We start from the raw sequence: 230,686 nt of genomic DNA on the forward strand, positions 1-230,686 counted from the left end.
CCCATCTCCCGGCAGCGACACGCCAACACCTAACGCCTACAAGCGATTTCGTGGCAGCGACACCGGCATCAACTCACTTCTTAAACACTCCCTAGCAGCGTGATGCAATAATCCTCGGCGACACCATCACCGCTCTGTTGGGGGAGCATGGGGACGAGAAGAGCTTTGCTGCAAGCGGGTTGGGTGCTGCCGCTGTCCGCGTGTGCGCCGCAGCTGTTGTGGGGCGATTCCGGGTCGATCCGGATCGGGGTGTCGTGGAGCGGGGCGGAGCTGGCTGCCTTCCGGAAGGTGTTGGAGCCGACGCCGTTCGCGCGATCGGTGGATGTGATCCCGATGGGCGACGAGGTCGGTACCGCGTTCAGCGCGGGCGGGAAGTCGGCGCCGGATATCGTGCTGCTGCCGCAGGCTGGTCAGGTTCGCGCACTCGTCGACGACGGTAAGCTTCGGCCGGTCCCCGATGCGCTGTGGACCGACGACCAAGGGGCGCGATATCCCGAGTTGTGGCGACAGCTGTTGTACCACAACGGAAAACCGTACGGAGTGCCGTTCAAGGCCGCCGACAAGTCACTGGTCTGGTACGACCGGCAGACCGTCGACAAGTACCACCTCGGCGACCCCGCCGAGTGGACGATCGCGGATTGGGTCGACCGGATCGAGGTGCTGGCGGGTACGCCGATCCGGTTGCTCGCCCTCGCCGCGGCGGACGGCTGGGTACTGACCGATGTCTTCGAGAATGTGCTGCGGGCCGAATCTCCGCGCACCTATGACGATTTGACGACCGCCACGCGGGAGCGCGTCTGGGACCGCCCTGCCGTGCACGCGACGTTCGGGAATCTCGCGCGGCTGTGGGGCCGACGGCATGCCATCGCGGGCGGCGTCGCGGTGGCGTTGACCCGTCAGTTCCCGGACGCGATTCGAGAGGTGTTCGAGCACCGCCGCGCCGCCATGGTGATCGCGCCGGATTTTGCCGAACCCGTTGTCCGGGAGTGCCTTCGAGCCTCAGGGCGACGGCCTGAGGAGGTGGTCGGTATCGCACCGTTCTCGGTCACCGGTCTCGGTGGTGAACGGCCACGGATTGTGGGCGGCGATGTCATGGTGGTGACCAGATACGCAGGCTCGCGCGCCGATGAGGTGGTGGCGGCGCTGGCCGCGCCAGAGGCGCCGCTGCCCTGGATTCAGGGCGACGGCGGCTTCATCGCCCCGAATACCCGGACCACCGTGCGCTATTCGGCATTGCTGGAACCGATCGCGCGTTCGCAGAGCCCATGGAGCGCGTTCGATCTGTCCGATCAGCTGGGAGCGGTGGGCGGCCGTAACGGGTTGTGGCGCATACTGACCGACTTTCTCGTCGCGATCGGTGACGGTGCCGCCGAGCGGCCGGATGCCGCGATCGATCGCGCGATCGCCGCACTGGACGGATTCGAGCGGAGCCGCCGATGACGGGTGTCGCCGACTTCCGTGCCAACGGATTGCGCATCGAGCTCGCGACTCGCCGGATGCGCGGCCCACTGATACCGGGCGGGCGGCCGCATCGCTGGCTCGGTTGGGCGGGTCTGCTGGCGGTCGGGTTGATTGCGGCATTGCTGGTAGCGCCCGCGGTGTGGACGGTGGCGATCGCGGTGCCCGCGCGTCCGCGAATCGTGTTCTCCTGCATGCTTGTTGCCTGTGGAGCCGTTGCTTTCACCCTGATTCGCAGGCGTGGATCGCCGAGCCGGGCACGCCAGTCGGTACTGACGGTTTGCGCCGTGCTCATCGCGTTGGGGCTTTGGTTGCTCGCCGACGCCCTGGCCGGCGACGGACGATGGGCGTACCTGCTGACCATGCTGTGGGTCGTCTTCGGTCTGGTCCTGCTGCTCGTCGCCGTCGGCATCGCCTGGCTGTCACGTGATTCGCGCAGGTTGTGGGCGCCGTTGATCGTGCCGTTCGGTATCTCGGCATTCGTCTCGGGTGTCGCCTTCCGGATAATCTTCCAACATCTCGCCGCCTGGTTCGGCATCGAAAGCGTTGGCGGGTACCGGATCTGGTTCGCGCTGATGCTGGGTTCGGCGTTTCTGTGGACCTGGCTGGGCTTCCTGACCGGTTTGTTGCGCGCCGATATCCGTGCCATCGAGGCGGATCCGGTGCGGTCGGGCTATCTGCACGGGCAGGGAAAGCGTTTCCCGCTGCTGCGTCTGCTGGAGTTGGTGCGTCCGATCCTGCTCATCCTCGGATTGGTCGTCGCGGTGGCCGGGGCCAGAGTCTTCGATGTGGTGCTGATCGGGGTACCCGGTTCGATGCAGTACCAGCTCGACAGTGCGACCGTGCAGTGGTGGCGACTGGCCACCGACGGCGATCCCGGCGCGGGTGTCGCCGCGGCGTACGCGTTGCCGTTGGCGGTGCTGGTCGGCTTCGTGGCCTGGCTGCCGCGGACCGGCATGCGCGGGCAGCGCGGCGGGCAGACCTACGCGACGGTTTCGCCGCCGGTGGATGCCAGTCGCCGCATCGGTCCGGTGCGCGCGATCGGGATCGCCGTGGTGTCGTTGTTCGCGTTGGTACCGATCCTGGTGCTGATCGCCGTTTGTCTGAACGGTCCCAAGGGATTCGGGCTTTCCGCACTCACCGGCATGTGGCGCGACGAATCCTTCCGTGCGGCATGGCAGACGACGTTGCTGGTGGCCGGGTTGGCGACGATCGTCGTGGTGGCAGCCGCACTTCCGGTGGCGCATCGACTGGCCGCGGGACGTCAGGAGGGTGTGGTCTCGCGGATCGCGGTGGCGTCCCTGGTCGTCCTGTCGGTGCTGCCCGCGCAGAGCTACCTCGGTTCCCTCGATGCGTTCATCGACACGTTCAACTTGTCCGGAACCAGGATTCCGTTGATCTTCGTGCACGCCGCCGCGGGATTGCCGATCGCGATCCTGATCCTGCGCGGTGCGATGCTGGCCCCGCCGGATACTCCGGCCGATGCGGCGCTGCACGGGCTGGCCAGTCCCGGCACCGTTACGCGGCGACTGCTGGCATCGGCGGGCCCCGCCGTGATGGCGGTCGCGGTACTGGAATTCATCCAGGTGTGGAACGACTTCTTCATCGGCCTGATGATGAACGGCGCAGGTGCCAGCCCCTGGTCACTGCTGCTGTGGGGCGAGGCACGGCAATTCAACGAGAACGCAGCGGAATTGGCGGCCGGATCGCTGCTGTCGGCCGTGCTGCCTGTGCTGATGTTGCTTGTCACGTGGCGACGCTGGCTGGTACCAGGACTGACCGGCGGAACGCTGTCGTGACGGCGCCACGCGGATACGAGGCGCCGCAGCAGAGCACGCCGCGCTCGTCGATCTGGGAGGGCGTGCTCGGCACCGCGGGGGTCGTCGCGTGGGCGCTGGTACTCGAACTCGGTCGCAATATCGTGGTCAACTCCCTCGGCGACAGCGATGTCGTCAAGGTGATCGGTGGGTTGCTGCGCGGGCTCGCCATCGTTGCCGTGCTGGGCGCCGGCGCGTATGTGGCTTACCGGCGCGTAGACCTCTTTCGCGAAAGAGTGCGCACCGAAAGGGAACTCGCCCTGATCGCCGAACTCGTCGAACCGGGCGAGCCGGTGCGCTTCGTCGACGCCAGAAGCTGTCGCGATCGGCCGCAAGAGCTTGCCGAATTCGATCACGAACCCGTCCTCGCGGCACTGCGGGACCTGCCTGTTCAGAAATTCGAGACAGCCGCTCTGCTCGCGGTGCTGTCGGCCATCCTCGAGGCGCCGACCCGGTTGCCCTCGGATTCCGCACCCGACGGGCGCACCGCGAGCCTGTTGCTGGCAGACCTGGAGATGCGGGGGATCATCGAATATCTCGGCGCCGACCGATACTGCCTGCGCAAAGCTCCGAAGCTGCCACTCGCCGCGGAGGTCGTCCGCGGACCACACTGGCAGGCGGCGTTACCCGCACTGCTGCACCATTATGCGGACCGAGCCAACCGCTGGGCGCTCGCCTTGGAAACGGTTCGTTTCGCCAAGGGGGCGCGCCGCTGGTTCGAAGCGGAAGAAGAATATCTGCGCACGCTCTTCCCGGATCCGGGGACGCGGCTTCCGACCGCGGCGGTACACGAACTCGCCAGAATCGCGGACGCCCTCGACGTCTGGTATGCCAGGCAGGGGCTGCCCGAGAACGCCTACGGCGTTGCCCAAGCGCTGTGCGATCTCACCGATTCCGGTGATTTCCCGCTGCGTGGCGAGCTGGCCGCGATTCGGGCGGGCCGCCGCCTGCGCCGACGGCCGCCGAAATATCGTCCACGCGCCCTGTCCACCAGTCTGGCCGCGCGCTGGTCGCACTACGAAGCACTGAATCGACTCGACACCGCGCCGCCGAGTCCGACCGTGCTGTCGAAGTCGGCCGAACAACTGGAAGCCGCCTGGTGGTTGCTGCCGCGTGCGGATCTGGCCGCAGTGGTCTGCGCGCTGATCAACCTGGCCGTCGTCCACTTACATCAGGGTCGGCTCGACGCCGCCCAGGACCGCCTGGAATTGGCCGAATCCTTGACCCGCGACGGCCGCGACCCCGATGGCCGTGCCCAGACGCGCGAGACACTCGGCGTCCTCTGGTGGACCCGCGGTGAACCCCGCCGGGCCCTGCGGCATTGGCAAACCGCTCTCACCGCCTACCGCGAGCTCGAAGACGATCTCGGTACCGGCCGCTGCCTGCAGCACCTCGGATCGGCGGTGGTCCTCGCCCCCGAATACGGTGGTCTGCTGCTGGGTAACGACCCTGCGCTCACCCGTGCCGAAGTTCTCCGGCAGGCCGGCGGCTGGCTGGTCGCGGCCCGCCGCCTGCACCCCGATGCCCTGCACGCCGAACACTATGCGCGCCAAGCCGGTTCGAGACTGCATACCGTGGATCGCTGGCCGCTGCCCGCCCCGGATCCGCAATAGCCGGGGGCACCGACGCAGGAACTCGGCAGCCGGTGTCGCTCCGGCAAGAGTTGCGACCGAACGATCAACCCGACATCTGGATGCCGGACTTACAGTCCGGAATATTTTTGAAAATGAGACCTCGGGAACCATCAGGCCCCCACCCCGCATACCAAGTTAGTTGAATTCTTACATTGAGCGGCTCGAAGGGCGCATTCTGATCTTATAAATCGGTGCCCGCAGTTCATGACGTACCTCGGATCGGGAAAGACGCATCATGTCCACGTCATACGGACAACAGGCACTGCGTCACGGACCCTATCCAGACGCAGGCGAGCGTGCGCGGCATCAGTCAGCCGGTGGTGGCACGCTGTCCCAGCGGATCGGCTACGGAAATTGGCGCGAGATTCCACTCGATCACGGCACGCACAGTACGACAATCGGGCGCTCGGAGGCGGCCGATATCACCGTGACCGCCGACGCGACCGTCTCGCGTCTGCACGCCATAATCAAGCGGGTGAGCGACTGCTGGGTCGTCATCGATAATGGGCTGTCGACGAATGGGACCTTCGTCAACGGCGAGCGGGTCGGCGGATATCGCAAACTCGAGTCCGGCGATACGATTCGGCTCGGGAAATCGGTATTCATCTTCACAGACGGTCACTCATCCGAGGACGAACGAACGATTGCCCAGCCCGGTCTGCCGGCGCGGACTGCGTTGACCGACGCTCAGTATCTGATTCTCGAGGCACTATGTCGCCCGTACGACGCTGAGACCGGGTTCACCTACCCCGCATCGAACTGGCAGATCGCACACGAACTCTGCCTGAGCGTCGCCACGGTGAAGACTCACATGCGGGCGCTGTTCAAAATATTCGACGTCGAATCCTTCCCACAGAACAAAAAACGCATGTTTCTGGTTGAGCGCGCACTCGACAGCGGCGTGATCGTCAATCATCACGGGCGATAGGACTTCGGCTGGAATGTGCGGTGATACAGCTAGATCGGCCGGAAACCCGCTCCGATCCCACCGCGCGCATCGACGTCGTCCATGATGGCGGCAATATTCGCGCCGAGTTGCGGTCCCAGGCATGGCACCCTCAGGTATCCGTTCACCATGCCTACGAGCGTTGTGCCGACCACGACCGGGCCGCCGGAGTCACCGGGAAGGACGCATATCTGCGTCCAGGTCCAGGTGTTGGTCTGGTACACATCTCCGTAGGCCAGTCCGCAGGTCTGGCCCGTGGTATAGCCTTCCTTGCACGCGACGTCCGGGAACTGCGCCGGACCACCCAATCCGGTAATCGTCGTGTTGCCCACACGGTTCACGGGTACGACCTTGTCCGGATCGAACACGATGACGGCGTAGTCCATATCGTTGTTCGCGTAGGCGAAGGTGCCCACGACGCCGGCGTCACGGTTGGCGTCGGCAACCACCGTGGTACCCGCATCACCGCAATGACCTGCGGTGAACCCGACCAGCCGACCCGCGCCATCGTGCCCGATCGTGGTGAGCGTGCAGACGCCCTGGTCGTCGACGATAATGCCGGAACCGCCGCCCAGTACCGACGGGTCGGCGGCATGCGCAGTGCCTACATGCACCCCGGCCGGCGCTGCGCATGCTGCGAGCACAGCCGCAGCCCTCGCGAGCTTCCTGAACATGTCCGATCCAATCGCTGAGCTGCAACTATCCGGTCATACGAGGCAGACGCCCGTACCGAAGGGGAAGATCGGCGGTACGAAGCAGACCCACCACAGGAACGGGTTCCACCACAAAATGGCAGGCTCGACCTGCGGGGGGAGTTGTTCGGAGGCAGGTGCCACTTGGACAGGCGCAGGGGGAGCGGCCGGGGCGGGAGCGGCGGTAGCAACGCCTGACCCGAGAGCAAGCATCGGCGCGAGCGCTGCCGCGGCTACGGCTGCGCGAATTTTGGTGCTGTTCATGATGGTTTCCTTCAACTGAGCTTCAGGGACGCCCTCGTCCATCGAAGGCTTCCCGCAGGTGAACACCACCAACTCTTCTCGCAGAGTGCGCGGAAGATCATCATCCCCCGGGTTGGAAACACTCACACCTCGCTGACGCGAGCCGTCGCCCCGGGCCATCGGAGCACGTCATCGTAGATAAAGAGTGTTAGGCACGCGCTGCGGATTCGGTGGCGCGATGATGTTCGGTATGGGTGAAACCACGCGGATTACCCGAGTGCCGATATGAACACCGCGGCGCCGATCGCCAGGGTCGACAGAATCATCGAGGCTGCCCATCGCGTTTACTTCGGTAACCGTGCCGCCACCGCTCGCCTCGAAGAGGGCGCGCGAAGGCTGCACGAACCGCTGCGCATCGCATTGGCCGGTGCCGTCAAAGCCGGAAAGTCGACACTGCTCAACGCACTGGTCGGCCAAGATATCGCCCCGACCGACGCCACCGAATGCACCCGCGTCGTGACCTGGTACCGGCACGGTGCCACGCCGACGGTCGTCGCCCGGCTCGCGGGCGGCCGGGCCGAGTATGTACCGATACAGCGAGTCGAGGGTGGTCTGACGTTCGACCTCGGCAAGCTGATAGCCGCGCAGGTCGAGCGAATCGACGTCGACTGGCCGGTGCCCCGCCTCGCACGCACCACGATCATCGACACCCCCGGAACCACGTCATTGTCGAGGGACGTGTCCGCGCGCACACTGCGGTTGCTGACTCCGGACACCGGCTCCGCCGGAGCCGATGCGGTGGTCTATCTGTTTCGTTCGCTCGACGATTCCGACCTCGCACTGATTCGTCAGATCGGCGAGCACGTCGGCGGCAACGCCGGTCCGCTCGGAATCGTCGGCGTCCTCTCGCGGGCCGACGAACTCGGTGCGGGCCGTCCGGACGCAATGCACTCCGCCCGCGCGGCCGCCAAAGACTTCACGCGCGAATTGGAAACGACGGGCCTGTGCCAGGCGGCCGTACCTGTTGCGGGTTTGCTCGCCTTTACCGCGAAAACTCTTCGACAGAGCGAGTTCGTGGCCCTTCGCCAGCTTGCCACGGTCGCACCGGCCGACCTGGAATTGGCCATGCTCTCGGCCGATCGATTCCAGCGAGCCGACTATCTGCCGATTGATTCCGCGGCGCGACAGCACCTCGTCAGACGTCTGGGGTTATTTGGAATCGGCATGGCACTGACTCGATTACGGTCCGGTACCAGCGATTCGGCGGCTCTGGTCGACGAATTGATCGCACGCAGCGGCATCGGCGAACTCGAGCGGGTCATCGACATTCAGTTCGGCCAGCGGGCGGACGAATTGAAGGCACATACCGCGCTGCTGATGCTGCGGCAGATATTCGCCGCCGATCCGGCCGCGCAGGCCGCACCGCTCTGCCGGGAAGTCGCGACGCTGCTCGCGAATGTGCACGGCTTCGAAGAACTCCGACTCCTGAGTCGGCTCCGCTCGACCGAGACGGTGTTGTCCGAACAAGAACTCACTGATCTGCAACGGGTGATCGGCGGTCACGGGACCGGACCGGCCGAACGCTTGGGAATCGAACCGTTCGCGGTCGGGGGCGTGGGCCAGGACGTCGCATTGGCGGAAATCAGACGATGGCGATCCCGGGCCGAACACCCGCTCGCGGATCAGTTCACCGCCAATGCCTGCATTGTGGCGGCCCGCAGCGCCGAAGGCGTGCTGAGCGAGTTGCGGCGGAACTGCTTATGAAACATGCCTGGTGGGGTAGGGGAGTTGCGTGGTTGTCGCAGCAGGTGAAGGCGTGTCGGTAACCTGCTCGGTTACCGCGGGCTGCGGCTCGGTCTTCGGTGCGCTGTGCGAAACAATTCCGACAATCGCCGCTGCAAGCGTCGCAATCGCCGCCGCTGCGAGAAGTGCTTGTTTACGACGTCGACTGCCGACCTTTTTGCCACCTCCGGTTGATTCCGGCGCCACCGGGCTCGCGGATGCGACGTCCACCGGCGGCGTGCTCACGACCGGCTCGGCGGACCGAGGCGGTTCCGGAGCTTGCGGCGGGGTACCGGGTGTCGGTGCCGGCATCGATGGCGGCACCGGCGCCGACGGGGCGGCAGTTATCGAAGAACGCGCCAGCAGAGCAGCGCCATTCGCCGATGTGAGGCCGGGATCGGGTTCCGCGATTACCGGTACGTGCAACTCCGTGGACAACACCTCGGCGACGAGCGGGGTTGCCGACGCCCCACCGGCCAGCACTACTGCTCGCACATCCCCGGCATCGATGTCGTTGGTGCGCAGGGCTTCTCGGACAAGTCCGGCGGACTCGACAACCTGCTCTCTGATCAGATCCTCGAGCTCGGAGCGGACAAGTCGCACGTCGTGACGCACAGGTCCCAGCTCGACCTCGATCACCGCGGCGGTTTCGGTGGAAAGCGTCTCCTTGGCCTGCCGGCAGCGCAGCCGCAGATCGTTCAGTGGCGCAAGCATGGCGGGCGCCGCGAGATCGATGTCTCCGAGTTCCCCAGCCAGGCCTCGGAGTACGTGCCGCAAGATGGCGTCATCGATGTGCTTGCCACCGAATTCCGCGCTCCGGACCGTTCTGCCGATCTGTTCGGTACCGCGGGCCATGGAGACGCTGAGGCCGTTGCCGCCGAGGTCGTACACGACGACGGCGCCGTCCGAAGGCAGCCCACGTGTCGACTCGACACGAGCGAGGATCGATCCGACCTCGTCCACGAGTGCCACACCGGCCATGTCCATCCGGTCGAGCGCCTCACGCAGCGCCTGCACGCCCTGTGGCTGCCAGTAGCTGGGATATGTCGCCGCGATGGTGGGAGGCCCGGTGAACGCACCGGCCGAATACCGCGTCAGGTACTGGACGGCGCTGGCGACAAGTTTCTCCGGCCGATGGGCGGAACCGTCGGCGGCGACGAGATCGATCGGGTCGCCGACGCGGTCCACGAATCCGGTGACCACCAGCCCCATGTGCGCCGGACGGGTACCGCTGCCGATCGGAGACAGCGTCGGCGCCATGCCTTGGGTCATGATCAACGTCGCATGGTGCTGGGTCGTCTGGGGACGTGGGGCGCGCCGCTCGGAGCCTCCGGACGCCGCGTCAGCTGCGGTGACGAAATCGGCCGTGCCGATCTTGATGCCAAGACTGCCGGACATGCATACCTCTCGGTTGATGGTCGCTGGGGATTTGCTCTTATAAATCTCCCGCACAGACGGATCGTCGGCCATATCCCCGAGTGGTGAACCGGACCCCGCATGGGGTGAGGTTCGTTCACCCAAGGTGGAATCGGCTACGTTCGCTGCGACTGCACGGTCCGCAGCCGGGCAGCGCCTTCGCGAACCCTGGCCAGCGCGGCCAAATTCTGCTCCACCTCGGCCGCACGCTTTTCCCGCGCGGCGCGCTCCATGCCCGCAGCGTCCTGTGCTGCCTTCATCGAACTCTGTAGTGACGCCAAGGCTTGCTCGGCAGATTCCTTGAAGTGATCGCGCAGCTCCCGCTGCATATTCCGGAGGCGGTCACGAGAGAGCTTGTGCACCTGGAAGGACACGTCATCGACGTACTTTCGGAGCGTGAGCTGCGCGATGTTGCGGCGGCGGGCCAGTCGTCCGGCGCGGTCCTGCTGGTAGGCCTTCACACCGATCACGACCCCGGCTCCGATCGTGATCGGGTTCATCATCGCCGCGCCGACCATGGTGGCGCCCATGCCGATCATCATCGCGCCGCTATAGCCACTGCGAACCGCGGTCAGGCCCCGGTCCGCCAGCGAGACCTTCATATCGCGCAGCTCATCGATCTGCAGCCGTGGGTCGATCAGGTCGCCCTCGCAGATGGCCTCGAGCACCGGAAGATCGACGCCGTCGCCGTCCACCGCGAACGATGCCGCCACCCGCTCGGCCAGTGCCTGAGCGGACTGGTAGGCCCAGACGAAATTGTCGCCGACCGCTGCGCTCACCTCTTCCTGCACCCACTCGGTCAGCACCGGCCATTTCTTGTCCGGATCGCCTTCCGCGAGCTCGGACTCGATGTGCTTGTTGATGCTGCGCAGCCGTTCCCGAAGGTCGTGGTCGATCTCGGAATTGAGATCCGCGACACCGTCGGTCAATACCTGCTGCCACGACCGCGCCGACTTCACCTGCGCATCCGACACCTCCTTGTGCGCCTTCAGCTCCTCGGCCATTCGATGCTGGAACCCTGGGTCCCGCAGCGCATTCAATTCCGCCTCGAACGGCACGGTCAGATGGTGCGCGACAGACTCGATCTCCCGCGCTATGCGGATGCGCCGCTTGGTTGCGATGTCGGCGAGACCCTCGGTGCGCAGGAACGCGAGCAGGTCGGGATAGCCGGATTCGGCATTGAGTTCCTTGTCGCGCAGGCGCACCGCGTGGCCGCGCAGCGTCGACGAAACCGGAATGATTCGGCAGCCGACTCCGGCAACGGCGAGGTGGCGCCTGTCGGCGTCCGCGATTCGGCGCCATTCGGGATATATGTCGACCTTGGTCAACGCGATGACGGCCGCGGGGCACAGGCCGATCACCTGCTGCACGAATCGAAATTCGGGTTCGGTGAACTCCTGGCTGGCGTCGGTGACGATGATGACGGCGTCCGCCAGCGCCACCTCGTTCAATACTCGCGGGACATGCCGCTGGCCGATGCCGCCGACCCCCGGGGTGTCGATGAGGGCCAGACCATTCGGCAGCGTCGCGGTATCGATGCCGACTTCCGCGCACACCACCTGGCCGCCTCGCGCGTGCGCGGACTTCGCCAGATCGGATTGCAACTCACCGAACGGCAGTGCAGCCGCGACGGGAGTTTCGGCGTGCGGCATCTCGACGACGAGCTGCGCGACCGGTTCATCCGAGTGCCGGACGACGGTGACCACCGAGGTTGCTCGACGGTCACCGACCACGCAGACCTGCTCGTTCAGCAGGGCATTGATCAGCTGGCTCTTGCCCTGCTGGCGCAATCCGACAACGGCGACCCGCATGGCAGCGTCGGCGGATCGGCGTCGCACTGATCGGAGGGTGCCGAGCAGGTCTTCCCGGTCCGCCGACTGTGCGAGTCGGATCAACCAATCGAACAGGGGCGGGACGGCAGCGGCCGATCCACCAGTCGGTAGTTGATCGGCTCGCATGCTCAGAACATGTCCATGGCGTCGGCGATGGTGTCACCGATATCGGCCAAGGGCCCCTCGGAAAACATGTCTTCGGTCCCATCGCCCATGCCGAGGCCGTTGGAACCCGTGTTGTAGACGTCATCGGTCGGCAGGCCGTCGTCCATGGACATATCGTCGATCGGTTGCTGATCCATAGGTTGCTGATCCATCGGTGCCTGCTGGTCGACGGGCTGTTGCTGGTCCATGGGCGGCTGTTGGTCAATGGGGAACTGCAGGTCGATCGGCTGTTCGTCGACGGGTGCTTGCTGGTCGACGGGCTGTTGCTGGTCCATGGGCGGCTCGTCCATGGGGAACTGCAGGTCGATCGGTTGCTGGTCGACGGGTGCTTGCTGGTCGACAGGCGCCTGCTGGTCGACAGGCGCCTGCTGGTCGACAGGCTGTTGCTGGTCCGCGGGCGGTTGCTGCTGATCCACCGGTTGCTGGTCAACCGGCAGTTCGAGGCCGGGAATTTCAATCGGCCCCTGCGGCTGTTCGAGGCCGGGAATCCCGCCCAGCTGATTCATGATGTCGTCGAATCCCTGGCTCAGCTGTGCGGTCGTATCCTGCGGATCCGTCGTGGCGCCACCGCAACCCGCGGCTCCGCCGAGCTGGTTCATGATGTCTTCGAATGGGTTTTCCTGTGACAATTTTCGCCCTCCATGGGTCTCTGTCGTCGAATTGTGGATGGGCCAATCCACGTCTGGACTTCCCGGTACCAATGGCTCGTGATCTATGGTCCGGGCATACGACGGCAGGAAATAGACACCTGAGGTGGAACAAACCAACACCCTTGGAGGCGGGCATTCGCCCCGAAGGTGAACGCCGTGGCCGCCTGCGACGTCAACCGCGTCCATTGTCGTAGAGACAGCGGGAAGACGACTCGCCTAGCGCGTAGGGGTGGTTGATTGCGTTTGGGTCGTGGAAGAAGGAGTCGCATTCGGGGTACCGCTGGCTGTGGCGGGGACACCGAGGCTGGTCTTGATATAGGGCTTCAAAAGGGTCTCCCAGGCGGCCTTCATTCGGTTGTACTCATCGGGACAGCCGACGCCGCGCTGATATGGCAAGACCCCCTTCTGGTCTGGCTGACCCGGTTTGTTCACGAGTACGCCGAGCGTGTTGGGCATGGCACCGTAGTCCCAGCACAGGAGGTTGTAGGCGCGTACCTGGCTGAGTGAGTGTTCGTCGGCGAACGAGCTCGCATCGAGACTTGCCGGATCGTCGGAAATGTCGAACCAGAAGTCGGACGCCGCGGCCACGCTAGTGGCACCGACGGATCCGGGGATGGTCAATAGGACCAAGGCGCCGAGTTGGTCCGCGGAGTCTTCCTCGCGTCCCGTCGCGGGCAGTGAGTACAGGTTGATCGCCATGTGTGCGGACTCGTGGAAGGTGATCATGCGAGTCACGCCGTCGAAGTAGATGTTGAAAATATCAGTAGTTCCCATGTAATTCGTATTCGCAGGATCCGCAGCCTGCTTCTTCGCATATCTGTTGACGACCGCGAACATCTCGTAGCAGAGGGTCAGCGACTGGTTCTTCGGATCCCAGTACGCGTTGAACTCGCCACATTCCTTGGCGATGACGGGAACGTCCTTGGGTAGCTTGTACATCGACCCGAGGGCATCGGTAAGTTCTTCGAGGACCTTGTTGTCTTGAATGGCCTGCTTGCCTTCTTTGGCAAGGTCCGAAGCCATCGCCCGCTCGTACTTGGGTACGAACTTTCCGGTGTCCGCTACCTTGCTCGTGGTTGCGGCGCTTGTCGTCGCCTGCGACGCCGGCTGGCTGTCTTTATCCGATGAACACGCCGTGGTCGCTGCGGCCAATATGGCCACCGCCCCGGCCCATCGACACCATTTGGGAATCATTGCAATACGCCTCTCCAAGTCGCAGGGCGTCGCTACATGATGATTGCTAGATGGTAGCAAGGTCGTGAGCTCGGCATGTTGGGTTTGCTTTGTATCATCGAGGCATGGCCTTGAATCGCGACCTTGACCGGGGCGACCGGCAACTCGTGGCCGTGTCCGAAAATGTGCCATCGGCTTCGAGAATTCGACTTGCGATCGCGCCTGTTCGAGGCCCCTTTTCGGCGTGGATGGTATGTCGCCTATCTGGGCTGTCGCTCACAGGTCCGGATTCTCGGTCGTGCCGACAGATGGAAACGGCATTGCTGTCGTGTAGCCGAGTGGTGAAGGCGAATGTGGTTCGACCGGTTCGCGGACGACTCACCTAGCGCGTAGGGGTGGTGGGAGAAGCGGTGGGAGAATGCGTCGCGCTCGTGCTCGTGCCCGTGCTCGCGGTCGGGGTGTTGGTGGCGGTGGCCGGAACGCCCAGGCTGATCTTGATATAGGGCTTCAGAAGGGTCTCCCACGCGGCCTTCGTTCTGTTGTATTCGTCGGGACAGCCGACGGCGCGCTGATATGGCAGACGACCCTTTTGGTCCGGCGCACCTGGTGGGAGCACCAGGACGCCGACGGCATTGGGTAGAGCGCCGTAGTCCCAGCACAGCAGGTTGTACGCGCGAACCTGGCTGAGGGAGTGTTCGTCGGCGAAGGCGCGCGCATCGAGACTTCCGGGATCGTCGGAAATGTCGAACCAGAAGTCGGCCGCCGCGGCCACGCTGGCGGCACCGAGGGGGCCGGGGGTGCTCAGCTGGAGTAGGGCGCCGAGTTGGTCTGCGGAGTCTTCCTCGCGTCCCGTTGCGGGCAGTGAGTACAGGTTGATCGCCATGTGTGCGGACTCGTGGAAGGTGATCATGCGTGTTACGCCGTCGAAGTAGAGGTTGAAGACGTCAGTGGTTCCCGCGTACTCCATTGGTTCCGCGGCCTGCAGCTTCGCATATTTCTCGGCGACCGCGAACATCTCGTAACAGAGGGTCAACGACTGGTTCTTCGAGTCCCAGAACGCGTTGAACTCGCCACATTCCTTGGCGATGACGGGAACGTCCTTGGGCAGCTTGTATATCGACCCCAAGGCGTCGGCAAGTTCTTCGACGACCTTGTTGTCTTGAGTAACCGCCTTGCCTTCTTTGGCAAGGTCCGAAGCCATCGCCCGCTCGTACTTGGGTACGAACTTTCCGGTGTCCGCTACCTTGCTCGTGGTTGCGGCGCTTGTCGTCGCCTGCGACGCCGGCTGGCTGTCTTTATCCGATGAACACGCCGTGGTCGCTGCGGCCAATATGGCCACCGCCCCGGCCCATCGACACCATTTGGGAATCATTGCAATACGCCTCTCCAAGTCGCAGGGCGCCCGCTACGCGATGATTGCTAGATGGTAGCGATGCCCCCCCGTTCGGCAGGTTGAGATTTCCTCGCATCGTTGAGGCGTCGTATCCAGCGAGGGCGTTCGTCGAGGTCATCGGTAGCCCTTCAAATCTCGACGGGTGCATTGCTGCCGCGTAACCGAATCGCGGAAGTCGATGCGCACGCCGCGCCGATGGCTCGGTGGTCAGTACAGGTATATGGCCAGCGCCGCAGCCCAGAATGCGAGCAGCCAGATGTCGGTGAAACGGCGCAGCCACCGTGGGCTGGTGCGTACTTCCATGAAGTACTGGATGACGAGTCGCCCCTTGATGACTGCCATGGTCAACACGGCGACGGTGATCGTCGTGTCGGCGGTCGGCCGGGCGGTGTGGTCGGTGTGGCCCAGCAACCATGAGAGCAGGGTGATCACGCACAGGGTCGCCCATACATAGGTGATCCGTGCGGCGGCTGTCGGATTCATCGCGTCACCTCATCACGTATACGAGGGCGAAGATGATGAGCCAGAGCAGGTCCACCATGTGCCAATAGACGGCTCCGGCCTCGACCAGCGATATCCGGCGGTGCGGGTTGCGGAGCTGGGCGTAGACGACGGCCAGGAATACGAGCCCGAGCCCGACGTGGAATACGTGGATGCCGGTCAGCATGTAGTAGTACATGAAAAAGTCGTTGTGCGGGAACGTCATTCCCCGTCCGACTTCCACGGTCCATTCGTATGCCTTGATCAGGATGAACAGCACCCCGCAGGCGCCGCCGGAGATGACCAGCTGCCGTGATCGATCGAGATCGCCGGTGCGCCCGGCGATTACGGCTCGTGCGATGAGCCAGGAGCTGGTGATCAGCACCAGCGTGTTCGCGAATCCGATGTTCAGGCTGAGGTGCTGCTGGGATTCCAGGAAGAGGTCGCGGTGCCGGTCGCGGTCGACCAGGAAGATGAGGAAATAAATCCCGAAGATGATCAGGTCGCCGAGCACGAAGATCCACATGTCGATGTCGCCGGGCAGATGTCTGCTGGGCCGTCGGTCGAGGTTGCCGACGGCGGACCCGTCGTCGGTGGTTCGGTCGGTATCCGTCATGGCGTGTGGTCCTGTTCGATATCGAGCCGGTCAGTCCTGCACCTGTTCATCGGCAGGCTGATTCTTGATCGCCCGGTAGAGCAGGGCGATCATGGATATCTCCCACCCAACGAATATCGCAGTGCCCAGCCAGAAACTGATGGCGCCGTTCCATGCCAGGGTGCCCGATCGGAAAACCCATACCGGGGCGGCGAGGATTTCGGTGACGATCATCCAAATCGATATGTAGGCAAGCCATTTGGGGAAAATGCCGTTGTGGTCGAGGAAGATCGCCAGGGCCAGCACCATGCATTGGGTGGCGAAGCAGCCCAATGAGCCGACGAACGACAGCAGGCCGAGGTCGTACAGCATGGCGACCAGCTGCGGGTCGCGGTCGGGGCGGAAGGTGGCCGCTAGGAAGGCGAATGCGGCGAATAAACACCCCGGGATCGCGCCGACGGCCAGTGCGGCGATATAGGCGTAGGCGAATACTGGGCTGACCGACATGCGCTTCATCTGGTAGGCGATCAGGCCGTTGGCCAGTCCGGTGAACCCGATGACCGCCATCAGCAGCGCGAAACCGATCCGTATGGTCAGCGAGTGGTCCTGGAAGAATTCGACGATCTGCGCGGTGGTGATATCGGGTCGCGGTGGTGGCATCACCCGGGTGAGCGCGACGAAGATCAGCCCGAATACGTTGTAGAAGATCGGTATCGACCACCAGCAGATCCACAGGTCGGCCTTGCGGTTTCGGGTACTGCTCGGGGCGATGGCGACCGGTGCCGTACCTGCGGTGGTCATCGCGCGGCTCCCTGTTCGTCGGCTTGGCGCGCGACGGCAGCGCGGACGACGAAGAACATCACGGCGAGGTAGAGGCCGAAGGCGACGATCCGCAGCCAGAACGACACCGCACCGTTCCAGGCCAGCGGGCCGCCGCGGAAGATGACCGAGCAGGCCGACGGCGTCATCGCGAGGGCGACGGCCAGGCTGAAATGTGCCACCCATCGCGGGAAGATCGGCCGAGGCTGGTGGTCGAGGTAGATGGCCAGCGCCAGACAGACGCCCTCGGCGACGAGCATGCCGACCGGTGCGGTGAATGTCAGCCAGGCCAGGTCGTTCAACAGTTGGACGAGCTGCGGGTCGCGTTCGGCGCGGAACGCCGCGACGAGCCAGAAGATATCGGCGATCGCGAATAGTGTCGCGCCGGTGACCACTGCGGCCAGGTAGCTGTAGGCGAGTACCTGGCTCGGCGTTGCCATGCGCTTCATCTGGACGACGATCACCGTGAAGAACGGGATCAGCATGATCCCGCAGAGGTTGTAGGTGATCATGCTGAACCGGATCATCGCGGTGTGCTGCCGGTAGAAATCGGCCACCTGGTCGGCGGTCAGTTCCGGTGACATGGGCGGGAAGAACCCGGGAAATGTCAGGAACGCAATCAGCAGCACGGCTCCGAAACCCGGCAGGAGCCATAGACCGATCCGCTGTGCTGTCACTGTGGTCGCGGCGGGGGCTCGTTCCGGTTCAGCGATGGTCTGCATAGCGCCCTTGATTCGAAATGTCTTGCAACCTGGTCGATCCGAGCCGGCCCGAATCTCCCGGCCGATCGTGCCTGAGGCTAGCCGATCGGATAACTTAATTCTCCAAATTCGATAATACGATTTGCGCTGCGGTGATCGGTCAGTTCGGGGTGCGCTGCGTCAACAGCATCATCAGGCCGACCTCTCTGCTCTGGGTGTCGATCATGTCGCGTGCCGCCTGTTTGACGATGCCGCTGGACAATTGGTGATCGGCCGCCTGGGCCATCTGGATGCCACCGGCATGGTGGCGCTGCATGAGTTGCAGGAACAGCGCTCCCGCGTCGGCACCGCGCGTCGCCGCCAGTGCGTCGAGTTCGGCCTGGGTCGCCATGCCAGGCATGAGGTCGCCGGTCGCGGCGGCGGTGCTTGTCGTGTGCTGGTGCTGGGTGAGGTTCGTTTGGCCGGTGTGCATCCAGGCCATGGGGTGCGGATTGATCGTGACCGCGCGCGCCAACCGCAGCCAGCCCAGCAACATTCCGATCTCGGTGCGCTGGGCGTCCGAAATCTGTTGGGCCAGTGCCCGTACCGTCGGATCGACTCCGGTGTCCAGTCGCTGCGTCATGACCAGTGCCTGGCTGTGATGCGCGACCATATCCTGTGCGAAGCCGATCTCGGTGCTGCTGAGGAGGGGCGGTGCGGGCCTGTCATCGGCTATCACCAGCGGACGGATGGCCGCGCCGACCGCCAGCAGCAGCACGGCCAGGCTGACCAGCGCGGCACCCTTGATCCAGGTCCGCCGGGTCATGAGCCCATGGTCGAATGCTGGCCGGCAGGCGGGGTGTAGACGCTCGAATCCAGTTGCAGCGCAAGGAATCCATTGTCGGCACAGGTCGTCCACAATTGGTTGCCACGCCATTCGGGCGCCGAGAAGCACCAGTCCGAGGAGAGATCGCCGAAGGCGAGCATGCCGGTGCGCGGACCGGCGGCCTCGGACATATCGAACTGGCCCTGCAATATGGTCTGGACCACCGTCGGGGATGCGAGCAGCGGTGGGCCGATGATCGAGGCGAGTGCGTGCGGGGAGTTCGTCAGCTCGGTGTTGTGTCCGGTGTGTGCGGGCGGGTTGTAGTAGGCGATCTCGCGGATGTCGAGCGGGTCGCGGACGTCGAAGACGCGGATGCCGGAGGAGGTCCAACTGCAGGCCAGTGCGGTGGGATCGGCAGGCCGATCCGCGGCGCAGTAGTGGGCGTCGTAGGCGAACAGCGAGCCGCCCGCGGCCGAAGCCATTGCGATGTCCTCGTTCTGGGGCAGATCGATCTCGAGTTTGATGGTGTTGCGCAGGCGTGGATTCGTTGCGTCGGAAACGTCGAACAGCTTCACGCCGCCGGATCCGGCCTCATCGGTGGCGAAGACATATGGTGTGCCTCGATATGTGACGGGGATGTTGTGCTGGGTGGCCCAACCGTCGGTCCAGGCGATGTTGGCCAATTGGCGCACTTGCGGATTCGGATCGCGGCGCTGGACAGCGCTGATGTCGAGGACCATGAGTCCGCCGAAGTTATTGGCGAGATACATAGTGTTGCCGTCGGGGCTGAATCCGAAGCCGTGCATGGATAATCCGGGCAGGTTCTGCCAGATGACGCGCGGATCGGCCGGATCGGTGAGATCGACCGCGCTGACCAGGCCGGGGGCGACGCCCGAGCTCCAGTAGGTGTTGCCGTCGGGGGAGAAGCCGCCCTCGTGTGCGGTGATCGGCAGTGGCATGTTCAAACTGGTCCCGGTGCCCGGGTTCAGCAGCCGGGGGTGTGCGCAATCGGAGATGTCGTAGACCGAAAGCAGGCCCGCACCGGTCAGGACCGGCGCGCCCGCGCCGACCAGTAGCTTGCGAGTCTCGTTGACCTTCAGGCTTTCCCAGGTTCCCGCCAGCATTGCCGGTTCGTTCAACGTTTCGGTCAGCACCGGTGCGGTGGGATCGGAGACGTCGAGCACCTGCACACCTTGTTCGGCCCCCAGCAGATTGCCTGGGAAGAATGTACCGACATAGACGCAGTGGTCGAAGCTGACCGAGGAGATGCCTCCGCCGCGCCCTGCGTAATTGCCGACCTGGGACATATTGCAGCGGTAGCCGAGTGCGCTGCGGCCGTTGTTCCGGTCGGCGGCGGGTACGTCGCCCTGGTGTCCGGATTCCGGGTCGGAGCCGGGGCCGCACTCGGCGCGGGCGACGGCGATGTCGGTGAGCCCGGAGATTTCTCGAACAGTGCCGGCTATATCCGACTGCGGTTGGGCGGCAAGGGTTCCGGTCGGCAGCAGTAGTGCCGTGGCCGCGACTGTCACCAGGGAACGCCGAGCCAGGGGGAGCAACGATGATGTCATGGTGGCCCTCGGGGAAGAGGGTTGCCTTTCGTGTCGGTCGTTCCGGTCGGCCGCGGGGCTGGTGGTCCGTCGATCGGCGGCTGCGGAAATCCATTCAGATGCGACTGCCATGGTGGCGGCTGTGCGATCTCACAATCCGGACTGTGCTGTCCGGTTACTACCCGGTAGTGTGCGCGAGGCACCCACCGGAGTCAAGACCGTGCTGCCCATACCCCCGGATTTCGCGACGGGTCATATGTTGTGGACGCCCAGTCCGCTGCCGGGTCGGCGAATTCGACCCGTGGCAGGCCGAAGACGCTGAGACGTTCTATGCCGATGCACTGCCTGCGTTCGAAGCGCTGGCTAGTCGGCGGTCTCACCTGCGTGGAAACGCTGCCAGACCGTATGATCCGTACGCTGGCCGCCGGGCGTATCGGCGCCGTATCGGGTGATCTCCGACGAGAGATCGAGCGGCATGGTCGGCGCAGTCATACCTCGCAACTCCTGTTCGATCGCGGCATCCGGCACCAACCAGCACACCTCGAACTCGATGCCGTCGGGGTCGGCTCCGTACAGCGACTTGGTGACCGCATGATTCGATGCTCCGGTCAGGGCGTCCGCCGCCCGCAGTGCATCCTTGACCCGCCCCAATTCGCGCAGCGTGTCCACCTCCCAGGCCAGGTGGTACAGCCCGACTCGTCCGGTGCGATGCGTAGCGGCCGGTTCGGTGGCTCGGAACAAACCCAGGTCGTGGTCGTTGGCCGAACCGGCCGCCTGCAGGAAGACCCCGCCCGGAATTGCGCCGATCTGTCGGAAGCCGAGGACGTCGCGGTAGAACGCCGCTGAGCGCTCCACATCGGAGACGAACAGGACGGCATGGTTCAGGCGCTGGACCGGCACGAAAGTTACTCCGTTTCCTCAGTGCTCGACCGATGCGAAGGCCCGCAGTTCGCGGACTACATCGGGACCGGTCGGCATGTACACGACTTCGCGGTATCCCGCCGCGTCCAGGTTCGCTACTGCCGCAGCGATTTCCGAGCGCTCGCCTACCATCGTGGCGACATCGATGTGCTCGAGCAACAGGCGATCGCGGTCGGAAAGCGGCATAGGCGACATGCCAGTCTACGACCCGGCACGGCCCGATCGCCTCGCGCACTCGTTGGCGATCGAAAGTCCGAGACGCCGGTCCGCACGCAAAGGGTGCTCCACCTCACAATGCCTCGGATTGACCTTCACATACCCGCGGCGCGCTGCTCGACGAGCAACTCGACGCCATCCGGGCGATCTGGACCGAGGACGTCGCCGAATATCACGGCCGCTTCATCGATTTCGATCCGATGTACGCTTGGCCGAAACCCGTGCAAACCCCACACCCTCCGATCTTCATCGGTGGCGCGGAAGCGGCGGCCGAACGCGCGATCCGCCACCGCGTCGGCTGGCTTCCCGCCGCGGTGGCCGATCCTGCCGCGATACCGGCCCAACTAGCCCGGCTCGACGGATACGACCTGCCTGTCACAGTCGCGTTCGCCGCGGTCGATCCAGCCCTGATCGACGGCTACGCCGCGGCCGGGGTGCAGCGCTTGGTGTTCAGCGTGCCGACCCTCCCGGAACCGGAAACGCTGCGCGCCCTCGATGAAATCACCGAAGTCGCCCACCGGTACCTCGCCTGAGGGCCTAGCTCCATCTCGACGCTCGCACCATGACAGATTGACAATGAGTGTAGCGATGTAACAAACTCTCGGGGTTTGCGGTCATCGGAAGAGAGGCTGGCCAGTGACCGATAACGCCCGTGCGGCGCTGGAGCTGGTTCGTGATTCGAGCCAGTTCAAATGGTATGTAATCCCGCTACTGCTGATCGTGCTCTACGTGTATGCCACCGAGGTGGAGCGCCGGAACTGGAATGTGCTGTTCGGTGGGCTGGCGCTGTGGGGGATGGACTGGTTCAACGAGATCTGGAATGCCGTGGTCTTCCACGTCACCGATCGTGCGCCGGTGTGGGGCGCGACGGGGCCGACCGCCTATCAGATCCTGATCGGACTCAATATCGAGATCTGCTTCATGTTCGCGATCATGGGCGTCGCGGCCGCGAAGCTGTTGCCGCCGCGCGAGATACGCGTATTCGGGCTACCCAACCGGCCGGTGCTGGTGGCGGTGAACGCGGTGCTGGCCGTTGGCGTCGAGATCGTGCTCAACAGGATCGGCGTGCTGACCTGGGACTGGTCCTGGTGGCAGGCGGGCTTCCCGCCGCTGATCTGGCTGATCGGCTACGTGCCGTTCTTCGCGGCCTGCTTCTGGGTGCACGATCTGCCCACGGTGCGCGCGAAGGCCGTAGTCGTCGGCGCGATTCTCGGAGTCGACGCGGTGGCGCTCATTGTCTTCGGCTCGCTGGGATGGTTGTGAAAACCTTCGTTCGATTCGCGCTCCCCACCGCGCTGACGCTCGTATTCACCGCGCTCACCACGTATTCCGCAACCGCCGAATACACGCCGTGCGCCTTGCTCGGCACCGTGGGAACTCCCGAGATCGGAAGCGACCAGTCCAGCGCGGGCCTGGAAGGGCTACCGCCGGCCGACATCGCACTGCCCGCGCGGGTGTATCTGCGCACCACCGCCGAATCGTTCAATCGCCGCTGGTCCTTCGCCGTCCGCGACGGACGCATGTTCGTGAAAGATGCTGCAGCACAGGGTGATTGGCGCGCCTGCTCCGACTCCCGGGCTGCATGGAGGGCCGTATCGCCGGCGTGTCGGCGGACGACGACGAGGTGCTGGCAATCGACCGCGACCGCCGATTCTTCACCATGGACCAAGCGCTGAGCGCACCGCGAGACTGGAACTGGAGCAGCCGTTACGGCGCCCCGCTGTGGACCGGCCCCGGCAACGACCTGCCCGCCGACACGCTCGCCTGGACCTGGTCGGTGCTCTCCCCGAACGAAGACCACACCTGGCGCGACACCGCGGGCAACAATCATCCGGTCGGCGGCGCGAAGGTCTCGCACGTATTCGCGCTGACCGACGGCGGCAGCCGGATCCGCTACATCGACCCGTGGCTTCCTGTCGATCACAGCTACGAGATGGCTACCCCGCACGGCGGGCGCTTCCAGGCGGTCGCGCTGTCCACCAGCGCGTCGGCAACGCTGATCGTCAACCGTTTCGGCGACCTGTACACCCGCCTGTACGACTTCGATATCTCCGGCGCGGACAAGGTGTTCTTCCGCTATTCGTACGAAGATCAAAGCATCCTGCCGGAAGCCCCCGACCTGCTCTCGGAACGGGCGAACCCGGGATACGCCGCCATCCAACTGCCCGCGCCCGACTGGTTGCGCCAGCCGAAGGTCCCCGGCGAGATCACCGACCGGGTCTCCATCCACAAGACCGGCCCCGGATCGGACGCCCGCGAACTACGCATCGAAGGCCGTGACAACGGCCGAACCGGTTACTGGACAAAACAGCTCACCTCCGAGCAGTGGTCCTTCATCCCCACCGGCGAGCCCCTTGCCGGACGGTTGCTCGAGAACACCGCCGTCGATCGCACCCTCGACACCCTGGCAGCACCGTCGCCCTTTTCCTACGCGGGGCGTTCGGACCGGGGTTGGACGGCCACGATCGATTCCTTCGATATCGCGGTGACACCCACGCCCCTGCGGCTCGATTTCGGCGGCGATGTCCAGCTCGACCTGATCCTGCACACCGTCGACGGACTACGCCAGCTGCCGCAGCAGCGTGGGATCAGCGATCAGCCGCGGCACCTCGACGGCACCGTGGAGGTGCCGTCCGAAATTATGAACAGCCTTGCGGACCAACCCGAACCGCTCACAACATTTGATCACCGAGCAGCTGGGCGGACGTCGGTTCACCGACAGTGACGTCACGGTCACCACGCAGTCGTTCACCGTCGCCGGACTCGGATCGGTGCTACCGCGCGCCCGATAACCGCATCACGGGCCCGACGTCGTCTCGGGGTCCATGGTCGCGGCGTGGAGGTTCTCGGCAGCGAAACGGGCGATCGTGCGGGCCTGGCGCGTAAGCGCTTCCGGGTGCGCAGTCCGCTGCGCCAGCGTGGCACGGATCCGATCCAATGACGCCGTGGCATCGCCGGTCGCTCGGCGGAGCACGGAGAAGCGATGGTCGAGTTCGCGGTAGGCGAGGTCGATGTCGTGGTAGCGGCGTCGCAGGTCGGCCATATGGTTGAGCAGGTCGGCCACCTCACGTGTGGTCAGGGTGAGGGTCGGGTGCTCCTCGCCGGAAAGGATCGCCTCGCCCGCGACCTCGGCGCAGCGCGCGTGCAGTACATCGAGAATGTCGGCCACACAGATCACCTCCCACACTGCGCTCGAATCCGAGAGAAAGGTTGCAGGTCAACGCATCTGACGATGGTCGGGCGCGAATCGACGCTGCCTCTCGATTGATTGCTTTGATCGATACGCGACTCGGCTACGACTCGATCACGGGTACGGTACTGGAATCCTGCCGACCGAGGAATTCCGGCACTAGTGTCATAGACATAAATGAGGAATTTCTCGCGATACGCGCGGGTAACCACCTGACGCTGTGTACTTGGGCGCAGTAGGAGTGCAAACTACGCCGGACCGGCAGTCGCAAACCGTCGCCCGACCGGGCCAGTGCTGTGGAGTGGAAGGAGTTGGCGCGTGTTCAGCCGCATCGCCATCGTGAACCGGGGAGAGGCCGCTATGCGCCTCATCCATGCCGTCCGAGATCTGGCCGCGGAGACCGGGCGACCGATCGAAACCGTCGCTTTACACACCGATGTCGACCGGAACGCGACATTCGTGCGCGAGGCCGATATCGCCTATGACCTCGGTCCGGCGTCCGCGCGCCCGTATCTGGATCTCAAGGCGCTCGAGCTCGCTCTGGTGACGACCAAGGCCGACGCCGCCTGGGTCGGTTGGGGTTTCGTCGCCGAGGATCCGGCATTCGCCGAGCTGTGCGAGGAGATCGGCGTCACCTTCATCGGCCCCAGTCCGGAGGCCATGCGCAAGCTCGGTGACAAGATCGGTGCGAAGCTGATCGCCGAGGAAGTCGGCGTGCCGGTCGCGCCGTGGAGCCGCGGTGCCGTCGAGACCGTGGACGCCGCCCTCGCGGCCGCCGCCGAGATCGGCTACCCGCTGATGCTGAAGGCGACCGCCGGTGGTGGCGGCCGGGGTATCCGGGTCATCACGAACGAGGCCGAACTCGTCGATGCCTACGAGCGCACCCGTCAGGAAGCCGCGCGTGCGTTCGGCAGCGGCGTGGTCTTCCTGGAACGGCTGGTGACCGGCGCCCGGCATGTCGAGGTCCAGGTGATCGCCGACGGCCAGGGCACCGCGTGGGCGCTCGGCGTCCGCGACTGCTCGGTGCAGCGGCGCAATCAGAAGGTCATCGAGGAGTCGGCGTCTCCGGTGCTGAGCCCTGAGCAGGCGGCCGAGCTCAAGGCGTCGGCCGAGCGGTTGGCGATCGCGGTCGAGTATCGCGGCGCCGCGACCGTCGAGTTCCTGTACCACCCGGGTGACGAGCTGTTCGCATTCCTCGAGGTCAATACCCGCCTGCAGGTCGAACACCCGATCACCGAGTACACCACCGGTTTCGACCTGGTTCGGGCCCAGCTGCTGGTGGCATCGGGCGGCAAGCTGGCAGGCGAACCTCCGGCCGAGCGCGGGCACGCGATCGAGGCCCGGCTCAACGCCGAGGATCCGGACCGCGACTTCGCGCCCGCGCCGGGCCGCATCGCCCGGCTGGATCTGCCCGCCGGGCCGGGCATTCGAGTCGACACCGGTGTCAGCGAGGGCGACACGATTCCCGCCGACTTCGACTCGATGATCGCCAAGATCATCGCCTATGGTCGGGACCGCGACGAAGCGCTGGGCCGGCTGCGCCGGGCAGTGGCGCAGACCCGGGTCGTCATCGAGGGCGGCGCGACGAACAAGAGCTTCGTGCTCGATCTGCTGAACCAACCCGAGGTGATCGACGCCAGCGCCGACACCGGCTGGATCGACCGTGTTCGCGCCGAGGGGCGCCTGGTATCGCATCGCCACTCCGCGATCGCGGTGGCCGTCGCCGCCATCGATGCCTATGAAGAGGACGAGCGGGTCGAGCGGCACCGGCTGCTGTCCACCGCGGCCGGCGGTCGTCCCCAGGTGCAGCACGAGAGCGGCCGGCCGCACGACCTCAAGTTGCGCGGTGTCGGCTACCGGGTGCGCGTGGCACGGATCGGTGCGCATCGGTTCCGGATCGGCATCGAGGCGGGCGGCGAAATGCGTGCCGCCGACGTGGATCTCGAGCGTTTCGATCGCCACACCGGGCAGATCGTCGTCAACGGCACCCGGCACCGCGTGATCACCGGCACGCACGGGACGATCCACCTGGTCGACGTCGACGGTGTGACGCATCGGATCAGCCGTGACGAGGGTGGCGTCGTCCGCTCACCCGCCCCGGCGCTGGTCGTCGCCACGCCGCTGGAGGTCGGTGCCGAGGTCGAGGCGGGCGCGCCGGTGCTGGTACTCGAGAGCATGAAGATGGAAACGGTGCTGCGCGCGCCGTTCCGGGCTCGGTTGAAGGAATGCGCTGTTACCGTCGGCACCCAGGTCGAGACCGGCGCGCCGCTGCTGCGGCTGGAGCCGCTCGTCGAGGACGACGAGGCCGCGGACGCCGAGGAGGTCGCGTCGGTCGAACTGGACCTGCCCGACGAGCCCGCAGCGGACCGGCCGCACGAGGGTATCGCCCGCAGCCTGCAGGACCTGCGTAGCTTGCTGCTCGGCTTCGACGTCGACCCGCATAACGAGCGCCGCGTGCTCGACCACTACCTTGCCGTGCGCCGGGCGGCCATCGCGGACAACCGCAGGCCCCTCGCCGACGAGATCGAACTCGTGCAGGTGTTCTCCGACCTGTCCGAACTGAGCCACAACCGGTCGTGGGACGAGGACGGCGTCCAGGGCCACGTGCACAGCGCCCGCGAGTACTTCCACACCTACCTGCAGAGTCTCGATGTCGAGCGGGCCGGGTTGCCGGAGTCGTACCAGGCCAAGCTTGCCAAGGCGCTCGGGCATTACGGCGTAACCGAACTGGATCGTTCCCCGGAGCTCGAAGCCGCCGTCTTCCGGATCTTCCTCGCCCAGCAACGCCCGTCCGACACCGTCACGGTCATCACCACCTTGCTGCGCGAGTGGCTGGGCGAGCCGGTGCCGGACCGCGCGCTGCGCGAGCCGGTCGGTCTGGCGCTGGAACGGCTGGTGGCCGCGACGCAGGTGCGCTTCCCGGTGATCTCCGACCTCACCCGCGGTCTGGTCTACTCCTGGTTCGGCCAGCCGCTGTTGCGGCGCAACCGCGCCCGCGTCTACACCAATGTTCGTAAACAGCTGAGCCACCTCGACGCGTACCCGGAAACGCCCGATCGCGCCGAGCGCATTTCCGAGATGGTACGCAGCACCGAGCCACTGGTGCGGCTGCTCGGTCAGCGGTTGGTGCGCGGCAGTGCCGACAACACCGCCATGCTCGAGGTGCTGACCCGCCGGTACTACGGCAACAAAGGTCTGGCCGGTGTGCACACCCGCGAGGCAGGCGGGTGCACCTTCGTGATCGCCGAGCGCCGGGGCCTGAGCCTGGTGTCGGCGGCGGTGAGTTTCGACGCGCTCGACACCGTGCTGCGCGGTCTCACCGAACTGGCGACCGTGGCCGCGTCCATCGAGGTCGACATCTACCTGAGCTGGGAAAAGCAGCCGGAGGACTTCGACGCGATGGCCGCAGCACTGCAGGAAGTGCTCGGTGCTCGGCCGTTGCCGAACCAGATCCACCGGATCACCGCTACCGTCGCGGGCAGCGGCGGTGCGGTGATGCACCACCACTTCACCTTCCGCCCGTCCGCGACCGGCATGGCCGAGGAGCGGTTGATCCGCGGCCTGCATCCGTACATTGCGGAGCGGATGCAGATGAAGCGGCTGCGCAAGTTCGACCTCACCCGGCTCCCGTCCTCGGACGAGGAGATCTACCTGTTCCGGTGCATCGCGAAGGACAACGCGTCCGACGAGCGTCTCGTCGCATTCGCTCAGGTGCGTGACCTGACCGCGCTGCGCGAGCACGACGGCCGGCTGCTGGCGCTGCCGACGGCCGAGAGCACCATCGCCACCTGCCTCGACTCGATCCGCCGGGCGCAGTCGCAGCGGCCGTCGGCCAAACGGTTCCACACCAACCGCATCGTGATGTACATCTGGCCACCGGTCGAGATGACCCGCGCCGAGTTGGAGACGATCATCGACCGGGTGCGGCCGACGACCGCGGGTGCCGGGCTGGAGGAGATCCTGCTCATCGCACGGCACCAGGACCGGAAGTCCGGTGAGTTGATCAAGGTCGCCGTGCGAATCTCCTTCGACGGCACCGGCGGTACCGAGGTGACCATCGGCGAGCGGTCCGACGAGGTGGTCGAGCCGATCGACGAGTACCGGCAGAAGGTGCTGCGGGCCAGCAGCCGCAACACCGTGTACCCGTACGAACTGACCGGTCTGCTCGGTGAGTTCGCCGAGTACGACCTCGACGCCGATCACACGCTCGTGCCGGTCGACCGGCCCAAGGGGCGCAACAAAGCCGCGATCGTCGCGGGTGTGGTCACCACGCCGACCGAGCAGTATCCGGACGGCATCACCAGGGTGGTGCTGCTCGGTGATCCGACGAAATCGCTCGGCGCGCTCTCGGAACCGGAGTGCCGTCGCGTGATCGCCGCGATGGACCTGGCCGAACAGATGCAGGTGCCGCTGGAGTGGTACGCGCTGTCCTCCGGCGCCCGGATCTCGATGCAGTCCGGCACCGAGAACATGGACTGGGTGGCGGCGGCGCTCAAGCGGATCGTCGAATTCACCCAGGACGGCGGCGAGATCAACATCGTGGTCTCGGGCATCAACGTCGGCGCGCAGCCGTACTGGAACGCCGAAGCCACGATGCTCATGCACACCAAGGGCATCCTGGTGATGACGCCGGACTCGGCGATGGTGCTCACCGGCAAGCAGGCGCTCGACTTCTCCGGTGGTGTGTCGGCCGAGGACAACTTCGGCATCGGCGGCTACGACCGGGTGATGGGCCCGAACGGGCAGGCGCAGTACTGGGCGCCGAACCTGCACGCAGCGCGGGATGTGCTGATGTCGCACTACGACCACACCTATGTGGCGCCCGGCGAGCAGTCGCCGCGGCGGTCGCAGACCAGCGACCCCATCGATCGCGACGTCTCCGATTTCCCGCATGTGGTGGCGGGCAGCGACTTCACCACGGTCGGCGAGATCTTCTCCGCCACCGCGAACCCGGACCGCAAGAAGCCGTTCGACATCCGGACCGTGATGCGGGCGGTGGCCGATCAGGACCACCCGGTGCTGGAACGCTGGGCCGGGATGGCCGACGCCGAGACGGCCGTGGTGCAGGATGCGCGGCTCGGCGGTATTCCGGTGTGCCTGCTCGGCATCGAGTCCAGGGGAGTGCCGCGCCGCGGCTACCCGTCCACCGACGGCCCGGACACCTACACGGCGGGCACGTTGTTCCCGCAGTCCTCGAAGAAGGCCGCGCGGGCGATCAACGGGGCCAGCGGCAATCGGCCGCTTGTGGTGCTGGCGAACCTGTCGGGCTTCGACGGCTCGCCGGAATCGATGCGGAAGTTGCAGCTCGAGTACGGTGCCGAGATCGGCCGTGCGATCGTGAACTTCCAGGGCCCCATCGTGTTCTGCGTGATCTCGCGCTATCACGGCGGCGCGTTCGTGGTGTTCTCGAAGCTGCTCAACCCGAGTATGACCGTGCTCGCGCTGGAAGGCTCGTTCGCCTCGGTGCTCGGCGGCGCTCCGGCGGCCGCGGTGGTGTTCTCCGGTGAGGTCGATGCCCGTACGGCGGCCGATCAGCGCGTGCGGGATCTCGAGGCACGTGCCGCGAACGCGCTCGGGGCCGACCGTGCGGCTCTGACGGCGGAACGCGACGAGGTCCGGTCGTCGGTTCGCACGGAGAAACTCGGCGAGGTCGCGGCGGAATTCGACCGCGTGCACAACATTCAGCGCGCCGTCGAGGTCGGTTCGGTCGACGCCATCATTCGTGCCGCCGAACTGCGCCCCCGCATCATCGAAGCCATCGAGGCGGGTCTGCCCGGCTGACCATCTGATTGCTGAAACAGTCGGCCGACTCGGGGACGATATCGCTCCCGAGTCGGCCGACTGTCGTCGGCCATGTGCCGCATAGCGGAGTACATTGAGACTTGTCTCTGACAAGTGTCACTCGACGCCTCACAATGACGTGAGGGCTGAGGAAGCACTTCTCACAACGGCGTGAGAGGTGAGGAAAATGGGCGACCGAAAGGTGGTTCTGTTCAAAAAGTGGCCGATGGCATCGGCATTCGCGGTCTTGCTGATCGCGGCGAGTGCCGTGCTCGGTCCGCATGTCGCGGCACGGTCGTGTGCCGCGGTGGATCTGGTGGTGGCCAGAGGAACCCAGGAACCGGGGTACCTCGGAACTTTCGTCGGTGACCCGCTGTACGACGCGATGCGGCGGGCAATGCCGATGAGCATCCGTGCGTATCCGGTGAACTACCCTGCGAATCCGACGGATGTAAGTGCGGGTAGCGCTGATCTGGTCGCGCACGTCGCTGCGCAAGCCGCGACCTGCCCGGACGAAGAGTTCATACTCGTCGGCTACTCGCTGGGCGCTGGCGTGGTGCACGCCGCACTCGGCACCGGTATCGCCGCCGGACTGCCAGGCGTTGTGCAGCTTCCCGGCGATCTCGTCGACCGGGTGGCCGTCGTCCTGCTCTTCGGTGACCCGCTGCGCTCGATCGGATGGAGCGTTCCCGACCAGTACTCCGACCGCACCGCCGAATTCTGCGCGGCCGGCGACCCGGTCTGTGGCGGGGGAACCGATCCGGGTGCGCACGCCCGCTACGGCGATTTCATAGGTGCCGCAGTGGGATTCAGTGCTGCGCATTTGTAGCGCGTCGATCAAGGCGCCACGGTGCAGCCGCAGCGATCGAGATCGTCGAAAGTCCGCAGGCAGCGTGGGCTTCCGGCGGTGTTGGCACCCACCCGGGCAGTCCTATACTGACCTCGACAGCCTGTTCCGTCTCGATCAGAACATGAGCCCGAGCCGATGACCGAACTCGTCTCGCGCGCGCAGGGCGTCCGGTTCGACGAGCTCGCGCTGGCGACACGCAACCACGGCATGCAACTCGAGGGCATGCGGTACGACATCACGCCCATCGGCATGCACTACCTACTGATTCATTTCGATATCCCGGAGATCGACGTATCGACGTGGCGGTTGCGGGTGACCGGGAATGTCGAGCGCGAACTAGAGCTCTCGCTCGACGACATCAAGTCGCGACCGGCGACGACATCTCCGGTCACTCTTGAATGCGCGGGTAACGGACGCACCGGGATGGACCCGCGCAATGTCAGCACACCGTGGGGCCTCGAGGCGATCGGCACGGCGGCATGGACGGGCACCGCACTGGCCGGGATTCTCGATGACTGCGGCATTCGCGACGAGGCGGTCGAGGTCGTATTCACCGGGGCCGATCGCGGATTCCAGGACAATGTGGAGCACAACTATCAACGCTCGCTGAGCATCGGCGAATGCCGCAGACCCGAGATTCTGCTCGTCTACGAAATGAACGGCGCGCCGCTCCCGCCGCAGCACGGCTTTCCATTGCGACTGCTCGTGCCTGGCTGGTACGGCATGACGAGCGTCAAATGGTTGCGGAATATCGAAGTCGTCGACCGGCCCTTCGCCGGGCACCAACAGGCGGTGACCTATCGCTACCAACGCGACGTCGACGATCCGGGGGTACCGGTGTCACGAATCAAGGTGCGTGCGTTGATGATTCCGCCTGGTCTTCCCGATTACCCGAGTCGGCGACGCACGGTCGACTCCGGTGCGGTCCTCCTCCGCGGTCGTGCGTGGTGTGGAACCTCGCCCGTGGTGCGAGTGGAAGTCGGCGTCGACGGTGTCTGGCGAGATGCCCAGTTGGATAGCAGCGTCACCGAATTCGCCTGGCGCAGTTGGAGTTACACCTGGGATGCGCGACCGGGTGAGTATCGACTGAGCTGCCGCGCCACCGACGTGGATGGAAATGTGCAACCGGCCGAGCAATTCTGGAATCGCCAGGGTTTGGGAAACAATCTGATTCAGGAGTTCCCGGTCACGGTCCGCTGATCGGTGAACCAGCGCCGAACCCGCGTGGCGGCGAATTCGGCCTTCTCGGCTGCCAATTCGGTCGAGGGTGTGACGAACGGTGCGACCGGTTTCGGCCCGGAAAGGAAGTCGGCGTCGACCTTGCCGACGAGACCGTCGCCGAATTCGATATAGCAGGAGCCCTGGCCGAGATACTTTCCGGGCGCGGGTGCGCCGCGCAGTTGCGCGGCGATATGCGCGGCGACCGTGCGGGCGGCGTTCTCTGCGAACACCCCTGCGCGCGGCACGGGCGCGTCCGCGCAGTCACCGATGGCGTAGACGCCCGGATACGGGGTGGCGAGGGTTCGCGGGTCGACGTGGATCCAACCATCGGCGCCGTCGACGGTCAGCCCGGATGCCTCGACCACGGGCGGGACGCAATGGGTCGGGATGCCGATGAACAGGTCGTAGGCGAGCTCACCGGTGTGGGTGGCCGCGATATGGTTCTCCGGGTCGAGCGCGTGGACCCGCCGCCCCGGAGAGTAGTCGATGCCACGTTGTGCGAGCGCGTCGACAAGCGCCGCGGAGGTGTCCGCGGAGACCGGGATCGGTGAGTCCATCGGGGTGAGCACGTGCATGCGGGTGCGGTCGCGGATGCCGCGACGGGTCAGCAACTCGTGCAGCAGCATCGCGCCTTCGTAGGGTGCGGGCGGGCACTTGAACGGAACGCTCAACACTGAGATGAGAACGGTGCCACCGTCGAACTGGGCCAGCCGATCGCGCAGCCGGCAAGCTCCCGGGATCGAGTAGTACTCGTGACCGTCCGCTACGAACCCCGGGGTAGCGGCCGGGTCGTAATCGGCGCCCAACGCGACAACCAGAAAGTCCGGGTCGTAGCTGGTGTGGTCGGTGACGACGCGGCGGGTCTGCGGGTCGATCGAAGTGACCTGCTCCTGTCGGAACTCGACTCCGGGAAGGACCAGGTCGCGGTAGCTGATGCGCAGGGATTCCGGGGTCCGGTCGCGGAACAGGATCTCCAGCTTGGAGAAACCGAACGTGAATCCGTCGTTGTGGTCGACGAGGATTCCCCGAACCTCGCCGGGCAGTGACTCGGACAGGCAGGCCGCCAATTCCAGTCCGCCGAATCCGGCCCCCAGAATGAGCACCGTCGGCGTTCGAACATTCGCGGGTCTGGACATAGTTGAACGCTTTCATCTTCGGAGATGATGCTGGTGTGGAATCGCGTGTTGTGGCGAGGCTCCCCGATAGTCCGTCGTTCACGAGCGTGTTGATCGTGTTTCCATTGTGCGCGCCACGGTGGCCGGATGGAACCGGCCTGATCGCCGCTTGCGCACGACCGACCGGGCGGGTAGTCCGGATACCAGGAGGTGGTCGATGTCGCCCTCCGCATCCGATCCCCTGACGCGGACACAGGAAGTCATCGTGTCGTCGGAGTCCATCCGACTGACGGGGATACTGGCCGTCCCAGAAAACTCCACCGGTCTGGTCGTCTTCGCACACGGCAGCGGTAGTGGTCGGCACAGTCCGCGCAATCGGCTGGTCGCCGATGTGCTCAATCGGGCCGGGCTCGCGACCATGCTCGTCGATCTGCTGACCGCGGCCGAGGAAGGTGACCGTGCGCGGGTCTTCGATATCGAGCTGCTCGCCGAGCGTCTCGTCGCGGTGACTCGCGGACTGCGCACGCGGGCGGTCCTGAGCGGGCTTCCGACCGGATATTTCGGGGCGAGCACCGGAGCCGGTGCCGCATTGTGGGCGGCCACCGAACCCGGCGCCGAGATCGCGGCCATCGTCTCCCGTGGCGGCCGCCCCGACCTGGCCGGTTCGCGGCTGGCACACGTCCGCGCCCCGACGCTGCTCATCGTCGGCGGCAACGACCGACAGGTGCTCGAGCTCAATCGTGAGGCCCAGCTGCGGATGCCGTGTCCGAGCGAGATCGACGTCGTGCCGGGTGCGACGCACCTGTTCGAGGAGCCCGGTGCGCTCGAGCAGGTGGCGGATCTGGCCCGCGACTGGTTCCGTCGCCACCTCAGTGTTGTGCGGTCTTGAACACCACCGGTAGGTCGTCGGGCCGCGGTGCGACCCGGGTGCCGAAGTCGCGACTGATGTGCTCGATCGTCTCGCACAGCCACCGAGATTCGGTGCGCGTGGCCGATTCCAGGCGCATGCGCCGGATCCGCAGTGGAATCATTCGCGTTTCCATCACGCCAGGATCGATGGACACCAGATATAGCAAGCGAAGCTCCGGGCGGTACGGCTCATAGCCGCTGATGCCCTCGTAGTCATCGATGACATCACCGCATCCGTACAGAATCGGTTTGCCTCGGTAGATCTCGATCGGCCGAGGATGGTGTGCGGAATGCCCGTGCACGAGGTCGATTCCGGCATCGAGCAGCCGATGCGCGAACTGCCGTTCACTCACCGGCACCCCGTAACCCCAATTGGGCCCCCAATGTACGGAGACGATCGCGATATCGTCATTGCGCTTGTGCGCCAACACTTCTGTCGCCACCTCGTCGGCGGCGCGAATATTCGGTGTTTCGCCGATCCACCACAGCCCCGGCCGATCACGGCGAGCCGCCCAATGTTGCGGAACCCCACTCGATCCCGCACCGACCGAGACGATTACCACTCGTCGCCCGTCATCGAGTTCCGATATCGCCGGGGCCCTGGCATCGTCGAGATCCGCGCCCGCCCCGGCGCGCTGGATGCCTGCGGTATCGAGTGTCGCCACCGTGTCCGCGAGCCCGCGAATACCGAAATCGAGAATGTGATTATTGGCCAGCGCGCACACGACCGGCGCGATGGCGGTCAACACCGGCACATTGTCCGGGTTCATGCGGTAGTGGATGCCTTTGAGCGGTGCGAACGCGCCGTCGGCGGTGATCGCGGTTTCCAGATTGATCAGTCGTACCTGCGGGTCGAGCTGCGCAAGAATCGCCAGGACGTCCCCCCAGGGATGGCCGAAATCCACGGGACGGGCAAATTCACCGTTCGTCTGCTCCGCCAGCTCCGCATACGTCCGCGCATCCTCGACGCACCGTTCGCGCAGCGTCGGATCACCGGGGTGCGGGAGAATCTGATCCACACCGCGGCCCACCATGACGTCGCCGCCCAGCAGCACGGTCGCCATACCCCATTGTCGATCATGATCGCGCGGGGCGTTGCGCTTATTGGTAACGTGTTCACGTGCTCATCGAGGTTGACAGACTCTAGCCGCCCTGTCGAAGGCGGCCTCACTCTGATCGCACACTCATCTCATCACTCGAGAGATCTTTCCCGTGTGACTCGGCTCTGGCTGTAGCACCGCGCCGACCTCGCCTTCGTCAGCATCCGCAAAGTACCGAAACCCCTTCGCGCCCATGGTCACAGCCTCGGCGCGATACTTCGCGGCCGCTCGCGCTCGCGAGCAGGAGGAGTCGACCGAACCATGTCCATGTCCACGCAATCGGCCATCACATTGCGGAACCTGTCGTTCGAATGGCCCGACGGAACCCTCGCGCTTTCCTGCGTCAATGGCGCGTTCACCAGCGGTCGCACCGGTTTGGTCGGCCGTAACGGCGCAGGTAAATCGACGCTGTTGCGCTTGATCGCCGGAATTCTGACACCGACGTCCGGCCGGATCGAATCCGTCGCAGAGGTGGGTTACCTGCCGCAGACGCTGACCCTCGGCCGCGACGACACCATCGCGGGCTTGCTCGGTATCGCGGACAAACTCGCGGCGCTACGCGCGATCGAGGTCGGCGACACCGGTGAACAGCACTTCGAGACCCTCGGCGACGACTGGGACCTCGAAGCCCGCGCCGATGAGGCCCTGCACGAAATCGGTTTCAGCGCGGCCGATCTCGATCGGAAGGTGGGTGAGATCTCGGGCGGTGAGGCCGTCCTCGTCGCCATCACGGGGCTGCGGATCCAGCGCACCCCGATCACCTTGCTCGACGAGCCCACGAACAACCTCGATCGCGAAACCCGCGCCAGGCTAGCCGAATTCGTGGACTCGTGGCCGGGCACCCTCGTGGTGGTGAGCCATGATCTCGAGCTGCTCGAGCATATGGATGCGACCGCGGAATTGCATGGCACCACCCTGGAGGTGTTCGGCGGTCCCTACAGCGAGTGGAAGCGATACGTCGAGCAGGAACAGGCGGCGGCCGCGCAGGCGACACGAACCGCCGAGCAGGCGTTGAAGGTCGAGAAGCGACAGCGTATCGAGGCTGAGACGAAGCTCGCCAGGCGCGAGCGCACGGGCCGAGCGACGCAACAGAACGGCGGCATTCCCCGGATTCTGGCGGGCAACCGCGCCAGTAGGGCGCAAGCCTCGGCAGGGGCAATGCGCACCGCGCTCGACGCGAAAGTCCTTGCGGCCCAGGATATTCTGTATTCTGCCGCAGCGCGCGTCCGCCGCGAGGAGCATATTCATCTCGAACTGCCCGACCCTGATGTGCCACGCAGTCGGCGCATCGCGGAACTGTGCGACGGCGATGGTAGCGTCGTCATCCAAGGTCCGGAACGGGTCGCCCTCGTCGGCCCCAACGGCGCGGGGAAGTCGACACTGCTCGAGAACCTGCTCCACAGTCGGCATCCGGAGCGCGGCAGGCTGCTCACCGACCGCGTCGGATATCTCCCGCAACGCCTGGATGATCTGGACGAGCAGACCAGCGCGCTCGAGAACGTCCACTCGGTCGCCTCGACCATCCCGCCGGCCACGATCCGCAACCAACTGGCCCGGCTACTGCTGCGCGGCAGCAGTGTCGAGCGTCCGGTGTCGACCTTGTCGGGTGGTGAGCGCTTCCGAGTCTCGTTGGCGCGCTTGCTCCTTGCCGATCCTCCGGCGCAGTTGCTGATCCTCGACGAGCCGACGAACAACCTCGACATCGGTAGCGTCGAGCAACTCGTCGAAGCATTGGCCGACTATCGCGGTGCGCTCCTGGTCGTCAGCCATGACTACCCGTTCCTGCGGCGGCTCGGCATCGACACCGTCATCGAGCTCGCGTCCGACGGCAGCATCCGAACGCGCGGCTCCCTGTAAGTGGTCCGGCGGCCTCGTCGTTCGGCGAGGCCGCCGGAGCCGTGGCAATTCAGAGGTGGTCGGCGTCGATGATCGCCTGCGCGAACGGGTGCGGGGCTTCCTGCGGGACGTTGTGTCCGATGCCATCCAGGACGCGGTGCTCGTACTTGCCGGTGAACTTGGCGCGGTACGGTTTTCCGTCCTTGGCCGCGCCGTCGAAGTCGCTGGCGATGGTGATGGCGGGGACGGTGATGGCCGGTCCGGTGGCGAGTTGCTGCTCGTAGACGTCGTATTGCGGCTCGCCCGGCGCCAGGCTCAACCGCCACCGGTAGTTGGAGATGACGATGTCGACGTGGTCGGGATTGTCGAAGGCGGTGGCGCTGCGGTCGTAGGTGGCGTCGTCGAAATTCCAGGTCGGAGAGGCACGCTTCCAGATCAGTTTGTTGAAGTCGTGCCGGTTACGGCTGTAGCCTAGGCGTCCGCGTTCGGTGGCGAAGTAGTACTGGTACCACCAGCCGAGTTCGGCTTCCGGTGACAGCGGCTGCTGCTGGGCCGCCTGCACTGTGACGATGTATCCGCTGACCGCGACGATCGCTTTGCAGCGTTGCGGCCAGAGCGCGGCGATGATGTCGACCGTCCGTGCGCCCCAGTCGAATCCGCCGAGGATGGCCTTGTCGATGTGCAGGGCGTCCATGAAGTCGACGATGTCGCGTGCGATGGCCGACTGCTGGCCGTTGCGGGCGGTCTGCGCGGAGAGGAAGGTGGTCGTGCCGTAGCCGCGCAGGAACGGGACGATCACCCGGTAGCCGGCACCGGCCAGCAGTGGCCCGACATCGGCGTAGCTGTAGGCGTCGTAGGGCCAGCCGTGCAGCAGAATGACCGGTTGGCCTGTGCTGGGCCCGAATTCGACGTAACCGACATTGAGGACACCGGCGTCGATCTGCTTGATCGGGCCCAATGCGGTATTGGCGCCCGCGCCCGCCCGCAGGCCCGGGCCGCCCGCCGTGGTGGTCACGGATGCGGTGGAGCAGGCGCTCAGCGAGGCCGCGGCCAGGCTCGCGGCGCCCGCCGCCAGCGCCCCACCGAAAAGTCGTCTGGTGATATCCATCTGCACTCCTGCGTCGCTGTCGTCCATGGCCGGTGTGGCGGCGCGGTCCGAGCCGGGATCCGCCCACTCCACTGACGCTAGCCAGCGCGCCGGTGCCGCCACGACCGTCGGATGACGTATGCGATGACGGTTACCGAGGCGTGTAGTCCTCGGTCGGCAGCAGCGCCGCGAGATCGCCGCGCGAACTGATCCCCAGCTTCGGGAAGATGCGGTGCAGATGGGTGCTGACGGTCCGATGCGACAGATACAGCCGCTGCCCGATTTCCCGATTGGTCAGCCCCTGGGCGGCGAGCTGCGCGATGCTGAGCTCATGCGGTGTGAGCTGTTCGCGGGCGTCCGGGCTGCGGTTCGGGCTGGATTCACCGGCGCTGCGCAATTCCAGGCGTGCCCGTTCACTCCAGGCGGTGAATCCGAGGGCGTCGAAAGTCTCTCTGGCTGTGCGCAAATGGGTCCGGGATTCGACGACCCGGCGCTGTCGCCGCAGCCATTCTCCGTAGGCCAGGTGCAGGCGGGCGCGTTCGGCGGGCCAGCCGATGAGGTCCGCCGCGAGCGCGGCCTCGAAGCGCTCCTCGGCCGCGTCGGCGACGAGAACGGCTCGCGCGTAACGCATTCCGATATGCAGTGCGGGCGACGGGGTGGACGCGGCCGCCGATTCCAGTCCGCGCAGCAGCTCCCGCAGGGCGTCGGTCTGTCCCGCCCGGACCGCGGCCTCGGCGTGTTCGGCGATGAAATACGCGCGCAGCGCCGGTGCATGGGACGCGTCGCGCGGATCGTGGATCCGGCTCAGGTCGTTGCAGGCGTCGTCGAACCGGCCCTCGCCGAGTGCGATGAGCCCGCGGGTGAGCTGAACGGTGGCCAATACGGGTCGCGCACCGGAGGCGAGCCCGACCCGCTCGGCCTCCGCCGTGAGTTCCACCGCCCGCGAGTAGTCCCCGTGTAGGGCGGCGATTTCCGCCTGGACGGCGGTGGCCAGCCCTTGCATGAACGGCTGGCCGGTTTCGCGGGCGAGGGCAGCGGCCTCGCCCGCGACGGGCGCGGCGGTGCCGAGGTCACCGAGCCGGGTCAGGCTCCAAGCCTGGACCGTGAGCGCGCGGGGCAGTAGCCCTAGCCGTCCGGCGGCGCGTAGGCCGGGTGCGGCGGCGGCAGAGAAATGCGCGGCCAGGTCGAAGGCACCCACCTGAAGTGCCGCGCTCCCGAGGAAGCGGTCGACCTCCGGGTCGCGCCCGGTGGTCGAGGCCAGTGCGCGGAGGTGGCCCATGACCCGGTCGCCGCGTTCGAACGGAGCCACATACGCGTTGACCGCGACCATGCGCGGATCGCCGTCGGGGATAGGGAGTGCGTCGGCGACGGCGAGCAGCGCGCGGCGGGTATCGGGGCCGGGTTCGGACCAGAAACACCGCATGGCCGCACCCCACAGGATCCGCATCGCGGCATCGGGGTACCCGTCGGCCGCTACGGACGCGGCCAGGGCAGCCAATTCGGCTATGCGCGCGGGGCTTTCGCGTACACCGTCATCGAATCCGCTGAGTAGCCAGTTCGCGGTTGCCTGCTGTCCAGGCGTCAGGGGCAGCGTGCGTGCGGTGTCCACGAGTCGTTCGGCGGTATCGCGGCGACCTGAATCGACGGCCAGTTCGGCCGCCCGCAGCAGGCGATCCGCCCGTCGGCCCGGGCTCTCGCTGAGGGCCGCGGCCCGTTCCAGCGCCACGACCGCGCCGCCGCGGTGTCGCGCCCGTTCGGCGATAGCTTCGAGTTCGGCGGCCACCTGCTCGTCGGGGCCCACGCTACCCGCCGCGCGATGCCAGACCCGGCGATCCGGTAGCTCGCCGAGGATCTCGGCGAGCGCGAGGTGGGCGCGGCGGCGTTCGTCGGCCGTCGCGGTCGCCGCTAGGGCCGACCGCATGAGCGGATGCCGGAATGACACTGTGCTGGAAGCGATATCGATCAGATTGGCCTCGATCGCGGGTGTGAGTATCTCGGGTCCCACGGTCGATTCCAGGAGAACCCCTGTGGCAGACAGTGTTTCGGCGATCGAGTCGCTGTCGTTGAGCGCGGTGACGAGCAGCGCGGATCGACTGAGTACGGGCAGTGCCGCGCCCCGCGCGGCGAAGGCGCGTTCGAGCCGTGCGGTCAACGGCAGTGTCGGGGGGAATTCCGTGAGATCCGCCGTCGCCGTCGGCAGTTCGTTCAAGGCGAGTGGGTTGCCCTGGGCCTCGGCGAGCACCCGCAGGCGGATCGGCTCGGATAGTTCCGGGGCGAGGCTGTGGAGCAGTGCCGTCGCATCGTCGTCGGATATCGGCCCGAGCGGCATGTCGGTCAATCCCGCGTCGCACAGCGGTGTCGCCATCCCGTCGCGAAGGGTAGCGATCACGGCAATGGGTTCGGTGTCGATGCGGCGGGCGAGGAAGGCGAGCACTTCCGCGCTCGCGGAATCGAGCCAGTGCACGTCCTCGGCGACGATCAGCAGCGGCCGGTCGGCAGCCTCGTCTGCCAGCAGGGTCAACGCGGCGAGGCCCACCAGGTAGGGGCTCGGCTCGGCGGTGGTGTCCGATATGCCCAAAGCCGTCGCCAGCGCGTCGAATTGGCGTGCCGGGAGGGCGTCGAATCCCCGGCGCAGCGGGTACAGCAGTCGATGCAGCCCGGCGTAGGGGAGACTCTGTTCGGCTTCGACACCGGCGGTGCGTAGCACGCGAAGTCCCGCGACGGCCGCGGCAGCGATCGCCGCCTCGACGAGCGCCGACTTCCCGATGCCGGGTTCCCCTTCGATCAGGATTCCGCTCCGGTCACCGGGACCGTCCACCAGTGCGCCCAGGTCTTTCAGCTCGGCGTCTCGTCCGAACATCGGCATCGTGCGGTACTCCTTCTCCGGGGCCCGCGTCGACTCCGGGCCCCGCCGCGACCCTACCGAAGCGGCGAATACGTCAACGGCAGCGTCATCTGACAGATTCACCACCCGGTCCCCGGCGGCGAGGGTTGTTCCATGGCTACGGTCCGCTTTCATCTCCTGTCCACCCTGTCTCCCGCCGAGGTCGTGCATGTGCTCACCGACTTCGGGTCAACCCGTCCCGAGGTCTGGCCGACCATCGACGCCGATCACTTCGTCGTCCACGATCGCGGCGACACGTGGGCCGAGGTCACCGAAGGCACCGCGGCCGCCTGGGAGCGCGCCCGCTACGAATGGGACCCCATCGGCGACACCGTCACCATCACGACGCTGGACTCCAAACTGTTCGGCGCGGGCGGCGGCTGGGTCTTCCGCGCCACGCCCGAACCGGACGGCACCCGCGTCGACGTCGAACTGACCCGGACCCCGCGCGCGCTCACGGGCAAACTCTTGGCGGCGCTGCTACCCCTGGTCGGCCCGTCCTCGCTGCGCAAGTCCTTCACCGGCCCGCTGCGGGCCGCGTGATGTCCGCCCCGCACTCGACTCCGGACACCGCACGGTTTGCCCCCGGCGTCCACACCTTCGATTCCGACGGCATCGCCCAGCGCTACCACGTGTACGGCAGCGGACCCGTCTGCCTCGCCCACCCCGGCGGGCCCGGGATCCACTGGGAGTACCTGCGCATGCCCGCGCTGGAGCAGCACCTGACCATGGTGTACGTCGAGGCGCTCGGCACCGGCGAATCCGGTCGCCTGCCAACGCATCCGCACGGCTATACCCGGGAACGCTACAGCCGCGCGCTGCAAGGGCTGATCGAGCACCTCGGCGTGCCCGAGGTGTATCTGCTGGGCCACTCACACGGGGCGTTCGTGGTCGCCTACCACGCGCTGCACCGTCCGGCGGGGGTCGCGGGCGTCATCCTGTACGAGGGCGCGCCCGTCACCGGCCCCGAGCACGGTGCCGAGGCGATGCGCCAGATCCAGGAGTTCGCCGCCGCACACGCCGACCGGCCCGAACTGGCCGATGTGCTCGCGGCATTCGCCGCGATGCAGGACATTTCCAGCGATGAACAGACCCTCGCCGTGGCACGCGGGGTGCTGCCGTCCTATATCGCCGACTACTGGGGCGACGAGCGGCGGTGGGTTCCTGTGCGGGAAGCGCTTCGGGCGACCCACATTTCGGGCCTGGACGCGGATCTGTCCCCGGACCTCGTCGACGACCGCGACGATTTGCCGAACGCGACCGTACCGGCGTTGGTCATCGTGGGCCGCCTCGATGTCATCTGCGGACCGCGCTGGGCACGGGAACTGCACGAATTGATCCCCGATTCGCGACTGCTGGTCCTGGAACACAGCGGGCATCTGGGGCATCTGGAGGAACCCGAACGCTTCGCCGCCGCGGTCCGGGAGTTCGTCACCGGGCGCGAGGGGTGATCGGCATGCTTCGCCGTCGCATGGATCGAGGGATCGAAAAATTCAGAGTTGCAACAGTTTTCACGGGGCCTGCGGCACTGTGGATATGGGCCGAGGCTGCGCTGCTGCACGGGCGGGGGCCTGACGTGTGGGATCTCGTGAGCTAGCGTTCCCTATCAACGTGCCCCACCGGTCCCAGGCGGTGGGGCACATTCGTGCCGCAACAAACGTGCCCACCGGCCAGGGAATCCGCCGCCGGTGGGCACGCCCGTGCCGCTACGACTGTGCGCGGCTCATCCGTGGATGCCGCTGGTCGCGATAGGTACCTGCGGGACGGCGACACGATCGGCGGTCCCACTGTGCCGTCCCCAGGGCGCGGTGTCGAGGTCCTGGCCGTATGCCCGGTCGGCGATGACCGCGCCCGCGATGCGCGCCTGGTATTTCCCCTGATGGGTGAGCAGCGCCCGATGGTTGACGTCGCCGACGGCGTAGAGCCAGTCACCGTCGACGGCGGTCGTGAAAGTGTCGTCCGTGGTGATCCACTCGCCCGGAGTAAGTCCAACGGTGTCGAGTCCGATGTCGTCGGTGCGGGGCGCGCGTCCGGTCGCGAACAGCAGTTCGTCGGCGACGACCCGGGATCCATCGTCGAGGGTGATGTGGACGCTGTCATCGGGCGCGCCCGCTCGTTCGGTGGCGGAAATGCCGGTGCCGAAGCGGAAGTCGACGCCCGCCGTCCGCAGCCGGTCGGCGACCGGTCCGCGGCGAAGGGTTCGATGTGGGAGAGCAGCCGCGGTACGCGAGCGATGAGAGTGACCTCGGAGCCGAGTGCCCGCCAAACCGTGGCCATCTCGACGGCAACGACCCTGGCGCCCAGAATGGCGAGCCGTCGCGGCACCTCCGGGGCGCTGGTGGCTTCGCGAACATTCGCCGCCGACCACGACGTCGTAGGTCTGAGTGTCTACCGTTGTGTTCTCCTGTGGCGGTCGGCTTTTCGGGTCAACGGGCGACCGCAGCGGCCTGTTCGACGACCTCGGTGACCACGTCGGGGTGGGAGACGGCCACGGAATGCGATGCGGCAACTTCGGTGACGTGCGCATGCGCGCGGTCGGCCATGAATCGCTGTGCTTCGACGGGGATGTTCAGGTCCTGGGTGGTGATGACATCCCAGCTGGGTTTCTCGTTCCAGGCGGCTGCTGTGGCCTTTTCTTCGAGCGCGGCCTGCGCGATGGGCCGCTGACCGGCTGCCATGAGGGCCGCGCGGTCGGCCGGGACGTCGGCGGCGAACTGGTCGCGGAACTTGTCCTGCTGGATGTACAGGTCGGTACCGGTCGTGCCGTCGAAGTTGGTGTACGGCACCGGATTCAGGGTGCCGGGCAGGGTGGAGCCGGGGTAGCGGTTGGTCAGTTCGAGTGCGGTCTCGCCTGGTGCGGGCAGGAATGCGGCCACATACACGAGTGCCTTGACCTTGTCGTTTCCGGCACCTGCCGCGCTGATGACGGATCCGCCGTAGGAATGCCCGACGAGCACGACGGGACCGTCGACACGGCCGATGAGGCTGCGCAGCGTGGTGGCATCGCCGGTGGGTCCGCGCAGTGGGTTGGCGGCGGCGACCACGGGAAAGCCGTCCTTGCGCAGTCTTTCGATCACATCGTTCCAGCTGGATCCGTCGGCGAAGGCGCCGTGTTCCAGGATGATGGTCGGTTTCGGCGCGTCCTCGGTTGGACCGGCATGGGTGGTGCTCGCGGTGCACGCGACGGCGAGACCGCCACCGGCAATACCGGCGGCAAGTGCGGTCACGGACCGGGCTACGCGCCGCCGCATACGGTCACGGCTGTTGTCGACCATGGAATTTCGTCCTCCGAGCAAGTGGATGCGAGATGTGCAACCCCACTGTCGGCCGCCGGGTACCAGCAACACATCCGTCACCTGACGCTGCTCGCGACGTAGTCCGCGACCGGACTGGTGACCTATGTGGAGATCAGCGTTGGCTGCCTCCGGCTTCTCGCCAGGTGGACCAGTTGATTGTTCGAGTCGGGTTACCGACGTCGCGGGCGATATCCGGCACTCGGCCGGACGTCCCGCCCGGAGCTGTGATCGAGGCTCATAGGCTCGAGGCCGACGAGTTCGCGGCGGCCTGAAGCAGTTCCAGCACCATCCGTGGTGCGTCGTCGTGTTCCAGTTCGGTCAGGATCTCCGAAATGGGTGGTGCGGCATCGGCAACGGTTCGCACGAGGCCTTGTTCAGCGCACAGCACCAACGCGGGTAGCGCGGCCTCCTCTGCGTTCCGGCGGCGTCCGGCGGCCCACAGGCAGGCCGCCCGCAACAGTTGCGCTTGGACGAATGCTCTCGGGCGATGCTGAGTTTCGATCTCGCGCGCCATCTGGTCGGCGCGGTCGCAGGCTTGATCAGCCAAGTGGTCGGCAAGCAGGAGCCGGATCGCGGAGTCTTGTTCCAGTTCGGCGATGCCGGCGTGAATCGTCGTGTCCTGCTTGCGGTATGGTGGCAGCCGCCGGAGTGCGTCGCGGGTCTCGGGCGGAATCGGCAGACCTAGGCGGATGCGTTCGTTGACCATGCGAGCGGCCAAGCGCGGCAGTGACTCGTTCTCCGCGATTGCCGCACCCTCGGTCAGGCGTTGTTCGGCGGCGGCCAGGTCGCCGCGTATTGCTTTGATGCGGGCGCCGGTGCCGAAGCTGGCGAGCAGGAACCAGACCGCGCCACCGTGGCGGCCGAGATCAGCGCTCGAATCGAGTAGTTGCTCGGCTTCGTCGAGGCGGTTCTGCTCGTAGCGTATGGAGCCGAGCAGGGCGCCGGACATCCGTGAACCGTAGGTTTGCGAGCGGCCGCGACGCGTGCGGGTCATGGCGGCGTCGAAATGCTCTTCGGCGGCGTCGATGTCGAGTTGTTCGAGCGCTGCGAGACCGGCGACGCACCTGCCGTACATCACCCCGAACGGACCTTTGCTGCGACGGTGATATGGGGCTGCCCATTGCTGCCAGCGGCGGGCCTCGGTGAAGTCGAAACGGTTGAGTGCATCGATGGACGCGAGATTCGCCGCGTTCGTGGCGGTGAACGGGGTGTCGGCGTCCTCGAGATGCCGGGCCAGTAGGTCTGGCAGACCATCGAATCGGTCGGTGACGAACTGTGCTGCGCCCGCGATCGTTTCCGCCTCGATCCGCAGTTTGGTCGCCTCGGTGCCGGTTGCCGCACCGGCGTGCAGTGCGGCGTCTACTTGCTCCAGCGCCAGCCGAACCTGTTCCGAGCGCTGTAGTCCGACATTGGCCCAGGCTCGGCAGATCTGCAGCCTCGGTCGCGACTCTGCCAGGCGTTGTGGCAGTTTCGTGAGCAAACCGAGGAACGTTGCCATGCGAGAGCCTTCGATGAGGTCCATGGCCCGTCGTTCGACCAGATCCGCGCCGTAGTCCGGATCGTCGGCGGCCAGTGCGTGATCGACTGCGGCGGTGACGATCTCGTGTTCATCGCACCACTCGGCCGCACGGCGGTGCAGTTGTGTCAGGCGTGCGGGATCACGTCGGACCAGTCGACGCCGCAGGTAGTCGGCGAACAGATGGTGGTATTGGAACCACTGGTCCTCTTCGTCGAGGTGGCGTAGGAACAGATTTCGGTCGGCTATCTCTTCGAGTAGTTCCTGGCTGTCGGATCGGTCCGTCAGCCGGGCCGCGAGATCGGCGCACACTCGCTCCGTGGTCGCGGTGGCCAGCAGGAATTCCAGCAGCGTCGGCTCGAGTGAGTCGAGCACGTTCTCGGCGAGGTAGTCGGCAAGTGCCCGGTGGCGGCCGGTCAGCTTGTCGATGAACGCGGCGGGATGATCGTGGCCGCGCAACGACAGCGAAGCCAATTGCAGTGCGGCAGGCCAGCCTTCGGTCGTTTCCTGCAGGCGGTTCACATCGTCGATGGACAACGACAGCCCACCGGAGTCGACCAGGAAAGCACCCGTTTCGTGAGAATCGAAACGCAGCTGCGCGACGTCGATTTCGACCAGTTCGTCGCGCACCAGCATGCGACTCAGCGGCAGACACGCCCGCGTCCGGCTGGCGATGACCAGCCGCAGGTGATGGCAACCGTGCTCGAGCAGGTAATCCAGTGCGGCACAAGTGGTTTCGCCGTGCACCCGGTGCCAGTCATCGATCACCAGCACCATCGCCTGTCCACCCGAGTGGATTTCGTCGATCAGCGCGGACAGCACGTATCTTGCAGAGTCGGAAGATCGTTCATCCAGTAGTGTGCCGAGTTCACGCGCCAGCTCCGGAGCGACGCGGCGGATTGCCTCGACCAGATGGGAGAGGAACCAGGCGATATTGTCGTCGTCAGGGTCGGCTGTCAGCCATGCCACCGGGATGTCCTCAGCTGCCAGCGCTGTGGCCCATTGCAAAGCCAGGGTGGTCTTGCCGAATCCGGCCGGTCCGTGGATGAGCGTCAGGCGCCGGTCGCCGCCGCCACGCAATAGCGCAAGCAGCCGGGTGCGCGCGATCATCGTATGGGGTGCGGCAGGCGGCCGGAATTTCATTGCCGTGCTGGGCGGCGGAGGCGGTGTCGCCACGTCCGGGGTATGCAAGGCCACGGGAACCGCGGTGGCCGAACCGGATTCGACGGCTGCTGGCGGCAACGCGAGAGCGTCCACCGCCTGGCCGGTCTCATGTTGGACCCGTCGCAGCATTTCCCCGAACTCGATCGCCGACCTCGGCCGGTCGGCCGGCTTCGCCGCCATGGCCGCCTCGATGGCCGCGCACATCGCCGTGGGGATGTGCTGATCGCGCAGTGAGGGTGCGACAGCGGTGGCGATCCGGGCAAGTTGCACTTCCAGTAGTTCACCGGTGCGGCGTGCGAATGCGGCTCGCCCGGCCAGCAGGCAGTGCAAGGTAGCGCCTAGCCCGTAGATATCCGAGATCGCGTTGGGCGTCGCGCCGCCGAGCACCTCGGGTGCGGTGAATGCGGGCGTGCCCTGAACGGTGCGCAGGGATGAGGTGGTGCCGTCGCCGAATTGTGCGATGCCGAAGTCGGCGAGCTGGGGTTCGCCGTAATCGGTGAGCAGAATATTGCCGGGCTTCACGTCGCGATGCACAATGCCGATCGCATGGGCGGCGGCCAGCGCTGCAGCCATCTTGACGCCGATCGAAAGCACTTCTGGCCAGCGCAGCGGTCCCGAATCCCGCAGCACGGTCTCCAGCGAGCCGCAGGCGTAGAACGGCATGACGATATAGGGGCGACCGGTGGCGGTGATGTCTACCTGCAACACCTGGAGGATGTCGGGGTGTCCGAACAGCCGCCCTAATGCGCGCTGTTCCCGGAGGAATTGCTCGCGCTCGTCGCCGCTGACCTCGGACCTGAGCAATTTGACCGCCACGTGGCGTTCGAGTGCGTATTCGTAGCAGCGATACACGACGCCGAAGCCGCCATGGCCGATTTCGGTCGCGTCGCCGAATCCGGCCGCCGCTAGTTCCGCCGCGATTCCGCTGGGAAGGTCTCGCTGTGTCGCGGCCTCGTCGAGCTCGTCCATCGAATATTCGCCGGCACCTCCGAGTCAGAGCATCCACCCCGACCTGTGCATCAACGATAGCGCCGTTGCGGACGGGCGGTAACCAGGCGTTCTCCAAGGTCGACATCGACGGTGTCAGTCGACAGCGCTGCGGTGAGAAGTGATGACCTGGACGATGAGATCGACTGTGTATTCGAACTCGCGTTCGCGGTCGAAGCGCGCCAGGTGGGGTGCGGCAAGGGTGACTTGTGGCAGCTCGGATGCTTCGAGCGCGTGTTCGCGTTCGGCGATTCCGTCGGCGTCGATGGTGCCGAATGTCGGTCCGGCCGAGACTTCGCGGAGCAGAGTTCCGACCAGGGTGGCCAGGACGGTGCGAAGTAGGTGGACTGCTTCTTCGGGGGTTCGCCCGGTTCGGCGGAGCACGGTGAGGACGGCTTCGATCGGGGCGAGTCCGGCGAGTGATGAGAGCTGACGCGTCAGGACCAGGGTTGCCGCTTCCGGGTGCGCGAGGGTGACGCGGCGGAATTCGTATGCCAGCGCACGCAGGTCGGCTTCGACCGAGTCCGTCGACTCGGGCATCCGGAGTTGCTCGAGGATGTATTCGGCGACGGTGTCGAGCAGGTCGTCTTTGCCGTCGACGTGGTGATAGAGGCTTTTGGCGTCCACGCCGAGCGTGCGGCTGACGGATCGCATGCTCACCGCGCCGATGCCCTCGGCATCGATCACCGCGAGCGCGGCGTCTCGTATCGCCGCGCGCGACAACTGCGCCTGCGCTTTCGGTGGCCGTCCGCGGCGAGGCGGCTGGGTCGATGCTGCGTCGGTCGTGGCCTGCATGCCCCCCACCCTTGCATATTTCCACGCCGTGGGTTTAATCTACCAATTATTCCCACGCCGTGGGATTAATGACTCGAGGTGGATATGCAACTGCCATGGCGACAAGGTGACGCGTTGGACCTGGCGAGCATCGGTTCGCGTGTCGAGTGCCTGGCCGACCTGTCGAAGATCGACGGTGGGCCGGGTGCGCGGCTGACCGCTGCGCGGAGTCAGGCCGAAGTCTTCCGTGATGAGTTCGCGAGCACTGGTGTGCCCGACAGTGTGGTGACGTGCGACCTCGTCACGCTGCCCTACCCGACGCGGTTCGGCCTGTTCCGCGCATCCCGTGCGCTGGCTCCTTTCCTCGCGATCACGAACCGGATGCTGGTGATCCGCTGGCGCGAGAGCGACGGGACGCCGCGGGTGCTGCTGTTCGAGCCGAGTGACGTCGAACTCGGCCGCTACACACCGTATTTCGACAAGCTCGCCCGCCGCACCCCGGATATCGTGGCGCGGCGGATGGTGATCGAGCACGGCACCGTCACCGACCACCTGTCGAGGCTCGGCATCGACCCGGCCGAGGTCGACTACCTGATGTTCGACCACCTGCACACCCAGGACCTGCGCCGCTGGATCGGCACGACGGCGCATCAGACCGACCTCGGGACGCAGCCGAAACCGGTGTTTCCCAACGCCAAGGTGATCGTGCAGCGGGACGAACTGGCCGCGATGGCAGACCTGCACCCGCTGCAAAAGCCCTGGTACCAGCCCGACACATACCGCCATGTTGCACCGGATGCTTTCCTGCCCATAGACGGCTCGGTGATTCTCGGCCCGGGCGTCGCGGTGGTGAAGACGCCGGGCCATGTCTTCGGTAACCAGAGCCTGGTGCTGAATACCTCGACCGGCATCTGGGTGAGCAGCGAGAACGTCATCGCCGCCGAATGCCTCACACCGGAGCACTCACGACTGCCCGGGGTGGCGCGCTGGGCGGGGGAGTGGGGGCAGGAGATCGTGCTCAATGCCAACACCATCGAAACCACGGCCGATCAATACAACTCGGTCGTGTTCGAGAAGACACTGGCCGATCGCAGCCAGCGCGACTCGCGTTTCCTCCAGTTCTTCCCATCCAGCGAATTGACCGGCGCATGGACGAACCCTGGAACAGCGCCGACATTCACCCACGGCCGCATCACACATCACTGATACCGCAGGAGTTTTCATGACCGACCGCTTTGCCGTGCCACCTGTCGAGGTGCTGCGCGCCCGCGAGAAACTCGTCCTCGATCACTTCCACGACGAGGTGCGTCAGGACTGGGACGACGTGCTGGCCACGTTCCCGCATCCGCATTACGAGATCATTCCCACGCTCACCGTCCATGACGGTGACTCCGAGGTTCGCGGCTACTACCACGACACCCGCGTCGCGTTTCCCGATCAGGACCACGAGATCATCGCGCTGCGGCACAGCGCCGACGCGGTCATTGTCGAATTCTGGCTACTCGGAACACATTTGGGGCCGCTCGGTGGCATTCCGCCCACCGGTTCCCGGCATCGCACCCGGATGACGGCGTACTTCGTATTCGACGACAACGAGAACCTGATCGTCGAGCGGATCTACTTCGACACGCTGTCCATGCTCAAACAGCTCGTCAGCGGCGTGAACCTGCGCGACCCACGCAAGTGGCCGCTGGTCTTTCGCGCACTGCGCGGATTGCTCGCCATGTCGAGCAATCCGAATCGGCTGCTCGTCGACACCGCACCAGCCGACCTCTCGGCCTGACCCCGCCGCGATGGAAGAGATGAAAGCGGCACTCGGATGAAAGTCCATCACCTCAACTGCGGCACGATGCGACCACCCGCCACGCCCGACGGATTGGTCTGCCACGTCCTGCTCGTCGAGACCGATAATGGTCTGGTCCTGATCGATTCGGGCCTGGGCCTACGCGATGCCGAAGCGCCTGGCGAGCGCTTCGGCCCCGGCCGCTTCTACGTCCGGCCCGTCTTCGATCCGAACGAAGCCGCGATCAACCAGATCCGGCAGCTCGGATATGACCCGGCCGATGTCCGGCACATCATCCTCACCCACTTCGATGCCGACCACACCGGTGGACTCGCCGACTTCCCTTGGGCTCGAGTGCATCTCACGGGTGCCGAAGCGTTCGCCGCACAGCATCCACGCACGTTGATCGAACGGGAGCGTTACCGCCCGGCGCAGCGCGCCCACCGCCCGGTGCTCGTCGAACACGAACCGGCGGCAGGCGAGGCGTGGCGCGGGTTTCCGGGAGCCGAGGAACTCACCGATATCGCGGCCGGGATCGTGCTGATCAACTTGCCCGGCCACAGCCGTGGTCATGCCGCCGTCGCAGTCGATGCCGGTGACCGGTGGATCCTGCACGTCGGGGATTCGTTCTATCACCACGGCCAGCTCGACGGCACCGGTACCGCACCCAAAGCGATCACCGCGATGGAACGCGTCATTGCCCACGATTGGAAGCTGGTCCGGGCCAATCACCAACGGCTGGCTCAGTTGTGGGCGGCGGCCGAGCAGGACGTTCTTCTCGTCAACGCACACGACCCGCATCTGCTCGACCGTGCCACCGGGCGTGCGTGACACGGCTTGCTCGGCGCTGGGTGGAGATCAACTATCGGGCTGTTCGATGAACTCCGGGTACACCGTGAAATGGCGGACCGTACCTGATATCTCGGGAAGTTCGAGAGGTGTTGTCCACGTTTGGAAGTCGTCGTAGCAGTCGCTGTAGAAGTATTGGTGGTCGGTGTAGGCGTCGAAGTAGATGCGCCAGCCGCCGTTGGGCAGTGCGATGACGCACTGTCCTTCGACGGGGGCGCCCCAACCGGCCCAATCGTCGGTCGCCACAAAGGTGTACGGGCCGAGCAGGCGGTCGGCGACGGCGAGTTCGATGTATTTGGTGGATTCGTTCTTGGTGAACGCGTAGTAGCGCCGGTCGACGCGGACCACGGTGGTGTCGATATAGCCGTAGGAGGTGTTGTCGGGCTGGGCCAGTCCGATCATCGGCCTCGGCACGCTCCATGAGCGCAGTTTCGCGTCGGCGGTGATCAGGTGCGGTGTGAACCGATAGCCGTCGGAGAGCGACACGATGACATTGATGCTTCGGTCCGTGTCGATGAACCACTCCGGCGCCCAGGTCGACGTCACGCCCGGCAGCGGCACCGTGATGTCGTAGAGATGACTCCAGTTGAGCCGGTCCGCGCTGTAGGCGAAACCGATCGTTCGCCCTTCCCAGCCGGTGGTGTAGGTGAGGTAGTAGTAGCCATCGATATTGCGAAACACGCTGGGATCGCGCAGCAGGCCCGTCGGCGGACGGTAGGCGGGCCCGCGCAGCTGCCGAAAGGTGATCGCATCGTCGGATTCGTAGACGTACAGATCGGTTTCGCTGTCATCGGTGAATGCGGTCATGGTGTACCGCGGCACCGGATGCGATTGCTGCGCGGCCGCCGCGTGCCCGGCGGCGGGCAGCGCTGCGGCCAACCCCAGCAACGATCTTCGGCTGAGCAGCATGCGCTGATTGTGCCGTGAAGTCGTCCGAATATTTGTCGACACGCCGAGTGGTGTCGGTGGGCCTAAAGGCAAGGCCCGTCCGGCCTTTCGAGATCAATCCTTGCGCATCCAGGCGAGCATGATGCGCGCCTCGCGGAGTCGCCAGCCTGCCGACGTCCGCACCGCGGTGCCGGCCAGTCGCAGGCCGCCGGTTTGGTGGGGCGGTTGGCCTTCGCGGTAATAGTACACGAGCGAGTTCGCCGAGGCCGCCGCCTGGTCGCCGTCGACCTTCACCAGCAGATCAGTGGTCGTGTGCTGAGTGAGTTCACCCTCGACCTGAGACTGCCGCATGAAGTCGGCGACCTTGTCGATGCCGCGGACTTGGATTCGCGGCGAGTGGACCTCCACATCCTCGGTGAAGACGGTGTCGACATCCTCGTACCGCACCTCGTCGAGCAGGCGTGCGAAGCGAGTGAACAGGTCGGCGATTTCGATACGGTCGGCGATCAGAGTATTCGTGGACATGACTTCCTCTTTCATTGGTAGTGCCAACATTGGCGTCGCCAACTATACAAGTTTCCATTGGTTGCGCCAACGAAATGGGGGTCGGCTCGATTGGAGTGACGCACTTCACGTCATGTCCGTGTCACGTTTCGGCGGTTTGCGGTGTCTCGAGGGCATGACTGAACACGACACACTCCACAAGGTCGTCGTCATCGGCGGCGGCTACGCCGGGACACTCGCGGCCAACCATCTGCGGATGCGCACCGATGTCGATATCACGCTGGTCAATCCACGCTCGGAGTTCGTCGACCGAGTCCGGCTGCACCAGTTCGTAGCCGGGACCGGTGAGACGACGATCGACTATGGCACGCTGCTCGGCGAGGGCATCCGGTTGGTTGTCGACAGCGCCACGCGGATCGACACCGCTGCCCGGGTGGTGCGGCTGGCGTCGGGGCGCGTGCTGGACTATGACCATGTCATCTACGCGGTCGGCAGCACTGCGGCGATACCGTCGGTGCCCGGCGCGGCCGAGTTCGCTTTCCCCATCGCTGAATTCGAGTCCGCGCAGCGGGTGCGTGCCAGGCTGGACGAATTGCCGCTCGATGCTCCGGTCACCGTGGTCGGCGGCGGACCGACCGGCATCGAGACGGCCGCCGAACTGGCCGAACAGGGACGCACGGTCACGCTGGTGTGTGGCGGAACCCTGATGCCGTCGCTGAGTGCGCCGGGTCGCCATTACGTCGCCAAGTGGCTGTCGCGGCACGGTGTCGCCGTGCTCGGGGCCGATGTGGTGACCGAGGTCGGCCCGGATGCGGTCGTCTTCGCCGACGGTGCGGTGCATCCGAGCGAACTCACCATCTGGACAACGGGTTTCGGCGTGCCGGAGTTGGCGGCCGAGAGCGGGCTGCAGACCGACGCGCTGGGCAGGCTGCTCACCGACGAGACGCTGACCAGCATCGACGACGACCGCATTGTGGCGACCGGCGACGCCGCCGCACCGTCGGGCCGGCCACTGCGGATGAGCTGCCAGGGCGCGGGGCCGCTCGGGGCGCATGCCGCCGATACCGTGCTGAGTCACATCGCGGGGACCGAACCCGCGATGCTCGACCTGGCCCTCACGGGGGCGTGCGTCAGCCTCGGCCGTCGCGTCGGCATCCGACAGCTCGCCCGCAAAGACGACATCGCGGTGAACCTATACATCGGCGGCCGCCTGGGCGCGAGAATCAAGGAGATGACCTGCAAGGTCGCGGTGTGGAAGATGCGTCGTGAGGCCCGCAAGCCGGGTTCGCTGATCTGGCCCAAGGGCGGTCCGCGTCCTGAGCAGTCGGCTCCCGCTGCGCCAATGGCTACATCCTGATGATGGCCGACGAGCATGCCGAGCGGTTCACCGTGCTGCGGCCGCTGTTGTTCACGATCGTCTACGAAATCCTCGGTTCGGCAACCGAATCCGACGACGTGCTGCAGGACAGCTATCTGCGGTGGGCCGAGGTGAACCTCGCGACGGTGCGCGATACCAAGTCGTATCTGGCACGGCTGGTGACCCGTCAGGCGCTCAACGCCGTGCGGGCCGGCGCGCGCCGCCGCGAGGACTACATCGGACCGTGGCTGCCCGAGCCGCTGCTGCTCGACGAGCACGACGCGTCGGCCGACGTGGTGCTCGCCGAGTCGGTGTCGATGGCGATGCTCGTGCTGCTCGAAACACTCACTCCGATGAGCGTGCGGTGTTCGTGTTGCGCGAGGTGTTCGGCTTCGACTACGACGACATCGCCGCAGCGGTAGGCAAATCCGTGATGACGGTGCGCCAGGTGGCGCACCGCGCCCGCTCGCACGTGCAGGCGCGTCGCAAACGCTTCGAACCCGTCGACGCGGCGCAGATCGCGCAGATCACGCAGCAGTTCATGACAGCTGCGGCCACCGGTGACACGCAGGCGCTGCTCTCGATGCTCGCACCGGACGCCACCTGGACCGCCGACAGCGGCGGCAAGGCCGTCGCGGCGCGCCGGCCGGTGGTGGGCGCGGAAAAGGTGGCCGCGCGCCTTATGGACCTGTTCCATCGGGCGAGGAAGAGGCCGAACCTGCGGATCGAGATGGTCAACTGCAACAACACGCCCGCGATGGCCGTCCACAGCGACGATCACCTGGAAGGGGTCTTCCTGATGGAGATCATCGACGGCAAGATCACCAACTTCTATGCCATCCGCAATCCGGACAAACTCGCCATGGTGGTTCCGCGTCAGATCAGCCGGTAGCCGACAACCGTTCATACCAATCCCAGGAGAAGCCACATGTCAACAACTCGAAGCAACAAAGCGACGTTCAGCCGTATTCATGACGCCGTCAACAGCGGCGATTTGGAGGTCATCGCGAAGACGATCGACGAGGTCGTCGAGCCGGAAATGCTGTTCCACGCGCCGGTGCCGATGGAAATGTCGGGGGCGCAGGCACTCGAACAGGTGTGGGCGGTGCTCCTTCGCGCGTTCCCCGACATTCATGTCGCGGTCGAGGATGTGATCGCCGAGGGTGACAAGGTCGTCTTCCGGAACACGGTTACCGGAACGCACCAGGGCGAGTACCGGGGCCTGCCGCCAACCGGTAAATCCGTGCGCTACAACGAGATCTTCATCGTCCGCTTCACCGACAGCCGAATCGCTGAGATCTGGGGAGTCGTAGACGTTTTCGCGCAGATGCAACAACTCGGCGTTATCCCGACCTAGTCTCGTGCGGTCCGGCCCTGCGCCGCATCGCGAGGACCGCGGCTCCGTGAATATTCCCGCAGTACAACCGGATTCGTTCCCACGGCCCATCGGGGTCCGCGCATCGACCAGACGAGCAGTGCGCGGGAGTCCACGGGCTGCGGCGCGGTCTGCAACACGCCGCATGTACAGCCGCTGCCACGGCCGAGTGCACCGGTACGCCCGCCGGCATCTCGCTCAGCGGTGAATGACTTTCACGAATTGCCTCCGAAACCTCAACCGTGGCCCGATGGTAGTTGGCGGAGCACGCGGATGGGATTCCCTCGCCTCGAGGGCTCGCCGAGTCGGCCATCACGACGATCGACTATGGCCGTATTCATGTGGCACCCGGGAACGTGTCGTCCAGCGAGCAATGTTTCGCGTCGAAATGCTGCTCACCGATATCACGGTCGCTTGATCGGTCCGGATGAGTGGTGAAATAGGCAGGCGAACAGCGAGCGCTGCAGAACATCGTCTGCTTGTGCGTCGACATATCGCACTGCAATGTTGGATATAGTGGCAACTACCATCAGCATGCCGAAGAAATGCTCATACATGAAGGGCTGACTCATGGCGAAGAAAGTGACCGTGACCATGGTCGACGATTTGGATGGCACGTCGAAAGCCGATGAGACCGTTGAGTTCTCCCTCGACGGAGTTACCTATCAGATCGATCTTTCGAAAAAGAATGCCGGAAAGCTCCGTGCGGTACTGGAGCCTTGGACGGGGAACGCGCGCAAGCTCGGGCGGCTGAAGTCCAGGTCCAAGACCAAAACCGGAGGCATCGGTAAGGACATTCGGTCGACGGTGGACCGGGAACAGTCGCTCGCCGTCCGAGAATGGGCCCGCAAAAATGGGCACCAGGTATCGGCGCGCGGCCGGATCTCCGCTGACATCGTCGCCGCTTACAACGCCGCCAGGAAGTAATCCGTCCGCCACGGCCGGCTATTCGCGGGAATAGGAGATTTATTCCTCGCTGAGCGCCGATTTCATCGGTTGGTGTCAGTGGTGATGTGCTCGAAAAGACCCGCCTGGATACGAGTGCGCACCCCCTTGGCCCACATGTGCGCGAGCCGAGCCCGCACAAGATCACGAACTTCGCTGTCACCGCAGGCGGCGAACCGCGCCGGTTACGACGTGGCGTTGCTCGATCCGTCGCCGGCGATGCTGGACAAGGCTGGACAACGACTCCACGGTGGAGTAGCTCAGCGAATTCGTGTGGAGCCGGGACGTGGAGCCACTGCGCTGGTATGGGGTGTGGCTGTTCGTCGACTTGCTCGAGTTCAGCGGAGCTGAGTTGGGTCCCAGCGATTCGAAGCAGGTAGCGGCCACGGCCGCAGTCGAACTCGAAGCCAGTCGGCGAGATCCATACGCCAACTCAGTCGCATCTTTCATCTCGTGGGGCGCATGGGAACGAGCTGACCGGCCAACGGCAGGCAAGTCCCGAGGCCCCGTCTGCGGGGCAATCCGTAAGGGGCACTTCGTGATTCGGGTGCACCGGCTACGCCGGAACCTACGCCTCGGGATTCCCGGCCGAGTCGATACTGTGTCGCGTTAGCCTGCGATGGTTTGTGGGGCAAGGGATTCGGGATAGATCTGCTCGACGCGGTCGCGTTTGGTGTACATGTCCCAGTAGTGCTCGGCGAGGTCGTCGGGGTCGACGACGGGGAAGGCTGCAGGCGAGTCCGAATCGGCCTCCACCGCGTCGGCCGCTTCACTGCGGGCGATCATCGCTCCGATGGAGAGGGTGCCGGCATAGATGCCGGTGTCGGCGAGCTCACCGTTGAGGGAGTACAGGTAGTTGCGGGCGGCGGACATCACCGGGCCGACACCGCTGAGGTGGGGCATCGGCTGCGCCGCCGAATAGCCGTGGGTCAGCAGGAAGGCTCCGTCGCCGCGCTCGGTCCATTCCGGCAGCACGGCGCGGACCACCTCCACCGGGGTGAGCAGCAGCAGCGGGATCAGCCCTTGCAGGGTGGTCGCGTCGAGTCGGGTGGCCGGGGTGAAGCCCTGCTCACCGCCGATCGGCCCGTATTCGATGACGTCGATCGACGCGGAAGCCTTCGCGCCCGAAGCGGTGGGCGACGGAGACGCCGAGGCCGGTACCGGCTCCGAAGATGGCAATCACTTTGGACATAGAGCTACTCCTTTGAATGGGCTAGGTGCGTGGATGGGCCAGGCGTGGGTGAGTGGTCAGGCGCTGGTCACCGTGCTCGAACTGCTCGACCGCCCGATTCAGGCGATGGTTGCCCAGACCGCGCCAGGGGCAGGTGACCTCGGCCCAGATCTCTATCCTCATGTCGCGACTCCAATTCCTACTGTTTGTGTGTAACGCCATAATGGGCCTGTATTGAAGGCTGTACAAAAGGCACATCGATGTCTGTGCCGGAGAGGAATGTGCGCCATGGAGGTCACCGCCCGATCGAGCGTTGCCGCGGGCCGCGGGCCGTGCGCCGGCATCCCCGCCGAGCAGATGGAGTTCATTCGGCAGGTACTGGACCGTGTCGGGGACAAGTGGAGCATGCTGGTGATCGCCGTCCTGGACGCCGGGCCCCGGCGCTACACCGACCTACAGCACGACGTTCCCGGCATATCCCAACGCATGCTCACCCTCACACTGCGTCAGCTGCAGCAGGACGGACTCGTGACCAGAACCGCCTATGCCGAGGTGCCGCCGCGCGTGGAATACGCCCTCACCCCACTCAGCCGCAGTCTGCTCGAGATCGTCACGTCCCTGATCACCTGGGCCTCCGAGCATCACGACGAAATCCGGGACAACCGGGCCCGCGCCACCGCAGCCGCGTCCTGACAGGCAGGGCGGACGATGCGCTGCCGTCCGCTACGACGTCACGCTCTTCACGCCCGGGGTATCAGGGGTTGCGCAGCGTTCGATCGGGGGCGGGGCTGCCGAGGTGGATGGTGGCCCAGGTGGCGAGCAGGGGCATGGCATCGGCCGAGGGGCTGGCCGGTTCTGGACTGTAGATGGTCAAGACCAGACCGGGATCGGCTGGTAGCGGCATCGTTTCGTAGACCTCGATATCGCCCACCACGGGATGGTCGAAGCGTTTGGTGCCGGTGTGGTGCAGGCACACATTGTGTTCGGCCCAGCGGAATTCTTCGCTGCGCGTGGACATTTCGCCGATCGCGATGCAGTTGGTCGGGGTACAGCGGGCTGTAGAAGGCGTAGGCCGGACATAGCACGGTTCCCAGGACGAGGACGATGCTGTAGACGCGCACCGCGCGGCGTTCGTGCGACGGCAGGCGGAGGCTGGGATCTTTTGTCGTATCGGTTCGGCGAAAGATGGTATGTCGCAGCCGGTTTCCGAGATAGCGCGCATATGCGATGCCGTCGCCGTACAGGGTCGCGGCATGCGGTGAGGTCCTGCAGCACGAAATAGATGTCTGTGCGCATGAACACCATGAACTGAAACGGCAAGGGCAGCAATGCGATCACGACGACCGCGGCGAGAATGCGGCGCGGCGTCGGGGCCTGGGCGGTCGCAGCGGCGCAGAGCACGGCGACGGCCGCGACCGAGAAGTTTGTCGACATACGAAATATGTCAGTAGGCTGCCCGAAACGGGCGGGCCGTGGGAGCCGCCGACCACCTCATCGAGTCATCTGGTGCCGTGCTCTGCGAGCCGATACCGGCACCGATCTGCGCCCGCGGTGGAACCATCCTGGTGCCCGCATCCGGCATCGTGGCCCGGCACTCGGACGATCCGGCCCTCGTGGGTTTGAAAGTCGCAAAGCGGGCCAACTCGGACATATCTGGAGCTGTTCCCCGAATACCTAGGAATCGCCATGACCGAAACACCCACCGGGTCGTATATCGAAACGTCGCCCACGGAGACACGGTCGGTTGCCGAGCTCGTCAACGATGCGACCGAGCAAATGGCCCGCCTGATCCGGGACGAGATCAAGCTCGCGGAACTCGAAGTACAGAGCAAAGGCAAACGTCTGGGGCGCGGCGCGGTTGTGACCGGTGCCGGGGCGCTCACGGCATGCTACGGCGCCGCCGCCGTCATCGCGGCGGTGATCATCGCCCTCGCGGGTCCACTGTCGGGCTGGGCCGCCGCGCTGATCGTCGGGGCGGTACTGCTCCTCGTCGGCGCCGCCTTGGCCGCCATCGGCAGGAAGGACCTGCAGAAGGCGGTGCCGCTGCTTCCGCAGGAGGCGATCACCGGAATACAGCAAGACATCCATGCGATCAAGATCGGAGGATAGTGATGAGTGACGAGAGCACCCCTTCAGTCGGATCGCCCGAGGCGGAGCTGCTGCGCGCCGATCGCGACCTGGCCAGACAAGAGCTGGGACAGACCATGGCGGAACTGACCGGCAAGCTCGATGTGAAGGGCAGAGCCGAGGCAGAACTGCATCAGACCGTGGACAACGCCCGCGCGAAAGTGCATCATGCGGCGGAAACCGTGCGGGACAAGCGTGAGAGAGCCAGCGCCGCAACGCAAGACCGCGCCGTCCAGTTCGCCGCCGTGACGCGCAGTCGCCCGGTGCCCGTCGCGGCCGCGGTCACCGCCGCGATCGCGGCCTTGGTGACCTGGCTCATCCTGCGTGACCGTCGCAACCTGGGCAAAAGAAGGCTACCGCGCCGCCGTCGTCATCGGCAGTGACCTGCGAACCCGCACCATCTGCTGACCCCTCGCGCTGCCGGAGATGTTGGGCGGCAACATGTTCGGCACCCCGACTGTCCGAGTAGCAGCCCGCAGGGGTTGCTCTCGGACGGTACTATTACCTTTCGATCACAGATGTGGTCGACTGAATCACGTGGCCCGGCACGGGCTTTCAGGCACGTGTCGGCGCGCGACAGCCGATGAAATGTGGGGAAACTATGAGCGCCACCAAGTTCGCCGCCACCGCCCTGCTCGCGATCGGTGCGACCGGCATTACCGCAGGCGCCGTGCAGGCCCAGCCGGTAGCAACCGACACCACCGTGCAGGCGACCGATCACGGCATCAACTTCATCACCGCACCGACAGCAGACCGCCGAGGAGTCAGCACCACCGTCGAGGCCGGACGGTTCACCGTGGCTGCCGATGCTCTTTCGATCACCCTCACCGACGCCGCGGGCAATGCGGTGACCTCGATCCCGCTGGGGCTGCAGACCGCCGCCGGGACCGTCGCCCTGACGCCGGAGATCGCCAACGATGGCCGAACCCTCACCCTCACAGCGCAATCCGACACCACGCGGACCGCGCAGGCAATCGATGAGGCCTCCGACACGATCGCCCGCAAGCAGTACAACGCCGGGATCGGCGCGCTCATCGGCGCCGGGATCGGCGCGGTGATCGGCTTCTTCCTCGGTGGTGTCGGTGCCCTCGTCACCATCCCGATCGGTGCGGGCATCGGCGCCCTGATCGGCTACTCCACCCCCTGATTCCGACTTCGAGTCCCTGTGTGCCGCTACCGAACAGCAGCGGCACACAGGGACTCGCGTCTGTCGGCCCACCCCCGATATTTCCCGCACGCGCCTACGGTGAATTTCACCAATACCGTGAGCCATTCGCCGCCGCGTGCCGTCCGGCACCGAGCGGCAGTTTCGTTTAGTCTTTGACAATTCGTGCGTCTGGTTACAGGTACCGATCGATCTTCGGCTGACGATGGGAATTCCGTGCATTTGTGGAGCTACATCCGAGGACGGGGCGAGGTTCTGGCGTTCCTGACGTATCAGCATGCCTCCCTGGCGTTTCAGACGGTGCTCATGGGGACTGTCGTGGCTGTCCTCATCGCGGTGGCGGTCTATCGGCTTCCGCTGTTGTCCGCGCTTTCGCTGACCTCGAGCCGGGTCGCGCTGACGATTCCTTCGCTCGCGCTGTTGGCGCTGCTGTTGGTCCCGTTCGGGCTCGGTGTGGTCCCGTCGTTCATCATGCTGGCGTTCTTCGCCGCATTGCCGGTGATCGGCAATGCGATCGTGGGCCTGCGGTCGGTGCCCGCGTCGGTCGTCGAATCCGCACGCGGGATCGGCTTTTCACGATGGCGCATTCTGCTGACCGTCGAATTGCCCATTGCCTGGCCGGTAATCCTCACCGGGATCAGGGTGTCCACGCAGATGATCGTCGGCGTTGCCGCCATCGTCGCTTATGTTCTCGGCCCCGGCCTCGGATCGCTGATCTTCAACGGCCTTTCACGGCTCGGCGGGGCGAATGCGCTCGAAATGGCGCTGACGGGAACGATTCTCATCGTCCTCATCGCGTTGGTGTTCGACGCGCTCCTCGTCCTGCTCGGACGCCTCACGATCGCAAAGGGACTGTCATGACCAGCCAACCCGCGCCGACCGCACCGGAGCGCAATGTCACCGGTGCGTCCATCGAGCTGGATTCGGTTGTCAAGCGCTACAAGGGCCAGGCGAAACCGGCGGTCGAGCGGCTCGATCTGGACATCGCTGCGGGCGATATCGTCGCGTTCGTCGGCCCGTCCGGCTGTGGCAAGACGACCACACTCAAGATGATCAACCGGCTGATCGAGCCGACCGAAGGCCGGATCTTCATCGGCGGCCGCGATGTCACCAGGGAAGATCCGGACAAGTTGCGGCAGTCGATCGGATATGTCATCCAGTCCGGCGGGCTGTTCCCGCACTGGTCGGTGGCCAAGAATGTCGGCGCCATCCCGCGGGTGCTCGGATGGGACAAGAAGCGGATCGCCGAGCGGACCGAGTATCTGCTCGATCTGGTCGGTCTCGATCCGGGCACCTTCGCCGAGCGGCTGCCCAAGGATATGTCCGGCGGACAGCAGCAGCGGGTCGGCGTCGCCCGCGCGCTCGCCGCGGACCCGCCGGTGCTGCTCATGGACGAGCCGTTCGGCGCGGTCGATCCGATTACCCGGGTTCGCCTGCAGGACAGTCTGATCGCGATCCAGCACGAACTCGGTAAGACCATCGTTATCGTCACCCATGACTTCGAGGAGGCCACCAAGCTCGGCGACAAGGTGCTCATTCTGTCCGAAGGCGGTCACGTCGAGCAGTACGCGCGCCCGGAAGAGATCCTCACCGATCCGGCCACACCGTTCGTGGAGGAATTCGTCGGATCCGGCGCGAAACTGGCCTATCTGACCGTCTCGCGGGTGCGCGATGTCGCTTACGACAAGGTGCTCACCGCTCGGGTGGGGGAGTCGGCGCAGGGGGTGATCGAACGTGCGAAGGCCGCCGGACACACCTGGATAGTCGTCGTCGACGAGGCTGGGCGGCCCCGGTCGTGGCCCTCGCTTACCGAGGTCGCGACAAAACCGGAGGTCTCCGACTTTCTCGATCGGCGGTTGCCTGTCGTCGCGCGATCCTCGACCCTCAACGACGCGCTCGACGCCATGCTCGCGACCAGCCAAGGTGCCGCGCTCGTCACCGACGGCCGCGGCGCGGTGGTCGGCTCGCTCAGCATCAACTCGGTGACGGAGGTGATTCGGGCCAAACTCGCCGAGGGGACCGTCGATGGCGAGGACCTGTCGTACGAGACGTACGTCGATGGAACCGATCCGGCGCCGACCCCGGTGGTGGCCGCCGACGACGAACCCGGATCGGCCGGGCAGTCATGAATCGGCTGCGCCGCATTCCGATCGACGTGTGGTTCGAACCGCTCGTCATCGGTGTCATCGCGGCCGGATACGTCATCTGGTATCGCTCGACGACTTTCACCGCGACGGAGCGGGCGTCCCTCGGCTGGGCCAATCTGCAGACCACGATTCTCGCCCACATCAAGCTGACCGTGGTCGCCACGGTGATCGTTGTCGTTGTCGCGATTCCAGTGGGCATCGCGCTGACCCGGCCCGCGCTGAAGCGGTTCGAGCCGATCGTCGTCAATATCGCGAATATCGGCCAGGCCGCGCCCGCGGTCGGTCTGCTCGTCCTGTTCACCTTCTGGTTGGGCACCGGATTCCGCACGGCGATAGTCGGTCTCGTCGTGTACGCGATCCTGCCCATCCTGCAGAACACCATCGTCGGGCTGCGGCAGGTGGATCAGCGCACGATCGAGGCCTCGCGGGGTATCGGCTTCTCCGGCACGCGGACACTGTTCCAGGTCGAGCTCCCGCTCGCGGTGCCGGTGATCCTCAACGGTGTCCGTACGGCGCTGGTAATCCTGGTCGGTACCGCGACATTGAGCACCTTCATCGGCGCGACCAGCCTCGGCACGCTGATCACGACCGGCGTCACCCTCTTCCTGCCCAAGCTGCTCATCTCCGGCGCGATCCTCGTCGGACTACTCGCATTGATCATCGACTGGCTCGGCAGACTCGTCGAACTGGCCGCGACTCCGCGAGGTGTGTCATGAGATCGCCACTGGTCATACTGGTTTCGGCACTCGTCGCGACAACGGCGATGCTCACCGGATGGGGTCTGGTGAGCTCGTCCGGAACATTCCACGATGCGCGGCTGCCCGGCGGCGAACGGCCGCTGGACGGTGCGAAGCTGGTCGTCACCTCGAAGAGCTTCACCGAGGGGGTATTGCTCGGCAAGATCACCGCGACCTACCTGGCCGCGGCGGGCGCTCACGTCACGGACCTGACCGGAGCGCCGGGTTCCGCATCGTCTCGACAGGCCCAGCTCAACGGCGATGCCGATGTGCTGTGGGAGTACACCGGCACCGGTTGGGTCAACTACCACAACGAGACCGAGACGATCTCGGATCCGAAGGAACTCTGGCAGCGAGTCCATGACATCGAGAAGCGCGATCACGACCTGGAGTGGTTGCCGCCGGCCAATTTCAATGACACCTACGCATTCGGCGCATCGACGCCGAATGCCGAACGCCTGCAGGTGAAGTCGCTGTCCGAGGTCGCCGCGCTCCCGGTGCCCGATCGAACCTTCTGCGTCGACGATGAATTCTTCAGCCGCTCCGACGGTTTCATTCCGATGCTGCAGAAGTACGGGATCCCCTACAACGATCCGAACGGTGTTCCTTCCGGCAATGTCACGCGCATGGACGCCGGTGTCGTCTACACGGCGACGGCCAAGGGCGCGCCGTGCAATTTCGGCATGATCTACACCACCGATGGTCGGGTCAAGAACCTGAATCTGGTCGTCCTCGACGACGACAAGAAGTTCTTCCTGCCGTATAGCGGTACCGCGGTCGTGCGTGGCGTCGTCCTCGACCGCTACCCGCAGTTGCGAACCCTGCTCGGCACGATCTCCGAACACCTCACCGACGAGCTGATGCAGGACCTCAACGGCCGCGTCGATATCGATGGCGAGGATCCCGCCGATGTCGCCTACGGCTGGCTGAAAAGCGAGAAGCTGATCGAATAGCTAATTGTCGACCGGGGGTTGCAGGCTTATGCGGTCGGCGAGGGCGTCGACGGCGTCCGCGTCGGCGTAGGCCTCGGTGGTCAGTTCGAGGAATGCGGCCCAGCGGTTTATGCGTGGTGTCCAGCGTTGGATAAAGGCGTGGGCATGGTCGAACTCACCTTGCGTGCCGCTTATTCGCGCACGAGCGGCAGCTTCGGTGGCGGACTGTACGGTGTTCTGGGCCAATGCCAATTGTTCTCGGCAGTGGTCGGCGTCCGGGACTTCCTCGCGCACGGTGTCGGCTTCGACGCGCAGGTTGAGGATGAGTCCGGCCAGTCGTGGGTCGGCGGGTCCCGACCGTGGGGCGCGGGTTCCCGCGGCGATGGCTTTATCGCGGCGTTCACGTCGTCGCCGTTCCCGTTTCTCGGCCAGCGCCACTTGCTTACGGTAGGTCTCGGTGTCCGCGACGGTGACCACGGGATAGGTCAATACTGCTGTCGCCGAAAGCATTTCGACGCCATTGCCATCGCAGACCTGGATGGTGACCTGCTCCAGCGGCCGGTCCGGATCGGATTCGTCCTCGAGGCGGGCGTCCAGGACCGCGTTTCGGTATTCGATCATGATGTCTGCGACGACCCGGTCGAACACCGCGGTACCGACCTCGATGTGGTTGGTGCAGGTGCGGCCGGTGCAGTCATCGGGAATGCCGAATTCGCCGTCACCGGAGTCGACAACGGATTTCCCGATCGGACCGCTCCCGACAACCTCCCAGGTGTAGGTGTTGGATTGCGCTACTTCGGCTCGCTCCACACAGTCCTCGGACATGGCCTGACCGTACTTCATGAAGGTGCCGCGAATCGGGTTGTTCTCCGAAGCCGTCGAGATACGCCGCTGAGCCCGGCGCGTCGGCGCGGACAGCACCCTCGATCCCATCGGCGAGATCCGTTATTTGTGCTGGTTGCCGGGTATGCGAGCGGTGGAGGTGAGAAGAAAATGATTGCTCTGTTGCTGGTCCTGCTGCTTGCGCTGATCTTGTTCGGCGTTGGGTTCGCAGTGAAGGCTTTATGGTGGGTCGCGATTGCGGTCCTGGTGATCTGGGCGCTCGGCTTTGTATTCCGGTCGGCCGATACCGCGGGGACCCGCGGTCGCTGGTACCGCTGGTGAATCAGCGCTCACCGGAGGGGACCAGTACGCGGATGGGCCTGGAAGAAATCCCACATGATCCGATTAGCGCTGAGCGATGCGGTAGCGCCGACCAGTGGTTCGGGGGCGATCGGCGGCGAGCCCGGCCAGGTGTGCCCGCCGCCCAGCAGCGCGTATAGCTCGACGGCGCCGTTTACGGGGCACGGGTAGCGGAACATGGTGACGTCGCTGGCAATCCGGCGCTCTTCCGGCTCGGGCCCGCAGCCGTTGCGGTGCGCCCACGCGGCCGCCTGCGTCGGGATGCTCGCCGGTCCCGGACCGTCGACGCCGCTCGGCATGGTGCCGCCCCGCCCGGCCGCCGAACCCGAACCATCGGCCGAGGGCAGCAACTGGGCGTTGGGACCGGGTCCGCCGGTGTAGGCGACGAACGGGTCGGCTGTCCCATGGAACGCTATGACGGGTATCGGACGTGCCGGATGGCACCAGGCGAAGTCCTGCAGTCCGGCTACCGGTGCGACGGCCGCGATCCGGTCCGCGAGCTGACATGCCAGCGACGAAGTGGTGAAGCCGCCCATCGACAGTCCGGTGACGAACACTCGCCGCAGATCGACGCACAGTGTCGATTCCACATGCGTCAGCAGTTCCGACAGATAGGCGACATCGTCGCTGTTTTCGCTGAAATCCCAGCGCGGCCAACCGGGTTCGTCGAGTTGGGGGGTGATCGTCGCGAATCCGTGCTCGATTCCGAATTGGCCGACACCGGTGGCGACGTGTTCGATCTGGGCGAGCTCGAGGTACCCGTGGATATCGAAGACCACCGGTAGCGGCGATATCCCTGCGGGAATGTCCTGTACGTAGCTACCCGATTTTCCCGCCGCCGCGAACTGCCCGGTGGACGTTCCCGGGGCGGGTGCAGGTAAGACGCATCCTGCGGAAGCCACTGGATCGTCTGCGTTCGGCTCCTCTGCTCCGGCTGTGTTGCCGCCGCACACGAGTGTCACCGCCATAACCAACGCCGTTGCGGTGCTTGTCCATATCCGGCGGTGCGCCGTTCGTGCCGCGTGGGAAGGATCGTTCTTCATCATGAGAGGTATGTTCTCATCGCCGGGCCTTCGACGGGGCGGGTGTGCCGATGGGTGGCAAGAGCGGCCGAACTTGTCGGTGGCGACCGCAATACTGTCGCGTGCCGATGAATTCGAGCCGCCGGTCCCGTCTCTACCACTGTGGCGAGATCCGATGAATCGGTAACGCGCCACACATATTCCTGTCGAGACGCCTGGAGGTACACCCGATGTCAGCCGAACTTTCCGCCCCCGCCTCGGGAGGGCGGACGCCGACCGTCATCCGGGTACTGGTACTCGCGACCTTCGTGGTGATCCTGAACGAAACCATCATGATCAACGCCATCCCGCGGCTGATGGCCGACCTCGAGGTCACCGAGCGGGCGGCGCAGTGGGTGTCCACCGCGTTCATGCTGACGATGGCGGCCGTCATCCCGACTACCGGCTGGTTCCTGCAGCGGGTGTCGACCAGACGGGCCTATGCCGTGGCGATGGGGGTCTTCCTCGCGGGGACCGCGCTGTCGGCCGTCGCGCCGTCGTTCGCGGTGCTGCTGCTCGGACGGGTCATTCAAGCCGGCGGTACCGCGGTAATGATGCCGCTGCTGATGACCACACTCATGACCGTGGTGCCCGAACAGGACCGCGGCCGGGTGATGGGCAATGTCACCCTTGCCATTTCGGTGGCGCCTGCTCTCGGCCCGGTGGTCTCCGGGATGGTGCTGCAGATCGGTTCGTGGCGTTGGCTTTTCGTACTTGTCCTGCCGATCACTGCGGTCGTCACCTGGCTGGGTCTGCGTCGACTGGAGAATGTCGGTGAACCGCAGGCCGGGGCGATCGACTCGGTCAGCGTGGTGCTCGCCGCGCTCGGATTCGGCGGGCTGGTATTCGGGCTCAGCCGGTTCGAGAGCGACAATCTCATCAACCCGGCCCTGATCGTCGCCGCGGGTTCGGCCCTCATCGCCGTATTCGTTTTCCGTCAGCTGCGCCTGCAGCGCACCGGCACGCCGCTGCTGGATCTGCGGGTCCTGCTTTCCGGCACCTATACGAAGGCGCTGGTGCTGATGTCGGTCGCGTTCATGGCGATGCTCGGCTCGATGATCCTGCTGCCGCTGTATCTGCAGAACCTGCGTGGTCTGAGCCCGCTGCAGACCGGCCTGCTGGTGATGCCGGGTGGGCTGGCGATGGGTCTGCTCGGACCGACGGTCGGCCGCCTGTTCGACCGCTTCGGTGGACGCGTACTGGTCATTCCCGGCTCGGTCGGGATCGCCGCGGCGCTGGCCGGATTCACCCAGATCTCGATGTCCATGCCGTACTGGCAGCTGCTGGCACTGCACATCCTGCTGATGGTGTCGCTGGCCTGCGCCTTCACCCCGGTCTTCACCCTCGGGCTCGGCGCGCTTCCACAGCACCTGTACTCGCACGGCAGCTCGATGCTCGGCACACTGCAGCAGGTCGCCGCGGCCTTCGGCACCGCCCTGGTGGTGACGGTGATGTCGGCCCGCAGCACGGGACTCGTCGCCGACGGCACCGACCCCGTCACGGCCCACCTCGACGGCATGCGTCTGGCCTTCCTGGTGTCCGCCGCCCTGGCACTGGTCGTGATCGCCATGGCGGCGCTGCTGCCGAGCCGGGCGGCGGCCGCCCCTGCGGAGGCAGAGGAACCCGACACCGCGATCCCCGAACTGGTCAAGAGCTGACCGGCACGGCGAAAACCCCTGACTGCATTTGCGCGCCAGGGGTTTTCGTCATTCTCGGCCCGCTGGGATTCAGCCGACGATGTCGGACCAGATCCTGCCGCACTCAGCTCGGATCTGATCGCTCGCCATGGTCGGCACCTGGCCCAGTTGCTCGCGGCGCGACTCGGTTCCTGACGGTGTGCGGGATCAGCGGATCACGAATGGATTTCCGACGGGCGCACCGGAATTGATCCAGACCGTCTTGGTTTCGAGATATTCCCGGATGGCATCTACTCCGTTTTCCCGGCCGATGCCGGAATCCTTGAATCCGCCGAACGGCGCCATGAAACTGACGGCGCGATAGGTGTTCACCCACACGGTGCCGGAGCGAATGCGTTCGGCCATGCGTAGTGCACGGCCGATATCACTGGTCCAGACGCCCGCGCCGAGGCCGAAGCGGACATCGTTGGCCAGGGCGACAGCATCGTCCTCGGCGCGAAACGGAATGACGGCGAGCACCGGTCCGAAGACTTCTTCTTGGGCGATGCGCATCCGATTGTCGACGCCGGTGAAGATGGTCGGTTCGATGAACCAGCCGCTACCGCATTCCGGGCGCGTCGCGGGCGCTCCGCCCAAAGCCAGTGTGGCGCCTTCCTTTTCGGCGATGCGCAGATAGTCCAGCACCTTCGTGTACTGCGCCGGTGTGGTGATCGGGCCGACCTGGGTGTGCTCGGACATGGGGTCGCCCATGCGGGCCGTGCGCGCGAGTTCCACTACGCGCGCGACGAATTCGTCGTGAATGCTGTCCTGGACCAGCAGTCGCGATCCGGCGATACAGGTCTGGCCGGTGGCGGCGAAAATGCCGGAAACGACTCCGTTGACGGCGGCGTCGAGATCGGCGTCGGCGAATACGATATTCGGGGATTTGCCACCCAGTTCGAGACTCACGTGCTTGAGGTCGCGGGCCGCGGCCTCGTTGATCGCGCGCCCCGTGAAATCGGATCCGGTGAAGGTGATCTTGCGGACCAGCGGATGTTCCACGAGGGCCGTGCCGACGTCGGCGCCGAAGCCGGTCACCACATTGATTACGCCCGGCGGCAATCCGGCCGCATGGAACAGCCTGACCAGCTCGATCGTCGAGGCGGAGGTGAATTCCGACGGTTTGATCACCACCGTGCAGCCTGCGGCAAGGGCCGGGGCCAGTTTCCAGGTCAGCAGCATCAGGGGTGAATTCCACGGCGTGATGATGCCGACGACACCGACGGGCTCTTGGCGCGTGTAGGCGAAGTAACCCTTCTTGTCCAGCGGCAGCACCGTCCCCTCGATCTTGTCGGCCAGTCCGCCGTAGTAGTAGAACCACTGCGGCAGATAGCTGAGCTGCCCATACATCTCGGCGAATAATTTGCCGTTGTCGCGGACCTCGAGTTCGGCCAGTCGGTGCGCATGCTCGGCGAGGGTGTCGCCGAGGCGGCGCAGTAGTGCGCCGCGAGCGCTCGCGGTGAGTTCCGGCCAGGGGCCGGAGGTCGAGGCCCGGTGGGCGGCCTGCACCGCGGCGTCGACATCCTCGGCGCTGCCCTTGGCTATGCGGGCCCATGGTTCGCCGAGATACGGGTTGTCGGTGGGGAACCACTCGCCGCCGATCGGCTGATGGTCATGCCCGTCGACGAACATCGGATACTGCTGCATGGCGAACCTCGGTATCGGAAGACTCTGCGACCGATCATGAGTGATGATGAACACAGTTGAGAAATAAAAAGAATTGATGCCCGTATTTCCGGACGGCATATGACGCTGGTGCGTCTGTTCGACCTGAACCGTTCGACGGCAATCGATCTGGTCAATCCGCCGTGGTTTCGCTGCGGTCGACGAGTCGGGCGGAGGGCCACCGCCCCTCCGCTACCGCGGTGCGCACTTGGCGGATGAGTTCGGCCGCAACGACTTCGGCGGCAGCGGCGACGCGGCCGGTGCGCGGTATGCCCAGGACGATCAGTCGCCAGACCTCCGGCTCGCATACCGGTGCGGCGCTGAGCGTTCCGCTGGCGACATCGTCGGCGATGCCGACACCGGGCAGGATCGTCCAGCCGTGCCCGCCGAGCACCAGCAGTTTCTGTAGACGCAGTGAATTGGTCTGGACGGTCACGTCGAAATTCACCTGCGTCCGCGCGGAGGCGCCGTCGATGAGGGCGCGTAGCGCATGCCCTGGCGCGGGCATCACCATCGGATGGGTCGCGACCTCGGCCAAGGTGACAGGGCGGTCGGCATGCAGGTCGGCGCTCGGGGGCGCGACCACCCAGAGCCGTTCCCGCGCAAGCGGTTCGACATTGAGCGACGGTGTGCTGGTGAGGTTGTACAGCAGGCTCAGATCGAGGTCGCCGTCGTCGAGCCAGCGCTGTAAATGTCCGGAATAGCCGGTGAGCACGCGCAATTCGATGCCGGGATGATGGTGGGCGAGCGCCGATACGAGTGGTTCGGCCAACAGGTCGGCGGCGCTCTCCAGCAGGCCGACGGTGACCACCCCGGTGACGACACCGGGCGCCGGGCGGAGTTCGGCGCGGGCGCGATCCAGTTCGTGCAGGGCCCGCCGGGCCCGCTCGACCATGACCGTCCCGGCCTCGGTCGGGCGCATGCCCTGCCGGGTGCGCTCGAACAGTGCGACACCGAGTTCCTGCTCGAGCATCCGTATCTGCCGGGTGACGGCCGGTTGGACCAGGTGCAGCAACTCCGCGGCCTTGGTGACGCTGCCGACCTCGGCGACCGTGACCATGGCCTTCAACTGCTTGAAGTCCATCCGCTCCTCCTGCGCATCGCGAACCGGCATAGTTGTATCAGAACTCGGCATTTTACCCAGGCCGGTATTAGCTCTCATGATGTTAGTGCTGGGGTGCATCGCCGAGGTCGAGAGGAAGTCGTCGTGGACGAGCTCAACGAGGAAGAAGCCGCGATCGTCGCGGTGGTGCGTGACTTCGTGGACCGGGAGGTCAAACCGGTCGCGCAGGAGCTCGACCATACGAACACCTACCCGGAGAAGCTGATCGACCAGATGAAACAGCTCGGGATCTACGGGCTGGCCATCCCGGAACCGTGGGGCGACGCCAAGGTGTCCACCCCGTGCTACGCCGCGGTCACCGAGGAGCTCTCGCGCGGCTGGATGAGCCTGGCGGGGGCGATGGGCGGTCACACGGTGGTCGCAAAACTGTTGCTGGACTACGGAACTCAGGAGCAGAAGGACAGTTACCTGCCGCGGATGGCGACCGGTGAACTGCGCGCGACCATGGCGCTGACCGAACCGGGCGGCGGATCGGATCTGCAGGCGATGCGCACGACGGCCCGCCGGGTCGGCGAGGAATACATCGTCAACGGGTCCAAGACTTGGATCAGCAATGCCCGCCGATCGGATCTGGTCGCCCTGCTGTGCAAGACCGATCCGGCCGCGGAACCCGCGCATCGGGGGATCAGCATTCTGCTGGTGGAGAAGGGGCCCGGATTCACGGTGTCGCGGGATCTGCCCAAACTCGGCTACAAGGGTGTCGAGAGCTGTGAGCTGACCTTCGACGATATGCGGGTGCCCGCATCGGCGCTGCTCGGCGGGGTCGAGGGGGCGGGCTTCGCGCAGATGATGCGTGGTCTGGAGGTCGGGCGGATCCAGGTGGCATCGCGCGCGCTCGGCGTCGGTCGGGCCGCGCTGGAGGATTCGATTCGCTACGCCCAGCAACGGGAAAGCTTCGGCAAACCCATCTGGCAGCACCAGTCCGTCGGCAACTATCTCGCCGATATGGCGACGAAACTGACCGCCGCGCGCCAGTTGGTGCAGTACGCGGCGCGCCGCTACGACTCGGGCGAGCGCGCCGATATGGAGGCCGGTATGGCGAAACTGTTCGCCTCCGAGACCGCCATGGAGATCGCGCTCAATGCCGTGCGCGTGCACGGTGGCTACGGGTATTCCACCGAATTCGATGTGGAACGCTACTTCCGCGACGCGCCGCTGATGATCGTCGGTGAGGGCACCAACGAGATTCAGCGCGGTGTGATCGCCCGCCAGCTGATCAGCCGTAATCGGATCAACTGAGTTGTCCGGCACCGACTTTTCCGGAAGGCACAGTATGCGCCGCCCTCTCGAAGACATCACCGTCGTCGCGGTCGAACAGGCCGTGGCCGCGCCGTTCGCGACCCGTCAGCTCGCCGATCTCGGTGCTCGCGTGATCAAAATCGAACGCCCTGGTGGCGGCGATTTCGCGCGACGCTACGACCAAACCGTCCACGGGGAGTCGAGCTACTTCGTGTGGCTCAATCGGGGCAAGGAGAGCGTCGAACTCGACGTCAAGGATCCAGCCGACCGACGGCTGCTCGATGCGATGATCGCCCGGGCCGATGTTTTCGTGCAGAACCTGGTCCCCGGTGCCGCCGAACGACTCGGACTCGACGCCGAAACGCTGCGCGCGGCCCGGCCCGAGCTGATCCACTGCTCGATCTCCGGCTACGGCCCCGACGGTCCGTATCGGTCGAAGAAGGCCTACGACCTGCTGCTGCAATGCGAGACCGGGCTCGTGATGTCAACGGGCACACCGGAAGTGCCCGCCAAAGCGGGCTTCTCGATCGCCGATATCGCCACCGGTATGTATGCCTACAGCGGCATCCTCACCGCGCTCTACGACCGGGCGCGCACCGGTGCCGGCGCGAGTCTGCATGTCGCGATGATCGATGCGCTCGGGGAGTGGATGAGCCAGCCAGCCTATTTCTCCCGCTACGGCGACGAACCACCGCGCCGCACCGCGGCGAAACATCCATCGATCTCTCCGTACGGTCCGTTCCGCACTGCCGACGGCACCGTATTCCTCGGTATCCAGAACGAGCGCGAGTGGACTGCGTTGTGCGACGCGGTGCTCGGACGCGCCGACCTGATCGAGGATCCGAGGTTCGCGACCAATACCGATCGGGTGGCACACGACGGCGAGTTGACCGTGCTGCTCGAGCAGGCGTTTACCGCATTCGGCACCGACGAGGTCATCGAGCTGCTGGAACAGGCCGGTATCGCGAATGCGCGGTTGCGTACACCTGCCGAGTTCACCGAGCACCCGCAGCTCGCGGCCCGCGATCGTTGGCGGCCGGTGGATACACCCGGCGGGGTTATGCAGGCCATGCTGCCGCCGGTGGTGGGGGGCTGGGAACCGGCGATGCGTGCGGTACCTCGGATGGGGGAGCACACCGCAGCCCTGCGCACGGAATTCGCACCGGCAGAACATGTTTCGAAGGAGTCACTGGCATGACCGAGGTGGTCGAACGCACCGAATTGCTGGTGCCCGGTCCAGCGGAGGCGCTCAGCGGGCTGTTCGGCGTCCCACTGCCGGATCTCGACAAGGGACTTCCGCTGCTGTGGCACTGGATCTACTTGCTCGAACGCCCCGCACAGGCGGATCTGGGACCCGATGGTCACCCGATTCGCAATACCGTTCCGGCGCCGCCGGGGCCTGGACGACGCCGGATGTGGGCCGGAGGGCAGGTGCGCACCCGCGGCGCGCTGGTGTGCGGCGAACCGGCGACGAAACGAACGACAGTGCTGTCCACACAAGATAAGCAAGGGCGCAGCGGCGCGCTGACCTTCGTCGTTGTCGGCCACCAGATACTGCAGGGCGATCGGATCGTCGTGGACGAACGGCAGGATATCGTCTACCGCGACGCCGTCGAGGCGAGCGGAGGGTCCAGCGAACCGGAACCGGGCCAGGAAGCGAAAGTCCCTCCTGCCGAAGACGAATGGGCCATCGACACCTCGCCGACCCTGCTGTTCCGGTACTCCGCGCTCACCTACAACGGCCACCGCATCCACTACGACCGCGACTACGCCCGCGATGTCGAGGGCTATCCGGGTCTGCTCGTGCACGGACCATTGCAGGCGATGGCCATGGCCGAGGCCGCCCGGACCCGCGGCTACACCGCTGACCAGGTCTTCGACTATCGGCTGCGGTCGCCGCTGTTCGACCACCAAGGGCTGGTCGTCTCGGCGACCCCGCGCGACGGTGCGATTGCGACCGTCGCGCGGGACGGTTTCGGACGGCAAACCGCTACCGGGACATTGCATCCCGCCGACTGACGACGTGGTGGTCAGCGCCAGGCTGCACAGCGATCAGGCGTTGGCCTTCTCGTACGCCTGGGCTACTTCTGCTGAAATCCGTCCGCGGGCTGACACCGCGATGCCTTTGGCGCGGGCCCAGTCGCGGATGGCGACGGTGCGGGCGCGGTCGTTGGCCGTGCGCGAGGTGTGGTTCTTGCCCCGGGCTGCGCGGCCGATTCTGCGAGCGCTCGAGGCCCAGGGCTCGAAGATGCCGCGCAGCTGGCCGGCGTTGACGGTGGATAGGTCGATCTCGTATTCGACGCCGTCGAGGGCGAAGGCCACTGTTTCCTCGGCAGCGGATTTGCCGTCGAAGTCATCGACGAGCGTCACAACGACCTTGCGTGCCATGGGCATTCCTTTTCGTGGGTGGACAGCGGGCAGAGGATCGTAAGCAGAGGATCGTGATCATAACGAGCGGCGGCACGACGATCGAAGCTGCCCCGAATCGAACCCGGACGTGTGCGGTTGCTGGGATTCATTCCCGGCGAGACGGTTTCGACCAAGCGGTCGGTTCAGTGAATTGTCAGCGATCTGGGTCCTGATTGTTGATGAGCAAGGACTCATGTGGGGTTTGTTGTTCAGTCTCGGGGATGAGCGGCTAACCTGGCGACATGTTGGCAAACTACCTGTGGCGAGTTGATCTGCCCGGCAAACGGAGTGGCTCAGGGGTACAGACGAGCCGAAGCGTTTGCGAATCGTGAGTGCGGTCAATGCATCCGAACACTCGGTGCCCCGCACTGAAGCGCAGGTCATAGCCCTGTGCAATCAGAAAGGCGGCGTCGGCAAGACCACGTCGACTATCAACCTGGGCGCTGCGCTGGCCGAATGCGGGCGACGGGTGCTACTGGTCGACCTCGATCCGCAGGGCGCGTTGTCCGCCGGGCTGGGCGCCGTGCTGAATGACCTGCCGTGCACGGTATACGACCTGCTCGGGGGATCGGGAAAGCTGATCGACGAGGTACTGATCAGCACTCACGTCGACAATGTCGATCTCCTGCCGAGCAATATCGATCTGTCTGCGGCCGAGATTCGGTTGGTCAACGAGGTCGGCCGGGAACATTCGCTGCGGCGGGTACTCGACCCGATTCGGGACCGCTACGACTACATACTCATCGACTGTCAGCCGTCCTTGAGCCTGCTCACCGTGAACGCGCTGGCCTGTGCGGACGGCGTGATCGTCCCGATGGAGTGCGAGTTCTTCTCGCTGCGCGGGGTCGCGCTGCTCACCGACACCATGGACAAGGTCCGGGACCGGCTGAACCCGGGCCTGAGCCTGTTCGGCATCGTGGTCACGATGTTCGACCAGCGCCTGCTGCATGCGCGTCAAGTACTGACCCGGGTTGCCGAGGTCTTCGGCGACCAGGTCTACGACACGGTGATCTCGCGGACGGTCCGCTTCCCCGACGCCAGCGTTGCCGGTGAACCCATCACCACCTGGGCGCCTCGATCCGCCGGCGCCGAGCAATATCGGGCCTTGGCCCGCGAGGTCATCCACCGATCCGGCCGCTGACGCCACGTCCACGACATGCACGACCACGCCGCATCGGGGTAGGGTCGCCGTGCCCTGCCCGCGATCGACCGAACTTTCGGACGTCGTCGGCGCCGTCACACCGACGAGGAGGACCCGGTGAGTCGAAGGGGTAACCGCCGCGCCGGGGAGCATGCGGTCGTACTCGGTGGCGGGATCGCGGGTCTGTTCGCGGCCCGCATTCTGGCTGACCACTATGCGGCGGTGACTGTCGTCGAACGAGATCGGTTGTCGGCCGCGGAAACCAAACGCCGCGGCACTCCGCAATCGCAACATTCCCACGGCCTGCTGATGCGCGCCGCCGATATCGCCGAGTCCCGGTTTCCCGGCCTGATCGCCGAGCTGATCACCGATGGCGCGAAGGCCGTCAGCGCATTCGACGATTTCCGCGCGATCTTTTTCGGAAACGTTCTGTATCGCGCTGAATTGGGCAGAACGTCCGTGGCCGCCAGCCGGCCATTTCTGGAATCGCATGTGCGTGCCCGGGTAGCGGCGCTGGCGAATGTGACGATATGGGACGACGCTGTCGTAGCCGAGCTGGTCGCCTCCGATACCGGCGTCGGCGGAGTGCGGGTGATGCGCCAGGAGACCGGCGGGGAACCGGAGCCTGTGCATGCCGATCTGGTGGTCGACGCGATGGGCCGGGGTTCACGAGCTGGTCCCTGGCTCGAGTCGCTGGGGTACCCGCGGCCACGCGAAGATCAGGTGCCCGTCGATATCGGTTACGCAACTTGCCATTTCCGACTGCCGCTGGACGCCGTCGGCGGCGATCGGATCGTCCTGGTGGGACCGATGCCGAGCCGACCGCGCGGGTTCGGGTTCGCGGCACAGGAGGGGGATCTGTGGGTGCTCTCGGCGTTCGGCGTCGGGAAGGAAAATCACCCACCGGCGAGTCCGGACGCATTGCTGGCTTATGCCGCCGAGTGCGCACCCGGCGATGTCGCTACCGTAATTCGCCACGCGATACCGGTCGACGACGTAGCGACCTACCGGTTCCGCACGGCGGTATGGCGCCGGTACGAACTGCTGGATCGTGTTCCGGGCGGAATACTTTCCATCGGCGATGCGGTATGCAGTTTCAATCCGATCTACGGCAGCGGAATGACTGTCGCGGCCATTGCGGCGGATCTACTCGATGAAGTACTCCAGCAGGGGACCGAGGATCTGCCACGTCGCTACTATCGCCGCGTCGGCCGCATGCTGCGCACCCCGTGGTGGCTGACAAAGGTCAGCGATATGACGATGCCGCCGGTCGAGCTCGGCTCACCAGGGGTGAAATCACTTGCGCATTCAGGCTTGAACAGGATGTTCCGGGCAGCGGCGGACGATCCGGCGACTGCGGCGAAATTCCTCGATGTGCTGAACATGACGAAATCCCCACTGCACATGTTCGATCCACGTGTGGCCGCCGCGACGATGGGATTGCATCGTCTTCGAGGACGCCGCACCACGTAGGCCAATCGTGGCAGCCCGGCATGCGATTCGCTCCGTACCGGGCTCGGTAACGCTGGTCCCTGTCTTGGGACCAGCGTTACCCGCAGCTGGCCGAAAATTTCGGATCACTCGGCCAAGGCGCGGCGCAGAACTCGCGCCAGTTCGGCGTTCTGCCGCTGTGACACCTCCGCGGACAGGATCGCCTGGGAGCCATGGAACGTGCCGGGCCACTGGTGCAACTCGACCGACACTCCGGCCGCCATGAGGCGCAATGCGTAGTCGATGTCTTCGTCGCGATTCGGGCAGAACTCCGCGGCGGCGATGTAAGCGGGCGGCAGGCCCGACAGATCGGTCGCCCGCGCCGGGGCCGCGTACGGCGTTGCGGGTGTGGAGCCCAGGTAGTGCCCCCACATTTGCGCGACCTTATCGCGAGTCACGAACGGCGTATCGGTGAAATTCCGCTGCGACCACGTCTGCTGCCGGTCGTCGAGTCCGGCCTGGTGCAGCAATTGGAAACGGATCGGCGGCCCTTGCTGGTCGCGCGCCCGCAACGCCACCGCGGCCGCGAGACCCGCGCCCGCGCTGTGGCCGCCGATCGCGATGCGCGTCGGGTCGATGCCGAGTTCGGTTGCGTGCTCGGCAGTCCAGTTCAGCACCGCGTAGATGTCATCGTGTGCGGCGGGGAACGGGTTTTCGGGGGCCAGTCGGTAGGCCACCGAGATCACGGTCGCGCCGGAGCCGTTGGCGAGCATCGTGGCCCACGGATGTTCGGTATCGAGATCACCCATGACGAATCCGCCGCCGTGCAGCCACACGATGGCTCCCTGGGACTGGTGTGGACGATAGATCCGCACCGGCACATCGGAATCGGCTGGGACCGTGCGGTTTTCGATGTCCAAGTTCGCGACATCGGTAACCGGTATCGCGGCGGCAAGCTCGGCGAGCTGTTTACGCGCGGTGGCCGGGTCGGACAGGTCGGACGGCGGGAACAGCGAGAGGAATGGTTCGAGTTCGGGATCCATGACAGTTATCCTTCCGATCGGTCGCTCGGAGTTCATCCGCCAACCGTCGGGCATTCCGGCCCCGCTCCGCGACGAGCGCCGCATATTTGTTTCAGCATCAGCCCGCCTTCGGCGCCGGCGCGTTCCCATTCCTCTGGCGTGCACATCCCGAACATGCGGGGCAGGGGGGTGGGCGGGCGGCGCGCCCGGCCGCGATGTCGGCGGTGAGGCTGGTGAGGCGGGCGGTGTCGGCGAGCATGGCGCGATGGGCCACGCGCATACAGGAACATTCCGAAACTGGTTGTGCCACAGCCGCTTGCCCCCGAACTATGGCGCGCTTGCTACCTGTTCGCTACGCTCATGGCCGTTCTGGCATGACGAAACACCCGCAGCGGTACAAAGTTTCCACGCGTTCGCCATCGATGTACGCCGGGTGGGGAGGTCCGACGCTCGCGACAGACCATGCTTCCCTCCACCCAGTGCAGCCACCGTGCAGAGTCTCAACTGGCAAAGGGAACAGGATGAACTCGACCCAACCCGCGAGCCCAGCGGCAGCACTCCTTTCACACATCCGCGCCGCTGGATTTACCTCTATCGAACACTTCATCTCAACCCTGCGCGTCGATCCCCTAGCCGACACGACCCAGCTAGCGCCACTTGCGAAGTCGTCCAGTTCCGGGATGGGGCGGCATCGGGCGTAGTGGCTACCGCGCCGCAAAAGTCTCGCCTTCCTCCGCGCGGTGCAGGACCCCGGACGAGCTGGAGATAGCAAAACCAGCCGGCCGCGAAATGGCGCTCGACCTGGACTCGCCGGACTCAGGGATATCCATTGGGCGAATCGCGGATAGCCTCCAGAGATGGATGCCTTGGTGGTCCGATTGTCGCAGTTGGATGTGGAAGCGGAAGGCGCGCTGCGTGTCGTGATGTTCTACGACACCTTGATGCGACGGCGGGTGGATCTCCCGGCGCTGGCTCGGGCCTCGGCGGTCCTGGCCGAGTGCGTGACCGGGATTCGACTGCACGGCACGGGACGAGTGATCCGATTCGCACCCGACGGGCGGGAGGTGTCGGATCCGACGCCGTCCGCGCCCACCACTGGGCCGATCATCCTCGACGAGGAGGAGATCGGGACGGTCTGGCTGGAACGTACCGACATCTCCCGCTCGCTCGACGAACTGCTGTTGGAGCGGCTCGCCATCGCCGCGGCGGCGGTCGTCGAGCGATACGGCCCGGCACGCACCACCATGGCGGATCCTGCGCTGGTCGAGCTGGTGATCAGCGCCGACAGTGATGAGGCGGCCAGGGCTCGGGCATTGCGGCTCTTGGGTTTTGCCGTCGACCAGCCGGTGCGCGTTGTGGCCGTTCGGTCTCAGCTTCCGCTCGACCGGGTCGGCGGCTTGATCTGCACAGCCCGCCCGGTAAAGGCGGCACCACTGGCGGACGTGGGCGTCATCCTGGCCACCACCGTGGATTCGGCCCGGTTTCCGGCAGGCGTACGCGCGGGCATCGGCGCCGCCGATCGCCCTGACCGGTCCTGGCGGGAAGCCCGCACCGCCCTGCGCTTCGCCACCGCGCGTAGCCCGATCGTCCGCTACGACGACCTGGGGGCGCTGGCCTTGCTCGCGCAGGTACCCCGGCAGGCTGCGCGCGATAACGCCGATGTGGCCGCGATCGCCCGAATGGCGAGCACTCCGGAGGATCTGGAGACGCTCGACGCCTACTGCGCAACCGGCTCGCTGCGCCGGGCGGCCGAACTGCTGCACCTGCACCACAGCAGCGTCGCCCGTCGCCTCGAACAGATCGAAAAGATGACGGGTATCGAACTCGCCGAGCCCACCGGACTGTTGCGGGCCAGGCTCGCGCTCACCGCGTGGCAGCTGCTCGACGAGCGAGCTTGACCAGCAGCTTTCCGGATAAGAAATCCTTCGTCCCAGACGGACCAGCGGCGGCGCAAGGGCCATAATTGGTTGGTGATGTCTTCGCCAGGATCTCCGATCGTCGATGCCGCGGGTGCGTCGCCCGGACAGTCGGGCGCGCGGTCCGCGGTCGGTAGTTTTCGCTTCTGGTTCGCCAGCCGCCGCTGGGAGTGGTCTCCGGAGGTGTACCGGATGCACGGTTACCGGCCCGGGGAGATCGAGCCGACAACCGAACTAATGCTGGCCCACAAACATCCCGACGACCGCGAACACGTCGCCGAACGCATCGCCCGTTCCGTCGACCGCGGCGAGCCGTTCTCGAGCCGCCACCGGTTCATCGACACCTCCGGTGTCGAGCACAACGTCATGGTGGTCGCCGACCGGATTCTCGACGACGACGGCCAACCGGTGGGCACGACCGGCTTCTATATCGACCTCAGTGCCACCCTCGCCGAAGCCGAACGTGAAGCGCTCGAGGTGCGTTTGCCGGAACTGATCGAGGCGCGTGCGGTGATCGAACAAGCCAAGGGTGTGCTGATGCGGCTGTACGGGATCAATGCCGAGCAGGCGTTCAAGGTGCTGATCTGGCGCTCGCAGGAAACCAATATCAAGCTGCGCGTGCTGGCCGAACAACTGATCGCCGAGCTGGCCACCGTTCCAGCGCCCGAACCCGCGACCCTCGCCACCTTCGATCACGTTCTGCTGACCCTCCACGAACGCATACCCAAGGACTGACCGCGCCGATTTCCCAGCAGCGAGAGGTTGCGCCGCCGATGCCGGGCGTCGGCGAACTACGGTGTGGCGGTGGTACTGGAACCGAATGACCGGTTTGCTGGATTCGTTGTGCAGGCTCGGCTTGGTCATGGCGGTAGCAGTGATGTGTATCTGGCCGAGGATCCGGAACGGGCGCGGCCGGTATCGCTGAAGATTCTGAATCCCGAGGACAGTCGGTCACCCGAAGCGCGTGCGCGATTCGTGCACGAGTTCGACATCCTGTCCGTGCTGCGGCACCCCAATATCGTGCGGATGTACACGCACGGTGAAACCGACGGCAGGCTGTGGTCGGCGCACGAGTACGTGGCAGGTACAACAGGGGCGATATTGGTGCCGATGCCGCACCGACAGCCGGACCTGCGGCGGGTGCTGCATGTGCTGACTCGGGTCGCGGCGGGTTTGGATTTCGTGCACGCCAACGACATCGTCCATCTCGACGTCAAACCGGCGAATCTGTTGGTGGGCACGGACGACCCTGCGACGGTGAAACTTTCGGATTTCGATCAGGCCCGATGGCTGCACCGGCCCGAACCGCCCCTGGCCACAAATGGTTTCGTCGTCGTCTCGGTGCCGTACGCCGCGCCCGAGCTGCTGCAGGCAGGCGCTGTGTGCCCGGCGACGGACCAGTACGCACTGATCTCCACGGCCATCGAACTACTCACCGGCCGCCCGCCGTTCCCCCGCGGAAACATAATGGCCACCGCGCAGGCCCACCTGCACGATCCGCCGCCCGATATCTCCGCACGCCGACACTGGATCCCACCCGAGGTCGACTCGATCGTGCACCGTTCGCTCGCAAAGGATCCGAGCGCCCGCTACACCACCTGCACCGAACCCATCGCCCTCCTCACCGAGGCTCTCTACGAGACCCGGCCGGGCAGCCCCTTCCTGAAGCGTTTGAACGCGGCGTTCACCCGATCGGCGCTACGCCGGTAGCGATATCGGCGGCAGCGAAATGCCCGACATGGCCGGGCCGAATTCGAATCGAGAAGCGGCAACGTCCGGGCGAGGACGCTTCGTCGGTGAAGTTCTGGCAGTCGGTCGGAGTGCCCGCGCCCAGCGGGGTCATCGCCAACACCGATTTTCTGCGCTGGGAGAGTTGGTTGCGGGATATCGGCGGGATGACCGGCGCCTTCGAGCCCTCGAAGTTCTTCACCAATAGGTTCGATCCGGACGCGCCGAAGTCATAGCGATCATTCGGCGGGGAAGACGAAGTCGCGGATGAGCGCCGCGAGTTCGAGGGGCCGGTCGCCCTGGACCGAGTGTCCGGCGCCGTCGACGACCGCGACCTGGGCGCCGGGACGGCGGCGGAGCAGTTCCGCGACGTCGGCGTCGTCGACAACTGGTGAGCCCGCGCCGCGTACGAGCAGGAGTGGTCCTTGTACGGCGGATACGTCGTCCCACAGCGGGCTGAAGTCGACCGACCCGTCGGCGGTGGGGCGGAGTCGGTCGTAGCGCCAGATCCAGCGGCCGTCGTCGCGTGGGCGTGCATTGTGTAGGACTCCGCGCCGCAGCGACTGGACCGAGCGGCTCGGATTGTGCGCGACGGTGCGCTCCAGGATCTCGTCGAAGGATCCGAAGTCGGTGGGGCCGTTGACGAATGCGACTATCGCCGCGGTCTTGTTCGGGTTATTGCCGGTGCCCGGGGTAACGTCGACGATGATCAGGCGGCGCACCAGGTCCGGGCGGCGCGCGGCCAGTCGCACTGCGGTCAGTCCACCGAGGGACATGCCGACTATCGCCTTCGCCTGCGGCGCCATGGTTTCGACGGCGGCGGCGACCGCGTCGGCCAGCCGGTGCGGTGTGTACAGATGGTCGGGCCACCAGTCGGAATGGCCGTGGCCGGGCAGGTCCAGCGCGACGAGTGGGCGGTTCAGCGCCAGCGCCACGGTGTCCCAGGTGTGCGCGTTCTGCGCGCCACCGTGCAGGAGCACCAACTCCGGCTCGCCGTCACCCCAGCGCAGTCCACTGATATGGCGACCGGAGCCGATGTCGATCGAGAACCGTTGCACCTGAGGCGGACCGGACCAGGGCAGCCCGGCCTCGGCCGCATTCTCGGCGAACAGTCCGAATTCGTCATAGTCCGGTGTTGTCATCTGAGCACGAAACCCTGTTTGTCGAAGATGGATTCAGCTGAAGTGGACGATCGAGAGCAGTCCGACGATCAGCGAGTACGTTGCGAACGGTAGCAGGGTGCGAGTTTGGAAGTGCCGCTCCAGGTAGCGCACGGCCAGCCAGGACGACGTCCCGGACACGATAGCGCCGACGAGTATCGGCCCGCGGATGCCGTCGGTTTCCGGTCCGAACAGTTCCGGTAATTCCACGATCCCGGCCCCCAGGATTGCCGGAGTAGCAAGCAGGAAGGCGAATTTGGCCGCGTGGGTGTGTTCGAGACCGCGCCACAATCCGCCGACCATGGTGAGGCCCGCGCGGCTGAACCCGGTCAGCAGGGCGCCGGCTTGCGCGAATCCGATGCCTACGGCGTCGCGCGTCCCGAGGGCGGCCAGCGGCCGGTCGGATTGGCGGGCCGGATGCGATGCGGCGGTGAGGGCGAAACGTCGCCCGTATTCCGCCAGCGTCGGCTCGTTGCGCCGGCGCAGCCCCTCACCGATTACCAACACGACGCCATTGAGAGTCAGGAAGATGGCCGCATCGATGGGCCCCTCGAACAGTGCGTGCAGCGGATGTACGAGCAGCGGCCCGAGGATGGCGACCGGCGCGGAGGCGATCACGATCAGCCACGCCAATCGCTGCGGAACGGTATCGAGCCGCCTGGTGCGCAGCGTCGTGACGAATCCGGTGACTATCGCACACCAGTCGCGCCAGTAATACCCGAGCAACGCCACGGCTGTCGCCACGTGTAGCGCGACCACGAACGCCAGATAGGGATTACCCGCGCCGGATTCGTTCTGGACCAACAACTTCCGCCAATCACCGCCTACCCATGCGGCTATCAGCACGGAGTGACCGAGGCTGGAGATCGGAAACAGCTCGGTGACCCCCTGCACCGCACCGATGACAGTCGCTTCGAGATAGGTGATCATCGCGGACGATTCTTGCACGTGCGCGACAGTCCTTCCGGCTGGGACCAGCACACGCCGATTTGTCCGAATACTGGTTCCCGCAGCATGTTTCGGGGGCGTACTACGATGCGACGTCGTCCTGCGGCATTCGCCCGGACTCGCGCTGTTCCTGTGTCGGTGGGCACGACTGAAGTCCGCTGTGGGGTGATGGCCGCGTCCCACTGGCGAGATCATGTACGGAAAGGTCTGTGGTGCCCAGCAATTCGTCGGCGAGTATCGAGCGAACTTCCTCCACTGGTTCGTGGAACGAGGTGCCCTCGGGCAGTGAGGGTTTCGACTCCGTGCCGCGATGCTCGCGAGGATGCGCCGGTCTCGTCCAGTGCGGTGGGTCTCTGGGAGGGAAAACAGCGGCAATTCGGCGGAGCATTTTTTGACCCGCTCGGCAACACAGTGTGTTGCCGAGCGGGTTCCTTCCCCGTTCGCTGCGCAAACGCCGCCACGTCGCACAGCGCTGCCATGTTAGCCCACGCAGCCCGTAGTTCTACGTCGCCACGCCGACGTCGGCGAGTCCGGCGTGTTCGAAGCCGAAGTGTAGATCGATGGGGCGCCGGACTGACCGAGGCGAGACCTCTGCTGCTGCAAGTGGTGCACGGCCCGTGTGCATGGTGACTACTGCGCCGCAGCAGGTTCGGTGGCCGGGGTTGGCAGTCCGGCGAGGCGGTGCGGCGCCAGTAGGGATTTCACAGTTTCGGCGGGTAACAGGCCGAGCTCGGTGGCGATTTCCTCGACGGGGCGGCCGGTGTGCAAGGCCTGCTTGGCGATTCGGGCGCTGGCGGCGTAACCGATGTGCGGGGTGAGGGCGGTGACGATGCCGATGGAGCGGCGGACACCCTGTTCCAGATGGTCGCGGTGGGGGGTGATGCCCGCGACGCATCTGGTTGCCAGGGCGTCGATGGCGGCGGTGAGGTGGGCGGTGGTGCGGAGCAGGCTGTAGGCGATGATCGGCTCGAAGGCGTTGAGCTGGAGCTGGCCCGCCTCGGCGGCCATGGTGACGGTCATATCGTTGCCGACAGCCGCGAATGCGACCTGATTGACGACCTCCGGGATGACCGGATTGACCTTGCCGGGCATGATCGATGATCCGGCTTGCACTGGGGGAAGCGAGATTTCTCCCAGACCGGTCGTCGGTCCCGAGGACATGAGCCGCAGGTCGTTGCAGATCTTGGACAGTTTGACCGCGACGCGCTTGACGATGCCGGAGATCTGCACGAAAGCGCCGCAGTCCTGAGTGGCTTCGATGAGATCGGCGGCCGAGGTCACCGGAATCCGAGTGATATCGGCGAGATGGGTGCAGGCCAGCGCCGGATAGTCCGGATGGCCGTTGATCCCGGTGCCGATCGCGGTACCGCCGAGATTGCATTCGCGCAACAGTGCGGTGCCCTCGTCGAGGCGGGCGCAGTCCTCGCGCACCATGATCGCGAAGGTGCCGAACTCCTGCCCGAGCGTCATGGGTACGGCATCCTGGAGCTGGGTGCGGCCCATCTTGATGACGTCGGCGAATTCGATTGCCTTGCCTTCGAATTCGGTTGCCAGCCGACTCAGTGCGGCAACCAGATCGTGGATGTGGTGCACGATGGCGAGTTTCACGGCGGTCGGGTAGACGTCGTTGGTGGACTGGCCCAGATTCACATGGTCGAGCGGGTCCAGTTCGGTGTAGCCGCCGCGGTCGTGGCCGAGCAACTCCAGCGCCCGATTGGCGATGACCTCGTTGGCATTCATATTCGTCGAGGTACCGGCCCCGCCCTGGACCGGATCGATGGGGAACTGGTCGTGCAGTGCGCCACCGCGGATCTCGTCGCAGGCCGCATCGATAGCGTCGGCACGGCGCGTATCGAGCAGGCCGAGATCCCGGTTTGCCCGGCAGGCCGCCTGTTTGACCGCGGCGAGCGCGGTGATCAGGGCCGGGTAGTTGCCGATCCGGTCGCCCGTAATGGCGAAATTGTCCAGCGCGCGGGCAGTGTGGACGCCCCAGTAGGCCTCGCGCGGTACCGCGCGGGTGCCGAGGGAATCGCGTTCGGTACGAGTGCTTTCGGTCATCGGATTCCTGTTCAGTTGGATGTGTGCGGGAACGGCTGTGTCGCGGGGTGATTCGAGAGTTCGCCGAGCAGATTCGTCGTCATCCACCGGCGCAGCGCGCTACCGGACAGGCCGATGTCGACCAGGTAGCCGAGTTTCGCGAGTGCGGCCTCCCTGGTCATATCGCCGCCACCGATGGCACCGGCATCGCGCATGGCCCGGCCGGGTTGATAGCGGTCGAGATCGACTGTGCCGCTGTCACAGTGGGTGATGACGACTACTGGCGTTCCCCGTTCGGTCGCCGCGCGGATGGCCTCGACCGTTGCCGAACCGTGCAGTGGCAGTGTGCCTGAGCCGTAGCACTCGAGTACGAGTCCGCCCTGGTAGTGGCGCAATGCCATATCGAGCAGGTCTGGATGCATTCCGGGAAAGACGGTGAACAGGCCGACGGGTGGGCCAGCGATGCGCGGTCGCGTCTCGGGCAGTCGCGGTGGTGCGGGCGGCGGTGCGTACTCCCGGACCGTGGTGAATCCGTCGTAGTCGTCACAGGCGCGTTTACTGGCCCGCACGGCCGGATGCAGCGACTCGCCGAAAGCGATAAATGTCCCTGGGACTGTCTGGGCGGCAATGCAGTTCAGCGCAAGCGTCAGGTTGCTACGCGCATCGCTGCCCGGAAGGCCCAGCGGGATCTGCGCTCCTGTCAGCACGACGGGCACCTCGATACCGCGCAGCTCGAATGCCATCCGAGCGCCCACGTAGGCCATCGTGTCGGTGCCGTGCACAACGACGACCCCGGCCGGTCGGCGTTCCGCAATACCGGAGCGGACCCGTGCGGCGATCCGGCGGGCGGTATCGGGCCCGGCATCGGCACTATCGATGACCTGCTCGAGCTCGGAGTAGTCGAACCGAACCGCGATGCCGTTCTCGCGCTCGAATCGTGCGATGGTGTCCGCGATTTCACTGCCCAGACCTCGGCGGGGCCGCAGTCCGTCACCGTGATCGACCATCCCGAATGTGCCACCGGTGTAGAGGATGTCGACACTGATCTGCGAAAGACGTTGCGGCACCGTGGTGATCGAAGTCATGCGGGCTCCGATCCGGTTTCCGGCATCGGAGCGAGCACGTCCTGATCCAGTCGACCCCGGACCCGGAACCAACCCACCACCATCGCGACGACGACGAGCAGGAATGCCGCCAGCGTGATGCGCCCGATCTCGTCGTCGAAGAACATCAGCAGAATGACGGCGAGTAGGAAGCCGAGGGTGAGGATATTGAGCACCGGCGCGAAGGGCAGCCGGAAGGTGGGCCTGCGGTAGTGCCCCTGCTCGGCTCGGCGCACGAAGATCCAGTGGCAGATCATGATCGACGCCCAGGTGCCGACGATGCCGAGTCCGGCCAGATTCAGCACGATCTCGAAGGCCTTCTGCGGCATGACCAGATTGAGCACCACGCCCGCGATACCGACCACGCTCGTGATCAGAATGCCGCCGTACGGTGCGCCGTTGCGGTTCATGCGCTGAGCGAAACGTGGTGCCGCGCCGGCCACTGCCATCGAGCGCAGGGTGCGACCGGTCGCGTAGAGCCCGGCGTTCAGGCTCGACATCGCGGCGGTGAGCACCACCAGATTCATGACGTCGGCGGCGTGTGGGATGCCGATCGAACTCATCACCGTGACGAACGGACTTTCACTGGGGGAGTAGGCCGTCCACGGCAGTAGCAGTGTGAACAGGACGACCGAGCCCGCGTAGAACAGGATGATCCGCCACATGATGGAATTCACCGCGCGCGGCACCACCAGTCTGGGATTGTCGGCTTCGCCCGCGGCGACCCCGATCATCTCGGTGCCGCCGAAGGCGAACACCACGCCGAGCGCGATGGTGAGCATGGGTGCCAGGCCGCGGGGGAACAGTCCGCCGTGATCGGTGATCGTCGAAATGCCGGGGTCGTGCCCGCCGACCGAGGTGCCGGTGACGATGAATCCGATGGCCAGCACCATGAATACGACGATGGTCCCGACCTTGACCAGCGCGAACCAGAATTCGAGTTCGCCGAACAGTCGCACCGACATCACATTGAGCGCGACGACGACCGTCAGCGCGATGAGCGCCAGCACCCACTGCGGCACGGACACGAAGAACGACCAGAAGTGCGCGTAGAGCGCGACCGCCGTGATGTCGGCGACGAGGGTCGTCGACCAGTTCAGGAAGTACAGCCAGCCCACCGAGTACGCGCCACGCTCACCGAGGAATTCGCGAGCATAGGACACGAACGCCCCGGACGAAGGCCGGTACATGACCAGTTCGCCGAGTGCGCGCACGACCATGAACGTGAAGATTCCGCACACGATGTAGACGAGGGCGAGGGACGGTCCGGCGAGCGACATCCGGCCGCTGGCGCCGAGGAACAATCCGGTGCCGATCGATCCGCCGATCGCGATCATCTGCATGTGGCGCTTGCGTAGCCGCTTCTGATAGCCGAGGTCCCCGACATCGATCCGCGGTGCGGGCGTGGTGGCGGCGGTCGACTGTTGGTCGTGATGTTGCATCGAAAACCTTCCATGGGCCGGATCGAGCCCTGAAGAAGTAAGGCTGTCAGGCTGTAAGACAGGTTGACTGTAATGGGGGTCACAGCGGCTGTCAATGCCATACTGGGTCGCGTGACGGTCGAGGAAGGGTACGTGCAGCGCATCGGCGCCACCGAAGCGGTCTTTCGCCGACTGAAGAGCCTCATCCAGAGCGACGATTACGCGGTCGGCGATCGCCTGCCCGCGGAGCTGGCGCTGGCCAAGCAGTTCGGGGTGAGTCGGCCGGTGGTCCGCGAGGCGCTACACGCCTGCGCCATCCTCGGACTCACCGAAACCCACACCGGCCGAGGCACTTTCATCGTCTCCAAGAATGCCGATACCCAGCCGACCTTCGCGGGTGTCGGTGCCGGTGATCTGATCGAGGCGCGCAGGCTCGTCGAAATACCGGCCGCCGGATTCGCCGCCGAGCGCCGCAGGCCGGAGCAGGTGCGGCAGCTGTTCGAGATCCTGGACAAGCTCGCGGCGGCCCCGGATGCCCACGAATGGGTGCGCTACGACGGCGAATTGCACACCGCGATCGCGGCCGCGAGCGGCAATACGATGCTGACCGCCATGGTGGCCGACACTCGCCGCGCGCTGGACCTGCAATCGGAGTTCTTGAACCTGACCCAGGACCGCCGCACCGATTCCGACCGCGAGCACGAGGCCATCGTGCGGGCCATCGAGGCCGGTGCGCCGGAGGTGGCGCGTGCGGCGATGACCGATCACCTGGAGCGAGTCGCCGAAACGGTCGCCCGCATCGGCGCCTGAGCGACCTACCGTCGCGGTTCGGGGGGCTGGTGGGTGCGCTGGATCGTGAGTGATGCGGCGAGCAGGCGTGAGTTGTTCGGATCGGCGGGATCGATACCGGTGAGTTCGGCGATGCGGCGCAGTCGATAGCTGAAGGTATTGGGGTGCACATGAAGTCGTGCCGCCGCTGCTTTACGGTCGGAACCGTAGCGCAGATGTGCCTCCAACGCCTCGAGAAGATGCGGGTTGCTCAGCAGTGGGGTGATCCGTTCGGCCAGCCGGTCGCGGGCGTGGCCCGGTCGGGTGAGTTGGTATTCGAGCAGCAGATCGTCGAGTCGGTATGTCCCGGTCGGGCGGCCGAGCAGGCGTGCGAGGGTTGCGAGTTCGGCGACTTCGGCCGCGGCATCGGGCAGTTCGGTGCGTAGGACCGCCGGGCATTCGGCCAGATGTGCCGACGCGCCGAATTGTTCGGCCAGCTCGGCCGCCAGCCCGGCGTAGCGGGTCGATTCGGGTTCGTCGGAATACCTTGGGAGCAGGGCGATTCCGGTGGATCCGTCGAAGGTCACCAGGGCGGTGCCATTGCTTATCGTGTCCAGGGTGCGGTGCAGGATGCGTATCCGTCGCCGGGCCAGTAGATCGGCGACGGAGGTGGGCTGGTCGTCGGAATCGATATGGATGCCGAGCACCGTGTAGCGGTCGCTGAGCGGGGTGTCTGCGCGGGCGGCCTGTTCATCGGCGGGTTGGCCGCGCAGCAGTGCTGAACACAGTTCGCGGCGGGCTTCCCGCTCGGCGTTGTAGATGGATTGTTCGACCGCAGTGTAGGTCTCGACGACGATGATATTGATGTGCTTGAGCAGATCGAGCAGACGGGAGCCGACCTGGACCAGATCGGCCATTTCTTCGGGCGTCGCGAGTGCGGCGGCTTCGGCGAGCACCGATTGCGCCGAACCGTGGATTGCCTCGATCAGGATCGACAGCGGGAAGCGGTCTTCGGCATGCCGCTCGGCGACCGGTGCCACGAAGGCCGCGACCTCGGCTCCGGTGAATTCGCGATCTTCGCCGATGGCGTGCAGTACGGCGCGGCCACAGGCGTAGATGGCGGGCAGCACCTCCGCGGTGAAATGGCCTTCGGGCAGATCGGTCGCGGGCGGGGTCGCGCCGAGGCCCTCGGCGAGCATGCGCTCGGAGATCTGCTGCCACCGGGTCAGTAGCCGGGTCACCAATGGAGCGTCTCGGATGGCCGAGGTCGTAGCGATTGCCATGCGCCGATTGTTGCCGACGACAGTGGGCGGTTCAACGTTTCGGTTTTATCAACCAGAACTTTGTCGTCGACGACAAACGAGTGCGGAGTTATTCGTCATGGCGTGTAGTGACGTCGGTTAATGACCGTTCTAGATTTCGAATACCGCGTAATCACAATGGCGGCCATCACATTTCGTGCGATCTGTGACGTGTGGCATAGCGACCGGCGTGGGGCGGAACCGATCGGAATGGGAAGTACGAAATGTTTGCAATGAAGCAACGCGGCTGCCGCGCCTTCGCGGGTGCCGCCCTCATCGCTGGACTGTCTGTGGCGCATGGGCTCGGAATCGGTGCGGCGGGCGCGGAGCCCGCCGAATCCGATCAGCAATTCCTCGTCGAACAGATCAACGCGGGGCTGGCTCCGGCTCCGGCTCCGGACGGGCGGCAGCCACAGGCGATCGTGGATACCGGAAGTGGATCGGGCTGGGCGAAGAGCATCGCATCAAATACCGTCGGTGAAGGGCCCGAAATGACCGCGGCCCTTGCGGCTTTCGCGTACGGTCTCGCGCACCCGGATGCCGCGCCGGCGGGTGCGAACCGGTGGGACTGCAAGCCGAGTGCCGAACATCCGAACCCGGTGGTGCTGTTGCACGGCACCTGGCTCAATGCCTTCGACACGTTTGCCTATCTCTCGCCGCAGTTGGCGCGGGCGGGATTCTGCGTATTCGCATTCAATTTCGGGCGATCCGGGCTGATGGAGGGTGGCGGGATCGGTGCGATGCTGCCCGGTCGCTACGGGGTCGGGCCGATGGCCGAATCCTCGCGCCAGCTGGCTGATTTCGTGGAGCGGGTGCGCGCGGCCACGGGGGCGGAGAAGGTCGATATCGTCGGCCACTCGCAGGGTGGGACGGTGGCGAATCAGTATCTGAAATTCGACGGGGGCGCCGATAAGGTCGGCAAGCTGGTCACTTTCGGTGCCACCCACCACGGCACGTCGTTGATGGGCATCGCGTTGCTGGGGCGGGCCATCAATAACCTCGGCGTGAATATCCTCGGTTTCTACGAGCCGATCGTCGGGCTGTCGAATATCGAACAGGCGGTCGGGTCTTCGTTCTACGCGCGGCTCAACGCGAACGGCGATACCGTGCCCGGTATCGATTACACGGTCGTCGGGTCGCGGTACGACGAGGTCACCAACCCCTACAACTGGACATTCCTGCAGGCCGGGCCGGATGCCACGGTCGACGACATCACGCTGCAGGACGGCTGCGAACAGGATCTGTCCGACCACCTGACCATGATGTATTCACCGCGTTCGGCCTCGATCGCGCTCGAAGCCCTGGATCCCGCGCACCATTCGAATCTGGACTGCAGCTTCAACCCCTGGTTGATCGGAGGTGGCGGCGCCCTCTGAGTTCGACCGATGAACCCTGCCCGAACCGGCCGTGCCGGGCAAGGTGTGGACTTCCCAATCTCGGGAGGTTTGACGACCTGAGTGAAAATTGACTGTGCCACTGTCCGTACTCGGGTCCACGCGAATCGGACCGTGGTTACGGGTCAGCACACCCGGTTGCACCTGACCGCGGTAACGACACAGCAGGAGACCTCGGTGATGCAGCGGTCGCGGTTCGATCCGGGCGAACTGCGGGCGATGGTGACGAGGTTGGAACGCCTGATCGCCGAAGCCAACCGAACCGTCGTCGAGCTGAAGGCCGCGATCGAATTCGCGGAGGTGGAGTCGGTTGCGGTGTCCGAAGAGGTTCGGTCGGATGCGGCATCCATGGAAGTGCAGTTGGTCGGCGCATCCGCGGAGGTGTGGTCGGAGGGCACACCCGTGGGAGTGCAGTCGGGCGCGGCATCAGTGGAGGCACGTTCGGTCGGCGCAACCGGAGATGCGCGGTCGGACGTGGCCTTCGCGGCAGCACAGTCGAATGTCGCGTCTGCTGCGGTGCACTCGGACGTTCCGCCTATTGCGGTGCATTCGGATGTCGCATCTACGACAATGCAGCCCGAAAATGCATCAGGTCGACCTGCGACAGAGCAACCCACCGCAAGTCGACACCGCCCACTTGTCCGCGAGCCCGCACCAACTCCGTGGTCCCGTCGCAGAGTGGACACCCCGTGGTCACAACGCACGGTTCGTCCGCGCCCGGCGAGATCGAACGCACCCACCGAACCCTCCACATCCCCTGCACCGGAACCGATCCCGGTCGCAGCCCCAGCCCCACCGATAATCCAGCGAACCCTGCCCCGACAACCCACCACGGTCCACACGAGCCCCGAGCCTGCCGTATCGGCACCGACTGGTTCACTGCGCGAGACCACGAACCCGGAGGCGATTCGACCGTCGACGGATGTTCAAGCGCCGAAGGTAGTTTCGCCACCGGTGCATGTCCGGCCGCCAGATCCGCTGCTGTCGGCGAATGTTGCGGAGCCCGTCGCGGTGGCGGTGCCGGTGGATGTCGGGGCACGCCCAATTCCGTCTCTGCCAGTCGATATTCGAGAACCTGAGACGGCACGACCGCAGCCTGTGGATGTCGGCGAGCCGGACGGGACGGCGCAGATGCCGAATGCTGCCGAGCCCGCGGCCGCGGCGCTACCGGCGGTCGTTCGGGAGCCGGAGGCAGGTCCGCAGCCGACTGATGTTTCGGAACCTGAGACGGTACGCCCGCCGGTGGATGTCGCAGCGCCGGACCGGGCACCGTTGCCGGCTGATGTCGCTGAGCCACTACCGGGAGGTGATCGCGAGTTGGAGACAGTGCCGCTACCGGCCGATATTGCGGCACCTGCGGCGGAGTCACTACCGGAGGATGTTCGCCAACCCGAGGCCTTGTCGCTTCGCGTGGATGTTTCGGAACGCGAGTCGATATCCGCGCCGGTGAACGATATCGAGGCACCTGCGGCTGTGCCGTTCCTGGCGGATGCGGTGGCTGCGGCCGCGGCGTCACCGGAAGATGTTCGGGAACCAGAAGCTGTGTCGGTACCGAGTGGCCAGCTCGGCGAGATCGCGAGCCCGGAGGCGATTCGACCGTCGACGGATGTTCAAGCGCCGGAGGCAGTCTCGCCGACGACCGGTGTTCGGCCGCCGAATCCTCCGCAGTTGTCAATGGATATCGCGGAACTCGTGCCGCTCGAAGTTGGGATGCCCGAGGGCCTGCCCTTGCCTGGGAATGCTGCCGGGCCCGCAGTGGTGCCGCCACCGGCGGACGTTCGGGGGCCGGGGATTCCAGAGCTACTGGGCACCGTCGAGGAACCGCCACTGCCGGTCTGCGCTCGGGAACCAGAGTTGGGACGACCGTCGGCGGATACTGAGGCGCGCGGGGCAGTGCCGCTGTCAGCCGATGTTGCGGCGCCCGAGGCCGTGGCGCTACCGGAGGATGTCGCGGAGCCCGAGGCCGTGGCGCTGCCGGAGGATGTCGCGGCGCCCGGGGCTGACGCACTACCAGCGGATGTTCGTGAACCCGAGGCTCCGTCGTTACTGGTGGATGTCAGTGGGTCGGACGAAGTGCCGCTACCAGTTGACGTTTCGGTTTCCGAGTCGGGACGTGCGCCGGTGGAGATCGAGGCGCCCGGGGCGTTGCCAGCAGATGTTCGGGAGCCTGAGGCACTGCCGCTACCGGCTCACACGTCGGAGCTGGAGACGGCAAGCCTGCTCGTGGATTTTGGGGCGCCCGAAGTGGTGCCGTTGTCAGCGGTTGCTGCCGAACCCACAGCAGGGGCGCGACCGGCGGATGTTCGGGGGCCGGAGGCAGTGCCGGTACCGGGGGACGTTCATGAGCCCGACGCTGCATCGCTGCCGGTCTACGTGCAACAACCTGAGTCGGCACCGCTGCCGGTCTCTGTGCGAGAGTCCGAGGTGGTGTGGTCGCCCGCGGAGGACCTGGAGTCGGAGACTGTACCGCTGCCGATCCATTTTCAGGAATCCGAGACAATACGACTTCCGACCTATCCTGACATCGAGATGCCGGGCTCCCGTGCGGATTCCGTCGATTCGGCGACACCCACGACCGCTGTCGAGTTGGCGGCGCAGCATGGTCTGGACATCGTCGGCTTCGATGGGCCGAATGTCGACACCTACGTTGTCGGGGAGGTGACGGCAGCGGTGGACGACATGCTCACCCGGTATCCGATTGCCTTGCGCGGCATACGGATTACCGATCCGGACGATAGCGCGCCCCCTGTGCGTGGGCCGTCTCCACCATTGCCGCAATCAGATGCGTCAGCTATCTGGATGGTGCTCGATGGGAGTGCCTTGGCGACTTTGGTCCCGGCGGCCGGGAGTGCGCGGCCGCGCAGGTGGTTGCGTCGGCGGCGCAATGCCGATCGGCCGGTTTATGCGGCGGTTGTGCGTGAGTTCGGTTGTGCGCTCGATGTCGCGGGGGACTTTCGGGCCCGGCACGAGGCGCAACGCCGACTGATCACCGAATCACTGCGTGGCAGTGCGGATCTCACCTACAACCCGCTGGATCCGAGCCTCGCCCTGCTCGATGCGTTCACTGATTTCGCGCTGCACGGGGATCGTGCGGGGAAATTGGCGAAGGAGCTGCACGACATGCTGGTGAAGATGGCGCGAGCCGAGTCGACCGACCTGCCGGCCTGATCGGGCCAGGGCCGAGCCTCGACTTGGGCTGGTTCACAAGATGGGGGTGGTCGGCTTGTGTGTTGGCGGAGTCTTTTATCGCTGACCTGCGGTCGCTACCGGATTGTTCGTTACCGTCATCGCGTTCGATTGCCCGCCTTCGGGAGGATCAGCTGTGACGGAGATCGAAACACAACGATCCGACGAGCGGGCGGGCGGTGAATTCGGCGCGTGGCTCGCCTTCGCCGGCTGCCTCATCGCGGTCTTCATGCAGATGATCGACGTGACCATCGTCAATACCGCACTGCCGAATCTCACCGTAGACCTGCGAGCCTCGCAATCGGCGCAGGTGCTGGTTGTCTCCGGGTATTCGCTGGCCTTCGCGTGCACGCTGCTGACCGCGGCGCGCGTCGGCGCCATCGTCGGCCGCCGCACCGTATTCCTGATCTCGGTCACGGCCTTCACCGCGGCCTCGGTGTGGTGCGGAATATCTGCGAGCGCAACCGAATTGGTAATCGCCAGAATTGGGCAGGGGGTCGCGGGTGCCGGGATGGCGGCGCAGACCATTGCCATCCTCATCGCGAGCTTCCCGCCGAATCGACATCAACAGGTCTTCGCGCTCTACGGTGCGACCGCCGGACTCGCCGGAATGCTCGGGCCGATCCTCGGCGGTGCGCTGGTCACCGCCGATATCGGCGGACTCGGTTGGCATTCGATATTCCTGATGAATCTGCCCATCGGCGTGCTCGCCTTCGTTCTCGGCTTCAAATACCTGCACCTCGGCAGGCCACTGGAACGCGATCGCCTCGACCTGGGCGGCGTGGCAATGTCCACCGTGAGCCTGTTCGCCTTACTCGCCGCTCTCGCGGACATTCAGCAGAATGGTTGGCGGCCATTATCTTTCGGTGTAATCGCCGCGGCTTGCACGCTGGGTGCGGTGTTCTTCGTCTACGAGCGCAGGCTGGTCCGGCGCGGCGGCAGTCCGCTGGTTCGCCTGGATCTGTTCGCCGATCGCGGCTTCGCCATCGGTGCGGTGCTGGTGGCGAGTTTCTTCGGTCTGTTCACCGCATTCGTCTTCACCGTATCGATCACCCTGCAGGACGAATTGCATTGGTCCGCACTGCGCACCGGTGTAGCGATGACACCATTCGCACTCGGCGCGGGCACCGGCGCCCTCGCCTCGATGCTGCTGGTAAAGCGTTGGGGGGCAAGAGCACTCGCATTCGGCATCGCGATGTATGGCTGCTGCGTGGCGATCGGCGCGGCATATCTGCGGCTCACCGCGGGCGAGGTGAATCTCGCGTTGGCGCTCGGCCCGGTCTTCGTCGCCGGATTCGGGGTCGGCCTGTTCGGTGTGCAAGTACAACCGCTGATGCTGGCGGGCTTGGAGCAGCGACAAATGGCCGAGGCATCCGGGCAACTGCCCACCATCGAGCAGCTCGGCAATGCGGTCGGGCTCGCACTGCTCAGCGTCGTGTTCTTCCGCACCCACACCCTGGACGGCAGCATTGTCATGCTGGCGGCCATCGCGGTGATCGCCATCGCCATGGCGGTGCCGACGCTGGCGTTGCCCGCACCGCCTCAGGCACCCACATAAGCTCAGGCAGAGCCGGTGGTACCCAGTGGAGACGGTTCGCCGGGCTCGGATCCGATGAGCAGCCGCTTGAGAATCTTTCCGGTTTCGCCGCGGGGGAGTGCGTTGAGGAAGGTGACATCGCGCGGTACGGAGAAACGGCTGAGCCGATTGCGAATGTAGGACCGGATCATATCCGAATCCAGCCCCGCGCCTTCACGTTTCACCACGAAGGCGGCCAGACGCTGCCCGAACTCGGTATCCGGCACGCCGACCACGGCGACCTCACTGACCTGCGGCAGATGCGCGAGGGCCTCCTCGACCGGACGCGGGAACACATTCTCACCGCCCGAGATGATCATCTCGTCATCGCGTCCGGCAATGAACATTCGACCCGCGACATCGAGATAGCCGAGGTCACCGGTGTCGAGCATGCCGTCGGCCTCGGCGGGTGGCGCGGAATTGACGTAGCCGTCGAAGAGCATGTGGTTGCCGACGAAGATATGCCCGGTGACGCCGATCGGAACCGGGCGCTGATCCGGACCGAGCACCGCGACCCTGGTGCCGAGCGGCGGTCGGCCCGCGGTGGTCGGTGCGGTGCGCAGATCGTCGGGAGTCGCGATGGTGGCCCAGGACACCTCGGTGGAACCGTAGACGTTGTAGAGGATCTCGCCGTAGGTGTCCATGAATCGCAGCACGGTCGCCCCGGCCAGCGGTGCGCCGCAGCTGATCACGGTGCGCAGACTGGATGTGTCGTATCGAGCACGCACGGCGGTGGGCAGATCGAGGATGCGATTCACCATGGTCGGCACCACGATCATGCTCTCGACCTGGTGTTCGGCGACCAAGCGCAGACAGTCCTCGGCGTCGAACCGCTCCGAGACCACCACTGTTGCACGCAGCGCCGTACTGAGCTGAAGTCCGGCCAGACCCCACGTGTGGAACAGCGGCGCGGGGATGAGCATCGCGGCGTCCATTGTCAACGGAATCCGCGACAGCAGGGCTGCGATGGTGCCGAAACCCTTCGGATAGGGGCGGCGCGCGCCCTTCGGTGTGCCGCTGGTTCCCGAGGTCAGCACGATCAGCCTGCCGGGCTGTGTCGGGATGCGAAATTCGGACTGCCCGATGGCGATCAGGTCGTCGATGGTGGAACGCCCCGGTACCGGCGGGCGACCGTCGGTATTGAACCGCGGCAGATCGGTATGCAGATAGCGGACCAGCTGTTCCAGATCACCGTCGATGAACAGCGCCGAAAGCCGGTGGCGCTGCACGATTTCCTCGATGCGCCGCCCGGACAGCCCCGCATTCAACAGCGCCACGTCGACCCCGAGTTTCCCGGCGGCGACCATGGTTTCGACCATGCCCGCATGATTGCGCGACAGCAACCCCACCGCGTCACCGGACGCGAGCCCCAGGGTGGCCATGGCCCCGGCCAGCGCATTCGTGCGTTCATGCATCTGAGCGAAGGTGCGGGTACCGGAGTCGTCGACGACAGCGATCCGATCCGGCGAATGCGCGGCCCCCGCGGCATACCCGCCCGCCAGATTGAAACCCCATTTCGCCAGGGAGCGAACCTGTTTGATGCTGGTCGCGGGGTGGGTGGGCCGCGCGACACCGGTACTCATGATCTGCTTGGCCACACCCACCTGCCGCCGCAGCGGTGAATTCTCGGCATTGACCGCGACCGAGGTGTGCGCGCCGCGAATGACGTCTACCGCGTGCCGCAATCCGCTGTCGACCCACGCCACCACTGCGGCATTGGATTGCTCCGGCAGCAGCGGATGCATCCGGCCCGGTGCGAACAGGGTGATGACGATCTTGGTGCACTCCTCGTCGCCGCGCAGACGGACCGAGGCGAGACTGCCGGTGCCCAGGCACTCCAATTCGAAGCTCTCGTACCAGCGACACACCCGGAACCGCACCTGATGAGTGCGTATTCCGGATTCCGGGATGCCGACCCGCACCTCCAGAATGCCGTCGTCGGTACGGGATTCCACGCGTTCGCAGCCGCCGATGCCGGCGAATAACCGTGGATAGGTCTGCGGTTCGAGCAGCAGATCCCAGAGCGCTCGCCGGGCGATCGCGAATTCCGCGCCCACATCGATGATGTCGGTAACCAACTCATGCACTTCTCGTCGGCCGGTTCGAACAGCTCGGGTCGGCGGGAAACCCCTATGAACGCAAGTATGCGAGGCCCCACCCGTGTTGCCCACCATTCACTGCGAAGTTGGGTCCGCGCCCAACCGGCGACCGGGACCCATGTGAATGACCCCAATAATCGCCGGAATTCACCCCGCCGGGCCTCGCGCACCCGTCCTGGGATCGATCACAATGCACACACGGTCCAATAATGTTGTGCCCCAATAGGATTGCCCAAATGTTCAGGCAAACCTAAGCTGGGAACACATGGTGATCACCAGGCACCGTCGCCGACACCGTGTCTCGAATACTCGCAGGCGCGACACCGAGGCCGCAGTCGGTGCCGCTGGCGTAGTGGTGTTCGAGGGCAGGCCGCGCTCATCCGGTTCGGGTAAATCCGATCCCTCCCCGGATCTGCGTGGGCGCGTCCTGCCGAGGATTACGTTCCGAAAGCGAGGACCGCGCTGGCCAGGGTCAGGCAGTACCAGTAGGTATAGAGCAGGTAGGTGGTGTGGTCGGCACGGCGATCGCGCCGCCGGAATACGCGGTAGGCGATGACGAAGGACAGCAGCGCCGCGGCCACTCCGAGCAGTGCCGCGGGGACCGGTGCGTCCCGATAGACGAGGAAATACATGGCAACCGGATAGATCACGAATGCCGCCGCCAAGAACCGGCGGCAGGCCGGCTCGCCGAAAACCACTACGGCGGTGCGTCTTCCGACCGCCACATCACCGTCGATATCGCGCAGATCTTGCAGGGATACCAGCACACCCAAGGGTATGGCGATCGCCGCGATCCAGGTCCAGGCCGCCGGGGTCAGCGGAGTCACGATTTGCCAGGCGGCCGCGAGTTGGGCGATCGTGCCCGCGACCATAGCGGCATTCTTACCCCACAGTGCGCGGGCACCGCCGAAGTGATTGTGGAAGGCCCACGCCACTATCCAGAGCACCGTCCATTCCAGGACCTGCAGCACCGCACCCAGCGCGAGGAAGGCGGCAGTGACCCAGACCAGTCGCCACTTGGCGCCCTGCGGGGTGACGAGTCCGACGACGAGCGGCCGGTGCGGCTTGTTGTGACGATCCTCCTCGATCCCGGTCAGCTGGTTGGACAGGTTGAACGTGTAGATGTAAAGCCAGAAATAGACCAGACATTCGGCCAGTACCAGCGGTAGCGCAACCACACCCGCACGGGTGCTCGCCCATGCGGCGACGGCGAAGGTCGTCGCGGGTACAACGGTTGCCGTCAGGTCGCCTGCGCTGAACGACCAGCAGATGTGGAACTCACGCAGTAGGCCGCTGGTCAGCACGCCGACCCTGCGGCGCGCGGCCGCTTCGGGAGGTGCGGCCATAACTACCTACCAGGCTCCGACGCGGATGCATCGACGGCCACCGGATCTCGACGCCACACCCGCATACCGAGTTTCGTCGGTGCGGGCAGATGTGCGAGCGATACGGGCACGGGCCGAGTCGACAGTGGATCGACGCGCCAGCGTGCTGCGATCGTCGCCAATGCCAAGCTGGCCTCGACCAGTCCGAACTGGTCACCGATGCAGCGTCGCGCACCGGCGCCGAAGGAAATGAACAGCGTTCGGTCCGGCTCCGCGCCGATCCATCGATCGGGCACGAATTCGCCTGCCCGCTCATAGATTTCATCGCGCCGATGAATGACGTGCGGACTGACCGCGACGGTCGTGCCCGCCGGAAGAGGGACGCCGTCGAGGGTGGTATCGGCCGAAACCACCCTGGTGAGCAACCATCCGGCCGGATACAACCGCAGCGTTTCGGTCACCACCCGATTGACGACGGGAAGATTCGCCAGGTCCTGGTAGCGGGCGGTGCTATCGCTCAGCACGGTATCGACCTCGTGCTGAACCTGCCTTCGTAGCTCCGGATTTCGTCCGAGCAGATACAGCGCCCAGGTCAATGTGCTCGCGGTGGTTTCCGCACCCGCGAACAGAAATGTGAATACCTGGTCGATCAGTTCCTCGTCGCTCATCGCGACCTGCGCGCCGGTGGAGTCGGGATCGCGGGCACGCATGAGGGAGGACAGCAGATCACCGTGGTCGCGATTGTCGGCGCGCCGCTGGTCGATGAGTTCGGCGGCCACCGCCCGCAGCCGGTTCCGCGCCTGGTAGTAGCGCCGGTTGGCCGGTGTGGGCAGTCGATTGACGCCCGGTGGCAGCACCATCCGACGGAATATACTCCCGGCGATCGTCGTGAAATCGTCGGCGACCTGCTGAACCGAGGTCTCCGGAAACGACGATGAGAACATTGTCCGAACTGCTACTCGGACAGTGAGTTTCGACATTTCCGCGCCGAGCTGGATTTGCTGCCCGTCCTGCCAGGAACCGATCACGTGCTCGATCGAGTCGACCATGGCCTCGGAGTATCCGGGCATACGTCCCGGTTGGAAGGCGGGTTGGCTCAGGCGGCGCTGTCGCCGGTGCCTGCTGTGCGGGCAGGTTCCGATACCGTCGCCCGCGACTTCGCGGGAGCGATCGTAGAGCGGTCCGCCGCGATCGAAGGTGCGGTCGTCGAGCAGCACCACGCGGGCCAACTCGGGATCGCAGACCACCACGACCGGCAGCGGACCCAGTTGGACTCGGCTGAGGCGGCCGTGCGTGGGGAGTGAGGATAGAAATCCGATCGGGTCGGTGAGAAAACGAATGCCGTGACCGAGAATCGGGACCGTGTTCGGAGCTAGCGGGATCGACTCGATCGGGTTCTTCATGCGGACCTGCTCGTCATCATCGCGGCAAGTAGTCGAAGATCCTCGGTGGCATTGTCGGCGGATACTCTGGTGAGGCAGTCCAACGCGGCATCGAGCTCCCGCCGGGCCTCCCGTTCCGCCCACTCGCGTGCTCCGGTGAGTTCGATCAGGCAGGCGATCCGGTGCAGCGTTTCGGTATCGCGGCCGACATCTCGATACAACTCGCGCAGCGCATCCGCGGTGGGCCCGGTCGAATCCAGTGCGCGCGCGATCGGCGGGGATTTCTTGCGGTTGGCGAGGTCGGGGTACAGCGGCTTACCGGTCACGCTCGGATTGCCCCAGATGCCGAGCATGTCATCGATCAATTGGAATGCGATGCCGAGATGGTGTCCGAATTCGGCCAGCGCTCTGGCTTGTTCCTGGTCGGCGCCACCGGCGATCGCGCCCATCTCGCAGGCGCAGGACAGCAGCGCCGCGGTCTTCGACTCGATCACGGCGAGGGATTCGTCGACGGTCTCGCGGTGTTCGGACTCGATATCCGCGGATTTTTCGTTGCATAGCGCGTCGAGGGCTTTCGACAGCAGCGTGATGCCGGGGCGGCCGACCATCTCGTTGATCGCCATGGCCAGTAGCGCATCTCCGGCGAGCTGGGCGCCGCGTTCGCCATAGACCGACCAGGCCGATCGGCGCTTGCGGCGCTGCTCGTCGCCGTCGGTCAGGTCGTCGTGCAGTAACGAGAAATCGTGCACGAGCTCGACCGCGACGGCCTCGGTGACACCCTGCGGTGGCTCTGCGGCTGCGACTGCTTTGGCGGATGCGAGTACCAGCGCCGGACGGATCGATTTGCCGACCTGTTTGCTCGGCCGTCCCGTGGCGTCCAGCCAGCCGGCGTGATAGCCGACGATCATTCTGATCGGTGGGGCAATGCGGTCCAGGGAGGAGCGGTATGCGGGCTCGACCAGACGCTTGGCCTCGTCTAGCACCGTGGCCGCGGTTCGCGACCCGGATTCGTACCTGGTAATGCCCACTACCCGTCCTTCGATGCCCGCCTCGCTCGTACTCAGTCGCACGTAGCATTGAGATGGTATCAACATTTGGATGGTATGCGCATCTGTAAACGAACAGAACGGTTGGTGGAGAACCGATGAGTCGTCAGAGCAGAGCCGCATTGCAGCAACGCAATCGCGACCGGGTCCTAGCGGCGGCCAAGGCGGAATTCGCCGAACGCGGTTTTCGCGGCGCGACGGTGGATGACATCGCCGAGCGCGCGGAACTCACGCGCGGCGCGGTGTACTCCAACTTCGCTGGTAAGCGGGCGTTGTACCTGGCGGTGCTGGCCGCGGAGGCCGAGGGGGCGCCGGAACTGCTGGATGGTCGCCCGGCGCGGACCCCGGTGGCGGCCATCGGCCGATTCGCCCGGACCTGGGTAGACCGGCTCCCGGGTTCGGCAAACTATCCGGTGGCCGGGGTCTCGCAGCTGCACTCACCGATGCTGGCGCACGACCTCATTCCCGAACTCGTCGTCGATGAATGTCTGCGCGGCTCGTTCGTGCAGCTGATCAAACTGGACGCCATCCTCCTCGGCCTCGCGCTGGCGGGCCTGGACGGTGGTGGTGGGTCCGTACTGCCCGGCCGTTGGCTCGGCATCGCCGAATCCGTGATCACCCTGCTCTACGGTGCGACACAATTGTCTTTCGTCGCACCGGAATTCGTGGACCGGGCGAAAGTGATCGCGGCATGTGAGCAGATGGTGCACCACCGGATCGACGACACCACGCGGGCTATGGCGGACACCGTCGCGGTGACGGGCGTCGACGAACCGTGGACGCCACCACCGTGCCGCGACCTGGTCCACACGGTAGCCGCGGATCTCTCGGGCGCGAACGTTGTTGCCGTACTCGGGATGAACAAGCTCGGCGCCATCGCGGATATCCTGCGTGACCAGCCCAGCGGAGGTCGCACAACGATCGCGATGGCCACCGCCGACGGGACGGAGGTGGCACAGCTGGCTCGCCTCGCGGTCAGCGATATCAGCAGGTCGCTGCGCGCCGCATTTCCCTGCCCCGCGGTTCCCGGCATGCAGGTGGTTCTCGACGAATCCGGCAAAATCGCACGGGCGTGCGGGGTGGACGCCGTCGATGACGACACCGAGAGTGCGGTCTTCGTCGACGGCGAACGGGTGGTGGCGCGGGCGACTGGCGCGGGTGCCTGTCAGGCGCTGGCGAGAACGCTCGGCACCCTGGACGACTTACGCTCGGTCTGGAGCCGATGAACTGGCGTATTCGGTTGCGGCGGCCTTGCCTGCGCCCCGCCCCTCGGCCCGCGTCGTGATGCGGCCGTTCTCGACGAGGACCGCGAACTCGGAATTGTCGTCGACCCGGTCGAATCCGCATGCGGCCGCGAGTGTTCCGGCGTGATCGACGATCACCTGTAACCGCGGTAGCGCCGCGACCGGAAAAGCATGGCGCAATGACCGGCAGATATCCGCGATCGCCAGCCGCGCCAGCGGTGCGAGTTCCGCCGGACGATCACTCACCAGCGCCAGCGTGATATCGGTGTGCTCGGGCCAGATCGACAGCGCCGCTTCGATGGTGGCGATCCGGTGCATACCGACGACGGCGATCAGGCCGTCGCCGTCGAGCCGGGCCGAGTCCGCGCGTATGCGATCGATGCAGCTCGGCGGTTCCCAAGGCTCGTCGACCCGCGTGACGCGCGCGTCGGTCGGGGACGGCGGGCTCGGCGTCTTGACGCCGCCGAGTAGTGCGACCTGTTCGCATAGCGCGATGGCCCGTGCCGGATCGGTGAACTCGGGCGCGACGTAGGACAGCTGGGTCGTCCCGTACAGGATCGTCAGCACGGATTCGGCGCTGGCGATGAAACTTTCCAGCGGCGCGGACGTCGGCTGGCTGATGGCCCGCAGCGATACGGCGAGCAGTAGCGCGTCGAGCGCGAGCAGCTGTGCGAACGGCCGCCGGATCTGTTCGCTCATCAGGACTTCGGGTACGAAATCGACGCTGAGCGCGGGGGAGGTGAACTGCTCGTCTTCGCCGTATTCATACTGGCTCGACTGCGGCAGTTGCTCGAGCCAGGTGCTGGCGAACGCGCCGAGTGCGGCGGCCGGTGTGTCGGACTTCGCGCCGCCGGCGGGCGCGGGAGCCTGTTCGGCTTCGTGCGCGAGCACCGCGAGATATAACGCCCGCTTGCCCGGAAAATTGGAATAGACCGCTCCCCGCGTCATATCGGCGCGCTCGGCGATGCCGTCGACCGTCGCGCCGCGGAATCCGCGCTGCGCGAACTCGGACTTGGCCGCGGCCAACACCTTTCTGCGGGTGGCGTCCTGCTGCTGTGCCCTCGTCAGACGAACCATCGGTCCCTTCGCTGTTCCCTTGCTTCCTGCGGCACCGCGCAGCGTACCGGTTCGATACTCGCGCGCCGCGCTACGAATGGCCGAGATGTAGCTGGCGGCGCGGCGATCGTGCCCTGTTCGGCGTTGTCATGCACATTCGGATGCGTCTATCATCCAAATGGTAACAACATCTCGACTGCCGATGTCCTCGCGCGTCAGTTGCCGCCGTCTGACCGCGGAGGGGATGGTCAGACGGCACCGGGCACAGGGTGCCCGCCAAGTGGATTCCGGTTCGCGCCGCATTTGTGGTGGATACCAGATGGTTCGGCGGCGACTGACGAGATCACCCAAATTCTGGCCGAGCGGATCCGCGGCCACGCGATCCCGGCTTACGTTCGGGCCGAACAGCGCCGCTTGCTGATCGGAGGTGCGAGGTGTGCTGTGGCCTGCGTTCGGCCGCGCTGTGTGCGGCCGCCGTCCTAGCATGTTCGGGCGGTATATCGCTCGCGGATTCCGCATGGGACTCGGATGCGCCGATTCCGGTGCGTGCCTTGGCGGCCGCGCGGCAGGCGCCCGATGGGTCACGAATGCTCGCCGCGGCGCAGGGGCCGGGGCGAGTACTCGATCTGACCGTGTATTCCGAGGCGATGGGGCGGACCGTACCCATCGAAGTCCTTCCTGCGGTGGACAATTCGAAACCGGCGCCGGTCTTGTATCTGCTCAATGGCGTCGACGGCGGCACCGATACCGGGGTCTGGAGTGACGGCAGCAATTGGCTCACCAAGACCGATGTCGAGCGATTCTTCGCCGATAAGCAGGTCACCGTGGTGATGCTGGTCGGCGGCGGTGGCACCTTCTTCGCCGATTGGCAGGTGGACGATCCGGTGATCGGCAGACAGCGCTGGACCACGTTTCTCACCAGGGAACTGCCGTCGATCATCGACTCGGCATTTCGCGGTACCGGTGCGAATGCGATTGCGGGGCTTTCGATGGCGAGTTCGGCGGTATTCCGACTCGCCATCGTGGCACCCGGGCTCTACCGTGCCATCGGTTCCTACAGCGGTTGTGTGCGCACCAGTGACCTGCCGGGACAGGCGATGGTGAATGCCATTGTGACCGCTCGTCGCGGCAATCCGCGCAATATGTGGGGGCCGCCCACCGATCCTGCATGGGCCGCCAACGATCCCTATCTACATGCCGATCAACTGCGTGGTACGACCATCTACGTTTCCACCGGCACCGGGCAACCGGGACCGCTCGACACCCTGGACGGACCGGGTATCAACGCGAATCCGGTGAAACTCCTGGACCAACTGCTCATCGGTGGTGCGTTGGATGCCCTTACCGCGGTCTGCACCGAACAACTACGCGACCGACTCCGGGAGTTGGATATTCCGGCCACCGTGGATTTCCGGCCCACCGGTACGCATTCCTGGGGGTATTGGCAGGAGGACCTGCACAATTCGTGGCCGGTACTCAGTGCGGCGCTGAGGCAATGAATAGCGCGGCGGACGGAGTTGTGTGCGGACCACTGTCTGCGGTCAGGATATTCTGTGAATAGTCGCAGGGATATCGATTTCGCTCATCCGCAACTGCCGCAAGCGATTTGAATACCTCCATATCATCGCCGACAGGAGGACCTGTGCGCACCGCTTTCCGTGATCCCGGGATTCCCGATGGCGAGAAATCCGTGTACACCGTCGGCATCGCGGATCTGCCGCACCGAATCGAGGTGACCAGTGTGGTGGCGCACGAAGCCGACGGCTATCGCTCGACCGTCGAAATACGCCCGGATGATGGGGATCCGACAATCCGGATCGAACAGCGCTTCCGACGAGTCGACGGCTGGCTGCACGCGGAAGACTATCGCGCCGAAACGCGCTCCGGCAATACAGTGGTCTCGCGCGAGGAGGCGCATTTCGTCGACACCACGCACCTGCAATTCGGCAGCGGCATAGCGCCGTTCCCGTCGAATATCATGCCGCTCATCGGCGGTCTGACGCTGCTACGCGGGCTGGATTTCACCGAGGGCGCGGTGGAATCCCTGGATCTGTGGCTGGCATTCTCGGTGCATTGGCCGCTGGCGGCGCGGGTGGCGAAGCAGACGACCGTCGATGTGCCCGCTGGACGCCTGAGCAGCTGGCCCGTTCACCTGCGGCCCGGCTTCGCACATGTGAACAGCTTCTTGGACAAGGTGATCGGCGGTCTCGTACCGTCATCCATCGCACACTTCGACGCGGCCCCGCCGCACCGGCTGGTGCGGTTCAGCTTCCCGACCGAGGCGATGCCATCCGATCCACGCGGGCTGATGGAGTTGGTGACGTAGTACCGACGACCGACGCGAATACCGCCTGCATCGCGGACACATAGCGATCCACCGATTCGTGCGCCACCGGGGTATCGGGATAGATGACGCTCAACGACGTCCCTGTCGGCAGCCGGTTGATCCACACCAGAACCTCTTCGGACGCAGCGCGATTGGCGTACACGCCCCCGCGCACCTCGCCGAAGAATTCGTGCCCGACGAAGTCGCGCGCGTCCACATACGAGATCATCGGAGTCGACCAGCCGGGCCGTGCTTTGATATCGGTATCGGCGGGTAGTAGCTCCAGCACACGGTGAATCGACGTGGGTGCCAGCCGAATACCGTTTTCATAGGCCCGCTGCGCAATGGTTACGGTGCGGGCGAAGCTGGTGGTGCCGATCGGGAAGGCCACCGGAACGAGGGATACATACCAGCCGACCGACGCGCGTTCCGCCGGGGACGTGCGGGTGCTGATCGGTGTCATGCCGAAGTAGTAGTCGCTGTCGACGAGTTCGCGTTCGGCCAACGCCGCCGCGGCGAAGACGCCACCGACGAATTCGGCCTCGTTCGCACGGCAGATCTTTTCGAACCGCCGTGCGTCGTCCTCGTCCATCAAAGTGATACTGCGGTGAGCACTGCGGTTGTAGCCATCGGTTCGCTTACCGAGCCCCAAAGGGAAGGACGGCAATTCGCCGTCATTGCCGCGGATCAGCTCGAGCCATTTTCGAACGCCGTGCGAACCGAGGGTCATCGCGGCGGTGTACTGGCGTTCCATGACGCAGTAGTCGAGATAGCTTGCGGCCGGGGGTAAGTCCTCGACAGTCGACCAGACCTGCTTGGCGTAGAGGTGGGCCAGGTCGAAACAGGACAGGTATTGTCCGAGCCCGTCGGTGTGCAGATGGTCGACGGCCAGGTACACCGTGGTCGACTCACCGTGCTCGATGACACCGAAGGTGAAGCAATCCCATTGGAACGGACCGGGCGTCGTCTTCTGCACATGTTCGCGAATGGCTTCGGCGTCATCGAGGCGGCCGTAGTCGATCGGCACGAAGTCGACAACATCAGCGGCGAGAACGTGCCGCCGCACCGTTCCATCGGAATCGATGGCGAACCAGGTCCGAAAGGTGTCGTGGCGCAGAAGGAATGCATTGATGACGCGCGTCATCGCATCCCGGTCGAGATTACCCATCGGTATCTCGGCCGTGACCAGACACAATCCCGAGTAGCGGAAGTCGGCGGCGGCGTGGCGATCGGCCAGGCGCAGATACTGCTCCTGCTGATGCGACGGCGGCGCGGGATGGACGGGCGCCCGCGCGGCCCGCGCCAGCGATTCCGGTGCGGCAACCCAGGTGACCAGCCGACCAGCGGCCGGGTTCCATTCATCGATGAGCCCGAAATCGACCACAGCGATACCTCGATTCGTCGATAGGGGTGGTCAGTGCCGCGGTACGGCCATCGTTGCCACGGTGCTCGATCCGTTCGCGGCCGCGGTGTCGTTGGTGGCTCCATCGGTCGCCGGCAGATTCGGAATCGGTGGTGGCTGACCGGGTTCGGCGGCCAGAATCAACTCGGCCACCTTCGGACCGGCCTGTTCCAGGCTGAACGATCGACCCATCTGCAGCGACATCAGGTCGATGCCGAGGGCCTTGGTGACGCGGGCGCCCAGTTCCACCGCCATCAGCGAGTCCAGTCCGAGTTCGGGCACCGGTACCGTCATATCGATCGAATCCACCGGCACGCCCATGACCACCGCGAGTTCCTCGGCCATCTTGCGGGCAATGAACTGTCCGCGCTTGGTTTCGTCCATCTCGACGAGTTCGGACCGCAGCTGGGCCAATTCGGAGGTGTCCTTGGCGGAGGCCTTGGCCAGTTCGATGGTCCGACCGGTGCGGGTCAGCTGAGGGAAGGTACCGGTGAGCTTGACCCAGTCGGTGGGGATGATCGCCGCCCGCGTTTCGCCCAGGCGCAGTGTCTGCTCCAAATAGGCGGTGGCATCGGCCATATCGATCGGTCCGAAACCGACCAGGTCGAGGTATTTGACGGCCGTTTCGTCGGCGGCCATCCCGCCGGTCGCTCCCGAAAGGTGGCCCCAGCCGATGCACAGCGCCCGCTCGCCGGCCCTGGACCACTCTTCGGCCAGCGCCTCGACCGCCACATTGGCCGCGCAGTAGTTGTATTGGCCGTAGATCCCGTACATCGAGCCGCCGGAGGAATACAGCACGAACATATCCAGCCGGATACCCGCCTCGGTGACCGCGCGATGCAGGGCGCGCGCACCGTGCACCTTCGGCAGGTACACCTTGGCCAGTTGTTCGTGTTCCATCTGCTCGAGGCGGTTGTCGGCCACCGAGCCTGCCGCGTGGAAGATGCCGCGCAGCGGGTGCTCGACGCTATGGGCGCGGGCCACCACATCGGCGACCGCGTCGGCGTCGGTCACATCGACCAGTTCCTCGATCACCTCGATGCCGACCATGCGCCAAGCCTCGAGCTGCCGACGCGCCTCCTCGGTACTCGCACCGCCCCGGCCGAGCAGAACCAGTCGGCGCGCGCCGCGCAGTACCAGCCAGCGACCGGTCGCCATCCCGAAGCCGCCGAAGCCGCCGGTAACGAGATATGCTGCGTCGGAGTGTATCTCGACTTCGGGCAGGTACGGCCGGACGGGCGGCTCCGGCGAGTCCATGCGCAATGCGATCCGGGCCAGCCGCGTCGATCGAATGACCTCCTCGAACGCCTTGCCGACCTCCTCGGTCTCGAACATCTGGTACGGCAGCGGCCGATAGATCCCCGCGAGGACCTTCTCGTACACCCGCTGCAGCAGCTTTGCCAGCCGCTGCGGACGGACCGCGATGAGGCGGTCCAGATCCATCGAGTAGTAGGCCAGGTTCTTGTCGAAATTGGCCAGCTCCAGCAGCCCGCCGGTGTAGATATCGGCCTTGCCGACCTCGACGATGCGCCCGAATTCGGCAACGGCAGTGAAGTTCTGGCGCAGGATCTCCCCGGGCGCGCTGCTGAGCACCACCTCGGCACCCTTGCCGTCGGTCAGGGCCAGCACATCGTCGACGAAGTCGAGCGACCGCGAGTTCACCGCGTGATCGGCGCCCAGGGCGAGGATATGTGCCCGCCGCTCATCAGAACTCGCCGTACCGATGATCCGCGCACCCACCGCCTTGGCGACCTGAATGGCGGCCGTCCCGACGCCGCCGGCGGCTCCGTGGATAAGCACCGTCTCACCTGGCTCCAATCGGGCCAGATCCAGCAGTGCGTATTCGGCGGTGCCGAAGGCGATGGTGCTGGTGCAGTATCCGGGGTCGGCATCGGGCGGTAGCGGAATGGCCAACTGCCGGTCGACGATCGCGAAGCGTCGCATCATGCCCCTGGCCGCGACGGCCACCAGGTCGCCGACGGATATGCCCGCCACCTCGGCGCCGACCCGCACTACGGTACCGACGCCCTCCATACCGGGCACAGTGCCGAAATACGTTGGTGCCAGCTCTCTTTCGCCGAGCAGGCCGATGACCTTGAGTGGATCCTTGTAATTCAGCCCGATGACCTGCATGCGGACCTCGACCTGATCGGGACCCGGTTCCGGGCGCGGGCACTGCCGCCAGGCCAGGGCCGACAGCAGCCGGGTTCGGGGGAGTTCGAGCTCGAAATTGGCCTCCGACTCGGTGAGCGGCTCCGGGGCATCGAGCACCTCGAGACGCTCCGACAGCGGTTTGGTCACCACGGGCACCCAGCGTTTGCCGTCGCGCAGCAGCACCTCATCGGCGTTGTCGTGCGAAAACGCTCCGGGCACCGCCAATTCCGCGAGCAGCTCGGCGATGGTGGTATCGGGCTCGACATCGATGAGCCGCCACCGCAAGGGTGTCTGCTCGTTCAGCAGCACCCGTCGCGCCCCGGCCAGCGCGGCCTGTCGGGAATCCGGCGCGATCGTGCTGTCCGGCAATGTGAATGCGCGCTCGGTCACCAGGGTGACATGGGCCGAACCTTCGCCGAAGACCGTCTGCGGCATGCCGTCGGACGACGGTGGGTTGGCGAATTCGTGCACGGCGACCGCGACCCGCTTCAGCGTCCACAGGTCCGCGAGATCGTCCTCGACGGTACCGACGACCACACACACGTGCAGTCGCTGCACTTCCTCCGTCCGAGCGGCCAGCAGGTGCGTGACGAGTTCCGCCGCCAGCTCCGGCCCGGCCGGATCGGCCAGGTAGAGCCGCGATTCCGGGATCGCTTCCGCCAATTGCTCGGCGCGGCTGTTCTTTCCGAGCGCGACGACCACCGTGGCAACCGAACCGGTATCGCCCAGTGCGGCCGGATCGATGGGATCGCGCTGTTCCATGGTGTCGGCGTAATAGAAATCGGCCATGCGGTGCAGTGGATCGTCGCCCGGTTTCAGCGCACCGATCTGCAGTCCGGTCAACCGCAGGACCAGATTCTCCTCGCCGTCGAGCAGATCCACATCGGCGCGCAGCCGCGCCCGCGGATCGCGGCGCGCGACGACCGTGGCCTGGTCGGGAATCGGCGCCAGCAACCGGACCGCCGCGACCCCGACGGGCACCATAATGCCCTCGTTGATCCGCTCGTCGGCGAACAGCAGCGCCGCGGTCTGCATCGCGGCATCGACCACCGCTGGATGCGCGAGATGTCCGGAGTCCGCGGCAATCGTGCCGTCGACCGTAGCGACCACGGCGTCCTGGCCGACCCGCACCGAGGTCACGCGCTGGAAGGCTGGGCCGTACCGCAGGCCCGCCGCCGCCAGACCGGAGTAGAACATCTCCGGATCGATATCGATACCGACATCGATAGTGGGAACGGTCGCTTTCGTCGGCGCGTGGCTGCCGGTCAGCGTCCGGCCGAACGAGTGCACGGTCCACGCCGTCCCGGTGGCATTGCGCGATCTGATCAGGAACCGCCCGCTGGACTCTTCGATGCTCAATGCCATCAGCGGCACATCCGGTGCGCCCATGATCAGTGGCGCGACGAACCGAACCTGTTCCAGCGCAACCCGTTTGACACCCAGTCGCGTCGCCGTCGCACTGAGCGCGGCATCCAGATATGCCGCGCCAGGCATGATCCGCACCCCGTTGACAACGTGATCGGCCAGCCAGGGCAGCAATTCCGAACCTACCTGCAACAGCCAGTCCGAGCGGCCCTCCACATCCGGATCGCCGAGCATGGCGTAGCTGTCCGGAGTACCGAGCCTGGCCTGCTCGAAAAGCGGTAGCGTCGAATGCAACCGAGTCCGCTGCCACGGATAGCGGGGGAGCGGCACGTGTGCGGCGGCTGGCCGGTCGGCCGGGAACAGCACCTCCTGATTCAGCACTCCGGCCCCATAGAGACCGATCAGCGTGCGACGGATGCTCGCCGAATCCGGCTCCTTACGATCGAGCGTCGCAACTGTGGTGCCGTGTACATCCGCGTCCAGCAGCGCCTCGCGAATATTGCCCGACAGCACGGGATGCGGCCCGACCTCCAGGAATACCCGACTGCCCGCGGCGATCACCTTGGTGATGGCATCGAAGAACCGCACCGGTTGACGGACATTCGCGCACCAGTACTCGGCATCCCAGTCGGCATCGGTGACGAGGTCGCCGGTCACGGTGGAATACAGCGGTACCCGAGGCGGCCGCGGCGACAGACCCGCGAGTTCAGTACGCAGCTCATCCAGGATCGGATCCATCAATCGGCTGTGATAGGGCACCTCCACACGCAGCCGACGCGCGAAAGCCGCATCCTCGGTGAGCTTTTCGGCGATCTCGTCGAGCCGGTCGACATCGCCGGACAGGGTGAGGGAGTTCCCGCTGTTGATCGCCGCGATATCCACGCGCGGATCGTCGCCGACGAGTTCGCGGGCCCGCTCGGGCGTCAGCCCGACCGCGAGCATGCCGCCCGATCCGGCGGTGATCGCCTGCAATCGGGCTCGGTGATAGGCGACCAGGACGGCCTCCGGCAGCGTCAACATCCCGCTCACGTACGCCGCCGACACCTTGCCCACACTGTGACCGACCACGGCGGCGGGCGAAATCCCGAATTGCGCAAGCTCATCCACCAAAGCGACCTGCACGAGGAAGTTGGCCGGTTGCGCCACCTGGGTGCTGGTCACGCGCGACTCTTCCTCGGCCCGGAGCAATTCCTCGATAATCGACCAACCCGAGAGCGCGCGGAACTCCGCATCGATCCGCGCCGCAGTCTCTGCGAATATGCCACCGGCGGAAAGCGATTCGCGCGCCATACCCCACCACTGCGGGCCCATACCGGAGAATACGAATACCGGCTCGTCGTTGCGGGAGACAACGGTTCGCACCGCGTCCCGGCCCTCGCCCGCGGCGAACTGCCGCAGATCCCGGACCAGGCCTTCGGGTTCGCCGAGGAGGACGCCGGTGCGGTAGTGATGGTGGGCCGACCGCGTCCACGCGGCCTCGGCCAGGTGATCCGGATCGGCACCCGCGCTGATCAGGTCGGCGAAACGCCCGGCGAGGGCTCGGGCAGCGCCGGTGCTGCGGGCCGAAATGGGCAGGATGCCAGGATGGCGTCCCGGTTTGGGCGGCACCCGTTCCGCCCGGTACTCCTGCAGGATCGCGTGCGCGTTGGTGCTACCGTATCCGAAACCATTGACCGCGATTGTCATCGGAGCGGCATCCGGGGCCAGCGGTTCGGCGTCCACCTGCACGCGCAAGCCCAACTCGTCGAACGGAATATCCGGATTGGCCTTGTCCAGCCAGCCCTGTGGCGGAATCGTGCGATGCCGAATCGCCAACGCCGCCTTGATCACACTCGCGACTCCGGCCGCGGCCTCGGTATGACCGAGTGTCGCCTTGACCGAACCGACGCCGAGAATGCTCGAACGTCCCGCCGGAGCACCGAAGGCGCGACCCAGTGCGCGCAATTCGACCGGGTCCCCGACGAGGGTTCCGGTGCCGTGGGCCTCCACATAGGTGATGTCGTCCGGAGACAGAGCGGCGCGTGTGCGCACCGAACGTGCGAGTGCCTCTTGGGAATCGGCGTTCGGCACCGTGATTGCCGTCGTCCGCCCGTCCTGATTGGAGCCGGTGGCCTTGACCACCGCGTAGATGCGATCACCGTCGCGCACCGCATCGTCGAGTTTCTTCAGCACCACCATGCCCGCGCCCTCGCCGCGGCCGTAACCGTCGGCGGCGGCATCGAAGGATTTGCAGCGGCCGTCGGCGGCCAGGAAACTGCCCTTGCACATCAGCACGAACGTTTCCGGCTGCAGCATCACATTCACCCCGCCGGCCAACGCGACCGTGCAGTCGCCGTTGTCGAGTGCCTGGCAGGCCAGATGGAAGGCGACCAGCGACGACGAGCACGCCGTATCGACGGTGAGTGCTGGACCGGTCAGGTTGAGCGCGTAGGCGATTCGATTGGACAGCATGGTGTAGGACGCGCTGGCCGGTGTGTGCATATCGGTGTGGAACAGCGCCGGACCTACCACGCCGATCACCGACTGGTCCACCACGAACCCGCCGACGTACACGCCGACCGGTGCACCGGCGGCCCGGCCCGCCATGCCGGCGTCGTCCAGGGCTTCCCAGCTCACCTCCAGCATCAGGCGTTGCTGTGGATCCAGCACCGTCGCCTCGCGCGGCGAGATGCCGAAGAAGTCCGGGTCGAACTCCCATGGATCGATCGTCATGAAGGCGCCGTGCTTGGTGTAACTGCGGCCCGGCGTGCGCGGATCCGGATCGTAGTACCGGCGGTAATCCCACCGGTCCCGCGGAATCTCGACGACACCGTCGCGCTTATCGACCACGAATTCCCAGAATGTATCGGGCGAATCTATCCCGCCCGCGTATCGACAACCGATACCAACAATAGCGATATCCGACACGCAGTTCCTCCCGAATACGGCTACTCGTCGCCGCGCGAATAGGGCGATATGCATAACGAAGTCCACCGCAGTGGACAAACCGGGCCCGAGTCTATCGAGGTGGCGACGAGGCCCGTGACATTCTGTAGATCACGTCGAATTTACGCCCCGCGCACTGTGAAGTAGCCCAATTCGAGGGCCGAAGAACGTTGTGCTACCAGGGATTTCGGCTCAACTCACAATCACCGCACCCGGTTTCTTGTGTGCTGTCGGAATCCATGTCGATTCCTGTGTGCATGGCGGCGGAATTGTTACGATCTAGCCGGTCAGCCCGGTCGACCGATTCACGCACGCATTAGGAGGCGGCGATTGTTCGCCGATTTCACGCAGTGGGCAGATATCGTCGTTCGGCGACGATTCACGGTGATCGGCGTGATAGTGGTCGCAATGCTGGGACTGGGTGTTTATGGACTCGGACTCGGCGATGATCTGAGTTCGAGCGGATGGGACGATCCGACCTCCGAATCCGCACAGGCGGCGCGATTGCGCGACGAAGTATTCGGACGCGATCACAGCGGTGACGTCATCCTGCTGTTTCATGCGCCCGAGGGAGGGACGATCGATGATCCGGCATTCGCCGGCGTCATCGTCGACAGTCTCGATGAGCTGCCGCGGCGCTTCCCGAATGAAATCGCGAAGATCAACGGAACGTACTGGCCCACCGAAACCGGTGTGTCGGTGCCCGATCTGTTCGGCTCCGAGGACCGCAAGCACGCCTTCGCCTCCATTGCCGTCAAAGGCCATGACGAGACCGAGCTGATGCGCAACTTCCGCAAGGTTGCGGACGGTTTCGATATCCCCGGCATCGATATGGAGGTCGCCGGTGGGCAGCCGGTCGCCGGCGCACTCAACGACACCATGGTCCATGATCAGGCGCGGATGGAGGTGTTCGCCATCCCGGCTGTCGCGGTGTTGCTGTTCTTCCTCTTCGGCGGGGTTGTCGCCGCCGTCCTCCCGCTGATCGTCGGCGGGCTCACTGTGCTCGCGGCCTGGGGGATCATTCGCGCCATCACCACTGTCACCGAGGTGAACTCCTTTGTCTCTCCGGTGGTTTCGATGATCGGTCTCGGCCTGGCCATCGACTACGGGCTGTTCGTCGTGAGCCGATTCCGCGATGAACTCGCCGACGGCCAGGAGGTACCGGTGGCGGTGCGGCGGTCGGTCTCGACCGCGGGCCGCACGGTGGTGTTCTCCGCGACCGTCGTGGTCGCGGCGGCAGGCGGCATCCTGCTGTTCCCGCAGGGGTTTCTGCGGTCGTTCGCCTATGGCGCGATCGTCACTATCGCATTGGCCGCACTGACCGCCGTCACGTTGTTGCCCGCGCTGCTCGCCGTGCTCGGCCACCGCGTGGACCTCCTCGGATTCGACTGGTTCCGTAAGATCAGATCCGCCGACGAGGTGCGGGACAATTTCTGGGGCCGCATCGCCGCAGGCGTAATGAAAAGACCGCTGGCCGTGGCGATTCCGGTGTGCGCCGGGCTCTTGCTGCTCATCGCGCCGGTGCAACATCTGGCATTCGGTGGGATCACCGAGCGTTTCCTCCCGCCGGACCACCCGACTCGATCGGCGCAGCAGCACTTCGACGAACTCTTCCCGCTGCGGCGGATCGATCCGATCTACCTGGTCATGATCACCTACAACAGTCCGGATATCGAGACGGTAATGGCGCGCGCGGATCAGGCCCCCGGCCTGGCCGCACCGTTCCCCGAACCCACACAGCGCCCGGCGCAACCGTTCGTCTACACCACCGAGACGGTGCTGGCCAGTTCCGCGGACGCCGACGCGACCATCGACTACCTGCGCTCCATGGAACTGCCCAAGGGGACAACGGTGATGGTCGGCGGCGAACCGGCAGCGCAGCGCGACAGCATCGACGCGCTGCTGCACCGGCTACCGTTGATGCTCGCGCTCGTGTTCATCGCCACCTCCGCACTGCTGTTCCTGACCTTCGGCTCAATTGTGTTGCCGCTCAAAGCGGCTGTGTTGAACCTGCTCGGCCTCGGGGCCACCATCGGCGTGCTCACCTGGATCTTCGTCGAGGGTCACGGGGCCGGACTGCTGGGCTTCACGCCGCAGCCGATCATGTCGTTGGTGCTGATGCTGATCGTGTCGGTGATCTACGGCCTGTCCACCGATTACGAGGTGTTCCTGCTCGCCCGCATCGTCGAGGCGCGCAGGGCGGGCGCGTCCACGACCGAGGCGGTCCGCACCGGAGTCGCGCGGACGGGCCGGATCATCTCCGCCGCCGCGCTGATGTTGATAGTGGTGACCGGCGTCTTCGCCCTGTCCGATCTGGTGATGATGCAGTACATCGCCCTCGGCATGGTCACCGCGCTGTTCATCGATGCCACCGTGCTGCGCATGCTGCTGGTCCCCGCGACCATGAAGCTGCTCGGTGACGCGTGCTGGTGGGCTCCGGCTTGGCTGCGCCGCATCCAGGGGAAAGTCGGTGTCCGCGAACAGATTACCGACGGCGCGGACGCGATGCCGACGCCCGGTTGTCGATCGGACCCGACGTCGGTTTGACGCTGCTCAGCTCGCCAGATCGGCGAGATGGCGCTTGCGGCCGGATTCGGCGGCCCGCACCGCGGAGGCGATCGCCACCACGGGCGGTACCCAGCGAGCCTCACTCGGGGAAATGCCCCAGCAAGCCGAACCGGCCGACAGGCGGGTCGGCGGGAGCGGGATGCTCGCACCGTCGGTGTGCACGATCGCGCCGGCACCGCGCAGTGCGCCGATCGCCATGGCCGCCTTGGCCGCGCCGACGACGAGGTGGATCTCGCGGCGCTGCGGGCCTGGGATTTCGATCACCGGACCGGACAGGTTGTTGGCCCGAAGGTACCGGCGCACGGTGGCGGCCAGTGCCCCGGTGAGTTCGATGGCCGAAATCTGCTCGTCGGTGATCAGACAGACACCATTGGTCGTTTCCGCGACCGTCCAACCACGTCGGCGGCAGTCCTGCACCGTATCCGATGTGGCCTCGGTGACGGAACTCGGAAACGTCGTCGGCACTATCTTCTCCGTTCTCGGCTCAAATCTGCGACCATCAGCGTCACATCCGTACCTGGGCATCAAATCTGTTCGGGCTTAGAGTTTCCCAACAGATTTCTTACGGCCCTGATTGTGCGGCGTTCCCAGTGCCGGTGACATCACCCCGAGGTCGCGGCCGCTGTCGTCCTTTGGTCGTACCCGCATGCCGAGTCATTCGGGCAAACCGCGGAATTGCCCGTGGAGTCCGGCATGTGCGAAACAGGTTGCGGCGGAGGCTGGATCGCGCCTGGTACCTCCGGATTCTATGCGCTGGCGCATTGATTGCTGGAAAGTCGCCGCAGTGCAAGGCGGGTTTATTCGGACGAGTGGACGGGCAGGGGGCTCGTGCTTCCTCCGGACAGAAGTTCGATCAGCGATGTCACAGCCTCGGGCTCGAAGGCCGGAAGTCTTGAACGCCGGTGCGGCACCAGGAGATCGCGCGTCGTCCCAGCCGGTGCTGGTCAGTCGAGTCGGCGCGCGACCTCGCCGAGGCCGGTGGCGATGGCCTCCTGCTGTTCGGGGGTGAGCACATCGATGAGGATACGGCGCACCGTTTCCACGTGCCCGGGGGCGATGTGCTCGAGTCGGTCGCGGCCGGCCGCGGTGAGGTTGGCGATGACGCCGCGGACATCGGTGGGGCACGCTGCGCGGCGTACCAGACCGGCCTTCTCCATTTGGGTGACCTGGTAGTTCAGACCGCTTTTCGAGGTGTAGAGGGCATCGGCCAATTCGGTCATGCGCAGTTGGCCCTCGGGTGCCGCGGCGAGGCGGACCAGGACCTCGTACTGGGTGTGCGAAAGCCCCTCGTGTTTGAGGTGCTGTTCGACCTGTCGGCCGACGAGCGCCCCCGCCGCCAGAAAACCCTGCCAGGTGCGCATCTCCCGCTCGTTCAGCCATTTCGCGTCAGCCACGACTGCCATCCTACCGGTGTTGTTCAAATTTGAACAACAGGCTATAGTCGGTTCGCGTTCAAATTTGAACTAGTTGGATGGAGGCGGCGATGGCCGGACATATGCCGGTGCTCTACCTCTCACACGGCGCACCGCCGCTGGCCGATCACCCGCGGTGGCCCGGTGAGCTGGCCGCATGGTCGAGCGAATTGCCGCGCCCCACGGCGATTCTGATGATTTCCGCGCACTGGGAGGCCGCGCCGATCGCGCTCGGCGCCACCACGACAGTGCCGCTGGTCTATGACTTCGGCGGCTTTCCGGAGCGCTACTACCACGTGCAATATGGCGCACCGGGCGCGCCGGAACTGGCGGCCCAGGTGCGCAAATTGCTCGGCGGCGGTGTCGTCGATGTGCCGGATCGCGGGCTGGACCACGGGGCCTACGTGCCGCTGAAGGAGATGTATCCCGACGCCGATGTCCCGGTATTGCAGCTGTCGATGCCGACGCTGGACCCCCAGCGGCTGATGGAATTGGGCCGTCGGCTCGCGCCGCTGCGCGACGATGGCGTACTGATCGTCGGCAGCGGTTTCTTCACCCACAACCTGCGCGCCATCACCGCCGATGACGAGCACGTCTACGACTTCACCGCCGAATTCGACGACTGGGGCCGCGAAACCCTCGCCGCCCACGATCTCGACGCCCTGCTCGACTTCGAAAACAAGGCCCCCGCAGCACATCTCGCGCACCCGCGCACCGACCATTTCGCCCCGCTGTTCGTCGCTCTCGGTGCTGGTGCCGACGATTTCACCAACCAGCGCACCGTCATCGACGGCTTCTGGCTGGGCATGGCCCGGCGCTCCATCCAGCTCGGCTGATCCACCCACAACGAAAGGCATCCCATGACCGCGACGATCACCGCCCCCGCCGCGAAAATCGAAACTGCAACGCCCACACACACTTACGACCTCGGTCTACTCGTCCTGCGGCTGGCCGTCGGACTCACCATGGCCGCACACGGCGCGCAGAAACTGTTCGGCTGGTTCAACGGCGGCGGCCTCGATGGCACCGGCGCGTTCTTCACGATGAGCGGCTACCCGTCGGGCAAGGCGATGGCCGTGGTCGCCGGCCTGAGTGAAACCCTCGGCGGACTCGCCCTCGCCGTCGGCCTGCTCACCCCGCTCGCCGCCGCGGCGCTGGTCGGAACCCTGCTCAATGCGATCGCCGTCAAATGGGGCGGCGGGTTCTTCGCCCCGAAGGGCATCGAGTACGAACTGCTCCTTACCCTGGCCGCCGCATCGCTCGCCCTCACCGGCCCAGGCCGCTACGCCGTCGACCGCGTGATTCCGGCTCTGCGCAACCACCGCCTCGTCTTCGGCATTGCCGCCATCGTGCTGGCCTTGGTCGTTGCGGGCGCGGTCTTGATCGTCCGCAACTGACGGGATCAATGGGGTAGACCCACTGGCAGAGTGTCGGGCACCGGATGTCACAGTCGCGTGAATGTTCATGCGCGACTGTGACATCCAGGGGTGCATTACCCGACGCGCGCGGCCTCGCGGGCGAGGATGCGCTCGCGCTGTTCTTCGAACTTCATGACGTCGCGAGTGAGTTTCTCGAGGTACTCGCCGAGTTCTTCGCGGCTGCGTTCGCCGCGTGCGGTGAAGTCCGTGCGGTTGAAGACTTTCCAGATCCGCAGGACCGGCAATACGACCTCGTCCAAGTGCTGACGCAGGTCGTAGATCCCGTGCTTGACCATCAGCACGCCATTGCGACGCCAGTTCGGCATTCCGGTGCCGGGCATGGAAAACGTTTTCAGGATCTTGGTCACCGCCTCGATCGTCTGGTCAGGTGCGATGTCGAAGGCAGCGCCGGTGATGTTGCGATAGAACATCATGTGCAGGTTCTCGTCGGCCGCGATGCGTTGCAGCATCCGATCGGCGATCGGGTCGTCGCAGACTCGTGCGGTGGTGCGGTGGCTGATTCGGGTAGCCAACTCCTGGAAAGTCACGTATGCGACTTGATCGAGCACACCGGCGAAGTTCTCCGGCGCGTGTACGCCGCGCGTCAAATGCACCATCCGGTCGTTCTCCAGGGCGACGGGATCGACAGCGCGGGTGCATACGAGGTAGTCGCGCATGGCGATGGCGTGGCGGTTTTCCTCGGCGGTCCAGCGGCCGATCCAGGTGCCCCACGCACCGTCGTTGGTGAAGTTGTCGGAGATCACGCGGTGGTAGGACGGCAAATTGTCTTCGGTGAGCAGGTTCGTGATCATCGCGACTTTGGCGACTTCCGAGAGCCGTGACTGCGCGGGATCCCAATCCTGCCCACCCATTGCCGAGAAGTTGCGGCCCTCGTCCCAGGGCACATAATCGTGCGGATACCAGTCCTTGACTGTGGCCAGATGCCGGTCGATATTGGCACCGACAACCGGTTCCAGCTCCGTCAGCAGTTCAAGTTGCGTCAAGTCCTCTGTCATGCAGCGCCTTTCGATTCGGTGGAACCAGCCACGGAACGTACCGCTGTTAACGCATTACTGACTATGCGGACGAGCCGCCCCAACACCCTAAACGAGCACGCTCGATTCAGTGCGCACCAGACCCACTTCCCTGCACCTGGTGGTCGACCGTAACGAGATGTGCCGTCGCGCAGGAAACGGGCATTTGCCCCAAAATAGCCTCTTTGCAGATCTCGGTCAGCTCTCGCTGTACTCGGCCAGCTTCGAGTTCACGTAGTCCCACGGGAAATTGGGGCCGACATCGGTGTGCGTGCCCTGGTGCTTGCCGTCGGAGTAGCCGCAGGTGGTCACGGTGGTGAGGCTGCGGGGTCGTCTTGTCGAGGTGTCGGTAGATAGTGGGGCGGGCGACGCCGAACTCGGCGGCGACTGGTCACCGGGTGCCCCGGCTCTAAGACGGGGCGGCGACCGATCCGGCAATGTGTGTGCCGCTCGGGGGCAGATGGAACGCAGCCCTCAGCCGGCGGCGGACTTGGGGGTGCGGATTTCGACTATCGGCAGAACCAGGGCGGCAGGGGCGTCGGCTGGGACGACGGGGTTATTGGGGGCGATGGGCTGGATCTGCTGGTAGGCAACACCCTGCGCGGGACGCAGGTCCTGCTCGCCCTTGTTGGGCCAATAGGCGGCGCAGCGTTCGGCTTGGGCGGTGATGGTGAGTGAAGGGTTGACGCCGAGGTTCGCGGAGACGGCGGCGCCGTCGACGACGCTGAGGGTCGGGTAGCCGAAAACTCGGTGGTAGGCGTCGATTACGCCGGTGTCGGGGTCCGCGCCGATGGGTGCGCCGCCGAGGAAGTGGGCGGTGAGCGGGATATTGAAGACTTCGCCCCAACTGCCGCCCGCGACGCCGCCGATTTCCTCCGCTACCTTGCGGGTCACCTCGTTGCCCGCCGGAATCCAGGTCGGATTGGGTTCGCCGTGGCCCTGTTTGCTGGTGAGCTTGCGGCCGAACAGGGTGCGCTTGGTGTAGGTGGTGATCGAATTGTCGAGGTGCTGCATCACCAGCGAGATGATGGTGCGCTCACTCCAGTTCTTCACGCTCAGGAAACTGATGAGCGTGAACGGGTTTCGCACTACCAGACCGAGGAAGCGCAGCCAGCGCGGTATCCGGCCGCCGCCGTCGACCATCAGGGTCTGCAGCAGCCCCATCGCATTCGAGCCCTTGCCGTAGCGCACCGGCTCGATATGGGTGTCGTGGGTCGGGTGGATCGATGACGTGATCGCGACGCCACGGGTGAAGTCGACGTCCGGATTCACCTTGCGGGTCGCCGCGCCCACAATGGATTCGGAGTTGGTGCGTGTGAGTTGGCCGAGTCGGTCGGACAACTCGGGGAGCACGCCCCGATCCCGCATGGCGTGCAACAACTTCTGGGTGCCGAGCGTGCCTGCGGCGAGTACGACCTGGCCCGCGGTGTAGGTCTGCGGGCGCTTGCGGAACCATGCGCCGGTGCGTTCGGTGCAGATATCCCAGGTGCCGTCGGGCAGCGGACGGATCGAGGTCACCGTTGTCATCGGAATCACCTGCGCGCCAGCCTTTTCCGCGAGGTACAGGTAATTCTTCACCAGGGTGTTCTTCGCGCCGTGCCGGCAGCCGGTCATGCATTCACCGCACTCGAGGCAGCCCGTGCGGTCCGGGCCGACGCCGCCGAAGTACGGATCCGCCACGGTCTTTCCCGGCTCGCCGAAGAAGACGCCGACCGGGGTCTGCACGAAAGTCTCGCCGCAGCCCATATCGTCGGCGACCTTCTTGAACACCTCGTCCGCCGGTGTCAGATGCGGATTCTGCACCACGCCGAGCATCGTCTTCGCGCGCTCGTAGTACGGGGTGAGTTCGGCGCGCCAGTCGGTGATATCGCGCCACTGTTGATCCTGGAAGAACGGCTCCGGCGGCACATAGAGTGTATTGGCGTAGTTGAGCGAACCGCCGCCGACACCCGCACCGCCGAGGATCAACACATTGCGCAGCGGGTGGATGCGCTGGATGCCGTAGCAGCCGAGCTTGGGCGCCCACAGGAATTTGCGCAGGTCCCAGCTGGTTTCGGGCAGCTCGTCATCGGTATAGCGCCGACCGGCCTCGAGCACACCGACCCGGTAGCCCTTTTCGATCAGCCGCAGCGCCGTGACGCTGCCGCCGAATCCCGAACCGACCACGAGTACGTCGAAATCCGTTTCTCGCTGGTCCATGTGGTGCTCCTCGATCCGTGTCGCCAGTGACACCGGTAACACTACTACCGAGTAGCAAAGGCTCAGAGCTGGGTCTGCCACCAGGCGACGGTGGCCGCGATGGCTTCGTCGATCGGCGTCGGCTGTAGGCCGAGGCGCTGCTCGCTGGCGGACGAGTCCAGCACGAACGGACGCGTGACCTGGTAACTCATCTCGGCGAGCTCGCGCATCGTCTCATTGGTGAGTCCCATCATGCGCAGTAGGGCGACCGGTGCCGCGAAGACTTTGGGAGCTGCGACTCCCGCGGCGGAGGCGATTGCGTCGAAGAGTTGCTGCTGGGTGATCGGCGGTGCGGTCGGGGCGTGCAGGAAGGAATTCCAGACCGATTCGTCGGCGGCCGCCCGGATCATGGCGGCGGCGAGGTCGGGCATATAGGTGTAGGAGTGCGGCAGGTTCAGCTTGCCGAATGCCTGCACCCGCTTGCCGGTGAGGATCGGGACGAAGACCTGCTCCCCGGCCAGCGACGCCCGCACATATGGGCCAAGAAAGTCCGCGGCGGCGACGCTCACTGTCGCGGCGGCGTGTGCCTCGCGAGCGCGCACCAGCTGGGTGCGGACGCTGGGTTTACCGAAATCGGCATTGCGGGGCAGGTTTTCGGTAATCGGACCGTCGACCTTGCCGTAGGAATAGATGTTTTCTGCGAAAACCACTACCGTGCCTGCCTTTTCGGCCTCATCGAGCACGGTGCGCTCGGCCGGTGGCAGTTCCGCGCGCCAGACCTTCGCCGTGTATTCCGAACCGCCGAGACAGTGGTAGACCGCCGTCGCACCGTCGAATTCGCCCGAAAGCTGTTCGGGCAGCGTCGCATTGACCTTGCGTCGCTCGACCAGAGGATGATCGGGTCCGCTCCCGGAGCGAGTGAGCACCCGGACCTGTTTGCCTGCCGTGGCCAATTGCTCGGCGATGGTGGTTCCGGTGGGTCCAGCTCCGGTGACGATGTGCAGCTCCGACATGGTGAATCCTTGTCTACTTTGGTGAGCGGTGCTCTCTGTTGTGAACAAGCATGCAACCGGCGCGGCCCAAAAGTCAAGAGCAGCGCTCGCATTAGTTGACATTGCTCTCTGAAGCGCGCATGGTGATCGTTATGGCGACGACACCACGCGCCCGTGCCAGGGCCCAGACCATGAACGATATCGTCCGGATCGGCCGCGAACATCTGGCCACCGATGGCGCGGCCGCCCTCTCGCTGCGCGCGGTCGCCCGCGATCTCGGTGTGGTGTCGTCGGCGGTATACCGCTACGTGCGCAGCCGTGATGAGCTGCTCACCTTGCTGGTGATCGACGGTTACAACGCACTGGGCGACGCGGTCGATGCCGCGCTGGCCGACGCACCCGACGCTCCGATCGAGGGCCTGCGCATCGTCGGCCGTACCGTCCGCGGCTGGGCGCTGGCCGAACCGGCCCGCTACGGACTCTTGTTCGGCACACCGGTGCCGGGCTACGCCGCCCCTGCCGAGCAGACCACCGTCCCCGGCACGCGGGTCATCGCGACCATGCAAACCCTCTTCGCCCGCGCCTATCGCGAAGGCCTGCTCACCGCTCCGGTCAAGGAGCGCCCGGTATCCTCCGCGCTCGCAGCCAATTTCGCGGATATCAGGGCAGTATTCGACCACGATCTTCCTGACTGGCTCGTCGCACGCGGCATCACCATGTGGGCCGGTCTGTTCGGCGCCGTAACCTTCGATGTCTTCGATCAGTACGGCACCGACACTTTCACAGACCGTGCCGAACTATTCGAACTCCAACTCGACGGTCTCCTCGAACAACTCGGCTACCGCGGTTAGTGCCGCAGGCGAGGCGGGGGTGCGCCGTGCGGGAGTCGGGGGCCGACGGCGAGCAGACTGCCCGCGGTTCGGCCTTTGCCCCAGCCGATTTTCTCGCGGTAGCAGCCGATCTGGTCGTCGGCGATCGGGCTGCCGGGCGGCAGTGGGGTCGATTCGGGATCGACGTAGAGGGCGTCGGTGGGGCAGTAGGCCTCGCACATGAAGCAGGTCTGGCAGTCGGATTGCCTCGCGATGACCGGGATTCCGGATTCGGTGCGGTCGAATACGTTGGTGGGGCAGGCGTCCACGCATTTATCGCAGCCGATGCAGGCCTCGGCGAGTACGACTTCGATCATGACGCGACCTCGGCGGTCTTGGTCCACACAGCGTCGAGGCCGCCGGACAGAATGTGATGGCGCTGCGCCGGATCCTGTTCCGGGTGGTCTGCGCGCTTGCTCATACCGCGAGTCTCGGTGCGCGCCAAGGTCGATTCGTACATGAGCCGACCGACCGCGGTGATGGCAGCGGCCTGCCTGGCCCGTATGCGATCGTCACCGGTGCGGCCACCTAGCTCCTTGCCTGCGCGCTCCCAGACCGTGTCGAGTGCGTCGAGTGCGGGCCGCAGTCGCTCGCCGTGGCGCAGGTAGTTCTTCTGGAACGGAATCAGCTCGGCCTGCGCGGCCTCGACAACCTCGGCGGCATCGAGCGTCGGGGAGTCGCTGGGCCGCAAGCCGGTTCGTCCCGCGCCGCGCAGAGCGGCATCGTCGGGCCGAGCCGAGCCGAGCGCGAATCGTGCCGCACCGGCACCGGCCCAACTCCCCGACGACGTCGCCCATGCCGAATTGTGGCTGCCGCCACCGGTGAAACCACCGCAGATGCGTTCCCTGGTCGCCGCATCGCCCGCCGCGAACAGACCGGGCACTGTGGTCGCGCAGTCGTTGTCCACGATATCGATACCGCCGGTGCCGCGCACCGTGCCCTCGGCGAGCAGATCGACCTCGAAGCGATCGGTGAACGGATTGATACCGCGCCGATCGAACTGCAGAAAGAAGTTGGGCTGCCCGAGCCGCATCTGCGCCTGCACCGTTGGGTCGGCGCGGTCGAGTTGGGCGAATACCTTCTCCGACAACAGGGTTCGAGCGATCACCGATCGGCCTTTCGTGGAGCCCGCGCCCTCGAGTACCTGTCCGTCCTCGTGGAAGAACGTCGCGTAGCCGTAGTAGGCGGTCTTGGTGATGGTCGAACCCTTCGGCACGATCGCGTAGGCATTGGAGAATTCCATGCCGGAGAAACGCGCACCCACCTCGGCGGCCATCAGCGCGCCGTCACCGGTATCGACATTGGTGCCCAACGCGCGCGACAGAAACGCACACCCGCCACTGGCCAGCACCACCGCCCCCGCCGAGATGCGGTAGTCGCGGTCGAGTTGACGCTGGTATCCGGCCGCGCCGCGGACCGTGCCCGCATCGTCGACGAGCAGTTCGAGAGCCGGTGAATGGTCGAGGATCCGGACGCCGAGCCGCTTGACCCACGCGCGCATCCGGCGCATGTACTCCGGGCCCTGCACCCCGGTGCGCAGCTGCTCACCGGTCGCCGGGTCGGTCGGGAACGGGTACTTGCCTTCCACCGCAAGACGATTCATGTTGGTGTAGGTCTGATCGAGGACCCGATCCATCCAATAGTGATCGGCGAGATGGCCGCCGAGCGCCTCCCGGCTGGCCTTGGCATTCGCACGGGCGGTCGCCTCCGGGGCGACGTACCAGACGCCGGTGCCGGAAGGTGCTGTAGCGCCGCTGGTTCCGCAGTAGCCCTTGTCGACCAGGGTCACCTCGGCGCCGGCCTCCCGGGCGTGGATGGCCGCCCACGCGGCGGCCGGACCGCCGCCGATCACCAGCACATCGGTGCCGGTCTGCCAGAGTTCACTCATGCGTCTGCTCCTGATACGTCGGGATTGCGGCGAGAAAGCGGCAATCTTCGGCGGAATGCGGGGTCAGCGCGGGGAATTCGATTCTGTGTGCGTCGTCGGAATCGCAAAACCTTTCGAATCAGCGCGATTTTGACGCTGCCGACATTCTTGCGCGAGGAATCGGCGCAGCGGGCGCAGAACCATTGCCGCACCCGGATCATCCGGCGATAGTTCTGGCCACATCCCGATCGGTAGAAATATCAGGAGGAACCATGACAGCCGCCGATCAACCCCGTTCGGGTGCCCAAGCGGTCGACCGCGCGATTCACGTACTGAACTGCTTCGAGGGCGATGATCCCGAGCTGTCGGTGAGCGAATTGGCGCATCGGGCCGGACTTCCGGTCAGCACTACTTACCGGCTGGCCCAGGCATTGGTGCGGGGTCGGTTGCTGGAGCAGGATCCGGCGACCGATCGCTACCGCATCGGGCACGGGCTCGCCTCGCTGGCCCGGCCCGCGCTGTCGCGGCTGGGCATCGACGCGGCCGCGCCGCACCTGTATGCGCTTGCTGCGGGCATCAAGATCACCGTCAGCCTGAGCATCGCCGACGACCGGGACGCGGTCACGGTCTTTCAGGCGCGGCCGCCGGTGTACTTCTGCCCCAACCAGTTGCCGCAGGCCCGACAGCCGCTGCGATCCAGTGCCGTCGGCCAGGCACTGCTGGCCTTCGCGCCCGTTGTGGACGGACTCGATCGACGGCCTGCGCCGCTGACGGATCTGGATCGCGTGCGGCGCAGCGGTTTCGCAGTAGAGCTCATCGAGCGCGAGGATCCGGTCCGCTCGGTGGCGGTGCCGGTCCTCGGCCCGGATAAGCAGGTGTGGGGTGCGCTTGGCGTGCAGGCCCGTTCCGCGCGGCTGAACGAGGAGCTGGTGCGCGGCATCGTGCCTGCTATGCGGGGAATCGCGGGCCGGATCGGGCCACTGTTCCAGTCCACCGCCGCGATCACCGATGCGCCGGTGGAGTTGTACTCACGGTGATTTTCACAATGTGAAATCGGCATTGTCGTCCCTGGCGGGGGACCCCACCATGGACACAAAGCCGCGGGGTCGCCGCTTCTATCCGAATCCCATGAAGGTCGTTGACATGATCGAGTCCATTGCGCTGATCCGCCGTCGCACGGTGGATTTCATGCGCCTGCCCCATGGAGTCTGTCGCGCCTGAATCCGCGGTCGCCGAAAGTGGGCGCCGCATCGGCCGAATCAGGTAATCCTCCGCGCTTTACCTGCCGTTGTGGCGTGCCCTATTACGCTGCGGCAGTGCGCATTCCGTGAAAGAACTTCCATGACGTTGTCCCAGAAAACCAGGCCACGGTTCGTCCGTGCGGTGGCCGCCGTACTCACCATTCCCACCGCGGTCGCGGTGCTCGCCGGCTGCGGCAAATCCGAGCCGGGCACCAATGCCGACGGCAAGGCCGTACTGCGCTACCAGGGAGCGACCGGGCAGGTCTCGGCCTACGAACTGGCGGACGATCTCGGCTACTTCAGCAAGATCGCGCTGCATTGGGAGGGTGACACCACCAGCGGACCGGCGAATATCCAGGCCGCCGCGACCCGTCAGATCGAGTTCGGCAGCGCCTTCAACGGCGCGGTCGTCAAGTTGGCCGCGGGTGGCGCGCCCGTCACGTCGGTGCTCAGTTCATACGGCGCGGATGCGCAGTCGTTCACCGGTTACTTCGTTCGTGACGATTCGGGCATCAACTCGCCCCGGGATCTGATCGGCAAGAAGGTCGGCATCAATACCCTTGGCGCACATCATGAATTCATCACCCGGGAATGGCTGCACCAGCAGGGCCTGACCGACCAGGAGATCAAACAGGTCGAGTTGATCGTGGTGCCGCCTGCCAATACCGAGGACGCCCTACGCAAGGGCCAGATAGATGTCGGCGCGCTGGGCGCAGTCTTCCGGGAGAGCGCGGTCGGGCGCGGCGGTATCCACGCGCTCTACACCGATAAGGACCTGTTCGGTCAATTCGATTACGGTACTTATGTTTTCCGCAAGGACTACATCGCCCAGCACCCGGAGGCCGTCAAGGACTTCGTCCAGGGGACCGCGCGGGCGACGCGCTGGCTGCAGGTGACCCCGCGCGACGAGGTGGTCGCGCGCTTCGCCTCGATCATCAACAAGCGCGGACGCAATGAGAACACCGATCTGCTGAAATTCTGGCGGAGCCCAGGTCTGCCGGTCCCCGGTGCGGTGATCGCGGAGAAGGAATTGCAGATCTGGATCGATTGGCTGGTCCGCAACGGTGATGTGCCCGCCGGAAAGCTGACGGCGAAGGATCTGTACACCAACAAGGACAACCCGTACGCCAACGGGACCTACGGTCCGACCACCGGTCCGACCGGAGAGGTGGTCGCGGCGAAATGAGTCAGGTGAAACTCGCACTCACCGGAGTGCGCAAACAGTTCCCGGTCCGCGGGTCGAACGAGCAGTTCACCGCGATCGAGGACATCTCGCTGGAACTGCACGACGGCGAGTTCCTTGTACTCGTCGGACCGAGCGGTTCCGGAAAGTCGACGCTGCTCGATCTGCTCGGCGGGCTCAGCAAGCCGAGTGCCGGGCGAATCCTGTTGGACGGCAGGCCGATCAGCGGACCAGGTCTCGACCGCGGCATCGTCTTCCAGCAGTACGCGCTGCTGCCGTGGCGCACCGCCCGGGCAAATATCGAATTCGGTTTGGAAGCGAAGGGTGTCCGGCGTCGGGAACGCCGGAAGATCGCCGACGAATACCTGGAACTGGTGGGTCTGGCCGGATTCGGCGACCGATATCCACATGAGCTGTCCGGCGGCATGAAACAGCGAGTCGCCATCGCCCGCAGCCTCGCCTTCGATCCGGAGGTGCTGCTGATGGACGAGCCGTTCGCCGCACTCGACGCCCAGACCCGGGAGTCGTTGCAGGACGAGCTGTTACGGATCTGGCGGGCCACCGGTAAAACGATTCTGTTCATCACCCACGGCATCGATGAGGCGGTCTACCTCGGTCAGCGAGTCGCCGTGCTGACCTCACGCCCGGGGCGGGTCAAGGCGGTGATCGACATCGATATCGACCGGAACTCCGGTGCGGATGTGCGTTCCAGCGAACCCTTCCGGGAGGCACGGCACCAGATCTGGTCGCAGTTGCAGAGCGAAGTCACCCGGGCGCAGGGACTCGAACGCGAGTCGCTGTCGACCACGAGCAGCGAGAGGAAGCCGGTTCATGTCTAGCGCAGTACAAGTCGTCGAGAAGTCACGGCCGGTGGTCGTCCGTAGTCGGGCGGAGTCCGTGCCAACAGTCGACCTGTCGCGGATATTGCGGGCGGTCGCGCTGCTGGCGTGGCGCATCTTCAAGCCCACCTTCGCCATCGGTCTGCTGGTCGCGGTGTGGGAGGCGGCGCCGCGGCTCGGTTTGGTGGACGAGGTCTTCCTGCCGCCGTTTTCGACCGTCGCGCAGGCCTTCATCGATCTGGTGCAGAGCGGTGAGATGTGGGAGCACGTCTCGACCAGCCTGACCCGGTCGGCGACCGGTTTTTCGCTCGCGCTCGCGGTGGCCATTCCGGTCGGTGTCGCCATCGCCTGGTATCGACCGGTGGCGGACTTTCTGAACCCGATCCTCGAATTGTTCCGCAACACCGCGGCACTGGCGCTCTTGCCGGTGTTCATCCTGATCCTGGGCATCGGGGAGACCTCCAAGATCGCGCTCGTGGTGTACGCGAGCTTCTTCCCGATCCTGTTGAACACCATCACCGGTGTGCGCACTGTGGACCCGCTGCTGATCAAATCCGCCGTTTCGCTCGGCTTCTCGCCGATTCGACTGTTCCAGAAGGTGATCCTGCCCGCTGCGGTGCCATCGATCTTCACCGGCGTGCGAATGGCGGCGGCGTCCTCGATCCTGGTGCTCATCGCCGCCGAAATGGTAGGCGCCCGTGCCGGCCTCGGCTATCTGATCACCGCGGCCCAGCAGAACTTCCAGATCCCGAACATGTATGCGGGCATCATCGCCATCTCACTGCTCGGGCTGAGTTTCAACGCCCTACTCGTCGCCCTCGAACGCCGCCTGTCCCGGTGGCGCGCCGAGCCCTCCCACTAAGGACTCCGATGTCGTTACCCCGCAAGCAATTCCACCTCAACGCCTTCCTGATGGGCGTCGGCCATCACGAGGCGGCCTGGCGACATCCCCGGACCGAGGAGCGCCGAGTGCTGGATGTGCGGCACTTCCAGGAACTCGGCCGGATCGCCGAACGCGGCAAACTCGATTCGGTCTTCTTCGCCGACGGATTGGCCGTCGGACCTCGGATCAAGCGCAATACCCTCGCCGTATTCGAGCCGGTCACCTTGCTTGCCGCGATCGCCGCCGCGACCGAACGGGTCGGGCTCATCGCGACGGCGTCGACCACCTACAACGAACCGTTCAACCTGGCCCGCAAATTCGCCTCGCTCGATCACATCAGCAGCGGTCGGGCGGGCTGGAATATCGTCACCTCGGGCAACGAGGACGAGGCCTTCAACTTCGGCTTCGACGCCATTCCAGAACATGCCAGACGCTACGAGCGGGCACAGGAGTTCGTGGATGTCACCGTGCGGCTCTGGGACAGCTGGGAGTCCTCGGCGATCGTGCTCGATCCGGACGAGGGGATCTTCGCCGACCCGGACAAGGTGCACACCATCGACTACGCCAGCGATCGGTTCCGGGTGCGCGGCCCGCTGAATTCGCCGCGCAGCCCACAGGGGCGCCCGCTGCTGGTGCAGGCCGGATCGTCGGAGAGCGGTAAGGATTTCGCCGCGCACTACGCCGAGGCCGTGTTCACCGCGCAGCGCTCGCTCGCGGAGGGGCAGGCGTTCTATCGGGATCTGAAGGCGCGGCTGGCGAAGTACGGTCGCTCGGCCGATGAACTGAAGGTGCTGCCCGGTCTGGTGCCGTTCATCGCCGACACCCGCGAAGAAGCGCTGGCCCTCGAACAGGAGTTCACCGACCTCATCTCACCGGATTACGCCCTGCGGCAACTGTCCGCGCTGCTCGGCGTCGATCTCACCGAACACGCGCTCGACGCACCACTGCCGCCGCTGCCCGCGGAGAGCGAAATCGAGGGCGGGAAGAGCAGGTTCACGCTGGTCAAGGAACTCGCCGAGCGCGAGGACCTCACGGTGCGCCAGCTCATCGGCAAACTGGGCGGTGGGCGTGGGCACCGGACCTTCGCGGGCACACCCACCGATATCGCCGACGAACTGCAGTCCTGGTTCGAGAACGGCGCCGCCGATGGGTTCAACATCATGCCGCCGTATCTCCCGGGCGGTCTCGAGGACTTCGTGGACCGGGTGGTCCCGATCCTGCAGGAGCGCGGCCTGTTCCGCACCGACTACACCGCGACGACGCTGCGGGGGCACTACGGGCTGGCACCGGTGGAAAGCCAATTCGCCCAGGTCCGAACCGAACTCGGCGCATGATTCCCCGACTGACCAGGCGGCGCGCCGTCGACTTCATGCGAATGGGCAGCAGCGGTTGTCGCCCGAACTCCGCCGACCATCCCCAACCATTGCCGAAGAAGGTACGACCATGACCACTGTCAGCGAGCCCACCACCACCCTCCGGATCACGCCCGTCGCCGGACATATCGGCGCCGAGATCGCGGGCGTCGACCTGCGGGCCGAACTCACCGATCAGGAGGTCGCCGACATCACCGCGGCCCTCTACGAATACAAGGTGCTGTTCTTCCGCGACCAGCACATCGGTCACGCCGAACACATCGCCTTCTCCCGGCGATTCGGCGCCGTCACGCCGTCACATCCATACGACGATGACGCGCCGACCGAGTTCCCCGAAATTCTGGCCGTCGATAGCCGACTCTACGAAAAGCGTTTCGGCATCAAGAAGTTCACCTACACCAACCACTGGCACACCGATGTCTCCGCACTGATCAACCCGCCCGCCGCCTCACTGCTGCGGGCCGAGATAGCGCCGGAACGCGGTGGGGACACCAGTTGGACGAATCTCGCCGCCGCCTACGCGAACCTGCCCGAGTCGCTGCGCGAGTTCGTCGAGGGGCTGCGGGCCGTGCACCGGTTCGGCGGCAGCCGTCCGGCATGGAACGAGGAGAGCGACTACGCCAAGAAGGTCGCCGATGCCCCGCTGGTGACCGAACATCCCGTCGTGCGCGTGCACCCGGTGACCGGCGAGAAGGTGCTCTTCGTCAACCCCGGTTTCACCACCCACATCGTCGGTCTGAGCCCGGCCCAGAACGACGCCGTACTCCAGTTGCTGTTCGACGAACTGTCGAACCCGGCTTACACCGTCCGATTCCGTTGGGAAAAGGGCAGCTTGGCATTCTGGGACAACCGCGCCACCGCCCACCTGGCCCCGGGCGACCTCAACCACCTCGATGTCACCCGCGTGCTGTACCGCACCACCCTCGAGGGCGACATCCCGGTCGGCGTGGACGGCGCGCAGTCGCGCTCGATCTCGGGCGATCAGTTCACCGGATCCTGACATGGGTTGGGGTCGGCACCCCCTGGTGCCGACCCTTGATCCGGCTAGCGGGGGACGGTGACCGGGTCCGTGCAGCTTGCGGCGGCGTCGACGAAGGAGCAGGGTTTGGGGGCTCGGGTCGGGCGGTAGTCGGGGGTGACGCCGCCCTGGTGGGTGATGGCGGTGTAGGCGGGTACGGCGTCGGTGGGCTTGCGGGTGAGGGTCGGGTCGGTGCGGACGTCGACTGTATAGAGGCCGAAACGCGGTGTGTAGGAACCCCATTCGTAGTTGTCGGTGAGGCTCCAGTAGTTGTAGCCGATGAGGTTCATGCCGTCGGCCTTGGCGCGCTGCAGCCAGTAGGCGGTGTCGCGGAGGTCGTCGGCGCGGGTGTAGCCGTCGGCTCGGGGCATGCCGTTTTCGGTGGGCATGCCGTTCTCGACGATGTAGAGCGGGCGGCCCGGAAATTTTCGTGAATAGTGTTGCAGGGCATAGTAAATGCCCTCGGGCTCCAAGGGGTTGTTCCACAACTGGCTGAAGCTCAGCTCGGTAACGGTGTCGGGGGACGCGCCGTAGTAGTAGTCGATGCCGATGTAGTCGAGTTTCGCCGCGACGGCATTGATGAACGAGCCGTTGACCGCATCCTCACCGGCCGGAATGTAGGCGACGTTGCTGGTGACCATCGCTCCCGGCTGCACGGCGTGGATGTGGTCGTAGATGGCATTGTGCGCCTGTGCGATTCGGTCCTGCGCCATCGGAACGGCGGCGGGGGAGAGGCCGCCGTGCGAGGTCTCGTTCATGATGTAGGCCGCGGGTTCGTTGAAGGTGACCCACAGCGGGTCGGCCGCGGCATATCGGTCGACGACTGTGCGCGCGTTGGCGAGCCAGTCCTCGACGATATCCGGGTTCGACCAGCCGCCGCGGTCCACCTCCCAGCCCGGATACACCCAGTGATCGATGGTGAGCATCGGGCGCATCCCGACAGCCCTGATCGCGGCGATCACATTGTCGTAGAAGCGAAGTCCGGTCTCATCCCATTCGCCCGGCCGCGGCTGCACACGTGCCCACTCGACGCCGATTCGATAGACCTTGACGCCGAGTTGCGCGGCCAGATCGATATCGGACCGGTAGCGATGGTAGAAGTCGACGGAGTCCAGATAGGGGTCGTCCGTCTTGCCCGCGGCCACGTACCGGGACCAATTACTATCCGGCGCATACCCTTCGGACTGATATCCCGATGCGGCCACGCCCCAGAGAAAGTCCGAGCCGAGCGGCTGCACCTGCGCAGGTGGCGCGGGCTGTGCCATCGCGGGCATCGGACCACCGGCTATTACGGCGGTGGTGCCGACTACCAGCGTGATCAAGATATGGCGGCTACGCAGCGATCGCATCGAACTCCTGCTTCCTGGGCGGTGACGGGCGCTCGTGGGCCTCCGGCGCAGGCCGGGTCGGGCGGGACCACGCGACGAGAGTAACTGGTCGGTCGTCTTCCATCGGGGAGGATGCGGGCTATCAGTGTTGTACACCGGCCTCAACGGCGACATTTGCCCTGGTGAACTTGTCTGGGGGAGGGGGATGTCGAGGTGCACAGGGTAGGGCAGTGGGAAACGAATTGAGGCACAGGGGAATCGGTTCATGTCGGCGTCCTAGATGCAAAGACTGGGGCCCATGGTGAAGGAGTTGAGGGCGACGCAAGATCAATAATACATCTAGGTAGGTAGATATGCGCATCTAGTTATGTAATCACCCATCAAACCCAACCACAGATCACCTACTAAACGACGCTCAGCACCCAGCGAAAACAGCTAGCCAAGAGGAGAAGAACGACCGAACTATGTTGCGCTACCGGGAAGGTCCTTGACTTCGAGCGCGCTCTAAAACCTAGCGTTGGTGGCATGGCAGCAATATTGATCACCGGAGCGAACAAGGGGCTCGGCTTCGAGGCCGCCCGCCAACTCGTAGCGGCGGGTCACACCGTCTACCTCGGTAGCCGGGACGCCCAACGCGGTCGTCAGGCGGCCGAGGAGTTGGGCGCGCGGGCAGTTCAGCTCGATATCACCGATGATGGGTCCGTCGCGGCCGCGGTGCAGACCATCGCGGCCGATGGCGGTCTGGATGTCCTGGTCAACAATGCCGGTATCCAGGCAGAGATGACCGACCGGAGCGACGTCATCGGTGCCGCGGACCTCACCGCGGACGTGATGCGAAAGACCTTCGATACGAACGTCTTCGGCACGGTGCGCGTCCTGCACGCCTTCCTGCCGCTGCTGCAACGCTCGGCGGCGCCGGTCGTGGTCAATGTCAGCAGCGGTCTTGCGTCGCTGACCAGGGTCTCGACCCCGGGCACCCCGGCATACGCCTACCCGGGCGTCGCATATCCGGCGTCGAAGACGGTGGTCAACATGCTCACCGTGCAGTACGCGAAGGCCTTCCCGGATATCCGGATCAATGCGGTGGAGCCCGGTTTCACGAAGACCGATCTCAACGGGAATACCGGCACCCAGACGGTGGAGCAAGGCGCCGAGATCATCGTGCGCATGGCGCAGCTCGGCCCCGATGGGCCCACCGGAAGCTACGTCGATGCCGAAGGTGCGCTGCCCTGGTGATCGACGACGGCGGTGGCGACGATGTACCCCTTGGGGTCGCGCCACGTCTGCCCCGGATGGTGGGTGAACCAATCCTCGACGTCCTCGCGCAGATCGTTCAGAATCGCGTGCCGTCGTGGGTGGTTCGGCGTGACGCCGTAGAACGTGAACAGCGCCTCGGCGAAGCGCACCAGCGGATCCGGAGTATCGAAGACGAGCGCATTATCCGATCGCTGGATCCGCACCTCACCGAAAACCTCGGACATCAGCTCCGGCAAGGTGTCGGAGTCGACGGTCATCGCCTCGCCCACGCCGAGGCCGTAGGTCGCGGCGTGGGCGGCCACGAGTTCGGTGGTGTACGGGTAGGTTCCGGGATGATTGACGACCACGGCGACCGTCCCGCCGGGTTTGGTCGTCCGCCGGAATTCCCTGAGCGCGGCCAGCGGATTCGCGAGGTGGTACAGCATATGTCGTGCGGTGAGCGCATCGAAGCTGTTGTCGTCGAACGGGATCCGGTCGGCACTGCCGAATACGCCGCGCACCCCGGGCACGGCGTTGGCGGCGGCGACCATCGCGGGGGAGGTGTCGATACCGACCAGCGGACCCTGGTGACCGGTGTTGGCGAGGTGGGCGAGGAATCGGGCGTCGCCACAGCCGATATCGGCTAGATGTTCGGCTCCGGTGAGTGCCAGCGCGGTCAGCACATTCGCGGTGGGGTCGTCGGGCCGCTCCGAATAGCGCTCATGGGTATCGATCCGCACCTTCAACGGTGTCGGATCGGCGTATTCGGCATCGAGACGGTAGCTGCACATCGCGGTCGTCCTTCGGTCCAGTTGGCCGGTGGTTGACCAGGTCGCCGGTTCGGCGATCGGGTCCGCGGGCTTTCCGGCGGTGAGCGTACCTCCCGAGGCGGCGCGCGGCGTTCCCTTTGGTGGGGGCGACTACGAACCGTTCGACCGTCCAGCGGTGACAGTGGGGAGCCGCGGCGTGATCGGTGTGGCCTCGATCGGCTCGTGCATATCCTCGGTGCCCGGGCGTTCATCGTCCAGAATAGGTTCACCGAGCCCGATTTTCTCCTGCAGACGCTTCATCCAGGCCGGCGCCCACCAGCAGTCGTCGCCGAGCAGTTTCATGACCGCGGGTACCAGCAGCATGCGCAGCACTGTCGCATCAATGAATAGTGCGGCGATCATGCCGTAGGCGATGTACTGCATCATCACCAGATCGGAGAAGGCGAACGCACCGGTCACCACGAGCAGGATCAGTGCTGCGGCGGTAATGATGCGGCCGGTGTGCGCGGTGCCGGTGTGCACCGCGTCGCTGGTGCTCGCGCCCTTGGCTCTGGCCTCGACCATGCGGGAGAGCAGGAAGACTTCGTAATCGGTGGACAGGCCGTAGATGATCGCGATGATCAGCACCAGCACATTCGATTGGATGGGCTGGGGGGTGAAGTTCAGTAGTCCTGCGGCGTGGCCGTCGACGAAGATCCAGGTCAGGATGCCGAGGGTGGAGCCGAGGCCGAGCGCGCTCATCAGTGCGGCCTTGATCGGCAGCACCAGCGAGCCGAAGGTGAGGAACATCAGCAGCGTGGTCACGAACAGGACCAGCGCGATCATGACCGGGATGCGGTAGAGCAGTGCGTCGATACTGTCCTTCTGCATGGCCGGAATGCCGCCGACGTACATGCTGACGCCGTCGGGGAGTTCCATCTTGCGTAGGTATTCGATGGTTTCCCCGCCTTCGTTCGGGTTCACCAGTGTTGCCTTGGAGCGGTACACGTTGTCCTGGGTCAAGGATTTGGACGGCATCTCGAACTGACTGGCCAACCCGGGGGCGTGTCCGGCCGTGCGCCAGGCCTGGCCGACCGGCGTGCTGTTGTCGGCGACGAAGACGAGTTCGATGGGATCGGATCGGCGCTGTGGGAAGAAGGTGTCGATCTGTTCCTGTGCGACGCGAGTCGGGTTGTCCGGTGGCAGATATCGCTCGCTGAAGCCGCCGAAGATGAGGTTCTTGACCGGGATGATCAGCAGGAAGAGCACGATGACCAGTGGGATCGCGATGGTGAGCGGTCGCTGCATCACCCAACGTGTGGTCTTGCCCCAGAAATCGCCCTCGATTTGTTCGGCGGTTTTGGTTCTTCGGAACCGGTTGAACCCCAACATGTCCACGCGTGGACCGAGGACGGCCAGGCTGGCGGGCAGGATGGTGATGGCGGTGAATGCGGCCAGCAGGACGGTCGCGATGGCGCCGTAGGCCATGGATTTGAGGAAGCCCTGGGGGAACAGCAGCATGCTGCCGAGGCTCGCTATGATCATGGTCGCCGAGAACACGACGGTGCGTCCGGCGGTGACGACGGTGCGGCGCACCGCGGCCCGGGTGTCGTAGCCCGCGGCCAGTTCCTCGCGGAATCGGCTCACGATGAACAGGCCGTAGTCGATGGCGAGGCCGAGGCCGATCATCGAGAGGACCGAGGAGACAAAGGAATTGACCTCGGTGAAGCGGGTCAGGAACATGATGATGCCGGAGGCGCCGATCACGGTGAGTCCACCGACGAGCAGCGGCAGGGCGGCCGCGACGAGGCCGCCGAAGATGAAGAACAGCAGCACCGCGACGGCGGGGATGGCCAGGACTTCCATGCGGTGCACATCGTCGGCCATCGTGTCGTTGAGTGTGCCCGCCACCGCTTGCAGGCCACTGACCTGCACGTCGATGCCGGGTATTGCGAAGGCGTCCTTGACTTTCCGGAAGTTGCGCACGGAGTCGGTGTCGTTATCGCCCGTGATGGCGATCGCGGCTACGGCGCGCTTCTTGTCTTCGGTGGCTGCCTTCGCGCCGCTGATCTTCGCGCCGTCGACGTGCCAGTAGGAGGCGTTGACCCCGGTGATTTCGTTCGGATACTTGTGCGGCAGGCTGTTGAGATTGTCGATGATCGGTTGGCTGAATTCCGGGTCGTCGACGGTCTTTCCGTCCGGTGCGGTGTAGAGCACGACGACGTCGAAGTCGTGATTGCGTCCGAATGCGGCGTCGGCGAGGCGTGCGGCCTGTGCGGATTCGGAAGTGGGATCGTCCATACCGCCGGAGCTGAGGTGGTCCTCGAGTCCGAAGCCGTATGCACCGAGTGTAAGGAGTGCGCCCACCACGACCGCGAGTACGGCGAAGCGCAGCCGGTAGACGAGTTTCCCCCAGCGCGTGAACATCAGCGCGTTCCTTGCCGACGGGAAAATTGGTGTGCTGCTTGCTCTGCCGCGCCGATCGCCAAGGGGCTGCATCCTTTCCGGGGTGCACGCTCGATGTGCCTGTAATCAAAGGTACAGGCCGGTGTGAAGTGACAGTGTTTCAGAAATGATGCCGCCGTGCCCGCGGATGTGACGCGGATTGCATTGGCTGCCAAAGTGTTCGAATCGTGTCGACTGGCAGTCGATGCAGACTTGCGGGTTATGAAGTCCGCGGGGGCGTGATGGCGAGATCGGTCGGGCCCAGGATCTTGCCGAGAGTCGTGGCGAGCGCGTGCAATTCGTCCGGATCGAGCTTGTCGGCGAAGCATCGCTCGATGCCCGCGAGATAGCCGGGCGCGGCCGCACGCAGACGCTCCCGGCCCGCATCGGTGATGGCGACGAATGCCGATCGGCCGTCGTCGGGATTGGATTCGCGCGCGACCAGACCAGCCGCGGCCATCTCGGTGACGAGCCTGCTGACCCGAGTGCGGCTGAGCACGACGCGTTCGCCGAGATCGGTCATGCGCAGTGGTGCGACGCCGTCGAGTTCGAGCAGCACGTCGTACCACGCGAGTGGGAGTCCGAAGTCCCTGCGCAGCTCGGCATCCAAGCGCGGGACGAGGTTCGCGTGCACGCGCAGCAGTGCCGACCATGCGCTGCCTGCCGCCTCGCGATGGTTCTCCGATTGCGTCACGGACCGATTCTAACCACTTGCGTGCATCCGCACGCATATAATAGCGTGTGCACGCACATAAAAGTTGCGTATGCCATCAGGAAGGAAATCTCATGACCACAGTCATCGCTCGTGACGAACTGGCCGCCGCGATCGAGGCCGGTTCGGTGACGGTCCTGGACACCCTGGGTGCGGGCTACTACGAGAAAGCGCATCTGCCGGGCGCGCTCACCTTGGTCGAAGCTGATGTGGAATCCCGAGCTGCGCGTTTGCTTCCGGACCAGCACGCACCCATCGTGACCTACTGCTCGAACAACGCCTGCCAGAACAGCGAGGTCGTCGCGGTCAAGCTGCGCGCCCTCGGATACACGAACGTCCGTGCCTACCGCGCCGGCATCCAAGACTGGACCGAAGCAGGCCTGCCGATCGAATCCGAATCCTGAGTCCGGCCGGATCGCGGTCGGGCGTGCACCGCCCGACCGCGCATCAATCGACGAGCGATGCGCAGTCTTGTGCCTGCCCGGCGATCAGCGGATGATCGTAGACGTAACGATTTCTGGTCGGGGGCATCATCATCGTCGATCAGTCAGGAAACGTTGTAATGACCACCAGAATTGCCTCGGCGATCGCCGCGATCGCCATCACCCTATCTGTGGGCGCTCTCGCCGCCCCTGCGGCATCGGCGGAACCGGTGACACCAACGCTCGGTTCGGTCGTTTTCTGCTTCAACGTCCCGCTGGGTCCTTTCTTCAGCTTCAGCATCTGCGTCTGAGATCGGCGGGCGGGTAAAAGCCGCGGACCAGCGCGGCGTTCATAAACAAGTGAACCTTTCGGTGGACCGGGCTACCGTGGGGTGATGGCCGCGCATCTGACGCACTGGGGAGTGTTCGAAGCCGAGAGCGATGGGCAGCGGTTGACCGCAGTGCGTCCGTGGCACGGAGATCCGGAACCGACGGCATTGATCGAGAATGTGGCCTCGGCACAACATCATCCGACGCGGATCGATCAGCCATATGTCCGACGGGGGTGGTTGGAGCGCGGGCCGGGGGCGCCGGGGCGCGGCGATGAGCCGTTTGTTCCGGTGTCCTGGGAAACCGCGGTGGAGTTGGTGTCCGGTGAGTTGAATCGGGTGTACGGCGAGTACGGCGCGGAGTCGGTGTACGGCGGGTCGTACGGGTGGTCGAGTGCGGGGCGGTTTCATCACGCGCAGAGTCAGGTGCATCGGTTTCTGAACTGTCTCGGCGGTTATGTCCGAGGTGTGCACAGCTACAGTCTGGGAACCTCACAGGTGTTGTTGCCGCATGTGATCGGCTCGATGGGGCTGTTCGAGGGGCACGCGACCGCGAAGAGCGTGCTCGTCGAAAACACGGATTTGGTGGTGGCCTTCGGTGGGCTGTCGCCGAAGAACTCCGCGGTGTCGCCGGGTGGTGTGTCGCGGCACAACACCAGGACTTGGATCACGGCGGCGCGGGCGCGCGGCTGCCGATTCGTATCGATCAGCCCACTGCGCGACGACATTCCGGCGGAAGCCGCGGCCGAGTGGATCGCACTGCGGCCAGGTAGCGATGCGGCGCTGATGCTGGCGCTGGCCCAGGTGATGGATGCGGAGGGGTTGGCGGACAACGATTTTCTGGATCGGTACACGGTCGGGTACGAACGCTTCATCGGTTATGTGCGTGGCGAAACCGATGGCGTCGCCAAGGATCCCGCGTGGGCGGAAGCGATCACCGGTCTGTCGTCCGGGCGGATCCGGTCGCTGGCACGGGAGATGGCCGCCGCGCGCACGATGATCAATGTGAGCTGGTCGTTGCAGCGTGCCGAGCACGGTGTGCAACCGCTGTGGCTCGGGGTGGTGCTTGCGGCGATGCTGGGCCAGATCGGTTTGCCGGGTGGGGGATTCGGGCACAGTTACGGATCGTGCGCGCATGTCGGTGATCCGGCGCGCGGGCAGTCGGTGCCGAGGTTCCCTCAGGGCGGCAACGGTGTTTCGACGTTCATTCCGGTGGCCAGAATCGCCGATATGCTGCTGAATCCGGGGGAGTCGTTCGATTTCAACGGTATGCGGTTGGGGTATCCGGATATCAAGTTGGTGTACTGGTGCGGCGGGAACCCCTTTCACCACCACCAGGATCTGGCCCGGCTGCACACGGCGTTCACCCGGCCGCAGACGGTGGTCGTGCACGATGCGTTCTGGACCGCCACCGCGCGCCACGCCGATGTGGTCCTCCCGGCGACCATGAGCATCGAACGCGATGATTTCGGGTCCGGGCAGAACGATCGCGAGTTCTTCCCGATGAAAGCGCTCACCCGGCCGCACGGTACCTCCCGTGATGACTACGCAATCTTCGCCGAACTAGCCGAAAGTATCGGTGTCGGTAAGGAATTCACCGAGGGCCGCACCGTCGAGGAGTGGTTGAGGCACCTGTACGAGCAATGGCGCGCCGGCCTCGACGATCCGACGGTGCCGGAGTTCGACGACTTCTGGGACAGCGAGTCGTTCACGGTCGAGGTGCCCGATCCGGAGCAGGTGCTGTTCGCGGATTTCCGCGCGGATCCGGAGCGCTTCCCGCTCACCACTCCCAGCGGCAAGATCGAGATCTTTTCCGAAACGATCGACGGATTCGGATATGCCGATACCCCGGGCCACCCGGTCTGGTTGGAACCGGAGGAATGGCTGGGTGCCGCGACACGGTTCCCGCTGCAGCTCGTCGCGAATCAGCCGCGCACCAAACTGCACAGTCAGCTCGATGTCGGGGCGCACAGTCAGTCGGTGAAAATCGGTGGGCGAGAACCGGTGCGGTTACATCCCGACGATGCTGCGGCACGAGGTCTTCGAGACGGGGATATCGTGCGGATCTTCAACGATCGCGGAAGCTGCCTGGCCGGGCTGGTCGTCGACGACGCGGTCCGGCCACAGGTCGCGCAGCTGTCCACGGGCGCCTGGTACGACCCGGATCCGGTCGATCCCAGCTTTTGTCGGCACGGCAACCCGAATGTGCTCACCGCGGACCGTCCCGCATCGACGCTGAGTCAGAGCTGTGCCGGACAATTGGCGCTGGTCGAGATCGAGCGCTACGACGGTGAGCTACCGGATGTGGCCGTTGTTCGGCCACCTGCCACGGTCGAGGGTGTTTCGTGATGGCGCGGGTGAGGCTGGTCTCAACGGGCGGTCCTGGCTGTGGTCCGGTGTCGGATTTCTGTCAGGATTTCGAATTATGGTGTCGAATCCGTTGCCCGCGGTAGCTCGCCGGATCGCGCAGAAACGCTGGGTCATGCGCACAGCGCCGATAGTGATGCGGCTGGAACGGTTTGTGCGGCGGGTCAGCCGTGGTCGGCGCGGTGTGCTCGATCTGGCGGGTTTGCCGTCGATCGAGCTCACCGTCGCGGGTCGCAAAACCGGGATCCCGCGCACCACATCGCTGCTGTATGTGCCGCGCGGAGACGAGTTGCTGCTCGTGGGTTCCAACTGGGGCAGCCCTGAGCATCCGGGCTGGTCGGCAAACCTGCGGGCGGCCGACACCGCCATCGTCGGGCTGAAAGGTGAGCGGTTCGAGGTGACCGTCAGCGAGGTCACCGGGATGGACCGCAAACGGGCCTGGGATCTGGCGGTGGAGTTCTGGCCGGGCTATGAAATGGAATGCGAGCTGTCCGGCGGGCGGATCTTCCGGATTTTCGAGTTGCGCCGCAGCTGAATTCACTCCGCGGCAGGCACGATCGGTGCGCCCGGATGCGGGACCGGTGCTGGTGGGGTCAATGCGGCGGCGGGCGAACCCGGCTTGGCAGGTGGTGGCGGTAGGGCCGGTGTGAGCAGTGGCGGTGCGGCCGGTGCGGCCGGTCCGGGAACGACCACCCGAGGCTTGTCGGGTGTCGGTTCGGTGCAGTCGGGAGCATCGGATTCGGCGCAGGTGGCGGGCACGATCGGGGCCGCATGGGTGACGGTCGACACCGCGCTCGTGGCGATCGCCAGGACTCCGGCCGAGACCAGGACCGCTCGGCGGGATGCGAGGGACATGGCGATCACAACCAGATCGGATCGCCGTACACCGCGACCGAATTGTCAGCGGTGTCGGTGGAAATGGTCGCGATCACATACGAGCGCAGGCTGACCGGCCCCATACAGGCGTCGATTTTGATCTGCACCTGATCGGTGGTGATCGAACCATGAGGTCCGGCAAGGGCTTTGGTGCCGAACGGAATGGTGGTGATCGTGCCCGGTTTGAAGGTGGTAGATACGCTGGGCAGTGCCGCGGCCCCGACGCCGACGCTCAGACCGGGAGTCGGCGCGACCATCACATTGACATTCGGCCCGACCGAGGCCGCGAGCCCGAGCGAGATGCCATTGGAAACATCGATCTGGCAACCGATTTGGTAACCCAGCGTGAGCGTGCCCGAGTTGACCGATACGTTGCCCGCGCCGGTGATATCGGCGGCCGCGCGCACACTGACGAAGCCCTCTCGGGTGAAAGCGGTCTCGGCAAGATTGGGAACCCGATCGAGGTTTTCGGCGGTTTTCGTGACCGTGAGCTGCCAGCCGTCCTCGGTGGTGACCGTGCGGGACTGATCCGGCAGTGCATCCGCCGAAGCCGATTGTGCTGGAACGAAACTCAGCACCCCCGCGGCCAGTAGGCATAGCGGGACGCCGGTCGAGCTATTCATATTGTCGATCTCCTCGCTTACGTTGCCGTCGAACGATATCCGACGCCGTGCGGGACCTTCGTCGACAGGTCGCTCGTCCAAAACGGTGCGTGGTCGGTATCGCAGCGCGCAGAATCCGGATATGCGATTCCATGCCTTCAGCGACGATGTGCTTGCCGACCACGATGCGGTGACGATTGCGAAACTGGTGCGTCGAGGCGAAATCGGCGCGGCCGAGGTCGCCGAGGCAGCGCGAGCGCGGGCCGCGCAGGTCGATCCGACATTGCGCGCCCTGGTGGTCTCGGCGGAATCCGCGCTGTCGGCCGGTGATCCGGATGCGCCGCTGTTCGGTGTGCCGACGTATGTCAAGGACAACACCGATGTGCGCGGTCTGCCGACCAATCACGGCACCGCGGCGTTCGTCGGGCGGCCCGCCGCCGAAGACGGGCCGTACGCGAAACAGTTTCTGAGCACCGGGATGTCGGTGCTGGGCAAGAGTCGGCTACCGGAGTTCGGTTTGAACGCGAGCACCGAATTCGCCGCGGCCGAACCGACGCGCAATCCCTGGCATACGGACTATTCGCCGGGTGCGTCATCGGGGGGTGCGGCCGCATTGGTGGCCGCGGGTGTGGTGCCGATCGCGCACGGCAATGACGGTGGCGGGTCGATTCGCATTCCGGCCGCGTGTTGCGGTTTGGTCGGGTTGAAGCCGAGCCGAGGGCGGCATATCGATGGTCCGCAGGCGCGGTCGATGCCGATCAATCTGGTTTCCGAAGGTGTGCTCACCCGATCGGTGCGCGATACCGCGACGTATTTCGCTGCGGCCGAACGTCATTGGCGCAATCCGAAGTTGCCGCCGGTCGGTCTGGTCGAGGGGCCGGCGCGGCGGCGGCTGCGGATCGGGGTGATCGCCGATTCCATCACCGGTACCGAAACCTGCCCGCAGACCCGGGCCGTACTCGACGACACCACCGCGCTGCTGGAGAAGATGGGTCATGAGGTACTTCCGATCGCACTGCCGGTCTCGCAACGCTTCGTCGACGACTTCACCATCTACTGGGGACTTTTGGCGTTCCTGATCGAGGCGGGCGGGAAATTCGCGATCGATCCGCGGTTTCAGCCCGGCGATCTGGATGCGTTCACCCACGGACTCGGAGCGCTGTATCGCAAGTCCATGGCACGCACACCGGCCATCCTCTACCGCCTTTCACAAGTGCGTCGCGCCTACGCGGGCATGTTCCGCGACCACGAACTGATCCTCTCGCCGGTCCTGGTCCATATCACTCCGCAACTCGGCCACCTGAACCCGACCGTCCCCTTCGACGAACTGTTCGCGCGCCTGATCTCCTGGGTCGCCTTCACTCCGTTGAACAATGTCGCAGGCACACCCGCGATCTCGCTGCCCATGGGCGCCTCCACCGAAGGCCTCCCGATCGGCATGCAATTCTCCGCCGCCCACGGCGACGAACGCACGCTGCTCGAGATCGCCTTCGCCCTCGAATCCGAACGCCCGTGGCGGCGCATCCAGGACTGACCTGTGCTACCCGGGAATCGCGCGCCAATCCTCGCCGAAGGGCCCCGCACGGCGCGCGACCATATCCAAGACCTCTTCACACGCGCCCTCGATCGCGCGCTGCCATTGCTCGGGCACCAGCCCCAGCCGAATGGCGAGTGCGTATTCGTCCTCGTCCTTCCAGTGGTAGCTCAGATTCGGTTCGACTATGAGATCCAGGTGCAGATCGCTGGTGTCGACACCGTCGGCGGTCCGGGTGAACGGCAACTGGAAATTGACGTACCACCAGAGGAATTCGCCGTGCTCAGCCCACGTCGGGACAATCGCGAAATGACGATCGGCGTACATGATGGCCAGCCTCGTGGTGCGCTGCCACACCCACGTACCCATCTCCCACTCCCGGCGCGCATACGCCTCCAGCAAGCGCCCCCGCGCGCCCCGATCGTCCTCCCGCATCGACCTGATCCACAGCTGCGGCCCCGCGCCCTCCGTCCCCGGCGTCAGCAACACCCGCAACTCGTCGCCGCGATCCGCCACCACCCGCTGCGGCCACGCGGTGAATGCCCGCCCAAAGATCATGTCCCGCACCACAATCGTCCGACCCACCGCGAAAGGCGTCACCGTGCCAGCCTAGTCTGCGCGCCCCGGACGAGGTTTCGGTGGTTCAGTCCGTATCGGTAGCGGCGAGGATCGCCGAGCTGATGCGGTCGGGGGCGAGGGCCAGGAGGGCGATATCCCAGGCGACCTGTTCGAACCAGCGGGTATTGGTCTCGAAGCTGTACCATTCGCAGCAGATCGCTTGTCGCTCAACCGTGGCGGCCGATTCGAGTTCAGCGTCCGCACGATCCGCGCCATCTCCGCATCCACGCCCGCCAGCGTATGGCGTCCCCGCCGCCGCCTTCATACGCGGCGGCGTGGTGCTGTCGACTGCTTGATGCCGCGTTCGGGCGGCCAGGTAGTCGGTCCGATCGCGTTGGATTCGCTTGGCCGTCGCCGATCCGGCCCGCTCGACTGGTGACGTAGCGGTGTTGGAATCGTGCAGTATTCGGTCCTGGCTCGGTACAAGAGGGCTCGCCGGTGTCATCACCAGAGTGGCCTCTTGAACTCGAGTGCGCAGGCCTGGCGGCGGCCGGGGCACCGATGCCGACGCGATGGTCTGATTCGGTGCGCGCACTACGGTGCCTGGAAGCCGCCGATCTTCTGCTCGAGCAGTTCGGCCAGCCGCAGCGGGGTGCGGTCCTCGAACATCGGACCGATGAGCTGCACTCCCACCGGCAGGCCCTCGGGGGACCGGCCCGCGGGTATGGCGGTGGCAGGCAGGCCGGGCATGGTGGCCACACCGGCCCAGACGAGCTGGTCGAAGTACGGGTACTCGACGCCGTCGATGTCGATGTGCCGGTTCTCCAGACCTCCGTTGTGGTCGTGCGGGAAGGCGGGAGTGGGCGTGATGGGGCACACCACGGCATCGAACTCGGCGAACAGCTGCCGCCAGCCGTGGCGGTGCAGTTCGCGACGGTTGTTCGCCTCGACCCAGTCGCGGTGGCTGAGCACCATGCCGCGCAGCCGCGCCGCATCCAGACTCCGGTCGTCCGCGCTCAGGGCGGCGGCGTGGGTCCGCAGCTGTTCGTACACGTCGACGGAGAGGCTCGTGGCGGCGTTCGACAGCATCAGCAGCATGTAGAGCGTCGCCGCTTCGGTCGGATCGGGCAGCAGCCGACTGCGCCGTTCGACGCGGGCGCCCTCGTCGACGAGCGCCTCGGCAACCCGGTTCACGCCCGCCCGCACCGCCGATCCGGTCGCAATGAGCGGATGGTCCTCGATGATCAGGACACGGAAGTCCGACAGCCGCTCGTGGCGCGCGGGCGGCAGTGCGACGTCGTGGGCGACGCCGTGGGTCAGCGGGTCCGGTCCGGCCATCACGTCGAGCAGCAGCACGAGGTCGCGGGCGGTGCGCGCCATCGGGCCGACGACGGCGAGGTCGAGGTCGATCGGGAAGGCCGGCGCGGGCGGCGCGACCATGCCGCGGGTCGGCGCCAGCCCGAGTGTCGGCTTGTGCGCGTAGACACCGCAGAAATGCGCGGGGGTGCGCAGCGAACCGGCCAGGTCGGAACCGATGGACAGCGCGCCGAACCCGGACGCAAGGGCCGCCGCCGAACCGCCGGAGGATCCGCCCGCCGTGCGGCCGTGCTCCCACGGGTTGTTGGTGGTGCCGTAGATCTCGTTGAAGCTCTGGATATCTCGCAGCATCAACGGCACATTGGTCTTACCGAGCACAACGGCGCCCGCGGCCTCGAGCCGCGACACCTGTAGCGCATCCTCGGCAGGTATGTAGTTCCGGTGCATCGGCATGCCCCAGGTCGTGGGCAGCCCGGCCATGTTGTAGGACTCTTTGACCGTCACCGGTATGCCGAGCAGCGGCCGGTCCTCGCCGCGGGCGCGCGCCTGGTCGGCACGGTGTGCGGCGGCCCGCGCACGGTCGAAGGTTCGCACACAGATCGCGTTGATCGCCTTGTCGTCCCGCTCGATACGGGCGATCGCCTCGTCGGTCAGTTCCACCGAGGTTACGTCACCGGCATGCATCGCGGCCGCGAGCTCTTCGGCCGACCGAAAATTCCACTCCATGAACTCGACGGTATCGGTCTGCCGCAGCGGACATAAAATGCCGCTTCGCGCAAACGAGACAGTCGAACGGGTGACCTTCAGTGCAAATTAACGCACTCGTTCTGTCATATCCCAGGTCACGGTGTCGGCAGAGCCGACTCGATTGGCGCAGGCCATGAAATGCCGTTTAGCACAACGGGATAGATGTCACGATGGCTACCGTGTTCCCCTGTGGCCGCAGACTGTTCGACCGGCCGCTGGTCATGGCGACGTGCGGCGAGATCGGTGCCGGCCCGGAAATTCAGCAGACGTGCCCACGAGGCAGGTGGACCCCGTGCACGGCCGGAAAATGCAATTCATTCCCAAAAACGGCCGTAATCAGGGTTACCGATCGTGTTCGCGTGCTCCTTTGCGGAGTGAGCGTGAGTGAGTTCATAGAGCACGCGCCACATTCGCAAGTAGGTTCTTGAATATGGATAACGACGGACCCAGCCGGACAGCGCTCATCACCGCGTACGCCCGCGCCTATCACCAGATCGCTGACCGACCACGGATCTTCACCGACCCCCTGGCGGCACCTCTGCTCGGCGTCACCGCAGAGGAACTGGCCGAATTGGGCACGCCCACAACCAACCACCTCGGTGCCGGGGCCAGCGATCGGTCCCGCCGCCTGTTCTTCGCCGCACGCGCGCGCTTCGCCGAGGACGCCGTGGCCGCGGCCATCGCCGCTGGTGTGCGGCAGGTCGTGATCCTCGGTGCGGGCCTGGACACCTTCGCCTATCGCAATCCGCGCCCGGACGTGCGTGTCTTCGAGGTCGACCACCCCGCCACCCAAGCGTGGAAACGCGAACGCCTTACTACCGCCGGAATCGAGCGCCCTGAGACGTTGACCTTCGTGCCGGTCGATTTCGAAACCCAGACGCTGGCAGCGGGATTGGAGTCCACCGGATTCAAACGGACCGACCCGGCCGTATTCGTGTGGCTCGGCGTCGTGTTCTATCTGACTCCGAACGCCGCCCACGCCACTCTCGAATACATCGCTGGTCAGGCCCAGCCGGTCGAGGTGGTCTTCGACTACCTGCAGCCCGCGAACAGCGACGAGGACCGTGCGCACCAGCAGGAACGTGCCGATCGGCTGGCCGGCGTCGGCGAACCCGTGTTCAGCTACTTCACGCCCGACGACATCGCCGCACAGCTGCGCGCCCTCGGCTTCACCGACCTCGAAGACCACTCCGCCCCCGACCTCGTCACCGGCTACCTCGACGGATCGGCAAGATTCGAAGGCGAACCGCCCCGCGCATTGCGCGCGATCCGCATACTGCGCGCGAGCCGCTGAGGATTGCCCGCCACGTCGACTTGCACCACATCTGTCGCGACGGCCAGCATCTCCGGCACCAGCCTCTCAACTGCACAAACTCAGAGAAATCACGACACCATCGGCCAGCACCACGTGCGCCGCACCTGGCAGATCAGCCCTCTCCACGGTGTTGCAGTAAACACAACATTGTTGCGTCTCGTTCCCGGAACGCTGGAACCATCCAGGTAAGGCACGATTTTCGCGGCGACACGCTAAGTGGCAATTGCTCGCAACCTGCGTCGCAGCCTCCATCGCGGCAATGTGCAGTGTTGCATTTGATGCAATTCATCCTAGTTACTGATCTAGAGACCGAGTTTGGTGACGGCGTTGTCTTCCAATGGGTTTGCGGTGCGGATGTAGTTGTGCACGGTGCGCGGGTTGGACCAGCGGCCCTGGCGCATGATCTCGCGGTCGCTGGCACCGCCGAGGGCTGCTTGGGTGGCGAATCCGGCGCGCAGTGAATGTCCAGAGAAGAGGTCGGGGTCGAGTCCGGCGCGTGCGGCATAGCGTTTGACGAGTTCGGCGATGGCGCGGCCGGACATGGCGTCGGTGCCGATGCCGCCGTGGCGGGAAATCGTGGGAAACAGTGGGAGGGTGTCGTTTTCGGCGAGTGCGGTGCCCTGGTAGCCGTGGCAGCGGTGGATGTCCGGAGATGGGAACGTTGTCTCGGCGAGCCAGGCACGGATATCGCCATGCTCGCGATGCACCTCGAGCAACTGGATCCAATCGGCGAAGGCGCAGACCGGGCAGGTGTGCGGGCGCTGGCCGCGGGGGAGTGCGACGCGCTGCTCCGCGATGCCGGTGGGGTCGGTTTTGGTGGTCGGAAGTTGCACGAGCAGCAGCGGTTCACCGGTGCCGTGGTCGAGATGGACTCGCACATCGGCGATCCGCAATCCGGCGAGTTCGCTGCGGCGCAATGCCCCCGCGAATCCGACCAGCAATGCCAGCGCGTCGCGGCGGCGCGCGGGCTCGGTGGGCCAGCCCGGCTCCGGCAGCCCTGCGAGCAGTTGTTCGAGGGTGTGCAACAGCACGGGGCGTTTGCGTTTCGGCTGCGTGCGGCGGGTCCGGCGGATACCGCGCAACGTCAGTCGAACGACATCGGAGCGCGTGGCCGACGGTAATCCGTTGGCGGCGTGCACCGCCGCGATGGCCGCCGACTTGCGCTCGAGCGTGGCCGCACTGAATGCCCACCGCTGCGAACCATCGTCACTGTGACGCAACGCATCCGCAGCCGCTGCCAGATATACCGCGACGTCGAGCGGATCCGCCGGCAGCGCCTGCCGCCCCTCGGCCGCACACCATCCGGCCCAGCCGATCCAATCGGTTCGATACGCCCGCAACGTATTCGCCGACTGCGACGCCTCCAGATAGCGCCGCAACGCCCCGGCCTGCTCATCGTCGAACCGTTCTCGCACCAACCGCAGCGCCACGGTATCGACCAGCACACTGCGCACGCCGCGCCGGAGCTCCGTGCGCACCGACTCCGGCACCGCGACCACTGCATCGCCCACCCGCTCGCTCCCATCCACCCGTCCTACCTTCGACGACCAACACTATGCGCTCTCAGGCGATTTCCGAGCCGTCGCAACGACTCGGCGATTCCGGTGTGGTCACAACAGGGATCAGTCAGGGAGTGGCACCAGTCGCTGGGCATCGTCGAACAGATAGGACTCGGCGACCCGTGCCGCGGTGAGCGCAGCCAGAGCGGTGGCCGCGAGCAGCATGTACATGACCACGATCTGGTAGCGAATAGCGGTGAGCGGATCGACACCGGCGAGGATGAGCCCGGTCATGGCGCCGGGCAGGCTGATGAGCCCGACGACCTTCGTCGCGTCGATCGTAGGGATCATCGCGGTGCGCAATGCGGACCGCCGGTGCGGCAGGAAGGCTTCGCGCGCCGAAAGACCCAGGCACAGGCGGGCTTCGATGGCGGGACGCGCATTGCGCGCGTCCTCGTGCAATCGACGCAGTGCGATACCGGTGGCCTGCATGGCAGCCGAGACGATCATGCCGCCGACCGGGACGACCACGCGGGCCTGCGTGGAAATCACACCGAGCAGAATGAGTGCGCCGAGGGTGATGGCCGACCCGGTGCAGACCCCGATGGTCGCGGCGCGCCGCGCACGCGGCACACCCCGGCCACGTCGGCCCGCCACCTGCCCGGCGATCAGCACCATCAACACGACCCAGGCGAGCGCACCCGGTAATCCGGTGTGCCGGAACAGGATCAGCAGAATGGCGCCGACCGCGACCAACTGGGCTCCGGCGCGGGTCGCGGCGATGAGCAGCTCGCGGGTCAGATGCAATCGCTGACGATAGGCGATCGCGGCGGCCAGTGCGACGAGTACCAGCGAGGTCGCCACACCCGGCCACCCGGGTACGGAAAGCTGTTCTGTCACTGGGGTTTCCGTTCATCGCTGGGAGACAAATGTCCGTGTTGCAGTGTCCAGGTGTTGTCGGCCACATCGGTCACGAAGACGGTGTCGTGGCTGACCAGGATGACACCACCGCCGGAGGCGGTGTGCTCGCGAATGAGAGTTGCCACCGCTGCGGCGGATTCCGCGTCTAGCGCGGAGGTCGGTTCGTCGAGCAACAGCACATCGGGTTCGACGGCCAGCGCCCGCGCCAGGCACACCCGCTGCGCTTGACCGCCGGACAGTTCGAGACAGCGCCGTTCACGGAAGTCCGGTAAGCCCACCCGCGCGAGCAGCGTGTCGATGCGCTCGGATGCGAGATCGGCACGGCCGACACGGATCTCGTCGGCGACGATGTCGGTGAGCAGTGTCGGTCGCTGTGGCACCAACCCGACGCGGCGGCGCAGGTCCGGCGCGGGGAACCGGGTGATCGGCACGTCATCGAGCAGGATCGTGCCGCCACTCGGCTCGTCGAGCCGGTTGAGCAGCCGCAGCAGCGTGGTTTTGCCGGTCCCGCTCGGCCCGACCACCGCGGTGCACCGACCTCCCGGAAACCTCACGGAGATGTCGGTGAGTATCGACGTTTCGCCGTGGTTCGCACTGACCCGATCCAGACTGATGTTCGGCACCGTCCCACCATTCCCTATCTGCGCAAGTGTTTCCTGACGGGGCCGGAAAAACCGGCCGCTCACGGGGCGAGTGGACGCGGCCTGCGTACATGTCCGACGATGGGCGGATGTCGCTCGGTACGCATGAGGTCGATCTGTTCGAGAGCACCAGGGGCCGTTTGGAGGCGATCTCCTACCGGCTGCTGGGGTCGGCCGGTGATGCCGAGGACGCGGTGCAGGAGACGTTTCTGCGCTGGCAGGCCGCCGCCCGCGACTATGTCGAGACGCCCGAGGCGTGGCTGACCAAGGTGCTCACCAATCTGTGCCTCAACCAGCTCACCTCGGCGCGGGCCAGGCGGGAGACGTATGTGGGCCAATGGTTGCCCGAACCCGTATTCGCCGGGGACCGGATGCTCGGCCCGGCCGATACGGTCGAGCAGCGTGAATCGGTGTCGATCGCGATGCTCACGCTGATGGAGCGGCTCTCGGCCAAGGAGCGCGTGGTGTACGTGCTGCGCGAGGCATTCGGGTACGCGCACAACGAGATTGCCGAGATACTCGATATCACCGAGTCGAACTGTCAGCAGATCTATCGGCGCGCCAAGCAGCATCTGGCCACCGACCGGGCTCGCGTCGAGGTCGATGAGGCCGCGGCCCGCAGGATCGTCGAGGAGTTCCTCGCCGCGGCGGTCAGCGGCCGAACCGAGACCCTGATCAGCCTGCTGACCGATGACGCCATCAGCATCGGCGACGGCGGCGGCTTCATCGCGACTCTCAGCAGGCCGCTCGTCGGTGCGACGCGCGTCGTGCGGTTCTTGCGTCTGGCCGTCAAGCCGACCGACGCCAAACGGAACATGCTGGGCGGTAGCCCGGCAATGTTCGCCGCGGTCGCCAACGGCGGGCCCGCGCTGGTGATGGTGGTCGGTGATCGGGTCGTCGGCATCATCTGCCTGCAGGTGACCTCCGACGGCATCGCGGCCGTCCACGCCCAGGCCAACCCGGAAAAGCTCGAGCGCGCCACGCGCAGGTGGGCGACTTCCGAACACGGAGCACCCCTCCTCGAATCCTGGTGACCCACATCACAGTCCACTCCTGTCAGTATTCGTGCCGCTGTCCGGTTCAGGAAGCGAACCCACCGAGACAGGAGTAAGACCATGAAGCACCGCATCGTCGTCCTCGGAGCCGGATACGCCGGAGCCATCACCGCCGGACGCCTCGCCAAGCGGCTGCATCGCGACGACGTCGAGATCACCCTGGTCAATGCCGACCCCGAATTCGTCGAACGGGTGCGCATGCACCAGCTCGCGAGCGGGCAGGATCTACCCGTCCGCTCACTGCGCGAGGTCTTCGCGGGCACCGGCGTGCAGGTTCGGATCGCACGGGTCACCGCGGTCGATGTGGACCGCAAGACCATCGACCTGACCGGCGAGAAGATCGGCTACGACACCCTCGTGTACGCCCTCGGCAGCACCATCGCCGACTACGGCGTCCCCGGTGTCGCCGAGCACGCCTACAACGTGGCAGGGAAGCAGGCGGCGCTGCGGCTGCGGGCACGCCTGAACGAGTTGCGGCCGGGCGAGACCGTGCTGATCGTGGGCGGCGGTCTGACCAGCATCGAAGTGGCCGCCGAAATCGCCGAGGCACGCCCGGACCTCGGGGTCGCGATCGCCGCGCGCGGCGGCGTCGGCGACTGGCTCGACGGGAAGGCCCAGCGCCATCTGCGCGGCGCTTTCGAGCGGTTCGGCATCACCGTCCACGAGCACGCCGAGGTCACGCGGGTCACCGGGAACGGTGTGGTCACGAGGTCGGGTCAGGACATCTCGGCCCAAATGACCGTGTGGACAGCGGGTTTCACTGTGCACACGATCGCGGCCGCGACAACCCTGGCGGTGTCCGACTCCGGACGAATCGTCGTCGATGCCACACTGTGCTCGGTCTCGCATCCGGACGTGTACGCCGTCGGCGACGCCGCGTACGCCGAAGGGGTCGGCGGCAAACCGCTACGGATGGGCTGCGCCACCGCAACTCCGATGGCATGGCAGGGCGCCGACGTCATCGCCGCGCGCTTGACCGGCCGCAAGGTTCCCGACGCTCCGATCGGCTACGCCAGCCAGTGCATCAGCCTCGGCCGCCGCGATGGCATCGTCCAGAAGGTGACCCCCGACGATCAGCCCACGTCCAAGGTAGCCACGGGCCGGATGGGTGCCCGCATCAAGGAGCTCATCTGCGCGTCCGCGGCCTGGAGCATCTCCCACCCGACCATGATGCTGCCCAGCCGTCGGCGCCACCTCGTGGCAATCGGCGACGTGGAGCCCCAATTCGTCACCCGGTGACGCGGCCATCCGAACGCAGTCCGAGCCGGGAGCCACCGGTCCGCATGACCGCGGACCGGTGGCTCCAGTTGGCGGAGCGAATGTTGGTGCGGCAGAGCTTCATTCGACGGCAGCCGAGCGCCTGCGGCTGTTGCACGAGCATCCAGCCCGGCGTGGGCCGAGGGCAATGAAGCCTTCCCGCCCACAACTGTTCGCTCAGCGGACGGCAGCGCCGAACCACTTCGGCAGCACGCCGATCAGATCCTGCTGATCGTCACCGACCCACGCCACATGCCCGTCCGGGCGCAGCAGCACCGCGGGCACCTCCAGTTCCTCGCTGACATCGACGACGTGGTCGACCCGATCCGCCCAGCCAGCCACCGAGAGCCGGCCGGTCTGGTCGAGCAGCAGTCCGCGGCCACCACGCATCAGCTCGTAGAGGCGTCCCCGATTCAGCTTCACATCCCGCAGCCGCCGACCGAGCAATTCATGCCCCTCGCCGAAGTCGTAGCGGACCCCGATCGCAATGATCTGCTCCAGCAGATACCGGTTCACCTCCTCGAAGTCCATCAGTTTCGCCACCAGTCGGCGCACTGCCTGGGCACCCGGCTCGAGCGAGATCAGCTCCGCCTGTGCCCGGGTGTTCTCGAGCACGTCGGCGGCCACCGGACGCCGTTCGGTCTCGTAGCTGTCCAGTAACCCCTCCGGCGCCCAGCCGCCGACCTCGGCGGCCAGTTTCCAGCCGAGATTGAATGCATCCTGGATACCGAGATTGAGACCCTGCCCACCCATCGGCGGGTGGATGTGCGCCGCATCGCCGGCGAGCAGCACCCGGCCGACCCGATAATGCTCGGCCAGGCGGGTCGCGTCGCCGAAGCGCGAGAGCCAGCGCGCGGAGTGTGCGCCGAAGTCGGTGCCGGCGAGCTCTCTGAACTGATGCTTCAGCTCGTCCAGAGTCGGTGGGACCCTGGGGTTTTCGGCCAGGCCCGCAGCGGGTGCGCCGATACGGTACACCCCGTCTCCGAGGGGCACGGCGCCGAACCGCAGCTGGGTTTTGCGGACTTCGGCCACCACGGCGGCTACCTCTTCCGGCGGCGCGGTCAGCTCCACCTCGCCCAGCAGCGTCTCGTTACGGGTGGGCTCGCCCGGAAAATCGACGCCGAGCAGTTTGCGCACCGTACTGCGGCCGCCGTCACAGCCGACGAGGTAGCGCGAACGCAGTTGCCCCCCGTCGGTCAGTTCGACGGTTACCCCGTCATTGTCCTGGCTCAGCCCGGCCACTTCACAGCTGCGGCGAATTTCGACGCCGAGTTCGGTGGCACGCTCGATCAGCAGGCGCTCGGTGACGGGCTGCGGAATGGACAGGACATACCGATACGTGGTGTCCAACCCTTCCGGCTGGGGTTTCCTGATGCCCGCGAAGAAACCGCCGAGCGGGTACTGCTTCCCGAGCGCGAGGACCTGATTTAGCAGACCGCGCTGATCCATCAATTCGACGGTGCGCGCGTGTATGCCGAGCGCACGCACCACCTTGGTCGGCTCCGCATCCTTCTCCAGTACCAGCGCGTCCACGCCGCGCATGCGCAGCTCACTGGCCAGCATCACGCCGGTCGGTCCGCCGCCGGCAACGATCACATCAATCATGGAACCCCTCTTTCGGCAAAGCTACATGTGGGCCAGCCGCTTCGTCCTGTCCCGCCACTGGCGGTGCGACCTCCCGCGACCCACCCACACTGCCCTTATTTCCGCAGGTACTGGCTTCGGCTGGAGATTCTGCAGCACGACCGGGGTCTTGCCGCAAGACCCGGGGTGCGATATATGTTGAAAGGGATAAGGAGTGAGCAACTTCCTTCTGGCCATCGAGTTTTGTTCGAGAGGGCCGTCACCGCCGCGGAATAGTGGCCTCGGGCACGGGAGGTCGCGTCGCTCAGCGCGTCAACGCCGAGTTGGTGCCACGGGCGGTGCTCGTCTGGTCCCTTCGGCTGCGTGTCAGCTCGAGATACTGGCCTGGATGCCGTCGAGGAGGAAGTCGAGGCCGGTGCGGAAAGTTTCGTCGGCGTCCAGGTGGGCGGCGTCGCGTATGACCGTGGACAGCGCGGGGAATCGGCCAGTTGCGAAGGTCCGCTCGAGATAAGGCCCGAAGGCGGCCTGCCACTGACTCTTGTCCATCCCAGTGGCCCGCTCGGCGCGCCGCTCGGTGATCTCCCGGCGCACCGCGCCGATCACGTACGCATTGACCGCGGCGACCACCGGCATGACGGTGTCCACGTCGACGCCGCCCATCGCCGCCACCACAGCCTCTCCTCTGGCCAGCGCGTGCGGCCCGAGCTGGGGCCGCCCACCGATCAGGTCGGCAAACCATTCATGCTGGTGAGCGGCCTGCCGAGTGGTTTCGGCAAGGGACCGTAACACCTCTCGCCAACCGTCTCCGGCCGGCCGCATCTCGGCATAGACCGAATCGACCATCAGGTCGAGCAACTCCTCCTTGGTGGCGATATAGCCGTACAGGCGCATCGGCCCGACGTCGAGTGCGGCGGCAACCTTGCGTAGCGACACCGCCGCCAGCCCGTCCGCGTCGGCCAGCCGGATCGCCGCTCGCACGATCCGCTCTCGGCTCAATGGGGCCGGCGCTGGTCGATCCGACGGCTCCGGCCTCTCCCACACCAACATGTCGCTCACGATACATCGCATGCTGCGATACAGTGTATTGGATAATTCGGTGTATCGAAGGGGCGACCATGACCATCACCATTGTCGGAGCCGGACTGGGCGGCCTGACCCTCGCCAGGGTGTTGCACGTGAACGGCATCGACGCCGTCGTGTACGAACGTGAACTCTCGCGCGGCGCGCGTGGTCAGGGCGGCATGCTCGACATACATTCTGGGCAGCGAGCGCTGCGTGAGGCCGGCCTGATCGACCAGTTCCACGCGATCGCCCGCGGCGATGGGCAGGACATGCGCCTGCTGGAGCCGGACGGCACCTTGCTGCTCCAAGAGGACACGCCCGACGACGCCCCGCTCGCGCGGCCCGAAGTCGACCGCGCCGATCTGCGCAACCTGCTGCTGGATTCCCTCCCCGAAGACGTGGTGCGCTGGGGGCACGCGTTCAAATCCGCCGACAACGGCCTGCTGCACTTCGCCGACGGCAGCAGTGCGACGTATGACCTGCTGGTCGGCGCGGACGGCGCGCAGTCGCGAGTCCGCGCGTTACTCACCGACGCCCGCCCGGCGCATATCGGCCAGAACGTCGTCGAGGTCGGCATTCCCGACATCGACCGCACACACCCCGACCTCGCCGCGATGGTCGGGCGCGGCAACTACTGGGTGCTCGGCAACGGACTATCCCTGGCGGCGCAGCGCAACGGCGACGGCCGCGTTCGCATCGGCATCAGCTTCTATAACACCGCCGAGGACTGGTTCGCGACCAGCGGGATCCCGTTCGACGACCCGGCCGCCGCCCGGGCGCGGCTGATCGACCTGCTCCCCGGCTGGGACTCACGGTTCACCGCGCTGATCGCGGCCTGCGACGACACGGTCGTACCGCGGTCGATCACCACTCTCCCGGTCGGCCTGACCTGGCCGTCTACACCAGACGTCACGCTGGTCGGCGATGCCGCGCACCTGATGCCGCCGGTGGGAGAGGGCGCAAACATGGCGCTGCTCGACGGCGCCCTGCTCGGTCTCGCGCTGGCCGCGCACCCGGACGACTTTCCTGCCGCCGTCAAAGAATACGAACGCGAGATGTTCGAACGCACCAGCGCTGCCGCCCGGATGTCCGCGAACATGCAGGAATTGCTGACGTCGCCGGACGCCGCCCAGAAAATGCTCGCATTCTTCCAACCTGGCTGAACAGCCGAGCTGGGTCAGTCCAGACAGAACTCGTTGCCCTCGGGGTCGGTCATCACGATGTGGCCGGCGCTCATCGGGGGACCGGGCTCGTAGCGACGTACCCGTGTCGCTCCCAGCGCGAGCAGACGGTCGCACTCGGCCTCCAGCGCCGCCATCCGTTCCTCGCCCTGCAGTCCCGGCGCCGCACGGACGTCGAGGTGCACACGGTTCTTGGCGACTTTGTCCTCCGGCACCTGCTGGAAGAACAGTCGTGGGCCGCGCCCGTGCGGGTCCTCGATGGCCGATCTCGTGTTGCGCTGCTCCGGCGGTACACCGATACGAGCGAGGAACTCCTCCCATGCGGCCAGCGGGTCGGCATCGGCGGGCAGGTCGACTCCGGGCGGGCCGGGGTGGACGTAGCCAAGTACATCGCGCCAGAAGGTGGACAGTGCCTTCGGGTCGTGGGCGTCGAAGGTGATCTGGATGTGGCGGCTCATCGGGCTGCTCCGTTCGTGGCGGACTTCGTGTGCAGGTAGAGGTCGCGCAGCAGGCAGACCTCGGACAGGTGATGGATCAGCTCGCGGTGGATGTGCAGCACCAGATCGGCCATGGGCAACTCGGGGAAGGGCTCCTTCGCGCCGACCGGGACACCGAGCCCGGCCTCGCCGAGGCCGCGCACCCCGGCCAGCCAGACGTGGAGCTGGGCCTCGAGTTGGTCGAGCGCAGTGGCCGCACTGGGCGCGTACTCCCACGTCTCGTACGACGCCGCCGGTGCGCCGAAATGCGCCGCGTTACGCGCCGCGAGTACACCGACGATGACATGACCGAGTCGCCAGGCGATCGTGGTGAAGGCCGCGGGGACCGGCTGGGGGAGAGCGTAGTCGATCGTGAAGTCCCCGGCACCGACCTGCACGGGCGCCGTCGAGGTGCCGCGTGGCCGCACGCTCCAGGCGTCCGGCACCGGCGACCAGAAGTACTCGTCGTCGGTGAGGCCGTCGAGCCGGGCTCGGAGCTGATGGTTCCAATGGAACTCCCACTGCTCGCGCAGCGTCCGGTTCCAGTCGAGTTCGTCTGCATCCATGGAGCTACCCTGACATGCCTAGCGGACAGAATCGGTCCGCTATTTCTGGCAGGGTGGCGACATGGACGTGGAGCGGGGTACGACCGAGCGGGTGCTCACCCTGCTCGGGCTGCTGCAGCAACGCCAGGTCTGGACCGGCCCCGAACTCGCCGACCGGCTCGGGGTCACGCCGCGCACGGTACGGCGCGATGTCGAGCGGCTGCGCACGCTCGGCTATCCGGTGCATGCCAGCCAGGGTGTCGGCGGCGGCTACCAGCTCGGCGCGGGGCAGGACTTGCCGCCGCTACTGCTCGACGACCAGGAGGCGATCGTCACCGCGGTCTCGCTACTCGTGGGCGCGGGTGGCGCGATCGCCAGCGCAGGCGACGCGGCACTGCGGGCGCTGACCAAGCTCGACCGTGTGCTGCCCGCCCGGTTGCGGCACGAGGTGCGCGCGCTCTCCGGCTCGGTCGAATCCTTCGGTGGCGGCCGCACGCCGGTCGACCCCGAAGTGCTCATGATGCTGGCCAGAGCCTGCCGCGACGAGGTCGAGGCAGGCTTCGACTACCCGTCCGGAAGCGAGGTGCGACGGCGGCAGGTCGAGCCCTACCGTCTGGTCGCCTCCGACCGGCGCTGGTACCTGCTCGCCTACGACCTCGATCGCGACGACTGGCGCAGCTTCCGCGTCGACAAGATGACCGAGGTGTCGGCACGGACCTGGCGCTTCCGCCCGCGCGCGGCGCCCGACGCGGCGACCTACGTGCAGGAGAGTGTGGCGAGCCGGGTCTACCCGCACCAGGCGCGTTTTCTCGTGCACGCCTCGGCCGACACCGTGCGTGCGCAGATTCCAGCGTCGGCGGCCGTCGTACGACCGCAAGGGAACGAGCGCTGCGAGGTACTCAGTGGCGCCGAAAACCTCGACGCCGTGCTCATGCACATAGTCCTACTGGGGCACAACTTCGAGGTACTCGACCCGCCAGAGCTCGGGAGGCGCTGTCGCACGCTGGCGCAGCGACTGCTGTCGGCTGATGCAACGATGCCGGATATTGCGGACTCGTGAGCCGCGACCATCGCCAAGATCGGTGCTGATGTTCTCATCGTGGCGGGTGAGATGTGCGCGGGGACGTCGTCGTCGATGCGCCGGCGTGCACGGCGCATCTGCTCGACCGCGAACCCGTAATACTCTGTCGTCCAGGCAATTACGGCATGTGCGGCCAGGGTCGACCTGCGCGAAGCGCAGGTGCCCGACCATCCCGACGCCTGGACCGAATGCCTCGCGGAGGGCCTGGTGTGCCTGCACTGCGGCCATGTCGGCTGCTGCGACTCCTCGCCGGGCATCACGCAACCAAGCGCTTCGACAGCACCGGCCATCCGGTCAGGTGCAGCGTGGAGCCGGACGAATCCTGGCGCTGTGCTATCGCGACGAACTGCTCGGCTAACCGCGATCAGCTGGTGCCCCAACGCTTTCGGTGTGCGGGAGCACGTCGGCGAAACGCGGTGTGCCGGGTTCGGACGGCAGTCGCGTCACGCGGGCGGTGAAGCTGATCGCGTGGTACCAGCCGCACAGCAGCAACAGATCCAGCAGCCGTTGCTCGTCGAACTCGGCCGCGAGCCGGGCCCACAGCACATCGTCGATATCGCCATGATCGTGCAGGGCGTCCACGGCCCGTAGCAACAGCCGCTCGGATTCGGTTGTCCAGCAGGGATCTTCGGGGCTGCCGTGGGTCAGGGAGGTCTGCTCTTCGGCGGTGATGCCCGCCCGGGCGGCGAATACCGCGATGTGCACGCCCCATTCGTACTCGCAGCCGCAGCGGGCGCAGGTGCGGTCGATGACCAATTCGCGTTCGCGCAGGCTCAGTGAGAGTTCCTGGCCCAGTTCGTAACTGCCCCAGCCGTGCATGGCCGTCGCCATCGGCAGGTTGCGGGCGAAGAGCCGGAACAGCGCGATGGGTGGGGCGCCCGAGGGCATCATGCGGGCCAGTAGTTCGCCGGCCGCGTCGGTGTAGGGCGGTTCCAGGGGGTCGATTCTGGACATTCCAGCTCCATGTGTTTCGGAAATAGAAACACCTCGAATGCTAGTGTTTCGATAATCGAAACACAAGGGAGTGCGATGGACGTCCCCCGCCCGGGCCGCACGGTCCGCGGCTCGACCACCGGTCGGCCGCTCATGGCCGCACTGGATCTACTCGGCCGTCGTTGGACGCTGCGCATCGTGTGGGAACTGCGCGACGGGCCGATCGGGGCCCGCGCTCTGCTGGCCCGCTGTCAGGGATTGTCCTCGAGCGTGCTCTACCAGCGCTTGGGTGAACTCACTGCCGCAGGGCTGATCACGGCTACCGATGACGGCTACGCGCTCACCCCGCTCGGCGCGGGCCTGCGCGGCGCACTAGGCCCACTCGATGCCTGGGCAACCGAGTGGGCCGAGTCGCAATAGTTCTGAATAGTTCGGGCAGTCATGCGGTTACGTGCCCGCAGGGCAACCTTGACATTGCAGCCCGCAGTTTCGGTGGGCCGCGGCTCGGCTGACCGGAATGTACGCCGAAGGAGCTCAGCTCACCGCGCAGACCAACAGCCCCAGCAGATCGTCGGCGGACTTCCCGCCGACCTGATCCATGACGCGCGTGATCGGTGCTCCTCCGCTGGCACGTGCGACCCGCTCGCGCCAATCGTCGGCTTCGGTGGCAAAGACAGGCTCGAATCCCCGCTCCCGCAACGTCTTCGCGGCTGTCTCGCTGCGGACCGCGTTGAGCACGTGGACGCCGCACGGGCGGGCGAAACAAGTTCACCAGTCGGCCCACCGCGCCATAGGCGGCATTGATCGCGATCCACTCGCAGGGTTCGACGTTCAGGTCTTCGAGCGGCATGAGCGCGCTCAGGGGTATGGCCAGCAGCTGGCTCGCGGTCTCGTCGGACACCGTATCCGGCACCCCCTGGTTCGAGAATCCGAACTGACTCCTTCGCGAAGTGGACCGGGGTACCCAGTTTTTCGCCGGTTCCGTTGGTAATTCGTTTCGTAAGAGCAAACCAAACGAAAACGAAACTCTGGCAGACGGATTGCGAGGATTCAGGGATGTCTGACCCCCGATAATGTTCACTTATCGGGGGTTAGATCCAACGGGTTGGCCAGCCGAAAGATTTGGGGCGACACGGATTTCGTTTCGTGTGAATACGTGTGATTTGACGAAACCAACGCTACGATTCTGCGGTGTCCAACGTTTGCAACTACCCCGGATGTGCTCGACCGATTACGCGCGGGGGTGGGCCGGGGCGGCCCTCGGAATACTGTGATCACCCGGAGCACACCCGGTGGCGCGCTTGGCGGGAACGGCAACGGCAGCAACAGGAGTCGCAGACGTCGGTGGCTGCCGTCACTGTGACGCAACAGGGTCCGGTGACGGTGGCTCGGTTGCGCGCGGATGAGCTGCTCACGCAATTCCGTGGACTGGCCGATCAATTGGGGAACACGCTGAATGCGGCAGTGGCCGAGCTGTCCACGCTTGCCGATCCGGCGATCGCCGAGGCGCAGGTGCAGGCCGTGCAGGCCGATGCGGCACGGCGCATCGCCGAGGCTGAGGTCGCAACGGTAGCCGCGGATCAGGCGCGACGCGAAGCGGAGGAGGCGCGCGGGGCCGCGGAATCGGCTGCCGACGATGCGGCCGGCGCGGCCGAACATGCGGAATCACTGGTGGCTGAAGCGGATGCGGCGCGGTCGGATGCGTTGCGCGAGGTCGAACGGGTCACCAAACAGGCCGCCGACGATGTCTTCGCGGCACGCAGCGAGGCCGACGCCGAAATCCGCACCATCCGCCGCGACGCGGCCGACGATGTGGAACGCGCGCGGCAGCAGGCCACCGAGGATGTGGAACTGGCGCGCCGGAAGGCGGCGACCGAAATCGAACAGATCCGCCGCGAGTCCGCCCAACAGATCACCGCGGCCGGGGCCGAACGCGATCTGGCGGTGCAGCGCGCGGCCGATGCCGAGCGCGCCATCGAACGCGCCGAACAGGCCGTGGCCGAACGCAATCAGGCCGTCGCGGAGGCGCGCGAGGAACTGAACCGACTGCGCGAGGACCTGGATCGCACGCGCAGCGAACTCGTCGAGGTGCGCCGCGCGGCAAGTGCGGAGCTCGCTGCGGTGCGCGCCGAATCGGCGGCCGCGCTCGAGCGGGCACGGGGCGAAGCGGCGGAACGGTTGGCCACGCTGGACGACGCCCGCGCCCAAACCCTGGCCCGCGCCGAACGCGCCGAACGCCAGCTCGACCATATGGTCGCCGAATCCCGCCAGAGCCGAACCGGATCGGCGCCCGACGGCGCTCCCGGATAGGAGCAATCAAACGGGCGCCCGTTGTCAGGGCCGGGAACCCTTGTCCGGGTACCGATTCCGATCGACAGGTGTTCCGGCTGCTCAGCTGCGCAGCTGCGCGTTGAGCCGTGCGGCCTGTCGCGTGAGGTGGTCGCGTTCGGGGAGGCTGGACGCCGAGGCGGCAGCATCGCTGTAGAGCCGTGCCGCGGTCACCGGGTCGCCGTCACGTTCGTGCAGGTACGCCGCGACGGCGGCGTAGCGGGGCAGAGCGGGATCGAGCTCGGCCAACGCGGCCAGGCCGGCCCGCGGGCCGTCGGCCTCACCGACCGCGACGGCCCGGTTGAGGCGGGCCACCGGGCTGTCGGTGAGGCGTACCAGCTCGTCGTACCACTCGACGATCTGCACCCAGTCGGTTTCCTCGGCCGTCCGGGCATCGGCGTGCAGCGCGGCGATGGCGGCTTGGGCCTGGAACTCGCCGAGACGGTCGCGCGTGAGGGCTGCCTGGAGCACCTCGACGCCCTCGGCGATCAGGCGGGTGCTCCACAGACTGCGGTCCTGCTCGGCAAGAGGTACGAGCCTGCCGTCGGGGCCGATCCGCGCCGGGCGCCGTGCGTGGTGCAGCAGCATGAGCGCGAGCAGGCCCGCGACCTCCTCATGGTGGGTCTTGGCCGCCAGCTGGCGAGTGAGCCGGATCGCCTCGCCGGCGAGGTCGACGTCGCCGGAGTAGCCCTCGTTGAAGACCAGGTAGAGCACGCGCAGCACCGTGGCGACGTCACCGGGCTGGTTGAACCGGACGCCCGAGACGGTCCGCTTGGCCCTGCTGATCCGCTGGGCCATGGTCGCCTCCGGCACGAGGTAGGCCTGCGCGATCTGACGCGTGGTCAGGCCGCCGACCGCGCGCAGCGTGAGCGCGACGGCCGAAGCAGGTGTCAGCGACGGGTGTGCGCACAGGAAGTACAGCTGCAACGTGTCGTCCACCGCCTCACCCGGGCCGGGCACAGGCTCGGCCTCGACGAGCACCTCGCGCCGCTGCCTGGAGGTATCGGTGCGGGCAGCGTCGAGGAACTTGCGCCAGGCCACGGTGACCAACCAGCCCTTGGGATCCCGCGGTGGATCATCCGGCCACACCCGCACCGCTTCGATCATGGCGTCCTGCACGGCATCCTCGGCCGCCGCGAAGTCGGCTCCGCGACGGACGAGAATCCCGATCACCGTGGGGGTGAGGGTCCGCACCAGGGCCTCATCCACCGTCCGTCACTCCGTGATGGTCGGAGGCGCGGTCAGGAACGGGCGCAACTCGAGCCACTCGTGGATCGGTTTCCCACCCGCACCCGGAGCCGCGGACAACTCGCCGGCCAGCTCGAGCGCACGCTCGTAGGTCTCGACATCGATCACCGTCCAACCGGCGATCAGGTCCTTGGTCTCCGCGAACGGGCCGTCGGTGACGGGCGGGCGCCGCTCGCCGTCGTAGCGGACGAACGTGCCCTCCGGCGAGAGCGCCTGATGTTCGACGAACTCGCCGGTGGCCTCGAGCCGCGCGCCGAAATCTCGCATGTACTGCACGTGGGCCGAAAGCTCCTCCGGCGTCCACTGGTCCATCGGCACGTCGTTGGCCGACGCCGGCGCGCCTCGGTAGTGCTTGAGCAGCAGGTATTTGGCCATCGTGTTCTCCTCGGTTCGGTACGGCCATTCTGGCCGTGTTCATTTCGGGGACGCAGCGGCGGGCGGATTCTCGACATCCCACCGCGAAATCTTCTGGCGGACTTCGAAAACTGCGCTCAGGCGCGCTGACGCTCGTTCCGCTGCTGTACCAGCTCCTCGACCGCGCTCGGCAGTGTCGTCTCGAAGTCGATCAGCTTCGCCCACGTCGGGGTCACGACGATCCGGACCATGCCGTCGTAGAGCGAACGAACTTCCGCCTCCCAATGAACCCGTTGCTCCGGCGTCATCTCGTAGGTGCCGTTCATCTGGAGATACTCGTCCGGGATGCCATCGACGAGGTCCAGCTCGGCCCGGCCGCGGATGAGCAAGATCTTCGGCGGGTGCACTTCGGTGTCGATCGTCATGGCAACCATCGGGTTCTCGCGCAGGGCCGGGAGCTTCGGGGCGTTCTTCGAAGTGCACATGACGATCTGCGAACCATTCCAGGTGAACGCGATCGGGACATTGCGGGGTGTGCCGTCCTTGGCGACGTAGGCCAAACGGGTCAGGTCGCGAGCCAGCAGTTCTCGGCTGATCGGTCGGTTCAGAACTTCGGTGATCTCGTTCGGTTGCATGGTTATCCCTCTCATTGTCGTCTTCTCGGGCGGCCCAGCGGCCCATCGTGGCCGCTGGTTTCCCTGGGACGGAGTCGACGCCACATTCTCGACACTCGGAACCATGCTGAGTTCCAGGTCCTGGATATGCCTTCGGTGCGCCCACACGCCAAGCCGCGTGAAACCTGCACTCGCCGTTGAAGGATAGGGTGCCCCATGGCTGTTATTCACCGCACGACCATGTCGCCCAGCAAGCTCGAACTGCTTACCGCCTGGTTGCCGACTCGGCCGTGGTATCGAGACGGCGGGCTCGCGCCGCAGCTGAGCAAGGCCGGTGGCTTCCGGCTCGATGATCCGGCGGGTGCGGTCGGCATCGAATTCGTGCTCGTGCACGATGACGCTGGACCCGAACCGATCACATACCACGTGCCGTTGACCTACCGCGACGCACCACTCGACGGTGCCGATGACGCTCTCGTCGGCACCTCGATACACGGTGTGCTCGGACAGCGCTGGATCTACGACGCGACCCGGGATCCGGTGGCGATCGCTCAGATCGTCGCACTGCTGGCCGGGCAGGCGCAGCCGCAAGCGCAGGGCATGAGTGACACACCTGATCCCTCCGTTGTCTCGGTCGGCGAGTTCCCTTCCACTGCAATGCAATTCCGCTCCGCTGTTGATACACCGACCCACACCGCCATCGCCGTCGGTAGTGGTCGAAGCGTTCGGATCGAGCGGGCACTACGTCCCGAGCCCGCCACACCGGCTTCCGACCAGACGGATGCCGTCCGAGTGTCCGTGCCATGGCAGATCGGCAACGGTTCCACCGTGCGCGGTGTGGTCCTGGCGATCAGCGCATGACCGGACCCGAGCAGCGGTGGTGGTCCTGGACGGCCATACGTCCTCGACTACTCCTCGTATTCGGGCTGATCGCGCTCGCGGCCACCGCCATCGGAGTCGTGGACGCGACGCGGACGGCGGGCGACCGGTCGGCCTACGAGCGCGAAGACCATGCTCTGCACCCAGCCCGCGTCACTGATGCAATCGTCCACGGGGGTGTGACGCGATCGGCGACCTACCGACTCGAAGTCGACACCGGCATCGAGCGGCACCTCGACTTCCCTTCCGGCAACACGATCCTCGCCGCAGCGACACCCGGATCAGCTGTCGAACTGGAGATTTGGCGCGATCAAGTCGTCGCGGTGCGCTGGAACGACATCCGCGCCGAAACCGTCGACGCGCCGACGGCGGATTTCGGCACCGCGATCGGTGGCGCGCTCATCGGATTCGGCTGTGCGCTGCTCGGGTTCGGCGGTTGGCTCGTCGAGCGGAACCGTCGAGCGCGGCGGCCGATGATCGAAGCCGCGCTGGTCGCGGCGCTCTGCGAGGGATTCGTGATGATCGGCGCGGGCTGGCTGCTGCTGCGAGACCCGTTACGCGAGAACCTGCTCGCCCGACACGTGCCGCTGACGCTCGTGGCCGGGACCGTCCTCGCCTGCGGTATCGGAACGCTGGCACACCGGCGCAACGCACCACGACACGCTGAGCCGGCGTAGAAATATCGCGACCCGAAAGCAAACACCCGGTTATCCGCGTCCGGGGCCCATACTATGGAGCTATGCCCGAAAACGAGAGTGCGGGTCTTGGGGGTTCGCTTGCCGACGAGGCGCGGCTGGCGGTATTGGTCGCGGGTATCGGCTCGGTGGTTCTCGGAGTGCTGATAGCCGTGTGGCCGGACAAGACCGAGCGGATGGCGGAGTTGTTGTTCGGCCTATACCTACTATTGAGCGGTGCGATTCAGCTGATCATCGCGATAGGCGCCCGGCTCGGGGCGGCACTGCGGATGTTCGTATTCTTCAGCGGCGTCACCTCTTTGGCATTGGCCGTGATGGCGTTCCACAGCGCGAATTCGATCCTGCTGCTCGCAGTGTGGATCGGGCTCGGCTGGGCGGTGCGTGGAATCGCGCAGGCGACCGTGGCGGTTTGGGCCGACGGGTTGCCCGAGAGTGGCTGGCAAGAGATATTCGGACTGCTGACCATGATGGTGGGATTCATCATGGTCGCGCTGCCGTTCGATTCGCTGAACGTACTCGGCATGGCGGCAGGTGGCTGCGCGATCGTGATCGGCATGCTGGAGGTTCTCACGGTCGCGCGCGGACGCGGGGAGGTCGACCCGGTCGGGGCGGCCAGGCGCGTTCCGGCGGCGCCGAACTGAGCTGGCGCACATCCGAGTTGGCGTCGATCGCCCTGGCGCGATGATCATGGGACGGGTTAACTGTCGGTCATGGCACGCACCGATAGTGGTTCGGAACTGATCGTCGTCACCCACGGTGCCCGAGCGGGCATCGATCCCCATGCGGTGCGTGAGAGTCTCGCGGCACAATCGCGGCTGGTCGAGTTGCTGCCGGAAGGCGGTGCGCCGGTGCGCATCTTCGGGCCGCCCAATCGTCTGCCGCAGCGGATCGCGGGTACCGCTCGAGAGGATGTGGGCGCGGAATACTTGAACTACTTTGCCGTGCGCGGGGTCGGCGGTGAACTCGAAGCGGTCGCGGACCGACTGCGCGCAGATGACGCGGTCGAGGCGGCCTACGTCAAACCGCCCGCGGAACCGCCGATCGCGCCACCGGTCGTGCTGGCCGATATCGCGGCCCGCCGGCTCGAAGACGCGCCGCCCGTCACACCGAATTTCGAAGCCCGACAGGGCTATCTGGACGCCGCGCCGCAAGGTGTGAACGCGCGCTGGGCCTGGACCCGACCCGGCGGCCGCGGCGCGGGCGTGCGCATCGTTGATGTGGAGGGCGCCTGGCGGTTCACCCACGAAGACCTGCTGGCGAACCAGGGCGGTGTGATCGGCGGTGCCCCGTCGGCGGATGCGGGCTGGCGCAATCACGGCACCGCGGTGGCCGGGGAGATCAGCGGTGATGTGAACACCTTCGGCATCACCGGCATCGCCGCCGATGCCGCCATCCGCGCGGTCTCGGTATTCGACGCGGGCTCCGCGGCCGCCATCCGCGCCGCGGCCGACGCACTGAGCGCGGGCGACATCATCCTGCTCGAACTGCACCGGCCCGGACCCCGCAACAACTTCCAGAATCGTGAAGACCAGGCCGGATACATCGCGATCGAATGGTGGCCCGACGACTGGGCGGCCATCCGATACGCGATCGGACGTGGCGTCATCGTGGTGGGCGCGGCAGGCAACGGTTCGGAAGACCTCGACAGCGCCCTGTACGACACCCGACCCGCCGACTTCCCGACCTCGTGGCGCAACCCGTTCCGCGGCGGCGCCGCCGACTCCGGCGCCATCCTGGTCGGCGCGGGCGCCCCGCCACCCGGATTCCACGGCCGCGACCACGGACCCGCACGTTCGCGACTCGCCTTCTCCAACTACGGATCCCGCGTGGATGCCCAGGGCTGGGGCCTCGAAGTCACCACCACCGGATACGGCGACCTGCAGGGCGGCACCGACGAAGACTACTGGTACACAGACACTTTCAGCGGAACCTCCAGCGCATCCCCGATCGTCGTCGGCTCCATCGCCAGCTACCAAGGCTTGGCCTCCGCAGCCGGCGGCCGCAAGACACCGTCGGAAGTACGGGCCCGACTCCGCGCAACCGGTTCCCCCCAACTCGACGCCCCGGGCCGCCCCGTGACCCAGCGGATCGGCAACCTGCCCGACATCCAGGCCATGATCGCACCGTGAACCCGCGGCCGCGTCAGATCGACGCACGGTAAGTATCGTCCGGTCCCCGACGCGCGCCGACCGACTGGGCGCTCGCACACCTTCCGGGCCTCGCGCATAAGGACGCGCCGCGCGACACACAAGGCCTTCCGCCCGAAGGTGTGCGTCGGCGCGTGAATGTGTGTGGAACGACTTGTGGTTCGCGGCGACGCGCGGGTGGGGTGGAAACTCGCGGACAACGCTGGGTGGCTAAAGGTGAATGGCACGTTGAACTTTCAACGCGAATTCGGGACCGGTCCTGGGGCGAGCCGGACCATCGACGAGAAGCTGGTCGGGCTGCCATTCCTGCCCTGACCTGGGTAGACGCTGCGGACAGCGGTGACGGCAGATGTGCACGGGCACAATCGAAATGGGACTCACCCGCCAGCAATGGGGGGTTTCGCCGGTGTAATGCCGACAGAAAATTTCGGTAGGGTTCGGCGGCGCGGGCAGGGGCTGGGTGCTGTCGCGACCGGAGATCGATGTGACGCCGAGGAGACTGTGGTGGGTGTCGTTACTGTCCGCGAAGAGCAGGCAATTCAGCGGTTGACCGACCGCTTGGTCGACGACTACCCGGCCGACCAGGTCCAGAGCGCGGTGGGCACGGCACGGCAGCGGTTCGAAGGCCATCCGGTGCGGGAATTCGTCCCGATTCTCATCGAGCGGATCGCGCGCCGGGAACTAGCGGCATCGACAAAAGAGGCCGAGTCCGAAAGCGTTGCCGCGCAACCCAACCCGGGTCAACAGCCCGATCCGGCGCGGGGGATGAGCCGAATCGTGGCGTCCGGCGGCAAGCTGGTCGCCGACAAGCGGCTCATGGCACTCACGGCGGCGGTTGTGGTCGTCGTCCTCGCGCTGGTGATCGGCTTCGCAGTGCGACAGCCCGACCAGCCCGCTGCGGCCGGCGCGACAGCAGCGCTGACCACGGTGCACGGTGTCGTCGGCTCGGAGAAGATGGCCTTCTTCGAAGACCCGCGCGTCGTGGAAGGCTTGGCCCGCAAGGGTGTCAAGGCGGAGGTCGATCCGGCCGGATCGCGGCAGATCGCGACCTCCGTCGATCTCGGGAAGTACGACTTCGCGTTTCCGTCGAGTGCGCCTGCGGCGGAACGGATTCAGCGAGCGCGCAATATCAGCACGAAGTACACGCCGTTCTCCTCGCCCATGGCGATCGCCACCTTCCAGCCCATCGCCGATCTGCTGACCGCAGCGGGTGTGGTGCGTCCGGGGCCGGTCCCGACCTTCGATATGGCTCGGTACCTCGAACTCGTGCGCACCGATGTCGAGTGGGACAAACTCCGCGACAACACCGTGTACCCGGTGCACAAGAACATCCTGGTCTCCACGACGGACCCGCGGACCTCCAATTCCGCCGCCATGTACCTGGCCATCGCGAGCCACGTCGCCAACGACAACACCATCGTGCAGGGCCCGGCCGCCGAGCAGGCCGTGCTGCCCACGGTGTCGCGGCTGTTCGTGCGCCAGGGCTACACCGAGAACTCCACCGACGGCCCGTTCCGCGAATACCTTGCGGCGGGTATGGGCCCTACACCCATGGTCTGGATCTACGAGGCCCAGTTCGTCGAGGCGACCGTTCGCGGCCAGATCAAACCCGGCATGGTGCTGACCTACCCGTCCCCGACCGTGGTCTCCCAGCACACCCTGGTGCCCCTCACCGCGCCCGGCGATCGCATCGGCCGCCTGCTGGCCACCGACCCGGACCTGCAGCGTCTCGCCGCCGAACACGGTTTCCGCACCAGCGACCCCAGCCAATTCGCCAAGGTCACCGCCGACAACCACGTCTCGGTGCCCGCCGACGTGATCGATGTGATCGACACACCCACGATCGACACCCTCGAACACCTGATCGACAGCGTCACCAAGTCCTACAACTGAGGTCGCAGCACCGGTCTTATCCGCAGCCTCACGACCGCCGAGTGCCGTGGTGCTGAGCCGGTTTGCGCCGCCTTTCGCCAGGGCATCTACCGGCGACCCATATGTCCAGGTCATGACCGATTGCCGAGGCGTCGCGATCGGAGGATCGTGGAGCACAAAGCGGGCATATCGGATCGGGGAAGCCGAGTAGCGGGGGTCGGGGATTCGAGTAGCCGGACACTCGTGGCACGGGGATGTACTCGGGCCAGGCTAGGGGAGGGGAAGAAGAAAGGAGCGTCCTCATGAGCGGGATGTTCACCAGGACGGCGAGATATACGGCCAGATATGCGGGTCCATATCGGTCGGCGCTGACGGTCGGGACACACGGGATGGTGGTCTTCGGGACCGGCACCGACTGTTATTTCTCGCATCGGCCGATGTTCTTCTCGCCGTTCGACTTTCAGGTGCTGCTCGATATCGAGTTGGACCAGCGCGGCAGTCGGGCGCTCGGCGCCGATCGACGCGCCGGATTCCGCGGCGGCCACGCCTTCGAACCGGCGGACCTCGCACTCGCCGACCTGGATCCGCACACGGGTCATCCGCGAACCACGTTCCGGGGCAACCTTATTCGCGGTCATCTGGAGCGCGGCGGCATCGTGATCGCACGTGACGTCATGGCCACCGTGCGCAACATCGTGTCCTTCACCCAACTCGATCCGCATCCCCTGCGCACTGCGGAACTGCTGACCCATCTGTGCTTCGGCAGGGAGGGCAAAATGTATGTGGCGCACCGGATCGTGCGGCGGCCGAGCTTCGATCAAATCGTCTCCGCCCGGCTCATCCCCGGCACCGTCACCGACCTGCTCGGCGCCCCGCTGTCCGTCGATGTCACCGAGCTGGTGTTCGACCAGGCGCAGCCGATCATCCTGGGACAGCGCGATTTCGCCGGCCAGCGACTGCGGATCGGCGAAATCGCGGTGGCGGCGTTCCATGCGACCGACACCGCGGGCGGTCGGCAAGGCTTCCTCGTCGACATCGCCATCGAGCGACAGCTCTACCTGGAGGTCGCCGACCTGGTGTGATGTCAATACGCCGGAGCTAGCTGTTCGAGACGGACCCGATCGGGGCGCGAATCGGTGATGGGAGGACGACCGCTCGCGGCGCGGCCGTTACCTTCGGAACATGTCCGAACCGGTCCTGCCCGCAACCACATCACTGCGGATAGCCGAAGTCGACATACTGCGGCGATTCGCGCTTTTCGGAATCCTCATTCGTGAACGTCGCCGTTGCCACGCTGCTCTGATCGTTCGGCGGCACGGCTGACGATCCGCGACTCGGTTTCGACGGCCCGTTCGACCATTTCGTCAACGCGGTGGTGGAGGCGCTGTTCGGCGGCAGGGTCTATCTGCTGTTCGCATTCCTGTTCGGCTGTTCGTTCACCCTGCAGATCGCGGCGGCACAGCGGGCCGGGGTATCGGCGAATCCCCGACTGCTGCGGCGCTGCGCCGCACTGCTGGTGATCGGGTTGGCGCATGTCTTTCTGCTGTGGATCGGCGACATTCTTACGCTGTACGCGTTTCTGTGCCTGTTTCTGATCCTGCTGCGGTGGTTGCGGCCGCGGGCCAATGGCGCGCAGTTCGCACTCAGTCACTGGTGGTTGGGGTGCCGGTAAGAATCGTGTCACCTGGTACATGAAGCCCTTGTAAAAGCGGGTTGGTGCTGGTCGGTGCGGGCGTAGGTTGCGGCGCGTGATGAGGGAGCTGGACCAGGACGAGCTGATCGACCGGTGGACGCTGCTGGGCAAGGAACCGGAGTTGGTCGCGACGAAGAGGGGTGCGGCGAAGCTCGGGTTCGGGCTGATGCTTCGGTTCTATACCGAGCGGGGACGGTTTCCGCGCGGACGAGCCGAAATCCCGGATGCCGCAGTCGATTACATCGCACGCCAGGTGGGTGTGGAGCGGACCGAGATCGCCTTCTACGACTTCACCGGCCGTACCAGCAAGGCGCATCGGGCGCAGATCCGGGAGTCGCTGGGGTTTCGGGAATGCGGTGCGAGCGACGCCGACGAGACCGTGGCATGGCTGGTCGAGCACGTCACCCAGCGCGAGCGCAGCGGCGAACGGGTGCGCGAGCACCTGTTGGCGCGGCTGCGTGAGATGAAGATGGAGCCGCCCACAGCCGGGCGGATCGAGCGCATGCTGCGTTCGGCGCTGCACCGTGGTGAGGAGCTGCTGTCCACGCAGGTCAGTGACCGGTTGTCGGAGCCGGTCCGGGCCCGGCTGCTGGCGTTGATCGCACCGCTCGGCGGTGGCGACGAGGAAAGCTCCGACGGTGACGCCGAGGATGGGCGTGCGGTGCTGGCGGCGATCCGGTCGGACCCGGGCAACGTCAGCCTGAACACGATGCTCACCGAGATCGCCAAGCTGGAGGCGGTCCGCGCGGTCGGGGTACCGGGTGATGTGTTCGCCGATATCGGCCCGAAGATCGTGACCGGCTGGCGCGGGCGCGCGTCGGTGGAATCACCGAGCCACCTGCGCGATCATCCACTCGAAACGCAGCTGACCCTGCTGGCAGCGTTGCTGGTCTGCCGGTGCCGGGAGATCACCGACACCCTGGTCGAGTTGCTGAATTCCACGGTGCACCGGATCAATGCCCGCGCGGAGGTGCGGGTCACCAATGAGCTGATCAAGGAGTTCAAGCGGGTCACCGGCAAGGAGAACTTGCTGTTCAAGGTGGCGGAGGCGACCGTCGACGCGGGCGACAAGTTGGTGCGCGACACGGTGTTCCCGGTCGCGCCGCAGGGGGTGTTGCGGGATCTGGTGGCTGAGTTCAAATCCTCGGGGCCGACGTATCACCGCACGGTGAAGGCCACGTTGCGCTCCTCGTACACCAACCACTACCGAGCCGGGCTGATCAAACTGCTGTCGGTGCTGGAGTTCCGCAGCAACAACACCACGCACCGGCCGGTGCTGGATGCGCTCGAGCTGATCGGCCGGTACGCGGGCACGAGCTTGCGCTACTACCCGGCCGCCGAGGAGGTGCCGGTGCATCGGGGTGTGTCCGGGGACTGGGCGGAGTTAGTGCATCAAAATGACCAGCACGGCACCCGGCGAGTGGTTCGGATGGTGTACGAGATCGCTACGTTCCAGGCGTTGCGGGATCAGTTGCGGTGCAAGGAAATCTGGGTCGTCGGTGCGGAGAAGTGGCGCAACCCGGCCGAGGATCTGCCGGTCGACTTCGAGGACCGCCGCATCGAGCACTACGAGAAGCTGGGCAAACCCCTGGACCCGACCGAATTCATCACCGGGCTGCAGGAAGAGATGCGCGCCGAGCTCGAGGCCCTGCACGCCGCCTTGCCGCACTGTCCCTGGTTGGAGATCAAGGAGCGTAAGCGGGGTGCGATCAAGCTGGCACCGTTGCCGCCCGTCGCCGAACCACGCAACCTGCGGAAACTGAAAGCTCAAGTAGGGACCAGGTGGGGCGTGGTGCCGCTGATCGACATGCTGAAAGAGGCGGTGCTGCGGACCGGGTGCCTGCGGTCGGTGACCACGGTCGCCGACCGTGGCAATCTGGCTGAAGATGTTCTGGCCGAACGGCTTCTGCTGTCGATCTATGCCTACGGAACGAACACCGGGATCAAGTCGGTGGCCGGCGGCACCGACCGCCACAGCGAGGACGACATCCGCTACACCCGCCGCCGCTACCTGAACGCCGAGGCGGCGCGGCGGATCGCGATCGAGATCGCCAACGCCACCTTCGCCGCCCGCAAACCCTCGATATGGGGCGAGTCGTCGACCGCCGTCGCCAGCGACTCAACGCATTTCGGCGCCTATGACCAGAACATCTTCACCGAGCACCACTCCCGCTACGGCCGCCGCGGCGTGCTCATCTACTGGCGTGTCGAGAAGAACGGATCTGTGGTCATCCACTCCCAACTGCTCAACTGCTCGGCCTCCGAAGTCCATGCCATGGTCGAGGGCGCGATGCTCCACGGCACCGACATGGAGGTGGAATCCTCCTACGTCGACACCCACGGCCAGTCCGAAATCGGATTCCGCGTGACCAAACTCCTTGGATTCGACCTGCTTCCGCGGATCAAGCGCATCAACAAGTGCAAGTTCTACCGGCCCGCCCCCGGGGAAACCGATCTGTGGCCAGGGCTGAAACCGGCCATGACCCGACCCATCCGGTGGGAGCTGATCGCCCAGCAATACGACCAGATGATGAAGTACGCCACCGCGATCCGCACCCGCACCGCCTCCACCGAGGCGATCCTGCGCCGGTTCATGAAGGCCAACGCCGCCCACCCCACCTACCAGGCGATGATCGAACTCGGCCGCGTCCAGAAAACCATCTTCTTGTGCCGCTACCTGCGCAGTCGTGAGCTTCAACGGGATATCAACAGCGGCCTGAACGTGGTCGAGTCCTGGAACGGAGCCAACTCGGTCATCTACTACGGCAAGAGCGCCGAGATCGCGTCCAACCGCCGCGACGAGCAGGAAATGTCGGTGCTATGCCTGCGGATCTGCCAGGCCGCGCTCGTCTACGTCAACGTCTTGATGATTCAGGACATCCTCGCCGACCCCGAATGGGACGGCGTGCTCACCGCCGAGGATGAACGCGGCCTGACCCCACTGTTCTGGTCGCACGTGCTCCCGTACGGCGAGGTCAAGTTGAACATGAGCAGTCGGCTCGCCCTCAGCGGCTGATCAGCCCAGTCGGCAGTCCCATCGCCCCGCGCGTGCGTGGGGCGATGGCGTCAGGAGGTCAGCTGGAAGCGGACGAGGCGGGTTCTTGCGGCCGCGTCCCGGAGCTCTTGTTCTGTGGGCTGCCGGTCGCCGGGGAATCCGAGCATCAGGCCTTTGGCGGCCTTGGGGCCCTTGCGGTGGGCGAATTCTTTCAGGGCGGCGACGATCTCGGCGGGGTCTTCGATGATGGTGGGGACGGCTTTGTGGCTTTGGCCGCGGATGCGTAGATGGACTGTGGGTTCGCCGCGCATGTTGGTGATCCAGCCGAAGTGGTTCGACAGGGCGAGGACGGTTCCGGGATCCCAGTCGAAATAGCCGATAGGGATGATGAATTGGCGTCCGCTCTTGCGGCCGTTGTAGGTGAGCAGCATGAGTCGGCCGCTGAGCAGCTTGTGGAATGGGGATGCCAGCAGTGGGCGAATCACCTTGTTGGCGACCCGGAAAACTCGTACCGGTGGCGGGCCAGGCTGGTTCGCGGTGGCGGGGGAGCTGGGGTTGGTCATCGTTGCGTCCTGTCTCTCGTGCTCGGTGGTGTCACAGGGAGTAGGGGCCGAACCGGCCCCAGGCCACGATGGCGGCCAGGATGAGCAGCACGGCGTTGAGGCCGATGGCGCTGTACTCGCTGCGGCGGGCGTGGAATCCGGCAGCCAGAGCCATCACTATTGCCAGCCCGACGGCGGCCAGCGGGGTGAGAACGACCGTGATGCCGGTGGCGGCGGGCAGGATCAGCCCGAGCGCGCCGGCGAGTTCAGCGATACCGATGAACCGCACGGTGGCCGGAGCGAGATCCTTCACGTATGGCAGGCTTCCGGCGAGCTTCGGGATGGGCAGGGTCGACTTCGCCGAAATGGAGCGAACCTTCACCGCCGAACGCGCCGCCCACGCCCGCACCGTCGCCGAAGCCAAAGGCCGACAAGTCGGCCGCCCGAACGCCTGGCCCGACGACAAGATCGACTACGCCCGGCCGCTACGTGAACAAGGAAGCAGCCTCGGCGAGATCGCGACCAAGACCGGCATCCCCAAGACGTCCCTGCACCGCTACCTCGGCACCCCCGGGACATGATCGTCGGCTACCAAGCTTCATGTACCTGGTGACACGATTCTTACCGGCACCCTTGGTTGCGCGGTCATGCGTATGGGCCAGTCGAATGGGTGCTGCGCGCTGCGACATATCTGTCGGTTCCGGGGTGGCGGCGGTCGGAATACGTTCCGGTGCAGCGGGTTCGGCGAGGCTGAGCGTGCACTTTCGTTTCCGCCGAGCGCTACGAATAGTGCACGTTCAGCATCGTTTGAAACACCTGCGGGCCGCTGCCGCGTGGGTCAGCGATCAGCAGTCGCCGTCAGCGCCGCCAAGAGCGCATGAGCGAATTCGGTCGGAGTTTCCCGTACACCACTGTGCCCACCCGGGAACTCGACCAGCGGCCGGTCCAACTCGGACGCGAGGGTTTCGGCGGTCCGATAAGGGAGTTGACCACGGGTTTCCCGACCCGCGGCCAGGACGAGGCGGTCCACCACGGTGGTGAGTGCGGCCGTATCTGGCCGGTAATCGGTGACCGCGCGCAGTTCATGAGCGAACATCAGCGACGTGTTGCCCATGAGACGGCCGAGCATTTCGGCGGTACGGGCCGGGACCTCGGCTGCGTTGGGCAGCGGCTTGGAGGTGACGCCGACCGCCTGCATGAACCGCCCGCCCGCGACGGCGGGTCCCTGGTCCCGGGCGAGTTCTACGACCTCCTCGACCATCGCCCGGTGCACGTCCGCATCGGGCAGGACCGCGAAGCACGGCGGCTCGTGGGCAACGACCAGGCGCAGCCGTTCCGGATGGCGAGCGAGCAGGTCTAGTGCAACGACCGCGCCGCCGCTGACACCGGCGACGTAGGCGAATTCGCCTGCGGGCGTGAGGTGTTCGAGCAGCCGGTACGCGTCGTCGCTGAGCACATCCATCCGCTGATCCACGGGTTCGGGAGCGTCCAGAACGCTGCGTGAGTACCCGCGCGGGTCGGCGGCCACAACCGTGAAGTGCTCGGCGAGGGCATCGGCGATCGGGTCGAAGATCCCGGCGTCGCCGCCGCTGCCCGGCAGCAGGAGCAGCACCGGGCCGGTGCCGCGCACCTCGAAATACAGGGTGGCGCCGGGCACTTGCAGGGTTTCGGATCTCACTGCGATTTCGCTTTCTCGTCGGTCGGCCAGTGGGTGAGGGTGATGTGCAGGGCGTCGACAATGCGGTCCCAGGAGGCGGCGGTGGAGCGGGCGTGGCCGAAACCGCCGCTCGCCTCCAGGTTGGCATAACCGTGAAAAGTGCTGCGCAACAGGCGAACCGCGTCGGTGATATCGGGTTCGTCGAGGCCATAGGCACGCAGCATCCCGTAGGTCAGATCGATGGCTCGCCAACCGCCGCTCCAATCTGCGGCAACGGCGGGGTCCATCGGCATCTGGGTGGCGGCATAGCGGCCGGGATGCTCCAGGGCATAGCGGCGCCATTCGTCGGCAAATGCCGCGAGCGCATCCCGTCCGGCGCGCCCGGCCACTGCCGCGGCGATGCGGTCGGTCTTCTCGTCACTTGCCAGCATGGCCACCCGGTTGCGCAGTTGTTCGAGGTTCTTGATGTGCGAGTACAGGCTCGCGTCCTTGACACCGAACTTCCTGGCCAGCGCGGCGACGGTGATGTTGTCGAAACCGACCTCATCGGCGAGCTCCGCCGCCGCCAATGTGATCCGCTCGGCGGTCAACCCGGCCCGTGGCGACATCGCACCTCCTCACCTGAGCTAGGGTACCTAGTTTATATCCTAATTATAATAGGTTTTGCAAGGGTGTTGGGGTGCCGGTAGCAGGTGGAAGGCCGATGCCGATGTGGTCCGGAGGGAACAGCCGAGCAGGTTGACATTGATCGAGATGATCTGGTCGGGCGCACCGGGCGCGGGATCGTCGGCCTGTGCCGGCTGCTCCGGCCATGGCGGCGGCCAGGGCGAAGGCGAATGACACCGACTTCGACGGATCGCACTCGTTCGCGCTGGGTGGCGCGGTTGCGGGGTGGTGATGCCGGTGTGTGGCGGTGTCGGTCGTGCCGCACCGGCGGACCGCCGCACAGATATTATCGGTATGTTTCGTCTATAGGTAATTCTGATCTGATCTACCTATTTTAATTACCGATTGAACGCTCGTGATGACGCGAGTATCTTTGCCGAATCGAGATGACTCTCCTGCGGTGACATTCATTTGTACCCGCATGGAATAATTCGGATGAGGTCGGGTAATGAATGTCATCGCACTGGTCTGCTGTGCTCTGTGGGCTCCGAGTAGAATAGGCAGACCTTCGTGAATGCGCTCCGGGAACGGTCGGCTCGCACGGTTGCGGTTATCGGCGCCGGGATGATCGGGACATCGGTGGGCCTCGCCTTACGTAGGCGTGGCGTATTCACTTATTTGCATGATCGAGATCCCGTGGTTGCCGCGGCGGCGGGCGCGCTCGGGGCAGGTGTGGCGTGGTTGCCCGAGCCCGCCGTCGATCTGGTGGTGATCGCTGTCCCCCGGAGGGAATCGCCACGGTTCTCGCCAAATGCCAGGCCCGCGGGCTGGGCCGTTTCTATACCGATGTCGGCAGCGTGAAGGCCGCTCCGCTGGCCGAGGCGAAGGCGATCGGCTGCGATCTCACCTCCTATGCCGGCGGGCATCCGATGGCCGGCAGCGAACGATCCGGGCCGCACGCCGCTTCGGCGCAGCTGTTCGACGGCCGGGTCTGGGCGCTTACCCCGCTGGCCGAAATATGTTCGGACGCAATCGAAGCCGTGGTCGAGTTCGTCGGTTCGACCGGTGCACGTCCGGTGATGATGGCGCACGACGAGCACGACCGGATCGTGGCGCGCACCTCCCACGCGCCGCATCTGGTCGCGGCCGCGCTGGCCGCGACTCTGGCCGACGCCGATGATCCGACATTGCGTTTGTGTGGCGCGGGTCTTCGAGATGCCACGCGAATCGCCGCGGGCGACGCGGGGCTGTGGACCGACATCTTGCGGGCGAACGCGACCGAAATCGCCAAGGTGCTGGCGGAGGTTGCCAGCGATTTGACAACGGCCGCGGCCGCGCTGTGCGCGGAATCCGGCGAGCTGACCGAATTGCTGGAACGCGGAAATGCTGGGCGGGCTCTTTTGGCCGAGCAGGGTGGTGCGCGGTGACCGGCCTGGAAAATCGCGCGACGACCACATTTCGGCAGGTAGCGCCGGTAAACACTTACGCGCTACTTTCCTGTGCAATGGGCCCCAGTCTTTTCGGAACGGCATTTCTGGCCATCCAATCCCTGCCCGACGCGCCGCTGTGGAACGCGGTGCTCCGCATATTGCCTGCTGGGCTCGTATTGATCGCACTGCGGCCCGCACGCCCCGAGGGAATTTGGTGGGCGCGCGCCACGCTGCTAGGCATATTGAATTTCGGCGGCTTTTTCGGTCTGCAAGCGGTCGCCGCGCACCGAATACCCGGTGCGGTCGTCTCGACGATTTCCGCGGCGCAGTGCATTGTCGTTCCGCTGGTGGTGATGATGACCGGCCAACGGTTGACACCGCGTCAGTTCTGGGCGCCACTGCTGGGCCTGTTCGGAGTCGGGCTCGTCGTGCTGCGCGGCACAGCTCGACTGGACCTGATCGGTGTCGGTGCGGCGGCCGCGTTGGCACTGCTGTCGGGCGTTGGGATGGTGCTCACCCGGCGCTGGGGCGTACCGCCGTCGACACCGCCGCTGAGCGCGATCGCGTGGCAGATGCTGGCGGGCGGGCTGGTGCTGCTGCCGCTTGCCACTCTGCTCGAGGGGGAACCACCCAGCCTGAGCTGGTACCAACTCGTGGCGACCGGATGGCTGGCGCTGGCGGCGACCGCGGCGGCTTTCGCGCTGTTCTTCGGCGGCCTGCTGCGCGGTGTCGAGGCGACCGCCGGTTCTCGGCTCATGCTGCTCGGTCCGGTCGTCGCGGTGATACTCGGCTGGACCTTCGCGGGTCAAAGCCTGACGATTGTGCAGCTCGGCGGGATATCTCTGGTGCTCGCCGCACAATTCGGCGGCTTCGAGCACGATGCCGGTGAACATGCGTGGCCCCGAATGGCATGGACGTTCATGGCACAGTGGGCCCGCCGATGAGTCAGATTCCGCAGGTCCTGGGCGCGCTTCTGTTGCTCGCGGCCTTTGTCGCCGCTCAGGCGGGTCTGGTCGATGACACGAAGATCTCCTACCTCGCGTGCAACGCGGTCGGCAGCGGCATCCTCGCCGTCATCGCCTATACCGACCGGAATTGGGGCTTTCTCCTACTCGAAGGCACATGGGCCCTGGTATCGGCAATCTCGCTGGGACAACAAGGTTTCCGCGCGCGAGCAGCGCACTCGAACATGACCGCCGACGACGGCGTGCCGGCCGAATTTCCTGGCGAGTCGTCTATACAGCCGGGCCGGTCGGTCACCCTCATCGGCGACGAGCTGAGTAACCCGCACCGCCTCATCCGGTTGTTGCGCAACTCCTACGCGACCTCGCAGGGGCGACAGTGGCTGCAACCGCACGTTATCTGGTGGTCACTGACCTTCCTGCGGGACAACGGGATTCGGGCGGACTTCGACACGCTGACATCACCCGGATTGCGCCGCAAGATCATCGAGATGCCGCTTCCGGTCGGTCACGGCCCGGTTGAGCCGGAGGGGCATGTTCGACAGAATTTCGATCTGTGGTGGTCGATTCTGATCGACATCGCTCGAACGGTCTACACGCCGCGGTGGCGACGCGTGCTTTCCGGGCGCGCCGCCGGCCTGCCGAATTACGCCGAACTTCGAAGCCGCACAACACGGCTGGGCATACAGCCGTGGATGTCCAGCGCCACCTACGAGGAATTATCGGCGATCGCCCATTCGTTGGCGGTGATCGACGAATACAGTCGCCGCGGCCGGGTCGGCTCGGACGAGATCATGACCGAGGTGCTGCTGCCGGAGCTCCTGCTGGCCGAGATGCAATGGCTGAAACTGCCGAACGGGCGTCCCGTCACTGGCGGTCGACCCAGCGTGGACATCGTGCTGCTGCGGCGATACGCCACTGTCGCGAGACGATGGGCCGACGACCGCTACCTGGATCCGTACGATCACATGTACCTCCGCGCAGGAGATATCCTCGACCATCTCGCGCGCGATCGCACATCGCCGAGCACCGTCGGTTCGATTCTGCATATGTACGACACCATCTGCCGGGCCGACGGCGCGCCGCTCGCCGCTGATCGACTCCAGTCGAGCTCATCGCTGATGACCGCGCGAACATCGTCTCGGTCGGATCGGTGACGTAGTCGACCGATGTGTGCTCGCAGATGAAGTGCTCTACTGACCGAGCCGGGCGGGCGGCTTCCCGCTGTACGGCGCGACCGCCCATCCGCCTGGCATGAACTATCGACCGCCGAACAGGTGTGGCCATGCTCGCGGCCGCGAGCCGACATCATCACCTTCGTTCCCGACGACCGGCGGGTCGAGGTCACCGACGCGGCCGCCCGTCGACCGAAACGCGCACAGCGCAAGGTGACACCGCGGTGACCATCGGATTCGCGCGGACGGCCACCAGTGACCCGGCTATGCACACCAGCTCGCTCTAACGAGGTCTTCGCCTACCGATGTTGTGCACCTACCTATCCGGTCATGCTTATTCGATCTGTCCGAGCTTGGGAGCGTGGGGTGAGTCGATCGCTGTGGGCCGATCTGCAAGTGCTGCGCGCCAGGGGGACCGCGTTCGAAGAGATCGGCGATGAGGTCCAGCAAGTGATGCAACGGTTGGACGCTGTCCTGTCCGAGGAGGGGCAGTGGTGGGGTGACGACGAAGCAGGGGCGGCGTTCGAGAAGACCTACCAGCCGGATGCGCGGCAGGCGATTGCGGCCCTCCGCGATATAGCGCGGGCGTTGCGCGGTTTCGGCGGGCAGGTGACCGCCGTCGCGGGCTCGCTGGAGGCGGCCGACCAGGCTGCGGGCGACTCCGTCACCGCTGCGGCCGCCGAACCGGTTCCGCGGGTGTCCGAAGATCAGATGGTGCCCGAGGCCGATCAGAAATCGGCCGCCGCCGCACCTCGAGAGTCACCCGCCGGAACGCCTCGGGAATCGGCCGCCGGAGCACCTCGGGAATCGGCCGCCGCAGGACCACGGCCGATCGCTGCGGATTCGGGTTCCGCGCCGTCGGCGCGAGGTGTTCGTGCGCACACGGAACCGAATGCGCACGAGGCCGCTGGTGGTCAAGAGGGTGTGCGGCCGTCAGGTACCGATCCGTCCGTTGGCGCTGGTCCGCAGCCGGATTCTCCTGACTCCGCAGCCGGTGTCGGCCGTGACGAAGGAGGCGGGGGACAGCGGTGGCCGGAGCCTGCCGATGCTTCCGCGCGCGGCGTTCCGGATGCCGGTCGAATTGTTCGCCCAGACGCGCCGACGACGGTACCGCCCGCGCGCGAGCCGTTGCCGCGCGCCGCTGTCCGGTCGGGCTCGACCGGTACGGGACCGCCCGCGGTGAGCGCACCCGGGGATCGGAAGCCGTCGGCCACGCCCTGGCAGGGCAGTGGCAACCCGCCTGGTCGATCGTCTCCGGTCGCGGGGCCCGCCCGCGCGCGCGACGGGAAGCCGACGCCGGACAAGAAATCCGCGACTGTTCGACCGCACAGTCCGGGCGAGCGGCCCGCCGTGGTTGCCGGTCCGGCGGCTCGACCGGGGAATGCGATCGCGCGACTAGCTCGCGCGCTGGCCGAGCGACACGGCGTCGAGGTGTCCGGTTTCGAGGCCACCGATCTCGACGCGACCGTGGTGGCGGAGTTTCTCGCGGCAACCGATGACGTGCTCACCAGGCATCGAGTGATCGATGTCCGCGCCATCGCGATCGCGGCTGTCGCCGAGGGCGGGGTCGTCCGCGTTGGTAGAACGGAGGCTGGCGATGCGGACTCGTGGTCGGTCACTCTCGATGGTGGGTCGGCCGCTGATCCCGGGCGGCTCGACGAGATCCTGCGCGACCGGCGTCGGCCGGGTGCCGCTGTCGCGCAGGCGGATACGCGACCCGTGTACGCGGCGACGGTTCGGGAATTCGGTCGCGCCTTCGACCTCGCCGGCGGCGGGCAGTCACGGCGCCGAGCGCAGCGAATCTTGATCGAGGAGTATTTGCGCGGCGACAGGGGGTACCGCGATGCCGGTCTTGCTCGCGTGGTGGCCGGTTACAAGCGCTGGCGTGATCAGTTGAGCGGTGCGAGTTTCGACAAGGGGCGGTTCGACGCGGGCGAAGCGCTGGCCGATGCTTTCACCGACGTGATGCTCAACGGGGACAAAGCCACCGAACCGGCGAAGACACTATGCGGCCTGCTCACCGACACCGCCGCAGCCCGGGGCGGTATGCGCGAGCCGTGATCGGTTGGGACAGAAACAATCTGGAGCTCTGAGGGGCTGTTGTATGACGAATTCGGACACGGGCGATCCCGATATCGAGAGCGGGCAGGCCAGCGATTCGCTCCATGACGAGATGACGCGGTCGGCCCAACAGATCGCGGCGGATATCATCGCGGCCGGTCCGTCCGGGTGGCAATCCATGTCGGCGGTCTTCGCGCTGACCGTTGCCGAGGAGTCGGTAGCGGTCGTCTTCACCGAGGAGGACCGGTCGACCCGACTGGATCCATCCGCGTCGGTGCTCGCGTCGGTGCGTCGGCTTCGCGAGCTGTCCGCGCGGCTCGAGTGGGGTCCCTGGTGGCGTCTGCTGATGTGGTCGTCCGACGGAGGCGCAACCGAGGTCGGGTACGACTACGGCGATGAGCCATTTCCGGACGATCAGCTGTTCGCCCCGCAGGCCTATATCGCCGATCTGGCGGAATATCCGCGGGATCGGCTACCGGTGTGGCTGGCGGCGTATCTCGGCCACGGTGACCGGCAGACGCGTAGCCCGCGGTCGGCGGTGGCCGCTGTGCGCGCCGACCACGCGGCCGGGATTCGACCGGTGCCGTTGGAGAACCAACTGCCCGATCTACCGGTGATGTGGGCGCGTTGGGCCGTGGTATCGGCGGCATTCGTGGCGGTGGGATCGCAGTTGGGACCGCGAATACTGCCATCGGTGGGCTGGTTCGAGAGTTCTCGGCGGGCCGGTTCCACCCTCTACGTGCTGCCCGGCGGGCGTGCGGTGCTGTCCGGGGGGATATGGAATCCGCCCGAGTTGGATGCGGTGTACAACGGGGCTGCGCCGATGCCGAATTTCTATGCCGGAGCGCCGGATTGGGTGGCGGACTCGGTACTGAATCCGCGGGCGGCGGCCGGGCTGCTGTCGTTCTGCTACTGGTGGGAGCAGGGGCAGTGGTGGCGGGGTGAGTCCGCATCGGTCGAGCAGTGTGCGTCGGCTGTTCCCGGGGTGTGGACCGCGGATACCGTCGTCGACATAGTGACCGGCCTGCTGCCCGATCAGCCGAACGCGGGGGTGCGCGGCATGGTTGAGGTGCTGGTGTCGGCCGCGCAGGCGGGTGTCGTCACCCGGAAGGCAGTGACCGACATTTTCGGCGATCCTGAGCGTTTCGACATCGACGCCGCCCAGTACCAGTTCTCGATCGCGGGTGTCGCGGCCCGAGAAGTACAACGGGCGATATCGGGCGCGGACGCCGCCCAGCGGGTGCGGACCTACATCCTGGATCAGGGGCTGGATACGACTGGCTATCCACTCGCGGAGCTGACCGCGGAGCGCGTCGAAGTCGGTTGGATGGTGTACGTCCCGGTGCCGCCCGGTGAGATCGCGATCGGCCGGGCGATCTTCTATGTCGCCGATGACGGTGTGGTGGAGCATTCCACCTCGTCGATCGCACCCTCGACGTATGTAACCGGCTTCGAAGAGCGCTACCGACGACGCCAGGGGGCACTCGTCTGATCCTGACGAACAAGATAGCTGCTGAACCGATACGCGAAGGGAATGGGTCGTGACGACCGCGTTGCGGCTGTTGTCCGAGTTGCCCGCGCCGATTCAGGCTGTTGTCTTCGGTGCCGAGGTCCCTCGGATGGATACCGATGCCGGTAGACGGGTCAGTGCCGCGTGGCAACGGGCGAGTGAGGAACTCGCGCAGATCGGACAGCGGCTCGACGCGGAGATCGCGGCCTTGCCAGAAGCGGTGCGCGACAGCCTCGGTGATCAGATCGTCGCCGCCGCGAAGCCGCTGAACACGGCGGTCGCTCGCTCGGGTCAGTTCTGCAAGACGATGGCGAGCCACACCGACCGCAGCGCCGCCGATACCGACAAAGAGGTGTACACCATGTACGCCTTCGGGGCGATGACGGTGTATCAGCTCCTCGTGGCGGGCGGCTGGCATCCGATCCGGGCGTTGCAGGTGCTCTCGGAGGCGAGAGCCGAACATCTGGCTCGGTTCGCGGCGTTCGTCGCCGAGCGCGCGGGCGCCGGTGCCGCCGCCGCGGCCGAGCGAGTCGGTTTGCTGGTCGTGCACGCGGGCGGGTTCGCGGCGCTGACCGCCGGTGTCGATTTCGGCGTCCAGGTCGGCCAAATGCTGGGGATCCTGAGTGGGGATCGCGACAGCATCGATGGGAAGTCGGTCCTGACGGCCGCGGTCGCCGGTGCCGGTGCCGGGCTCGGTGGAGCGCTCGGCGGCCATCTGGCCCAGGCGGTCGTTCCGCACGCCACCCCGGTCATGCTCGGGCGCGCGGTGGTCGCCGCGACCGCGGGCATCTCGGGTGTGGTCGGCGGTGCCGCCGCGGCCGCCGCGGTGACCGGTCAGTTCGAACTGTCGTTGTCGGCGCTGGCCAGCGGGGGTGCCGTTGGTATGGCGGCGGCGCATGCGCAGGCCCGGATACATAAAAACTTGGCATCACCGGTTCCGGCCGGGGTCGAGGGGCTGGTGCCCGGTGGCGATGGGGTGGTTCGGCCCGAGCGGCCGGGTGTTCCGCCAGGGGAACGGGGTCCGGCGGACACCGCAAACACCGCGGGTGCCGATACTCCGGTCGGCGAGATCGTCGGGGAGCACGCGGCACCTGACTCTGTGGTCGCGAGTGATCCGGATGCGGCGCTGTATCAGCACTTGAACGAGCTGCGGAACCAGGAGTTGGCGGAAACTCGGGCGGCATCCGGCGATGCGTCCGCGACCGAAGCCCCGCAGGGTGCGCAACATCCCGAAGCGGATGACGGCCCAAATGGTATGCGGCACAACGAAGGACCTTCCAACGACCCGGCCGCGCACAGTGTCGACGCGGCCGAGTTGGAGCGGCGGGTGTCGGCGCGCGATGCGGCGCGCGCCGACCTGGCGGCATCACTGGGCGTGCCCCCGGAAGAGGTGCGGCGATGGGGGCGGCGTGTGATGGAACAGGCCATCGCCAGGTCCGACGCGTTGTTGGGCGCGGCGGTAGACCGGATGGATGATCCGGTGGTCCGGGACAGAGCGTTGGAGGATGTGCGGCCGCGACTGGTGGATTGGGCCAGGAAAATCGCCGCGGACAACCGCGATGTGGCCTCGGTGCAGCGGTGGCTGGCGGATGCCGGGCCGGTGGGAGAACCGACAGACGTCGCTGGCGGGACCGGGTCGGCGGTGCGGCGGGTCGCCGAGGCGGCGGGGGCGGCACCGGTTATCCGGATGCTGGACCACTTGGAACAGTACAAGGTGGCGGATGCGCAGGTCGATGCGGCGGATGGAGGTGCGGCGGATGGGACTTGGAACCCTGAACATCCGCGGTATGAGCCGGTTGAATCCGAGCCGGTGGCGGATGTGGTCGGGAACGCGCACCGGTCCACTGCTACGTCAGCCGATACCGGACGCGAAGCAGTGGTGGTCGGCGAACCTTCCGGACCGGCAGAGCCCGGTCGTGGCCGTGCCGCTGCCGACGACGCGCTATCTGGTGTTGATCGAGAAGCTGCGTTGGAGGCGGCGATTCGTGATCATGGTGCTGCGGAGGGGAAAGCGGCCGTGGCGAAGGCACGGGCGGCGGATTTCAAAGTGCTGCAGCGGGAGTCGGCGCGGGCTGGGTCGGGGTTGGCCAAATGGCTGCGGTTGTCGGATACCGAATTTTATTCGATGACACCGTCGCGGTTGCGTGCGGCCGTCGAAGCCTGGGTCGAGCAAGCGGAGCGGTCGCCGCAGTGGGCAGAGCAGGCGCGGGCGCATGCGGGTGGGTTGATCGGCGACGAGGTGCGTCGGGGCGTTGTCGCCGATAAGCAGAGCGGCCGTTACCTGATGCCGGGTGAGTCGTTGCGTCCGTCCGAGGTGATGGCCGGGGATCTGCGGGGGAGGTTGCGGGAGTGGATCGGTGCGGATGCGGCGGTTTTGGAGCAGTGGACGGATGTGCACGCGACCTCCGATCGGATGATGAAGTCTCCGGAGTTGATGTTGCGGCTCGGAGCCGAGGAGGGCAACGCGAATTCGGCGGTGGCGCTCGATGATGCGCGCGTGCTGCATGAGCGGGAATTGGCCGAGACACTGGCTGGTGACGAGACCGCGTTGACGCCGGCGGCAAAGGACGCGCTCGTGGCCGCTGGGTTGCGGCCGCTGGAATCGGCCGCCCTGGAGCATGCGCGCGTGCTGCGTGAGCAGGAATTGGCCGAGACGCCAGATCGTGACGGGACGGCGCTGACACCGGCGGCGAGGGACGCGCTCGCGGCCGCTGGGTTGCGGCCTTCGGCCTCCCCCGAACCGGTTGGTGTGGTATCCGGTGCCGATCGCGATGCCCTGCTGGAGGGGGCGATTCGTGAGTACGGTGCCAGGGCGGGTGCGGACGCGGCACGGGCACTCGTGCCTATCGGCGGACCCGATGATGCCTCGATGTCTGCTCGATCGGCCGACTCCGCGGCTCCACCCGGTTCGAAAAGCGATGGTACGGGCCCATATTCGGCTCCGCTATCCCCGCCCTCCCAGCCTGCGGAGACAGCGGGTAAAGGTGTACCCGGGGTAGCGGTACTGGAGCGAGACGGTGTCGGTGTCCAGTCGCAGAATCCGGTACGAGAGGCGGCACTGGACCGCGCTCGGGGGTTGCGTGACCAGGAATTGGCCGAGACCGAGCAAGCGCGTCGAGACAGCGCGGCCGCCCAATCGCCGCCGTCCGACGAGCCCCGAAGCGCCGACTCGGCCGCGGCTACCGGTGGTGATCCAGCTGCGTCGCGGACCGCGCACGAGATCTCTGCGCCGCCGCCCGGCGAGCCCGGGGGCACCAGATCGTCCGCAGCTCCCCGTGCTGATCCAACCGCGTCGCATCCCTCGCAGGAGACGTCCACGCGGGAGGCCCCGCAGGAGACATCCGCGCCGCGATCGGCTCCCGATGGCAGGGCACAATCTCTGGTGCCCGGTGCCGCGATGCTCGGATCGGTATCGTCCGCCGTGAACGGCGTCGACACGACTGATGATGCGCCACAAGGAGTTTCGAGCGTACAGTCCACCGGAGTGGAATTGCCGGAGGCGACTGCGACCGCTCCCGATCCACAGCAACTCGCACGCCAGCACGCCGATGCTGCCGCGCGGGCGGCGGAGCTACTGCAGGTCGCCCCGCAGGAGTTGAGGTGGTGGGGGCGGCAGGCGCTCGAGCGGGTGATCGACAGGTTCGAGAGCTGGTCCCGATCGCTGGGTGAGCTCGGGTGGTCGCAGCTGGATCCCGTTGTGCGGACGGGGTTGTTGGCGAATCTCGGCGAGATGTTCGGGCGGCAACTGCGCAATGTCGCGGAGGCGAACCGCGAAGCGGCGGGGGGACTGCAGTGGCCGCGGGATGCCGGACTGGAACCGGACGGCACGGCGCCATCAGGGCAACGGACGACGGAATTGCAGCGCTTGGCCGCGCAGGACGGGCCCGCGTCGGCTGTGCACCGCCTGGTCGAGATACTCGCCGGATATCTGAGGATCGACGCCGAACTCGCCGCGCTGCCGCCGATTCCGAAGGACACCGATCTGTCGTCCGCGACAGACGTCTCTCGCCCGGATGTCTCGCCCGGACCAGTCAGCAGACCTCGACAGTCATTGGGCGAGTCGTGGTGGTTCTCATCGCCGTTGCGCCCGGAGTGGATCCGGTTGGGTCTGCGCCGCGGCGAACTTTCTCGGGAACTGGCCCGCGAACACGGTATCGAGATCGATCACTGGGCACTGGCACCGCGGTCGCCGGAATTCGCGCGGCTGAACGACGAACTTGCCACGGCGACAGCGGAACTGGCGCGGCTGCTCGGAGTGGAGCCGGACGAACTGAGCACCCAGCGGATCGAGCGGGTCCTCGCGGAGGCCACATCAGGGGAGACACCGTCGGCTGGGACTGGAGCGGACCCAGGTCATGCGGACCGCGTGATCGATGTCGCGCGGCTGTGCCTGCTCTTGGCGGCACTGTCCGAGACCGCGGTGGGGTTCAACCGAGTGTTCGCCGAGGCAACAGCCATCGCCGCGGTCCGCGGCGACTCGGGCCAGAACTGGTTGAGCAGACTGGTTCAGATGGGGCCAGAGGGGCTGAGCAAGCGATGGGAGGCGCTGCAGTCCATCCCGACGGGCCGTGCCCGGGTACCGGGTATATCGAGCCGCTACGCGGTCGACCGGCGGTCAGGGGCTGCGCCGAAGCCCGCTTCTCCCGAGTTCCCTACGAGGCCAACGGTATCCGCTCCACCTAGGCGAGATATTGGGGTACCGCTGCACAGTCTGCCGGTGGGAATGTGGCGGCAACTCGGCACCGGGGCCCCGGCGACCCGACCGAACTCGGACCGGCCGCTGCTGCCGGTCGCCGGGGCCGATGCGCCCCTGGAGGGAAACAGCGAATTCCGTCCGTCCACCCCGCCCAGTGCGCCGACGCCGATCGACTGTGCGCATCTGGTCGCGGGTTATGCCGCCGAGGAGACCGAAAGTGTCACGCTCGCACAGAATCTCGCGGCCGCGCCGTTGCCCCCCGATCCTCAGCTCGGCGGTGTCTCCCCCGAACGACTGCCCCCCGTACTGCTCAACAAGCCGTGGGAACCCGTGGAGACCTGGGAGCAATTGGCGGACCTGTTGCGCGAAATGGCACCGGGGGCCGCCGCCTACGTCGTCACCGAGAGTGATCGTGCCCGCGCGATGTCGGGCCAGGGCCATGCCCGTTTGCTGTTCCACGACAAGGCCCAACCGGGCGTCATCAAATGGCGCGACCCGCTGGTCGACAACGGTGCCAAGCAACTGTTCGAACCGGGCAAACTGCCGAATAACCTGCATATATACGCGATTGTCATCAAATTCAGGGAGGGCGACGCGCAACTGCGGCCGAGCACCAGCACACCGTGGACGGGGATCGCGCTCGCTCCACTGCGCGCGCCAATGCTCCAGGTCGCGGGTACCGACGAAGTCGATGCGACAGGACTGGACGACAACGAGTCGCCACCGAACCCAACGAGCCCGGCGCAAATCGGCGACCGTCCACATGAGCCCCTCACGGCGCACGAGCCGGAGCGGTTGACGCTCGATGCCCGTGTGATGCGACCCGAATCCGGAACACCGGATACGGGTCCGGTTTGGACTCCGGACCACGATGGCGCGTCCGTCGTCGCCAGCACGCCGACTCGGGCACACGAGCCAACCGTCTCAGAGGCCTCCAGTGAGTCGGTCGATCCGTCGACTCCGCACGACCCCGAGCGTGCACCGACCGACGGTGAGTCGACCGGGGGTCGCGGCGAGGAGCGGTCACCGGAACCGGGATCGGCGTACCAGCGTTACTGGCGACGGACCGTAAAGCACCACGGCGACCAAGTCAGATGGCTGACGGCGACGCGCGGGACACCGCTGTCGGAGGCTCTGCGCCCAGGCTCGCCGATGCTGCTGGACTGGGCGATCCGCCACGTCCGCGATCGGGACAGGCTGGCCGAGTTGCTGCACGTGCGGCCCGACGAGCTGGTTGCCGATCCGCGCTTGCGGCAGATGTGGGCGCAGTTGAACGAGCACCGGATGCCGCGCCACCCGACCGAGCCGGACATCGCCGAACACGGCGTGCACGTCGACGACGAGGCGGTGTGGACCAGCGCCGCCCACGAGGACCCGCGCACCGAACTGGACACTGCCGCAAGCCGATTCGCGCAGAGCTACCGAATTCTGGACAGCGCCGACCGCATCGCCGTACTCGCCTGGCGTCTCGACTGCCTCGAACAGCTGGCGAGCCGACTGCGTGCCGACGAATCACACGTCCCTCCAGGCGACGGCTCGGACGCGACGCGGAATTGGCGGGCGCTGGCCGATCGTCTGGATTCACTGACCGCCGAGATGATGGACCGCGAAGGCGCTATCGACACCGGCGCCGCGGCGGCCGACCACCACGACACCCGGCTGGCCTCCCTCATCGACCAAGTGGACGGCGAACTGGCCGAGGCCTTCGGCGCGGCCCCCGGCTCGCTGACGGCAGACGTTCCACTGCGGGTGGGCCGCGCGTCCGCCCTGCTGCACGCCGACATCATGGCGGGCGGGTTCGTCGGCCCCGACTGGGCCGGCGCCATCGAAACTCTGGACCGAGAGCTGTCCGATGCCCGGCTGAACCAGCTGACCCACCAGGCGGAATTCGCCGCGAGGTCCGCCGCGCATCTCGACCTGTATCCGGCCGACGCAGAGCTGCTCGCACCCGGCGCCGATCTGCCGGAGCGCCTGCGAACGGCAGCCGATGCCGCGCGGGGAGACCGGGCCGAGCGCGTCGTGGAGCTCGCCGATTCGGCTGCCGACTGCCGTTTCTGGCAGCGCAGGTTCCGCGACCTCGGTCGGCGAGCGTGGCATATCGATGGGTTGGCCGCCGAATACCGTTCGGGCGCAAGTGACAATGTCATCCGCTGGCTCACCGCGGCGTTGGGAACTCCCGAGCAGTTGGCTGGCGACGAGTCGAGCCGAAAGGTAACCGCGGACGCGCTGCGGCGCTTGTCGGGCACCAGCGACAGCGAGGCGGGGCCGGGCAGCGAGGAGTGGGCAGCCGAGCGGTTGTCGGTGCCGGGCGAGACCGCCTACCGCGCCGGGATCGACACCGACCAAGCGGTTGGCCTCGTCCGGCAGCGGATCGAGCAGGTGCACCAGTGGTGGGCGGGTCTGACCGACGAGGTGATGCCGACCGATCCGCCGGATCCCCAGGCGGCCGAATTTGCTGCGCGGCTCACGTACACCTGGTTACAGGCCACGATGGTATGGCAGCACTGCGGCCTGTTCGGCGGAATACCCGGTATACCGACGGCGGCGCGCCGACAGGCGAACGCGTGGGCGGCTCGGTCGTTGACGTCGGGTCCGGTGGGCCGCCTGATCGCCGCGTTGTCGATCGCCCCCCCGGCCGGTCTGCCCACTCCCGTCCAGACGCTGCGCCATGCCGACTTCTCCACCGGCGAAATCGAATTCGTTCTCGGCGAGGATCCCGAGTGGGCGGACAAGGTCGTGTACCTGGTGCTCGACCGCGACGCCGACCCGGTATCGGAATACTTCGCCACCGCCGCGAAGCTGGCCGAGCACATCCGGCAGCTCACCCCGGACCTGCGGGTCTCCGTCGTGGCCTGGCGGCGCGGACCCTCCGGTGATTCCGAAGAGTCCCAGCGAATTCGCGGCCAGTTGCTGCGTCAGCAGATCCTGGCGGACAATCACTATCGTCACCTGGTCAACCCGGCCGCGCCGGACATTACCGTCGTGGCCGCGGACACCGGCTGTCTCGCCGTAACCGGCACCGGCCTGTCGATGGCGGACGGGCTGCACACCGTGGTGATGGCCGACCCGAGCCCCGGCACCGACGTGGCCTCGGCGTCGAATGCCGGTGCGGCCGTGCGCGTTCTCTCGTCCCAGGACGGCGACTGGCTCCCGGCCAGTGCGGTGGCCACGTTGTTCAGGGGCGAGTCGCCGGGTGAATCTCGCGCCCAGGCGCGCGAGCGAGGGGTGGTCAACAGCACCGTTGCCAGCTATCTCCAGCATCCGGACTGGGAGGCATCCGACTGGGCGCGACTGCCCGAGTTGATCGGTGACGTCGACGGCATGCCCGCGAATCTGCGATCCATGGTCAACGACGGGAAAATCCTGCGCGCCATGGTATCCGGAGGTGAGGGTTCGCCCGCGGACGTGCTCGGTGCCGCCCTGTTGATGTCCAGGGCATGGGTCGCCGAGCACGATATCGTGCCGCCGGAAACATTGTCGGCCGAGGTGTCTCTGGACCGCGCCGATGTGACGTTATCCTTCGGTGAGCTCGGCCAGCAGCTGCCGCTCCCCGGGGCACTCGTCGATCTGTTGCCGCCCGGCCGACCGGTCGATAAGGTGCTGACCTACGTATTCGAGGCCACCGACGACCCGGCGATGTTCAGCGCGCAAGCGGTGGCCGCCGCGGCCCGATTCGCCTGGGCGCAGCGTCGTTACGGCAGCTACCAAGTCGCGTTGCTGGCCCACCTCCGATTCCGGCGCAGCGGTGCGGACCACGACGCACAAGCGGACGCGACCCTGGCCCGGCGACTTGTACGCCGCTTGGACGCCCTGCAAGGGACGCGGAAATCGCCCGCCACACTGTGGGTGGAGGGAAGTGAGCGCGTTCGCCCGATCGTCGAGGAGATGATCCGCGCTGACGCGGATGCGCCGACCGCGGAGGCGGCGGTCGCGGCCGCGCACGACGATCCCCGACACGTTTCCGGTGACCCCAACATTCTCGTTGTCGATCAGCTGCCCGAGCTGTGGCAGTGGGAACTCCACTACCGTACGGCGGCCGAACGACTCGCCCGGGAACTCGCCGACGCGACACCCGGCGCGCGGAGAAACGCGCTCCGGCAGCGCCGCGACCACCTGACCGACCTGGCGAGCGGAATCACCGCGGCGGTGACCCGGTATACCGAGGTGTACGAATCGCACGAAGCCGCGAAATCGGGCACTCCGGCCGAATTGCTTTCCGCCGCCGTCGATCTGAGCGACTTCGAGCGTCACAACGAGGCTGTTGCCGCATTGTTGTCGGCGAATCGACGGCACTACAATTTGGCCGACAAGATATCGATGCTGTACAGCGCACACACCACCTTGGCAGCGCTGGAGTCTTTTCACGATGATCGGCTGAACAGCAATCCGCCGCTACTGTTGGACTGTTCGGATCCTGATATCCACGCTATGGCGGTTGCGCCGAATCCGGACCGTGACGACTGGCTTCTGCCGGAGCCGGAACGACTCGAGCGGGTATTCGGTCCGCCGGACGCAACCGGTATCTTCAGCCTCGGTTTCGGCCTCGCAGAGGACTTGGCCCATGGCCACGTGGACCGCATGCGATGGCTGCGCATGCGGCAGTTCCTTGCCGAACATCGTCGCGCCGGACACGATTTCGGCGAAGACGAGTTACTCGACCACATCGAAGACCATCATGTCGCGCTCAGGGAACGGCGGACGGTTCTCCGGGAGCATTTCGGCTACACCACCGCGCACCGACCCGACGGTCCCGAAGGCTTGATCGACAGCGGGTTATCGGACGGTTCGGCCGACGACACCGGCCGCGATCCGATAGCCGAGTACTTCGCACCACAAATCGTCCGGCGCTACGACAACGACTACGGCCTGGCACCCTTGGTCGGCAAGGACGGCCGACCGCTCGCGCGGGAGGGCATTTTCGCCTCGGTCGACAAAGACGGCCTCCTCCGTATGCAGGTGAAGGCGAGCGAACGCACACCCCGTGGGTTCGCGATGGTCGCGCAGATGGCGGCCGAGATCGGTCATCTCGTCACCGGGATCCAGGATTTCTGGACCGACACCTACGACGGTCTGACCACCAATATCGACAGGTTCAACGCCTTGCTCCGCGAGAATCCGGATCTGTCGCCGGAGGAAGCGGCCGGCCGCACCTTCACCGGGCGTATGGCGGCCCGCCGCGGGTTCACGCACATTCGCTGCGACCACCTCGACGGCGTCCGGGGTCAATACCACAACGTCATCGTGACATTCAGCCGACCCGAAACCGCGGATGAGCCCGGGCATCTCGGCCCACGGACTCCTGAGCCCTCCGAGTCGGCCGCGGCACCGACCCATCGAACTGACGAGCCACAATCCCGTCCTCCGGGGTACGTGGCAGGGATAATCGCGCGTGAGAGTCACCCGTCGCCTCGCGGGGTGCCTTCGAGTATCGGAGACTCGGCGCCGCTGGCCTGGGCTGATGTCGATCCGGTTCGAATCGCCGAAGAGTTGATGGCGAAGTGGGATCGCTTGGAAAAGGTCGTCGGGTTCGACTATCCGGGGGTTGATCCGGAGGCGGTGCGCGAGATCGCTCGGGCGATAGACGACCTGTATACGAAATACCCGTATATCAATATCCGGGAAGTGCGCATAGTCGAGCCGAGTGGATGGAAGGACAAGAAAGCTTCCGGGTTTACGGATAATAAAGCGTCCGGGCATACGGAAAATACTGTTTATGCTGATGGCGAACTCGGCAGCATAATACTGGTCAATGTGCACCGCCTCCTCGATCCGGAAGGCTATTACGAGCAGTCTCGAGAATATGTTCGGATCGGATTCCATGGTCCCGGTGCCGAGCATCGACCGTTCTACCGCTTGATCAAGCATGAGGGCGGCCACGCGCTGGAACGGGTCAGACCGTACTGCCATATGATCGTGGCGGATCTGCTCGATTCCTACCTCGATCACAGTGACCGAAAACTCTCATTCAGCGAGTGGACCGGCGACGGTCCGGAGAAGCTGTCCGGATACAGCCATAAGTCCGACGGCCAGAACGAGAAAAGAACCGTGCAGCCCTTCGAGGCCGGTCCGGAAGGGTTCTGGGCAGGCGACGCGCGCCCCTTGAATCCATACAGCCCCACCGGCACGGTGTATCGGCGGTCCGCTGGCCAGGAACCGATGCGCTACCAGCCGCTGGGGTTCGAAAGGGATATGCTGCGCGCCTATTGGCCGAAGCCATCGCCGGGTGTTTCCGTGCGGGAAATATTCATTGATGTCGGCGTGGCCAGGGTGCGGGTGGTGGCAGAACAGGCCGGACCTGACGAAGCCTGGAGAATCGCACCGGCGAATGGCGTTTTACCGGAACACGATGTACTGGCGAAAGCGTTGTCCGAATTGCGGGCGGCGTCCCCGCAGGAGTTGAGCGCCGAGATCGCGCGGAGTCTGGGGGGCGACGGTATGAAGGCCGACGGGCCGCGCACCGGAGCCCGGCCGTCGGGAGGCACCACGCCGTGGTCGCGGCATCCGGGCAGCGCATCGCAGCAGGTGGTGGGTCGCGGCGGCGAGACGGCCGATCCGGCAGTACCTGCAGCGGGGGGTGCCGAGGAATCACCCGACCCATCGCAGGACAATGATGGCCGCGCGGTTGACGGGGACCTGGGAAGGGCGCTGAGTGCCGCGGTCGCGCGGTGCGAAAGGTTGGCCGGCGAGCTGGATCGTCTGGCCGCCCTGTGCGGAGCCAACGCCACCCGCATGCGGCTCGGTTCGGCGTACCTGGCGCGATGGTCCGGCGCGTTCGAGTCGAAGGCTCGGGAGCTGGCCGACCTGTTGGCGAACGCGCGACCCGACCACCCGGATCAGGCGCGGCTACCGGAGATCCTCACTCGACTCGGTGACGGACGGCAGCGAGTCCTGCGTGTCATCGAGCATTTCCAGCAGGGGCTGCGCGCCGTGGACCACCGGTACTGGCAGCGGTTCACGCGGCAGGCGGCGGGCGGCGAGCTCTCCGCTCTCCTCGAGTGGCTGAAGCGCGGAATCCTCGATGTCGACCAGCCGTTGAACCTGTCCGGCATCATCTGGCTGCCGGAACTGGGCTTCGAGCAGGCAACCGAACGGGTCGAGATTTCGGACCCGGCGGCAGAATGGCGGGTTCTCGGCGAGGCGATCGGCCAATCCTCCGTCGTCGGGCGCCTGATCGAAATAGTGACCGACTATCTCGATCTCGCTCGCCTGGTCGAAAGTGCGGGCGAGCTCGACGAGGAAAGGTCGCTGGTCGCTCGGTTCCGTGCCACAGCGGACGAACTCGAGACAGTTCGAGCACCCGCCCCTGAACGTACTGGACTGCGCCAGGAAGTGGATTTGGTGTCGCGGCAGCTCGATACGCTGGTGCGTGTACGCGCCCTGCGTGACAAATGGCTGGAACTGTGTGCCGAGGATCGCTCGGATCCGAGTTTCTCGATCGCCGGCTTGCGCCGGGAATTCGAGAAACTGACCGCAACTCTGCGTACGGATCTGCGGGCAGCGGACATCCTCCCCCTGGGGGCCGAACTCACCGTCGGCGTACTGCGGCGCGCCGAAACCCAGGCAGGATCCGACCAGCGACAACCGCCGATAGGCACCAGGGCCAGCGGGAAGCTTGCCGAAATTCCACAGCTGGGCAGCCGCGCCACGCGGTATCGGAGGCTCACCCATCTGCTGGGCTATGTCGCCGAATGTGAGCGCTTGGAGGACATTCTCGACACCGAGTTCGAGCGACTTCGTGGTGTTCGCGAGTACCTGACCGCCCAGCTCGGGCACGAGGGCTCGTACCGTCGCTCCAGCTGGGTACCGCTGGACGATCCGCGGGTGTTCGAGCAGTCCGGGCAGGTCGATGCGTCACTGCGCGGGTGGGGGGAATGGATCGCCGAGGCTGCAGGCGTACGACGGCGCGTCTTAGACGAGGTCAGGCGGCGAGCCCATCGGCTCGGGCTGCCGAACGCGGACGAGTCGAGTCCGCGGGAGCTTGCTCGGTCCTTGGACGAGCTCATCGATTGGGCGCTTTCCTTCCAAGACAATCTGCCGCACCCGCCGGGGATGGACGCCGAGCTAGCCGAGGCCGCTCATCTCGCGTCCTCCGGTGAGATCGTCCGCGACTATCTCGCGCTGTACGAGTATGCGCACGTTCGGGAGCGCAGCGCTCGGGCCGCGGCCGCCGCGGCCGCAGCACGAGATGTGCTCGCACAGAATGTGATCAGCGCACGGGGTGGGCGGTGGCTGGCGTCGCAGGTAGCGGTCGTCGAAAGCGGTGCCGAGGCGCCCGAGGTATTCGTCGCCGGATCCGTTGCGGGGTTGGATCACGCGATGGACGCGGTCGCACCCGAGGTGCGCGCCGAGCTATCGGAGCGCGGCGCCCGGTACCACTACTGCGAGGTGACAGTCGACGAGAACGGCAGGGTGTCGCTTCGCGACGTTCGACCCATCGCTGAACCCGTCGCGGCGGCCGATCAGCCCGATCCCGACCCGCTGGCCGCCTCGCCGGCTAATCCGGCCCGGCCGGTCGCGTCGCCGACTGATCCTGATCCGGTGGTCGCGTCACCGACTGGCCCGCCGGTCGCGTCGCCATCCGAATCCGCATCGCCGCCCGATCCCGCTCAGGCGGCCGTTGACGAGGGACGTGACGCGGTATGGGACGCGGCACGCAGCACAATCGAGGACCAGCTCAATTCGTGGCAGAGCGAGGGCCGCACCGGCGAGCGACTTACCGACTATGTCGCGTTTCTCCCGTCGGGCAGTGGCGGAACATTGGTCGTCGCGGCACCGCAAGGCATGCACCGGCGGATGATGCTCGACGTGGTGACGACCGATTCGAGATTCGTCGACGCGGGCTGGCACCCGCGATTCGACAGGCAATACCGACGGGTGGCACCAGGTCCGGATGGCCCCGTCGTGACGAAGATTTCCGCGGGCACCGCGGAGGGGGAGTACCGTGCGGCGACGGATGCCGAGGTCGAGGGCATTCTGCTCGACGAGTACTTGCGTTTTCGGCAGCTCGGCCTGGTCGCCGGGACGTTCGGCGACTGGATCGGCTTTTTGGGCAAAGATTGCCTCTACAGCAAGAAAGATGTCCGAAAGGCAGCTGCCGGAACCGAAGTCGTCGCTGGCCGACTCAAGCGAGATGGCACGGTGCAGGCGTTCGCCTACATGGCGGCCGAGGCGCAGTCCTCGGTGGATATGGATCTGCCGCATCCCACGGCCGTGCTGATCAGGATCGCCACCCGGAAGTTCGCGCTGCCGGTCGCGGCCGATCAGGGTGCCGACCGGTCCTGGCGCGCCGTCCTTCGCGCCGATATCGAACTCGGCGTCCTGAACGCTGTGGTCGATATCGAGGTCGACGGCCTGAATTGGCGGGTCGCGCCACCACGCGGGCACGGCGACGCAGGCGACACCCTGAATCGTCGGTTCCAGGGCCTGTCGTCCAAAACGGCGGAAGGACTGCTCTACCGGATCACGGAGGCGGTATCTCCGATACGTGCGGAGGGCACGCGCTTCTACCGCTTGCGCGAGTCTTGGCAACTGCTCGCGACGGATGGTCATCAGCACATCACGGTCGACGTCAGCCTTGGTGATGATGACTGGCTGGCACGGCAAGTATCGGACGCCGGAGGCGGCGCAGTGCTGGATCCTGTCCGGGACCCCGACCTGCGGTCGCTGGTTCGGCGGGTGGCCGAGAAGCTTCGCGAAACGAAGCTGGATTCGGTCGACCGCGCGCCCCGGAAACTCGACGTTCGGCTGTCACCGGATGAGGTTCGCCGATACGAGGACTTGGTCCGCGCCGCCGCCGAGGCAGCCGAACAGCTCGAGGCATGGACTGCGGCACGCGATGCGCTCGCGAGTCGACTCGGGGTGTCGGAGCGGGATGAGCAAGCAAGTCGGTCGGTGTCAGAGGTGCTGTGGGAGAGGGTGACCCGCGATAGGGACGTGCTGACCGATGAACTGCGCGTCGACCCGTTGGAGTTGGCGTCGATCCCGATCTCGGACGCTGGGCTCGCCGCTCGCCGGGCGAAGATCCTGCGCCGCGAATCCGATATCCAGGAGTATGTCGACCTGCGCGAGCGGCTGGCCGGATTGTCCGATGCCGTATCGCACAGCGAGCGGCAGCGTGACGACTTCTTGACCAGCCGGGTCATCGCGGCGGAATTGCGCGGCCGCGGCCATGGACAGGCGTTGGACGACCGCATCGGGTACATACCGGACGCCGCGGGCGGTCTGCTGGTGGTCGCCGCGCCGCCCGGCCGGCATATGGCGAGTCTGCTGGCACTGGCGGTGGAGCGTCCGAGGTTCGCCGACGCACTGTGGCGCGACGAGCTGGAAAAGCGGTACCTCGCGGTGACACCGGGACCCGACGGTCGAGTCGAGATTCGGACGGTTCCCCCGGCGGAGGCAGAGGGGCCGCGGCGTCGGCAGACGGCGGCCGAGGTTCGTGCCCACCTGCTCGACCACTACTTGACCTGCCGGGAAGCGGGCCTGACGAGTGACGCATTCCGCCAGTGGCTCAGCCGACTCGGCTCGGCGACATTCGATACGCAGACACAAGTCGTCGCGAACGACATGTCGCCTGCATCCACGGTGGCTTATCCGCTCCGTGATCCCGATGATCTGGTGTCGGTGGGCTACCACAAGATGAAAGCCGAGCCGACGCTCGAGTGGTCCCACCCCGCGCACCTTCTCCATCGGCTGTACACGCGGCAGCTGCCACCGCTGCCCGCAACCCATCGCGACCTCCCAGCAGACTCGGAGCGGGTGATGTGGGCGACGAACCTCGGCGCAACCATGGCGCTACTGATACCACTCGAGCAAGATCAAGGGCGGTGGCGGCTGTCGTCGGGCACCGGATCCGAAATCGGTGACGTGCTCGCGCGGCATTTCCCCGACCTGACCGCTGCCACACCGGGCGAATTGGTCGAACGGATCGAGGAATTCTTACAGGAGGGCACGCCGGCTGGTCCCGGTGCACGCTGGCTCGCTTCAGTTCCGAAGACCTGTTTCCTGGTGGCCGCCGAAGCGGCAGAGCAGGGGGCGGGTCCACGGCCTCGGTTCGATATTCCGCCGGAGCGTCTGGATCAGATCCCGCTGGCAGGGGTCGACGGGAAGGATGCGTCCCGGTGGACCCTTGCGAATTGGCACCCAGGCGGATTCCCGGATGCGGCGGCGATCATCGCGCATGCGCGACGGTCCGGCGGAACCGTGATCGGCGCGGCGGATTTCGGGGAGACCGGCGCGTCCGCCTTCACGGTGAAACACGAAGATGGGATGGTCGTAGTCGTAGAGCAGGCCACCCGCGTCGAACCCGGTGGCGTGGTGCACATCTCCGTGCGGACGGTGCGCGGAGACAAGGCGGTGGATGCATGGGCCGCCCATTTGACAAAGTCAGCAGGCATAGGCGCTAAGTTTCACGGTCTGGCTTTCAAATCCGATGGCACACCGGAACTTCCGCTGTCGACCAACGGCGAACCGATCGGCCGCCGTGGCCGGGAAATCCCGGTTCGCCCGATGGGCGATCGTCCACCGGGCCGGGGGCCGCCCGACCCCACGATCGCTGCCGCACAGGCAGATTCGCACATGGCGGTGTGGTCGGGCGAGAGCCTGTTCGTCGGGACCCGACACTTTCCGGCCCCGGAGCTCCCGCAATCGACGGCGCTCGTGGCGCTGCTGGAGGAATGGGTCGCGCGGACCGAGGGGCAGAACCGTGTCGTCCTCGCGGAAGGCCCTGTCGCCGAACCCGGTTCATCGATCGCGGACTGCTTCAGTCGTCCCGACGCCGAAATGGCGGTGCTCGCCTACATCGCACTCGGGTACGGCATCCCCATCGAATCCGCGGACGAGGAGTTGCCCGAACAGCTCGCGGGCTTGCTCGAAAGAAACGAGCCCGAAGCGGTTTTCCTGTACTACGTCCTGCGCGAGATGGCGCAGGTGCTGCGCCTGCCCGCGCACACCGGGCTGGATATCGACGAGTACCTGCGCGATACCATCGACGCCTTCAGTTTCATCCTCACCGGCGTAGACGATCCACACACCGAGTTCCAACAGCTGATGCAGCTGGTGTACCCGGACAAGGGATTCCCTCGTAGCTTCGAGCCATCGGACCTCGAGTGGCTGCGGGCGGAGGCGGTGCGGCGACCCGCCCCCGGTCAGCCGAGAAGTGTTGTCGCGAGCGTGGCCGCGGCCGTCGCCGACCGAGTCGAGGAATACGCCGCGGATCTGGCTGCCCGGCACCGCACGCAAGGCGCGGCGGTCTGCATGGTGTTCGGTATCGATCATTTCGATCCGATACTGGGTGCGCGGGAGATGTCGGATTTCGCCGCCAACGACACCCTCGTCCTGGGCGCGGCGGGAGTCGGCACCCGAGCCGCACCGCGCGGGGTGGTACCAGTGAATCCACGCCGGGAGCAATTGGTCGAAACATACGCCGCCGCACACGGTTTGAGCCGCGCCGACGTGCTGGCACGGATCGCCGACGGTCGGCTGGTGGTCGCCATCGATTCCATTATCGAGCGGGTCCGCACGAATACCCTGGCCACGCCGGACACGATCGGTCAGCGGTATCTCACCGAGGTCGTCGACAGCGAACTCGCGGCACCGTCCGGACGGCATTACACCAGCGCCCAACCGCCCAGCTTCGTCCCTGGGGGGACGCTGCCGCGGTATCTCACCCGTGACGTGCCGGTCCATGCGATGTCCGACGCCGTCGCACCGGTCGACCCGAGCGCGATATTCGTCAGCACCCGCGGCGACGGTCTGCGCCCGGTGTGGCGCGACTGTAGTGCGGGCGGGGCTTACCTCGAGCCGGGCAACGCGCTCTATCGGATGGACGACCGCGGCCAGGAGATCTTCGAAAGCGGTTGTGCCGCACGCGATATCGGCGCTCTCGGTATCAGTTCGCACGTGGGCTCGACCGGCCGTGCGAAACCAGATGGGTTCGTCTCGCTGTCGCGGAGCCCGGAGCATGCCATCGTTCGGGGTCTCCAGCACATCCCCGACGCGACGTGGGTCGCCGAGATGGCGGCCCAGGGCAAGATGCGTCGCGAGCCCGACGGCACCTACGTGTACACGCGCCACATGCTCGAGATCTACCATCCCTACGGCATCGACGTCGACGCCACCCTCCAGGACATTTCCGGTGGCGGCCCGATCTCGAACCTCAGCCACGACGAAGCCGAAATCCTCGCTCCCGGTGGACTTCTCGGTGAGACCGTCTTCCGGTTGTGGCCGCGAGAGGTGTCGTACTCGCCCGACGGCCGGGTGCTCGGCGCACGGGTCGGCGAGCCGATCTACAACCCGCGATTCGCCCATCTCGGAAATCCCGCATTCGCCCGAACATTCCTATCGCACGGCATCGCGGGCAACCATGGCGGTGGTCGGATAGCCGACTGGTTCAGAGTGGTCCGCAAGCGTGCGGGCATGACCCAGGAACAGCTCGCCGACCTCATGGGAACACATCAGAAAGCCGTGAGCAGTGCCGAAAACGGTGCTGCGATAACAATGAGTTACCTAGGGGATTTCGGTGTGGCTCTGGGTATCTCGCGTGATGTGCTGCATTCTGCAGTGCAGCACCTCGGGCCCGAGTTCGCACATTATTTCGGTGATTCGATTCCCGAACCTGAGGACGCGCCGGATCGGCCGATCGCGCAGTGGTACGAAGCGACCCGCCTGCACTATCTTCTCACCCAACAGGACCTCGCCGACCGTATGGGGCGCAGTCTTGCGGCAGTGCGCGCCGCTGAACGCGGCCATGACATAACGGCTGGCTATTTAGCGGACTTCTGTGCGGCGCTGGGTATTCCCGACGAACTTCGGCAAGGCGCGGAGCAGCGCCGGATCCGCCTCACGAGAGTGATCCCGGCACTGGCCGAACGTAAGCCGGTCAGGGATTGGCTCGTGGCTACTCGGCAGGCCCGGGGACTGACGCAATCCGATCTCGCCCAACGTATGGGTCGCGATACACGAACTGTGTCGAAGTTGGAGAAGTCCGGGTATGCCAGCCTTGATTTCTTGCGTAGATGGCGGGATGCGCTCGATGTCCCCCACGACACGATGCGCACAGTCGTGCGGTTGATCCGCAGCCCCGGTGATTCGGAGACGCCGCAGCCGGACGATGGGGCGTTCTGGAAGCTGATCGACACCAAGCCGGGATCGTCGGACGAAGCGGCGATAGCCAACAATCTCTATGAACGGTACGACTGGATCGCGCGGGCCGCGGCATGGAGATATCGGTCGCTGGCGATATCGGTGAACGACGCCGCAATGTCCGTGGACGACGTAGCGCAGATTTTCGCAATGGCAATTATGCGTGCGATCGTCCGGCATGTGCCGTGGGGGGTGCCTTTCGATGCTCATGCCTGGGCGACTTGCCGCGGCGTGGCGCGGTGGATGTACTTCGAGTCGAAGTTCCCGGGTCTGGACCGGAAGAAGCTGAGAAAAGTGATCGCGGTTGCTTCCTATGTCAGCAAGCTGCGCGCACGGACCACGGTGGCTCCTGACAATACGGAGATCGCGCGGGCAGTCGGCTTGTCGCTGGCTGAGGTGGCTGAAGCGTGGGAAATCATCGAGGACCCCTTCAGAGCGGAAACGCTGAACGACGATGGTCGGCAAGCGCAACTGGCAGATCCGACTGCCGATACCGAAGCGCAGGCGGCGTCGAACCTGGGCGTTGAGGAGCTCACGGCGGCTTTGCGAGCCGCTCTGGTGGAGTTGCCCGACCCCGAGATCGCGGTTCAATTGGTCAACTTGCATTTCATTCAGGGCATTTCGGAGCGGGACGCCGCCGCGCGATTGGGGATCGATGCCGCCACTGCGGCCGAGATCATCGCGGAGTCCCGCGCCGCACTCCGAGTCGCGTTCGCCGGAAGAGTCGCGCAGGACATCCACCAATCGGCGAGGCTTCCCGCTTCGTCACATGCCGAACCGGCCGCAACGCGCCACGCCGAGGTCGTGGAGGGGGCGGTGTCGGCACCCGGCGAACGCGTCATGGTCGTGCGGGAGGCGCGCGCCGAGACGCCGGGGCGCGCTCAGTTGCTCGCTTGGCACTTCGCGCCCGCGGAACTGGGGATGAACAGCAACGACCCGGTCCAGATCGCGGGCCGCCGGATATATTCCCTGTGGCAGGCCCACGTTGGCAACCGAGGATTGGGGAAACTCCACAGCCGATCGGACTCGGCGGCCGATGCCGCAGCTCGCCGCAGGGTGCTCTTCGAACTCTATGGATGGGTGTCACACCAGCGCTACCTGCACGCGGTCCGGACTCACGAGCGTTTCCGTGATCCGAGTGAACGCACTATGCACCCGGCCGTTGTACGCAACCGCGCGGGCCGTGATCCTAATACCATCAAACCGGATAAATTCCGCAAGCGGCTCGCGGCTGATCGGCCGAACATAGACATTTTCGGTGCCCGTGGTCGCGAACTCGACGGAGCTCAGTTCAATTCGGAGACCGGACAATGGGAGGGGGGATCGGAAACTCCCTCCTATCACGCATTTTACGTTACCGGCGAACGCATCGGATTGCGGGTTTCCGCACAGTCGCCATACAGCGACGTATTGCGGAATATCGTTGAACTTCCCGGCGGTGCTCGGGTCAACGGCAATATCCTGCTCATCGGCGCGGCGGCGAAGGCAGTCAGCGCGGTCAAACAAATTGCCTCACCGAACCGGGTCGACCCATTCGATCGGAACGCCGAGAAGTTCGTGACAGTCACCGCGGATCCACGTGATCAGCGGCAGATCTTTGACGCCGCTATCGCCGAAATCGCCGCACTGCTCGAACTACGCCCATCCGAACCGTCGGCCGTGATCATCCGGCGTTTCGCCAACGCGGTCTATTTGCTCTACCAAGCGCCACTGATGAAGCGGGGCAGTGACACGACGATCAGAACTTTCGCTGCCATCGTCTACACGTTCGCGTTCGGCACGCCACCGTATATGCCGCATGACGTGGATATCCAGGCATACTCGAGGGGCCAGTGGAACTTCGTCGAATGGTTCGTCGACGCGCTGCGGCCAGCCACCGTATTCCCGGACAGCGATGATGTGCTCATCGACCGGGATGCGCTGCTTGCGGCGGATCGGTCGATGGTCGAACCGGATGAGCTGGACAAGGCTCTCCGCGACGCCCGACGACAACGTGGCGAAGCCGCGAATAAGCCTCGCGCCGCGGCTCTTCGGCTGGGGATGGAACCGTTCGAACCCGACGACGCCTCGCTCGAACCGCTGCGCGCTCGGGTGCAGCGTGCTCGCGAGACCCTGGCCCGCCTGCTCGGGATAGCCGTGTCGGACTTGACGGTTCGCCAGCACCTCGAGGCCCCGATCAACCGACTGCAAAACCATTTGCGCGCGCTCGACGACGCGGGTTGGTCGCGGCTGGTCGGGACCGATCCGGCGGGTCTCGGATCGTGGATCATCGACGCGATGCGCTTGGAAAGCGACGCGCAGATAGCGACCGCCCGTGCCATCGAGGGCGACACCGCTCTTGCCGATTCGCTGCCCGCTCGACGCGCCGCCGAGACCGCACGGCTGGCCGCGCTGATGGGTGTGCCGAAACCACTGGTGCGACCCGCTGTGGACGGCAGCGATCCGCTGGCCGAACTGAAGCGTTCGACTAGGGTCTTCGGCACCGAGACCGCGCGGCTGGCCGACGCGATCGTGGAGTATCTCGAAACCTCCACGGTCGTCCATCACGCCACCACCTGCCTTGAACGGGATCGGTTGATCGATGAACTCGCCGACCGCGGGGCGAACCGATCTCGGTCTCCCGTCCCGAACTCGTTGGAGGACAGGAACAGGCCATCACAACTGGACCCGATCGAGGTCCCGGATATTCCGGCTGGGATGGGGGCCCAGGCAGTCCACTGCTTTGCGGAAAGTATGAAGCGGGTGCGCCATCGAACCGGTCGCGCGGATCTCGGGCATCTGCTGCCGGGGGAGATCGGCAGCCGGGGAGCATATCCGCTGGCGGCACAGCGGGCCGCCGGTAGCGAGTTCCGTGAAGTCGAGTCGTTCGAATGGCTGGAGCGAAAGGTACTGACATTGCCGCCGGGCGCGATTGCTGTGGTCGGGTGGCAATTTGTGGACCCGGTCGACTATCGGATCAGCCTGTCCGACAGCGGTCCGGGATCGCATTTCGTGACGTTGGAACACAGCGAGGAGAAGCCTGGAAGTCTCGTTTACTTCGATCCGTCCGATGGTCGCGAGCACAAGTACGACATCGGGCTACGCCCGGACTCCATGAAGCTGCCGGACGCTCCCGTGGTCGCGGTGCTTTACGACGATGAGGGTGTTGTCCAGGCCCTCCCGGGGGATCCCGCGCTGCCGATGTTTCCTATAGCTGGCACGGGTCCCGATGACCCTACGTCGGGGCGCGGAGACGCCGAGCCGAATGACCGGTGGGCGGCAGCGCGCCGTGCCGACGCCCGAGCCGCGGAGCTGCGGCAGGAATTGGTCGAGCTGCTCCGGCCGCGCGGCATCGATCCCGACGAACTGCTGCGCACCGGATCGGCTGCCTGGGAGAGCTGGTTCACCAGATATCGGCAGGTCCGCGGTGATCTGGCCGGAATGCTCGCCATCGGGCGTGGCCAAGCGGTGGGCGACGAATGGATACATCATGTACTGCGGGAATGGCAGGCGCGGGGTTACCTGACACCCGAGGTCGCTGCCGCTGGTCAGGTATTCGCCGAATACGCCTCCGCCGCAAGGCTTATCGATGAAATCCAGCGTCTGAGCACATGGGCCCGGACGGTCGAGGCGGTCGAAGCCGAGCTGACGCGTCGCGCCGACGAATTGCGTCGGCTGACCGCACGCGTGCACGGTCTGATGCGCGTGGTCGCCGACTTCTGGCCGGTCGGTGCGCTGGTTAGAGTAATCGGCTCGATGCTCGCGGCGGTGGTCGGGCAGGCCGAGGCTCTGCACCGGCTGGCGGCACAGGCTGACGAGATCTATGAACTCGGCACGGCCGCAATGGACTACGAGCGAACCCTGCTGTCGCTCGAGCCCGCGCATGAGCGGATGCTCTCGGCGGCACGGCACTACCTGCCCGCAGCCGCGCATGCGCGACCGGGGATGCTGTTGCTGGGCGTCCGCCTGCGACATCTGCTGGCGGCTGCCCAGGGGGCCGCGACGGCCGCGGGCCACACGGCGGATCTGCATCCGCTGGCGGAGCGAGCTACTGCGGCCGCGGAACTCTACGACACCACATATCTACTTAATGCCGATGCGGCCACCGCGGTCGAGCACCTGACTCGGACGTTGACCGGCATACCGGTGGCGGTGCCCGGGACCCCCGATCAGCTGCGCGGCCTGACCGCCTCCGCATCGTTGGGCGAATATCTGGCCGCTGTGCACGGAACCTCCGATCACCTGCGCCCCCTATCATCGTTGAGCGAGTGCCTGGCCGCTGTGCGCGATGACGTCATGTCCCGACGTCGCAGCATGCTCGTAGCCCTGCTGGACGGGTTGGGCAAAGAATTCGACATCGATATGCCCGCACTCGACGAACAGGGGGCGGGTGCGTACGACCTGATGCGGCTGACGAGACTGCGGTCGGCGCATCCAGACGAACCGGGGCATGCGGGACGGGCGCGGCTGGACACCGCCATCGACCTCGTTCGTGGAATCGTCCGCGCCAACACCCAACTCACCCGTATCGATGCCGTGACTGCCGCGATGGACGAATCCCACCACCAGCGGAATCTGGCACGCGAGCGGGTCGCTCGCCTGACGGCCGATCACCTTCGGAAGTACCCGTTGGATAGACGCAGGGGAGGACTTGGGCCCGATTCGACGTCGCTGCTCGACGCGGCCCGCCGGTGTGCGGCCCGGTTGCCCGGCGAGGGATGGGCGGAGTCGACCGTCGCCGAGGTGCACAGGCGCGTCCAGGAGCTGTGGCCGAGTAACGAGCCGACCGCGCAGCAGTACGTTGCGCAGCGCTATCTCGGGCTGCGTCGACTGATCGAAGCCCTTGACGACGAAAAATCTTGGAGTCAATGGGTTCACCGCCTGCACGAGCCCGGGCCGCAACTGAAGGCGCTATTGCTGAGCCGACGTGACGCCGACGAGAAGCGCGCGCTGGCCCACCGTCAGCTATGGCGTGCCGCCACGTCCGCCGGTGTGGACATGGGCCGGTGGGGCACGCTGTCGGAGTTGCGGGAAGCACTGCGCCACATGGTGAAACAGGACCTGGACTGGCTGGCGCTGGAGTTGGGATCGACTGCTCCTAACCGGTTGCGCCAGTTGGCCCGAGTGCCCGCTGAGGCACTGCTGATTCAATCCGTGATTCCGGCGATGTTCGAGTTGTTCCCTCAACTGGCTGAGGATGATCCGAGAGACAACGTGGTGCGGGCGCGCGCAGAACATTGTTTCCACCTCAGCAGAGTGGTCGATGCCGCCTACAAGATCACCGACCCGACGGCGGAAATCGACCGATTCGACATGGATCTGGATCGGTGGCTGGATTCGGCGCTGGAGGTAATGCCGGAGACCGAGGACAGGTTGCCCGTCTCCGCCGAGGGCAGCTCACCGTATATTCCGCCTGATCCGGAGATCGCCGAACATCGCAGTGGCGGTCGGCGCAATCTCGTAGGGCGGGCGGGCGCTCTGTCGACCACGCCGTTCGACGCCGTCGCCGCCCGCCTCCTACAACAAGAAATCGTGCGGGTCGAGGTGGTCGAGGACACGGCGCGGGTGCTGGTCGAGGTCCTGACCTTCGCGAACGGCGCTCAGATGATCAGGGAGACCTACGCCGATCCGTTCGACGCGTCGAAGGAGTGGCTGAACTACCAGGTGGCCAGGAAGATGCGCGCGCCGGTCGCCAGCGTCAGCTTGCCCGTCTTCGGCGGCCGTGAGCTCTACCGCGAGCTCCCTACCGCACGATCGGCGCACACTGTGCTCCCCGCGGGCACGGCGGTGGATCGCCGGTATCTCGACTCCCGTTCCGGTCTGCGTCTCGGTTTGTTCGACGCGGTCACCGGGACCGCGCGCACGTCCGCACACTGGGGCATCCGCCCGACCGGCGAGGTGGTGGCCGGGCGCGGAGCCGGCACCTCGGTGGACGAGGATGTCAGTCCGTTCGCGGCCGCGTTCGTCCGGCGCGTCGATGGCCGGGACCTGTGGCACAACCACAGCGTCGCCCGCAACGTCATCACCGACATGCGGGTGGAGGTGGCCTACCTCGGGGCGCTGATCGCAAACCCCAGCGTGCCGCCCATGCACCAGATAATGCTGCTCGATATGCACGAGCGGTTCCTGGCCGCGCTCGCCCAGGCTGAGCGGTACGCGGAGCACAGCCCCGCGCAGGTGTCGCATATCGCCGGGCTCAGTGCCGACGCACAGGTCAAGGCCCGGGCGGTGACGGACTTCGCTCTCGCGCACCCGTACTTCACGATCGTCGGTTTCGACCGTCCCGAGGTCACCGCTCATGCCGCGGAGCAGATCCTCGCGACACTGGACGAGCTGCTCACGAAATACCGCTACGCGCCCGGCTTCACCGGACTGATGACCAATATTCGGGGGCTGCGGATCGATGTCATGAGCGATCCGGACCTCGATAGCTCAGCAGAGGGCGCGCTCAACAGCGACCGGACAGCCTGGATGACAATCAACCTGCGTCGGCTCGCCGACGGTATGGACGCGTTCGAACGCACCCGCAGTGACGCCGCCGCCGGAATACACCCGAGCACGGGGAACCCCCTGCGCGACTACCTCACCCACGAATTCGCGCACGCCATCGATAACGCCACGAAGGGGAAACTGAGCCGCAACGTCGAAACCGTGCTGCGCGACACGTGGGCGCACTGGCATGCGCAGGGCCTGATCGACGAGTCCTGCGAGCAGTGGTGGAGTGACCTACCGGCCGTCGCCTTCAAAGACCGAGACAAAAAGATTCTGGACCCGAAGGAAACGATCGGCGCCGGGTTCGCCGATGGGGAGACGAACGGCGTCATCGCACACAAGGCGCGGTCGGTCGTGCACCAGTACGTCACCACGCTGCGCCCGCCGGTCATCACGGCGCCCGACCAAGCCGAAACGCCGATCGATAGATCGGCGCTGCGGGCGGAGCTGGCCGAATCGCTGCAGGTGGATCCGGACCTGGTGCGGCACGCGCCGCTACGCGAGGGATTGAACGTGGTGTTGACGCGGCTGCGGCATTTCGATCCCGCGAGCTGGGAACGAGCGAAGCAGGCGGGTGAGCTGACCCGGATCGGCCGCTGGATCGGGGAGTGGTTGCGGCTGGACGCGGATTTCTGGGCCGCGTCGGTCGACCGGATCCAACACGAAGGAGATCCGGCCCGAAAAGCCGAACTCGACCGCACAAGAGCCGAACTGGCCGGCCGGAGAAAAGATCTCGATAACGATCTGCGCCATGTGGTCGGGCTGGCAGGCAAGGCGTGGTTGACCGGACCAGCAGTCACCGTCGACCCGTTGGTCGCATTGCGGCGAATCGCCGCCGAGATGCGATCCAGGGAATTGTCGAGATTGATCGTGGCGCTCGCACGGTTCCTCGACCCTGGTGGGCTCGGGCCGGTGCCGAGCCCGGTCACCGCTGCGGACCCGATCGGTGCGGTGTCGACCGCCGAGCCTTCCGTCGAGTCGGTCGCCGCGCGCGAGGCCGCCGAACGGTGGCACGCACTGCGCACGTCGCTGGCCGAACTGATCGAGATCGACCCGGACGAGGTGCGGGCCGCACCGCTGCAATGGGCGCTGGACCGGGCGCTGGATCGGTTGCGGGACTTGACTTCCGGGCAGTGGCGGGATGCGGTCGAGGCGGGCCTGCTGCCGCACCTGCTGTCCTGGATCAAGGACACGGTGCGGTGGCAGCGAGACGTCGCCGCCGCGATGACACAGATGGCCTGGTGGGGACCACCTGATCCCGCGGTGTGGGATCGCTTGCAGCGCAGGGCTGATCGGATCGAAAGGAAGCTGACCGAGATGGTCGGCGGCGCGGATTCGGTGGCGGAGTCGGTCACCACCGACCCGGTCACCGAGCTCGGGCGGCTGAGTGGGCGAACCGACGCTTCTCGGATGCTGAAGCTGCTCGCGGACGCGGAGTCGTTCCTGGCACTGGATGGGGTCGGCGTGGACCTGCGGCCCGGCCCGGAAACGGTGGCGCGATTGACCGGTGCGGACGCGGACATCGTTCCCGCGCTGGTGGATGGCCGCCACCCGGCCAGGACCGATACGGAGCGGCGGGTGCTCACGATGGCCTCGTGGCTGGGGTATCCGATCCGCACCGAGACGAGCGCTCGAGCGCTCGGTGACTGGCGAGCGGTTGTCGAGCATTTCATCGAGAACGAGGCCCCCGAGGAGTTTCCGTTGACCGGAGCTCGGGACCCCGCAACACCCCCTGTCGATCTGGACCGGGCCGATATCGACACGCTGCAGCGCGCGATGGCGGATGGGGTGCTGACCTCGGTCGAGCTCGTCCGGGCGTATCTGCACCGGATCCGGTTGGTGGACCCGGATCTGCATGCGATTCATGTGCTGCATCCGAACGCTCTCGATGAGGCCGAGCGGATGGATGCCGAACGTCGACAGGGACATGTGCGGGGACCGCTGCACGGAATTCCACTTTTGATCAAGCCGAATATCGATGTAGCCGGACTGCCGACGACCGCCGGCGCGGTGGCGCTGCGCAATTCGTATCCCTTCCTCGATGCCGTCGTGGTGCAGCGAGCTCGGGCGGCCGGAGCCATACTGCTCGGTGAAGGCAATATGACCGAACTGGCGAATTTCGTCAGCGATGGCATGGAGGCCGGCTATAGCACTCTCGGCGGGACCGTACTCAATCCGTACAACCGGGAGTTCCCAGCATCTGGATCCTCTACCGGGTTGGCAGTTGCCGTCGCGGCGGCGGAGGCCACGGTAGCCATCGGCACCGAGACCTCGGGGTCGATCAACAGTCCGGCGGTGGTCAACTCGGTGGTCGGGGTCAAACCAACGGGCGGGTTGCTGCCCAAAACCGGAATTATGCCGGGCGCGGGCACCTTGGACACCGCGGGCCCCATCGCCCGGACGGTGTACGGCGCGGCAGCGCTGCTCACCGTGTTGGCCGGAACCGACCCACAGGATCCGGCGACGGCGGTCATCGCGGGCAGCGCCGACACGGATTACACCGCCGCACTGTCCGTCGACGCCCTGCGTGGCAGCCGAATTGGTGTGGCTTTCGTGGCGGGGGTGCCCGCACCCCCCGAGTTCATTGCGGCGCAAGCGGTACTCATAGCGCGAGGCGCGACACTGATCCCGGTCGAGGTGCCCCTGACCGGCCTGCCCAAAGCCCTCGCCCCCTACGAGCTCAAGCGGGATTTCAATGGCTACCTGGCCCGGCTGCCTGCGAGCGCGCCGATCAAAACGCTGGACGACCTGATCCGTTTCAACCGGGCCAATGCCTACACATTGGGCACAACCCTGTACGGGCAGGGCAGGTTGATCGACGCCAGCACGAAAGACCTGGACGATCCAGCGGTATTGGAGGAATACCAGGTTCATCGCGCCCATGTTGTGGCGACGGCACGGGAACGGCTCGACTCCGCATTCGATCACCGATTGGACGGGTTGCTGTTCGTTAGGGACACCGGAGCCCAGCTGAGCGCCAGGGCAGGGTATCCGGCCGTCGCGCAGCCGATCGGATACCGCACACCTGACGGTAAGCCGGAAGGATGGATGTGGGTCGGCCCCCCGTTCTCCGAGGCGTCTCTGCTGGCCTTTGCGTATGACTTCGAGCAGGCGGCGCAGGTGTGGCGTCCGCCCGCCGAGATCAATCCCAAGCTGTTCGCGAAAACAAAGTCACGGCCCGCAGACGAGCGGTTGAGCCCGCAGGCATCGCCCCCGCACACCGAATCCCCCAGGGCCACACCATGGTCGGGACTCGCCAGGCCCACCGATGGACAGGATCGGCAGGATAATTCGTTAGCTCCGCCTCCGTCGTCCTCGCGGGCGGCTTCTCCGGAAGAGCCCGCCACTGGTGTCGCTCCTCCAGCGTCGACTGCCGATCCGCTGGATCCCACTGATCCCGGCGACGGTCTGCCGCCTCAACAAGTGCGCGAAGCCGACCCCACCGCCCGGCTGGCGCTCGCACGTCGCGCGGACGAGGCGTCCGCGCGGCTACGCCGGGAACTCGCCCAAGTGCTGCGCGACCACGCCGTCGACCCAGCCGAACTGCTGCGGATGGGCTCGCCCGCGTGGGAGGGCTGGTTCGCCCAGCACAGCAGGGTTCGCGGCGATCTGACCCGGCTGCTCAGAATCGGGGACGGCCGGGCGGCTGACGAGTGGATCCTGCGGGCGGTGACCCGGGTGCGGTCCTATGGGCCCGCGACACCGGAATTCGTCACCGCCGCACACCAATTCGCCGAATCCCAGCCGGTCGCGAAGCTGGTCGACGATATCCATCGCCTGGATCGGTGGGCTCGGGCGATCGATGCGGTGGAAGAGGAGCTGTCCCGGCGCCGCGCGGCATCACACCGAATGATGGCGCGGGTACTCGCCCTGGTAGGTGCCGGTTTCGGTCGGGTAGACGTGCTGCTCGGCGTACTCGGGACAACGCTCGCGTCGGCGGTTGAGCAGGCAGAGGCACTGCAGCGGCTGGAGCGCCGAGCTCGTACCCTGTACCGGCTCGGCACGGCGGTATGGGATGTCGAGGGACAGTGGCGCTCCCGCGAGCCGATGCGGCAACTGCTTCGCGCCGCGACTCGCGAACACGGACTGGCGCATCAGAGCACTCGCATCGTATCGGTGGTACTGCGAGATCGCTTGCGGCGCATGCCCATCGACGCGCAGGAGTCGGCGCGGGGCGAGCGGCTACGCGGGCTGGTCCGGGACGCGGACACGCTCGCTGATCTCGACGATAAGGCGCATCGGCTGCGCACCGACCTGGATGTATGGCTGACGTGGGCCACTGCGGAACTCGCGGGTGCGCCCGTCGCGGGGCGCGTTCCCGTACGCGAGCTGCCGAATCTCGGGTGGCTGGAGCCGCATCTGGTCCCGGCACGTGACAGGGTTCTGGCTGAGCGTCGCCGTGATCTGTTCGCTCTGCTGGATGCGGAACATCAGGAGTTCGGCATCGATCCGACCGACCTGGATACGACCCGGGCCGAGGAATTGGCTCGGTTGACCGGCCTGCGGGAGCGGATGACCGCGGAGCTCGCGGAGCTGCTGGAGCTGGACCCGGACACGTCGATGCCCGGATATATCCGCAGGCAGGCCGATCAGTCCACCCGTGCCGAGGTACTCGCGCTCGCGCAGCGGGCAGATCGGCTCGACCGCGCGATCGACCTCGTTCGCCGGATCATCCACGCGACCGAACGGCTCGGCCGGATCGATACCGTGGCGGCGGCATCCGCCGAAGCCCGCAATCGGACGCAGGTCGCCAACGAGCGGCTCGCCAGCATGATGGCGGCCCATCTTCGACAGTTCCCGCTGGACCGCAATATTTTTCGGGGTGGACTCGGCACGGATTGGTCGTCGCTGCGTCTCGCGGCGACCACGTGCGAAACCTGGCTGCGCGATGCGGGCTGGGACATATCGCAGGACGGTGCGGTGCGTCCGCCCGACCTCGTGCGGACGGGTGCCGAATCGGGCCGCATGTCCGCTGTGGCTCAGCGGTATCGCGCGTTGCGCCGGATGATCGCTGTCGACGACGATGCTGGCGAGTGGGAGCGGTGGTGGCACCGCTTGCAGGCTGCGGCGTTGCCGCTTCAGGCGACGCTTTCCCGCGCACTCGACGCCGAATCGAGCCGTATGGAAGCGTCCGACGAATTGCTCCGGCTCGCCGACCGCGCCGGTGTGGAGCTCGGCCGAATGGGTTCGCCCGTGGAGCAACTCGCGGGTTTGCGTCGTCTGGTAGCACAAGCGCTGGAGCAGACGATGACGGTGCTCGGCACGAAAGCATCGATCCAGTTGCACACCCTGTCCGAAGTGCGGGCCGAGGAACTGGATCCGGTTGAGGTGGACGAGGCCGTCACCGAGTCGGTGCGGCGGTTGCGAGATCCGCTCCTTCGTGAGCAGGTGAGGCCGCTGGCCGACCGGTGCTCCGCACTGTGCGAAATGGTCAATCAGGCCGACGCGGTGCAGATCCGGACCGCTGAGCTGGACGGACTCGAGATCGATTTCGACGCCCAATTGACGACGGCGCTGGAAGTCGCGCCACCCGCGGTCGCGGAAACCGCCGCCGGTGACGGCACGGTGGCGTATGTCCGAACCGATGGGCATACCGCGGGTCGATGCGCACCGTTGACCGAGCAATTGCATCAGGATCGGACCGGCAGGCCTGATGTCGTTGTTTCGGAAAATGTTGGCCTGGATGGCTTGTCGGTGCGAGCCTGCGTGTCGGATCTGCACGGGCGTTTGCAACGGGTCGCGATCGATCCGGTCAACCCCCATCGACAGGTCGAGGAGTCGGCGCGCGAGCTGGTGGCGGGATTGCCTGCCGGGGAGCGCGACGGGGTGTCGATCGTGGTGATCGACGGGACGCACGCGGTCGACGAGTACGGGGTCAGCGGCCACATCTACCGGCTGGAATACCGGTACGACGAGCAGGTGGGGGACGGGTGGCTCGAACGGCAGGATCCCGGTAAAGGGCTGTTCGGGGTGTGGGACGACCAGACGACCGAGGCCGAGTTGAAAGGCATCTGGGTGATGGCCTTCGATAGAGATGGTCATTCGCTACTGCTGCCCGGAGCCGAAATCGACTTCCCGCCACCCGATTTCCGGATCGGTTCTGACGGCAGGGGGCCAGGGCCTGAAAGTCGGGCCGGGGATGCCGCGGTGCCCGTGCCGGAGCGCAGTCGCGGCGAAAGAATGCGCATGGTCGGCGAATGGCTGCGGGCCGTCCGGATCTTGCATAAACGGACACAACAACAACTTGCCGACGCCATGGGACTCAGTAGGAAAACCGTCATGACGGCCGAGGCAGGAGCGCGCATAACCGTTGACTATCTGCGTGGCTTCGGTCACGTTCTGGGTATTTCGGACGACGTCCTTCGTACTGCTGCTCCGCGTGAATTACGACATTTTTTCGATAATGCTCTCCCTCATCCCAAGGACCCTGCCTTCGCTACCTTCGGTGACTGGCACAGGGCCGTCCGGAACATCCGTGAGATGACTCAGCGGCAACTCGCCGACGCCATTGGTGTCCACGTGGATACGGTAAAAAGGGCGGAATCGGATGTTCGTGTATCCATAAGTTATCTGCGCAATTTCGGTCGTGTCTGCGATGTTTCGGACGAGATGCTTCGCGCCGCCGCACCACGTAATTTGGCGCGTTATTTCGACGAAACTCGTTCGGATGTCGAACCAGGATCCGGTGCGGCGGTTGATAGGGACTCATCGCCGACCCAGCCCGCCTCGTCATCAGGAAACCCTCCGGGACAGACCGCGCTGAGTGGTCGAAGGGTGGTGGCGGTCGGTGACGCTGTTATTGATGTCATCGTCGGTTACGACGAACTTCCGGCGGCGCAGGAGTATCGCGACGCGCGATCCTTTCGTGAGGTTCCGGGCGGTAAGGCTCTCAACCAGGCTGTAGCCGCCGCGCGACTCGGCGCGACGGTGCAGGTTGTGTCCGCGATCGGACGCGATAGGTTCGGCAGCGATATTCGAGCGGTTCTGCACCGTGAGGGAGTCGGCAGTGCTGGCGTACGCATCGAGAATGAGACTTCGACTGCGAAGACCGCGTGTCTCGTCGGGGCGGACGGAGAAGTGTCATTCATTTACCACGACCCCGGCGAATTGGGACTGACCAGCGAGGACATTCAACGTAACCGCGGTGCGATCGAGAACGCCGAGGTGGTGCTGCTGACATTCACCACATCTGACGCGGTTATCGCTCATGTCGCCGCTGTCGCCCGGGAGAAGGGTACGAAGGTCGTTCTGCAACCGGCTCCGCCACGCGAACAGGTTTCCTTCGACACGGTGCGTATGGCGGACATTCTCGTGCCGAACGAGATCGAGGCGCGGGCGCTGCTGTCCGCCGCGTCGATCGATGCCGCGTCGATCGATGCCGCGTCGATCGACGCGGCGTTGCTGCCCGAGCGTTTGTTCGAGTTACTGGGTGTCCCAACGATTGTGGTGACGCTCGGTGCGTCTGGATGTGCTGTGCATCATCAGGGTCGCAGCGCGCGGTTCGAGGCGCACAGCACTTCAGTCGTCGACACGACCGGCGGGAGCGACGCGTTCACCGCCGCATTGGCGGTGGCGCTGGCGGCCGGGCTGCCTATCGACCGTGCGGTGCAGGTCGGTCTATCGGCTGGTGCGCACGCGGTCGCGCATTCCGGTGGTTACGAGTCGATGCCGCATGCCGACGAACTCGATCTCTCCCTCCTGAGCGCGTCACCGGAAGCAGGTGCCGATGGTCGCGACGGCGGGCCCACGGTGGCCGAAACGCTGGACGCGGAGGGATTCCGGCGCTGGTACGAGACTCGGGCGCGGAATCGGCAGGCCGGGTTCGTGACACAAAGTCTCGGACAGTACGCGCGGATGCACGCTGTCGACGGCCGCCGGATCAGGCGGTTGCTCGCCGAGATCGGCGTGGAATCCGACCCGGCCTCTGACGAACCCGTTCCGCATCCGCATGCCTACGACCTCCCCGGTGCCTGGGCGCGTGATGTTCGCCGATACCTCGCACTGACATCCGACGAGATGGATCTGCTCACCGAGGCGGAGCCCGGGACCTGGCAGAGCATCGAGGACGGCCCCGGGGAACTGCCTACCGATCAGGTGCGAGCACTGTTGCGCCGTGTTCCCGATGCCCGTCACCTCTACGCTCCGCTCGCCCAAGCCTTCTGTCCGAATCTGGTGGCCGGTCCGCCCGCCACCGTCGGCGGGAGTCTGCGGCGGTTCCGCGAATACACCGGTTCGAGCCCGGATCGACTCGCGGTTGTACTCGGCGTAATTCCCCTGACGATCGATAAGCGGGAGGCCGCGGATCATCTGGTGCCCAGAGTGTGGGAGGCGCATGTACGAGCCCTGGCTGTCCGGTTGTCGGATGTGATCGGTGACGATGCGCCCATTGGCGCCTGCCTGCGGGTATTGCGGTTGCGCACCGGTCTCCCACGTCGGCATCTCGCCACGAAGATGGGCATGGCGGAGGAAGCTATCGCCGATATCGAGGCGGATGGTTCTCCGCCGTCCAAACAACTCGTGGAGGCTTACCTCCGGTCGATAATGCCGGGCACGCCGCATTTCCCGGAAGGCCATCCCTACGCGGGCAGCTATCTCCGATATCGCCGCGAGCAGGCGGGTGTTCGCTTGTCGCAAGTGGCGACCGCGATGGGCATGACGGAAGTCATGGTTAGAAGACGCGAGACAGGATGGGTTCCGCTGTCGACCGAGATGGTGGACGCGTATCTCGACGACAGTGCTGCCGATCTTGCTATCCGGAGCAATATCATCGAAGCATTTCCGTCGATCGATCAAGCTGTGGAACCCGCCGTGGTCAAACGGAACCTCCCCCACTGCTCGACGGAAATATTCCTATTCCCCGATCCGGGCAAGACTCGATCTCCGGCCGAGTACAAAAATGAATTCCAGCGGGTGAACAGGCTCACCGATAACGACACAAGACGTTTGTTCGGATGGAGTCCGGGTCGTCCGCCGGTGAGCGTGGACGCCGCGCTCCGGACGTACGACCGATTCCTGTGGCAGGCCGGTCCTTGGAACGATTTCGCCGCGGCGTGGGGCTACTCCTATCGCATGGATCGGCTCGGTGAATCGGCTCCGGTCCCCAGCGATTTCGCGTCGATACCCGAATGGAAGGAGGCCACGAGTCTCTATTACCGGAGAAAACCGGCACGTTCCCGAAACAACGATCCTGTTGCCGCCGTGCCGGGGAGTGCTGCTGTGTCGAGTCCGGATTCGCCATCGCCGACACCTTGGAGCCGTTCGTCCGCGATGCGATCGCCGAGCGCCGGAACGTTCGAGCAGCGGGACGAATCGAAGGCGGCGGCGAAGCAACCGGCCACCGCGGTCGATAGGTATCCGCCTGTTTCGAATCTTGTACGCGATACCGTGGGGGCATGGCTCGGCGCAGTCCGGGAACAGCGCGGATTGACTCGAGCGCAACTCGCCACTGCAATGGGTATCGAGGTCGTTACGGTAGATTCAGCTGAGAACGGCGGCGTTATCACGTTCGATTTCATCCAGCGATGGGCAAACGCGTTGAAGATTTCCCCGTATGCGCTGGATTGGGATCTGTATCCACACCTCGACGCTGGAAATGACTTCGACCTCAGATTCTCGAAGTGGGCCGCCACCGTACCGGGTTCATCGGAAGATGATGATATGCAACGAACAATAGCCGCCGAATACGACTTCATGGCACGGCAATTCGCGCGAGAGCGGCACAGTTCACGCATCTCGAAGGCCGATCTCGAAGAATATTTCCGGCAAATAATACATCGCACCGTCCGTGCAAAAGACTTTCCGATAGGACGGCTCTCTGCCCACCTCGCCGCCCGATATCGGACTGCGTTCTCGGATTTCTTGTCATCGACGGGGCTTTCGGAGGATTCGGGAGTGCGACCGCAGGGGTTCGGATCTACTTCGGCCACAGCGGTTCCGCGCGGCGATCAACAGAAGGGATCTGACGGACGTAACGTCGGTCCCCGGGGTGATACAGGCGATGTGCCACTGAAACATGTGTTCGGCACGGACGCCTGGTCATATCATCTGGGTCGCCGACATAAACCTTTTGCGGAAGCTGCGTGGGAACGGGCACTGAGTGGACTTCCCAGTAATTCGCGGATATTGGAAATCGGCGCCGGAACCGGCCTGAATACCAATGAACTGAAAAGACGGATGCCGGGTGCCGATATCACCGTGTTGGAGCCCGATGCCGCTATGCTCGAGGTACTTGTCCACAATCTCGGTGACTCGGTAACGGTGGTCCATTGCTTGGCCGAGGAGATCGCCGACCACTTCGAACCGGACACATTCGATCTCGTGATTTCGGCGGAGGCTCTCCATTGGTTGGATCTGGAAACGGTGAATCCGCAGATACATCGAGTCCTGAAATCTGGCGGGCGAGTAGTAAGTCTCTGGAACAGGACCGTTAATGACGTCACTATGCAAGATCTCAATTCTGGGCCGGAACCGTCGAGAACGTTCGAGACGGTGAATAAGGGACCTGAGGGCGAGGGTTGGAGCTCGCCGCTGTTCACCGACTTTTATCGCGGGGCTTACCCTTGGAGTGACGAGTTCAATCTCGGCGAAGTGATGTCATTGTATCATTCATATTTCGAGCATCTCGGCGATCCGGATCTTGCCGATCAGAACGATCGACATTACCGAGAGGCGTTCGCTCGGCACGCGAACCCCGAGACAGGTTTGATCAGAATGTCTTTCAGCACCATCCTATGGCGCGCAAACCCCCTGAAGTAAATATGGCAGTAGCTGAGGGACCGACAGCCCGAGATCGGTGACGCGGGCACCGTTTCCGGAGATCGGAATCCAACCGGGAGGCGACTCCCAGGTACATCTCGTCCAGCCTGGCCGCGTGCTCGGACAGCAACGCGCCAGGTTCCACCGGGAGGTCCACCGCGTTCATGCCGGAGTCGCGGGCGGCCTCGCACACCTCACCTGCGCCCGCGGTTCACGCCACCTCGACAAGGTGACGGCGAAGGTGTTGCGCTGCTCGAGATGTCGATGGAACTGCTCCTGGTCGCCATCATCGGCGGCAGGAACGTCCGCACCGTCGCCAGTCGCCCGGCCAGCTCCTCCAGTCGTTGCCCGGCCAATCCAGCACAGGACATCTCCAGCAACCTTGGAAATAAAAGTTGGTGGCGGACCGATTAATTCGTGCGGTAAGTCCGGTCAACATTCTCGGCAGATCCATGACTACTTGTTCGAGGAGATCTTGATGACCCCGACTTCGACCACCACCACACACAGCCTGGACGTGCCCGGGGCGCGACTGCACTACGAGGTGCGCGGTACCGGACCGCTGGTCGTATTGGTCGGCGCCCCGATGGATGCAGCGGCCTTCGCGCCGCTGGCGGAACTGCTCGCCACCGACCGCACCGTGCTCACCACCGACCCGCGCGGCCATCAGGGCAGCGTGCTCGACGACCCGGAGCAGGACTCGACACCGCAGCTGCGCGCCGACGACCTGGCCTGCCTCATCACCCACCTCGGCATCGGGCCCGCTGTGGTATTCGGCTCCAGCGGCGGCGCTGTGAGCGCATTGGCCCTGGTCCAATCCCAGCCGGACCTGGTCACCACCGTAATCGCCCACGAACCGCCGCTGGGTGAACTCCTGGACGACCGCGACCAGGTGCGCGCCGGAACCGAAGACGTGATCGCCACCTACCGCAGCGGGGATGGGCTCGGCGCATGGCGCAAGTTCATGGCCAACGCGAACATCATGATGCCCGAACCGGTGCTACAGCAGGTGTTCGGCGGTGAACGCGACCCGCGCCAGCTGGCCAGCGAACGCTACTGGTTCGATCATGAGCTGCGCGGCACCACCACCTGGGAGCCGAATATCGCTGTGCTGCAATCGACTCCGGCCCGCATCGTAATCGGCATCGGCTCTGAATCGACCGGCCAGCAGTGCGACCGCACGTCGCGGGCACTCGGCGAAGCCATCGGGGTGACTCCGACCGTATTCCCCGGCGGACACACCGGATTCGTCGAGGACCCAGCCGGTTTCGCCGTGCGATTGCGTGAGGTCCTCGGAGGTGCCGTTTAGCACAGCCATACTCGCGCATGGCGTGCGGTCACATCGAAAGCCTCAGCTCAGGTCAGGCTGTGCGGGACCGGCTGCGGTCAGCACCGTATCTCGCACGCACAGTGATGTTTCCACGCTGAGACGATGTTCGCGTCTCGGACATGTCATGCTAAACAGCCAGTGGCGGTGACGCCGGGCCGGGCTGGGGAGGAGGTTCGTAGGTCCGCCATGCCTCAGCCAAGCGGCGTGCGGCCTCGCGCAGGCTGTCGGGATCGGCGACAAAGCTGATTCGGACGTAATCGATGCTGCCGCCGGAGGCGTCGAGCCCGGCGCCGGGCAGGATCGCGACGCCGTATCGCAGGGCGCGCTGGGCGAACGAGGTGCCATCCCCGTGGGATAGCCGGATCCACAGTGTCTGGCCGCCGGACACCGGAGGGACCTCCCATTCCGGCAGGCGCTCGCCCAGCTCGGTCACCAGAACGTCGTGGCTTTCCTTGCGCTGCTGCGTGATTCGCTCGCGCAACCGGTCGAGGTCACGCAGCAGCCAGGCGGCGGCCAACTGCGCTGGGATATTGCCGCCGAGATCGTGCACGGCGCGCAGCCGGGACAACCGGGCGATGACCGGGATCGGTGCACGCACCCAGCCGACACGCAGTCCGCCCCAGACGATCTTGCTGAGCGAACCAACGGATATCACCGACTCGTCCAGGGCTGCCAGCGGCGGTGGTGGCGCATCGGTGCCGGGAAAGCCGAGATCGGTCAGCACCTCGTCGTCGATCAGCGGCACCCCGGCCGTTCTCGCCGACTCGACCAGTCTGCGCCGGGCCAGCGCGGGAAGCACCGCGCCCGTGGGGTTCTGGTAGGTCGCCACGACATACGCGAGCGCCGCCGGGGTCACCGCGCCGAGGCCCACCGGACCTGTCTGCGTTATCGCCGCGACCTCCCGAAACGCCTCCAGCGCACCGGGATACGTCGGCGCCTCCACCAGTATCCGGTCGCCGGACCGCAGCAGTGCCCGGGCGAGCAGCGACAGCGCCTGCTGCCCGCCACCGGTGACGAGAATCTGTTCCGGATCGGTCGGCACGCCGCGTACCCGGTATCGATCGGCGATCGCGTTGCGCAACAGCGGATGTCCGGTCGGCCGATAACCTATATCGCCCTCGACCGCGGCGAGTTCGGGCACGATGTGCCGATACGCTTGAGCCACCTCGGGCGGCGGTGTCGCGGGGGCGGCACAGGCGAGCGCGATGACATCGGCGTCCGGTTCGAGCAGTTGCAGGAAGGCCGGAGAATGGGTGGTCTCGCGCGCCGGAACTGCCGCGGGTCCCGCGACCCGGGTGCCGCTGCCCTGCCTGCGCACCACCCGGCCCTCCACGCTGAGCAGGTCATAGGCCGCCACGACCGTACTGCGCCCTACCGCAAGTACTCTCGCGAGCCCGCGGTCGGGCGGCAACGGCATGCCCGGCCGCAGTTCACCGTCATCGATCAGCGTCCGCAATCGCCCGGCCAACAGCAAATAGAGCGGCCCGCGGTCGGCGGACCAGCGGCCGAGCCGATCGGCAAGTTCAATTGGCTTCATATGCAAACCAATTCTGCCCGATTGGCTCTAGGGGCGCGCCCCTTGTCATCGCGAGGATGAAGTCATGAGCAAGATCTCCATCACCGATGTCATCGACGACCTGACCGGACCATGGCAGCCGCGGGACCTGGCCAGCGCCAACGACGCCGTGGTCCGCATCGCTCGCTTCCACGGCGCATTCCCCTGGCACCACCACGACGAGGACGAGCTGTTTCTGTGCTGGAACGGCACCTTCCGCATCGAATTACAGGACCGCGAGCCGGTGACGCTCGGTCCCGGCGAGATTTTCGTCGTTCCGCGCGGAATCGAGCATCGGCCGGTGGCCGAGGAACCGGCTCACGGGATCATGATCGAACGGCCCGAAACCGAACAGTACGGCAACTGAGCACGCTCGGAGCCGGACGCAAGCTCATCCGGCTCCGAGCCTGTCCGATACCTCGCCCCAATCGTGAGAACAGCGAAATGTTCGTGGCAGGGTGAAGGAATGAGTCGTGGTGTGTTGGTGACGGGGGCTTCGCGGGGGATCGGGCGGGCGGTTGCGGTGGCATTCGCCGAGAACGGCGACCGGGTGGCGGTGCATTACTCCTCCGGGCGCGCCGATGCCGAGGAGACGTTGCGGCGGCTGCCGGGTGACGGGCATGTCCTCGTCGCAGGCGATATCGGTTCGCCGGAAGCGGCCGAAGCGATCGTCGCGGCGGCGGTCGAGGGACTCGGGACCGTGCACGTGCTGGTCAACAATGCGGCGGTGAACCTTCCGCATCCCCTCGCGAAAACCTCGTACGCGCAATGGCAGCAGGTGTGGCGCAAGACCATGGACGTCAACCTTTTCGGCACGGCGAATGTCTCCTATTGCGCCGCCCGTCACATGATCGATAACGAGGTTCCCGGTCGCATCATCAATCTCGGCTCCCGCGGCGCATTCCGCGGTGAACCCGACTATCCCGCCTACGGTGCCACGAAGGCAGCAGTCCACGCGCTGGGCCAATCGCTCGCGGTGTATTTGGCTCCCTACGGAATCGCGGTTGCCTCGGTGGCACCGGGCTTCGTAGCGACCGAACGCGTCGCGTCCCGCGTCACCGACGAGGTCCGCGCTCAGAGCCCCTTCGACCGCGTCGCCCAACCCGAGGAAATCGCCTCCGCCGTCCGCTATCTCGCCTCGCCGGAAGCGACATGGAGCTCCGGCGCAGTCCTGAACGTCAACGGAGCCTCATACCTGCACTGAACCGCTAGGGGGACACATGACACAGCAGCTACCACCTTGGCCGGGCTCGCCACCGACCTGCGGCCCGGTCATCCTGCGGGAGTACACCGACGCCGACACCCACCTCGCGATCGAGATGGGTGCGGATCCGTACATCCCGTTGATCGGGAGCTTGCCCGCTTTCCCGACCGCCACCGAGGCACTGGACTGGGTGCACCGTCAACGCGGCAGGCACGCCGAAGGAATCGGTTTCTCCTTCGCCATAGCCGATGCCGAAACCGGCAACGCTGTCGGCGGGATCGGTCTTTGGCTGCAAAACCTGGCGAAAGGCCGAGCGGCAGTGGGCTATTCGGTCTCTCCGGCGCATCGCGGCCGCGGATTCGCTGGGGCCGCACTACAAGCCCTGACAACTTTTGCCTGGACCATCCCCACTCTGCACCGCATCGAGCTCTATATCGAGCCATGGAATACCGGCTCGATCCGCGTCGCGGAATCCGGCGGATACCTCCGCGAGGGCCTGCTACACAGCTACGAGGAGCTCGGCGGCACCCGACGCGACATGCTCCTCTACGCCATCACGCGCGACGCCGACACATCCTGAAACACGACACCGCCGCACCCCACTCGGGTGCGGCGGTGTCGTGAGGGACTCAGCGGACGAAAGTTGATGCGCGGTCGGACAAGTCGAGCAGCATTTGCGGGATGATGCCGAGCAGGACAGTGGCGCCCACGGTGAATGCGACGACTGTGGTGGTGAGGAATGGTGCCGCGACGGTCGGGGCGTCGGTGGGCGGGTCGGTGAAGAACATCAGGACGATGACGCGGATGTAGAAGAAGGCGGCGATGGCGCTGGAGATGACACCGACGATCACCAGGTAGCCGGCGCCGCCGGAGGCGGCGGCTTGGAAGACCGCGAACTTGGCGACGAAACCACCGGTGAGCGGCAGGCCCGCGAACGAGAGCAGGAACAGGGCGAAAACTGTTGCCAGCCAAGGGGAGCGGCGGCCGAGCCCGGCCCACTGGGACATCGCGGTGGCCTCGTCACCGTCGGCATCGCGGACCAAACTGACAACCGCGAACGCACCGAGCGTGCCAAGGCCGTACGCCAACAGATAGAACAGGATCGCCGAGGTACCAGCCTCGTTCGCCGCAACTAGACCGGTCAGGATGAATCCGGCATGTGCGACCGAGGAGTAGGCGAGCATGCGTTTGACGTCGGTCTGCGTGATCGCCATGACCGCGCCGATCACCATGGTCGCGATGGCAATGGCGGCGAGCACCGGACGCCAGTCGTCACGCAGACCGGGCACGGCGATCTGCAGCACCCGCAGCAGCGCGCCGACTGCAGCGATTTTTGTGGCCGCGGCCATGAATCCGGTCACCGAACTGGGCGCGCCCTGATACACGTCCGGCACCCAGGATTGGAACGGCACAGCGCCGATCTTGAACAACAGCCCCACCGCCAGCATCGCCACACCGAGCAACGCCAGGGTGGTGTTCTGCGGATGCTGGGTTATCGCGTCGGCGATCCCACCGAGCTTGACCGTCCCCGCCTGCCCGTAGAGCAGCGCGACGCCGTAGAGGAAGAACGCGGACGAAAACGCCCCGAGCAGAAAGTATTTCAGCGCGGCTTCCTGCGAGAGCAACCGCTTGCGCCGCGCCAGCCCGCACAGCAGATACAGCGGCAGCGACAACACCTCCAACGCCACGAACATGGTCAGCAGATCATTCGACGCCGGAAACAGCAGCAGCCCACCGATCGCGAGCATGGTCAGCGGGAACACCTCGGTGGTCGCGACACCCGCACGGACCGCGGCCATTTCACCCGCACTACCGGGCACCGCGGAGGCCTGCGGGGTGAACGCATCCACGCCGCTACCGACAGCGGCCGCGGCAACACTCCAGGTCCCGGGACCGGAACGCACCTGCGGCCGCGGCTCGGCACCGCGTTCGGCCATGAACAGCAGCGCCAGAATCGACACGACCAGAATCGTGCCCTGCAGGAACAGCGTGACACCGTCGATCGCCACCGCACCGACCATCACGGTCGCCTCGGTCCCGGACAACCGCAGCACCGCAACCAGCGCCGCCACCAACCCGGCCAGCCCGAGCGGCACCTGGATGGCATACCGGTGGCGGCGCGGCGCGAACGCCTCGACGAGCACCCCGACCACCGCCACCCCGAACACGATCAGCATCGGCGACAACTTGGCGTATTCGATGCTCGGCGCGGGCATACTTGCCGCGAGCAGACTACTCATTTGTGGGCACCTCCGTGATCGGCCCCCGCTGCGGGGATCGCGGGCGTCTTCGGCGCGGGATCATGGACGCCGATGGTGGTCAGCGTCTGACCCAC

The 230,686-nt window shown here is 65.9% G+C and carries 169 protein-coding genes and 5 pseudogenes (1 of these 174 cut by a window edge); 90 read left to right on the forward strand and 84 right to left on the reverse strand.

The window, feature by feature from the left end:
• Positions 1–147: 147 nt before the first annotated feature.
• The 4 genes from ACZ60G_RS10610 (at position 148) to ACZ60G_RS10625 (ending at position 5,837) form a co-directional block, all read left to right on the forward strand.
• Positions 148–1,440 carry an ABC transporter substrate-binding protein gene (locus ACZ60G_RS10610; RefSeq protein WP_465809192.1) on the forward strand — a complete coding sequence of 431 codons (1,293 nt, stop codon included), beginning with the start codon at positions 148–150 and terminating at the stop codon, positions 1,438–1,440.
• Complete coding sequence (locus ACZ60G_RS10615) at positions 1,437–3,257, forward strand: ABC transporter permease family protein (protein WP_465809194.1); 1,821 nt, start codon at positions 1,437–1,439, stop codon at positions 3,255–3,257. The genes ACZ60G_RS10610 and ACZ60G_RS10615 overlap by 4 nt, the downstream gene beginning before the upstream one ends.
• The gene (locus tag ACZ60G_RS10620; RefSeq protein ID WP_465809196.1) at positions 3,254–4,888 is read left to right on the forward strand and encodes a tetratricopeptide repeat protein; all 1,635 of its coding nucleotides are present in this window, start codon (positions 3,254–3,256) and stop codon (positions 4,886–4,888) included. The genes ACZ60G_RS10615 and ACZ60G_RS10620 overlap by 4 nt, the downstream gene beginning before the upstream one ends.
• A 385-nt stretch (positions 4,889–5,273) precedes the next feature.
• Positions 5,274–5,837 (forward strand): FHA domain-containing protein, encoded by a 564-nt coding sequence (locus ACZ60G_RS10625; RefSeq protein ID WP_465809855.1) that lies wholly within the window; start codon positions 5,274–5,276, stop codon positions 5,835–5,837.
• A gap of 29 nt (positions 5,838–5,866) precedes the next feature.
• On the opposite strand, the gene ACZ60G_RS10630 is transcribed toward ACZ60G_RS10625, so the two are convergent.
• Positions 5,867–6,529: a chymotrypsin family serine protease gene (locus ACZ60G_RS10630; protein WP_465809198.1), complete on the reverse strand. Its 663-nt coding sequence runs from the start codon at positions 6,527–6,529 to the stop codon at positions 5,867–5,869.
• Positions 6,530–7,075: 546 nt separating this feature from the next.
• On the opposite strand from ACZ60G_RS10630, the gene ACZ60G_RS10635 reads away from it, so the two are divergent.
• Positions 7,076–8,554, forward strand: a complete 1,479-nt coding sequence (locus tag ACZ60G_RS10635; RefSeq protein WP_465809200.1) for a dynamin family protein — start codon at positions 7,076–7,078, stop codon at positions 8,552–8,554.
• Here the strand turns inward: ACZ60G_RS10635 and ACZ60G_RS10640 are convergent.
• The 13 genes from ACZ60G_RS10640 to ACZ60G_RS10700 all read right to left on the reverse strand — a co-directional run bounded on the left by ACZ60G_RS10640 (position 8,549) and on the right by ACZ60G_RS10700 (position 21,255).
• Positions 8,549–9,970, reverse strand: a complete 1,422-nt coding sequence (locus tag ACZ60G_RS10640; protein ID WP_465809202.1) for an Hsp70 family protein — start codon at positions 9,968–9,970, stop codon at positions 8,549–8,551. The genes ACZ60G_RS10635 and ACZ60G_RS10640 overlap by 6 nt on opposite strands.
• A gap of 134 nt (positions 9,971–10,104) precedes the next feature.
• Positions 10,105–11,826: a dynamin family protein gene (locus ACZ60G_RS10645; protein ID WP_465809204.1), complete on the reverse strand. Its 1,722-nt coding sequence runs from the start codon at positions 11,824–11,826 to the stop codon at positions 10,105–10,107.
• Positions 11,827–11,948: 122 nt separating this feature from the next.
• A complete protein-coding gene (locus ACZ60G_RS10650) occupies positions 11,949–12,584 on the reverse strand; it encodes a hypothetical protein (protein ID WP_465809206.1) in 636 nt (211 codons plus the stop codon).
• Positions 12,585–12,851: 267 nt separating this feature from the next.
• The gene (locus tag ACZ60G_RS10655; protein ID WP_465809208.1) at positions 12,852–13,829 is read right to left on the reverse strand and encodes a DUF4344 domain-containing metallopeptidase; all 978 of its coding nucleotides are present in this window, start codon (positions 13,827–13,829) and stop codon (positions 12,852–12,854) included.
• A gap of 361 nt (positions 13,830–14,190) precedes the next feature.
• Positions 14,191–15,138 carry a DUF4344 domain-containing metallopeptidase gene (locus ACZ60G_RS10660; RefSeq protein ID WP_465809210.1) on the reverse strand — a complete coding sequence of 316 codons (948 nt, stop codon included), beginning with the start codon at positions 15,136–15,138 and terminating at the stop codon, positions 14,191–14,193.
• 270 nt (positions 15,139–15,408) lie between these two features.
• Entirely contained in the window at positions 15,409–15,684 is a 276-nt protein-coding gene (locus tag ACZ60G_RS10665) for a cytochrome C oxidase subunit IV family protein (protein WP_465809212.1), read from the reverse strand.
• A 4-nt stretch (positions 15,685–15,688) separates the two neighbouring features.
• On the reverse strand, positions 15,689–16,297 hold the full coding sequence (locus ACZ60G_RS10670; protein ID WP_465809214.1) for a cytochrome c oxidase subunit 3: 609 nt from the start codon (positions 16,295–16,297) through the stop codon (positions 15,689–15,691).
• Positions 16,298–16,327: 30 nt separating this feature from the next.
• Positions 16,328–17,077: a hypothetical protein gene (locus tag ACZ60G_RS10675; protein ID WP_465809216.1), complete on the reverse strand. Its 750-nt coding sequence runs from the start codon at positions 17,075–17,077 to the stop codon at positions 16,328–16,330.
• Positions 17,074–17,817 carry a hypothetical protein gene (locus ACZ60G_RS10680; RefSeq protein WP_465809217.1) on the reverse strand — a complete coding sequence of 248 codons (744 nt, stop codon included), beginning with the start codon at positions 17,815–17,817 and terminating at the stop codon, positions 17,074–17,076. The genes ACZ60G_RS10675 and ACZ60G_RS10680 overlap by 4 nt, the downstream gene beginning before the upstream one ends.
• A 139-nt stretch (positions 17,818–17,956) precedes the next feature.
• Positions 17,957–18,601 (reverse strand): DUF305 domain-containing protein, encoded by a 645-nt coding sequence (locus tag ACZ60G_RS10685; protein WP_465809219.1) that lies wholly within the window; start codon positions 18,599–18,601, stop codon positions 17,957–17,959.
• On the reverse strand, positions 18,598–20,169 hold the full coding sequence (locus ACZ60G_RS10690) for an LVIVD repeat-containing protein (RefSeq protein WP_465809221.1): 1,572 nt from the start codon (positions 20,167–20,169) through the stop codon (positions 18,598–18,600). Before ACZ60G_RS10690 ends, ACZ60G_RS10685 begins: the two co-directional genes overlap by 4 nt.
• Positions 20,170–20,511: 342 nt before the next feature.
• Positions 20,512–21,048: a VOC family protein gene (locus ACZ60G_RS10695; RefSeq protein WP_465809222.1), complete on the reverse strand. Its 537-nt coding sequence runs from the start codon at positions 21,046–21,048 to the stop codon at positions 20,512–20,514.
• A gap of 18 nt (positions 21,049–21,066) precedes the next feature.
• On the reverse strand, positions 21,067–21,255 hold the full coding sequence (locus ACZ60G_RS10700; RefSeq protein WP_465809224.1) for a hypothetical protein: 189 nt from the start codon (positions 21,253–21,255) through the stop codon (positions 21,067–21,069).
• Between the two features lie 140 nt (positions 21,256–21,395).
• On the opposite strand from ACZ60G_RS10700, the pseudogene ACZ60G_RS10705 reads away from it, so the two are divergent.
• The 3 genes and pseudogenes from ACZ60G_RS10705 to ACZ60G_RS10715 all read left to right on the forward strand — a co-directional run.
• Positions 21,396–21,818, forward strand: a pseudogene (locus ACZ60G_RS10705) (LLM class flavin-dependent oxidoreductase); the annotation flags it as partial.
• Positions 21,819–21,921: 103 nt separating this feature from the next.
• Complete coding sequence (locus ACZ60G_RS10710) at positions 21,922–22,548, forward strand: hypothetical protein (RefSeq protein ID WP_465809225.1); 627 nt, start codon at positions 21,922–21,924, stop codon at positions 22,546–22,548.
• Between the two features lie 340 nt (positions 22,549–22,888).
• The gene (locus ACZ60G_RS10715) at positions 22,889–24,010 is read left to right on the forward strand and encodes a hypothetical protein (protein WP_465809227.1); all 1,122 of its coding nucleotides are present in this window, start codon (positions 22,889–22,891) and stop codon (positions 24,008–24,010) included.
• 72 nt (positions 24,011–24,082) lie between these two features.
• On the opposite strand, the gene ACZ60G_RS10720 is transcribed toward ACZ60G_RS10715, so the two are convergent.
• Positions 24,083–24,454 carry a hypothetical protein gene (locus ACZ60G_RS10720; protein ID WP_465809229.1) on the reverse strand — a complete coding sequence of 124 codons (372 nt, stop codon included), beginning with the start codon at positions 24,452–24,454 and terminating at the stop codon, positions 24,083–24,085.
• A gap of 339 nt (positions 24,455–24,793) precedes the next feature.
• On the opposite strand from ACZ60G_RS10720, the gene ACZ60G_RS10725 reads away from it, so the two are divergent.
• The 3 genes from ACZ60G_RS10725 (at position 24,794) to ACZ60G_RS10735 (ending at position 32,306) form a co-directional block, all read left to right on the forward strand.
• The gene (locus ACZ60G_RS10725) at positions 24,794–30,256 is read left to right on the forward strand and encodes an ATP-binding protein (RefSeq protein ID WP_465809231.1); all 5,463 of its coding nucleotides are present in this window, start codon (positions 24,794–24,796) and stop codon (positions 30,254–30,256) included.
• Positions 30,257–30,443: 187 nt separating this feature from the next.
• Complete coding sequence (locus ACZ60G_RS10730; protein ID WP_465809233.1) at positions 30,444–31,085, forward strand: cutinase family protein; 642 nt, start codon at positions 30,444–30,446, stop codon at positions 31,083–31,085.
• A 156-nt stretch (positions 31,086–31,241) separates the two neighbouring features.
• Entirely contained in the window at positions 31,242–32,306 is a 1,065-nt protein-coding gene (locus tag ACZ60G_RS10735; protein WP_465809235.1) for a sulfite oxidase, read from the forward strand.
• On the opposite strand, the gene ACZ60G_RS10740 is transcribed toward ACZ60G_RS10735, so the two are convergent.
• Positions 32,279–33,463: an NAD(P)/FAD-dependent oxidoreductase gene (locus ACZ60G_RS10740; RefSeq protein WP_465809237.1), complete on the reverse strand. Its 1,185-nt coding sequence runs from the start codon at positions 33,461–33,463 to the stop codon at positions 32,279–32,281. The genes ACZ60G_RS10735 and ACZ60G_RS10740 overlap by 28 nt on opposite strands.
• Positions 33,464–33,602: 139 nt before the next feature.
• On the opposite strand from ACZ60G_RS10740, the pseudogene ACZ60G_RS10745 reads away from it, so the two are divergent.
• Positions 33,603–34,331, forward strand: a pseudogene (locus tag ACZ60G_RS10745) (dienelactone hydrolase family protein); the annotation flags it as partial.
• Here the strand turns inward: ACZ60G_RS10745 and ACZ60G_RS10750 are convergent.
• On the reverse strand, positions 34,312–35,415 hold the full coding sequence (locus tag ACZ60G_RS10750; protein WP_465809239.1) for a CapA family protein: 1,104 nt from the start codon (positions 35,413–35,415) through the stop codon (positions 34,312–34,314). The pseudogene ACZ60G_RS10745 and the gene ACZ60G_RS10750 sit on opposite strands and share 20 nt — an antisense overlap.
• A gap of 297 nt (positions 35,416–35,712) precedes the next feature.
• Between ACZ60G_RS10750 and ACZ60G_RS10755 the strand changes: the two genes are divergently transcribed.
• Positions 35,713–37,308, forward strand: a complete 1,596-nt coding sequence (locus ACZ60G_RS10755; RefSeq protein WP_465809241.1) for an ABC-F family ATP-binding cassette domain-containing protein — start codon at positions 35,713–35,715, stop codon at positions 37,306–37,308.
• A gap of 49 nt (positions 37,309–37,357) precedes the next feature.
• Here ACZ60G_RS10755 and ACZ60G_RS10760 read toward each other — a convergent pair whose 3' ends face one another.
• The gene (locus ACZ60G_RS10760; protein WP_465809242.1) at positions 37,358–38,395 is read right to left on the reverse strand and encodes an alpha/beta fold hydrolase; all 1,038 of its coding nucleotides are present in this window, start codon (positions 38,393–38,395) and stop codon (positions 37,358–37,360) included.
• A gap of 130 nt (positions 38,396–38,525) precedes the next feature.
• Positions 38,526–41,393 carry an ATP-binding protein gene (locus ACZ60G_RS10765; protein WP_465809244.1) on the reverse strand — a complete coding sequence of 956 codons (2,868 nt, stop codon included), beginning with the start codon at positions 41,391–41,393 and terminating at the stop codon, positions 38,526–38,528.
• Between ACZ60G_RS10765 and ACZ60G_RS10770 the strand changes: the two genes are divergently transcribed.
• Both ACZ60G_RS10770 and ACZ60G_RS10775 read left to right on the forward strand, forming a co-directional pair.
• The gene (locus tag ACZ60G_RS10770; RefSeq protein ID WP_465809246.1) at positions 41,373–41,801 is read left to right on the forward strand and encodes an SRPBCC family protein; all 429 of its coding nucleotides are present in this window, start codon (positions 41,373–41,375) and stop codon (positions 41,799–41,801) included. The two genes, ACZ60G_RS10765 and ACZ60G_RS10770, sit on opposite strands and share 21 nt — an antisense overlap.
• A complete protein-coding gene (locus ACZ60G_RS10775) occupies positions 41,801–42,709 on the forward strand; it encodes an alpha/beta fold hydrolase (protein ID WP_465809248.1) in 909 nt (302 codons plus the stop codon). Before ACZ60G_RS10770 ends, ACZ60G_RS10775 begins: the two co-directional genes overlap by 1 nt.
• 272 nt (positions 42,710–42,981) lie before the next feature.
• Here the strand turns inward: ACZ60G_RS10775 and ACZ60G_RS10780 are convergent, their stop codons facing one another.
• The 5 genes and pseudogenes from ACZ60G_RS10780 to ACZ60G_RS10800 form a co-directional block, all read right to left on the reverse strand.
• Positions 42,982–43,524 (reverse strand): FAD-dependent oxidoreductase, encoded by a 543-nt coding sequence (locus tag ACZ60G_RS10780; RefSeq protein ID WP_465809250.1) that lies wholly within the window; start codon positions 43,522–43,524, stop codon positions 42,982–42,984.
• A pseudogene (locus tag ACZ60G_RS10785) lies at positions 43,506–43,583 on the reverse strand (hypothetical protein); the annotation flags it as partial. The pseudogene ACZ60G_RS10785 and the gene ACZ60G_RS10780, both read right to left, overlap by 19 nt.
• 101 nt (positions 43,584–43,684) lie before the next feature.
• Positions 43,685–44,533, reverse strand: coding sequence for an alpha/beta fold hydrolase (locus tag ACZ60G_RS10790; RefSeq protein ID WP_465809252.1), 849 nt, complete (start codon positions 44,531–44,533; stop codon positions 43,685–43,687).
• Positions 44,534–44,789: 256 nt separating this feature from the next.
• Positions 44,790–48,203, reverse strand: a complete 3,414-nt coding sequence (locus ACZ60G_RS10795) for a protein kinase domain-containing protein (protein ID WP_465809254.1) — start codon at positions 48,201–48,203, stop codon at positions 44,790–44,792.
• Between the two features lie 114 nt (positions 48,204–48,317).
• Positions 48,318–49,016 carry a TetR/AcrR family transcriptional regulator gene (locus ACZ60G_RS10800; RefSeq protein ID WP_465809256.1) on the reverse strand — a complete coding sequence of 233 codons (699 nt, stop codon included), beginning with the start codon at positions 49,014–49,016 and terminating at the stop codon, positions 48,318–48,320.
• 114 nt (positions 49,017–49,130) lie between these two features.
• Here ACZ60G_RS10800 and ACZ60G_RS10805 point away from each other — a divergent pair, with 114 nt between their 5' ends.
• The 3 genes from ACZ60G_RS10805 to ACZ60G_RS10815 are packed head-to-tail and all read left to right on the forward strand — an operon-like array spanning position 49,131 to position 51,609.
• Positions 49,131–50,201 carry an MBL fold metallo-hydrolase gene (locus ACZ60G_RS10805; RefSeq protein ID WP_465809258.1) on the forward strand — a complete coding sequence of 357 codons (1,071 nt, stop codon included), beginning with the start codon at positions 49,131–49,133 and terminating at the stop codon, positions 50,199–50,201.
• Between the two features lie 16 nt (positions 50,202–50,217).
• Positions 50,218–50,778: an ester cyclase gene (locus ACZ60G_RS10810; RefSeq protein ID WP_465809260.1), complete on the forward strand. Its 561-nt coding sequence runs from the start codon at positions 50,218–50,220 to the stop codon at positions 50,776–50,778.
• Between the two features lie 36 nt (positions 50,779–50,814).
• Positions 50,815–51,609, forward strand: coding sequence for an MBL fold metallo-hydrolase (locus tag ACZ60G_RS10815; RefSeq protein WP_465809262.1), 795 nt, complete (start codon positions 50,815–50,817; stop codon positions 51,607–51,609).
• A gap of 27 nt (positions 51,610–51,636) precedes the next feature.
• On the opposite strand, the gene ACZ60G_RS10820 is transcribed toward ACZ60G_RS10815, so the two are convergent.
• On the reverse strand, positions 51,637–52,536 hold the full coding sequence (locus ACZ60G_RS10820) for a glycoside hydrolase family protein (protein ID WP_465809264.1): 900 nt from the start codon (positions 52,534–52,536) through the stop codon (positions 51,637–51,639).
• 93 nt (positions 52,537–52,629) lie between these two features.
• Positions 52,630–53,040: a nuclear transport factor 2 family protein gene (locus ACZ60G_RS10825; protein WP_465809266.1), complete on the reverse strand. Its 411-nt coding sequence runs from the start codon at positions 53,038–53,040 to the stop codon at positions 52,630–52,632.
• 154 nt (positions 53,041–53,194) lie between these two features.
• Here ACZ60G_RS10825 and ACZ60G_RS10830 point away from each other — a divergent pair, with 154 nt between their 5' ends.
• The 4 genes and pseudogenes from ACZ60G_RS10830 (at position 53,195) to ACZ60G_RS10845 (ending at position 56,678) form a co-directional block, all read left to right on the forward strand.
• Positions 53,195–54,376 (forward strand): NAD(P)/FAD-dependent oxidoreductase, encoded by a 1,182-nt coding sequence (locus ACZ60G_RS10830; protein ID WP_465809268.1) that lies wholly within the window; start codon positions 53,195–53,197, stop codon positions 54,374–54,376.
• Positions 54,373–55,268 (forward strand): annotated as a pseudogene (gene sigJ, locus ACZ60G_RS10835) (RNA polymerase sigma factor SigJ). The gene ACZ60G_RS10830 and the pseudogene sigJ (ACZ60G_RS10835) overlap by 4 nt, the downstream one beginning before the upstream one ends.
• Positions 55,269–55,304: 36 nt before the next feature.
• Positions 55,305–55,733 (forward strand): ester cyclase, encoded by a 429-nt coding sequence (locus tag ACZ60G_RS10840; protein ID WP_465809269.1) that lies wholly within the window; start codon positions 55,305–55,307, stop codon positions 55,731–55,733.
• Positions 55,734–56,321: 588 nt separating this feature from the next.
• Positions 56,322–56,678, forward strand: a complete 357-nt coding sequence (locus ACZ60G_RS10845; RefSeq protein ID WP_465809271.1) for a histone-like nucleoid-structuring protein Lsr2 — start codon at positions 56,322–56,324, stop codon at positions 56,676–56,678.
• Positions 56,679–57,305: 627 nt separating this feature from the next.
• Here ACZ60G_RS10845 and ACZ60G_RS10850 read toward each other — a convergent pair.
• Complete coding sequence (locus tag ACZ60G_RS10850) at positions 57,306–57,875, reverse strand: SDR family oxidoreductase (RefSeq protein WP_465809273.1); 570 nt, start codon at positions 57,873–57,875, stop codon at positions 57,306–57,308.
• A gap of 34 nt (positions 57,876–57,909) precedes the next feature.
• Positions 57,910–58,050: a hypothetical protein gene (locus tag ACZ60G_RS10855; protein WP_465809275.1), complete on the reverse strand. Its 141-nt coding sequence runs from the start codon at positions 58,048–58,050 to the stop codon at positions 57,910–57,912.
• Between the two features lie 174 nt (positions 58,051–58,224).
• Here ACZ60G_RS10855 and ACZ60G_RS10860 point away from each other — a divergent pair, with 174 nt between their 5' ends.
• Positions 58,225–58,560: a winged helix-turn-helix transcriptional regulator gene (locus ACZ60G_RS10860; RefSeq protein ID WP_465809857.1), complete on the forward strand. Its 336-nt coding sequence runs from the start codon at positions 58,225–58,227 to the stop codon at positions 58,558–58,560.
• 61 nt (positions 58,561–58,621) lie between these two features.
• On the opposite strand, the gene ACZ60G_RS10865 is transcribed toward ACZ60G_RS10860, so the two are convergent.
• Positions 58,622–58,885, reverse strand: coding sequence for an MmyB family transcriptional regulator (locus tag ACZ60G_RS10865; protein ID WP_465809277.1), 264 nt, complete (start codon positions 58,883–58,885; stop codon positions 58,622–58,624).
• A gap of 668 nt (positions 58,886–59,553) precedes the next feature.
• Here ACZ60G_RS10865 and ACZ60G_RS10870 point away from each other — a divergent pair.
• From ACZ60G_RS10870 to ACZ60G_RS10900, 7 genes are all read left to right on the forward strand, one after another.
• Positions 59,554–59,976: a phage holin family protein gene (locus ACZ60G_RS10870; protein WP_465809279.1), complete on the forward strand. Its 423-nt coding sequence runs from the start codon at positions 59,554–59,556 to the stop codon at positions 59,974–59,976.
• 2 nt (positions 59,977–59,978) lie between these two features.
• On the forward strand, positions 59,979–60,377 hold the full coding sequence (locus ACZ60G_RS10875) for a DUF3618 domain-containing protein (protein ID WP_465809280.1): 399 nt from the start codon (positions 59,979–59,981) through the stop codon (positions 60,375–60,377).
• Between the two features lie 218 nt (positions 60,378–60,595).
• Positions 60,596–61,141 carry a DUF8020 domain-containing protein gene (locus ACZ60G_RS10880; RefSeq protein WP_465809282.1) on the forward strand — a complete coding sequence of 182 codons (546 nt, stop codon included), beginning with the start codon at positions 60,596–60,598 and terminating at the stop codon, positions 61,139–61,141.
• A gap of 234 nt (positions 61,142–61,375) precedes the next feature.
• On the forward strand, positions 61,376–62,020 hold the full coding sequence (locus tag ACZ60G_RS10885) for an ABC transporter permease (RefSeq protein ID WP_465809284.1): 645 nt from the start codon (positions 61,376–61,378) through the stop codon (positions 62,018–62,020).
• Positions 62,017–63,288: an ATP-binding cassette domain-containing protein gene (locus ACZ60G_RS10890; protein WP_465809286.1), complete on the forward strand. Its 1,272-nt coding sequence runs from the start codon at positions 62,017–62,019 to the stop codon at positions 63,286–63,288. The genes ACZ60G_RS10885 and ACZ60G_RS10890 overlap by 4 nt, the downstream gene beginning before the upstream one ends.
• A complete protein-coding gene (locus ACZ60G_RS10895) occupies positions 63,285–64,022 on the forward strand; it encodes an ABC transporter permease (protein WP_465809288.1) in 738 nt (245 codons plus the stop codon). The genes ACZ60G_RS10890 and ACZ60G_RS10895 overlap by 4 nt, the downstream gene beginning before the upstream one ends.
• A complete protein-coding gene (locus ACZ60G_RS10900; RefSeq protein WP_465809289.1) occupies positions 64,019–64,996 on the forward strand; it encodes a glycine betaine ABC transporter substrate-binding protein in 978 nt (325 codons plus the stop codon). Before ACZ60G_RS10895 ends, ACZ60G_RS10900 begins: the two co-directional genes overlap by 4 nt.
• On the opposite strand, the gene ACZ60G_RS10905 is transcribed toward ACZ60G_RS10900, so the two are convergent.
• Positions 64,997–65,908, reverse strand: coding sequence for a hypothetical protein (locus tag ACZ60G_RS10905; RefSeq protein ID WP_465809290.1), 912 nt, complete (start codon positions 65,906–65,908; stop codon positions 64,997–64,999).
• Between the two features lie 60 nt (positions 65,909–65,968).
• Here ACZ60G_RS10905 and ACZ60G_RS10910 point away from each other — a divergent pair, with 60 nt between their 5' ends.
• On the forward strand, positions 65,969–66,139 hold the full coding sequence (locus ACZ60G_RS10910) for a hypothetical protein (RefSeq protein WP_387283708.1): 171 nt from the start codon (positions 65,969–65,971) through the stop codon (positions 66,137–66,139).
• Positions 66,140–66,147: 8 nt separating this feature from the next.
• Here the strand turns inward: ACZ60G_RS10910 and ACZ60G_RS10915 are convergent, their stop codons facing one another.
• Entirely contained in the window at positions 66,148–66,936 is a 789-nt protein-coding gene (locus ACZ60G_RS10915) for a CE1 family esterase (protein ID WP_465809292.1), read from the reverse strand.
• A 473-nt stretch (positions 66,937–67,409) separates the two neighbouring features.
• Here ACZ60G_RS10915 and ACZ60G_RS10920 point away from each other — a divergent pair, with 473 nt between their 5' ends.
• Complete coding sequence (locus tag ACZ60G_RS10920) at positions 67,410–68,876, forward strand: MDR family MFS transporter (RefSeq protein ID WP_465809294.1); 1,467 nt, start codon at positions 67,410–67,412, stop codon at positions 68,874–68,876.
• 186 nt (positions 68,877–69,062) lie between these two features.
• On the opposite strand, the gene ACZ60G_RS10925 is transcribed toward ACZ60G_RS10920, so the two are convergent.
• Complete coding sequence (locus tag ACZ60G_RS10925; protein ID WP_465809295.1) at positions 69,063–70,541, reverse strand: aldehyde dehydrogenase; 1,479 nt, start codon at positions 70,539–70,541, stop codon at positions 69,063–69,065.
• A 151-nt stretch (positions 70,542–70,692) separates the two neighbouring features.
• Positions 70,693–71,643, reverse strand: a complete 951-nt coding sequence (locus ACZ60G_RS10930) for a LysR family transcriptional regulator (RefSeq protein WP_465809859.1) — start codon at positions 71,641–71,643, stop codon at positions 70,693–70,695.
• Positions 71,644–71,766: 123 nt separating this feature from the next.
• Between ACZ60G_RS10930 and ACZ60G_RS10935 the strand changes: the two genes are divergently transcribed.
• From ACZ60G_RS10935 to ACZ60G_RS10945, 3 genes are read left to right on the forward strand one after another with little or no spacing between them, the layout of a single operon-like run.
• Entirely contained in the window at positions 71,767–72,921 is a 1,155-nt protein-coding gene (locus tag ACZ60G_RS10935; RefSeq protein WP_465809297.1) for an acyl-CoA dehydrogenase family protein, read from the forward strand.
• A 34-nt stretch (positions 72,922–72,955) separates the two neighbouring features.
• Positions 72,956–74,119 carry a CaiB/BaiF CoA transferase family protein gene (locus ACZ60G_RS10940; RefSeq protein ID WP_465809300.1) on the forward strand — a complete coding sequence of 388 codons (1,164 nt, stop codon included), beginning with the start codon at positions 72,956–72,958 and terminating at the stop codon, positions 74,117–74,119.
• Positions 74,116–74,940, forward strand: a complete 825-nt coding sequence (locus ACZ60G_RS10945) for an HTD2 family dehydratase (RefSeq protein WP_465809301.1) — start codon at positions 74,116–74,118, stop codon at positions 74,938–74,940. The genes ACZ60G_RS10940 and ACZ60G_RS10945 overlap by 4 nt, the downstream gene beginning before the upstream one ends.
• 33 nt (positions 74,941–74,973) lie before the next feature.
• Here the strand turns inward: ACZ60G_RS10945 and ACZ60G_RS10950 are convergent, their stop codons facing one another.
• Positions 74,974–75,309, reverse strand: a complete 336-nt coding sequence (locus tag ACZ60G_RS10950) for a histone-like nucleoid-structuring protein Lsr2 (protein ID WP_465809303.1) — start codon at positions 75,307–75,309, stop codon at positions 74,974–74,976.
• Between the two features lie 346 nt (positions 75,310–75,655).
• Here ACZ60G_RS10950 and ACZ60G_RS10955 point away from each other — a divergent pair, with 346 nt between their 5' ends.
• Both ACZ60G_RS10955 and ACZ60G_RS10960 read left to right on the forward strand, forming a co-directional pair.
• Positions 75,656–76,471, forward strand: coding sequence for a ParA family protein (locus tag ACZ60G_RS10955; RefSeq protein WP_465809861.1), 816 nt, complete (start codon positions 75,656–75,658; stop codon positions 76,469–76,471).
• A 117-nt stretch (positions 76,472–76,588) separates the two neighbouring features.
• Positions 76,589–77,944 (forward strand): NAD(P)/FAD-dependent oxidoreductase, encoded by a 1,356-nt coding sequence (locus ACZ60G_RS10960; RefSeq protein WP_465809305.1) that lies wholly within the window; start codon positions 76,589–76,591, stop codon positions 77,942–77,944.
• Positions 77,945–78,048: 104 nt separating this feature from the next.
• Here the strand turns inward: ACZ60G_RS10960 and ACZ60G_RS10965 are convergent, their stop codons facing one another.
• Complete coding sequence (locus tag ACZ60G_RS10965; protein WP_465809307.1) at positions 78,049–78,945, reverse strand: alpha/beta hydrolase; 897 nt, start codon at positions 78,943–78,945, stop codon at positions 78,049–78,051.
• An 836-nt stretch (positions 78,946–79,781) separates the two neighbouring features.
• Here ACZ60G_RS10965 and ACZ60G_RS10970 point away from each other — a divergent pair.
• From ACZ60G_RS10970 to ACZ60G_RS10985, 4 genes are all read left to right on the forward strand, one after another.
• Entirely contained in the window at positions 79,782–80,822 is a 1,041-nt protein-coding gene (locus tag ACZ60G_RS10970; RefSeq protein ID WP_465809309.1) for a PucR family transcriptional regulator, read from the forward strand.
• 75 nt (positions 80,823–80,897) lie between these two features.
• Positions 80,898–81,575, forward strand: coding sequence for a PAS and ANTAR domain-containing protein (locus ACZ60G_RS10975; RefSeq protein ID WP_465809863.1), 678 nt, complete (start codon positions 80,898–80,900; stop codon positions 81,573–81,575).
• Positions 81,576–81,644: 69 nt separating this feature from the next.
• On the forward strand, positions 81,645–82,550 hold the full coding sequence (locus ACZ60G_RS10980; RefSeq protein ID WP_465809311.1) for a serine/threonine-protein kinase: 906 nt from the start codon (positions 81,645–81,647) through the stop codon (positions 82,548–82,550).
• A gap of 86 nt (positions 82,551–82,636) precedes the next feature.
• Positions 82,637–82,804 (forward strand): hypothetical protein, encoded by a 168-nt coding sequence (locus ACZ60G_RS10985; RefSeq protein WP_465809313.1) that lies wholly within the window; start codon positions 82,637–82,639, stop codon positions 82,802–82,804.
• Positions 82,805–82,807: 3 nt separating this feature from the next.
• Here ACZ60G_RS10985 and ACZ60G_RS10990 read toward each other — a convergent pair whose 3' ends face one another.
• From ACZ60G_RS10990 to ACZ60G_RS11010, 5 genes are all read right to left on the reverse strand, one after another.
• Positions 82,808–83,710, reverse strand: coding sequence for an alpha/beta fold hydrolase (locus ACZ60G_RS10990; RefSeq protein WP_465809314.1), 903 nt, complete (start codon positions 83,708–83,710; stop codon positions 82,808–82,810).
• Positions 83,711–83,743: 33 nt separating this feature from the next.
• On the reverse strand, positions 83,744–84,658 hold the full coding sequence (locus ACZ60G_RS10995; protein ID WP_465809865.1) for an undecaprenyl-diphosphate phosphatase: 915 nt from the start codon (positions 84,656–84,658) through the stop codon (positions 83,744–83,746).
• Positions 84,659–85,306: 648 nt separating this feature from the next.
• Complete coding sequence (locus tag ACZ60G_RS11000; RefSeq protein WP_465809316.1) at positions 85,307–86,734, reverse strand: aspartate ammonia-lyase; 1,428 nt, start codon at positions 86,732–86,734, stop codon at positions 85,307–85,309.
• An 11-nt stretch (positions 86,735–86,745) separates the two neighbouring features.
• Positions 86,746–87,798, reverse strand: a complete 1,053-nt coding sequence (locus ACZ60G_RS11005) for an asparaginase domain-containing protein (RefSeq protein WP_465809318.1) — start codon at positions 87,796–87,798, stop codon at positions 86,746–86,748.
• Positions 87,795–89,258, reverse strand: a complete 1,464-nt coding sequence (locus ACZ60G_RS11010) for an amino acid permease (protein WP_465809320.1) — start codon at positions 89,256–89,258, stop codon at positions 87,795–87,797. Before ACZ60G_RS11010 ends, ACZ60G_RS11005 begins: the two co-directional genes overlap by 4 nt.
• Before the next feature lie 111 nt (positions 89,259–89,369).
• On the opposite strand from ACZ60G_RS11010, the gene ACZ60G_RS11015 reads away from it, so the two are divergent.
• Positions 89,370–90,047, forward strand: a complete 678-nt coding sequence (locus tag ACZ60G_RS11015; protein ID WP_465809322.1) for a FadR/GntR family transcriptional regulator — start codon at positions 89,370–89,372, stop codon at positions 90,045–90,047.
• 5 nt (positions 90,048–90,052) lie between these two features.
• Here ACZ60G_RS11015 and ACZ60G_RS11020 read toward each other — a convergent pair whose 3' ends face one another.
• Positions 90,053–91,288: a PucR family transcriptional regulator gene (locus ACZ60G_RS11020; RefSeq protein ID WP_465809324.1), complete on the reverse strand. Its 1,236-nt coding sequence runs from the start codon at positions 91,286–91,288 to the stop codon at positions 90,053–90,055.
• A 242-nt stretch (positions 91,289–91,530) separates the two neighbouring features.
• On the opposite strand from ACZ60G_RS11020, the gene ACZ60G_RS11025 reads away from it, so the two are divergent.
• The 3 genes from ACZ60G_RS11025 to ACZ60G_RS11035 all read left to right on the forward strand — a co-directional run bounded on the left by ACZ60G_RS11025 (position 91,531) and on the right by ACZ60G_RS11035 (position 97,444).
• Positions 91,531–92,682: an esterase/lipase family protein gene (locus tag ACZ60G_RS11025; protein ID WP_465809326.1), complete on the forward strand. Its 1,152-nt coding sequence runs from the start codon at positions 91,531–91,533 to the stop codon at positions 92,680–92,682.
• Positions 92,683–94,017: 1,335 nt separating this feature from the next.
• Complete coding sequence (locus tag ACZ60G_RS11030; protein WP_465809327.1) at positions 94,018–95,868, forward strand: hypothetical protein; 1,851 nt, start codon at positions 94,018–94,020, stop codon at positions 95,866–95,868.
• 154 nt (positions 95,869–96,022) lie between these two features.
• Positions 96,023–97,444: an MFS transporter gene (locus ACZ60G_RS11035; protein ID WP_465809329.1), complete on the forward strand. Its 1,422-nt coding sequence runs from the start codon at positions 96,023–96,025 to the stop codon at positions 97,442–97,444.
• 2 nt (positions 97,445–97,446) lie between these two features.
• Here the strand turns inward: ACZ60G_RS11035 and ACZ60G_RS11040 are convergent, their stop codons facing one another.
• The 4 genes from ACZ60G_RS11040 to ACZ60G_RS11055 all read right to left on the reverse strand — a co-directional run bounded on the left by ACZ60G_RS11040 (position 97,447) and on the right by ACZ60G_RS11055 (position 103,338).
• Positions 97,447–99,540 (reverse strand): AMP-binding protein, encoded by a 2,094-nt coding sequence (locus ACZ60G_RS11040; RefSeq protein WP_465809331.1) that lies wholly within the window; start codon positions 99,538–99,540, stop codon positions 97,447–97,449.
• A 458-nt stretch (positions 99,541–99,998) separates the two neighbouring features.
• Positions 99,999–100,907, reverse strand: a complete 909-nt coding sequence (locus tag ACZ60G_RS11045) for a UbiA family prenyltransferase (protein WP_465809332.1) — start codon at positions 100,905–100,907, stop codon at positions 99,999–100,001.
• A 2-nt stretch (positions 100,908–100,909) separates the two neighbouring features.
• A complete protein-coding gene (locus tag ACZ60G_RS11050) occupies positions 100,910–102,289 on the reverse strand; it encodes a cytochrome P450 (RefSeq protein WP_465809333.1) in 1,380 nt (459 codons plus the stop codon).
• Positions 102,286–103,338 (reverse strand): polyprenyl synthetase family protein, encoded by a 1,053-nt coding sequence (locus ACZ60G_RS11055; protein ID WP_465809335.1) that lies wholly within the window; start codon positions 103,336–103,338, stop codon positions 102,286–102,288. The genes ACZ60G_RS11050 and ACZ60G_RS11055 overlap by 4 nt, the downstream gene beginning before the upstream one ends.
• A 74-nt stretch (positions 103,339–103,412) precedes the next feature.
• Here ACZ60G_RS11055 and ACZ60G_RS11060 point away from each other — a divergent pair, with 74 nt between their 5' ends.
• A complete protein-coding gene (locus ACZ60G_RS11060; protein ID WP_465809337.1) occupies positions 103,413–104,540 on the forward strand; it encodes a TetR/AcrR family transcriptional regulator in 1,128 nt (375 codons plus the stop codon).
• Here the strand turns inward: ACZ60G_RS11060 and ACZ60G_RS11065 are convergent.
• Positions 104,517–105,635: a TetR/AcrR family transcriptional regulator gene (locus ACZ60G_RS11065; protein ID WP_465809339.1), complete on the reverse strand. Its 1,119-nt coding sequence runs from the start codon at positions 105,633–105,635 to the stop codon at positions 104,517–104,519. The genes ACZ60G_RS11060 and ACZ60G_RS11065 overlap by 24 nt on opposite strands.
• A 413-nt stretch (positions 105,636–106,048) precedes the next feature.
• Between ACZ60G_RS11065 and ACZ60G_RS11070 the strand changes: the two genes are divergently transcribed.
• The gene (locus ACZ60G_RS11070) at positions 106,049–107,113 is read left to right on the forward strand and encodes an alpha/beta hydrolase (protein WP_465809341.1); all 1,065 of its coding nucleotides are present in this window, start codon (positions 106,049–106,051) and stop codon (positions 107,111–107,113) included.
• Between the two features lie 143 nt (positions 107,114–107,256).
• The gene (locus ACZ60G_RS11075; RefSeq protein WP_465809343.1) at positions 107,257–107,940 is read left to right on the forward strand and encodes a hypothetical protein; all 684 of its coding nucleotides are present in this window, start codon (positions 107,257–107,259) and stop codon (positions 107,938–107,940) included.
• Here the strand turns inward: ACZ60G_RS11075 and ACZ60G_RS11080 are convergent.
• Both ACZ60G_RS11080 and ACZ60G_RS11085 read right to left on the reverse strand, forming a co-directional pair.
• Positions 107,879–109,324, reverse strand: a complete 1,446-nt coding sequence (locus ACZ60G_RS11080; RefSeq protein WP_465809345.1) for a condensation domain-containing protein — start codon at positions 109,322–109,324, stop codon at positions 107,879–107,881. The two genes, ACZ60G_RS11075 and ACZ60G_RS11080, sit on opposite strands and share 62 nt — an antisense overlap.
• Before the next feature lie 30 nt (positions 109,325–109,354).
• The gene (locus ACZ60G_RS11085; RefSeq protein ID WP_465809347.1) at positions 109,355–115,768 is read right to left on the reverse strand and encodes a type I polyketide synthase; all 6,414 of its coding nucleotides are present in this window, start codon (positions 115,766–115,768) and stop codon (positions 109,355–109,357) included.
• Positions 115,769–116,116: 348 nt separating this feature from the next.
• On the opposite strand from ACZ60G_RS11085, the gene ACZ60G_RS11090 reads away from it, so the two are divergent.
• The gene (locus ACZ60G_RS11090; protein WP_465809349.1) at positions 116,117–118,333 is read left to right on the forward strand and encodes an MMPL family transporter; all 2,217 of its coding nucleotides are present in this window, start codon (positions 116,117–116,119) and stop codon (positions 118,331–118,333) included.
• Between the two features lie 6 nt (positions 118,334–118,339).
• Here ACZ60G_RS11090 and ACZ60G_RS11095 read toward each other — a convergent pair whose 3' ends face one another.
• Positions 118,340–118,819, reverse strand: coding sequence for a hypothetical protein (locus tag ACZ60G_RS11095; protein WP_465809351.1), 480 nt, complete (start codon positions 118,817–118,819; stop codon positions 118,340–118,342).
• Positions 118,820–119,298: 479 nt separating this feature from the next.
• The gene (locus ACZ60G_RS11100) at positions 119,299–119,748 is read right to left on the reverse strand and encodes a MarR family winged helix-turn-helix transcriptional regulator (protein WP_465809353.1); all 450 of its coding nucleotides are present in this window, start codon (positions 119,746–119,748) and stop codon (positions 119,299–119,301) included.
• A gap of 89 nt (positions 119,749–119,837) precedes the next feature.
• Here ACZ60G_RS11100 and ACZ60G_RS11105 point away from each other — a divergent pair, with 89 nt between their 5' ends.
• Together ACZ60G_RS11105 and ACZ60G_RS11110 are read left to right on the forward strand one after the other, a co-directional pair.
• The gene (locus ACZ60G_RS11105) at positions 119,838–120,602 is read left to right on the forward strand and encodes a dioxygenase family protein (RefSeq protein ID WP_465809355.1); all 765 of its coding nucleotides are present in this window, start codon (positions 119,838–119,840) and stop codon (positions 120,600–120,602) included.
• A gap of 24 nt (positions 120,603–120,626) precedes the next feature.
• Positions 120,627–121,163: a DoxX family protein gene (locus tag ACZ60G_RS11110; RefSeq protein ID WP_465809357.1), complete on the forward strand. Its 537-nt coding sequence runs from the start codon at positions 120,627–120,629 to the stop codon at positions 121,161–121,163.
• Between the two features lie 95 nt (positions 121,164–121,258).
• Here ACZ60G_RS11110 and ACZ60G_RS11115 read toward each other — a convergent pair whose 3' ends face one another.
• The 3 genes from ACZ60G_RS11115 to ACZ60G_RS11125 all read right to left on the reverse strand — a co-directional run bounded on the left by ACZ60G_RS11115 (position 121,259) and on the right by ACZ60G_RS11125 (position 125,409).
• On the reverse strand, positions 121,259–122,200 hold the full coding sequence (locus tag ACZ60G_RS11115) for an acyl-ACP desaturase (protein WP_465809359.1): 942 nt from the start codon (positions 122,198–122,200) through the stop codon (positions 121,259–121,261).
• Between the two features lie 492 nt (positions 122,201–122,692).
• Positions 122,693–124,417, reverse strand: a complete 1,725-nt coding sequence (locus ACZ60G_RS11120; protein WP_465809361.1) for a GMC oxidoreductase — start codon at positions 124,415–124,417, stop codon at positions 122,693–122,695.
• A gap of 62 nt (positions 124,418–124,479) precedes the next feature.
• Complete coding sequence (locus tag ACZ60G_RS11125) at positions 124,480–125,409, reverse strand: NAD-dependent epimerase/dehydratase family protein (RefSeq protein ID WP_465809363.1); 930 nt, start codon at positions 125,407–125,409, stop codon at positions 124,480–124,482.
• Between the two features lie 131 nt (positions 125,410–125,540).
• Here ACZ60G_RS11125 and ACZ60G_RS11130 point away from each other — a divergent pair, with 131 nt between their 5' ends.
• On the forward strand, positions 125,541–126,239 hold the full coding sequence (locus ACZ60G_RS11130; protein ID WP_465809365.1) for a TetR/AcrR family transcriptional regulator: 699 nt from the start codon (positions 125,541–125,543) through the stop codon (positions 126,237–126,239).
• On the opposite strand, the gene ACZ60G_RS11135 is transcribed toward ACZ60G_RS11130, so the two are convergent.
• Both ACZ60G_RS11135 and ACZ60G_RS11140 read right to left on the reverse strand, forming a co-directional pair.
• A complete protein-coding gene (locus tag ACZ60G_RS11135; protein ID WP_465809367.1) occupies positions 126,236–126,574 on the reverse strand; it encodes a 4Fe-4S dicluster domain-containing protein in 339 nt (112 codons plus the stop codon). The two genes, ACZ60G_RS11130 and ACZ60G_RS11135, sit on opposite strands and share 4 nt — an antisense overlap.
• Positions 126,571–128,145 carry an FAD-dependent oxidoreductase gene (locus tag ACZ60G_RS11140; protein ID WP_465809369.1) on the reverse strand — a complete coding sequence of 525 codons (1,575 nt, stop codon included), beginning with the start codon at positions 128,143–128,145 and terminating at the stop codon, positions 126,571–126,573. The genes ACZ60G_RS11135 and ACZ60G_RS11140 overlap by 4 nt, the downstream gene beginning before the upstream one ends.
• Positions 128,146–128,396: 251 nt before the next feature.
• On the opposite strand from ACZ60G_RS11140, the gene ACZ60G_RS11145 reads away from it, so the two are divergent.
• The 6 genes from ACZ60G_RS11145 to ACZ60G_RS11170 all read left to right on the forward strand — a co-directional run bounded on the left by ACZ60G_RS11145 (position 128,397) and on the right by ACZ60G_RS11170 (position 134,643).
• A complete protein-coding gene (locus ACZ60G_RS11145; RefSeq protein ID WP_465809370.1) occupies positions 128,397–129,161 on the forward strand; it encodes an IclR family transcriptional regulator in 765 nt (254 codons plus the stop codon).
• Positions 129,162–129,465: 304 nt separating this feature from the next.
• Positions 129,466–130,551, forward strand: a complete 1,086-nt coding sequence (locus tag ACZ60G_RS11150; protein WP_465809372.1) for an ABC transporter substrate-binding protein — start codon at positions 129,466–129,468, stop codon at positions 130,549–130,551.
• A complete protein-coding gene (locus ACZ60G_RS11155; protein ID WP_465809374.1) occupies positions 130,548–131,387 on the forward strand; it encodes an ABC transporter ATP-binding protein in 840 nt (279 codons plus the stop codon). Before ACZ60G_RS11150 ends, ACZ60G_RS11155 begins: the two co-directional genes overlap by 4 nt.
• Entirely contained in the window at positions 131,380–132,249 is an 870-nt protein-coding gene (locus ACZ60G_RS11160) for an ABC transporter permease (RefSeq protein ID WP_465809376.1), read from the forward strand. Before ACZ60G_RS11155 ends, ACZ60G_RS11160 begins: the two co-directional genes overlap by 8 nt.
• A gap of 8 nt (positions 132,250–132,257) precedes the next feature.
• Positions 132,258–133,604, forward strand: a complete 1,347-nt coding sequence (locus tag ACZ60G_RS11165) for an LLM class flavin-dependent oxidoreductase (protein WP_465809378.1) — start codon at positions 132,258–132,260, stop codon at positions 133,602–133,604.
• 109 nt (positions 133,605–133,713) lie between these two features.
• Positions 133,714–134,643, forward strand: a complete 930-nt coding sequence (locus tag ACZ60G_RS11170; RefSeq protein WP_465809380.1) for a TauD/TfdA dioxygenase family protein — start codon at positions 133,714–133,716, stop codon at positions 134,641–134,643.
• 44 nt (positions 134,644–134,687) lie between these two features.
• On the opposite strand, the gene ACZ60G_RS11175 is transcribed toward ACZ60G_RS11170, so the two are convergent.
• Positions 134,688–136,010, reverse strand: a complete 1,323-nt coding sequence (locus tag ACZ60G_RS11175; RefSeq protein ID WP_465809382.1) for a family 1 glycosylhydrolase — start codon at positions 136,008–136,010, stop codon at positions 134,688–134,690.
• Positions 136,011–136,514: 504 nt separating this feature from the next.
• Here ACZ60G_RS11175 and ACZ60G_RS11180 point away from each other — a divergent pair.
• Positions 136,515–137,225: an SDR family oxidoreductase gene (locus tag ACZ60G_RS11180; protein WP_465809384.1), complete on the forward strand. Its 711-nt coding sequence runs from the start codon at positions 136,515–136,517 to the stop codon at positions 137,223–137,225.
• Here the strand turns inward: ACZ60G_RS11180 and ACZ60G_RS11185 are convergent.
• The 3 genes from ACZ60G_RS11185 to ACZ60G_RS11195 form a co-directional block, all read right to left on the reverse strand.
• On the reverse strand, positions 137,192–138,016 hold the full coding sequence (locus tag ACZ60G_RS11185; protein WP_465809386.1) for a class I SAM-dependent methyltransferase: 825 nt from the start codon (positions 138,014–138,016) through the stop codon (positions 137,192–137,194). The two genes, ACZ60G_RS11180 and ACZ60G_RS11185, sit on opposite strands and share 34 nt — an antisense overlap.
• Before the next feature lie 129 nt (positions 138,017–138,145).
• Positions 138,146–140,401 (reverse strand): MMPL family transporter, encoded by a 2,256-nt coding sequence (locus tag ACZ60G_RS11190; protein WP_465809388.1) that lies wholly within the window; start codon positions 140,399–140,401, stop codon positions 138,146–138,148.
• 238 nt (positions 140,402–140,639) lie between these two features.
• Positions 140,640–141,113, reverse strand: coding sequence for a MarR family winged helix-turn-helix transcriptional regulator (locus tag ACZ60G_RS11195; protein WP_465809390.1), 474 nt, complete (start codon positions 141,111–141,113; stop codon positions 140,640–140,642).
• A gap of 92 nt (positions 141,114–141,205) precedes the next feature.
• Between ACZ60G_RS11195 and ACZ60G_RS11200 the strand changes: the two genes are divergently transcribed.
• A complete protein-coding gene (locus tag ACZ60G_RS11200; RefSeq protein WP_465809392.1) occupies positions 141,206–141,535 on the forward strand; it encodes a rhodanese-like domain-containing protein in 330 nt (109 codons plus the stop codon).
• Between the two features lie 139 nt (positions 141,536–141,674).
• Here ACZ60G_RS11200 and ACZ60G_RS11205 read toward each other — a convergent pair whose 3' ends face one another.
• A complete protein-coding gene (locus tag ACZ60G_RS11205) occupies positions 141,675–141,854 on the reverse strand; it encodes a hypothetical protein (protein ID WP_465809394.1) in 180 nt (59 codons plus the stop codon).
• Between the two features lie 94 nt (positions 141,855–141,948).
• Here ACZ60G_RS11205 and ACZ60G_RS11210 point away from each other — a divergent pair, with 94 nt between their 5' ends.
• Together ACZ60G_RS11210 and ACZ60G_RS11215 are read left to right on the forward strand one after the other, a co-directional pair.
• Positions 141,949–144,231, forward strand: a complete 2,283-nt coding sequence (locus tag ACZ60G_RS11210; RefSeq protein ID WP_465809396.1) for a molybdopterin guanine dinucleotide-containing S/N-oxide reductase — start codon at positions 141,949–141,951, stop codon at positions 144,229–144,231.
• 76 nt (positions 144,232–144,307) lie between these two features.
• A complete protein-coding gene (locus ACZ60G_RS11215; protein ID WP_465809398.1) occupies positions 144,308–144,784 on the forward strand; it encodes a nitroreductase family deazaflavin-dependent oxidoreductase in 477 nt (158 codons plus the stop codon).
• Positions 144,785–144,786: 2 nt separating this feature from the next.
• On the opposite strand, the gene ACZ60G_RS11220 is transcribed toward ACZ60G_RS11215, so the two are convergent.
• Both ACZ60G_RS11220 and ACZ60G_RS11225 read right to left on the reverse strand, forming a co-directional pair.
• Positions 144,787–145,104, reverse strand: a complete 318-nt coding sequence (locus tag ACZ60G_RS11220) for a hypothetical protein (RefSeq protein WP_465809400.1) — start codon at positions 145,102–145,104, stop codon at positions 144,787–144,789.
• A gap of 5 nt (positions 145,105–145,109) precedes the next feature.
• Positions 145,110–145,748 (reverse strand): MspA family porin, encoded by a 639-nt coding sequence (locus tag ACZ60G_RS11225; RefSeq protein ID WP_465809401.1) that lies wholly within the window; start codon positions 145,746–145,748, stop codon positions 145,110–145,112.
• A 121-nt stretch (positions 145,749–145,869) separates the two neighbouring features.
• Here ACZ60G_RS11225 and ACZ60G_RS11230 point away from each other — a divergent pair, with 121 nt between their 5' ends.
• The gene (locus ACZ60G_RS11230) at positions 145,870–147,261 is read left to right on the forward strand and encodes an amidase (RefSeq protein WP_465809403.1); all 1,392 of its coding nucleotides are present in this window, start codon (positions 145,870–145,872) and stop codon (positions 147,259–147,261) included.
• Between the two features lie 6 nt (positions 147,262–147,267).
• Here ACZ60G_RS11230 and ACZ60G_RS11235 read toward each other — a convergent pair whose 3' ends face one another.
• The 3 genes from ACZ60G_RS11235 to ACZ60G_RS11245 all read right to left on the reverse strand — a co-directional run bounded on the left by ACZ60G_RS11235 (position 147,268) and on the right by ACZ60G_RS11245 (position 149,862).
• Positions 147,268–147,861: a DUF402 domain-containing protein gene (locus ACZ60G_RS11235; RefSeq protein ID WP_465809405.1), complete on the reverse strand. Its 594-nt coding sequence runs from the start codon at positions 147,859–147,861 to the stop codon at positions 147,268–147,270.
• 43 nt (positions 147,862–147,904) lie between these two features.
• Positions 147,905–148,144, reverse strand: coding sequence for a DUF6183 family protein (locus tag ACZ60G_RS11240; protein WP_465809407.1), 240 nt, complete (start codon positions 148,142–148,144; stop codon positions 147,905–147,907).
• A gap of 269 nt (positions 148,145–148,413) precedes the next feature.
• Complete coding sequence (locus ACZ60G_RS11245) at positions 148,414–149,862, reverse strand: amidase (RefSeq protein WP_465809409.1); 1,449 nt, start codon at positions 149,860–149,862, stop codon at positions 148,414–148,416.
• A gap of 451 nt (positions 149,863–150,313) precedes the next feature.
• Here ACZ60G_RS11245 and ACZ60G_RS11250 point away from each other — a divergent pair, with 451 nt between their 5' ends.
• The gene (locus ACZ60G_RS11250; protein WP_465809411.1) at positions 150,314–151,177 is read left to right on the forward strand and encodes a class I SAM-dependent methyltransferase; all 864 of its coding nucleotides are present in this window, start codon (positions 150,314–150,316) and stop codon (positions 151,175–151,177) included.
• A gap of 323 nt (positions 151,178–151,500) precedes the next feature.
• On the opposite strand, the gene ACZ60G_RS11255 is transcribed toward ACZ60G_RS11250, so the two are convergent.
• The 3 genes from ACZ60G_RS11255 to ACZ60G_RS11265 form a co-directional block, all read right to left on the reverse strand.
• Positions 151,501–152,709 carry a site-specific integrase gene (locus ACZ60G_RS11255; RefSeq protein ID WP_465809413.1) on the reverse strand — a complete coding sequence of 403 codons (1,209 nt, stop codon included), beginning with the start codon at positions 152,707–152,709 and terminating at the stop codon, positions 151,501–151,503.
• A gap of 111 nt (positions 152,710–152,820) precedes the next feature.
• Positions 152,821–153,597, reverse strand: coding sequence for an ABC transporter permease (locus tag ACZ60G_RS11260; protein WP_465809415.1), 777 nt, complete (start codon positions 153,595–153,597; stop codon positions 152,821–152,823).
• Positions 153,594–154,241 carry an ABC transporter ATP-binding protein gene (locus ACZ60G_RS11265; RefSeq protein WP_465809416.1) on the reverse strand — a complete coding sequence of 216 codons (648 nt, stop codon included), beginning with the start codon at positions 154,239–154,241 and terminating at the stop codon, positions 153,594–153,596. The genes ACZ60G_RS11260 and ACZ60G_RS11265 overlap by 4 nt, the downstream gene beginning before the upstream one ends.
• Positions 154,242–154,348: 107 nt before the next feature.
• Between ACZ60G_RS11265 and sigJ (ACZ60G_RS11270) the strand changes: the two genes are divergently transcribed.
• Entirely contained in the window at positions 154,349–155,293 is a 945-nt protein-coding gene (sigJ, locus tag ACZ60G_RS11270; RefSeq protein WP_465809418.1) for an RNA polymerase sigma factor SigJ, read from the forward strand.
• Positions 155,294–155,374: 81 nt separating this feature from the next.
• Positions 155,375–156,553, forward strand: a complete 1,179-nt coding sequence (locus ACZ60G_RS11275) for an NAD(P)/FAD-dependent oxidoreductase (protein ID WP_465809419.1) — start codon at positions 155,375–155,377, stop codon at positions 156,551–156,553.
• Between the two features lie 195 nt (positions 156,554–156,748).
• Here ACZ60G_RS11275 and rox read toward each other — a convergent pair whose 3' ends face one another.
• Positions 156,749–158,176 carry a rifampin monooxygenase gene (gene rox, locus ACZ60G_RS11280; RefSeq protein ID WP_465809421.1) on the reverse strand — a complete coding sequence of 476 codons (1,428 nt, stop codon included), beginning with the start codon at positions 158,174–158,176 and terminating at the stop codon, positions 156,749–156,751.
• Positions 158,177–158,521: 345 nt separating this feature from the next.
• Positions 158,522–159,202 (reverse strand): TetR/AcrR family transcriptional regulator, encoded by a 681-nt coding sequence (locus ACZ60G_RS11285; RefSeq protein WP_465809423.1) that lies wholly within the window; start codon positions 159,200–159,202, stop codon positions 158,522–158,524.
• Between the two features lie 68 nt (positions 159,203–159,270).
• On the opposite strand from ACZ60G_RS11285, the gene ACZ60G_RS11290 reads away from it, so the two are divergent.
• Complete coding sequence (locus ACZ60G_RS11290) at positions 159,271–160,380, forward strand: FAD-dependent oxidoreductase (RefSeq protein ID WP_465809425.1); 1,110 nt, start codon at positions 159,271–159,273, stop codon at positions 160,378–160,380.
• A 14-nt stretch (positions 160,381–160,394) separates the two neighbouring features.
• Here the strand turns inward: ACZ60G_RS11290 and ACZ60G_RS11295 are convergent, their stop codons facing one another.
• A complete protein-coding gene (locus ACZ60G_RS11295; RefSeq protein ID WP_465809427.1) occupies positions 160,395–160,856 on the reverse strand; it encodes a VOC family protein in 462 nt (153 codons plus the stop codon).
• Positions 160,853–161,440 carry a DinB family protein gene (locus ACZ60G_RS11300; RefSeq protein WP_465809429.1) on the reverse strand — a complete coding sequence of 196 codons (588 nt, stop codon included), beginning with the start codon at positions 161,438–161,440 and terminating at the stop codon, positions 160,853–160,855. Before ACZ60G_RS11300 ends, ACZ60G_RS11295 begins: the two co-directional genes overlap by 4 nt.
• Before the next feature lie 61 nt (positions 161,441–161,501).
• On the opposite strand from ACZ60G_RS11300, the gene ACZ60G_RS11305 reads away from it, so the two are divergent.
• Positions 161,502–162,479, forward strand: coding sequence for a helix-turn-helix transcriptional regulator (locus tag ACZ60G_RS11305; RefSeq protein ID WP_465809431.1), 978 nt, complete (start codon positions 161,502–161,504; stop codon positions 162,477–162,479).
• Positions 162,480–162,854: 375 nt separating this feature from the next.
• Here ACZ60G_RS11305 and ACZ60G_RS11310 read toward each other — a convergent pair whose 3' ends face one another.
• Entirely contained in the window at positions 162,855–163,454 is a 600-nt protein-coding gene (locus ACZ60G_RS11310) for a carboxymuconolactone decarboxylase family protein (RefSeq protein WP_465809433.1), read from the reverse strand.
• Between the two features lie 75 nt (positions 163,455–163,529).
• Between ACZ60G_RS11310 and ACZ60G_RS11315 the strand changes: the two genes are divergently transcribed.
• Entirely contained in the window at positions 163,530–163,853 is a 324-nt protein-coding gene (locus ACZ60G_RS11315) for a winged helix-turn-helix transcriptional regulator (RefSeq protein ID WP_465809435.1), read from the forward strand.
• Positions 163,854–163,967: 114 nt separating this feature from the next.
• On the opposite strand, the gene ACZ60G_RS11320 is transcribed toward ACZ60G_RS11315, so the two are convergent.
• The gene (locus ACZ60G_RS11320; protein WP_465809437.1) at positions 163,968–164,171 is read right to left on the reverse strand and encodes a hypothetical protein; all 204 of its coding nucleotides are present in this window, start codon (positions 164,169–164,171) and stop codon (positions 163,968–163,970) included.
• Between the two features lie 606 nt (positions 164,172–164,777).
• On the opposite strand from ACZ60G_RS11320, the gene ACZ60G_RS11325 reads away from it, so the two are divergent.
• On the forward strand, positions 164,778–165,743 hold the full coding sequence (locus ACZ60G_RS11325) for a coiled-coil domain-containing protein (RefSeq protein ID WP_465809438.1): 966 nt from the start codon (positions 164,778–164,780) through the stop codon (positions 165,741–165,743).
• Between the two features lie 81 nt (positions 165,744–165,824).
• Here ACZ60G_RS11325 and ACZ60G_RS11330 read toward each other — a convergent pair whose 3' ends face one another.
• The 3 genes from ACZ60G_RS11330 to ACZ60G_RS11340 all read right to left on the reverse strand — a co-directional run bounded on the left by ACZ60G_RS11330 (position 165,825) and on the right by ACZ60G_RS11340 (position 167,998).
• Positions 165,825–166,970, reverse strand: a complete 1,146-nt coding sequence (locus ACZ60G_RS11330; protein WP_465809440.1) for an RNA polymerase sigma factor — start codon at positions 166,968–166,970, stop codon at positions 165,825–165,827.
• A gap of 6 nt (positions 166,971–166,976) precedes the next feature.
• Entirely contained in the window at positions 166,977–167,384 is a 408-nt protein-coding gene (locus ACZ60G_RS11335) for a YciI family protein (RefSeq protein WP_465809442.1), read from the reverse strand.
• Positions 167,385–167,500: 116 nt separating this feature from the next.
• Complete coding sequence (locus tag ACZ60G_RS11340) at positions 167,501–167,998, reverse strand: pyridoxamine 5'-phosphate oxidase family protein (protein ID WP_465809444.1); 498 nt, start codon at positions 167,996–167,998, stop codon at positions 167,501–167,503.
• Between the two features lie 195 nt (positions 167,999–168,193).
• Between ACZ60G_RS11340 and ACZ60G_RS11345 the strand changes: the two genes are divergently transcribed.
• The 8 genes from ACZ60G_RS11345 to ACZ60G_RS11380 all read left to right on the forward strand — a co-directional run bounded on the left by ACZ60G_RS11345 (position 168,194) and on the right by ACZ60G_RS11380 (position 178,279).
• Positions 168,194–168,838, forward strand: a complete 645-nt coding sequence (locus tag ACZ60G_RS11345; RefSeq protein ID WP_465809446.1) for a maltokinase N-terminal cap-like domain-containing protein — start codon at positions 168,194–168,196, stop codon at positions 168,836–168,838.
• Positions 168,835–169,533 (forward strand): hypothetical protein, encoded by a 699-nt coding sequence (locus ACZ60G_RS11350; protein WP_465809448.1) that lies wholly within the window; start codon positions 168,835–168,837, stop codon positions 169,531–169,533. Before ACZ60G_RS11345 ends, ACZ60G_RS11350 begins: the two co-directional genes overlap by 4 nt.
• Positions 169,534–169,595: 62 nt before the next feature.
• Positions 169,596–170,192: a DUF308 domain-containing protein gene (locus ACZ60G_RS11355; RefSeq protein WP_465809450.1), complete on the forward strand. Its 597-nt coding sequence runs from the start codon at positions 169,596–169,598 to the stop codon at positions 170,190–170,192.
• 69 nt (positions 170,193–170,261) lie between these two features.
• On the forward strand, positions 170,262–171,680 hold the full coding sequence (locus tag ACZ60G_RS11360) for a S8 family serine peptidase (protein WP_465809451.1): 1,419 nt from the start codon (positions 170,262–170,264) through the stop codon (positions 171,678–171,680).
• Between the two features lie 522 nt (positions 171,681–172,202).
• A complete protein-coding gene (locus ACZ60G_RS11365; RefSeq protein WP_465809453.1) occupies positions 172,203–173,591 on the forward strand; it encodes a three-helix bundle dimerization domain-containing protein in 1,389 nt (462 codons plus the stop codon).
• Positions 173,592–173,872: 281 nt separating this feature from the next.
• Positions 173,873–174,652, forward strand: coding sequence for a hypothetical protein (locus ACZ60G_RS11370; RefSeq protein ID WP_465809455.1), 780 nt, complete (start codon positions 173,873–173,875; stop codon positions 174,650–174,652).
• A 290-nt stretch (positions 174,653–174,942) separates the two neighbouring features.
• Entirely contained in the window at positions 174,943–175,242 is a 300-nt protein-coding gene (locus ACZ60G_RS11375; RefSeq protein WP_465809456.1) for a hypothetical protein, read from the forward strand.
• Positions 175,243–175,318: 76 nt separating this feature from the next.
• Positions 175,319–178,279 carry a Tn3 family transposase gene (locus ACZ60G_RS11380; protein ID WP_465809458.1) on the forward strand — a complete coding sequence of 987 codons (2,961 nt, stop codon included), beginning with the start codon at positions 175,319–175,321 and terminating at the stop codon, positions 178,277–178,279.
• A 50-nt stretch (positions 178,280–178,329) separates the two neighbouring features.
• Here ACZ60G_RS11380 and ACZ60G_RS11385 read toward each other — a convergent pair whose 3' ends face one another.
• Together ACZ60G_RS11385 and ACZ60G_RS11390 are read right to left on the reverse strand one after the other, a co-directional pair.
• On the reverse strand, positions 178,330–178,821 hold the full coding sequence (locus ACZ60G_RS11385; RefSeq protein WP_465809460.1) for a nitroreductase/quinone reductase family protein: 492 nt from the start codon (positions 178,819–178,821) through the stop codon (positions 178,330–178,332).
• Positions 178,822–178,852: 31 nt separating this feature from the next.
• Entirely contained in the window at positions 178,853–179,113 is a 261-nt protein-coding gene (locus tag ACZ60G_RS11390; protein WP_465809462.1) for a DoxX family protein, read from the reverse strand.
• Between the two features lie 28 nt (positions 179,114–179,141).
• Here ACZ60G_RS11390 and ACZ60G_RS11395 point away from each other — a divergent pair, with 28 nt between their 5' ends.
• Both ACZ60G_RS11395 and ACZ60G_RS11400 read left to right on the forward strand, forming a co-directional pair.
• Positions 179,142–179,381 (forward strand): helix-turn-helix domain-containing protein, encoded by a 240-nt coding sequence (locus ACZ60G_RS11395; RefSeq protein ID WP_465809464.1) that lies wholly within the window; start codon positions 179,142–179,144, stop codon positions 179,379–179,381.
• 53 nt (positions 179,382–179,434) lie between these two features.
• Positions 179,435–179,554: pseudogene (locus ACZ60G_RS11400) on the forward strand (DUF418 domain-containing protein); the annotation flags it as partial.
• An 84-nt stretch (positions 179,555–179,638) separates the two neighbouring features.
• Here the strand turns inward: ACZ60G_RS11400 and ACZ60G_RS11405 are convergent.
• Positions 179,639–180,478 (reverse strand): alpha/beta fold hydrolase, encoded by an 840-nt coding sequence (locus ACZ60G_RS11405; protein WP_465809466.1) that lies wholly within the window; start codon positions 180,476–180,478, stop codon positions 179,639–179,641.
• The gene (locus ACZ60G_RS11410) at positions 180,475–181,065 is read right to left on the reverse strand and encodes a TetR/AcrR family transcriptional regulator (protein WP_387283548.1); all 591 of its coding nucleotides are present in this window, start codon (positions 181,063–181,065) and stop codon (positions 180,475–180,477) included. Before ACZ60G_RS11410 ends, ACZ60G_RS11405 begins: the two co-directional genes overlap by 4 nt.
• A gap of 735 nt (positions 181,066–181,800) precedes the next feature.
• Between ACZ60G_RS11410 and ACZ60G_RS11415 the strand changes: the two genes are divergently transcribed.
• The 7 genes from ACZ60G_RS11415 to ACZ60G_RS11445 all read left to right on the forward strand — a co-directional run bounded on the left by ACZ60G_RS11415 (position 181,801) and on the right by ACZ60G_RS11445 (position 225,571).
• Positions 181,801–182,490: a prephenate dehydrogenase/arogenate dehydrogenase family protein gene (locus ACZ60G_RS11415; protein WP_465809468.1), complete on the forward strand. Its 690-nt coding sequence runs from the start codon at positions 181,801–181,803 to the stop codon at positions 182,488–182,490.
• A 77-nt stretch (positions 182,491–182,567) separates the two neighbouring features.
• Positions 182,568–183,437, forward strand: coding sequence for an EamA family transporter (locus ACZ60G_RS11420; protein WP_465809470.1), 870 nt, complete (start codon positions 182,568–182,570; stop codon positions 183,435–183,437).
• The gene (locus tag ACZ60G_RS11425) at positions 183,434–184,612 is read left to right on the forward strand and encodes a CBU_0592 family membrane protein (RefSeq protein ID WP_465809472.1); all 1,179 of its coding nucleotides are present in this window, start codon (positions 183,434–183,436) and stop codon (positions 184,610–184,612) included. The genes ACZ60G_RS11420 and ACZ60G_RS11425 overlap by 4 nt, the downstream gene beginning before the upstream one ends.
• Positions 184,613–184,996: 384 nt before the next feature.
• Positions 184,997–186,691 (forward strand): WXG100 family type VII secretion target, encoded by a 1,695-nt coding sequence (locus tag ACZ60G_RS11430; RefSeq protein ID WP_465809474.1) that lies wholly within the window; start codon positions 184,997–184,999, stop codon positions 186,689–186,691.
• Positions 186,692–186,734: 43 nt separating this feature from the next.
• Positions 186,735–188,183: a hypothetical protein gene (locus tag ACZ60G_RS11435; protein ID WP_465809476.1), complete on the forward strand. Its 1,449-nt coding sequence runs from the start codon at positions 186,735–186,737 to the stop codon at positions 188,181–188,183.
• A gap of 49 nt (positions 188,184–188,232) precedes the next feature.
• A complete protein-coding gene (locus ACZ60G_RS11440) occupies positions 188,233–224,262 on the forward strand; it encodes a PfkB family carbohydrate kinase (RefSeq protein ID WP_465809478.1) in 36,030 nt (12,009 codons plus the stop codon).
• Between the two features lie 478 nt (positions 224,263–224,740).
• Positions 224,741–225,571 (forward strand): alpha/beta fold hydrolase, encoded by an 831-nt coding sequence (locus ACZ60G_RS11445; protein ID WP_465809480.1) that lies wholly within the window; start codon positions 224,741–224,743, stop codon positions 225,569–225,571.
• Positions 225,572–225,719: 148 nt separating this feature from the next.
• Here the strand turns inward: ACZ60G_RS11445 and ACZ60G_RS11450 are convergent, their stop codons facing one another.
• Positions 225,720–227,129, reverse strand: a complete 1,410-nt coding sequence (locus ACZ60G_RS11450) for an aminotransferase-like domain-containing protein (RefSeq protein ID WP_465809482.1) — start codon at positions 227,127–227,129, stop codon at positions 225,720–225,722.
• Positions 227,130–227,193: 64 nt separating this feature from the next.
• Between ACZ60G_RS11450 and ACZ60G_RS11455 the strand changes: the two genes are divergently transcribed.
• From ACZ60G_RS11455 to ACZ60G_RS11465, 3 genes are all read left to right on the forward strand, one after another.
• Complete coding sequence (locus ACZ60G_RS11455) at positions 227,194–227,514, forward strand: cupin domain-containing protein (RefSeq protein ID WP_465809483.1); 321 nt, start codon at positions 227,194–227,196, stop codon at positions 227,512–227,514.
• Positions 227,515–227,613: 99 nt separating this feature from the next.
• Entirely contained in the window at positions 227,614–228,351 is a 738-nt protein-coding gene (locus ACZ60G_RS11460; protein ID WP_465809485.1) for an SDR family NAD(P)-dependent oxidoreductase, read from the forward strand.
• A gap of 16 nt (positions 228,352–228,367) precedes the next feature.
• Positions 228,368–228,931 (forward strand): GNAT family N-acetyltransferase, encoded by a 564-nt coding sequence (locus ACZ60G_RS11465; protein WP_465809487.1) that lies wholly within the window; start codon positions 228,368–228,370, stop codon positions 228,929–228,931.
• Positions 228,932–228,980: 49 nt separating this feature from the next.
• Here ACZ60G_RS11465 and nuoN read toward each other — a convergent pair whose 3' ends face one another.
• Together nuoN and ACZ60G_RS11475 are read right to left on the reverse strand one after the other, a co-directional pair.
• On the reverse strand, positions 228,981–230,591 hold the full coding sequence (nuoN, locus tag ACZ60G_RS11470) for an NADH-quinone oxidoreductase subunit NuoN (RefSeq protein ID WP_465809489.1): 1,611 nt from the start codon (positions 230,589–230,591) through the stop codon (positions 228,981–228,983).
• Positions 230,588–230,686 carry the final stretch of an NADH-quinone oxidoreductase subunit M gene (locus tag ACZ60G_RS11475; protein WP_465809490.1) on the reverse strand. It continues 1,521 nt past the right edge of the window, so only the last 99 of its 1,620 coding nucleotides appear in the window; its start codon lies off the right edge, out of view; it ends in the stop codon at positions 230,588–230,590. The genes nuoN and ACZ60G_RS11475 overlap by 4 nt, the downstream gene beginning before the upstream one ends.

It is taken from the genome of Nocardia sp. NPDC102475, assembly GCF_055584605.1.

Bases quoted from the DNA above. Each gene is read 5' to 3' on its own strand.
- ACZ60G_RS10610 (WP_465809192.1), top strand. From the start codon at position 148: ATGGGGACGAGAAGAGCTTTGCTGCAAGCGGGTTGGGTGCTGCCGCTG.
- ACZ60G_RS10615 (WP_465809194.1), top strand. From the start codon at position 1,437: ATGACGGGTGTCGCCGACTTCCGTGCCAACGGATTGCGCATCGAGCTC.
- ACZ60G_RS10630 (WP_465809198.1), bottom strand. From the start codon at position 6,529: ATGTTCAGGAAGCTCGCGAGGGCTGCGGCTGTGCTCGCAGCATGCGCA.
- ACZ60G_RS10635 (WP_465809200.1), top strand. From the start codon at position 7,076: ATGAACACCGCGGCGCCGATCGCCAGGGTCGACAGAATCATCGAGGCT.
- ACZ60G_RS10640 (WP_465809202.1), bottom strand. From the start codon at position 9,970: ATGTCCGGCAGTCTTGGCATCAAGATCGGCACGGCCGATTTCGTCACC.
- ACZ60G_RS10650 (WP_465809206.1), bottom strand. From the start codon at position 12,584: ATGAACCAGCTCGGCGGAGCCGCGGGTTGCGGTGGCGCCACGACGGAT.
- ACZ60G_RS10655 (WP_465809208.1), bottom strand. From the start codon at position 13,829: ATGATTCCCAAATGGTGTCGATGGGCCGGGGCGGTGGCCATATTGGCC.
- ACZ60G_RS10665 (WP_465809212.1), bottom strand. From the start codon at position 15,684: ATGAATCCGACAGCCGCCGCACGGATCACCTATGTATGGGCGACCCTG.
- ACZ60G_RS10670 (WP_465809214.1), bottom strand. From the start codon at position 16,297: ATGACGGATACCGACCGAACCACCGACGACGGGTCCGCCGTCGGCAAC.
- ACZ60G_RS10675 (WP_465809216.1), bottom strand. From the start codon at position 17,077: ATGACCACCGCAGGTACGGCACCGGTCGCCATCGCCCCGAGCAGTACC.
- ACZ60G_RS10680 (WP_465809217.1), bottom strand. From the start codon at position 17,817: ATGCAGACCATCGCTGAACCGGAACGAGCCCCCGCCGCGACCACAGTG.
- ACZ60G_RS10685 (WP_465809219.1), bottom strand. From the start codon at position 18,601: ATGACCCGGCGGACCTGGATCAAGGGTGCCGCGCTGGTCAGCCTGGCC.
- ACZ60G_RS10690 (WP_465809221.1), bottom strand. From the start codon at position 20,169: ATGACATCATCGTTGCTCCCCCTGGCTCGGCGTTCCCTGGTGACAGTC.
- ACZ60G_RS10700 (WP_465809224.1), bottom strand. From the start codon at position 21,255: ATGCCGCTTTCCGACCGCGATCGCCTGTTGCTCGAGCACATCGATGTC.
- ACZ60G_RS10730 (WP_465809233.1), top strand. From the start codon at position 30,444: ATGGGCGACCGAAAGGTGGTTCTGTTCAAAAAGTGGCCGATGGCATCG.
- ACZ60G_RS10735 (WP_465809235.1), top strand. From the start codon at position 31,242: ATGACCGAACTCGTCTCGCGCGCGCAGGGCGTCCGGTTCGACGAGCTC.
- ACZ60G_RS10740 (WP_465809237.1), bottom strand. From the start codon at position 33,463: ATGTCCAGACCCGCGAATGTTCGAACGCCGACGGTGCTCATTCTGGGG.
- ACZ60G_RS10750 (WP_465809239.1), bottom strand. From the start codon at position 35,415: ATGGCGACCGTGCTGCTGGGCGGCGACGTCATGGTGGGCCGCGGTGTG.
- ACZ60G_RS10755 (WP_465809241.1), top strand. From the start codon at position 35,713: ATGTCCATGTCCACGCAATCGGCCATCACATTGCGGAACCTGTCGTTC.
- ACZ60G_RS10760 (WP_465809242.1), bottom strand. From the start codon at position 38,395: ATGGATATCACCAGACGACTTTTCGGTGGGGCGCTGGCGGCGGGCGCC.
- ACZ60G_RS10770 (WP_465809246.1), top strand. From the start codon at position 41,373: ATGGCTACGGTCCGCTTTCATCTCCTGTCCACCCTGTCTCCCGCCGAG.
- ACZ60G_RS10765 (WP_465809244.1), bottom strand. From the start codon at position 41,393: ATGAAAGCGGACCGTAGCCATGGAACAACCCTCGCCGCCGGGGACCGG.
- ACZ60G_RS10775 (WP_465809248.1), top strand. From the start codon at position 41,801: ATGTCCGCCCCGCACTCGACTCCGGACACCGCACGGTTTGCCCCCGGC.
- ACZ60G_RS10790 (WP_465809252.1), bottom strand. From the start codon at position 44,533: ATGGTCGACAACAGCCGTGACCGTATGCGGCGGCGCGTAGCCCGGTCC.
- ACZ60G_RS10795 (WP_465809254.1), bottom strand. From the start codon at position 48,203: ATGGACGAGCTCGACGAGGCCGCGACACAGCGAGACCTTCCCAGCGGA.
- ACZ60G_RS10800 (WP_465809256.1), bottom strand. From the start codon at position 49,016: ATGCAGGCCACGACCGACGCAGCATCGACCCAGCCGCCTCGCCGCGGA.
- ACZ60G_RS10810 (WP_465809260.1), top strand. From the start codon at position 50,218: ATGACCGACCGCTTTGCCGTGCCACCTGTCGAGGTGCTGCGCGCCCGC.
- ACZ60G_RS10815 (WP_465809262.1), top strand. From the start codon at position 50,815: ATGAAAGTCCATCACCTCAACTGCGGCACGATGCGACCACCCGCCACG.
- ACZ60G_RS10820 (WP_465809264.1), bottom strand. From the start codon at position 52,536: ATGCTGCTCAGCCGAAGATCGTTGCTGGGGTTGGCCGCAGCGCTGCCC.
- ACZ60G_RS10825 (WP_465809266.1), bottom strand. From the start codon at position 53,040: ATGTCCACGAATACTCTGATCGCCGACCGTATCGAAATCGCCGACCTG.
- ACZ60G_RS10830 (WP_465809268.1), top strand. From the start codon at position 53,195: ATGACTGAACACGACACACTCCACAAGGTCGTCGTCATCGGCGGCGGC.
- ACZ60G_RS10840 (WP_465809269.1), top strand. From the start codon at position 55,305: ATGTCAACAACTCGAAGCAACAAAGCGACGTTCAGCCGTATTCATGAC.
- ACZ60G_RS10845 (WP_465809271.1), top strand. From the start codon at position 56,322: ATGGCGAAGAAAGTGACCGTGACCATGGTCGACGATTTGGATGGCACG.
- ACZ60G_RS10855 (WP_465809275.1), bottom strand. From the start codon at position 58,050: ATGAGGATAGAGATCTGGGCCGAGGTCACCTGCCCCTGGCGCGGTCTG.
- ACZ60G_RS10860 (WP_465809857.1), top strand. From the start codon at position 58,225: ATGGAGTTCATTCGGCAGGTACTGGACCGTGTCGGGGACAAGTGGAGC.
- ACZ60G_RS10865 (WP_465809277.1), bottom strand. From the start codon at position 58,885: ATGTCCACGCGCAGCGAAGAATTCCGCTGGGCCGAACACAATGTGTGC.
- ACZ60G_RS10870 (WP_465809279.1), top strand. From the start codon at position 59,554: ATGACCGAAACACCCACCGGGTCGTATATCGAAACGTCGCCCACGGAG.
- ACZ60G_RS10875 (WP_465809280.1), top strand. From the start codon at position 59,979: ATGAGTGACGAGAGCACCCCTTCAGTCGGATCGCCCGAGGCGGAGCTG.
- ACZ60G_RS10880 (WP_465809282.1), top strand. From the start codon at position 60,596: ATGAGCGCCACCAAGTTCGCCGCCACCGCCCTGCTCGCGATCGGTGCG.
- ACZ60G_RS10890 (WP_465809286.1), top strand. From the start codon at position 62,017: ATGACCAGCCAACCCGCGCCGACCGCACCGGAGCGCAATGTCACCGGT.
- ACZ60G_RS10895 (WP_465809288.1), top strand. From the start codon at position 63,285: ATGAATCGGCTGCGCCGCATTCCGATCGACGTGTGGTTCGAACCGCTC.
- ACZ60G_RS10900 (WP_465809289.1), top strand. From the start codon at position 64,019: ATGAGATCGCCACTGGTCATACTGGTTTCGGCACTCGTCGCGACAACG.
- ACZ60G_RS10905 (WP_465809290.1), bottom strand. From the start codon at position 65,908: ATGGGATCGAGGGTGCTGTCCGCGCCGACGCGCCGGGCTCAGCGGCGT.
- ACZ60G_RS10910 (WP_387283708.1), top strand. From the start codon at position 65,969: ATGATTGCTCTGTTGCTGGTCCTGCTGCTTGCGCTGATCTTGTTCGGC.
- ACZ60G_RS10920 (WP_465809294.1), top strand. From the start codon at position 67,410: ATGTCAGCCGAACTTTCCGCCCCCGCCTCGGGAGGGCGGACGCCGACC.
- ACZ60G_RS10925 (WP_465809295.1), bottom strand. From the start codon at position 70,541: ATGCAGCAGTATCCGATGTTCGTCGACGGGCATGACCATCAGCCGATC.
- ACZ60G_RS10930 (WP_465809859.1), bottom strand. From the start codon at position 71,643: ATGGACTTCAAGCAGTTGAAGGCCATGGTCACGGTCGCCGAGGTCGGC.
- ACZ60G_RS10940 (WP_465809300.1), top strand. From the start codon at position 72,956: ATGCGCCGCCCTCTCGAAGACATCACCGTCGTCGCGGTCGAACAGGCC.
- ACZ60G_RS10945 (WP_465809301.1), top strand. From the start codon at position 74,116: ATGACCGAGGTGGTCGAACGCACCGAATTGCTGGTGCCCGGTCCAGCG.
- ACZ60G_RS10950 (WP_465809303.1), bottom strand. From the start codon at position 75,309: ATGGCACGCAAGGTCGTTGTGACGCTCGTCGATGACTTCGACGGCAAA.
- ACZ60G_RS10965 (WP_465809307.1), bottom strand. From the start codon at position 78,945: ATGGATCCCGAACTCGAACCATTCCTCTCGCTGTTCCCGCCGTCCGAC.
- ACZ60G_RS10970 (WP_465809309.1), top strand. From the start codon at position 79,782: ATGGATGCCTTGGTGGTCCGATTGTCGCAGTTGGATGTGGAAGCGGAA.
- ACZ60G_RS10975 (WP_465809863.1), top strand. From the start codon at position 80,898: ATGTCTTCGCCAGGATCTCCGATCGTCGATGCCGCGGGTGCGTCGCCC.
- ACZ60G_RS10990 (WP_465809314.1), bottom strand. From the start codon at position 83,710: ATGACAACACCGGACTATGACGAATTCGGACTGTTCGCCGAGAATGCG.
- ACZ60G_RS10995 (WP_465809865.1), bottom strand. From the start codon at position 84,658: ATGATCACCTATCTCGAAGCGACTGTCATCGGTGCGGTGCAGGGGGTC.
- ACZ60G_RS11000 (WP_465809316.1), bottom strand. From the start codon at position 86,734: ATGACCGAAAGCACTCGTACCGAACGCGATTCCCTCGGCACCCGCGCG.
- ACZ60G_RS11005 (WP_465809318.1), bottom strand. From the start codon at position 87,798: ATGACTTCGATCACCACGGTGCCGCAACGTCTTTCGCAGATCAGTGTC.
- ACZ60G_RS11010 (WP_465809320.1), bottom strand. From the start codon at position 89,258: ATGCAACATCACGACCAACAGTCGACCGCCGCCACCACGCCCGCACCG.
- ACZ60G_RS11020 (WP_465809324.1), bottom strand. From the start codon at position 91,288: ATGGCAATCGCTACGACCTCGGCCATCCGAGACGCTCCATTGGTGACC.
- ACZ60G_RS11025 (WP_465809326.1), top strand. From the start codon at position 91,531: ATGTTTGCAATGAAGCAACGCGGCTGCCGCGCCTTCGCGGGTGCCGCC.
- ACZ60G_RS11045 (WP_465809332.1), bottom strand. From the start codon at position 100,907: ATGGCCGCACCTCCCGAAGCGGCCGCGCGCCGCAGGGTCGGCGTGCTG.
- ACZ60G_RS11050 (WP_465809333.1), bottom strand. From the start codon at position 102,289: ATGAAGAACCCGATCGAGTCGATCCCGCTAGCTCCGAACACGGTCCCG.
- ACZ60G_RS11060 (WP_465809337.1), top strand. From the start codon at position 103,413: ATGAGTCGTCAGAGCAGAGCCGCATTGCAGCAACGCAATCGCGACCGG.
- ACZ60G_RS11065 (WP_465809339.1), bottom strand. From the start codon at position 105,635: ATGGTTCGTCTGACGAGGGCACAGCAGCAGGACGCCACCCGCAGAAAG.
- ACZ60G_RS11105 (WP_465809355.1), top strand. From the start codon at position 119,838: ATGGCCGGACATATGCCGGTGCTCTACCTCTCACACGGCGCACCGCCG.
- ACZ60G_RS11110 (WP_465809357.1), top strand. From the start codon at position 120,627: ATGACCGCGACGATCACCGCCCCCGCCGCGAAAATCGAAACTGCAACG.
- ACZ60G_RS11115 (WP_465809359.1), bottom strand. From the start codon at position 122,200: ATGACAGAGGACTTGACGCAACTTGAACTGCTGACGGAGCTGGAACCG.
- ACZ60G_RS11120 (WP_465809361.1), bottom strand. From the start codon at position 124,417: ATGGACCAGCGAGAAACGGATTTCGACGTACTCGTGGTCGGTTCGGGA.
- ACZ60G_RS11125 (WP_465809363.1), bottom strand. From the start codon at position 125,409: ATGTCGGAGCTGCACATCGTCACCGGAGCTGGACCCACCGGAACCACC.
- ACZ60G_RS11130 (WP_465809365.1), top strand. From the start codon at position 125,541: ATGGCGACGACACCACGCGCCCGTGCCAGGGCCCAGACCATGAACGAT.
- ACZ60G_RS11135 (WP_465809367.1), bottom strand. From the start codon at position 126,574: ATGATCGAAGTCGTACTCGCCGAGGCCTGCATCGGCTGCGATAAATGC.
- ACZ60G_RS11140 (WP_465809369.1), bottom strand. From the start codon at position 128,145: ATGAGTGAACTCTGGCAGACCGGCACCGATGTGCTGGTGATCGGCGGC.
- ACZ60G_RS11145 (WP_465809370.1), top strand. From the start codon at position 128,397: ATGACAGCCGCCGATCAACCCCGTTCGGGTGCCCAAGCGGTCGACCGC.
- ACZ60G_RS11150 (WP_465809372.1), top strand. From the start codon at position 129,466: ATGACGTTGTCCCAGAAAACCAGGCCACGGTTCGTCCGTGCGGTGGCC.
- ACZ60G_RS11155 (WP_465809374.1), top strand. From the start codon at position 130,548: ATGAGTCAGGTGAAACTCGCACTCACCGGAGTGCGCAAACAGTTCCCG.
- ACZ60G_RS11160 (WP_465809376.1), top strand. From the start codon at position 131,380: ATGTCTAGCGCAGTACAAGTCGTCGAGAAGTCACGGCCGGTGGTCGTC.
- ACZ60G_RS11165 (WP_465809378.1), top strand. From the start codon at position 132,258: ATGTCGTTACCCCGCAAGCAATTCCACCTCAACGCCTTCCTGATGGGC.
- ACZ60G_RS11170 (WP_465809380.1), top strand. From the start codon at position 133,714: ATGACCACTGTCAGCGAGCCCACCACCACCCTCCGGATCACGCCCGTC.
- ACZ60G_RS11175 (WP_465809382.1), bottom strand. From the start codon at position 136,010: ATGCGATCGCTGCGTAGCCGCCATATCTTGATCACGCTGGTAGTCGGC.
- ACZ60G_RS11180 (WP_465809384.1), top strand. From the start codon at position 136,515: ATGGCAGCAATATTGATCACCGGAGCGAACAAGGGGCTCGGCTTCGAG.
- ACZ60G_RS11185 (WP_465809386.1), bottom strand. From the start codon at position 138,016: ATGTGCAGCTACCGTCTCGATGCCGAATACGCCGATCCGACACCGTTG.
- ACZ60G_RS11190 (WP_465809388.1), bottom strand. From the start codon at position 140,401: ATGTTCACGCGCTGGGGGAAACTCGTCTACCGGCTGCGCTTCGCCGTA.
- ACZ60G_RS11200 (WP_465809392.1), top strand. From the start codon at position 141,206: ATGACCACAGTCATCGCTCGTGACGAACTGGCCGCCGCGATCGAGGCC.
- ACZ60G_RS11205 (WP_465809394.1), bottom strand. From the start codon at position 141,854: ATGCTGAAGCTGAAGAAAGGACCCAGCGGGACGTTGAAGCAGAAAACG.
- ACZ60G_RS11210 (WP_465809396.1), top strand. From the start codon at position 141,949: ATGGCCGCGCATCTGACGCACTGGGGAGTGTTCGAAGCCGAGAGCGAT.
- ACZ60G_RS11215 (WP_465809398.1), top strand. From the start codon at position 144,308: ATGGTGTCGAATCCGTTGCCCGCGGTAGCTCGCCGGATCGCGCAGAAA.
- ACZ60G_RS11220 (WP_465809400.1), bottom strand. From the start codon at position 145,104: ATGTCCCTCGCATCCCGCCGAGCGGTCCTGGTCTCGGCCGGAGTCCTG.
- ACZ60G_RS11225 (WP_465809401.1), bottom strand. From the start codon at position 145,748: ATGAATAGCTCGACCGGCGTCCCGCTATGCCTACTGGCCGCGGGGGTG.
- ACZ60G_RS11230 (WP_465809403.1), top strand. From the start codon at position 145,870: ATGCGATTCCATGCCTTCAGCGACGATGTGCTTGCCGACCACGATGCG.
- ACZ60G_RS11240 (WP_465809407.1), bottom strand. From the start codon at position 148,144: ATGAAGGCGGCGGCGGGGACGCCATACGCTGGCGGGCGTGGATGCGGA.
- ACZ60G_RS11245 (WP_465809409.1), bottom strand. From the start codon at position 149,862: ATGGAGTGGAATTTTCGGTCGGCCGAAGAGCTCGCGGCCGCGATGCAT.
- ACZ60G_RS11250 (WP_465809411.1), top strand. From the start codon at position 150,314: ATGGATAACGACGGACCCAGCCGGACAGCGCTCATCACCGCGTACGCC.
- sigJ (WP_465809418.1), top strand. From the start codon at position 154,349: ATGTCGCTCGGTACGCATGAGGTCGATCTGTTCGAGAGCACCAGGGGC.
- ACZ60G_RS11275 (WP_465809419.1), top strand. From the start codon at position 155,375: ATGAAGCACCGCATCGTCGTCCTCGGAGCCGGATACGCCGGAGCCATC.
- rox (WP_465809421.1), bottom strand. From the start codon at position 158,176: ATGATTGATGTGATCGTTGCCGGCGGCGGACCGACCGGCGTGATGCTG.
- ACZ60G_RS11285 (WP_465809423.1), bottom strand. From the start codon at position 159,202: ATGTTGGTGTGGGAGAGGCCGGAGCCGTCGGATCGACCAGCGCCGGCC.
- ACZ60G_RS11290 (WP_465809425.1), top strand. From the start codon at position 159,271: ATGACCATCACCATTGTCGGAGCCGGACTGGGCGGCCTGACCCTCGCC.
- ACZ60G_RS11295 (WP_465809427.1), bottom strand. From the start codon at position 160,856: ATGAGCCGCCACATCCAGATCACCTTCGACGCCCACGACCCGAAGGCA.
- ACZ60G_RS11300 (WP_465809429.1), bottom strand. From the start codon at position 161,440: ATGGATGCAGACGAACTCGACTGGAACCGGACGCTGCGCGAGCAGTGG.
- ACZ60G_RS11305 (WP_465809431.1), top strand. From the start codon at position 161,502: ATGGACGTGGAGCGGGGTACGACCGAGCGGGTGCTCACCCTGCTCGGG.
- ACZ60G_RS11310 (WP_465809433.1), bottom strand. From the start codon at position 163,454: ATGTCCAGAATCGACCCCCTGGAACCGCCCTACACCGACGCGGCCGGC.
- ACZ60G_RS11315 (WP_465809435.1), top strand. From the start codon at position 163,530: ATGGACGTCCCCCGCCCGGGCCGCACGGTCCGCGGCTCGACCACCGGT.
- ACZ60G_RS11335 (WP_465809442.1), bottom strand. From the start codon at position 167,384: ATGGCCAAATACCTGCTGCTCAAGCACTACCGAGGCGCGCCGGCGTCG.
- ACZ60G_RS11340 (WP_465809444.1), bottom strand. From the start codon at position 167,998: ATGCAACCGAACGAGATCACCGAAGTTCTGAACCGACCGATCAGCCGA.
- ACZ60G_RS11345 (WP_465809446.1), top strand. From the start codon at position 168,194: ATGGCTGTTATTCACCGCACGACCATGTCGCCCAGCAAGCTCGAACTG.
- ACZ60G_RS11350 (WP_465809448.1), top strand. From the start codon at position 168,835: ATGACCGGACCCGAGCAGCGGTGGTGGTCCTGGACGGCCATACGTCCT.
- ACZ60G_RS11355 (WP_465809450.1), top strand. From the start codon at position 169,596: ATGCCCGAAAACGAGAGTGCGGGTCTTGGGGGTTCGCTTGCCGACGAG.
- ACZ60G_RS11360 (WP_465809451.1), top strand. From the start codon at position 170,262: ATGGCACGCACCGATAGTGGTTCGGAACTGATCGTCGTCACCCACGGT.
- ACZ60G_RS11370 (WP_465809455.1), top strand. From the start codon at position 173,873: ATGAGCGGGATGTTCACCAGGACGGCGAGATATACGGCCAGATATGCG.
- ACZ60G_RS11385 (WP_465809460.1), bottom strand. From the start codon at position 178,821: ATGACCAACCCCAGCTCCCCCGCCACCGCGAACCAGCCTGGCCCGCCA.
- ACZ60G_RS11395 (WP_465809464.1), top strand. From the start codon at position 179,142: ATGGGCAGGGTCGACTTCGCCGAAATGGAGCGAACCTTCACCGCCGAA.
- ACZ60G_RS11410 (WP_387283548.1), bottom strand. From the start codon at position 181,065: ATGTCGCCACGGGCCGGGTTGACCGCCGAGCGGATCACATTGGCGGCG.
- ACZ60G_RS11420 (WP_465809470.1), top strand. From the start codon at position 182,568: ATGGGCCCCAGTCTTTTCGGAACGGCATTTCTGGCCATCCAATCCCTG.
- ACZ60G_RS11425 (WP_465809472.1), top strand. From the start codon at position 183,434: ATGAGTCAGATTCCGCAGGTCCTGGGCGCGCTTCTGTTGCTCGCGGCC.
- ACZ60G_RS11435 (WP_465809476.1), top strand. From the start codon at position 186,735: ATGACGAATTCGGACACGGGCGATCCCGATATCGAGAGCGGGCAGGCC.
- ACZ60G_RS11445 (WP_465809480.1), top strand. From the start codon at position 224,741: ATGACCCCGACTTCGACCACCACCACACACAGCCTGGACGTGCCCGGG.
- ACZ60G_RS11450 (WP_465809482.1), bottom strand. From the start codon at position 227,129: ATGAAGCCAATTGAACTTGCCGATCGGCTCGGCCGCTGGTCCGCCGAC.
- ACZ60G_RS11455 (WP_465809483.1), top strand. From the start codon at position 227,194: ATGAGCAAGATCTCCATCACCGATGTCATCGACGACCTGACCGGACCA.
- ACZ60G_RS11460 (WP_465809485.1), top strand. From the start codon at position 227,614: ATGAGTCGTGGTGTGTTGGTGACGGGGGCTTCGCGGGGGATCGGGCGG.
- ACZ60G_RS11465 (WP_465809487.1), top strand. From the start codon at position 228,368: ATGACACAGCAGCTACCACCTTGGCCGGGCTCGCCACCGACCTGCGGC.
- nuoN (WP_465809489.1), bottom strand. From the start codon at position 230,591: ATGAGTAGTCTGCTCGCGGCAAGTATGCCCGCGCCGAGCATCGAATAC.